Raw genomic sequence first — 223,915 nt, 5'->3', positions numbered from 1 at the left:
GCGCGACATCAGGACATCCTCCCTCCAGACCACTGTCTGGAATCAAGGTGTCCGGCCCCACGGGGCAACTCCACGTGTCGTCCCTTCAATCACGCGTGTCGTCCCTTCAATCACGCGTGTCGTCCCTTCAGTCACGCGTGTCGTCCCTTCAGTCACGCCGGTCTGCCGTACCTGAGCGGCGGGCTCGCGTACTTGGAGGGACGTCACGCGTGATCCGGCAGTCGACACGCGTGATTCGAGGGTCGACACGGCTGCGTCAGTCGAGGGGGCGGGCGCCGAGGTGCTCGGAGAGGAGTTTGCGGGCCAGCTCGTCCGGGTCCTTGTCCGGCGGGGGTGGGGGCGGCGGCGGGGCCGGGCTGGCGTCCTCGTTGTAGAGGTCCTCGTCGTCCTCGTCGGAGGGTTCCGGTGGCAGCGGGATGTCCGGCTCGCTCGTCGTGACCTTGGGCCGCGGCGGGGGCGGCGGCGGGGTCGCGGCGGGGCGGGCCGCCGGTTCGGCGGGCGGCGCGGCCGTCGCCGACTGGCGCGTGAACGACCGCTCCGGGGCCGGTGCCGCCTGCTGCGGCCGGGCGGCGGCCGCGGCCGGGGCGTTGCCGTGGACGCAGCGGACCTGCCAGTCGCCGCCCAGGACTTCGGTCAGGGCGCCGGCGATCTTGCGGGCGTTGTCCTGGTCGGAGAGGCGGCGGGCCAGCGGCTCGGACTTGTGGGTCAGCGTCAAGGCGTTGCCCTCGACGCTCGCCACCGTGGCCTGCGTCAGCATCGCCTCGAGGCTGCGGCCGCCGGTGAACTTGCGCAACGCGGTCATCAGCTGCGGCCAGACGGTCCGGATCCCGGCGGCATCCATCCCGCCCGACGCCGCGGGCGCACCGGCCGCGGCTTCCGGCGCCGGGGCGGACGCGCCACCATCGGAAGACGCGGCGGCGCTCGCCGCCACCGGAGCGGGCGTGCCACCGCCGGGCGTGCGCACCGCACCCCAGCCGCCATCACCCGTCCGGGTCTCGGCCGCCGAAGCCGCCGGTGCGACTGTGGCCGGAGTGCGCGTGGCGCCATCGACCGGCTGGGCCGGAGCCGACGTATTCGCGGCTCCCCCACCTTCGTTCGGCGGCGCCGAAACAGGCGTACGCGCGGCACCCCCGCCGTCGGCGGCCGGGCGCCCGGGCGGCTTGACCGGCTCCGGCACCGGGGCCGGGCCCGCCGAGCCCGGGCGCTGGGAAGGCCTTGAAAACTCGCGTTCCGGAGCCGCCCGCACCGGCGGCTCCACGCCACCCTCGGCCGGTGCGCCTCCGCCGCCGGCCAGTGTCGCGCGGCGCTCCAGGCGCTCGATCCGGGCCAGCAGCGCCTTCTCCGCATCGGTCACCGACGGCAGCAGCATCCGCGCGCACAGCAGCTCGAGCACGAGCCGCGGCGAGGTCGCGCCGCGCATCTCCAGAAGTCCATTGTGGACGATGTCGGCGTAGCGGGAGAGGGTGCCGAGGCCGAGCCGCTCGGCCTGCGCGACCATCCGCGACAGCTCCTCCTCCGGCGCGGACACCAGCCCGCCCGCGGACTCCGGCACCGCGCGCAGCAGCACCAGGTCGCGCAGCCGGTCGAGCAGGTCGGTCGCGAACCGGCGCGGGTCGTGGCCGGCCTCGGTGAGCTTTTCGACCGTGCCGAACACCGTGGCCGAGTCCTCGGCCGAGAGGGCGTCGACCATGTCGTCGATCAGGGCGACATCGGTGACGCCGAGCAGCGCGACCGCCCGCGAGTACGAAACGCCTTCCGGCCCGGCGCCGGCGAGCAGCTGGTCGAGCACCGACTGCGTGTCCCGCGCCGACCCGCCGCCCGCCCGGATGACCAGCGGGTACACCGCCGGCTCGACCTCGACGCCCTCGGCCGCGATGTTGCGCTCCAGGAGGTTGCGCATCGAGCTCGGCGGGATCAGCCGGAACGGGTAGTGGTGCGTGCGCGAGCGGATGGTGGTCAGCACCTTGTCCGGCTCGGTGGTGGCGAAGATGAAGATGACGTGCTCTGGCGGCTCTTCCACGATCTTCAGCAGGGCGTTGAAGCCCTGTGTGGTGACCATGTGCGCCTCGTCGATGATGAACACGCGGTAGCGCGACTCGGCCGGTGCGTAGAACGCCTTGTCGCGCAGCTCGCGGGCGTCGTCGACACCACCGTGGCTGGCCGCGTCGAGCTCGGTGACGTCGACGCTGCCCGGCCCCTCGGGTGCGAGCGCCTTGCACGAGTTGCACTCGCCGCACGGGTCCGGCGTCGGGCCCTTGGCGCAGTTCAGCGAGCGCGCCATGATGCGCGCGCTGGACGTCTTGCCGCAGCCGCGTGGGCCGGAGAAGAGGTAGGCGTGGTTGATCCGCCCGGCGGACAGCGCCGTGCGGAGGGGTTCGGTCACATGCTCCTGCCCGACGACCTCGGCGAAGGTTGCCGGACGGTACTTGCGGTACAGCGCGAGAGCCACGCCGCGAGACTACCGCCAGGGTCCGACAACCTTCGCCGTGCGGTCAGGAGACCAGGGCCGCTGCCTCGGCAACCAGAGCGTTCACCTTGGTGACGTGCGCCGCGGTGAACGCGTCACGCGCCCGCGCCTTGGGCAGCGTGACGTCGAGGTACTGCTGCGGGCCGAGTCCGGGCCGTCGAGCACACCCTGGGCGACCGCTTGCACCTCCGGGCCCTCACCCAGGGTCCGGGTGGCGTAGATGTCCAGGTCGATCAGGTGCGCGGTGTACCGGCCGTGGGCCAGGAACTCCCGGATGTCCGCGACGGTGCCGTCGAGCGCCTTCTGCGCCCACGACTTCGTCGCCGGGCCACCGGCCGCCAGGACCTGGTTGACCTCGACGCGGTCGTCGGTGTCGCGGCCCGGGTAGTCCCCGGTGCGCAGCAGCGCGGCGACACCGGCGTACGGGCCGGCGAGCGCGTCACGAGCCGCCTGGCGCAGGCCCGGGCGGGCGTTCGGGTCCGCCGCGATCGCCGAGACGGCGGCGCGGTCGTCGGACTCCTGCGCGACGGCGAGACCGCCGTGCACGAACGTGACGACGTCGTCGTCCGAGCCGCTCAGCGCGGCACGGGCGGCGTTCTTGACGGCGGCACCACCGTGGCGCAGCAGGTACACGGCGGCCTTGCGGCCGTTCGGCACGGTCAGCGCCGGGTCGGCCGCGTCGGCGAGCAGCTTGTCGTTGTCCGACTTGGCCCGCGCGGCGCGATCGGCGGCCTCTTTGGCCTGCTGCTGCGCGGCCGCCTCGGCGGCCGAGGCGGCCCGGCCGTCCTGCTGGTTCTGGGCCTGCTGCGTGGCGAGCCGGTCGGCGTTCGCCTTCCGCGCGTCCCCGGCGAGCTGCGCGGCCTTGTCCGCGGCGAGCTTCACGTCCTGGGGCCGGTTGCCGGCCGCGGCCGCCTTGGCCGCGTCGAGCTGCTCCTGGACCGCGGTGACTTCGGCGTCGTAGTTCGCGGCGACCTGCCGCCACAGCGACAGGAAGTACCGGACGTCCTCCGGCGTGCCGTCGAGCGCCGTCTGCGCGGCGGCCGTGAACTCCGGGCCGGCGCCGGCCAAGGCCTGGAGGGTCGAGATGCGGTCGTCGACGTCCTTCGCCTGCTGCAGGCCGGTCTCCAGGAAGGCCCGCACGTCGGCGGGGGTGCCGTTGTCGAGCACCTCCGTGCCCCGCTCGTTGACGGTCGGGCCGCCGGTGTCCATGGCCTGGCTGACGGCGATCCGGTCGTCGGCGCTGCGGGCCAGCGGCAGGCCGTTCGCCAGGTACTCGCGGATGTCGTCCTGGGTGCCGCTGAGCGCCCGCTGGGCGGTGCGCTTGGTGATCGGGCCGCCGGAGGAGAGCGCCTGGGTGACGAGGACCCGCTCGTCGTCGTTCTGCGCCTGCTGGCGGCCGGTGGCCAGGAAGGCCTGCAGGTCGGCGGGCGAGCCGAGCAACGCCGCTTCGGCGGCCCGCGCCACGCCCGGACCGCCGGTCTCCAGCAGCGAAACGGCCTGCGCCCGGTCGGGCAGCACATCCGCGGCCGCCGGCGTCGCGAAGACCCCGGCCGCGAGTGCCGCAGCAACGATTACCGCGTTTGCACGCAAGGTGAAACCCCCTCGATCGATGATCGTCCGCTCCCTTATCGCCGAAGCGGTCGGAATGTTTCCGATAACCTCGATTTCCGTGAGCCGCACACGGAAGCCCGAGCCGGTGCCCGGCCGGTACCCCGTGCGGTTCGGCACGGCGGAGCTGGTCCGCGACACCGGCCGCGGCAACGCCTGGCTGGTGTCGGTGGACGGCGTCGCGCAGTCGTACGTCGACCTCGACGACCCCGCCCACCTGGAGTTCGACTACGTCCGCCGGTTCGCGGACGTGGTGGACCGGCGGCCACCGGGCCCCCTGGACGCACTGCACGTCGGCGGGGCGGCGTGCACGCTGCCGCGGTACGTCGCGGCGACGCGGCCGGGGTCCCACCAGCTGGTGTTCGACGCGGACGGCGAGCTGGTGGAGCTGGTCCGCGCACAGCTGGGGTTGCGGGTGCCGGGCTTGCGCGTCCGGGTGACGGACGGCCGCGAAGGGCTGGCGACGCGTCGGGAGGATTCGGCGGACCTGGTGGTGGTCGACGCGTTCGAGCGGGCCACGCTGGCCGGCGGCCTGGCCACGCTGGAGGCGACCCGGGCGATCGCGGGCATCCTCCGCACCGGGGGCACCTACCTGGCGAACATCACAGACGGCTCGGGCTTGCCGTTCGCCCGCCGCTTCCTGGCGACGCTGTTCGAGGTCTTCCCGGAGGTGCTCCTGCTGGCGGACCCGGGAGTACTGCGCGGCCGCCGCTTCGGCAACCTGGTGCTGGCGGCCTCGGCAGCCGAGCTCCCCACGGAAGAGCTGACCCGCCGAACAGCCTCGGCAGCCTTCCCGGCAAGGTGCGTGTACGGCGCGGAGCTACGAAAGCTGGCGGGAAGGGCGGCCCCGATAACGGACGCGGACGCCCCACCGCCTCCCAAGCCCCCGGACGACCTGCTGGGCCTGTTCTGAGCCCCAGCCCTCCCACCCACGACAGCCCAGACAATGCGGGAGGCCCACGGGCGGCGGCAGGGCCACCACGGCACCCAGCCGACACGTCAGGCCCACCGGGAGGCGCGGCAGCCCTCCCAGGCCGTGAGCGAGGCACCGTGGGGGTCCGGGGGCTCGGCCCCCGGGTGGAAGAACGAAGTGAAGGCCCGGCGAAGGGGCGAAGCCCCAGAGCCGGTAGCCGAAAAGAAGGGGACCCCGCGCACCCGTCAGAGCCTGCTTATCCTTGCTGCCTTCCGGCCCTGGGGAGGTTCACAGGGTGGACGCCGCGCGGGGTCCGTGGATCAGTGTAGTCGGATACGTCTGGAGACGTCTCGGGAACCCCTCCAGACACATCCGCGACCTGCTCAGGCGCCTGCGCCCGCCTGGGCTCGGGCCCGCTTGAACGTGTTGTGCAGCACCGCCAGCAGCGCGTCCCGCACGGAAAGCTTCTGCCGGGCGTCGAACGTGATCAGCGGGACGTCGTCGCTCACCGCGAGCGCCCAGCGCACGTCCTCGAGGTTGTGGCCGAGGGAGCCGTCGAACATGTTCACCGCCACCACGAACGGGAGGCCCGCGTTCTCGAAGTAGTCGACCGCCGGGTAGCAGTCGTCCATGCGGCGGGTGTCCACGATGACCAGTGCGCCCAGTGCGCCGTGGACCAGGTCCTGCCACATGAAGCCGAAGCGGTCCTGGCCCGGCGTGCCGAACAGGTACAGCTTGACCTCTTCGTCGATCGTGATGCAGCCGAAGTCGAGGGCCACCGTGGTCGTGGTCTTGGCCGGGACGTGGCCGGTGCTGTCCACGGCCGCCGCGACGGAGGTGATCGCCGCCTCGGTGGTGAGGGGCTTGATCTCCGAGATGGACGACACCGCCGTCGTCTTGCCGACGCCGAAGCCGCCCGCGATGACGATCTTGACCGGGGCCGGCGGCCGGGTGCCCGGTTCAGTGAATGGCTTCGAGTCCACGAATGACCCTTTCGATCATGCCGAGGTCGTGCGAGTTGTGGGTGCCCGGCCGCCGGACGACGACGTAGCCCAGTTCGGCGAGGTCGGCCACCAGCACCCTGGCCACGCCGATGTGCAGGCCGAGCATGGCGGCCACCTCGGCGACCGACATCGTGTTCCGGCAGAGGGAAACGATTTCCTGGCGTTCGAACGTGAGCTTCGGGTGCGACGCCGCGCCGAGGCGGGACGTCATGACCTGCGCCTCGATTTCGAGGCTCTGGTCGACCGGCTGGGCCCGTCCCGAGGTCATCAGGTACGGCCGCAGCAGCGAGATGTCCGGTTCTTCGGTCATCGCGTCGCTCCTTAGCTCCATCCATGCCCCCACCCCCGCCCTCAACGGAGGCGCAAGCGCCGCTGTTCAGCTTCCGACGGTGTTTTTGAGCTCCTCGATGAGCCCAGGGGTCAGGACTTCGGTGGCGCGGTTGGCGAACATCGCCATTTCGTAGGCGATGGTGCCCAGGCTGGCCTGCTTGTTGGCCAGCACACCCAGCGAGCAGCCGATGCTGATCGTGCAGACGAGCAGGTACCCGTGCTCGAGCTCGATGATCACCTTGTCGGGCGAACCGAGCGGGTGGCTTTCGGAGACGCCGTGGGCGAGCCCGAGCATGGCGGAGGAGATCGCGGCGAGGCGGTCGGCGTTGGAGCGCTCGAGCTCCGTCGACATCGCGATCAGCAGGCCGTCGGCCGAGACCGCGATGGCGGCTATCGCGCCCGCGGTGTGCTGCGCGAAGCGGCTCACCAGCCAGTTGAAGTTCTGGGCTTCGACACTGACGCCAGGTGCGGGGATGCTCATTTCCTGCTCTCTTCTCCTCGTTCCATCACACGACCGGCGACCACGCCTTGGGGCGGGCTGTCTGCCGTCACGTCCTCCGCCTTCGCAAGGCCGGCGGCGAACGCGTCGAACGCCGCTCGTTCGGCCGCCGGGTCCCGCTTGCTGCGGTTGACGACGGCGCGGGCGAGCGGCCGCCCCGCGGACTGCTGACGCAGGCCGGGGGCGAGCTGGGCACCGGGGACGCGGCGGATCAGGCCGTCGCGCGCCCGCTCGGCGGCGGTGAACGGGGCCGTGGCCACCGGTGATGCGTCCACGGGGGCGCGGACCGGGAGAGGTGCCGCGGGTGCGGGCGGCGGGCCGGCCGTCAGCGCCGTGACCTCGGCCGCCTTCGGGAAGGTGGTGGCGGGCGGGTCGCTGACTTCGGCGGCCTTCGCGAAGGCGCTCGCGAAGCCGTCCATCGCGGCCTTGGTCGCTTCCGGGTCGTGCCGCGGCTTGGTGTCGGCCACCGGCGCGGACGTGCCGGGGCTGGGCAGCTGGGCGCCGCGGACCCGGCGGCGCAGGCCGCCCCGTGAGTCCGATGACGACACCGCCGCCGCGGCCGCCACCGCCGGCTCGGGCGTTTCGGCGGACTCGGCGTCGGGTTCGGCGTCCGGCCACACCGGTTCCAGTTCGCGGAACCAGCGGAAGCCGTTGCCGTGGCCGAGCAGCGCCGGGATCGCCGGCGCCGGCAGTTCGGCGGGCCGGTCGCGCACCGGTTCGGGCGCCGGCGGCCGGAAGTCGTCCAAATCGGACAGGGAAGACGGTGCCGACGGCGTGATCGGGACGGCCGGCGCGGCGTGCCGCGGTGACGACGCGACCGGCGGCGCGGCCTGCGCCGGGATGGCGGGTGCCTGCTCGGTTTTCGGCCGCAGCGGGGTGCGGTGGCTGAACAGCGACCCCGGGATGGTCAGCCGGGCGGTCACGCCGCCGGTGGTCGGCGTCGCGAGCAGCTCGACCCCCAGCTCGTGGCGCCGCGCCAGGCGGCCGACCACGAACAGGCCGAGCACACTGGTCGGCGCGAGCTCGAGGCGTTCGCGCTCGACGAGCCGCCGGTTCTCCTCGCCCAGCTTCTCCGCGGTCATGCCGATGCCGTGGTCGACGATGCTCACCAGGCAGGCGCCGTCGGACAGCAGCATGGTGTCCACCTCGACCATCGAACCCGGCGGCGAGAACGACGTCGCGTTCTCGAGCAGCTCGGCGAACACGAGCACGAGGTCGGCGCCGAGGGCCGAGGACAGCAGGATTTCGGCGACGACCCCGAGCTTGACGCGCTGGTAGTCCTCGATCTCGGCGAGCGCCGAGCGCAGCGCCGTGGACAGCTCGATCGGGCCGGCGATCCGGGTTTCGTCGCGGGTGCCGGACACCACGAGCAGGTTGTCGGCGTTCCGGCGCAGGCGGGTGGAGAGGTGGTCGAGCCGGTAGAGGCTGGCCAGCAGCCGGGTGTCCTGCTCGTTGCGCTCGACCTCGTCGATCAGGGCGAGCTGGCGGCCGACGAGGTTCTGCGTCCGCTTCGCGACGTTCGCGAACATCAGGCTGGTGTTGCGCCGGGTGAGCGCCTGCCGTTCGACCAGCTCGGCCGCGGTGGTCTGGACCCGGTTGAACGCGGCGGCCAGCTTGCCCAGCTCGTCTTCGGAGACGACGTCGATGGTGGCCAGGCGCGGGATCTGCTCCTCGGCCTCCTCGGTGTCGGTCACGCGGACGAGCTCGGTGCCGGCGAGGTCGGCGACCGACGTCGCCGCGGTGGTCAGCTGGCGCAGCGGCCCGGCGATCGAGCGGGACACCGCGACGGCGAGGAAGGCGACCAGCAGGAACAGCCCGCCGGCGCCGAGGCCGACCGTCCAGGCCAGGCGCGTCGCGGCGTCGGCACGGCCGTTCGCCGAGTCGGCGATTTCGCCGATGACCCGTTCCTGGACCACTTTCCGCTGGGCCGCCTGGCTGTCCGACGCCTTGAGGACGTCGGCGACGTACTGGGTGGTGCCCGCCGCGTTCCGCGGGTTCCCGATCTGGGCGGCGAGCTCCTCGATCCGGCGGCCCGCTTCACTCGCCTCGACGTTGACGACCAGCCCCGCCTGTTCGCTGTCGGCTTCGTCGTCGGCCTGCTGGACGAACCGGTCGGTGAAGATCGGCGCCTGCTGGGTGGCGTCGTCCAGGATGGACCGGCCGGCCTCCGGCGAGACCGCCGTCACGATCAAGGCCATGCCGCGCAACGAGTTCTCCTCGTTCGCACGCAGCAGCGCCTCCAGCGCGGACAGCTCGCGGGTGCCCTCGGCGTCGTCGCTGAGCTGCGGGACGAGCCGCAGCGCGTCGATCACCGCCCCGATCACCGCGTGGTAGGTGCGGGCGACGCTGTCGAGTGCGACGCCGCGGCGCTGCGCGTTCTGCCGCAGCTCGGCGAGCGAGCCGATCCGGGTCAGCGCCGCGGACAGCTCGTCCGGCGCGCCGGCGTCGAGCGACCTCCGCACCTCTTCGACCGCGCTGTCGACCGCCTTCTGCTGCTGGAGCATCTGGTCGGCCGGCATCGACGGCGTGGCGACGAACGCGCCGGTCAGCAGCCGTTCTCGCTGCAGCTGCCAGACCAGCCCGCCGAGCTGCTGGGTGTACCTCGCCACCGTCGCCGACTGCGTGGCCGCACCGGCACTGTTCGCCTGCGTCAGCACGAACGGCACCGACACCAGCACCACCGCGACCAGCGGGGGCAGGAGCAGCAGGTTCAGCTTGCCGCGAATACCGAGCCGGGCGAGAAACCCCCCGCCGCCGGCCCGTTTCGCGGCCGACCTGCCGTGTCTCATCCCGCCACCTTCCCGTCTTCCGTTCTCACTCGACCGCGGCCACCCGGCTCACGTGGCCCCGGTGCTGCTCCCGGACCAGATCCTCGATCCGGGCGCGCAGCGCGAGGAACCGCGGTTCGCGCTTCACCGCCAAGTCGCGCTCGGCGGGCAGCGCCACCTCGACGTCGGCGGCGATCCGGCCCGGGTCGGAGGCGAGCACCACCACCCGGCCGCCCAGGAAGACCGCTTCCTCGACGTCGTGGGTGACCATCAGCACCGTGGTGCCGGTGTCGGCCCACACCTGGCGGATCAGCACCTGCATGTCCTCTTTGGTCTGGACGTCCAGCGCGCCGAAGGGTTCGTCCAGCAGCAGAACTTCCGGTTCGCACGCCAGGGCGCGCGCGATCGCGACGCGCTGCTTCTGGCCGCCGGAAAGCTGCTTCGGCAGCGACTTGCGCACGCCGTCGAGCCCGGTCTCGGCCAGGTACCAGTCGATGCGCTTGGCGCGCTCGGCGGCGTCGAGCGAGAGCAGCTCGAGTCCGAACGCGACATTCTTCTCGACGCTGCGCCACGGGTAGAGCGCGCCGGCCTGGAAGACGAGCCCGCGGTCGGGCCCGGGTCCGGTCACGGGGACGCCGTCGAGCACGATCTCGCCCTCGGTCGGCCGGCTGAGCCCGGCCACCAGCGACAGCAGCGTCGACTTGCCCGAGCCGCTCGCGCCCACGACGCAGACGAACTCGCCGCGCAGCACTTCGAGGTCGACGCCGTCGAGCGCGCGCGTGGTCTTGCCGCGGACGGTGTAGTCCTTGGCGACGTTGCGCAGTTCCAGCGTCATGCCGCCCACTTCCCGACCCGCGTGCGCAGCAGCCGCAGCAGGACGTCGATGGCGAGCCCGGCGATCCCGATGACCACGAGCACCGCGAAGATCTTGTCGGTCTGCAGGAACCGCTGGGCCCGGACGATCCGGTAGCCGAGCCCCGCCGAGGAGTTGATCAGCTCGGCGACGACCACGAAGTTCCACGCCGCGGCCGCGTTGACCCGGATCGCGTCGATCATGCCCGGCAGCGAATGCGGCACGACGATCTTGCGCAGCACCTCGCCGCGGCGCGCGCCGAGCGTGTAGGAGACGTCGATGAGCGAGTTCGGCACGCCGCGGACGACGTCGGCGGTCATCAGCGTGTTGAAGAAGACCGTGCCGATGAAGAGGATGGCGATCTTCGACGGCTCGCCGAGGCCGAGCCAGATGATCAGCAGCGGGATGAACGCGCTCGCCGGCAGGTAGCGCAGCAGCCCGATCAGCGGCTCGAAGAACGCCTGCCCGGCGGTGAAGGAGCCCATCAGGATGCCGAGCGGCACGGAGACGAGCACGGCGAGGCCGAAGCCTTCGAGCACCCGCTGGGTGGTCGTCCAGAGGTCGTCGAAGAGCTCGCCGGTGCTCGCCATGTCGATCCCGGCCTTGAGCACCGCGGCCGGGGACGGCAGGAACGTCGCATCGACGGCCCCGCTGACGCTCAGCACGACCCACGCCAGGAACGGGACGGCGAACGACAGCACCGCGAGCGTCCAGCGGGACGCCGCGGAAATGGGCGCGCGCAAGGAGAAAAGCGGCGAAGCGGACGGCTTCAGCCCGGCCCGGCGGGGCAGCGGCGACCAGTCCGGTCGCCCACCGCCCGCCCGGCCGGCCTCCTGCTGCTCGGCGAGCCGCTGTTCCGCCTCCTGTGCCTCGGCGGCCCGCGCCTCGGCCGTGCTCGCCGGGGTGGTGCGCTGGGTCGGACCGGTCACTGGGGGGCGGCCTTCACGAACTGGTCGTCGAACAGGCCGTCGAGCGAGGGCCGCTGCTGGGCGAGACCGGTGCCGACGATGAAGTCGATGATCTTGTTCGCCTGGAAGTCGAGGTGCTGCGCGGTGACACCCGGGGTGAACGCGTCGATGTTCTGCTGCCGCGTGAAGATCGTGGTGCCTGCGTCGTAGGACTTGTAGTCGGCCTCGGAGACGCCACCGCGCTTGGCCATGATCTTGACGGCCGCGTCCTTGTTGTTCTTGATCCAGGTCAGCGTCTCGAACCAGGTGTTGACCAGCGCCTGGACGTCCTTCGGGTGGTCCTTGACCAGCTTCTGCGACGTGACGAGGTGGTCCGGGATCGCGCCCGGGAACTCCGCCGACGAGGAGATCCCGCGGCTGCCCGCGCGCTCCAGCGCCGTCGAGGTGAACGGCGCGAACGCGGCGACCGCGTCGACCTGGCCGCTCTTGAACGCGGCCGCGGCGGCGTCGGTCGGGAGGTTGACGAGCTGGATGTCCTTTTCGGTCAGGTTCGCCGACTGCAGCGCGAGCAGCAGCAGGTAGTGGTCGACCGCGCCCTGCTCGACGGCGACCTTCTTGCCCTTGAGGTCGGCGATGCTGGTGATGCCGTCCCGGGCGATGATCTTGTCGTTGCCGGTGGAGTTGTCGTTCACCAGCACGATCGACAGCTTGGCGCCGCCGGAGACCGACGACAGGGTGTCGTTGAGGGTCTGGCTGTTGGCGTCGATGGCGCCGCTGGAGAGCGCGTTGATGCTGTCGGTGTAGTTGTCGAAGTACTTGAGGTCGACGTTGACGCCGTTCTTGGTGAACAGGCCCTGTTCCTGCGCCACCTGCCAGGGGAACCAGCCCGGCCAGGCGCTGAATCCGATGGTGATCTTGCTGCCGCTGCCGGAGGCGGAGCTGTCGCTGCACCCCGAAAGCGCGGTGGCCCCGGCGAGGGTCAGCAAAGTCAGGAGCACCGTCAGCAGACGGGGGCGAGGACGGGAAATCACAACGAACTCCAAGTTGCGGGGGAAGTGGAGTGGTGCCGTACCAAAGGAGGAATTGCGGTGCTCGGGGCTACAGGTGGTGACAACGGGGAGGGGGATCTCGTCGAGCTGCGCTACCGCGCACGGTCATCGCTGCTCACTTCCGGCCGCACCTGATCGGGTCATCGCGAGAGAACGCGGACAGGGAGCACCTACGCTCAGTGAATTCCCGGCCCTCAACGCGCCGGATCAGCCACCCCTGTCCCTCTCCCGGCGGAGAGCCTAGCGAGTAGCACAAGATCCCCACAACGTCCGCCAGTTCAGCCGAACGAGTGACCGCCAGGTGGGCTAACCAGCGCGGATTCGCAGGTTTCAAGATCAACTTTGCGGCTGTTTCTGTCGGCCGCCCGGTCAATTCAGCCGCGTGCGCGTGCGGTGATCGCGTGCAACTGCACGGCCGATCACCCCTTGTCGTTACAGCGGCGGCGCGGAGTGCCGAGATCATCACCGAGAGCGAGAAGGCGGATCCGAACGGTCGTTCGGAATCCGCCTGCCGCCATCCCGGGAATCGAACACCTGTCCGCATCTGCCGATACCGCACCGGTCTGGGCTACGCCGAATGATTCCCGGACTGTTAACACGCCCGAAACAATTCGCTCGGGTTCGGCGAATTTCGATCAATCGACAGATTTAGTCAGGTCGTAAACGGTCGTGCCGCCCACCGTGAGCGGCGCGAAGTTCTGCTCCACCCAGGCCTGGATCTCCCCGGCGGTCCCGCGGCCGCCGCCGAAGCCGCCGCGGCCACCGGCGACGAAGTAGCGGATGTCGCCGTCGGCGACGTACTGCCGGAACTGCTGCAGCGTCGGCGCCGGGTCGCTGCCGCTGAAGCCGCCGATCGCGAGCACCGGCCGTCCGCTCGCCAGTGCCAGGCCCGCCGACTGCATCGCGCCGCTCTGCGCCGCGGCCCACTTCGTCGTCGTGCCCTTCAGCAGGTCGATCACCGCGGAGTCGGTCTCCCCCGCACCGAAGCCGCGCGCGCCGCCGCCGAAGCCGCGTCCACTCGCGACGGACGGCCCGGACGACGGCGTCCCGCCGGCGTGCGCGGTCGCGGCCGTCGCCAGCGTGAAGGACGTCGTCCCGAGCAGCGCGCCGCACAGGCCGAGCACGGCCACGACCGGGCCGAGCCGCCGGACGCGGTCGGCGCCGAAGAGCAGGCCTCCGACGGCGGCCGCGCCGGAGCCGAGGAGCGCGTAGCGGACCCACGGCTGCCAGTCCGGTGTCCGCGCGAGGAGGACGAACGCCCAGACCGCCGTCACCGCGAGCATGACGGCGAGCACCGCGCGAGCCGCGAAGTTCGCCCGGCCCCGCCAGAGCTCGCGCGTGGAAATCGCCAGCGTGGCGACGATCCCGGGGGCCAGGGCGACCGTGTAGTACGGGTGGATGATGCCGCTCATGTAGCTGAACACCAGCGCGGTGACCACCAGCCAGCCGCCCCACAGCAGCAGCGCCGCCCGCGTGCGGTCGGTGCGCGGCGCGCGGCGGGTGAACCACAGGCCGGCGACCAGCCCGATGACGGCGGCCGGCAGCAGCCACGACGCCTCGCCGCCGAACTCGCCGCCGAACAGCCGGGTCAGGCCGGCCTGGCCGCCGAAGCCGCCACCGAACCCGCGGCCGCCGCCGGGCAGCTCCCCTCCGGCGGGCAGCTCGATCCCGGCGGGCGGGGTGACCGCCCGGCCGCCGCGCCCTTCGCCGAAGATCCGGCCGAGCCCGTTGTAGCCGAAGGCCAGTTCCAGCACGGAGTTGTCGGTCGAGCCGCTGATGTAGGGCCGGTCCGCGACCGGCCAGAGCGCGACGGCCGCGATCCACCAGCCGGCGGAGACGAGCACCGCGCCCGCCGCGGCGAACAGCCGGCCGATCCGGCGGCCGAGCGATGTCGGCGCCGCGACGGCGTAGACCAGCACGAACGCGGGCAGCACGAGGAAGGCCTGCAGCATCTTGTCGAGGAACCCGAAGCCGATCGCCACCCCGGCGAGCAGCAGCCACTTCGTGCTCGCGTGTTCCAGCGCCCGCACCACGCAGTAGGCCCCGGCGACCAGTAGCAGCACGAGGAAGGCATCGGGGTTGTCGTAGCGGAACATGAGTGCGGCGACCGGCGTCAGCGCGAGCCCGGCCCCGGCCAGCAGCCCGGCCCCCGGCCCGGACAGCCGCCGCACGGCGAGGTAGAGCAGGCCGACGGACGCCACCCCGGCGAGCGCGTTCGGCACCAGCAGGCTCCAGCTGGAGAACCCGAAGAGCCGGCCGGACAGCCCCATGATCCACAGCGAGAACGGCGGTTTGTCGACGGTGACGACGTTGCCCGGATCGAGCGATCCGAAGAACAGCGCCTTCCAGCTCCACGTCCCGGCCTGCGCGGCCATCGCGTAGAAGTCGTTGGCCCAGCCGGTTTTCGCCAGGTCCCACAGGTAGAGCAGCGCGGTGCCGGCCAGCAGCGCGGCCACGGAAGGCCTGACCCACCGCGGTTTTCGGGCGGGAGCGGGCGGCTGGGGCTGGGCGTGTTCGGGCGCCGACAGCGTGGTCGTCATGGCGTTCACCGTGTCGGCGCCGCATGTGGTGAACTTGTGGCCAAGCTGTGCGTCAGCTGTGCATCGGCCCCGGACGGGTGCTCACTGCGGTGCCGCCGCCCGGAAGGTGATCTCGAACTCCGTGCGTCCCGGGCGGCTCTGCACCCCGACGCGCCCGCCGTGCGCCGCCACCACCGCGGCCACGATCGCCAGCCCGAGCCCCGTGCTGCCCGCCGCGCGGGATCGTGAATTGTCGCCGCGGGCGAAGCGCTCGAAGATGTCCGGGAGGATTTCCGGCGGGATGCCCGGGCCGTCGTCGGCCACCCGGAGCCGGACCATTCCGTCTGATGTGGACAGTGTGGTCGTCACCGTCGTGCCCGGTGGTGTGTGCGTGCGCGCGTTGGCCAGGACGTTGATCACCACCTGGTGCAGCTGGCCCGCGTCGCCGCGGACGCCGATCGGTTCGCCGGGGACGTCCATCAGCCACTTGTGGTCCGGGCCCGCGACGTGCGCGTCCGCGACCGCGTCGGCCACCAGTCGGCACAGGTCCACCCACTCGTGCACCACCGGGCGGCCGGAATCCAGCCGGGCGAGCAGCAGCAGGTCCTCCACCAGCGTCGTCATCCGGCGTGACTCGGACTCGACGCGGCTCATCGCGAACGCGACGTCCGGGGGCACCTGCTCGCCGCCGCGGCGGGTCAGCTCGGCGTAACCGCGGATCGCCGCCAGCGGCGTCCGGAGTTCGTGGCTCGCGTCCGCGACGAACTGGCGGACGCGGTTCTCGCTCGCGTGCCGCGCGGTCAGCGCGTTCGCGACGTGCTGCAGCATCCGGTTCAGCGCCGAGCCGACCTTGCCGACCTCGGTGTTCGGGTCGGTGTCGGCCTCCGGGACGCGTTCGGACAGCGCCACTTCGCCGCGGTCCAGTGGCAGCTCGGAGACGCGCGTCGCGGTCGCGGCCAGCCGGTCGAGCGGCTGCATCGTGCGCCGGATCGTCGCCGCGCCGACCGCACCCGCCACCAGGATCCCGGCGAGCGCGACCCCGCCGAGGATGAACCCGAGCTGCCAGAGCGTCTCGTTGACGTCCTTCAGCGGCAGGCCGATGACGGTCTTGTCCCCGCGGGGCGACGTCGTCGAGACGACGCGGTACTCGCCGAGACTGCCGCCGAGGTCGATGCTGCGCTGCTTCCCGTCCGACGGCAGTGCGAGCAGGGCCCGCGTCTGCTCCTTCGAGATGCCCTTGAACGGCGCCTTGCGCCTCGACACCCCGACCACGCTCGAGTCGAGCACCCCGGCGTCGGGGGAGGCGCCCGGCCGCACCTGGACCACGGCGAGCGTGCCCTCGCCCTGGCCGAGCACCCGCAGCGGGTCCGGTGGTGGCGCTTCGCCGTAGGTCCACGGCGGCGGGCGGTCCCCGGCGTGCGCGGCGCGGTCGCTCGCCGCGGCCAGCCGCTTGTCCTGCTGGCCGACGAGGAACTCGCTCAGCGCGAACTCCGTGACCACGCCGACGACCAGGCACACCAGGGCGAGCAGCGCGGCGAGCTGGACGATCAGCCGCCGTCGCAGCGACCACGGCCGGCGCACGCGCTCCGGTTCAGCCTGCTGGCTTGAGGACATACCCGGCGCCCCGCATGGTGTGGATCATCGGCTCGCGGTCGGCGTCGATCTTCTTGCGCAGGTAGGAGATGTAGAGCTCGACGATGTTGGCCTGGCCGCCGAAGTCGTAGCTCCACACGCGGTCCAGGATCTGGGCCTTCGACAGCACCCGCTTCGGGTTGCGCATGAGGTAGCGCAGCAGCTCGAACTCGGTCGCGGTCAGCGGCACCAGGTCGCCGCCGCGGTGCACCTCGCGGCTGTCTTCGTCCAGGGTGAGGTCGCCGACGACGAGCGTCGACCCGCTCGCCCCCGTCACCCCGCCCGCCCGGCGCAGCAGCGCGCGCAGCCGCAGCGCGACCTCCTCGAGGCTGAACGGCTTGGTGACGTAGTCGTCGCCCCCGGCGGTGAGCCCGGCGATCCGGTCCTCGACCGCGTCCTTCGCCGTCAGGAACAGCACCGGCAGCTGGGGCGCTTCGGACCGCATCCGGCGCAGCACCTCGAGGCCGCTGAAGTCGGGGAGCATGACGTCGAGGACGACGGCGTCGGGGCGGAATTCGCGCGCGATCCGGACGGCCTCGGTGCCGTCGCCCGCGCTGCGCACTTCCCAGCCCTCCATCCGCAGGGCCATCGAGACGAGCTCGGCCAGCGTCGCCTCGTCGTCGACGACGAGGACCCGCACCGGACTCCCGTCGGCGCGGCGCAGGTCGGCCTTGCCGGCGCCGGGTGACGTGGCGTTCATAGCGGTCATGGTGCCACCTTCCCGGCCACGCGTCGGTGTTCGCTGTGCGGTCGCTGTGCGTTTGCTGTGAAGGTTCGCGCTTTCGAGGCACAGGACCCGCTGACGCTCCGCACAGCTCAAACACAGCCGCGGCGGCGAACCTGAGCGGGACCAGTGTGGGCACCACCGGAGGACATGATGACGACCGAGCCGATGCCGAACACCCAGCCCGAGGGCGCCAACTGGGGCGATCCGGCCCCGGCGGCGCCGAAGAAGGGCTGGTCCGGCAAGAAGACCGCGATCGCGGCGGGCATCGCCGTGGTGATCGCGGCGGGCGGCGGCGCGGCGATCTGGGCGGGCACCAGCAGCGCCGGCAACACGGCCCAGGGCCCCGCCGGCTTCAACGGCCCGGGCGGCCCAGGCGGTCCGGGCGGCGGCCAGTTCCGCGGCCAGGGCCTGCCGGCAGGCGGTTTCGGCGGCGGAATGGCCGCGCTGCGCGACGCCCTACACGGCGACTTCGTGGTGTCGAACGGCAGCGGCGGTTACACGACCGAGCGCCTGCAGACGGGCGACGTCACGGAGCTGAGCGCCACCTCGGTGACGCTGACCAGCAAGGACGGCTACAAGCAGACGTACACGCTCGACGCGTCGACCCAGAAAACGGGCGACGTGAAGACGGGCGACACGAACGTGACGGTGGTGGCCAAGCTGGAGGGCCAGACGGCAACGGCAACGTCGCTGGGCAAGGGTCTCGAGCTGGGCCAGCGCCAGCCGGGCCAGCGCCGCGGCGGTGGCTACTCGACCCGCCCGACGAGCTGACCCGCGGAGGGGTCACGGCCAGGCGCCGACTCCGCGAGCCAACCGCCGGCTCGAGCGGCATGACCCGCCCGGGCCGGCGGCTCGCGGCTCGGCCACCAAACCCGCGCGGCGACCCAGCCCACGACCGGACGGCAAGCGAGCTGACCCGCGCCGCCGCCAGGCGTTCGCGCCACCACCCCTTCAGCCAGGGAACGCCCCGGTGCCGCGCACCCCTCCACGCCGCATCGGGGCGTTTCCGTCCCTCGCCGTCGCCGGTTAGGGCACAGTTGCCGGTGTGCAGGACATCCGGGGGTCGCTGAGACGGCAGTCGCTGCTGGTCGCGCTCGTCTGCGTTGTCTGCGACGCCGCCCTTTTCACCCTTCGCGGCCCGCTCGGCGAGGCCGGTTGGCGGGCCTGGGTCGTGCTGCTCGGCGGGGTCGCCGTCAACGCCGCCCTCGCCGGGGCCGCGCGGTACTCCGGCTGGGTCGCCCTCGCCCACGCCGTGCTCTTCGTCGGTGCGCCGCTCCTGCTCTGCACCTGCCACGGGTACGTCACCGGCAACAACGCCGGGATCCTCATCGCCGGCTACCGGGCCGGGGCCTGGCTGCGGCTGCGGCCCGCTGTGCTCGCGCTCGGCGCCCTCCTCGCCGGGGTCACCGTCGGCTGCGTCGCCGGCGGCGGGCGCACTGCCGCCGACTGGCGGCTCGTCGCCATCAACGTCAGCGTCTCCGCGCTGCTGCCGTGGCTGGTCGGCCGGTACACGACCGCCCGGCGCGCCTACATCGCCGATCTCGAACGCGAAGCCGACGAACGCCGTCAACACGAAGAAGAAGCCATCAAACGGGCCGTCCTCGAGGAACGCACCACCATCGCGCGCGACCTGCACGACGTCATCTCCCACCACGTCAGCGCCATCGGCGTGCACGCCGGCGCCGCCCGGCTCGGCCTGCCCGACGGCGCCGAACCGGCGCGGAAGTCGCTCGGCGCCGTCGAATCGGCGAGCCGCTCGGCGATGGCCGACCTGCGGCGGCTGCTCGACCTCCTGCACGCCGAGACCGACGTCGAACAGCCCGGCCTGGACAACCTCGACGAGCTGGTCGAAACCGTCCGCGCGGCCGGCCTGCCGACCCGGCTGACGCTGCGCGGGGAACCCCGCGAACTGCCCGGCTCGCTCGACGTCGCGCTCTACCGGATCGCCCAGGAAGCCCTGACCAACGCCCTGCGCCACGGCCAGGGCCCGGTCGAGGTCGAGCTGAACCACGGCCGCACCGAGGTCGTGCTCACGGTGACCAACGGCCTGTGCCCGGACCGGACGGCCGATGGCGAGCACGCGCACCGCGGCCTGGCCGGCATCCGCCAGCGCGTCACCCTGTTCGGCGGCCAAGTCTCCTACGGCGAGGCCGGCGGGCTCTGGCAGCTGCGCACGACCTTCCCGGTGGAGAGCACATGATCCGCGTCCTGCTGGCCGACGACCACGCGATGTTCTGCTCCGGGATGCGCGCGCTGCTCGACACCCAGCCCGACTTCACCTGCGTCGGCGAGGCGTGCGACGGCCGCGAAGCCGTCGCCGAGACCGCCCGCCTGCGCCCGGACGTCGCGGTCCTCGACGTCCGGATGCCCCGCCTCGACGGCCTCGCCGCGACCGAGGCGATCCTGGCCGCGCCGGGCAACGACACGCGCGTCCTCGTGCTCACGACCTACGACGCCGACGAGTACGTCTACCGCGCGCTGCGGGCCGGCGCGAGCGGGTTCCTGCTGAAGAGCCTGGCGCCGGAGGAGCTCGTCGCGGCGATGCGGGTGGCCGCGCGCGGCGACGCGCTGATCGATCCCTCGGTGACGCGGCGGCTGGTCGCGAAGTTCGCGACGGTCCTCGAACCGGCGGCCGCCGAACCCCCGGAGCTGGCCCGGCTGACCTCCCGCGAACGCGAGGTGCTGCTGCTGCTCGCCGGCGCCTGCAGCAACGCCGAGATCGCGCGGAAGCTGCACGTCGGCGAGGAGACGGTCAAGACGCACGTGTCCCGCGTGCTCAGCAAGCTCGGGCTGCCCGACCGGGTGCACGCCGTCGTCTACGCCTACCGCCACAAACTCGTGCCGGACGAGCGACCCGCCTAAGCTGGGCCCATGAAGCGGTGGATCACCCTCGCGGCCGGGGTCGTGCTCATGCTCGTCGGCGCCGTCTGGGTACTGCAGGGCGTCGGCGTCATCACCGGCAGCTTCATGACCGGCCAGAAGCTGTGGTTCCTCATCGGGCTCGCCGCGTTCCTGGTCGGCGTGGTCCTGATCGCGGCCAACTTCACCCGGCGCAAACCTACTTCGTGAAGATCTCGAAGATCGGGTAGCCCGGCGCGATCTCGCGCAGCTTCTCGTCCGAGGCCTTGGCGTCGACGCCGTCGAAGAACACGCCGACCTCGAACTTCCAGCGCTTGAGGTAGGCGCGCAGGATGCCCGGCTTCTCGTCGTGGGCCAGCTCGCGGAAGGTGAACCTCTCGACGCGGCGCCCGACGCGCAGCGTGCCCTGGCCGGCCGCCCGCAGGTTGCGCACCCACTGCGTCTCACCCCGCGGGGCGACGAGGTAGCGGACGCCGTCGATGGTCAGCAGGTTGACCGGCACCGAGCGCGGTTCGCCGCTCTTGCGGCCGACGACGGTCAGCACCCGGCTGCCCCAGACGCTCACGCCCAGCTTGGTCAGCTTCGCGACCACCTCGTTGAAGAGGCTGGTCGACTTGCCCGGCTCGATGTAGCGGGTCTCGCTCATGGTGTCCTCCGAAGCTTCGGGAGAGCAGTGCTCTCGGTTAAGAGCAGTGAACACCAGAGCGCCGCACTCTGTCAAGAGCGGTGCTCTCTGTTTTGTGCGGCGCTCTCGTCGTGGCACACTGATCCCCATGACCGCCACCCGCACCGCGCGTGAACGTGCCCGCGCCGAACTGACCCAGGAGATCAAGGACGAAGCCCGCCGCCAGCTCGCCGAGGTCGGCGCGCACGGGCTTTCGCTGCGCGCGGTGGCCCGGGAGCTGGGCATGGTCTCGTCCGCGATCTACCGGTACTTCCCCAGCCGCGACCGGCTGCTGACCGACCTGATCGTCGACGCCTACAACGCGATCGGCGAAGCGGCCGAGAAGGCGGACCCGGGCACCGGCGACCTGCGCGAGCGGTGGCTGGCGATCTGGCAGGGCACGCGCGACTGGGCCCGCGCCCACCCCCACGAGTACGCGCTGATCTACGGCTCCCCGATCCCCGGCTACGCGGCACCGCAGGACACCGTCGTGCCGGCCGCCCGCGTCGCGCTCGCCCTGGTCAACGTGCTCACGCACACCGAGCTGCGCGACATCGACGGCGAAGTCCCGCCCGAGCTGCGCGCCCAGGCCGAGGCGCTCACGAAGGTCCTCGGGATCATCGCCGGACCCGAAACCGTGGCCCGGCTGCTGATGGCGTGGACCCAGCTGTTCGGCGCGATCAGTTTCGACCTGTTCGGCCAGTACGTCGGCAGCGTCGACCCGGCCGACGCGTTCTTCGCTCACTCGGCGAGGCGGATGGCGGAGTTCGTCGGCCTCTAGGCTGGGGCGGAAGTCCAACGGCGGAAGGCGGCACGACGTGACGGGGTGGGCCGGGAAGGTCGGCAGGATCCGGGTGATCGGGACCGGGGTGATGGGCCGCGGGATCGGGCAGCTGGCCGCGACCGCGGGGATGACCGTCGAGCTGGCCGACGTCCGGCGCGAGGCCGTCGCCGAGGCGATCGAGTTCGTCGGCGGGATGGTGGACAAGCTCGCCGCCAAAGGCAAGCTGAGCGAGGACGCCCAAGCCGTGAAGGACCGGCTGGTCGCGGTGGACGCGCCCGACGCACCCGCGGACGGCGTCGACCTCGTCATCGAAGCCGTCCGGGAGGACCTCGCGACGAAACGCGCCCTGTTCGCGAGCCTCGAGCGCGTCTGTCCACAGGAGACGGTCTTCGCGACGAACACGAGTTCGCTGTCGGTCACCGAGATCGCCGCCGCGCTGACCGACCCCGGCCGGCTCGTCGGCCTGCACTTCTTCAACCCGGTGCCGCTGATGCGCCTGGTCGAGGTGGTCCCCGGCGCACGCACGCACGGCTGGCTGCCGGGCGAAGCACTCGAACTGGTCAAGAGCTGGGGCCACGAGCCGGTGCTCGCGAAGGACGCGCCCGGCTTCCTGGTCAACCACGCCGGCCGCGGCCTCAACACCGAGGCGCTGCAGATCCTCGCCGAGGCGCTGGCCGAGCCCGCCGACGTCGACCGCATCGCCCGGGACGTGCTCGGGCTGAAGCTCGGCCCGTTCGAGCTGCTCGACCTCACCGGTCTCGACGTCTCGCACGCCGTCCTCGAAAGCATCTGGAGCGGCTTCCACGGCGACCCGCGGCTGCGGCCGTCGTGGCTGACCCGGCCGCGCGTGGCCGCCGGCTTGTTCGGGCGGAAGAACGGCGAAGGCTTCTACACCTACGCCGACGGCAAGCAGCAGGTCGCCGACGAGCCTGCCGCCCCGCCGAAGCCGGCCAGCCCGGTGTTCACCGCGGACGAGCACCTCGCCCGCGCGCTGTCGTCCGCGGGCGTGCAGGTGGTTTCGGACGCCTACCCGGACGCGGTCCTGCTCGTGCCGCTCTACGGGGAATCCACAGTGGACGCCGCGGCCCGCGCCGGGCTGCCGCTGGACCGCGTCGCCGGTGTCGATCCGCTGGGCGGTTACGAACGCCGGCTGACGATGTCGGTGCACCCCGGGCTCGAGCCGGTCGCCGGTCGCGCCGCGTGGGGCGCGCTGGCCGCGACCGGCCACCCGGTGACGGTCGTCCGTGACGGGCCCGCCCCGATCGCGCAGCGCCTGCTGGCGTCGATCGTCAACACGGCGTGTTTCATCGCGGGTCAGCACCTGGCCACACCGGCGGACATCGACACGGCGGTCCGGCTCGGCCTCGGCTACCCGCGCGGCCCGCTGGCCTGGGGCGACCTCGTCGGCGGCGACGTGGTGCTGCGCATCCTGCACGGCCTCACCGCGGCCACCGGCGATCCCCGCTACCGGCCGAGCCCGTGGCTCACCGAGCGCGTCGCCCTCGGCCTGCCGCTGACGACGGCCGGGACGACACCGGCCGTCCTGCGTCAGTCCTAAGAGGACTCACGGGATGACCTGGACCTCGTCGCCCTTCGGTCAGGGAGTTGGAGATCTGGTCACCAGTGGCGCTCCCGGGCCCCCGCGGCGAGGGTGTAGGTGATGTAGCCGCCCTCGAAGTCACTGCGGTACGCGCCGTTCGTCACGTACTCGTCCGATCTCGGGTAGTGGAGGTAGGAGTACTCCCAGCCGAGCGCCGCCCAGCGCTTCCGGATCTCGCCCTTCACCATGTGGGCGCCGGTGCTCCACGTGTAGTAGATCGAGCCGCCGGCGGTGAAGTGGTTGTAGCGGCCGACCCCGTCCGGCGTGCCGAGCTCGTCGGTCGCCGGGTAGCCGAGACCGCGCTCGTAGTCGAGCGCCGCCCACTTCTTCCGGATCTCACCGTAAATGGCGTGCGCGCCCGTCGCGGTCGTGTAGTAGATCGACCCGACCCAGCCATCCTTGACGAAATGGTTGTAGCGGCCGACCCCGTCCGGCGTGCCGAGCTCGTCAGTCGTCGGATAACCCACGCCACGCTCGTAATCCAGCTCGGCCCACTTCTTCCGGATCTCCCCGTAGATCGCGTGCGCGCCCGTCGCCGTCGTGTAATAGATCGACCCGACCCCACCGTCCTTGACGAAATGGTTGTAGCGAGCGACCCCGTCCGGCGTGCCGAGCTCGTCAGTCGTCGGATAACCCACGCCACGCTCGTAATCCAGCTCGGCCCACTTCTTCCGGATCTCCCCGAAAATCACGTGCGCACCCGTCGCGGCGGTGGAGTAGATCGACCCCACGGTGCCGTTGGTGAGGAAGTGGTTGTACTGGGCCATTCCGTCCGGGGTCGTCAGCGTGTCGAACGACGGCGGGCCGAGCACACCGTGCCCGCCGAAGGCGAGGTACTTGTCCAGCACCGGACCGGTGACGTACCGGGTGCCGGTCTCCGCGCTCCAGTACAGCCGGCCGTTCGCGTAGACCCGGTAGTGGACCGGGCCGTCGGTGCTCTCGGCCGCCACCGGCGCGCCGAGCGTCGCCCGCACCGCCGCGTCGGCGTCGTAGCGCTGGTCGATCGGGGTCGCGTAGTTCGCGGTCAGCGTCAGGTCGCCGGTGCCGACGGTGACGATCCACGTCGGCTCGGCCGGGCCGCCCTGCCAGCCGGAGAACCGGGACGCGCCGTCGATGGCCAGCGGCGCGGCCTCGACGTCGAAGGAAGCGCCTTCGGTGACCATGGCCGAGCTGACGCCGCCCTCCACCGGAATGCCCAGCGAGGCGGGTTGCGTACCGCGCAGGGTGATCCGGTGCTGGCGCGGCATCGCCGTGTACGTCTGGGAAGTGGCGACGCCCGCGCTGTCGGTCACCGTCGCGGTGAACTCCATCCGGGAGTCCGGGTGTGCGGTGAACGCCTGCGCGAAGCTCGCCCCGGTCCCGCCGATGCCCGGGTGGGAATGACACGTCGCTTCGCTCGGGCAGTGCCGCACGGCCGTGGTCCAGGTGATCGGCAGGGCACCGTCCTCGGCGTCGGTCGCGGTGGCGCGCACGGCGACCTGCTGGTTCACCGCGAACGCCGTGGTCCCGGGCGGGGTCAGCGTGAGCACCGGGGTGTGGTTGGCGGGCGCGACCGCGATGGCGACCTCGCCGCTGAGCCCCAGCGGGTCCCGGACCCGCAGCTTCGCGGTGAACGACGTGGTGCCCGCCGCGTAGGCGTGCGACACGTTCGGACCGGCGTCGGCCGCGGTCGTTCCGTCCCCGAAGTCCCAGTCGTAGACGAGCGCGTCGCCGTCGTAGTCGACCGAGGCCGAGCCGTCGAACGACACCGTGCGCGTGGCCGGGTTCGTCGACGTCGTCGCTTTGGCCACCGGGGCGGTGTTGCCGGCGGAATAGCTCAGGCGGCGCAGATTGCCGGAAAGAATGTCGGCGTAGACGATGTCGCCGTTCGGCGCCGCCGCGAACTTCACCGGGCCGCCGATGCCGGTGAAGACCGGCGGGTTTTCCGGAGCCTGCGTGAGCCGGCCTTGGTCGTCGTAGCGCAGCGTCCAGATCTTGTTCGCCACGTAGTCGCCGAAGAAGTACGAGCCGCGGTAGGCGGCCGGGTAGCCGGCTCCATTGTAGACAATGCCGCCGGTGACGCTGTTGCCCGTCATGACCCCGGCGCCGTGCGGCAGTTCGAACAGGGGCGGCTGGTTCGGCACGCCGGCACAGCCCGCGAGGTCGCTGTAACCCGGCGTCCGGTGGTTGCCCTCCCAGCACGGCCAGCCCTGGTTGGCGCCGCGCTGGACGACGTCGAGCTCTTCCCAGTTGCTCCAGCCGACGTCACCGGCCACCGGCAGGCCGAGGCTCGCGTCGATGCCGAAGCGGAACGGGTTGCGGAACCCGCGCGCGAACACCTTGCTCGCGGTCGAGCCCGGGTTCGCCGCGTCGAAGTAGGGGTTCCCCGGCACGCCCTGGCCGTCGGCGGTCAGGTGGAGGATCTTGCCGTAGGGCTGGTTGACGTCCTGGGCGCGCAGCGCGCCCGGATCCGTCATCCGGTAGTCGCTGTCGTCGCCGACGGACAGCCACAGCGTCCCGTCCGCGGCGGCGTGGACGGTGTCGATCCCGTGGACGTTGAAGGTGCCCGGCGCCTCGAAGACCGGCCGCTCGCCGGTCAAGCCGGCCGGCGCGCCCGCCGCGTCCACGGTCACGGTGAACCGCGACAGCCGCATGACGAAGCCGCCGGCGGTGTTGATCGACCGGGTGAGGTAGATGGCCCGCGATGTCGTGTAGTCCGGCGCCACGGCCAGCCCGACGAGGCCGAGGTCCCCGTCGGCGTGCACCGGCAGCGCCGCGATCGTCCGGCCGGCGCCGGTGACCGGCAGCCAGCGGACAACTCCGTCCTTGCCGGTGGCGAGGACGGAGTTGCCGGGTAAGTACGCGAAATCCGTGAGCTGGTACGACCCCAGCCCGGAGTCGGTGTCCTGGAGCACGAACCCCGGCGGGAGCGCCGCCGCCGTCGCCACTCCCGTGGACACGACGGGCAGCAACGCCCCGGTCAGGGCCGCCACCAGCAGCAGGCGAAGCGTCCGCACGGCCATCTGGCCCCCTTCCCAAGTGATCTTTTGTCGCAAGATCAGGGGGGCCAGTTGCACCAATCCGGATTACTTCATCCGAATGTGACCTACGCCACGTGACGGACCGTAGCGATTTACGGGACGACCTGCACGACGTCGCCGACGCTCAGCGTGTTGAAGAACTTCAGGGACGCGCCCGCCGACAGGTGGATGCAGCCGTGCGAGTACACCGAGAGGCTGCCCGTGTGGAAGGCGTCACCCGGGTAGAAGAAGACCGAGTTCGGCATCTCCGCGTTGTCGAATTCCTTCGACAGGTGCACCTTCTCCTTCGACAGCACGTGGAACGCGCCGGTCGGCGTCGGGTTGCCCGGGCGCCCCGGCAGCATCGGCACCGGACCGTAGACGACCTTGCCGCCCTCCAGCAGCCACGCCTTGTGCGCCGAGATGTCGACGCAGGCGGCGGTGCCCGAAGCCGCGGCCGCCGCCGCGCACGGAACGCCGGGGTCCGCCGCGGGCTTGGGCGCCGGCTTCGGGGTCGTGGTCGGCGTCGGCTTGGGCTTCGGCTTGGCCGAGGTGCTGGTCGGCGCCGGCTTCGTGGACTCCGGGGTGGGCGTCGGGGTCGGCAGCGTGACGGTGGAGGTCGGTGCGGGGGCGGTGCTCGAGGTCGGTGTCCCGCCGCCGGTCCCCGCCGCGGCGACGGCCCCGCCGCCCGCGTTCGGGCCACCGGCCGCGCCCCCGCCGGAACACGCGGCCAGCACGAACGCGGTGGCCAGCGCGGCCGCTCCCGCCAGAAGCCTCTTCACGATCGGTACCCCCAGCTGTTTCGATCATCGCGTTTGGACATCGGTAAAGACGGCGTTCACCCGGTCGAGGTTCGTCGGGGAAGGTCACGATTTGGGCAGCCAGGCTCCACCCGCAGGTGGAGGCCGGGATCCACCCGGAACCGATCCGCGGGCCGATGCCATCGGAACGCCGGCCGCCGAAGCTGGGACCGACCGTCGAACCCAGGGGAGCCCGGAATGCCCAGCGCCGCGAACGTCCTGCTCTACGCCGCCATCGCCGGCCTCGTCCTCTACAAGGTCGTCTACCAGCAGATCCGGGGCACGCTGCTCAACCTCAGGACGCTGGTCACCACGCCCCTGCTGCTCACGGCGGTGGGCGGGTACCTGACGCTGAAAGCGCTGCCCGGCGCGTCCGCGGCCGAGCTGGGCCTGCTCGGCGCCGACCTGCTGGTGCTCGCCGGGCTCGGTGTGCTGCGCAGCACCACGACCACCCTCACCGAACGCGACGGCACGACGTTCCAGAAGGGTTCGGCCGTCACGGTCGGGCTGTGGGTGCTGACGGTCGCCGTCCGGATCGGCGTGGTCGCGCTGGGTACCGCCCTCGGCGTCACGGGCCCGCTGACCTCGGCGTCGATCGCGCTCAGCCTCGGCGTGAGCATCGCGGTGCAGAACGCGACGACCTACCGGCGCACCCAGCGCCGCGGCCTGCCGCTCGCCGGACGGCGAGCGGCGGTCAGCCGCTGACGCGGCCCAGCATCCGGGCGTACATCCGGCCCGGGCTGGGCACCGACGGCGGCACCAGGAAGCCCGGCAGCGGCGGCAGTTCGCCGACGAACGCGCCGAGCCGCACGTACAGCACGGCGGCGTCGGCCGGCCGGGCTTCGGGGTCTTTCGCCAGCATCTCGGCGAGCAGTTTGTTGAGCGGCTTCGGGACACCCGGCACCGGCGGCGGCAGTTCCTTGACCTGCCGCTCGAACACCGCATACGCGGTGGGCCCGTCGAAGAGCCGCTGTCCGGTGAGCATCTCGTGCAGCACACAGCCCAGCGCGTAAAGGTCGCTGCGCGGTTCGGCGCCGCCTCGCTGGATCTGTTCGGGCGCCATGTACGACGGCGTCCCCAGCAGCTGCCCGGCCCGGGTGAACTGCGCCGCGTCGGCTTCGCGGAGCACGGCCAGCCCGAAGTCCATCACCTTCACGCCGCCGTCGGGCCCGAGCATCAGGTTGGACGGCTTGAGGTCGCGGTGGCAGACGGCGAGCGCGTGGGCTGCGGTCAGCACCGCGCACGCCTGTGCCGCGATCGCCGCGGCCCACGGCACCGGCAACGGCCCGTGCTCGGCGAGCAGGTCGGCCACCGTGACGCCGTCGACGAACTGCATGACCTGGAACAACCGGTCGTCGTGGGTGCCGTAGTCGTACAGCGCCGGGACGCCGGGGTGGTCGAGCGTCGCCAGGATGCGCGCCTCGCGGGCGAAGCGGGCTTCCAGCTCTTCGTCACGGCCCGGCAGCCTGAGCAGCTTGATCGCCACGCGGCGGCCCAGCCGCCGGTCGACCCCGCCGTGCACCGCGCCCATCCCACCGCGGCCGAGCGGCAGCTCGTCGAGCTCGTAGCGGTCGGCGATCAGCATCCGTTCCCCTAGTGGCCCGGCCTGAGCCGTCCTCCGACAAGTCCAGCGAAGCCTAGCCGGACCAGCTCGCGGCCGGTTTCGGCCGTCTCGCGCAGCACCGCGTCGAACTCCGCCAGCCGCCGGAAGACCTCGCCGTACTCGCGCTGGACGGCGAGCGAAACACGCGGGATCCGCACGCGCCTGCTGTCGATCCGGGTCGACGCCGACGCGGCGGGCAGGTCGGCCGCGCGCAGGCAGCCGGCGAGGAACTCCGCGTCCAGCCGCTCGGCGTCGACGCGGTACACGGTGAGCCCGGCGCCCACCGGCCGCGGCGGTCCACTGTGGACGTACGCGATGCCGGTCACCGACGCGACGACGTCACCCGCCTCGGCCGGCGGGTGCTCGGCGTCCGCACGCACCGGCGCGTACTTGACCTCTACGAAACCGGCCTTGACCAGCTCGCCGATGGTCGTGAACGCCGGTTCGGCGGCCGCCGCTTCCAGGGGTGGCAGCTCGGGCGCCAGCTCGGCGAACCGCGTGCGCACGGCTTGGAAAGCCAGCCCGGGATCCTCGTCCCTGGTGCGGCGGCGGGCCGGCGTGAGGTCGACGTCGTCGTCGAGCAGGTCGATGATCCGGACGCCGGATTCCGGGTGCTCGCCGAATTCCCGCCAGCTTTCTTCCACTGTGGACAGATCGTCGCCCGCTTCGCCGAGCAGCACGGTGGACGGCGCTCGCTCACCGGGGGCGGGCCGCCGCAGCAGCCAGAGGTCGGGGCCGGTCGGCGTCAGCGTGACGACGGCACGGACCGCGCCCGCCCGCAGCAGGTTGCCGCGGATGCGCTTGCCACTGCGCCGCCCGGCCGCCGCGCCCGGCATCAGGATCACCACGGTGCCACCGGGTTCGACGTGCGCGAGGCAGTGCTGCACCCAGGCGAGTTCGGGTTCGCCGCGCGGGGGCAGGCCGTATTCCCAGCGCGCGTCGCCGACCAGTTCGTCGTGCCCCCACGCCCGTTCGTTGAACGGCGGGTCGCACAACACCGCTTCGGCGGTGCGGCCGGCGAAGGCGTCTTCGCGCAGCGCGTCGACCGCGTGGACCTCCACCTCGAGGCCGCGCAACCGCAGCCGCAGCGCCGCGATCGACGCCGTCATCGGGTCACTGTCTTGTCCCAGCACGGTTTTCGCGCCGCTCGCCAGCGCGAGCGCGCCGAAGCCGCACGCGGGGTCGAGGATCGTCGAAACCGGGCCGGCGAGCCGGGCCATCAGCTCGGCGATCGGTTCCGGGGTGGCCGACAACCGCCGCGAGTGCGCCTCGAAGTACCGGCGGCACACCAGTTCGAACGCTTCGACCGGTCCCGCCTGGTGCGTCAGCTCGCTGAGCAGGGTGAGCAGCTCCGGGTCGTCGAGTTCGCTGTCGAAGGTGTCGGAGATACCGGCTTGGAAGGCGAAGAAGCCGCCCGCGCGGCTGACGCGCTCGGCCAGGTCGAGGTCGTCACCCAGGGCGCGCAGGCGCTGCCACGCGCGTTCGCCGGCGCTCAGCTCGAACTTCTTGCCACGGGCGCGGAACCAGCCGGCGACGGCCGAGAGGCCGAACAGCGGGCTCGACGCCGTGCCGCCGACCGGCGGCGGGAAGTCCGGGTAGCGGCGGCGCCAGTTGCTGACCGCGGCCCGCCCGACCCCGGCGAGCCGCGCGATGTCGGCCGCGCTGACCGTGGCATCGTCGTCCATGGCGAGGACTCTATCGGAGGATGCTCCATTCAGCCGAGACGCTTGTGAACTCAGTCAACCAATGCTTTTATGGGAGCCATGACACACGATCGGTACGTCCTGCGGTACGCCGCGGGGTCGGACGTCGGCAAGCGTCGCCGGATCAACGAGGACGCGGTGTACGCGAGTTCCCGCCTGCTCGCCGTCGCCGACGGCATCGGCGGCCAGCCACACGGCGAGGTGGCCAGCGCGACGGCGGTCGACGTGCTGCGCGAGCTCGAAGTCGACCTGCGACGCCTCGATCTGACGAACGTGGACCTGGCCGCGACGCTGGCCGGGGTGGTCAAGTCGATCGACGCGCGGCTGCACGAAGTGGTCGCGCAGGAGCCGACGACCGAAGGCATGGGCACCACACTGACGGCCCTGCTGTTCGACGGTGTCGAGTTCGCGGCCGCCCACATCGGCGACTCCCGCGGCTACCTCCTGCGCGAGGGCGGCCTGCGCCGGCTGACCCGCGACCACACGCTCGTGCAGGCACTGGTCGAGGACGGCCGCGTCGCCGCGGAGGACGCCGAGTCCCACCCCCGCCGATCGCTGCTGATGAAAGCGCTTCAGACGGCGGGCTCCGGCGACCCCGACATCTGGACGTTCAAGGCGAAGCCCGGCGACCGCTACCTGCTCTGTTCGGACGGCCTGAGCGGCCCGGTCTCCGAAGCGACGTTGCGCGACGTCCTGGCGGCCGGCGCGGAGCCGGCCGAGGTGATCCCGGAGCTGATCCGCCTGGCCAACGAAGGCGGCGGCCCGGACAACATCACCTGCGTGGTGGCCGACGTCACGGCCTGACCCACCTTCCGGGCCGCTCGGGGCCATCCGGTATCGTCTTCTGCGGAGGATTGGCCGAGCGGCCTAAGGCGCACGCTTGGAAAGCGTGTTGGGTTCACGCCCTCGCAGGTTCGAATCCTGTATCCTCCGCCGCAGTAACCAGGCGAACGCCGGGCAGCCTTCACGGGCCGCCCGGCGTTTGTCGTCTTCCCCCCTTCGTCCGCGGGCTCGCCGGCGCTCGCGCGACCCACCGTCGGTATGTCCCGGACACGATCGCACGGCGCTTTTGGCCCACCGGAACGTGAAATGCCTTCGGTGCTGCGGAATTTCTGCGCCTGTACGAGGAGTTACGAACAGGGCTGACCGCAGGCCGTTACTCCGGTCGCGCTAGTCTCACCAGCACCTCGCCCGCCCCTGTCGAGAAAGGCCAGCAGTGGCACGAAAACCGCTCTGACCTGGGGTAGCGCTGGCCAGCGACTTCAGTCTGCGGTACTGGTGGCGGGGCACCCCCCGCACAGACCGTGATCGGCCCGGCCCCGGACGTTCCCACGTCCGGGGCCTTGCTGATTCCGGGCCCGCGATCACTCGGCAAAGTCTGATGATCACGCTGAGTCGCTGGATCTGTTTCAATGGAATCCGTCCCCGTACGACCACCAGAATATTCGAGGAGTAGAGGCCCGATGGCCGGAGTCGAAGAGATCCGCGCTGGCATCGCGCTCGCCAACGAGAAGGCGTCCGCGAGCATCGCCGCCCTGCAGCAGGCAGCGCAGTCTCTCGAAGAAGCCCAGCAGTCGCTCGCACAGGCGACGCAAGGGAGCAGCCAGCACGAAGTGAGCCAGGCGCACGGACTCCTGGCGGAGGCCCTGCAAGGCATCAACGGCCTGCAGAGCACCGTCCAAGCAAGCATTTCCTCCGCCGACTCCTACTCGGCGCGTCTCTAGCCGGATGACGCTCGCCGAACTCCACCAGCTGCTCACCGCTGCCGTGACCGGGCTCGCCGACGCGCGCGCCCACTCCGAACGGGCCACAAGCCTGCTCGGGGAAGCCCGGCAAGCTCTCGTGGATGCCCAGGCCAAGGCCGATCCCTGGCTTCCTTCGCAGTACGCACAGGCCGGCGAGGGGCTGGACCAGCTCCTCGTCCGCCTGCACGCCGCCGAGGATCTGGTGAGCGGATACCGGTCGCGCCTGTAATCCTTGTAGGGGACACCTTTTCTTGGGGACGCCGATGGCCAACAAGTCAGCCGAGCAACGCAACCGCGTCGAAACCGCACTCGACCGGGTCCGCCATCAGATCGGACTGGTGCTGGGCGCGGCGGCCGGTGCGCGCCAAGCCGCGGAAGCCGACCTGTCCAAGCTCCGGCTGGAGCAGGACATCGTCAAGGTCGGCATGAACCACGCCAGTGCCGAGCAGCAGAACGAGTGGTCCCGCCACCCCGCCGCGCACGAAGTGTTCGGCGCGCTCGGCAGCGTGCGAAGCGCTTTCTACACCGACTGGAGCCAAGGTCCCGCCACACTGCGGGAACTGGTCGCGCAGAACGCACCCGGCCCGGCCGGGCTGCCACCGGGCGACTGGCTCGGCACGGTCGGACACAACCCCGGCCTGACGTCGCCCGGGCTGTGGCGGGTCGGCATGGCGACCGCCGCCGGTGGCGACGCGACCCGCACGTTCGACGTCGCCGTCCCGTTGCTCGACGAGTCGCACCTGGCGATCACGTCGGCACCGAAGACGCGGGCCACGATCGACGGGATCGTGCAGAACCTGCTGGTCCGCGTGCTCTCGACGTTCGAGCCCGGCGCGGTGCGCGTGCACCTGTGGGACATCGGGCAGCTGACCGCGATCCTGCCCGACCTCTACCCGCTCAGCCACACCAGCGCGCTCTCGCTGTACGACCCCGGCCGGCTCGAAGACCTCCTCGACGAGCTGGCCGGCCACATCCGCCGCATCCACGCCAGCTGCATGTCCGCCGGCTTCACGTCGCTGCGGGAAATGCGGAAGAAGACCGAGCAGCGGGGCGAGCCGTTCCGCATCGTCGTGCTCTACGGCAACGGCGAGACGCTCGAACCCGAACGCGCGCGCGACCTCAAGCGCGTCGCGAGCGGGGCGCTGGCCGCCGGGATCTGCCTGATCATGATCGACGTGCCGACCGCGGTGAGCGCGCCAGTCGAGACGCTGAGCCTGCTCGACGACCGGCACGCGATCAGCAGCATGTCCGGCACCGACCTGGTCGTCGACCTCGATCCCGCGATGCCGTCCGCGCAGGTCATCCGGGCCATCGACACGATCGCCAAGGCGCTGATCGCCAAGCAGGGCGGCCCGCGGTCGTTCGACGACCTCCTGCCGACGGAGCTGGGCCAGGAGAGCTCGGCGCGGGAACTGCGGGCCCCGGTCGGGTTCTTCGAAGGCGAGCCGGTCGAGGTCGTGATCGGCGACGCGAGCCCGCACGCCCTGATCGGCGGGCCGTCCGGTTCGGGCAAGACGAACTTCCTGTACGCGCTGCTCGGCAGTCTCGCGGCGCGGTACACCCCGGAAGAGCTGGCGCTGTACCTGCTGGACTTCAAGGAAGGCGTCTCGTTCGCCGGCCTGGCGCCGGGCCGGAAGGACGCGAGCTGGCTGCCGCACGCGCGGCTCGTCGGCGTCAACGTCAACACCGACCGCGAGTTCGGCCTGGCGCTGCTGCGGTTCCTGGCCGACGAGCTGCGCCGCCGGTCCGCGGCCGCGAAGGAGCACGAGGTCACGAACCTCGCCGACCTCCGCGAAGCCGATCCGGGCGGGCACTGGCCGCGGATCGTCGCGGTGATCGACGAGTTCCAGTACCTGTTCGCGGGCCGCGACCAGGTGACCGCGGCGGCGACGCAGCTGCTGGAGGACATCGCGCGGCGCGGCCGGTCGCAGGGCATCCACCTGGTGCTGGCCAGCCAGGACGTCGCCGGCATCGAAGCGTTCTGGGGCAAGCCGGCGGTGTTCGAACAGTGCACGCTGCGGATCGCGATGCCGAAGGCGCGGCGGGTGCTGGCCGAGACGAACAACGCGGCCGTGTCGGCGCCGAAGTGGCACGCGGTGATCAACCACGACTCCGGCGTCGCGCACGGCAACCAGCTGGCCCACATCCCGGACGCGAGCAGCAAGAACGTGTTCGTCCGGCTGCAGCACCGGCTGTGGGAGGCATACGCGGGCCACTTCCCGCGGCCACGCCTGTTCGACGGCGCGCACCAGCCGATCCTGGAGCAGTTCCCGGCGTACCTGGACCTCAAGCCGAACTCGAAGCCGCGGGCCCTGCTCGGCCAGTCGATCGACGTCACCGAGACGGCGTGCGGCGTCGACCTGCCACGCGCACCGGGCCGCAACGTCGCGGTGCTCGGCTCGGCGACCGCCGAAGCACTGTCCATCATGGACTCTTCGGCGCGGTCGCTGTCCCGGCAGTACGAACCGGGTGAAGTCGAGTTCCTGCTGAGCTGCCCGATCGAGGCGTGCGCGCCGGCCGCGCTGGAGCTGACCGAGCGGCTGCGCGAGGACGGCCACGCGGCGTCGCTGGTGGACGACCTGACCGGCGTCCTGGAGTCGATGACCGGCTCGATGTCCGGCGGCGCGAAGGTGCTGCTGCTGTACGGCGTCGACGCGGCTTTGCCCGCGTTGGAAGCCAAAGCGATCGGCCAGCTCAAGAGCGGCCTCGACCACCTGCGGGTGCTGCTCAAGCAGGGGCCGGGCCACGGCATCCACACGATCGGCTGGTGGCGCAGCATCGCCCGGCTCAAGGACACGCTGGGCTTCGGCGGCACCGACGACATCGGCACGTGGGCGGCGCTCGACGTCCAGGGCAACGAGCTGTCGCCGTTCGCGGCGGGCCAGGTCGTGCACTGGTCGCCGCGGCCGGGGCGCGCGTTGTTCTTCGACCGCACCACCCACGGCGCACCCGAAGTGATCATCCCGTTCCAGCGTCCGGAGAACGACCGATGACCGACGACGCCACCGCGGCCATGCGGTACAAGGAAATCATCGCCCTCTCCCGGGGTTCGGCGGAAAACCTGCGTGAGTGGGAACTGGCGCGGGCCGAGGCGCTCAACGGGGAGATCGAAGCCGCCGAGGCCGCGATCGAAGTGGCCATCGACCGCGAAGCGAGGGCGGCCGAACGCGCGACGCGCTGGTGGAAGATGGCGCTGCACAACATCCAGGGCCTGCCGTGGCTCGACCCAGGCGACAACCCGCGCCCGGTGCCCACGGCACGCGCCGCTTACCTCGAGCGGTACCTCGAGGAGGTCAAGCCGAGCTACCAGGAGCTGGTCCAGGCGGTGCTGTCCCTGGGGTGGCGGGCCAAGCGGGCGGCCGCGAAGCGGAGTGAGCAGCAGCCGCCGCCGGCCTAGATGTCGAACACGGTGTCGTAGGGGTCGTCGTCGGCCGGGGCCGGCTGTGGCGGACGGCGCGGCGCGGCCTGCCGGGGTGGCTGAGCGCTCGGCTTCACCCCGGCGGCCACGGCTTCCCGGACGGCGGCGGTGATGGTCCGGCTGAGCGTGACCGCGTCGAACCGCATGGCTTCGGGCGCGAGCCGCACCTCGCTGACGACCCCATCGGGCCCGGCGAGCACGGTGACGCTCCGATCCGGCGAGACGACGGTCGTGTGCCCGCTGCCGGCGATTCCGGCCAGGAGGCGCTGGTTCTCGGCCTTGCGGTCTTCGATCTGCTTGAGCTGCCAGCGCATTTCCTCGATGAGCTGCGCGTTGTCGCTCATGCGCACCTCCCCGGCCGGTGCGGCGTGGAAAGCGCCTTCTGTTCCTCGCGCGCCTTCGTCGAACGAAGGGCCACCGTGCTGATCACGACGTTTCCCCACTGCGGAGACTCCAGGCGACCTTCGCCGTCGCCTCGGCCACCGCGGGCCACGCATCCTCGGACTCCGCGATGACCGAGAGGATCACCACGGACCGGCCGTCCGGCAGGGGGATCTGGTACTCGGCCTTGATCTGCGAGCGCACATCCCGTTCGGGCAGGTGGAACTCGCCACCGCTGATGGCGACGACGGCCGGCCCGATCGGCAGCCGCACCGGCTGCACCACCGCACGCTTGTGGCGGCCACGGTACTCCTCGGCCATCGCGGCGACGAGGGCGTCCCGGCTGCCGGGCGCGGTTTCCGGCCAGAGCGCCACGCCGAGCGTCAGGGTGGCGACGTCACCCTTGCGCGGGCCGACGGCGAACTTGCCGAACACGCGGATGCCGTTGGCCTGCATGGTCGGGACCAGCGCCATCAGGTAGCTGCCGAACTCCTCGACGCTGGTCTCGGACGGCAGGTTTTCGGCGACCATCCAGGCGTGCCCGCGGTTGAGCTTGTCGTCGTTGCCCACCGGCAGGCCGGCGAACCCGGGCGGCAGGTCGATTTCGAGAGGCATCAGTTCCACACCTCGTCTTCCGCCCGCTGGCGTCGGCGCTCCGGCGCGTTGTCGGCCTTTTCTCCGGCGTCGGCCGCGTTTTCCGCCGCCACGATCACCAACGGAGCAGGCCCGACGACGAGCGCCGAGCTGGTGGCCGCCAGCTGGCCCACGTCCTTCGGGACCCAGTAGTTGAGCAAGTCGCCGATCGGCCCCTCGAAGTCCACGCCGATCATCCGGGCGCCGACGTCGGCCTGGAGCTGGGCGCCGACGGCCCCGTAGCCGACGGCCTTCGCCACCGCCGCGCCTCCCGTCGGCAAGAAGCCGCCGATCAGCGAAGTCCCCGCCCCGATGCCGTCGAAGATCAACGTTTCGCCGGCGACATCGGCGCCGGCCAGCTTGGCCGCGCCGTGGCCGGCCAGCGCCGCCACCCCGAACGTGGTCGCCACCACACCGGCGACCTCCTTGAACGGATCGGGGAGGAACTCACCGGCCAGCCCCAGGGCGTTGCCGATGTCGCCGATCACGTCCGAAGTCTTGGCCAGCAGTTCCGCGTGGTCCTGGACGAAGTTGAACGCCTCGTCGACCCCGTCGGCGAGGGTGGCCGACAAGTCGGCAAGTGCCCCGCCGACGGCGTCGCCGAGCTTGTCGAGCACATCCGGCTCGTCGGGGGCCAGCTCCTTCGCCTGCCGCAGCTGCTCGGCGACTCGGGAGGCGGCGTCCGTGTGCTCCTGCTGGAGCTGCTTCGCCGCGTCTTGGACGTTCTGGCAGCCGTCGATGGCGGTCTGGAGCTGCCGGCCCGCGTTGTCCAGCAGACGCTGGGCGATCTGCAGGGACTGCTGGTCCGGGAACGTCCGGTTGGCCAGCGCGAGGTCCGGGTTCGCCCGCGCCTGCTCGGCCGCCCGGGCCGCGGCTTCCGCGCGGGCTTCCAGCTCGGCCGCGCGTTTCTGCAGGTCACCGAGGCTCTGCGCCCAGCCTTCGAGCGCGTCGGCGGCCTGGCTCATCGACTTGGCGGCATCATCGAGGTAGTCCGGCAACGGCCCGATGCGGCGGGCGAAGGCTTCGCTGGCTTCGCCCTGCCAGATGCCCTGCTTCCGGACGATCCGGCGAAGCGAATCATCGGCCGTGGTCAGGTCGCCGCCCACGGCGCGGTACTTGCCGGCCAGGTCGGTGATGCCGTCGAGGTCGCCGGGCGCCGGGTCGAAGCCCAGGGCCGGGAAGTCGCGGGCGCTCACCGGTCGAGGCCGTTGAGGAGGTCGGTGATGCCGCCGGTCGCGCCGCCGCCGACGGGCCCGTCGCCGGAGCTTCCGGCCCGCTCGTCGACGCCCGGCCCTGCGCGCTCGGGGCTCGCGGGTTCAGCCAGCCGATCGATGTCCGGCACCCCGCCGGTGTACCCGCCACCGACGGGCCCGTCGCCGAGGTCGGCGCCCGGATCGGTCCGCTCGGCCAAGCCGCCGATGCCCGGCACGCCACCGGTGTACCCACCACCCACCGGCCCCTCAGCCGCCTGCCCGACCGCGGGGTAGTGCCCCCGCGCGCCGCCCGGGCGCCCGCTGTCCGGGAGATCACCCAGCACCGCCGAGCCGAACTTCCCCAGCTCGCCGCCGAACTGGGCCTCGATCTGCTCGTACTTCTGCTTGGCCGCCTTCAGCCGCTCCGTCACCCCCGAAGCCGCCTCGCCCAACCGGCCGATGCCGAAGCCCCAGGCCTCCTCGAACTCGACGCCGGCCTTGCCCAGCTCCGCCGTGCCGAGCGAGCCGAACGCGCCGCCACCGCCGAGCTTCCTGTTCGCGTCGGCCATCCGGTCCGCCGCCGTGCCGAGGTCGTCGATGAGCTTGCCCAGCTCGTCGACCTTGACCGCATACCCGCGCCCGTTCACGCCACCCCTCCCCTTGTGGTCCCAGTCCACCGTAGGACGGCCGTCAACGCTCCGCGGTTTCGTCGTCACCCGAATGTGTCAACCATGCAAGAGGCCATCCCCGGGCAATGCGCCCGGGGATGGCCTCAACCGAACCGAAAACTACTTGCCGAAGACCTGCTCCAGCCAGTCGAGGAAGTCGTAGAACGCGTCCTCGAGCGGGTTGCCCGCGCCCGGCCGGAACCGGATCACCTGCGGGTCGTGGTCGCTGGCCTGGTCGGCGAACTCCGCGTTGATGTGGACGACGTCGTAGTCCACCCCGCGCGGCGCCCGCGACGCCAGGATGTGGTCCAGCACCTGCGACTGGCCCTCGAACACGTAGCTGTACCGCTCGGCTTCGGGCACCGAAGCGATCAGGTCCTTCAGCACGCCACCCGCGGTGAGCGTCTGGACCGCCGGCGAGAACGGGTAGTCGTTCAGGTCGCCCGCCACGACGATGTTCGCGTTGCGATCGGCCGCCAGCAGGGAATCGACGAACCCGCGCAGCACCGTCGCCTGCTTTGCGCGCTGCACCTCGGAACTGCGCGCCGGCGGCTGGAACCGCCCGTGCGTCGGCTGGTCGCCACCCTTGGAGTTGAAGTGGTTGGCGATGACGAACACCGTGCGGCCCTTGAAGACGAACTCGCCGGCCAGGGGCTTCCGGCTGGTCGTCCACGCCTCGTTCGCGGGGTCGACGCGGCCCGGCGACGCCGTCAGGTGCGCCTTGCCGTGCTCGCGCACCACGCCGACGGCCGTCGTCGACGTCCCACCCGGACGGTCCACAAAGGACACGCGGGCCGGGTTGAACAGGAACGCCACGCGGATGTTGCCGCCCGGCTGACCGCCGTCCTGGTCGTTCACCGGGTCGATTTCGCGCCACTGGTAGCGCGGGCCGCCCTTGGCCACGATCGCGTCGGTGAACTTCTGCAGCGTCTGGTCGGCGGCGACGGTGCCGTCGTCGGTCGCGCCCGTGTTGTCCTGGATCTCCTCCAGGTTCACGATGTCCGGCGTCGCCAGGTGCGTCACGACCGCCTCGCCGAGCCGGTCGTACTTCGCCTGCGGGTCGCCCGGCGCCAGGTTCTCGACGTTGTACGTCGCGACGGCGAGCTCGCCGGTCCGCTGCTTGCGCGTGGTCTCGCCCTGCAGGCCGTTGTCCTTTTCGGTCCCCAGCACGCTGGCGAACAGCGTGTAGCCACCGAAGTTGCTGTATTCGACCGGCCCGGACGTGGTGCCGGTCAGCACGTCACCGACGTTGAGCTTCGGGAACGGCCGCTCGGCGAACGGGATCAGCGACGAAACCTTCATGACCCCGCTGTTGAGCTGGTCGTACCCGAGGTACACGCTGCCGCCGCGGACCGACTTGTGCTGGTCCGGCTTCGACGTCACGTACAGCTCGTTGAACGAGTTCGACGGGCCGACGACGCGGGCGTCGGTGACGCTGACGATCTCGCTCTCGTGCGCCTCCCAGAAGTCCAGCGCGTACTTCGACGGCTCCAGGGTGAGCGGCTCGATGTTGCCGCCGGGCGACGGCGCGTAGGCCGTCGGCACGGTGTCCGGGTTCAGCACGGTCGGCGCCGGGAGGGCGTTGCCGTGCGAGTCGACCGTCCACTGTGCACTGCTCAGCTCGGTCAGCGACTGGTAGTTCGACGTCGCGGGCGCGTCCGGGTAGAACTCGCGCACGGTGCCGGTCGCGGTCACCGCGTCGCCGACCGCGACGGCCGGGCTCGTCGAGCCGGTGAAGACGAACAGGCCCTCGCTGGTGCGCGGGTCGGTGTCCGGATTGGGGTCGGTGACCCAGAACCCCCGCGACGAGCCGAACGTCCGGGTCGCGGTGACAACGCCGGTGACGCCGGAGACCTTCTTGTCCTTGAAGGGCGAAATCCGCGTGGTGCCCTGGATGTCGTGGATCTTCGCCGGGGTCGGCGCCGGCCCGGTGTCCCCACCGGTCGACTCGCCCGCGGTGTTGGTCGGGCTCGGCGCGCCGACGGTGAAGTCGGCGGCGTTGTCGTCGGTGTCGGCCAGGGCCGCGGCGCGCGCGACGGACGTCGTGTTCGACGGCGCCGCGGTCGGGTTGCCCTCGCGCACGGTCGCCGTGCCGAACCCGACGAGGTCCTTGATCCGCGCGTCGGCGGCGCAGTCGGCCGCGGTCTTGCAGGTCAGCGCGGTGGTGCCGGCGACGAGGGCGATCGTGCCGGCGGTGGCCGACATCGCGATCGCGCCGGTCGCGTCCGGCGTGGGCAGCTCGACGGTGCCGCCGGAGCCCTTGCCTTCGGCCACGAGGTAGCGCCCGCCCGCCGCGACGCTGCCGGCCAGCGGCGTCACCTGCCAGGTGCTCGACGGGCTCGCCGAACCGGGCAGGTACTGGACGCTGAAGCCGGCCAGGCTCGCGGCGGCCGCGCCGCGATTGGCGAGCTCGACGAAGTCGCTGGTGAGCGTCGCGCCGGAGTTGCCACCACCGCCGTAGACCTCGGCGATGACCGCGTCGGCGCTCGGTGTGGCGAGCGCGGCCGGTGCGGCCACGCCGCCGAGCACCAGGCCCGACGCGACGGCCACCGTGAAGGCAGCCTTGGATCTGTGGGTCTTGGTCACCCTGAGTCCCCTTTGTGCTTGAACAGTCGTGGCATAGTCCCCCGAACAAGTGAGGAGGAGGAAGACAACGGTGCAACGATTCGTAACAACTACTTTCGTCGTCACTCACTCGGCAGAGCAGGTTTCGTGATCACGCTCGTCCTCGGCGGAGACGTCACCGTCCACGCCCGCACCACCCCCGCGGCCGCGCTCGGCCGGCTGAACCCGCTGCTCGAAGGGGCCGACCTCCGGTTCGTGAACGTCGAAGGACCGGTCGACGCGGTGACGGCCGAAGCGCTGAAGTCGACCGGCATCGACGTCGTCTCGGTCGCCAACGACGCCCCGCACCCGCCGGCCGCCGCGCTGGCGAGCCTCGGCGTGCTCGACCAGGCCGGGATCGCCCACTGCGGCGCGGGCGCGAACCTCGACAGCGCCCACGCACCCGCGGTGCTCGAACGATCCGGCGAAAAGGTCGCTTTCCTCGCCTACACCGCGCTCCGCTCACCCGGCCAAGTCGCCCAGCCCGGCTCACCGGGTGTCGCGCAAGCGTTTGCGACCACGGCCTACCAGCCTGATCCGCGGGTCGCGGAGATTCCGGGCCGTCCACCGGTCGTCCGCACGGCGCCCGTCCCCGAACACCTGGAACGGCTCGTCGCCGACGTGCGGAAAGCGAACGCCGCCCACGACCACGTCGTCGTCTCGATGCACTGGGGCCTGCCGGGGCCCGAACCGGCCGAGTACCAGGTCGCGTACGGGCGCGCGGCGATCGACGCCGGCGCCGACCTGGTCGCCGGGCACGGCTCGCACACCATCCAGGCCGTCGAGGTGTACCGCGGCCGGCCGATCCTCTACGGCCTCGGCAACCTCGCCGCCGACTGGCCGGACGGCCTCCTGGCCGGGTGCATGTTCGGCGCCGAACCACGGCTCGAGCTCATCCCGGTGCGCCGGACCGCGGACAACGCGTGCGAGCCGCTCGCCGGGGACGAAGCGGACAAGGTGCTGCGGTACGTCGCGGAGGTCTCGGCGCTGCGCTCCACGAAGGTGACCGTCCAGGGCGGAATCGCCTCGGTACCTGTTGGTGCGTAACGGATTGCGCGCGTTCTGTGACAACCGGCCCCGGGCGTGTCACCCATCCGGCGCATCTGCCTTAAATGAAGGTCAAGGGCCGGAACAACCGGCGTGAAGCGGCGGTACGGTCTGCGTGAGCCGCCGGAAAAGTGGCACAGACCACTCCCCGACAGCTCTCGGTTGGCACGACACGGGGGGAGGGAGAACGATCATGTGGGGGCTGATTGTTCTCAGTTGCGTGTTCGTGCTGGTGCTGGGGATAGCCGCGGTCGTGGACCTTCGGGACCACGACCGCGGCGAACACCGGGTCTAGCGCACCGCCTGCCTCCCCTTGTACCGGTCGAGGAGCGTGCGCGCGCCGGCCAGCGCGACCCGCCCGGCGCCCTTCGCGCTCGCGGCCAGCACCGTCGTCCAGTCGAAGTAGTCGCGCCAGAGCACGATCCGGCCGCCTTCGACCTCGAACGTGCCGCACACCCAGAACTCCGCTTCCCACGCGCCGCGGCGCAGCACGTCGGTGCGTTCGGTGAGCACGACGTTGCCGTCCGAGGCGATGTGGTGCGTCCGCGCTTCGAACCCGGAACCGAAGCGGGCCATCAGACGCAGCTGCTTCTCGACCGCGGCGACGCCGCGAGCGGGCGGCAACGGCACGTTCTGGTACACGATGTCGCTCGCCGCGAACGTCAGCGCGCGGTCGATGTCGAGGTCTTCGAGCGCTTTCAGGAAACCGGTCACCACTGCCTGGGGTTCATCGGTCATGCCCCCAGGCTAAGGCTCAGTACGGCCGGTCGCCCGCGATGGCGACGCGCTCGGCGATCCGGACGTGCGGGTGGTAGTCGTTGACCGCGTAGTGCTGCGTGGCGCGGTTGTCCCAGAACGCGACCGAGTTCGGCCGCCAGCTGAACCGGACCTGGAATTCGGGCGTGTGAGCCTGCAGGAACAGGTACCGCAGCAGCCGGTCGCTCTCGGTCCGGTCCAGGCCGGCGATGTGCGTCGTGAACGCCTGGTTGACGAACAGGGTGCGCCGCCCGGTCTCCGGGTGCGTCCGGACCACCGGGTGTTCCACCGGCGGGAAGCGGTCCTGCCACTGCGCCAGGAGCGCGGGATCGGAGAACCGGTCGAAGCCGGGGAGGTAGTCGTGCACCGCGGTGAGCCCGTCGATGCGGGCGCGGACGTCTTCGGGCAGGTTGTCGTAGGCCGCGGCCATGTCGGCCCACATCGTGTCGCCGCCGACCGGTGGCACCTCGATCAGCCGCAGCACCGAGCCGAGCGCCGGGGCGGGCCGCCAGGTGACGTCGGTGTGCCAGATGTTCTCGTAGCCGGGCATGGCCGCCGTGCGCTCGAAGCGCGTCACGGCGTCGTCGTCACCCCGCGGGATGAACGGGTTGGTCTCCAGCTCGCCCCAGTTCGCGGCGAACGCACGCTGCTGCGCCGAGGTGATCCGCTGGTCGCGGAAGAAGAGCACCTTCCACTCGAGCAGGGCGTGGTTGAGCTCTTCGCGCAGGTCAGCGCCCACCGGCGCGCCGAGGTCGACGCCGTCCACCTCGGCGCCGATCAGCCGGCCGAGCGGGCGGAGGGTGAACAGCTCGTACGGCTTTCGCTGCGGTTCCCGGAGGATCCGGGGGCCTTCGACGATGCCATCCGCGGGCGTGACGGCCCCGCGCAGCTGAATCCGGGCAGGAAGATCTACGGACATGGTTGTGCTCCAAGGGTTTTCGGAGAAATCGGACGCCGGGTTCGCGTCAGGCAGGCGGCGAACCCAGGCGGCCGCGGCGCAGCAGGAGCTCCACGACGCCCTCCCCGATCGACCGCGCGAAAGCCCGGATCAGCGTGGTTCCCGAGGTGGCGGACATGCGTTCATGGTCGCTTTCTTCCCGGCTCGCGGTCAAGACGTCCACTTGGTGGAACGCTGTACAACGCCGCAGGTCACCGCGATGCGAGCGGTTCGGGAGCATGAGGCAAGATCTTCCCCGATCGGGTGAGCGCCCTTGATGACGGAGGTCCCCATGCCGGAAGGCAGAGGCTCGCGGATCGGTGATACCCCGGGGCTTCGCCCTGGGCCCGGGGGATTTGCCGCCCGGACTCATCCGCAGAAGCCGGACCGGCTGCGTGCCGCCGCCGACCTGCTCGACCAGGCCGCGGCCGCCGACGACAAGGCGGCGGGGCGGTTCGCCGAAGCCCGCGTCGATTCGACGCCGTTCGGCATCTCGCCGCAGGCTCGTGAGCTGGCCGCGCGCTGGGCCACGGCGCTGGCGGCGCGTGAGGCGGATGCGCGTGTTCTCGGCGACGCGACGTCGGACCTGGCGGGCCGGCTGCGCATGGCCGCGGTGAGCACCCGGAGCACCGGGTTCCGGGGGCGGTTAGCGGTGGCGCCGTGACCGCTGAGGTTTTCGAACACCCGGCCCTGGCGTCGGCGGCTTCGCAGCTGTCCGCGTTGCGCGCGGCGGCCGGCCGGCTCGGCGTCGCGGACCCGGTGGCGGCACTGCGGCACCTCGACTGCGCACCGGCGTCGATCCGCACGTCCGCCTCGGCGATCGACACCGGCGCGCTGGGGGTGACCTCGGCGCAAGCGGAGTTCCGCGCCGGCGTCGAGCACGCCGAAAACGGCGGCAGCACCGAGACTTTCGGCGCGTGGGCGGACACAGTGGACGGTCAGTACGCGGCGGCGGCGCGAGCGGCCGCTTCGACGGCGGCCTTGGGCGTCCGCATCGCCGACCGGCTGGACGAGCTGGCGGTGGCGGCGTCCGCGGAGGTGTGCGCGCTCGCTTCCGCCGCAGCGGACTCCGTATCGGCGGTCCTGGACGGCGACCGCTCGGCCGAGGTGGTGAGCGAGGTCGGCGCCACGTGCACGGCGGTGATCCGGGCCGTGCAAGAGAAAATCGCGGCGCTGACCGCACTGGCGGCCGAGCTGGAGCCGTTGACCGCCCCGGCCGTCGAACTCAGCTGAAGTGCTCGCGGGCCCACTCCCCGAAGGGCCGCGCGGGATGCCCGGTGACGCGGGCGACGTCCAGCGAGACGGGTTCCGGGTCTTCGACGAGTGATGCCCAGTAGTCCACCGCGCTCGCCGCGAATTCCGCACCCAAGTGGACACTCAGCTGTGCTTTCGCCTCTTCCGGCGGCTGTTCTTCCCACATGACAGGCTTTCCGAGCGCCTCCCCGATGAGCCGGACCTGTTCGGCCTGCGCGACGGATTCCGGGCCGGTGACAAGATAAATCTGCTTCGCGTGGTCCTCCGTCAGCGCCTTGACGGCCATGTCGGCGACGTCGCGTTCGTGGACGACCGACCGTTTCGCCTGCCCGTAAGCCGCCCGCACCACCCCCGCCTCGACCTGCGGCGCCCAGGCGAGCGCATTGGTGGCCAGCCCGGTGACGCGGAGGAAGGTCCAGTCATCGGTGACCTTCCTGACGGCGGCTTCGACGTCGCTCCACACGCCCCCGTCTTCGGCGGACATGGCGGAGAGGTAGACGATTTTCTTGCCCCTGAAGGGTTCCACGGCCTGCTCGATCCCGCCGGCGGAGAAGAAGGGCCAGAGGAGGTAGACGGCATCGACCCCGGCGGCGGCTTCGGCGGGAGCGGAGATGTCGCCCCGGACGACGTCGACGCCCTCGGGCGCCTTGAGGGGATCCCGGACGTGGACTCGGGTATCGACGCCCGCGGCTCGCAGCCCGGCGACGACGTGGCGTCCGGTGTGGCCGGTGGCCCCGGTGACGAGAACCTGCATGGTGCGCTCCTGGTGATCAGCTGGTGCCAACCACGGTCACACTTCAAGAGCCCTTCAGGTCAAGCCCGGCCGCGTACCTGAGTGTCTTTCAAACGGGCCCCCCGGTGACCACGACCGGGGGTCCGGGGGCGGAGCCCGCCGGGCGGGGTCTGGGGGTTGCACCCCCAGAAACACGGCGAGCGAGGCACGTCGACGCTTTCCGTCGACATACCTCGCCCACGCGCGAGCGGTGGCGGTGGGATTTGAACCCACGGACGGGGATTAGCCGTCACACGATTTCGAGTCGTGCTCCTTCGGCCGCTCGGACACGCCACCGCGAAGAACGATACCCGAGGGCCGAACCAGGTCTCACCTGGGGTCGACCGGCCGGCTGCCGCGCAGCCTGACCTGCGCCGAGCGCGCCACGCGGCGAGCTCGGCGGCCGACGTCCGCCGCCGTTGAGCGCAGCTGGGCCGAGCGTCGCTGGGCTCGGCCCGAGGTCTCCAGACGGCGGTTGCCGGTCACTTCGCCGGCCTTCTCGCGAGCGCTGCCCACTGCCTGCTGGATCCGGTGCTTCATCGTCATACCGGAGGAGTACCCAAAAACTCAGCGACGCATCGCGAAGTACGTCTCCAAGAGCCCGGCGCACTCGTCAAGCAGGACGCCGCCGTGGACTTCCGGGCGGTGGTTGAGCCGGCGGTCGCGGACGACGTCCCACAACGACCCCACCGCGCCCGTCTTGGGCTCCCACGCGCCGAACACCAGCCGGGCGATGCGCGCCAGCACCAGCGCGCCCGCGCACATCGTGCACGGCTCCAGCGTCACCGCCAGCGTGCAGCCCTCGAGCCGCCAGCCGTCGCCCACCACCTGGGCCGCCGCGCGCAGGGCGAGGATCTCCGCGTGCGCCGTGGGGTCGCCCAGCTCGATGCGCGCGTTGCGGGCCGCGGCCAGCGGGACGCCGTCGGGGCCGAACACGACCGCCCCGATCGGCACGTCCGCGCCGGGGGCTCGCGCCGCTTCCAGCGCGGCCTCCACGGCCTCGGTGTCGGACGGGCGTCTCAGAGCTCGTCCAGGAGCTTGGCGAACTCGCTGCCGAACCCGCAGCGCTGCGCGACCATCTGCAGCTGCTCGTCCGGGTAGAGGTCGACCTCGCCGACGATGACCTCCAGCTCCGGCCCGGGCAGCCCGAGATCGGCGAGGATCTCCAGGTCGCCCTCGGGCCAGACGGAGTCGTCCTCCTCGTCCGGCGGGTCGACGCGCAGGACGTCGAGGACGTCCGCCGCGATGTCGTAGTCCAGCGCCGCCGCCGCGTCCGAGAGCAGCAAGGCCGGTCCCCGCGGGCTCGGCCGGACGATCACGAAGAACTCGTCGTCGACCGCCAGCAGCCCGAAGCTCGCGCCGGTGGAACGTAGTTTGCCCAGTTCAGTGATCGCTGCGTCCAGCTCGGTCAACGCCCCCGGGTCGAGCGCACTGCACCGCCACCGACCGTCTTCCCGGACCACAGCCACCGCGAAGCCCGTGACCGGCTCTTCCACCGCCATGCGCACACCGTATTCCGCCGGTCGATCCGGCGCACGCACGGTGCGCCCGAAGCGCCGCATGCGGCACTATCGGGACCATGACCGGCCCCACTGACCTGCCCACCTTGCCCGGCACGCCGTTCGCCGGGCTCCTCGACGACGCGCGGGCGCTGCAGGACCGCACGGTCGCCCTCCGCCGGGCCGTGCACCGCCACCCGGAACAGGGCCTCCACCTGCCGCGCACCCAGGCGGCGATCCGGGAGGCCCTCGACGGCCTGCCGCTCGAGATCACCGAAGGCAAGGCCACGACGTCGCTGACGGCCGTCCTGCGCGGCGCGCGGCCCGGTCCGGCGGTGCTGCTGCGCGGCGACATGGACGCGCTGCCGCTGACCGAGGAGACCGGGCTCGACTTCGCGTCGGAGGACCCGGAGTCGATGCACGCGTGCGGGCACGACACGCACGTCGCGATGCTGGCTTCGGCGGCGCGGCTGCTCGCGGAGCGCCGGGAGCAGCTGGCCGGGTCGGTCGTGTTCATGTTCCAGCCGGGTGAGGAAGGTCACCACGGCGCCCGGTTCATGATCCACGAGGGGGTGCTCGACGCGGCCGGCACTCGGGTCGGGCGCGCGTTCGGCGTGCACATCCTCGCCAACGCGCCCAGCGGCCTCCTGCAGCTGCGGCCCGGCCCGCTGATGGCGTCGGCGGACTCGTTCCACGTGCGCGTCACGGGCAAGGGCGGCCACGGCTCCGCGCCGCAGCACACGATCGACCCGGTGCCGGCCGCGGCGGCGATGGTCGGGGCGCTGCACACGATGATCACGCGCCGGGTGGGCGTGTTCGACCCCGCGGTGCTCTCGGTGACCCGGATCCAGGCCGGCACGACGACGAACATCATCCCCGAGACGGCCGAGCTCGAAGGCACGATCCGCACGCTGTCCGAGCAGACGCGCGCGCTGGTCCGCGCCGAGGTGCCCAAGGTGTGCGAGCAGGTCGGCGCGGCCTACGGCTGCCGCGTGCTCGCCGACGTCGAACCGGGCTACCCGGTGACGGTGAACGACGACCGGATCGCGGCCGAGGTGCTGCGGCTCGGCGCGGCCCTGCTGGGTCCGGGCAACGTAGAGCTGCTCGCCGACCCGCTGATGGGCGCCGAGGACTTCTCCTACGTCCTGCAGCGCGTCCCCGGCGCGTACGCGTTCCTCGGCGCGTGCCCGCCCGGCGTCGACCCCGCCGAAGCGGCGGCGAACCACTCCAACCGCGTGCTCTTCGACGAGGACGCGATGCCCAACGGCGTCGCGATGCTCGCCGCCTTCGCGCTGGACGCCCTGCGCTAAGGCCCGGTCCGCGACGGGCGGCCGTCTTCCAGGTGACCGGCGAACCGGCGGCGCCACCCCGGCGTCTCGAACGTGACGTCGTACCAGCCGTTGCGGGCCGGCACCGGGAAGTCGTGCGAGCCGCCCGGCGGGAGGGTGACGTCGTTCAGCGTGACCGGTGCCGGTCCGCCGTTGGTCACCGTGACCCGCAGTGCGGGCGCGGGCGTGAACGTGACGGCCGCATCGAGCCCCAGGCCACCCGAAGCCTCGACGAGGAAGCCGTTCGGGCCGTGGACGGCGACGTCGTACGTCCCGCCGTGCGCGATTTCGCCCGCCATCGAGGCGCCGGGCCCGACGTCGAAGCGTTGCGACGTCCCGCCCGCGTGGTAGGCGTACGCGGCCAGCTGCAGCGCCTGCGTCCCGTGGTTGGCCAGGTGGAGCCGCAGGACGGCCGCCTCGGCCGTGACCCAGGCGACCGGCTGGTAGGGCAGCGGGCGGGCCTTCGCCGTGCCGGGGTCCTGCACCAGCGCGCCCGGCCCCAGCCCGGGCTTCGGCAGCCGGGCCTGCGTCCGGTCGGCTTCGGCGCGCAACGCGTTCGCGTCGGGCAGCAGCGGGATGGTCGTGTCGGGCGCGCGGAAGTCGAAACAGCTGGTCAGGTCGCCGCAGATGGCCCGGCGCCAGGCCGAGATGTTCGGCTCGCGCACGCCGGTCCACGTCTCCAGGAACCGCAGCACCGACGTGTGGTCGAACACCTGCGAGTTCACCCAGCCGCCGCGGCTCCACGGCGAAACGACGGTCATCGGCACGCGCGGGCCCAGCCCGATCGGGACGGGCGGCCCGGACGGCTCGCCCTTCTCCGGCCGGTTGCCCGGCAGGTATTCGCCCGGGGTGCCGGGCGGCGGCGTCGGCGGGACGACGTGGTCGAAGAAGCCGTCGTTTTCGTCGTAGTTGATGAAGACGACGGTCGATTCCCACAGCTCCGGCTTGTCCCACAACGCTTTCAGCAGGCGCTGGAGGTACGCGGCGCCGTCGACCGGCCGCGCCGCCGGGTGCTCGCAGTAGCCGTACGGGGCCACGACCCACGAGACCGCGGGCAGCGTGCCGGCCGCGCAGTCGGCGATGAACTCGGCCAGCACGTGGTCGAGGTCCTTCCCCTTCCCCGAGTCGGGCGCGAGCTGCTTGCGCAGGTTCGCGCGTTCGGCCAGCCGGCGTTTCGCCGGGTCCATCGAGTACAGCGCGTCGTGGAAGTTCTGGAACAGCCAGAGCGGGTTGTCGCCGTAGTCGCCGACGAAGTGCTCGGGGACGCCGCGCTCCTCGTCGTTCGCGTAGATCCGCCAGGAGACGCCCGCGGCCTCGAGCCGTTCGGGGTAGGTCGTCCAGCGGAAGGACGGTTCGTAGTCCGGCGCGTTGTGCGTCGCCGGGCCGCCGGCGAGGCCGTCCGGGTCGATCGTGCCGGTCCAGTGGTACAGCCGGTTCGGGTGCGTCGGGCCCTGGATCGAGCAGAAGTAGTTGTCGCAGAGGGTGAACGCGCTCGCCAGCGCGTGCTGGAACGGGAGGTCTTCGCGCGTGAAGTACCCCATCGTCATGGGGCTCTTCGCCGCAGTCCAGCGGTCGTACGCGCCGCCGTTCCACGCGCGGTGCGTGCTGTTCCAGTCGTGCGGCAGCTCGTGGAGGTCCTGGCCGTCCACAACGGACGTGTCGAGGTGGAACGGCAGCACCGGGGCGCCTTTGTCGCCGCGCTGGCGGAAGACGTCGCGCAGGGCCGCGCGATCGCCGAAGCCGCGTACGCCGGCCATGGTGCCGTAGTAGTGGTCGAACGACCGGTTCTCCTGCATCAGCACGACGACGTGGCGGACGTCGTCGATCTTGCCCGTCCGAGGCACGGGAGCGCAGGCCACCGGCAGCGCGCCGGCGACGGTGGCCGCGGCCGCACCGCCGAGCACCGTGCGACGACGGATCCGCCCCATGCCCACCTCCTCGTCCCCCGGCCGCGGCTCGGCCGGAGGGGTACGTTCGCCACCGAGAGAGGTGAAGCCATGCTCAACTCAGCGGATTTGGTCGCCTTCGCACCGTCGGCCGACCTCGAGCGCTCGCGCGCCTTCTACACGGATGTCGCCGGGCTCGAGTTCATCGAGCAGTCCCCCTTCGCGTGCGTGTTCCGCAGCGGCGCGACCATGCTGCGCGTCACCGCCGTCGCCGAGTTCACGCCACAGCCGTTCACGGTGCTCGGCTGGGCGGTCGACGACATCCGGGCCGCGGTGGCCGAGCTGCGTGGCCGTGGCGTGGAGTTCCTCACCTTCGACACGCTGCCACAGGACACCGACAAAATCTGGACCACGCCGGGCGGCCGGATCGCCTGGTTCCGCGATCCGGACGGCAACGTGCTGTCCCTGACCGAGTTCACTGGCAATTAAACAACACTGTTGATTTAATACGTCCATGACCGAAGCCGACCGCCTCGCCCAGCTCGCCGAGCAGGAGGAACGCCTCCAGTTCACGAAGTTCGACAACGAGACCGCCCTCGCCCTCGGTCAGCAGCTGCTCACCGCCGCCCGGGACCGCGGGCTGCCGGTGACGATCTCGATCCGGCGCAACGGCCAGCGGCTCTTCCACGCCGCGCTGCCCGGCACCTCGGCCGACAACGACGCCTGGATCGACCGGAAGAGCCGCGTCGTCGACCGCTACGGGCACAGCTCCTTCTTCATCGGGACGCAGTTCCGCGCGAAGGGGGGCTCGTTCGAGGAGCACTCCCGCCTCGACCTGGACCTCTACGCGGCCCACGGCGGTGTGTTCCCGGTGCTGGTGCGCGGGGTCGGGCCGGTCGGCACGGTCGGCGTGTCCGGGCTCCCGCAGGCCGACGACCACGCGTTCGTCGTCGAGCAGCTGGAGCTGTTCCTGAACTCCTGAATCTCTTCCGGCCGGGTTGTCGAATCGGCACGACCGCCGTTCGACGGGTCAGTGCAGCCCGACCCGAAGGAGAAACCATGGGCAACCTCACGGTGACGACGTTCCTGACCCTCGACGGCGTCTACCAGGCACCCGGGGGCCAGGACGAGGACACTTCCGGTGGCTTCGACCTCGGCGGCTGGGTGACGCCGTTCTACGAAGAGGACATGGGCCGGCTCGTCGCGGAGTGGTTCTCCCGCGCTGACGCGTTCCTGCTCGGACGGCGGACGTACGACATCTTCGCCGCGTACTGGCCGAAGGTCACCGACCCCGCCGACCCGGTCGCGTCCCGGCTCAACACCCTGCCGAAGTACGTGGCGTCGCGGACGCTGACGGACCCGTCCTGGTCCGGCACGTCCGTCGTGGACGGCGACGTCGTCGAGTTCGTCCGTGACCTCAAGACGCGGACGGACGGCGAGCTCCAGGTGCACGGGAGCGGCGCCCTGCTGCAGACGTTGATCGCGCACGACCTGGTGGACGAATACCGGCTGTGGCTGTACCCGGTCGTGCTGGGCAAGGGACGCCGGCTCTTCCCGGACGGCGTCGTGCCGAAGGCGTTCGAGCACGTCGAGACCCGGCACACCGCCGGGGGCGTGAACGTGCTCGTGCTGCGGCCCGCCGGGAAACCGCGGTTCGACACGTTCCAGCTTCCGGAGGGGTAAACGGCTTGGCGGCGGTTGCTACCGTCGATCCCATGAAGCGCGCAGCACGGACGACGACGCCGGAGAGTGTCCCGGCGCGCTGAACGACGTTTCCAGCCCGGGGCGGGTGCCCCGGGCTTCGTCTTGTGGTCTTCCGCCTCGCTGTCCACGAGGGAGTCCACCATGCCCGACCACCGCAAGCTCGGCCGCGAACTCGGCCTGTTCGGCACCGACCCGCTGATCGGCGCCGGCCTGCCCTACTGGCTGCCCGACGGCGCGATCGTCCGCCACAGCCTGGAGGAGTACGTCCGCAACCTCGAACGGCGCGCGGGCTACCAGCACGTCCATTCGCCGGTGCTGGGCAAACGCGAGCTGTACGAGATTTCCGGGCACTGGTCGCACTACCGCGACGAGATGTACCCGCCCATGGACGTCGGCGGCGAGCAGCTCGTGCTCCGGCCGAGCCTGTGCCCGCACCACGCGCTGATCTACCGCTCGCGTGGCCGCAGCTACCGCGAGCTGCCGCTGCGGATGGCCGAAATCGGCGGGATGTACCGCAGTGAACTGTCCGGTGTGCTCGGCGGCCTGAGCCGGGTGCGCGCGATCCAGCTCAACGACGCGCACGTCTTCTGCACCCTCGACCAGGTCGAAGCCGAGGCAGCGGCCGCACTGGCCCTGATCCGGCGGGCTTACGACGCCCTCGGCATCAGCCCGGCGCGCTACCGGCTTTCCCTGCCCGGTCCCGGCGGGAAGTACGTGCCCGGCAACTGGGCCGGCGCCGTGGAAATCCTGCGTTCGGTCCTCGACGACCTCCCGTACGACGCGGCCGAGGGCGAAGCGGCGTTCTACGGACCGAAGATCGACGTCCAGATCGCCGACGGCGCGGGCCGCGAATCGACCCTGTCCACCGTCCAGGTCGACTTCCACCAGCCCGCGCGGTTCGGCCTCGAGTACGTCGGCGCGGACGGGGCGAAGCACCGGCCGGTCATGGTGCACCGGAGCATCATCGGCAGCGTCGAGCGCGCGGTGGCCCAGCTGATCGAGGTCCACGGCGGCGCGTTCCCGGCGTGGCTGGCGCCCGTGCAGCTCCGGCTGCTGCCGGTGTCCGCGGTCGAAGTGCCGTACGCACGCGAAGTCCTGGAGCGGTGCGGCGACGTGCGGGCGGAGATCGCGTCGGAAGGCAGCCTCGGCGCGCGGATCCGGGACGGGCGGCTGGTGCCGTACCAGGCCGTGATCGGCCCGGCGGAGGTCGCCGCGGGGCAGCTTTCCGTGCGGCTGCGTGATGGACGCCGGCTCGACGCCGCTGGTGCGGAGGAGATGCTTGCGCGGATCGGGGCGGAGGTCAGGAGGCCGTAGCGGAGGTCTGCCAGGCGAACGGACGCATCGGGTCGGGCGCCACAGCCGCAGTCAGCCAAGCGAGCGGCGGCGGGGCGAGTCGGGGAGCCCAGAACCACGGTCAGCCAAGCCAGCGGGGCGCCCGGCCTCAGGCGGGCGTCAGGAGGCCACCGCCGCGGTCAGCCAGGCGAGCACCGGCGTCAGGCTCTCCGGCGCGGCCCAGCCGTTGATCACCGCGAGCAGCTCCAAATACCGCTCGCGGCGGGGATCGTGGACGACGCCGAGCCAGTTCCGCAGCTCAGCGGGGTCGCGGCCGAGGCCGTCGACGATCGCCGCCGCCTGCGGTGATCCCGGGTCGATCCCGGCCACCAAGGCCGGCGTGACCGCGTCGCGCACCGCGTCGGCCAGGTCGCGGCGCAGGCCGCCTTCGTGCTGGTCGGCGAGCCGGCGCACGGCAGCGCGGAAGTCGGCGTCCCGGGTCAGCCCGGCCAGTTCGATCCAGGCGTCGAGCTGGCCGGGACTCGGGTCCTCGGGGAGTTCCGGGGTCAGCGTGCGGGCGATCCCGGCGAGCTCGGGGCGGTCGCCCAGCGCTTCGGCGAGGAAGTCGGCGACACACTCCATTTCGGACAGTCGGGCCAGTTCGTGCACGAGTCTCGTCTCCTCGGTGGTCGAGCCGCGGGCGGCGACGGCCGTCCACACCGCCTGCCGCAGGCGCAGCACGCGGATCTCCGTTTCCAGGGCCTCGGCGTGCCTCGCCGCGACGTCGGCGACGATCGCTTCCCCGTCGACGATCCGGCGGATCACGGCGAGGCCGAGTCCGAGCTCGCGCAAGGTGCGGACGAGGTCGAGCCGGGCGAGCGCGGCGTCGTCGTACCGCCGGTGACCTGCGGTGTTGCGGCCGGACGGCGGCACGAGGCCGTGGTCGGAATAGAAGCGGACGGCCTTGATCGTCAGCCCGGTCCGGCGGGCCAGGTCGCCGATCGAATAGCGCATGCCCGTCAGCCTGACACCTCCCCTCGGGGGAGGCGCAAGAATCAGATTCGCCCGATCGTGTCGATCAGGTGTTCGACTTTTCGCGGTAAAGTCGAACGCACGAGATCAAGTTTCCTCCCGGATCCGGGTCACCAGCTGGGTCGGGTTCACGAACCGCAACGCGACGAGAAGGAGCACGAGCATGGAAGCGGTGTAGATGGTCGCCATGGCGTCGACGGACTGGTTGGCGCGGATGCCCGCGGCGAACACGGAGTTGTAGAGCGCCACCACGAGGGTCGTCGAGTCCGGGCCGGCAGTGAGGAACGTCAGCTCGAACATGCCGACCGTGCGCACGAGCACGAGGATCGACGCGGCCAGGATGCCGGGCAGCAGCAGCGGGCCGAGGATGCGGGTGAACACCGAGACCGTCCGCGCGCCGGACATGCGGGCCGCGGCCTCGATCTTCGGATCGATCTGCTCGATGAACGGCGTCATCGTCAGCACGACGAACGGCACCGAGGGCACCAGGTTGGCCAGGATGACGCCGGTGATCGTGCCGGCCAGGTGGAATTTGTAGAGCACGGTGGCCAGCGGGATGCCGTAGGTGATGGGAGGGATCAGGATCGGCAGCACGAACAGCAGCATCACCAGGCGCTTGCCGGGGAACGAGCGGCGGGCCAGCGCGTAGGCGGCCGGAACGCCGACGGCCACCGACACGGCGATCACCACGAGCGCGACGATCGCCGTGGTGAGGAGGACGTCCGAGAGGCCGAACTCGCGCCAGGCGTCGGCGTACCAGTGGGTGGTGAAGCCGTCCGGGAGCCAGGTGCCGAACCACTGCGTGCCGAACGAGTCGACGACCACCGAGAGCACCACGCCCGCGAGGTTGACGAAGAAGAACACGACGACGGCCCAGACGACCCAACGTCCGGGACGCGCGACCCAGCCGGTCATCCCTTGCCTCCGGTCGCTCCGCGGTACAGCGTGCCGCGCCACGCCATGACCAGGCCGATCACGATCAGCATGACCACCGCCATGAGCATCGCGACGGCGGAGCCCATCGAGTAGTCGTACTCCTCGAACGCGGCGTGGTAGGCGGCGATCGAGATGACCCGGGTTTCGTTCGCGGGGTCGCCGACGAGTTGCGCGCTCGGGAAGACCGAGAACGCCATGACGAACGAAAGGCAGAAGGTGATCGCCAGGCCGGGAGCCAGCAGGGGCAGCGTGATGCGCCGGAAGCGCTGGACGCCGTTCGCGCCGAGCGTCGCGGCCGCTTTCTCCAGGGAGGGGTCGATGCCCGAGAGGTAGGACAACGTCAGCAGGAAGGAGAACGGGAAGCCGGTGATCACCAGCGACAGCAGCACGCCGGTGTAGTTGTGGATCAGCGGGAGCGGCTGGTCGGTGACGCCGAGGACGGTGAGCACCTTGTTCAGCCAGCCCGCCGGCCCGCCGTACATGATCAGGCCCTGCGCGGTGAGCACCGTGCCGAGCGTGATCGGCACGACCAGGATCGTCGTCAGGAGACGCTTGCCGCGGACGCGGCCGCGCATCACGTAGGCGATCGGGATGCTGGCGAGGACGTTGATGAAGGTCGCCGGGAGGGCGATGCCGAGCGTCGTCCAGATGGTGTTGCGCAGATAGGGGTCGCCGAAGAACCGCGCGTAGTTCGCGAAGACGCCGCCCTTGCGCGGCGCGAAGGACAGTTGGAGGCCGTAGAGGAAGGGGTACAGGAACAAACAAGCAGTCACCAGCAGGCCGGGCACCAGGAGCAGCAGGGTGCGGTCGATGCCGCGTTCGGCCAGGCGGTGCCGCAACGCGGGGCGAGCGGTCGCCACGGCGGTCATGACCCGACCTCCGCGACCCGAGCGGTCGCTACGGCGGTCGCGACCCGGGTGGCACCGATGGTCGCCGCGGTCACGGCGCGAACACCAGGACCCGCTCGGCGGGAACGCCGATCTTGACGGTGTCCCCGGGCGCGAGGCGCTTGTCCGTCCGGAAGTAGACCGGCACTCCGGTCTCCAGCCGGGCCGAGACCGACAACTCGCGGCCGTGGTACTCGACGATCTCGACCGTCACGTCGAGGGCGTTCTCCGTGCCGTCGCCGACGACGAAGTCCTCCGGGCGGATCGCCACCTTCGCCGGGCCCTCGGTGAGCGTGCCGCGGCCGGCCAGGCGGACTCCCGCGCCCTCCACGGTGACCGAAGAACCTGCGGTTCCGGTGACCGTCACGTCCAGGAGGTTGCGGTAGCCCATGAAGGACGCGACGTAGCTGTTCACCGGCTGGGCGTACACCTCCTCCGGCGTGCCGATCTGCTGGACGGCGCCCTCGCGCAGGACCACCAGGCGGTCCGCCAGCGACAGGGCCTCCTCCTGGTCGTGGGTGACGTACACCGTGGTCAGGCCGAGCGTCTGGTGGAGGCGGCGGATCTCCATCCGCATCTCGAGCCGGAGTTTGGCGTCCAAATTGGACAGTGGCTCGTCCATCAGGACGACCGGTGGCTCCAGCACCACGGCGCGGGCGATGGCGACGCGCTGCTGCTGTCCGCCGGACAGCTGCGCGGGGAACTTCGCCGCGTGCTCGGTCAGCTGCACCAGGCGGAGCGCTTCGTCGACGCGCCGGCGGGCCTCGGCGCGGCCGACCTTGTGCATCTTGAGGCCGAAGCCGACGTTGGCGCGGACGGACATGTGCGGGAACAGCGCGTAGTTCTGGAACACCATCCCGAACCCGCGCTGCTCCGGGGGCTGCCCGTCGATGCGGGTGTCGTCGAGCCAGATGCTGCCCGCGGTCAGGGGCAGCAGGCCGGCCAGGCAGTTCAGTGCCGTCGACTTGCCGCAGCCGGACGGGCCGAGCAGGGCCACGAACTCGCCGCGCGTGATGGCGAGGTCGAGGCCGCGCAGGGCGTTCGCGGTGCCGAAGCTGCGCGAGACGCCGTCCAGCCGCAGCTGCCCGAACGTCACTTCTTGCCGACCTTCGAGCCGCCGACCAGCTGGTTCCACTTGTCGAACGCCTTGACCTGCTGCTCGGCGGGCAGCGAGGTCTCCTTGGGGTACTGGGCGATCCACTGCTCGTACTCCGGGCGCCCGAACTGTTTGATCGTGTCCTGGCTCTTCTGCGGCGCCATCTGCAGAGTGACGTCCTTGACCGCGGGGCCGGGGTAGAAGTATCCGTCGTCGTAGGCGATCGCCTGCTGGTCGGGCTTGAGCATCCACGCGATCAGCTGCAGGATCGCCGACTCCTGGTCGGGCGAGAGGCCCTTGGGAATCAGGGCGTACTGGGCGTCGGTGACCCAGTGCATCGGCTGCATGATCGCCGTCTTGACCGTGTTGGGCACGGTGCCGAGCTTGCGCGGGTTGATGTCCCAGCCGGTGGTCGACATGATCATGTCCACCGCCCCGGACGCGAGGTTCTTCATCGTCTCCGTCGTGCCCGACGGGTAGTACTTCACGTACTTGCCGAGCTCCTGCAGGAACGCCCAGGTCTTGCCCCAGCCCTTGTCCGGGTCCTTCGGGTCCTTGTCGCCGAGCAGGTAGGGCAGGCCCATCAGGAACGTCCGGCCCGGGCCGGAGTTCGACGGCTGGGCGTACTGGAACTTCTCCGGGTGCGCCTTCGCCCAGTCGAGCAGCTCCTGCGGGGACGCCGGGGCGGCGGGCACCGCGCCGGGGCTGAACTCGAGGAGCGGGCCCGACGGGTAGTAGACGACCTCGACGCCGTAGCCGTTGGCCAGCTCCTGCATCTTGGCCGCCGGCTCGAGGTAGTTCTGCATCAGGTTCGGGAACCGGCTCGAAAAGTCCGGCAGGACCTTGGCCAGGGTGCCGTTCGCGATGCCGGCGGAGAGGCCGTCGGTACCGCTGAGCACCAGGTGGGTCTGGGCGGCGCCGCCGTCCTGCTCGGCCTTCAGCTTGCCCGCCATGCTCGGCGCGGGTGCCGTCGAATACGTGACCTTCGCGAGCACGTCCGGGTGCGCGGCCTTGAAGTTCTCGATCATCTGCTTGGTGAGCTGCAGGTTGCCCGCGACGTCGAGGATGTTCAGCTCGACCGGCTTGCCCGGCTTGTCGGGCACGGCCTGGGGATCCGCCGCGTGGCCGCCGTCGCCGCCGGGCGCGCCGCACGCCGCCAGGCCGGCCGCGAGACCCACCGCCAGCAGCACTCGTCGGAATCGGAAGCCGGTGCAACGCTGCATGGCTGCTCCCTAGGTCCATGATAATATTGTATGTCGCATCGTATATCAGATCGGACATGCCAGTGGCGAGCACTTCTTCGGCCCGGAGGCCGCCGCCGCCCGTCTCGCGGACGGATTTCGTCCGCGACGCGATCAAGGAAGCGATCTTGAGCGGGGAGTTCGGGCCGGGCGAAACGCTCGTCGAAGCCGAGGTCGGCGCCCTGCTCGGGGTGTCGAAGACGCCGGTGCGCGAGGCCCTGCGGATCCTGGCCGGTTCCGGTTTGGTCACGATGAGCACGTACAAGGGGGCCGCGGTCCGCGTCATGGACGCCGAGAGCGCGTCCGCGGTCTACGACCTGCGCGCGCTGCTCGAGCCCGAAGCCGTCCGGCGGGCGGTCGAGCGGGGTGCGGACTTCGGCGAAGCGCGGCAGGTGCTGGCCGGCGTCGAGACCGGCGCGGCCGCCGGCGACCGCGCGAAGGCCAGCCTGACGAACCGGCTGTTCCACCGCGCGCTCTACGCCGGGTGCGGGAACCCGCTGCTGGTCGAGGTCCTCGACGGGCTGCGCGACCAGGCCGCGCTGATCACCGTCACCGGCTGGGGCATCAGCCCCACCTGGCAGGGCGAAGCAGCCGAACACCGGGCGATCCTGAACGCCGCCGAGAGCGGCAACGCCCGGCAGACCGAACACCTGCTGCGCCAGCACATCACCGATTTCATCGACCGGGTCGCCTTCGGGCTGCCCGGCGAAAGCACCACCGAGACCGGCGATCCGAAGGGGGCCCGATGACGTTCGAGGAGCAGAGGCGGCGACTTTCCGGGGTGGTGGCCATCCCGGTCACGCCGTTCGACGCCGAGGGCGCCGTCGACGGCCAGACGTACGCGAAACTCGTGGACCGGCTGATCACCGGCGGCATCGAGGTCGTGACGCCGAACGGCAACACCGGCGAGTTCTACGCCCTCGACGCGGGCGAAGCGCGGCAATGCCTCGAGGTCACCGTCGAAGCCGCGGCGGGCCGGGCGAGCGTGCTCGCCGGGATCGGCCACGATGTCGCGTCGGCGACGCGGGCCGCGGTCCACGCGCGGGACGCCGGCGCGGACATGATCATGATCCATCAGCCGGTGCACCCGTACATCTCCGGCGACGGCTGGGTCGACTACCACGCGGCGATCGCCGCGGCGGTGCCGGAACTCGGCGTCGTGCTCTACGTCCGCAACCCCGCGATCGCCGGTGCGCAGCTGCGCGCGCTCGGGGAGGCGGCGCCGAACGTCATCGGGGTGAAGTACGCGGTCCCGGACCCGGTGCGGTTCGGCTCGGTCGCCCGGGACGCGGGCTTCGACCGGTTCGTGTGGATCGCGGGGCTGGCGGAGCTCTCGGCACCCGGCTACTTCGCCGTCGGCGCCACCGGCTTCACGTCCGGGCTGGTCAACGTCGACCCGGCGATCTCGCTGGAGATGTTCCACGCACTGTCCACAGGGGACTATCCGGCGGCGATGACCGTCTGGGAGCGGATCCGGCCGTTCGAGGAACTCCGCGCCGCCAACGGCAACGCCAACAACGTCAGCGTGGTCAAGGACGCGCTGGGCCGGCTGGGACTGTGCCGTCCGGACGTCCGGCCACCGAGCCGGCTGCTGACCGGCACCGAACGGGAGCAGCTCGCCGGACTGCTTTCCTCGTGGGGACTTTTGTGAATGGCGGCTCGTCGGCGGGACGGGGGGCGGCGGCAGTGCCGAACCCCGGCTCGTCGACGAGCCGCCCGCTGACAGGGGTCTCTCCCTTGGACGCGAACCTCGCTGTGGCAACCTGATCGGGCGCCCCGGGCGTCACTCTGTGCGACTGCGGGCGGCTGCTCGCCGGTCGAACGGCCGGCACGGCTGCGAGACGAACGGGTTCACGAACCCGGCTTCAACTCCTGTCCCCGGTCGGATGAACCGGCCGGAAGGCCTCGGGTGTGCGGTAGGTCACCGTCATCCCGATGTGGCTGACTGTACACCTTCTCGGCGGCCAGCGGGGAATTGCCATCGGGGGCGCCGGGTGGGACGCTGAGGGCATGCCGCGGAGCGAACCCGCGGCCAGGCGCCAGCGCCCTTATCCCGGATCGGACCGGCTCACGATCGCCGGAAGCCGTTGTTGGACAAGCAATTCAGCTGACCAGAACGGTGGACATGACTTCGCTTCAAAATCCGGAAACCGCGCACGGCAGCGACTTCGCCGAGCTGTCCCGGCTCATCAAGGACGCGGGGCTGCTGCAGCGCCGCCGCCGCTACTACGCCGTGCGGATCGGGCTCAACCTCGCCGCGTTCGGCGGTGGCTGGGTCGCCTTCGCCTACCTCGGTGACTCGTGGTGGCAGCTGTTCCTCGCCGCGTTCTTCGCGATGGTCTTCGCGCAGCTGGCGTTCATCGGTCACGACGCCGGGCACAAGCAGATCTTCCGGAGCCGCAAGGCGAACGACGCCACCGGCTTGGTCCACGGTGGACTCACCGGGTTGAGCTACGGCTGGTGGATCGGCACGCACGCGCGCCACCACGCCAATCCCAACCACGAGGACGAGGACCCGGACGTCGACATCGCCGCGCTCGCGTTCAGCAAGGCGCAGAGCGCGCAGAAGCGCGGTTTCCTGCGCTGGGTGGCGAAGTACCAGGCATTCCTCTTCTTCCCGCTGCTCCTGCTCGAAGGCCTGAACCTGCACGTCTCGAGCGTGAAGGCGGTGTGGCGCGGAGACGTCCGCAAGCACAAGCTGGAATCCGCGTTGCTGATCGCCCACCTCGTGGCCTACCTCGCCGCGGTGTTCATCGTGCTGTCGCCGCTGACCGGGATCATTTTCGTGCTGGTGCACCAGTTCCTGTGGGGGCTGTACATGGGCTGCTCGTTCGCCCCCAACCACAAGGGCATGGAAATGCTGGCGGCCGGGCACAAGCTCGACTTCCTGCGCAAGCAGGTGCTGACCTCACGCAACATCCGCGGCGGCCCGGTGACCGACTTCGCGCTGGGCGGGCTGAACTACCAGATCGAGCACCACCTGTTCCCGAGCATGGCCCGGCCGAACCTCAAGCACGCGCAGGTGATCGTCCGGGACTTCTGCGCCCGGCACGAGATCTCCTACGCCCAGTGCGGCTGGGCCCGCTCGTACGGGTACGTGCTGCAGCACCTCCACTCGGTGAGCGAGCCCCTGCGGACCGCTGAGGTGACACCGTGACGGCCCCCGCGCCCGACGCGCCGGAGGTCCCCCGCAACGGCACGCAGTGCCCGAGCTGCCCGCACCCGCTCGGCACGCACGATGCGATCGCCCGCCGCTACTGCGCCGCGACGGCGGCCGGCCGGGGAGCCGACCGCGGCTGCGTGTGCGGCTCGACGGCGGACCACCAAGCGAACTGACCGGACCCGGCCGGCGCGCACGACGCGCGCCGCCCGGCCCGGCCCCGTCCTCGGCGCGGCAGGCAAGCAGAACGCACCTGGCCACCCCGCTGGCCTGGCCCACCGCAGGCGAGCCGAACGCACCCCAGTCGGCCCGTGCACGCCGGGCCGCACGGCAGGCGGGCCGAACGCACCCCGGCCAGCCCCCGCGTGCCGAACGCACCCCGGTCGGCCCGCGCGTGCCGGGCCGCATGACAGGCGTTCTGCGCAGGTCAGCCGGGCTGTGGCCGAGGTTACTCGCGCGTTAACAAGCCGTCAGCGAGCGCCCGGAAGCCGTCAGGACGGCATTCACAGGTGATCTCCGGAGGCCCCCACGGGAGTGTCCTGGCGACATCCGATCCGCCGTGATGCCCGGAGGCACCCGTGACGCTCAGCGAGCTTCTTCCCAGCCTCGGCTGCGAAGCCGCCGATCACCTCGAGCCAGGAGTCTGGCCGCGAAGCACCCGAATCGGCGAAGACGGCGAACTGCTCTTCGCCGGCGCGCCCGTCAGCCACCTCGCCGCCCGCTTCGGGACGCCCTCCTACCTCATCGACGAACAGCAGGTCCGCGACACCGCACGCGAGTACCGCGAAGCGCTGCCGGACGTCGAAGTCGCGTACGCGAGCAAGGCGCTCTGTACGCGGGCCGTACTGCGTTGGGTCGCCGAAGAGGGGTTGTCGCTCGACACCTGCTCCGCCGGCGAGATCGCCGTCGCGCGCTCGGTCGGCTTCCCCGCGGAGCGCATGCTGCTGCACGGCAACGCGAAGACGCCTGAGGACCTGAAGGCCGCGCTCGGCTACGGCGTCCGGCGGATCGTCGTCGACTCGCTCGACGAGATCGAACAGCTCGGCGCGCTCGCCCACGGCGCTCAGCAGGTGATGATCCGGGTGACGCCGGGCGTCGCGGCCGGGGCGCACGCCGCCATCAGCACCGGCACCGAAGGCCAGAAGTTCGGCTTCTCGCTCCTCGACGGCGTTCCCGACAACGTCGACGCCGCCGTCGAAGCGGTGAAGAGGCAACCCGGGTTGCGCCTTCGGGGCCTGCACTGCCACATCGGCTCACAGGTGTCCCGCGTCGACCGGTACGAGGCCGCCGCGCGGCGGATGGCCGAGGTGCTCGTCCGGATCCGCGACACCCACGGCGTCACGTTGCGGGAACTCGATCTCGGCGGCGGACACGCGGTGCCCTACGTCGGCGGCGAGCCCGCGTTCGACCTCGGCGGCTACTCGCGGCGCCTGCGCGTGGCGCTCGCCTACGAGTGCGCGGCACACCGCTTTCCCCTGCCGCGCCTGACGATCGAGCCCGGCCGCGCGATCGTCGGGCCCGCCGGGATCACGGTCTACCGCGTGTGCGCGGTCAAGCGCGGCAGCCGCACGTTCGTCGCGGTCGACGGCGGCATGAGCGACAACGCCCGGCCATCGCTCTACGGCGCTCGGTACACGACACGCCTGGTGGGACGGCGTTCGACGGCGAAGCGCCTCCCGATGACCGTGGTCGGCAGGCACTGCGAAGCCGGTGACGTCCTCGCCGACGGCATCAGCCTGCCCGCCGACCTGCACGCCGGCGACCTCCTGGCCGTGCCGTGCACCGGCGCGTACCACCACTCGCTGGCGTCGAACTACAACCAGGTCGGCCGGCCACCGCTGATCGGCGTGCGGGGCGGCGTCGCGACGCTGCTGGTGCGCCGCGAAACCGAGGAAGATCTCGGCCGACGCGACTTGGGCTGACGACGTAGCCGGCGTAGGGGGTACGTGCGGTGCGCGGGCGCCCGAAACCGCCTCGGAAAGCCTCGTCGATTTCCGCTTCGACCACCGATTCCTCGGCTGAGCGCGGCGTGTACGTCGAATCGCGCGAAGCTGCCCCGGAGGGCTCGCTTTCTCCGCTGGTCTCGATACGCTGCGCACTTGACAAATCACATGCCGAAACACAGGGAGGGACGGCATGGGTGACGAAACACGTGCGCGCGCGCTGGACAATACGGACAGATTACTGATCGATCTGCTGCAGAAGGACGGCCGGGCCTCGTTCACCGCGCTCGCCAAGGCGGTCGGGCTTTCGGAGGGAGCGGTCCGCCAGCGCGTGCAGCGGCTGCTGCGCGACGACCTGATGCAGATCGTCGCGGTGACCGACCCCGCCAACGTGGACCTGACGCGCCAGGCCATGGTCGGCATCAACGTCGACGGCGTCGATCCCCGCGAAGTCGCCGGCAAGCTGTCCGAGCTGACGAACGTGCACTACGTCGTGCTGTGCGCCGGGCGCTACGACCTGCTGGCCGAGCTGGTCTGCCGGGACGACGACCACATGCTCGACGTGCTCGGCGAAGACATCCGGAAGATCCCGGGCGTGTCCGGGACCGAACTGTTCGTGTACCTGAAGCTGGCCAAGCAGAACTACTCCTGGGGCCGGCTCACGGCGTAGCGACCGGGGATGACGGGCGTCGCCGCCCGCCACCCCCGTTCACTACAGGAATCGCCGGTGCCCGGACCTCGCGGGCACCCCGGCCTCGGCGAGGCCGGTCAGCGCCGCCGGGAGCGGATCCCGGTGCAGCACCCCGAGGCGCTGCGTGGCGCGCGTCAGCGCGACGTAGAGCTCCGCCGCGCCGCGCGGGCCCGCGGCCAGGATCCGCTCCGGCTCGACGACGAGGACGGCGTCGAACTCCAGTCCTTTGGTGGCCCCGGCCGGGATCGTTCCCGGCACCCCCGGCGGCCCGATCACGACGCTGGTGCCTTCGCGGCCGGCCTCGTCGCGGACGAAATCGTCGATGGCCTCGGCCAGCTCGTCGGCCGCCACTCGCCTGGACCACGGCCGGACCCCGCACGCGCGCACCGATTCCGGCGGCCGCACGTCCGGCGCGAACCGCGCCAGCAGCGCGGCCGCGACGGTCATGATCTCCGCCGGGGTCCGGTAGTTCACGGTCAGCTCGCGGTACAGCCAGCGGTCGCCGACGTACGGCGTGAGCACCGGGCCCCACGCCGTCGCCCCGGCCGCCGAGCGGCGCTGGGCGAGGTCGCCGACGATCGTGAACGAGCGGCTGGGGCACCGCCGCATCAGCACCCGCCAGTCCATTTCGGACAGTTCCTGCGCCTCGTCGACGACGACGTGCCCGTACGTCCAGTCGCGGTCCGCGGCCGCCCGCTCGGCCAGGTCGCGCGGGTCGCGCTCGGTGAACCGCCCGGCCAGCTCGCCGGCGTCGAGCAGGTCCTCGGCGACCAGCTGGACGTCCTCGTCCAGCTCCTCGCGGTCCAGTTTCATCAGCTCCATGACGCCGGAGGCGTACTCGGCCTCCGCCTCCGCCCGCCGGCGCGCGGCGGCGCGTTCCTCGGTGTCGTCCCGGCCGAGCAGATCGACCAGCTCGTCGAGCAGGGGCACGTCCGACACGGTCCAGGCCGTGCCGTCCGCGCGGAACAACGCCGGATCGGCCCCGGCGGCCTCGATGCGACGCGGGGACTCGTACAGCGGCGCCAGCAACGTCTCCGGCGTCAGGTACGGCCACAGCTCGTCGAGCGCGGCGGCGAGCGCTTCGTGCTCTGCGAGCTCGTCGAGGACGTCGGCACGCAGGTCCGCCCACAAACCGCGGTCCGCCCGCGTCAGCCAGCCTTCGCCGATCTTCGCCACGACCCGCTCGGCGACGAGCGCGACCGCGCGCTCGCGGAAGACCGCGCGGGCTTCGTTGTGCGGCAGCCCGGACTCGCGCGCTGCGAGCCGGGCCTCGGCCGCGAGGCCGGCGTCGAGTTCCACGGTGACGTCGCCGAGGTCGATCGGCACCGGTTCACCGGGCAGCTGCTGGCGGTCGGCGACCGCGGCGGCCAGCACGTCGAGGATCTCGAGCGATCCCTTGAGCCGCGCCACCTCCGGCCGGTCCTCGGCCGTGACGCGCAGCCCGGGCACGAGGTCGCCGGTGGTCAGGAAGACCACGTCCGTCTCGCCGAGCGACGGCAGCACCCGGCCGATGTGGTCGAGGAACAGTGGGCTCGGCCCGACCACGAGCACGCCGCTGCGCGACATCCGCTCCCGCCGGGTGTAGAGCAGGTACGCCACCCGGTGCAGGGCGACGGCCGTCTTGCCGGTGCCGGGGCCGCCTTCGACCACCAGCACCCCCGCGTGGCCGAGGCGGATGATCTCGTCCTGCTCGGCCTGGATCGTCGCGACGATGTCCCGCATGCCCTCACCGCGGGGCGCGTTGACGGCCGCGAGCAGGGCCGCGTCCCCGCGCTCGTCGTCGGAAGGAAGACCCAGGACTTCGTCGGTGAAATCGAGGACCCGACGGCCCATCGTGTGGAACTGACGGCGGCGGCGCAGGTTTTCCGGCCGCGCCGCCGTGGCCACGTAGAACGGCCGCGCGGCCGGCGCCCGCCAATCCAGCAAGAACGGTTCGTAGTCGTTTTCCGCGTCGAACAACCCGATGCGGCCGATGTAGCTGGTTTCGCCCGAACGGGCGTCCAACCGGCCGAAGCACAGCCCGTTGTCGGCGACGTCCAGCCGGGCCGCCTCCCGCGACCGGCAGCGGACGTCGGTCTCCCGTTCCCCCGGCGTCACGTCGGTTTGCCCGAGTGCACCGTGGTAGCGGGCCTGCGCCGCCGCGCGCTCGCGGTCGAGCCGCTCGTACAGCGCGGCGACGTAGGCCCGTTCTTCCCGCAATTCCTCGTCGTACCCCTGGTTTGACAAGTTCCCCTCACAGCGGTTAGACTCTTATCAGGTTCGGCGAGTTCTCCTGTGGTTTCGGAGTGCACGCCGATTTTTTATTGTCCACCGCTGTCAAGGGTCTCAGCCCAGCATGAATTCACGCGGGTTCAGCGGCCGGTCCACCACCCGCACGTCACCCAGCAGCCCCGCGAAACTGCGGTCGACCTTCCCGCCGTAGGACGACGCACCGACCAGCCACGAACCGCCCGGATCGGCCAGCCCGACCGCCGGCGTGGCCGGGTTCCGGACCACGGGGCAGCCGTCGACGTACACCGTCGTCCGCCGGCCGTCGTTGACCACGGCGACGTGCCACCACTTCTCCACCGCCAGTTCGTGGCCCCAGTTCGTCGACGTCCGGTTCTGGTTCAGCGGGTACACCGCCCACTGCAGCTCCCCACTGTCCGAAAGGGACAGTGTGGCCGCCGATTCCTGCGGGTCGTCGCCGGTCTTGCCCGCGGCCGCGCCGCTGCCCTGCCGGGCGAACAGGCCGCACCAGCCGTGGTGGCCGTCCTTGAAGTTCGCGGGCAGCCAGAAGAACGCTTCGACCGTGTAGCCGCGGTCGAACGTGAGCTCGTTGATCGGTGCCGCGTCGACCGTGCGCAGGTACGCACCCCGGCTGGGGTCACGGCCGCCGTCGAACCGCAGGCTCGCCCGCGACGGCTGCCGCGGCGAGAACTCACTCGAGTACTTCAGCGCGTCCGGGCCGCTCCCGGGCGCGGTGACGCGCGTGAGGTCGTTGCCGCGGCCGGTCTGGTCGCGCACGACGACGTCGTCCGGCACCGCCTTGCCGTCCTGACCGCCTTCGAACCGCCAGTACGCGACGGTTCCGGGGATCACCAGCTGCTTCGCCGGCCGTCCGGGCGGGACCGGCACCGGCGCGAAGCCCTTGAACCGCTCCGCGAAGTCGATCTCCAGGCTGAAGTAGTCGGCCGAGCCGCTGCGCTCGACCTCGATCTGCTGCATCTCGCTCAGGTGGTCCTGCGCGGCCAGCCACGGCGAGAACGTCCGGACGTCGATCACCCCGCGCGCGAGGTCGAACTGGTAGAGCCGGACCATCGCGCTGCCGCCGTAGTAGCGGTCCTGGTAGTTGGCGATGTGGACGTGCACGTCGTGCCCGGCGGCGTTCTTCCGGACGGTGCGCCCGGTCGGCCAGTAGTGGCCGTTGAGGGTCAGGAAGATCTGGTCGTTGCCCTGGACGAGCTCCTGCCAGACGTGCTCGCCGAACGTCGAGAACTGCGCCTGGGCGTTGTCGTCGGCCCAGACGAGCTCGTGGATGGTGAGGATCGCCGGCAGGGTCGGGTGCTGCGTGAGGACCTGCTTCGCCCAGTTCAGGCCACCGGCCGACGGCCGCCAGTCGAGGGCGAGCAGCAGCCACTCGCGGCCGCCGCCGCGGAAGACGTGGTAGCTGTTGTAGCCGTCCTTCGTCGCGCCGCGGAACGTCGGCGAGTTGCGCTGGCGCTGCGGGCCGAAGGCGTCGAGGTACGGCGACGGGCCGCGCTGGTCGTCCTTCGAGCCGTCGATGTCGTGGTTGCCCGCCAGAGTGCTGTACGGGAACCGGCGGCGGTCCAGCGCCTGGAACGACCGGCTGATGCGGGCGAACTCGTCCGCGCGGCCGTTCTGGGTGAGATCTCCGAGGTGAGCGAGGAAGACAACGTTGTCATCCGCCTCGTCGAGGACGTAGCGCAGCGAGGCGTCCAGCGGGGCCGCATCGCCGCGGTCCTCGTCGAACAGGTACTGCGTGTCGGGCATGACCACGAGCGTGAAGCGCGGATCTTCGGCGTCCGGGCGGTGCCGGCCGGTGGCTTGGGCGGCCGGCGCGCCGAGGACGTTCGGCAGGGTCGCCGCGGCAGCGACGGCCGGTGCGCCGAGGAGGAAGGTCCGGCGAGAAGTGTCAGTCACGGGCGGGAAGCTACGGGCGGCTTCCGACCACCCCGGCAACTGCTGCCGAACACGGGATGAACAGCGGTACTGTGCCCGCATGAGCGGCCCGCGGGTGTTCCGGTTGATCCAGCCCGTCGACGACATCGAGGTCGCCGTCGCGTTCTACGCCGCCGTCTTCGGCGACCCCGGCGAGCGGATCGCGGTCAACCGGCACTACTTCACCTGCGGCGGCGTGGTGCTGGCCTGCGTGGAGGCGCCGCTGGAACACCGCGAGCCGCGCCCGCAGCGGGACCCGCGGATCGTCTACCTCGCGGTCGAGGACGTCGAGGAGACGTTCGAGCGGGTGCGGGCCGCCGGGCCGCGCTGGGCCGACGACGCCATCGAGACCCAGTTCTGGGGCGAACGCTCGTTCTACGCCGACGACCCGTTCGGCAACCCGCTCTGCTTCGTCCAAGAGGACACGCTCTACTTGGGCGGCCCCGTCGGCTGAGGGCGCGGGTTCAGCCGGAACGGCATGACGAACCAGAGCACCCCGAAGATCAGCAGGCACAGCACGCCCATGACGACCATGGCGATCCCGCCGTAAACCACCTTGGCGATCAGCGCGACCGTCGAGGTGATCGCCAACGCCAGGCAGACCAGCCCGACCAGCACGAACCGGTTGCCGACGGCCAGGATCCGCTCCCGGCTGCCGGTGCGGAACAGCAGCCGGTGCCACGCCGCGGGCGCGGTCAGCAGCGCCGTGGCCGCCACCGCGAGGGTCACCGCGGACAGGTGCAGCGACTTCTCGAACCCGCTGGCGTCGTGGAACCGGTCGGTGAACACGACCGACAGCAGGAAGCCGAAGAGGATCTGCACCCCGGCCTGCGCGACGCGCAGTTCCTGCAGGAGCTCGCCGACGTTGCGCGTGAGCTGCTCGTTGCGGGTTTCGCCGGTGTGTTCGGGCACGAACTGCACAATAACCGGACCCCGGGGCGGCCACATCCCGGGAATTCGTGACTTTCCCACGAACTCCCGGCCCGTTACCGTCCGAAATGGACTGGTCAGAACCCCCAGGAACGCTCGGGCACCACGCGGATGCGGACGGAGTACTTGGCGTCGAACCCGTCCGCGGTCACGCCGATCCCGGCGTAGCGGGCGCCGTACTTGTCGAGGTACCCGGGTGCCTCCGAAGGCTTGCCCGCCTCGACGTGGGCTGTCCCGTTGACGACGAGGACCGAGCCGCCGTGCTCGTCGCTGTTGAGGTGGAAGCTCACGCCGGGGTTCGCCTCGATGTGCCGGAGCTTCGCGGTGCCGGGCTCGCTGAACACCACGATGTCGTCGCCGTCGAGGACGAACCACACGGGCCGGGGCGCGGGGCGTCCCTTGGACGTGACGGTGGTCAGCCAGGCGATCGGTTCGTCGGCCCGGTCGATGAGCTTCGGTGTGGCCATGTCGGTGCTCCCTGGTCGTCGGGTTGCGCCCCGGGTAACCACGGGGCACCGGCAATTCTTCCCGCTCTACCGCGTCGCGACCCGCCGCTCGTACCGCGTTCCGGCCGCGAGCAGCACCAGCCCCGCGCCGAGGAACGCGCCCACCCTGGCCAGGCCGTCCAGCGCCGCCAGGTCGAACAGCACCAGCTTGAGCACCGCGGCGCCGACCAGGATCAGCCCGGTCACCCGCAGCGCGACGACGTCGATCCCGCGCAGGAGCAGCACGAGCGCCGCGATCGTCCAGGACACCGTGATCAGCGCGTGGCCGAGGAGGAATCCCGGCCGGCCCGCGACCGCCAGCAGTGCCCCGCAAAGCACGACCCCTGCCGCGCCGTAGAGCGCCGAAATCCCGGCGAGCAGCCAGATCGGCAGGTCTTCGGCCGGCCCGCGGAACACCGCCAGGCGCACAGCGGCCCACGGCAGCACGACCGACACGGCGAGGATCAGCGCGGCGACCGCGAGCGCGCCCGCCAGCTCGGCGGCCGAGTGGGCGCGGGGCACGATCAGCAGCGCGGGCGTGACGTCGAAGGCCACGCCGAGCAGGCCGCCGAGCGCCGCGAACCCGAGCGCGGCGGCGAGCGCACCCCGGTTGCGGGCGCCCCCCGCGGCCCCCCCCCCGAGCACACCCGCCCCCCGCAGCCCCCCCGCGCGCCCCCCGCCGGCGAACAGGGGGGCCCGCGCCCGCCGGCTCGCGACCCACCCCCCCCCCCACCCCCCACCGCCCCCGCCGGCCCGGGACCAGGGCCCGGTCCCCCCCTTGCTGGGGGGCCCGCCGGCCGTAGTCACAATCGGGCATCGGGGTGGCAGAGAACCAGCTTCAGCCCGCCGAGCTCATCAGCCGTTCCGCACAAACCGCCACCGATTGACAGCAGCACCATTATCCGGCCCTTGAACCGCATAAGCCCCAGCCGACCCAGACCCGTTCTCGATGGTCAGCAACTTCCCACTGTTGACATTACGGATCTTCGAAGTCCCATCCCCCTGGTCAACCACCGTCCACCGATGATCAGCGGTGCCGTTGTCCGACCACTGGAGAACCCGGGCGTTGTCCGCAGTGGACATGTCCAGAACGCCCAGCACCTTCCCGCTGTTGGCATTCCGGAACCGGACATCACTCCCGTCGGTGATCATCTCCCAGTTGTGATCAGCGGTCCCGCTGTCCGACCACTGCAGCGCCCGGCCACCATCGGCGGTGGACATGTTCTCGACCCCCAGCACCAGCCCGCTCCCCACGTTGACCAGCCGGTACGTCGTCGCACCGGCGCCACCGGTGTTCCAGTACGTGGTGTAGGTGAAGCCCTGAGCGTCGTAGAACGGAACCAAGTTGACGGCCGAGCCGTTCGCGGTGGCGCTGAAGGTCAGCGCGCTGCTGCTGGTCCGGGTGACCGAAGCCGGGTTGAGAGACGGCAGCGTGCTGCCGCTGTAATTACCGGCCAGGACCACCGGGCCGTAGGTGACGGCCGCGACGTTCGCGTTGTCGTTGGCCGCCTTCAGCGCGACCTTCATCGGCAAGCGGACGGTGACGGCGTCCCCGGAGGCCCAGGACCGGGACAAGGTGGCGTAGCTGCCGGGGGTGGTGGCCACGTTCTGCGCGACGCCGTTGACGCTGATGGTCGCCCCGGTGGTCCAGCCGGGAATGCGGATGCGCATCGCCCAGGTCCCGCTGACGCTCCCGGTCACGGTCAGCGTGCTGGTGTCGCTCGCCGGGAACGAGGTGGTCTGGGTGACCGTGATGCCGCGCTGGGTCCAGGTTAGGACCGAGGGCAGGAACAGGTTCACGGTCAACGTCGTGTCGTTGTAGAAGTAGATCGAGTCGGCCAGCTTCGTCTGGGTTTCCAGCCCGGTCCCCTGGCAGCACCAGAACGAGTCGTAGTCGGTGCTCCACGTGCCGCCGCCCCAGGCCGGGCCGAGACCACGGCGGCCGCCCGGATTGAGCGAGCTGAAGTACGTGATGTGCCCGTGGCTGTCGGCCGGGTTCTGCTGGCCGATCATCTGGTTGAGCAGGGCGCGTTCGTAGTAGTCGGCCAGGTCGGCGCGGTCCGGGTACAGCGCGATCAGTTCCCGGGTCAGCTTGAGCATGTTGTAGGTGTTGCAGCTTTCGCACGTGTCCTGGTTCAGGTACGCGGCGATGGCGTTGGGCGCGCGGAAGTGCTCGGCCTGGCTGTTGCCGCCGATGGCGTAGGTGTGCGCACCGACGGTGATGTTCCACGCGTTGGTCGCGATGTCCCGGTACCGGGTGGTGCCCGTGGCCTTGTACTCGCGCGCCGCGCCGATCCACTTCGGAACCTGTGTGTTGGCGTGCAACCCGTTGAGCTGATCCCGGTTCGCCGCCAGCGGGTCGAACACGGCGGCGTGGTCGAACCGCTGCGCGGCGGTCAGCCACCGCGCGTCGCCGGTGTACTGGTAGAGGTCGGCCAGCACGTCGTTCATGCCGCCGAACTCGGTGTTCAGCACCGACTGCAGCTGGCTCGTGCTGAGCCGGGCGGTCCGCCGGTCGACCCAGCCGGCGAGGTTGAGCAGCACGTCGCGGGCCTGCGTGCTGCCGATGTACCGCCACACGTCGAGCAGGCCGGCCATCGTCTTGTGGATGCAGTAGTACGGCACGTTGCCGTTCGACAGCCGCCCGGCCTCGAGGTTGTCGAAGTCGGCCTCGGGGAAACCGGAGAGGTATCCGGCGGAGAACCCCGCGGCACCGTTGTTCGCCTGGCACTTGGCCAGCTCGGCCACCATGGTCGTGGCCTTGTCCCGGCTCGTCGTGTCGCCGGTGACGGCCCACAGCTGCGCCCACGCCGTCAGGAAGTGCCCCTGCACGTGGCTGCGGAACGGGAAGCTCGGCGCGTCCCAGCCGCCGTTGGTGGCCGCACCACCGGTGGAGAGCCGGTGGTTGGCCCGGAAGACGTAGAGCAGCCGGTTTACGTCGACGAACCGCAGGTAGTTCTGCGTCCGGTTCTGGTTGTCCAGCCACCGGCTCGCGGTGAGCCGCACCTGCCCGAGTTCGAACGGGAACACCGACACCCCGGCGTCCGGGCGGACCGGCCCGACGGCCGCGGCGGTGGCCGCCGAAGCGGCGGGCGCCCAGCCGATGGCCGGCCCGGCCGCGGAGACGATGGCGGTGGCTCCGGCGGCTTGCAACAGTCGCCGGCGGCTGAAAGATGAGGTCACCGGGTTCTCCGTTCGTCAGTGGACAGAGGGTGCGCGAGCATGTTAGCGCTAACAATGATTCTTGTCACGACCTTTCCGGACGGGCGGGCATACTGGCGGCTCACCACCGAGGAGGATTTCCGATGCGCAGCGTGACCTATTCGATGTCCGTCTCGCTCGACGGCTACATCGTCGGGCCGGACGGCGGCTTCGACTTCGGCGCGCCCGACGATGAGGTCTTCCGGTTGTCCATGGAGGAGGTCCGCCGCGTCGGCGTCCACCTCCTGGGACGACGGCTGTACGAGACGATGCTGTACTGGGAGGACGTCGACCAGGCCGCACTCGACCCGCTGAGGCGCGAGTTCGCCGCGCTGTGGAACCCGTTGCCCAAGGTGGTGTTCTCCAGCACGCTGACGTCAGTGCGCGGCAACGCCCGCCTGGCCACCGGCACCCTCGCTGAGGAGATCGAGCGCCTGCGGGCCGAACCGGCGGAGGGCTCCATCGCGATCGGCGGCGCGACGCTGGCCGCCGCGGCGGCCGAGGCGGACCTGATCGACGAGTACCTCGCCCGGGTCTACCCGGTGCTCGTCGGCGGGGGCCTCCCGTTCTTCCCGCGGCAGGAACGGCGAGTGGAACTCGAACTCGTCGAAACGCGGCCCGTCGGCCCGCGCGTGGCCTACCTCCGCCACCGCGTGCGGCGCTAGCCGGGAATCGTTTCCCGGAATATCCGGCTCCCTTTCCTGCGTCGGCGGAAGAACTGAAACTTTCATTTCCGGCTGGACGTCCATTCGAAATCCGTGCTACAACCGGAACACCCTTGAGCAGGCGACCCGCGCCGAGGGCCTGAAATTTCCCGTCGGCCGAAGGGTTTCGCATGCCCAGGATCGGATCGTCGTTCCGCGTCTTCGTGACCGCCGCGCTGCTCGCGCTGGCCGTGGGCGGCGCTCCCCCGGGCGCCGCCGCGTCCGAAAGCGCCGCCGCGGCCGGCACGCCGAGTGCCGGCTGCGGCAAGAATCCGACGCTCACCAGCGGCAACCGGACGATCCAGAGCAACGGCAAGAGCCGCAGCTTCATCCTGAAGATCCCCGACACCTACGACAACGCCACTCCGCACCGGCTCGCGTTCGGCTTCCACTGGCTGGGTGGCACCGCCGAACAGGTCGCCTCGGGCGGCAGCGACGGCTACGCCTGGGCCTACTACGGCATGCAGTCGCAGTCGGGCAACAGCACCATCTTCGTGGCACCCCAGGGTCTCAACAACGGCTGGGGCAATTCCGGCGGCGAAGACGTGACCTTCACCGACGACATGGTCCGGCTGATCGAGAACGACCTCTGCGTCGACACGACACAACTGTTCTCCATCGGATTCAGCTACGGCGGCGCGATGAGCTACGCCATCGCCTGCGCCCGGGCGACGGTCTTCCGCGCGGTCGTGGCCATCGCCGCCCCCGGTGCGATCAGCGGGTGCAGCGGCGGCACCCAGCCCATCGCGTACATGGGCATCCACGGGGTGTCGGACAACATCGGCGCCGGCCGGGGACTGCGGGACACGTTCGTCCGGAACAACGGCTGCACCCCGCAGAACGCCCCGGAACCCGCCGCGGGCAGCAAAACCCACTACCTGACCGTCTACTCGGGCTGCCGGACCGGGTACCCGGTGGTCTGGGCGCCGTTCGACGGCGGCCACCAGCAGGGCCCGGTCGACGGCTGCACCGGCTGCGAAAGCGGCGCCCGGAGCTGGGACAAGGCCGAGATCTGGAAGTTCTTCAGCCAGTTCGGCGGCAGCGACCCGAACCCGCCTGCGTCGCCGGTGCAGGTCGGCGTGAACTACTCGCTGGTGGCCGCGCACAGCGGCAAGTCGGCGGACATCAGCGGGGCGTCCACCGCGGCGGGGGCCACGCTGATCCAGTGGGCGTCGCACAACGCGGCGAACCAGCAGTTCGACTTCCTGGCCTCCGCCGACGGCTATTACCGGATCCGCGCCCGGCACAGCGGCCTGGTGTTGCAGGTCGCCGGTTCCGCCTCCGGCGCGGACATCACCCAGCAGCCGGACACCGACACGGCGACCCAGCAGTGGAAGGTCACCGACCAGGGCGGGGGCGCGATCAGCCTGGTGAACCGGGCCAGCGGCCTGGCCATGGACGTCTGGGGCGCCTCCACCGCCGACGGTGCCCGGATTTCGCAGTACGCCGCCTCCGGCGGCACCAACCAGCGGTTCCAGCTCCAGCGCGCCTGAAGATCGGAGAGACGACGATGCCCGACCTGACCCGCAGGCAGGCGATGCGGCTCGGTGCCGCGCTGGTGCCGATCGCGTGGACGGCCACCGCCCGGGCCGGCTCGGCCGCGCCCGCGGATGTCCGGGCGGTGAACGACCTGGCCCTGTGGTACGACAAGCCGGCCGGCACCGAGTGGCTGCGCGCGCTGCCGATCGGCAACGGCAGGCTGGGCGCCATGGTGTCCGGCAACACCGACACCGAACGCCTGCAGCTCAACGAGGACACGGTCTGGGCGGGCGGCCCCCACGACTACAGCAACGCCCAGGGCGCGGGGGCGCTGTCGCAGATCCGGCAGCTGGTGTTCGCCAACCAGTGGACGCAGGCGCAGTCCCTGATCGACCAGAAGATGCTCGGCACCCCGGCCGCCCAGCAGCCGTACCAGCCCGTCGGCACCCTCAGCCTCGCGCTTCCCGGCAACAGCGGGGTTTCCTCGTACCAGCGGTGGCTCGACCTCACCACGGCCACGACGGTCGTCACCTACGTCGCGAACAACGTGCGGTACCGGCGGGAAGTGTTCGCCAGCGCCGCGGACCAGGTGATCGTCCTGCGGTTGACGGCCGAGACGCCCGGCTCGATCTCGTTCTCGGCGTCGCTGGGCACCCCGCAGCGCGCGACGACGTCCAGCCCGAACGGCACCACGATCGCGCTGGACGGAATTTCCGGTGACAGCCGGGGCATCGCGGGTTCGGTCCGGTTCCTCGCCCTCGCCGGGGCGACCGCCGAGGGCGGGAGCACCAGCAGTTCGGGCGGCACGCTGCGGGTGTCCGGGGCCGACGCCGTGACGCTGCTGATCTCGATCGGCACCAGCTACGTCGACTACCGCACGGTGAACGGGGACTACCAGGGCATCGCCCGCTCCCGGCTGGCGGCCGCCCAGGCCCTCCCCCACGACACGCTGCGCGGCCGGCACCTCGCCGACTACCAGAAGCTCTTCGGGCGCACGACCCTCGACCTCGGCCGCACCGCGGCGGCCGACCAGCCGACCGACGTCCGGATCGCCCAGCACAACAGCGTCAACGATCCGCAGTTCGCCGCGCTGCTCTTCCAGTTCGGCCGCTACCTGCTGATCTCCTCGTCCCGGCCGGGCACCCAGCCGGCCAACCTGCAGGGGATCTGGAACGACCAGCTGAACCCGTCGTGGGAATCGAAGTACACCCTCAACGCCAACCTGCCGATGAACTACTGGCCGGCCGACGTCACCAACCTCGCCGAGTGCTACGAACCGGTGTTCGCCATGATCGGCGACCTCGCGGTCACCGGCGCCCGCACCGCGCAGGTCGAGTACGGTGCCCGGGGCTGGGTCACCCACCACAACACCGACGGCTGGCGCGGATCCTCCATTGTGGACTTCGCGCAGGCCGGGATGTGGCAGACCGGCGGGGCGTGGCTCGCCACCATGATCTGGGACCACTACCGGTTCACGGGAGACGTCGAATTCCTGCGCGCCCGCTATCCGCTGCTGAAGGGCGCCGCCCAGTTCTTCCTCGACACCCTGGTGACCGAACCGTCGCTGGGCTACCTGGTCACCAACCCGGCGAACTCCCCCGAACTGAACCACCACGCGAACGCGTCCGTGTGCGCGGGGCCGACGATGGACATGCAGATCCTGCGCGACCTGTTCGACGGCTGCGCGGGCGCGTGCCAGGTGCTGGGCGTGGACGCCACCTTCGCCGACCAGGTCACCGCGGCCCGGCAGCGGCTGGCGCCGATGAAGGTCGGCTCGCGCGGCAACATCCAGGAATGGCTCTACGACTGGGTGGAGACCGAGCAGACCCACCGGCACATTTCGCACCTCTACGGCCTGTACCCGAGCAACCAGATCAGCAAGCGCGGCACGCCCCAGCTGTTCACCGCGGCCCGCCGGACCCTCGAGCTGCGCGGTGACGACGGCACCGGCTGGTCACTGGCCTGGAAGATCAACTACTGGGCGCGGATGGAAGAGGGCGCCAAGGCGCACGACCTGCTCCGGCTCCTCGTGCGGACCGACCGGCTGGCGCCCAACATGTTCGACCTGCACCCGCCGTTCCAGATCGACGGCAACTTCGGTGCGACGTCCGGCATCGCCGAACTGCTGCTGCACAGCCACAACGGCGAGCTGCACCTGCTGCCCGCGTTGCCACCCGCTTGGCCGGCCGGCAGCGTCACGGGCCTGCGCGGCCGCGGCGGCTACACGGTCGGCGCGGCTTGGAGCAGCGGCGCGGCGACGCAGCTCACCATCACGCCGGACCGCGACGGCGACGTCAACGTCCGCAGCCGGATGTTCACCGCGGCCTACGAAGTGCTCGACACCACGAGCGGCGCCGAGGTCCAGCCGGTGACCGTCGAGGCGGACCTGGTCCGCTTCGCGGGCCAGGCGGGCCACACCTACCGCGCCACGTCCCTCGGCGGGCCGCCACCGGTGGTGGAACCCGGGGTGAACTACCGGCTCGTCGCCCAGCACAGCGGCAAATCGGCCGACATCAGCGGCGGCTCCACCGCGGCCGGGGCGGCGCTGATCCAGTGGCAGGCCACCAGCGGGCTCAACCAGCAGTTCGACTTCCTCGCCTCGGACGGCGGTTTCCACCGCATCCGCTCCCGCAGCAGCGGCCTGGTCCTCCAGGTCGCGTCGACCGCCACCGGTGCGGACATCACCCAGCAGCCGGACACCGGAGCGACGACGCAGCAGTGGAAGGTCACCGACCAGGGCGGCGGCGTGGTGAGCCTGGTCAACCGGGCGAGCGGGCTCGCGATGGACGTCTGGAGCGCCTCGACCGCCGACGGCGCCCGCATCTCGCAGTGGACCGTGACCGGCGCCGCCAACCAGCGGTTCCAGCTCCAGCGCGTGTAACCGGCGTCAGGGACGGCGCAGGCCGTTGACCAGGAGCTTCACCAGGTGACGTGCGTCGTAGTACGCCGCCGTCCCCGCGCCGGCGCAGAGACTGCCGACGCCGCGCATCAGCTCGTAGGCGTCCTGGCCGGGGACGATCTCGCCGGCCGCCGCGGCCGCGTCCAGCAGCTGCGTGCACACGGGACCGAGGCGTTCGAGGAAGTAGGCGTGCAGCGGGTCGTAGCAGGCTTCGTCGGACTGCAGCACCGACGCCAGCCCTTGCTTGGTGATGACGAAGTCGACGAACCGGTCGATCCACTCGACGAGGGCCTGGCGCGGCCCCCCGTCTCCGGCGAGCAGCGCGGGACCGGCCTCGGCCAGGGCTTCGACCTGCAGCCGGTACACCGCGAGGATCAGGTCGGCCCGGGTCGGGTAGTGGCGGTAGATGGTCGCCGTGCCCACTCCGGCCCGGGCGGCGATCTCCCGGATCGGCGCTTCGACGCCGGACGTCACGAACACCGCGGCCGCGGCCTCGAGGACGTTCCCGGCGTTGCGCCGCGCGTCGGCGCGCTGCGGCGATTTTGCCGCCGCCGTCCGGGAATCGCTCACGACCGCATGCTACCGGCCCCCACCCGCTCCCCGACGTCCAGCAGCAGCTCGGCCAGCTCCGCGGGCGCGGTGATCATGCAGTCGTGCCCGGCGGCCAGCTCGCGCACGTCCGCGGGCTCGCCGTTCGGCTGCACGGCGGGCACCGGGCGCCGGTCGAACCCGTCGGGCTTCACCGTGCAGTGGATGTGCGTGCGCGGGATCGCGCGCAGCGCCGGGTTGTCCAGCGCGACCGGCTCTTCGAGACACCGGATCGACTGGTCGGACAGCATGGTCCGCAGCCACGCGACGTCCCCGGGATCGGTCACCCCGAACAGGCCGAAGGGCGCGGGCAGCTCGGGCAGCGGCGGGACCCGCCAGCCGGTCCCGAGCATGCTCCGGGTGACCGGCATGACGTCGATCGCGTTCTCCCCGTGGGCGGGCACCATCGCGTCGAGGTACACCAGCCGCGCGATCCGCTCCGGCACCTCGTTGGCCACCGCGGAGATCACCAGGCCGGCGTAGCTGTGCCCGACCAGGACGACGTCGTGCAGGTCCGCCTCGACCAGCAGCCGCACGACGTCGGCGGTGTGCGTGCGGAGCCCGACGTCCGGGTTCAGCAGGTGCTTCGTCTCGCCGTAGCCGGTGAGCGTCGGGGTGAACACCGGCTGCCCGCTCGCCGCCAGCCGCGGCACGACCCGCGCCCAGCACTGCCCGGTGTGCCAGGCGCCGTGGACCAGCACATAGGTGATCGCCATGAAGAGCTCCTTAACTGGGACACTGTCCCGTTTACTGTACGGGACAGTGTCCCACTTAGTCGTGGAGGGTCGGCACGGCTCGCAGCCCGTTGATCGCGATCGTGATGTAGCGCCGCACCGCCGAGGCTCGCGCCGCCGGCGTGGCCGCCTGGATGCCACCGGCGGCCATCAGCACCAGGACGATGTCGTCCAGCGTCGTCTCGGGACGCACCCGGCCCACGTCCTTCGCCCGGCGCACCAGCTCGCCGAGCGACTTCAGCGCCCGTTCGCGGTCGGCGGTGAAGTCGAGCGCGCCGGGGAAGGCCGACACCAGCGCCGCGATGGTCCCCCGGTCCCGGGCGTACAGCTCGCCCAGCCGCTCGATCACCGTGCGCAGGCCCCGCCAGGGGTCCGCGTCGGCGAGGCCGTCGTCGACGACGGCGTAACAGGCACGCAGCCGCTCCGCGAACGCCTCGGCGAACAGCTGTTCCTTGGTCGGGAAATGCCGGTACAGCGTCGCCGGGCCGACGCCGGCGTGCCGGGCGATCTCCCGCATCGGCGCGGTCAAGCCTTCGGCGGCGAACACGGCCCGGGCCGCCTCGAGGAGGCGTTCGCGGTTGTCCCGGGCATCCGATCGCCGGATCCGAGGCAAACGATCGGTCACCCTCTCACTTTAGCCGAAACGGACGGGTGCGTCCGTTACGGTCGCGGCCGATAACCCCGATTCCGCAGGAGATGACCGTGAAAGCAGTGGCCGTGCAGACTTTCGGCGACCCCGGCGGCCTGGCCGTCGTCGACCTCCCCGCCCCGCGGCCGGCCGCCGGTGAGGTGGTGATCACCACCGAGGCGATCGGGGTGGGCGGTGTCGACGCCCTGATCCGCAGCGGCGCGTTCGCCGCGTTCGGCTTCGAAGCCGGTCACGTCCTCGGCGGCGAGGTGGCGGGAACCGTCACCGCGATCGGCGCGGGCGTCGACGAGTCGTGGGCCGGCGCGCGCGTCTGGACCCCGCTCCCCAGCGGCGTGGGCGGCGGGTATGCCGAGCAGGCGGTCGCGCGGGCCACGACGCTGGTGCGGCTGCCACCGGGCGTGTCGGCGGTCGACGCGGTGACGCTCGCGGGTTCCGGGGTGGTGGCGCACTTCGGCCTCCGGCACGCCCACTTCGCGCCCGGCGAATCGGTGCTGGTCCGCGGCGCGGCGGGCGGCATCGGGGTGCTGGCGGTCCAGCTCGCGGCGCGCGGTGGGGCGGGCGCGATCGCGGTCACCACCTCGTCGGCCGAGCGAGGGGCCCGGCTGCGCGCGCTGGGCGCCACCCACGTGCTGGACCGCTCCGGCGAGGGATCCACCGGCTACGACGTCATCATCGACATCGTCGGCGGGGAGGAGCTGCCGTCGTTCTTCGCCCGGCTCAACCCCAACGGCCGCCTGGTCGTGGTGGGGGCGATCGCGGGGCCGCCACCGGCCCGGCTGGCCGCGGACATGTTCCCGGCGTTCCGGAAATCGCTGTCGTTCGCGATGTTCAGCGCCGACTCCGTGTCCGATGCGGACCGGCGCACCGTCGCCGGCGAGCTGCTGGCCGCCGCCGGACGTGGCGAGGTGGCCGCGGTCGTCCACGACGTGCTGCCGCTGGCGCACGCGGAACTCGCCCACCGGCAGCTGGACGCCGGGGCGGTGTTCGGCCGGATCGCGCTCGTCCCCGAGTGAGCTCCGCTCCCGGGGACGAGCGCACGCCCTCACCGCTGGTTGCTGAACGCGGCGTCGAACGCCGCCGACGGCTGGTCGAACAGGTGCTCGCGCACGTACTTCACCGCCTCGGCCGCGCCGCGGAGCCGGTCCATCCCGGCGTCCTCCCACTCCACCGAGATCGGGCCGGCGTAGCCGATCGAGTTCAGTGCCCGGAAGCAGTCCTCCCACGGGACGTCGCCGTGGCCGACGGACACGAAGTCCCAGCCCCGCCGCGGGTCCGCCCAGGCCAGGTGCGAGCCGAGCCTGCCGTTGCGGCCGTCGAAGCGCTTGCGCGTGTCCTTGCAGTCGACGTGGTAGATCCGGTCGGCGAAGTCGAGGATGAACCCGACCGGGTCGAGGTCCTGCCAGACGAAGTGCGACGGGTCCCAGTTCAGCCCGAAGGCGGGCCGGTGGTCGACGGCTTCCAGCGCGCGCTTGGTCGTCCAGTAGTCGTAGGCGATCTCCGAGGGGTGGACCTCGTGCGCGAACCGGACACCCACCTCGTCGAAGACGTCCAGGATCGGGTGCCACCGGCGGGCGAAGTCCGCGTAACCGTCCTCGATGTCCTCGCGGCTGACCGGCGGGAACATCGCCACGTACTTCCAGGTCTTCGACCCCGTGAAGCCGATCACGGTGTCCACGCCGAGCTTCGCCGCGGCCCGTGCCGTATCAGCCATCTCGGCCGCCGCGCGCTGCCGGACGCCCTCGGGTTCGCCGTCGCCCCAGATGCGGGACGGCAGGATCGCCTGGTGCCGGTGGTCGATCGGGTCGTCGCAGACGGCCTGCCCGACGAGGTGGTTGGAGATCGCCCAGACCTTGAGCCCGTGTTCGGCGAGCAGCCGCAGCCGTCCCGGCACGTAGTCCTCTTCGGACAGTGCCCGGTCGACTTCGAAGTGGTCGCCAGAGCAGGCGATCTCCAGCCCGTCGTAACCCCACTCCGCGGCGAGCTTGCAGACCTCGGTGAACGGCAGGTCGGCCCACTGGCCGGTGAACAACGTGACGGGACGGCTCATTTCTCCTCCACCGGAGTCCATTGCGCTTCTGCGGCCGCGCTCGTTTCGACGGCGGCCAGCACCCGCTGGACGCGCAGGCCGTCATCGAAGCTCGGCGCGGGGTCGGTGCCCGCGCCGATGGCGTCCAGGAGGTCGGCGACCTCGTGGGTGAACGTGTGCTCGTAGCCGAGCAGGTGCCCCGGCGGCCACCACGCGCCGACGTACGGGTGCTGCGGTTCGGTGACGAGGATGCGCCGGAACCCGGCTTCGGTCCCGGTGCCCTCGTACCACTGGAGTTCGTTCATCGCCTCGAAGTCGAACGCCAGGCTGGCCTTCGACCCATTGACCTCCAACCGCATGGCGTTCTTGCGGCCCAGCGCGAACCGGGTCGCTTCGAAACTCGCCACGGCTCCCCCGGAAAGCCGGGCCAGGAACAACGCCGTGTCGTCGACGGTCACCGCGTCCGTCCCACCGCTCTCGGACGGCCGCTGCTTCACGAAGGTGTTCGTCAGCGCCGAAACGCCGGTGATCACCTCCCCGGTGACGAACTGGGCCGCGTCGACGATGTGCGCACCCAGGTCGCCGAGCGCCCCCGAACCCGCGGATTCGCGACGCAGCCGCCAGGTCATCGGCGCCTGCGGGTCGGACAACCAGTCCTGCAGGTACACCGACCGCACGTGCCGGATCTCCCCGAGAGCCCCACTCGCCACCAGCTTCCTGGCGTGCGCGAGCGCGGGCACCCGGCGGTAGTTGAACGCGACCATGGCCCGCACCCCGCGCTCACGGGCCCGCCGCGCCGCCTCGGCCATCGCCTCGGCTTCGGCGACCGAGTTGGCCAGGGGCTTCTCGCACAACACGTGCTTCCCCGCCTCCAGCGCGGCGATCGCGATCTCCGCGTGGCTGTCCCCCGGCGTGCAGACGTCGACCAGGCCGACGTCGTCCCGGGCGACCAGCTTCCGCCAGTCGGTCTCGACCGCGTCCCAGCCGAACTTTTCCGCGGCGGCCTTGGCCCGGGCCTCGTCGCGGCCGCCGAGCACGGCGAGTCTCGGCACCAGCGGTGGGTCGAAGAACCGGTGCACGCTGCGCCAGGCGTGCGAATGCACCGCACCCATGAACGCGTGGCCGACCATGCCGATCCCGATGGTTTCCCGTCCCGGGCTCATGCCCCTCCTTCGTTGCGTGCCTTGCGAGAGTCAGGAGTCGAAGCCGACGTCCAGGTACTGGTCCACGTTCTCCTTGGTGACGACCGCCGAGTACGTGGTGATCTCGGCCGGGACGTCGTGCTCGGCGAGATCCCCGATCCCCTTGCCCTGCCCGAGCAGGCGGGCGAGCGCGACCGCCGTGGAAGCCATCGACGGGCTGTAGAGCACGGTCGCCTTGATCGGCGCGGAGTCCGCCTTGATCAGGTTCATCATGTTCTTCGAACCGGCCCCGCCGACCATGATGAACTCCTTGCGGCCCGCGGTGTCGATCGCCGCGTTGACGCCGATGCCCTGGTCGTCGTCGTGGTTCCACAGGGCGTCCAGCTTGGGCGCGCCCTGGAGCAGGTTCGCGGTCTGCTGCTCCCCCGACTCCGAGGTGAACTGCGCCGAGACGCGCGGACCGACCTTGAACCCGACCCGGCCCAGCGCGTCCGCGAAGCCCTTGCTGCGTTCCTGGGTGAGCGGCAGCGAGTCGATCCCGGCGACCTCGCCGATGATCGGGTTCGCCACGTTCTTCTTCTTGAGCTCCGCGGCGAGGTAGTTGCCCGCGTTGACGCCCATCCGGTAGTTGTCGCCACCGATCCACGTTCGGTACGCCAGCGGCGTGTCGAAGATGCGGTCGAGGTTGATCACCGGGATACCGGCGTCCATCGCCTGCCGGCCGACCGCGGTGAGCGCCTTGCCGTCGAAGGGCAGGATCACCAGGACGTCGACCTTCGCGTTGATCAGCGTCTCCACCTGGGAGATCTGCTGGTTGACGTCGTTGGTGCCCTCGGTGGCGGTGAACTTCACCTCGCTGAACTTCTGCGCCTGGGCCTTGGCGTTCTTGGTGATCGCCGCGATCCAGCCGTGGTCGGCGGCCGGCGCGGAGAAGCCGATGGTGATCGGCTTGCCCGGCTGGGCGTTGCTGCCCGCATCGGCGACCGGCGCGTTCGACGCCGAGTTCGCCGGCGTGTTCGACGTGCAGCCGGCCAGCACCGCACCGGCGCCGACGGCGGCCCCGCCCAGCAGGAATCCCCGGCGGCCGAGGAAGGGTTGTCCGGCCATGATGACCTCCATCGGTGGTGAACTAACTCCCGGTCCTGGCTTTCCCGGCCCGGAACTGCAAGAGCACGGCGAGCACGATGATCACGCCCTTGGCGATGTTCTGGATGTCGGTGTCCAGGTTGTTCAGCGTGAAGATGTTCGACAGCACCGTGAAGATCAGCACGCCGACCAGCGTGCCGATGAGCGAGCCGCGGCCGCCGGTCAGCAGCGTGCCGCCGATGACCACCGCCGCGATCGCGTCGAGTTCGTAGAACATGCCGTTGGTCGACGCGCCCGCCGTCGTCCGCGCGACGACCATGAGCGCGGCGATCCCGCAGCAGAGCCCGGCCACGCCGTAGACGAGCGCGAGGTGCCGCTTGACGTTGATGCCCGCCAGCCGCGACGCCTCGATGTTGCCGCCGACCGCGTACGTGCGGCGGCCGAAGGTGGTGCGGTTGAGCACGACCCAGCCGACCGCGAACACCAGCGCGAACAGCCAGATCAGCGTGGGGATGCCGAGGAAACCGCCGCGGAAGAAGGCCAGGAAGTCCTGGTCGGCGACGACCTGGGTGCGCCGGCCGCTGATCCGCTCGGCGAGCCCGCGCGCCGAGACGTACATCGCCAGGGTGGCGATGAACGGCACGACCTTCCCGTAGGCGACGAGCACGCCGTTGACCAGCCCGCAGCCGAGGCCGACCGCCAGTCCGCAGAGGACCATCACCCACGGGCCGTACGACTGGGTCGCCAGCGTGGTGAGCCAGACGCCGGCCAGGCCGACCATCGAGCCGACCGACAGGTCGATGCCGCCGCTGATGATCACGAACGTCATCCCGACGCTGACCACGCCGATCGCCGCGGCCAGCCGCAGGATCGTCGAGATGTTGCTTTCGGTGAAGAACAGCTCGGGCCGGGTGAACTGGCCGACCAGGCACAGCACGACGAGCACGCCGGCCAGGCCGAGCAGCCGCGGATCGGCGGCGAAGGCGAACCGCTTCCGTTCGGTGGGCAGCGCTTCCTGGGGCGGTGCTTGGGTTTCGGTCATGCCGCGCTCCCCTCGAGAATCACGTCGAGCACCTCGGCCTCGGTCAGTCCCGTCGAGCGCCGGTCGGCGAGGACGCGGCCCTCGCGCAGCACCAGCACCCGGTCGGACAGCCCGAGCACCTCGGGGATCTCACTGGACACCAGCACGATCGCGACGCCGGTGGCGGCCAGCTCGTCGATCAGCCGGTACAGCTCGGCGCGGGCGCCGACGTCGACCCCGCGCGTCGGCTCGTCGAGCAGCAGCACCCGGCACCCGCGGACCAGCCACCGCGCGAGCACCGCTTTCTGCTGGTTGCCACCGGAGAGCGTGCGGACGATCCGCCGCGGGTCGGCGGGCCGCAGGTCGAGGCGGCGCAGGCTCGTGCCGGCGTCGGCCAGTTCCTTGCCGCGCTCGGTGAACCCGAGCTTCGCGTAGCGGCCGAGGCTGGCCAGGGTCACGTTGTGCACCACCGGCAGGTCGAGCAGCAGGCCCTGGCTCTTGCGTTCCTCGGGCGCGAGGCCGATCCCGGCCTTCACGGCGGCTCGGACGTTGCCGGTGCTCAAGGGTTTCCCCTGCACGGTGATGGTGCCGGAGTCGGCCTTGCGCGCGCCGAAGATCGTCTCGAGCAGTTCGCTGCGGCCCGAGCCGACCAGCCCGGCGATGCCGACGACCTCGCCGGCGTGGACGGTGAAGCTCACGTCCTCGAACTCGCCTTGCCGGGAGAGGTGCTCGACCGCGAGGGCGGTCTCCGGCCGGGCGTGGCCGTCGTGGCGCGGCCCGAAGACCGTCTCCACCTTGCGCCCGGCCATCAGCGCGACGAGGTCGGCGGTCGGTGTCGCGGCGGCGTCGAGGCCGGTGCCGACGGTCCGGCCGTCCTTGAGCACGGTCACCCGGTGCCCGATCCGGCGCAGCTCTTCGAGCCGGTGCGAGATGTAGACGACCGCGACGCCGCCGGCGGTCAGCTCGCCGACGATCCGGAAGAGGTTGTCGACCTCCTCGCCGGCCAGCGCGGCGGTGGGTTCGTCCATGACGAGCAGCCGGGCGTCGTGGGCGAGTGCGCGGGCCATCGAGACGAGCTGCTGCCCGGCGGCGGAGAGTCTGCCGACCTCGGTCGAGGGCCGGATGTCCGGGTGCCCGAGCCGGGCCATCAGGCGGGCGGCCTCGACGCGGGCCTGGGAGATCCGGGTGAACCCGAAGCGGGCGCGTTCGCGGCCGAGGAAGATGTTGTCCGCCACCGAAAGCCCGGGCACCAGGTCGAGCTCCTGGTACATGGTGGCGATGCCCAGCCGCAGGGCATCGACCGGCGAACCGAGTTCGACGCGCTCGCCGGCCCAGGTCAGCTCCCCCTCGTCCGGCCGGTGCGCGCCGGAGAGGACCTTGATCAGCGTCGACTTCCCCGCGCCGTTCTGGCCGAGCAGGCAGTGCACCTCGCCGGGCTCGACGTCGAGGTCGACGCCGTCGAGGGCCCGGACGCCGGGGAACGTCTTCACGATCCCGCGGACGGACAGCAGGCTCATGCGCACACCTCGCCGGCGCTCGGTGCCGCCTGAGCCGGAAGCGGGGCCGCCAGGTGCGCGGCGCCCCGCAGCGGGCACGCAGGCCGAGCCCGGACGCCACGCCGAGTTCGTGGACCGCCGTCACCGCCCGCTGGTAGCCGGATGCGGTCCTTGAGGAGCGCGACGCGGCCTTCGACGCCGGGAGCCGGATCGTGCAGCGGGTCGCCCGGGCCCGCGGCCGCGCGCAGGACCGCGGCCAGGTTCGCCTTCGTCTCCAGGCACCCCGTCCGCCCGCAGGGACACCGCTCGCCGGACGGGTCGACGGCGATGTGCCCGACTTCCCCGGCGAAACCGCGCGCGCCGCGCAGGATCGTGCCGCCGGAGACGAACCCGCCGCCGACGGCCGTTCCGCCGCTGCGCAGCGCCCGCAGGACCGCGGCCAGCTTCGCCGTACGCGGGCTCGCCGAGCCGGCTCGCCTCGTTTCGGTGACGGCCACGGTGCCCCCATCTTGCGCTGGCTACTGAACGCACTTTGTCGCCCAGGCAGCGAAAGTAGGGTGACCCGCATCACTCGTCAAGGTGACACCGGGACGTTAAGTCGGGTTTTCACCCGGATAGACGTGCCAAACCGGACAGACTTTCGATCACTGCATGCAAAAGTCTGTCCAGTTTCGACGTTACACACCGGACACGTTCAGCAACTCTGAGTAGACGGACGTGTTCAGCTGCTGAGCGTGAAAGCCCGGTCCGTGGCCGACCAGGCGGCCCCGATCACGCCCGCCGTCTCGCCGAGTTCGGATAGGACGATCGGGAGGTTGCCGGTGGCCAGCGGCAGGGAGCGGCGGTACACCGCACTGCGGACCTCGGCGAGCAGCTGGTGCCCGAGCTGGGCCACGCCGCCGCCGATCACCACCATGCCCGGGTTGATGAAGCAGACGAGCGAGGCGATGACCTGGCCGAGCCGCCGGCCGCCGTCGCGGATGAGGTTGACCGCGCCGGCGTCGCCCGCCGCGGCGGCCCCGCCGACGTCTCGGGCGGTGACCGCCCCGCGTGCGGCGGCCGCCTCGGCCAGGTGCGCCGACCGGCCGCTGCGCGCCAGGGCCAGCCCGTCGCGGGCCAGCGCGGCCCCGCCGAAGTAGGCCTCCAGGCAGCCGACCTCGCCGCACGCGCAGGTCGGGCCGAAGTCGTCGAGCCGGATGTGCCCGATGTCGCCCGCCGTGCCGGCGACCCCGCGGTAGACCTTGCCGCCGAGCACGATCCCGCAGCCGATCCCGGTGCCGATCTTGACGAACATCAGGTCGTCGGTCGAGCGCGCGACCCCGGCGTGCCGCTCGCCGAGCGCCATCGCGTTGACGTCGTTGTCCACCGCGACCGGGCAGCCCCAGTGGCCGCCGAGGTGGTCCCGGACGTTGAACCGGTCCCAGCCCGGCATGATCGGCGGCGCGACGGCCATCCCCTCGGCGAAGCTGACCGGACCCGGCAGCCCGATGCCGGCCGCGATCAGCCGGCCGGGCGCCTCGTCGCGGATCTTCGCCGCGAGCTCGGCCACCCGCCGCAGCACCGGGTGCGGCCCCTGCCGCACATCGCCGTCCTCGACCGTGTGCGCGAGCACCTCGCACGAGGCGTCGGTGACCGCCACCCCGACCGACGTCGCGCCGACGTCCACCGCGAGCACCCGCAGCTCGCCGGCGAGCCGGACCAGCGTCGAGCGCCGCCCGCCCCGGCTGGCCGAGGGCCCCGCGGCCTCGACGAGCCCGACCTCGGCGAGCCGGGCCACCTCGGCGCCCACCCGGGCGCGCGGCAGTTCGAGCCGCTCCCCCAGCTCGACCCGCGACATCGGGCCGTCGTCGCGGAGCAGGGTCAGCAGCCGGGTCTGGTGCCGGGTTTCGACCATCGACTGCTCCGGGGTGGATACCGTGCTCATTCGCCTCAGCCTACTGCGTCGGAACCGGTGCCCGGCCGGCTGACGCCGGTGACCGGAGGTCCGTGTGGGGGTCACCCGAGCCGGTGCCATGCGCCGCGAACCCGTTCGACCGCGCCGGTTCCGGGGCAGCCTCCCGCCATCACGAACCGGCTCTACGACAGGAGGATCGCCATGCGACGGATCACGGCCGCGCTGGGTGCGTTGGCGTTGACGACCGGAGTCCTCATCGGCACGACGGCAACCGCCTCGGCCCAGGCGGAAAGCTGGCCGGTGGGGACCTGCGTCGGCAGCTCTTTGGAGATGTTCGCGGTGACGGGTTTGTGCGTCGTTCCCCGGAACTTCCCGGTGCTCACCAGCCCGGCCACCTGACGAGCCCGGCGGGGCGGTCGTGGCCATCGAGGCCCGGCCGCCTCACCGCACCGGCACCGGAAAGTCCGGCAGGGTGAGCGCCGAGTGCTCCGGCCGGGGCGTGCGCCGCCGTGCCGTGGTGAGCTGGCGGAGCGCGGTGTTGCGGCGTTCCAGGGCTTCCGCCGTCGCGGGGAACAGTGTCGCCTGGCCTTCGCTCACCAAGGCCTGGTTGGCTTCGGCGAAGCCCCGCAACCGGTTCTCGTAGGCGGCGAAGGCCGCCGTGTGGTCGGGGATGGTCGCGAGCGCGTGGCCGAGCAGGTACGCGCCCGCGAGGGCGAGGCTGGTGCCCTGCCCGGTCAGGAACGACGGCGCGTGGGCGGCGTCGCCGACGAGCGCGACGCGGCCCTCCGACCAGCGCGGCAGGTGGATCTGGCTGATCACGTCGACAAACAGGTCGTCGGCTTCGCGCATCGCCGCGACCATGCGCGGGATTTCCCAGCCCTCGCCCTCGAAGGTGCCGGCGATCAGGTCGCGCTGGGATTCGGGGTCGCGGAACGCCTCCAACGGCGGCTCCGGCCGGGCGGAGACCAGGAATCCGTGGAGTTCCTCGCTGTCGAGGACCGCGTACAGTGCCGCTCCCTTGCCGGGCGTGCTCCACGCGAGCCCCTCGCGGAAGAGCCCGAAGTCGTTGGGCATGGTGAAGCCGGCGAAGCAGTAGCCGAGGTAGTGGTGGAACGGTGCCTCGTCGCCGAAGACGAGCTCCCGGGTCCGGGAGTGCAGGCCGTCGGCGCCGATCACCAGGTCGTAGGTGTCCCGGTGGCCGCTGCGGAAGGCGACGTCGACGCCGTCGGCGTGGTCGGTGAGAGTCTCGACCGTGTCACCGAACCGGACCTCGGCGTCGTCGCGCACCAGGTCGTACAGCGTCCGGATCAGGTCGCCCCGGCGGACCTCGAGGTCTTCGCCTTCGACGCCGCCGATGATGTCGTCCGGGGCCACGGCCGCGATTTCGCTGCCGTCGGCGTCGAGGAAGGTCAGCCGCCGCGTCGAGATGTGCAGGTCCCGCAGGCGGGGCAGGATCCCCATCCGTTCGACGGCGTCCAACGCCGTACCGCGGACGTCGATGGGATAGCCGCCGACCCGGAGTTCGGGGGCCTTCTCCACGATCGTGACCGCGAAGCCGGCCCGCTGCAGCCAAAAGGCCAGGGCCGGGCCGGCGATGCTGGCACCCGAAATCAACACCCTCTTCATGAGATCTCCCATAGCTAAGTTAGGTATCCAAATTCGAAGTGCGACAATGCGCGTGATCAACCCCCGACCAGACTGACTATATACCTAAGTTAGCTATCTAAGAGGTGTGATGGCCGCCACAGAAGCGGGCGACGGGTCCGACCTGCGCGCCGTGCTGCCCCGGATCCTGCAGCTGGGCACCCTGATGAACCGCAGCGGCCTCGGCGAGCGGGCGATGAAGCGGATCGGGGCCGACCTCGACCGGCCCGGGCTCTCGATCATCCTCGCCCTGCACCTGACCGGGAAGGCGATGCGCGTCGGGGAGATCGCCGACCGGATGCAGGTCGCCGGGCCGCACGTCACGCGGCACCTGCACGTGCTCGAACGACGGCGGCTCGTGCGCGGCCTGGCCGACCCCGACGACCGGCGCGCCCGGCTGGTCGAGCTGACCCCCGACGGCGCCGAGATCGCCGACCGCTACGTCTCCACGCTGCTCGGCTGGTTCGGCGACGCGTTGGCCGGCTGGGCGCCGGAGGACCGCCGCACCTTCTACGACCTGCTCCTCCGGTTCACCGACGACCTCGCGGCCTTCCTGTCGGCGATCGGCGAAGAGGACTGACGGCCGGCGGTCCCCGGCCCGCCTCAGCCGCAGCCGCCGACGAAGTCCACAACGGACTCCGCGAACAGCTCCGGCTCCTCGAGGTGCCCGAAGTGACCGCTGTGCTCCAGCACGACCAGGCGCGCACCGGGGATGAGCTCGTGCAGCTCGCGCGCCCAGCGGGGACCGCAGATCACGTCGTACCGGCCGCCGATCACCAAGGCCGGCACGGTCAGCGCGCCGAGCGCGGCCCGGTCGTCGATGGTGTCCGGCACGAGGTCGGCGGCCAGCCCGGAGATGTGCGTGCCGCGGGTGGTCGCCCGCAGCGGCGCGAATTCCGCCTCGCGGCCCCAGTAGTCGGCGAAGTACGCCGGCAGCAGCCCACGCAGGGCGGCGTTCATCTCGTCGTCGTCCGAAATCGACGCGGTCGCCTGCAAAGCGGCCAGCACCTCGGGCAGCTCGGGCCGATCGGCGTTGCGGCGGGCGAACTCCGCGACGTTGCGCTGGGCTTCGGCGCCGTGTTCCGGTCCGGTGACCGGGGCGCTCCCGTACAGCACCACGCCGGCGACGCGGTCCGCGTGGTGCAGCGCGAAGTACTGCGCGACGAACCCGCCGTGCGAATGGCCGAGGAGGTACGGCGCGGCGACGCCGAGGTGGTCGAGCAGCGCGAGCAGGGCGCGGGCGTGGCGTTCGCGGGGGTAGCCGTGCGGGTGGGACGCCGGCCGCCCGGAGCCACCGGTGCCGATCGGCTCGACGTAGACCGTGGTCAGGTGCGGTTCGAGCGCCGGCAGCCGGAGGAGGCCCAGTCCCCGCCGGGGAGCACGACGCACACGGGACCGTGGCCGTGCACGTGGTAACGCTGGCGGACGCCGTCGAGCTCGACGGTGTGGGTGCCGATGTCCATGTGGTTTCTCCGAAATCCGTGGGGTGGGACACCGGCACGATGGGGTCGCCGACGGGAAGTTCGACCGGCCGGGCATGGCGTGCGTCACAGCTCGCTCCGGGTGGGAAGATCGACTGCGTGAGCCCCCTCGAGATCGAGCTGGCGCGCAGCGCACAGGCCGGGAGCGCGAGCGCGCTGGGTATGCTGCTCGCCCGGCACCAGGCCGGCATGCGTGCGGTGGCGCTGAGCATCCTCGGCTACGGGCCGGACGCCGAAGACGCCGTGCAGGACGCCGTCCTGATCGCCTTGCGCCGGATCGGCACCCTGCGGTCCGCAGCCGCCTGAACCAGGCGCGGGCGAAGCTGGCCGAAGCCCTGCCGGCCACGGCGGACGAGGCCTACGACGACGCGGCCGCGCGCAACGCGGCCAGCGCGCGGGAGGCCGGCGACACGCTGGCGGCCGCCCGCCGGGGTGCATTCGCCGCGGTCGTCGCCGACCGCTGGTCCCCCGGCCTGCACATGACCAGCGGCCAGGGCTACCGCGGTGGCGTGGCGATGGCGGTGCAGGGGATGGACCTGGACCTGCGCCGGGGCGTGCGCCAGAAGTTCGTCCACGCGGTCACCAGCCGCGACACCACGGTGTGGGAAATGGAGCTGATCAGCCCACCGCACGACCCGCACCACTGCCCGCCGGCGGTGGTCTGGCTGATGTCCCACCCCGAGGGGCGGGTCGAGCGCCTGCGGCTGTTCTTCCCGGTGCTCAGTGCTGGGCGAACTGCCGGTTCGCCGGCTGGCTGACGCCGGCCTTGACCGGCAGCGCGTCGATGACCAGCCGCTCGCCGTAGATGTCGGTGACCGCGACGGCCCCGCCGCACCCGGCGCCGTTTTCCGACAGGAAGTAGTTGTAATCGGTGCGCTGGAGCCGTTTCCAGCTGCTGCCGGCGCGGACTTCCAGCCGGGCCACCGGATTGCGGTGGTCGAGCACCTGGATTCCGCACCAGTACTGGGACGATCCTTCTTTGTAGCGAAGCGAAATCTGCTTCGCCGACGGCTGGCTCACCAGTTTCCAGGTGACCGGGATTTCCCCGCGGACCCGCGCCCCGAGGCGGTCGAACGCCTTCGGGTTCAGGTCCAGCTGCCCGACCCGGCACGGCGCCGGGCACAGGTTGGTGATCCGCACCGTCACGCTCGCGCCCCCGGCCGCGTGGACTTCGACGTAGGCCCCGCACGCCTGGGAGCCTTCGAAGTCGGCGACGTTCATCGCCGCGTTCAACGGATCCGGGCTCGCGTCGTACCCGCACGCGCCGGTGCCGTCCGTGTCGTAGAAGGTGGCCACGCCGGAGTGGCTCGCCCCGGGCTTGATCCGCCCGGCGAGCGGCGCGTCGGCCGACCCGGCCGCGGACGTCGGCGCCGTGACGCTGGAGGACGCGGGGGTGGTCGTCGTGGCCGAGGGCGAAGGCGGCGACGTGCTCACGGGCGGGGTGGTGACGGCGGTGCCGATCACCGGAGCGGCGTCCGCTCGGTTCGCCGCTTCGGCGGGGGCCGGGCCGGCCGCCCGGGTCACGACCAGGACGACGACGGCCGTCGCCACCACGAGCAGCGCCACCAGTGACACGATCACCGCGCGTTTGGGCACCGCACCTCCTGGACCGTGGGCCGGATCGCTGGTCCACAGTAGACAGCACCCGGGGGCGGGTCAACGACGGTGTGCCGGACAATGTGAGCGTTAACACAATGGTGACGCAAAGCCGGCCACGTCGACCTCAGGCGGCGAAGAGGATGTGGCGCAGGGTGCGGGACAAGTGGTCGATCAGCGCCGGCACCGGCAGTTCTGCGAGCGGCCCGGTGCGGGCGATGTACCGGTTGACCGTCACGCCGATGAGCTGCGCACCGAGCATCGAGACGCGGGCGGCGACATCCTCGCCGTCGAGGACTTCGCGGTAGGCCCGGATGCTGCTCGCCTCCATCGCGCTGTACAGCTTCGTCGCCGCCTGCTGGTCGGAGGCGATGCTGCGCAGCAAGACCACGAGGGGGTCGACCGCGGCGTTGGCCTCCATCCGCTCCACGTAGCCGCGCGCAACGCGCTCGGGCAGCGTCTCCAGGTCGCCGGCGATCACCTCGTCGAGCTCCCGGTGGCCCGGGACGGCGGCGAGGAACAGCTGCTCCTTCGACCCGAACTGCCGCAGGACCAGGCCGTGCGTGACGCCGGCGCGGGCCGCGATGTCCCGCACCGTCGCGCGGGCGAACCCGCGTTCGCCGAAGGAGGCGCGGGCCGCGTCCAGGATGGCCTGGCGGTGGCCTTCCGGGTCGCGCCGATGGGGGCGTCGGGTCATGTCCCCCAATTTACCAAGTGGTCAGCAAGCCGCTTATGCTGCTTAATGACCAACTGGTCAAGAGAACGGAGAGAGCTCATGAGCACCATGATGATCATCGGCGGCACCGACGGACTCGGCCGCTTCATCGCCCAGCGGCACGCGGACCAGGGCGGCACCGTGGTGATCGCCGGCCGCGACGCCGCTCGGGCCGAGGCGGTCGCGAAGGAAATCGCGCCGACCGCGACCGGCCTCGGTCTGGACCTCTCCCGGCCGGAGACCATCGCCGCTTCGGGCGCCGGCGCGCCGGCCCTCGACCACCTGGTCGTCACGGCCAGCCACCAGCGCCCGAACACCTTGCGGAACTTCGACATCGCCGAGGCGATCACCGCGGTGACGACGAAGCTGGTCGGTTACGCCGAAGCCGTCAGAGTGCTGCGAGAGCGCTTCACGCCCGATGCGTCGGTCGTCCTCTTCGGCGGCCTGGCCAAGGAACGGCCCTACCCGGGCTCCACGGTCGTCACCACCGTCAACAGCGCCGTCACCGGCCTGGTGAAGACGCTCGCCATCGAGATCGCGCCGCACCGGGTCAACGCCCTGCACCCGGGCCTGGTCGGCGACAGTCCCCGCTGGCGCGACGCCGACCTCGGGGCACAGGTCGAGCGCACCCCGATCGGGCGGCTGGTCACCATGGCCGAGATCGCCGACGCGACCGGGTTCCTGCTCCGCAACGGCGGGATCAACGGCCACGACCTGTTCATCGACGGCGGTTTCCTCACCCGGTGATCCGGAGCGGGCAGCAGACAGGGACTTCCGGGCAAACTTCGGTTACCCCTCGTCATCACCCGATGGTGTGGTGTTAACTGGCGCGACAGGCAGAGAGCGTTTCCCCCACTCGGCTGCGACGGCACAAAGCAGTACCGGTTCGCCCGCCCCGCCCGGAAAGGCCCGTTCGCGATGCGAGTGTCCGCCCCGCTGTCGTCCGGTCAGCAGCGCCTTTGGACCGTTTCCCAGCTGGACGGCGCGGGACCGGCCTACAACGAGACCATGGCCTTCACCCTGCGGGGACCGCTGGACCGCGAGGCACTGCACCGGGCCTTCGCCGCGTTGGCCGACCGCCACGAAGCCCTGCGGACCCGGATCGTCGTCGAAGACGGCCGGCCGGTGCAGGTCGTCGAGCCCGCCGGCCACGGGTTTCCGTTGGTCGTCACCGAGGTCGCCGGGCCGGGTGAAGCGGCCGAGCTGCGGCGGAGCGATCCGTTCGAACCGTTCGACCTGACGCGGGCGCCGCTGGCCCGGGCGCGGTTGCTGGCCGGGGCCGGGGCGCCGCCCCCCGATCTCCACGCTACCGGGGAGCACCGACAGTTCCGGGACGACGAGCAGCACGTCCTGCTGATCACCGTGCACCACGTCGTCTTCGACGGCTGGTCCCGGACCCTGCTGCTGCGGGAACTCGGCGTCCTCTACGCCGCGCAGCTGAGCGGCACGGAACCGGACCTGCCGCCCGCGCGGCCCTACCGCGACCACGCCCTGGCGCAGCAGGACTGGCTGGCCGGCGACGGCCCGGCGCCGCACGAGGCCTACTGGCAGGAGCGGCTCGACGGGGTGCCGCCGGTGCTGGAGCTGCCCGCCGACCGGCCGCGCCCGGCCCGGCAGGACTTCCGCGGCGCGCGGGTGCCCGTGGCCCTCGGACCGGACCTCACCGCCCGGCTGACAGCGGTGGCGCGCGAGCACGGCGTCACGCTCTACTCCACCATCCTGACCTGCTGGAACCTTCTGTTGTCCCGGCTTTCCGGGCAAACTGACATCGTTGTCGGCGTCCCCACCGCCAGCCGCGGCGCCGGCGGCGAGTACCCCGACACGCTCGGGTTCTTCGTCAACACGCTGGCCGTGCGCGCCGACCTGTCCGGTGCCCGCACCGGGGCCACCCTGCTCAAGGAGGTCCGCGCGGCCCTGCGGGGCGCGATCGACCACGCCGAGCTGCCGTTCGAACGGGTCGTCGAGCTGGTGAACCCGCCGCGCAGCCCGGCGCACACCCCGCTGTTCCAGACGATGTTCGCCTGGGTGCCGACCCAGCACGACCTCCTGGAGCTGCCGGACGTGGCCGTCGAACCCCTCGACGTGGAGCACGCCCCCGCGAAGTTCGACCTCGCCCTCGGCCTCGCCGGCGAGAACGGCGACGGCGGCGATGTTCTCGGACACCTCGACTACGCCGTCGCCCTCTTCGACCACGAGACCGCCGAGCGGTACGCGCGGTACCTCGTCCGGTTGCTGGACCAGCTGGCCACCCGGCCGGACGCCGAAATCGCGAGCTACGAGCTCCTCGACGCCGCCGAACGCCGGGAGATCCTCACCGCCTGGAGCACCGGCCCGCGGCCGCGACGACGTCCCGGCGGGCTCGTCGAGCGGTTCACCGCCCACGCCGACACGACCCCGGACGCGCCCGCGCTCGTCTGCGACGGCCGGACCCGCACCTACGGCGAGCTCGACCGCCGCAGCACCAAGCTGGCGAACGCCCTGCGCGCCCGCGGGGCCGGCCGGGGCCGGGTGGTGGGTGTCCTCAGTGGACGGTCGGCGGACCTGGTCACCGCCGTGCTGGCCGTGCTGAAGACCGGCGCCGCCTACCTCCCGCTCGATCCGGCCCAGCCGGCCGCCCGCCGGGCGGCGATGGTCGAGGACGCGTGCCCCGTGCTGGTCCTCGGGCACGACGTTCCCGAGCTCGAGGCCGAAGGCGACGAGACCCGGAGACCGGTCGCAACCGAGCGCGGCGACACGGCTTACGTGATCTACACGTCGGGGTCGACCGGGCGCCCGAAGGGCGTCGCCGTGACCTACCACAGCGTCCTCGCCCTCTTCGACCAGTGGCTGGACCGCTTCGGGGCGACCCCCGGTGAGGCGACGTCGGCGTGGTCGAGCATCGGCTTCGACGCCTCGGTGCACGAACTACTGCTGCCGCTGACCACGGGCGCTGTACTGCACATCGCGCCCGAGGACGTCCGGCCCGATCCGGCGGCCTTGATGGCGTGGCTGCGGGAACACCGAGTGGTGCAGGCCTTCCTGCCACCCGCCTACGTCCGGTGGGTCGACGAAGATCCCACGCGCGTGCACGGGCTCGCGTTGCGGCAGCTGCTGACCGGCGTCGAACCACTGCCGGAGGCCGCGCTCGCCCGGTTCGCCGCCGCTCTGCCCGGGCTGCGGATCTGCTTCGGCTACGGGCCGACCGAAGCCACCCTCTACGCCACCGCGCACGTCGACCCGCAGCCACGGGACCGCCCGGCGCCGATCGGGCGGCCGCTGCCCGGCTCGCGGGTGTACCTCCTCGACGAGCGGCTGCGCCCGGTGCCGCCGGGTGTGGTGGGCGAGGTCTTCCTGGCCGGCGACTGCCTGGCCCGAGGGTACCTGCACCGGCCGGGGCTGACCGCCGAGCGGTTCGTGGCGGATCCGTTCGTTCCGGGCGAGAGGATGTACCGCACCGGTGACCTCGCTCGATGGCTGCCGGACGGCCAAGCCGAGTACGCCGGCCGCCGCGACGACCAGATCAAGCTGCGGGGGTTCCGCATCGAGCCCGGCGAGGTGACGGCCGCACTGCTGGCCGTGCCCGGCGTCCGGGAGGCCGCCGTGCTGGTGGACCGCGAAGGCGAGCCGCGGCTCGTCGCCGGCGTCGCCGGCGAGCCGCGGACTCCGCACGAGTGGCGGGCCGCGCTGGCGGACCGGCTGCCGGACTACATGATCCCGTCGGTGTTCGCCGAGTTCGACCGGCTGCCGCTGAGCCGCAGCGGCAAGCTCGACCGCGACGCCGTCCTGGCCCGCGCCCGGGCGAGCGCACCGGCAGCGGTCAACACCGCGGCCCCGCGCGACCACGTCGAACTCGCCCTGCTGCGGATCTGGCGCGATCTGCTGCTGCACCCCGCGATCGGCGTCTCGGACGGCTTTTTCGACGTCGGCGGCACGTCGATCTCGGCGATCAAGCTGGCCCACGCGATCGGCGCGGAGTTCGGCCGCGAGCTGCCGATCCGGGACGTCATCCTGCACCCGACCATCGAGGCGCAGGCCGCGCTGCTGCGCACGGACCGCCCACCGGCGGGCGGCAGCCTGATCGAGTTCCGCCGCGGCGCCGGGCGCGCCCGGGTCGTCTGCGTGCACCCGGCGGGCGGCACGGCGTTCTGCTACCTGCCGCTCAGCGCGGCCCTGCCCGAGGACGCCGGTGTCGTGGGCATCCAGTCTCCCGGGCTCAACGCCGGTGAAGCGCCGCTGCCGAGCGTCGAGGCGATGGCCGAGGAGTACCTGCGGCTGGTCGCCCCGCGGCCGGAGGAAACGCTGGTCCTCTGTGGACTTTCGTACGGCGGTTTGGTCGCCTACGAAATGGGTCGCCGGCTCGCGGAGCACCACCCGCGCGTCAGCGTCGTCCTGCTCGACACCACCGCCACCGACGACCCCGCCGGGAAGGCGGCCATCGAGCCGGTGCCCGCGGCCGAGTTCCGCGAGAAACTGGTCCGCTTCAACGGGATGTACCCCGGGATCGAGGATGCGCAGATCGAGCGCTACCACCGCACGTACAACCACAACCGGCTGACCGCCCGCGAGCACGATCCGGGCGAGACGGCGGCGCGCGTGGTGTTCGTGCAGGCCGTCGGCGAGGACACCATCCCCGGCACCGCCGAGTTCTGGCGCCGCCGCGCCCGTGGCGAGTTCGAGGTGGTCCCCGCGGACTGCGGGCACTGGGACATGCTGGAAAGCGACGCGCTGCCGCTGGTCGCCAAGCTGATCTCGGCCGAGCTGGCGGCTCGATGACGTCGATCGCCCGCCGCGTCCACGACCGGGCCCTGCGGCACCCGGACGCCCTCGCCGTGTCCGACGGCCTCCGCCGGCTCACCTACGCCGAGCTGAACGCGGGCGCCGCCGCCGTCGCGGAAGCCCTGGCCCACCGGGGAATCCGCCCGGGTGACGCGGTCGCCGTCGCGTTGCCGCGGTCGGCGGAGCTGATCCAGGTCATGCTGGGCGTGCTGCGCCTCGGCGGCCAGGTCGTCCCGCTGGACCGGCAGAGCCCGCCCGCGCGCCGGGACGCCATCCTCGCCGACGCGCGCGCGGCCACCGTCGTCAGCGACGAGCTGCCCGGCGTCACGCCGGCCGAACTCCTGGCCGAACCCGCCGAAGCGGGCACGCCCGCCGAGCCCGCACCGGCGTCGTTCCTCTTCGCCACCTCCGGCACGACCGGGCGGCCCAAGGGCGTCGAGGTCCGCGACGCCGGGATCCTGCGGCTGGCCGAACCCGGCTGGCTCGACATCGGCACGCGGTTCGCCTGCCTGGCCAACCCGGCGTTCGACGCGCTCAGCTTCGAGGTCTGGGTGCCGCTGCTGACCGGCGGCACGTGCGTCGTGCTCGACGACGAAACCGTCCGCGACCCGCAGTCCTTCGCCGACGCGCTGGTCCGCGAGCACATCGACACGATGTTCGTGACCGCGACGCTGTTCAACGCGGTCGCCGAGACCGTGCCGGGCAGCTTCGCCACCGTGCGCCGCGTCGTCATCGGCGGCGAGCAGCTCAACGCCCCGCTGATCCGCCGCTGGTACCGGGCCAACCCGGACGCCCCGACGCGGCTGCAGAACGGCTACGGCCCGACCGAGACCACGACGTTCGCGCTCAGCTACGCGATCCCGCGCGGGTTCGACGGCGACGTCGTGCCGATCGGCCGTCCGCTGCCGGGCACCGGCGCGGTCGCGGTGACGCCGGACGAGCGCGTGGCCGCCGAAGGCGAGGTCGCCGAGCTGTACCTCTCCGGAGCCGGCGTCGCGCTCGGTTACCGCGGCCTGCCCGCGGAGACCGCGCGGCGGTTCGTCCGGCTGCCGTGGTTCGACGACGGCCGCGCCCGGTTCTACCGCACCGGCGACCTGGTCCGGGTGCTGCCGGGCGGCCGGTACGCCTACGTCGGGCGCACCGACCGGCAGGTGAAGGTCCGCGGGTTCCGGATCGAGCCGGGCGAACTGGAGCAGCGGCTCCTGGCCCACCCGGAGATCCGGCAGGTCCACGTCGCCGTGCGCCGCGCGGCCACGGCCGAGCTGCTCGCCTTCGTCGTGGCCGGCGAGCTCTCCTACGACGCCTTCGAAGCGCACCTGAGCGAGACCGTGCCGGCCTACATGCGGCCGCACCACGTGTTCCGCGTCGGCGAGCTGCCCCGCAACGCGAACGGGAAGATCGACGAAGCCGCGCTCCTGGCGGGCGGGTTCTCGTCCTGGCGGCCGGAGTCCGGCGGCGACGCGACGGCGTGGGAGCGCGAGGTCTTGGACGTCGTCACGGAGACCCTCGACGTCCCGGACCTCCGTCCCGGCGACCGGTGGCTGCGGTCCGGGGGCGACTCGCTCAAGGCGTTGCGGCTGCGGTTCGCGATCCGGGAACGCTGGGGCGCGGACCTGGCGCCGTCGGTCGTGCAGCGCGGGACGTTCGCCGATCTCGCCGCGGCGATCTCGGGCGCCGGCCGCGCGGCCTACCCGGAGCCCGGCGCACCGACCACCGCGGCCACCGCACCCGCCACCAGTGAGCAGCAGCGGCTTTGGCTTCTGCAGCAACGAAATCCGGCCTCCACGGCGTACCACGTGCCGCTGGCCTTCCGCGTCACCGGCGAAGCAGACGTCGACGCCCTGCGCCGGGACGTGCGTGGCCTGGTCGAGCGGCACCCGGCGCTGCGCACCGCGTTCGAGGCCACCCCCGACGGCCTGCGGCAGGTGACGAAACCGGCGTACGACCCGTGGACCGAGCCCGGCGAGGACTTCTTCACCGCGCCGTTCGACTTCGCGTCGGGCCGGCTGCTGCGTGCGGCCTGGCGTCCCGACGGCACGTTCCTGCTGTGCCTGCACCACATCGCGGTCGACGGCTGGTCGCTCAACATCCTGTTCCGGGAGCTTTCCGGCGCCTCACCGCGGAGCGCGCACACGCCACTCGACTTCGCCGCCTGGCAGGCCCGCTGGTTCGCCTCCCCCGGCTACCGCGCCCAGCTGACCGACCGCTTCGACGACGCCGAGCCCCTCGGTGAAGCGTCCCTGGCCGGACGGCTGCACACGACCCGCATCGACCGCGAGCGCGTCGACGAGTGGGCCGGCGAGCTGGGCCTGACCCGGTTCCAGCTCCTGCTGGGCGTGTTCGCGTGGAGCCTCTACGCGGTGACCGGGCGGACCCGGCCCCGGATCGCCGCCCCGGTCGCGAACCGGCCGGTGCGCGAGTTCGAAGACAGCGTCGGGATGTTCGCCAACACCGTCCGGCTGCCGCTGACCGTGGACCCGGAAGAAGACCTGGACACCCAGCTCCGCCGGCTCGGCGAAGCGTCCGGTGCGGCCCTGGACGGCCAGGACATCGCGTTCGCCGACCTCGATCCGGGGTACGCGGCCTTCGACTACCTGTTCGTCCTGGAGAACACCGACTTCGCGGCGCTGCGGCTGCCCGGCTGCTCGGTCAGTCCACAGTGGATCGAAGCGGCCGAGGCCAAGTGCGCGCTCACGCTGTCGGTCGTGGAACGCCCCGACGGCTTCGACTGCCTGTGGGAGTACGGCGATGGCCACTTCACCGAAGCCGAGGCGACGGCCCTCGGCGAAGTCTTCGACCGCGCCCTGCACGGCGACGCCCGGACGCCCGACCGCCATGACCACGGCCGTGGTGCGGACACGGGGCTGACGTGGGAAACCGTGGCCGAAGGCTTCGCGCGGCAGGTCGCGCGGACCCCCGACACCCCGGCGTTGACCGGCGGCACGACGCTGACGTACGCCGAACTGGACGCGCACGCGGCCCGGCTCGCCGCCACCCTGCCCGCGGACGCCACCGACATCGCGCTGTACTTCAAGCCGTCGGCCGAGCACGTCGTCGCGCTCCTCGCCCTGGCCCGGCTGAATATCACCGCCGTGCCGCTGGACCCCGCGTACCCGCCGGAACTGCTGCGCGCCATGCTCGACCGGGTCCGGCCGCGCTGCGTCCTGCTCGCCCCCGGGGAAACGTTCGAGACCGATGTCGAGCGGCGGTTCGTCACGCTCACCGGCGGGCCGGTGCCCCACGTCCCGGCCCGGCACGCCGGACGGCCGCTCTACACGCTGTTCACCTCGGGCTCGACCGGCGTGCCCAAGGGCGTGCGCGTCCCGGACCGCACGCTGGCCAACCTGCTGCAGTGGCAGGACGCGCCGCCCGCGGCGACGCAGCAGTTCTCGATGCTTTCGTTCGACGTGTCGTTCCAGGAGATCTTCACGACGCTCTGCGGCGGCGGGGCGCTGCACCTGATCCGCCCGGAATGGCGGCACGACGTCCCGGCGCTGCTGGCGCAGCTGGACACCGCCGGGATCGAACGGATCTTCCTGCCGTACGTGGCGTTGCAGCTGCTCGCCGAGCACGGCGTCCGGCTCGGGCGGTACCCGGCGCGGCTGCGGGACGTGATCACCGCCGGCGAGCAGCTGGTGTGCACGCCGGCGATCCGCCGCTGGTTCGCCGGGCTGCCCGGCGCGCGCCTGCACAACCACTACGGCCCGACCGAAACCCACGTCGTCAGCGCCCTGACCCTCGACGGCGACCCCGCGGCGTGGCCGGACCGGCCCGCCATCGGGCGTCCGGTGGCGAACGCGGTCCTGCGGGTCGCCGACGCCGCGGGCGCGCCGCTGCCGCCGGGACAGGTCGGCGAGCTGCTCATCGGCGGTCTCGCGGCGAACCGCTGTTACCTCGGCGAAGCGGCTCCGGAGAAGTTCGCCGAGCTGCCGGAGCTGTACTACCGCAGCGGCGACCTCGCCCACTTCGACCGCGCCGGGCTGCTGCACTTCGACGGCCGCGCCGACCGGCAGGTCAAGCTCAGCGGCCACCGCCTCGAACTCGGGCAGGTCGAGGCGGCGCTGCTGCGGCATCCGGACGTCGTCAACGCGGTGGTCGCGGCCGAGGACGGCCGGCTGACGGCGTTCCTGGAGTGCCGCCGGACGCCTTCCGCGTCGGAGCTGGCCGATTTCCTGGTGCCGCTGCTGCCGCCGCACGCGCGGGTGGACCGCTTCCGCGTCGTCGACGCCCTGCCGCGCACGCCGAGCGGGAAGCTCGACCGGGACGCGGCTGTCCGCGTGCCGGGGACGGATCTCCACCGGACGGCCGACCGGCCGTCGAGCGAGCTGGCGGCGCTGTTCGAAGAGGTGACCGGTGCGCCGATCGGTCCCGACGAGACGTTCTTCGCCGCCGGCGCCGGCTCGCTGGCGCTGATGCGGTTCCACCTGCGCTGCGCCGAAGCCGGCTACCGGTTCACCGTGGCGGACCTCTTCGAGCACGTCACCCTCCGGGACCTGACGCGCCACCTCGAGAGCGGTCCGGCTCCGGCTCGGGCCGCGGGCCGGGATGCCGCCGACGAGCCGGTGGCGGTCGTCGGCATGGCGGTGCGGCTGCCCGGCGCGCGGGACCTGGCCGCGTTCTGGGAACTGGTCGTCTCGGGTCGCCGGGGCATCGAGGAGTTCCCGGCGGCGGACGGCCTGGTCGGCGCGCGCAGCCTGCCGGCCGATCCGCTGGCGTTCGACCCGGAGCACTTCGGGATCAGTCACCGCGACGCGGCGCTGATGGACCCGCAGCAGCGGCAGCTGCTGATGGCGTGCGTGGAGGCCTTGGCGCACGCCGGGATCACTTCGGGTGCCGGCGTCGGGCTGATCGCGGGCTGTGGGGAGAACACCTACTTCCAGCAGATGCTGCGCGAGGCCGACCCGGCGGCGCTGCCCGACGGCTTCCAGCTGGCCCTGCACCACGAGAAGGACTTCCTCGCCACGAAGGTCGCCTACCACCTCGACCTGACCGGGCCCGCGTTGACGACCCAGACCGCGTGTTCGAGTTCACTGGTCGCGGTCCACCAGGCGGCGGGGATGCTGCGAGGCGGCGAAGCGGACGTGATGCTGGCGGGCGGCGTGCTCGTCGACGTCACCCTGGCCGCGGGGTACCGGTACCGGCCGCAGCACATCTTCTCGGCGGACGGGCACTGCCGCCCGTTCAGCGACGACGCGGACGGCACGGTGGGCGGCAGCGGCGTCGGCGTGGTGGTGCTGAAGCCGCTTTCGGCGGCCCGTCGTGCCGGCGACACGGTGTATGCGGTGCTCACGGGCTCCGCCCTGACCAACGACGGCGCGGTGAAGCAGGGCTACAGCGCACCGTCCCCGGCCGGGCAACGCGCGGCGATCCAGGCCGCGCTCCGGCGGGCCGGCCGCCCGGGCGCGGACGTCGGCTACGTGGAGGCGCACGGGACCGGGACCCGCCTCGGCGACCCGATCGAGGTGGCGGCCCTGCGCGAGGCGATGCCCGATGCGACGGGGTGTGCGTTGTCCTCGGTGAAGAGCCAGCTCGGGCACCTGGGCGCGGCGGCGGGCGTGGTGAGCTTCATCCGCGCGGCCCTGGCGGTGCACCACGGCGTGCTGCCGCCCACGGTCGACTTCCGCGCGCCGAACCCGGCGGTGGACCTGGGGCCGTTCCGCGTGCCGACCCGGGCGGAGCCGTGGCCGGCGGGCCCGCGGGTGGCGGGGGTGAGCAGCTTCGGCATCGGCGGGACGAACGCGCACGTGGTGCTGGAGTCGGTCCGCCCGGTGCCGCCCCCGCGCCCGGATCCGGTGCGGTGCTTGGTGCTTTCGGCGCGCAGCGCAGCCGCACTGCGCCTGGCGGCGGCTCGGGTGGCGGACTACCTGGCCGCACATCCGGAGTCCTATGTGGACGTGCTCCGCCACCTGCAGACCGGCCGCCCGGAAGAGCGCTGGCGCATGGCGGCGGCCTGCGAGGACGCAGCCGCGGCGGTCGAGTGGCTCCGCACCGCCGAGCCCCAAGAGGTGCCCAGCGCGGCGCTTGCCCGGGCAAACGCCGCCTCCACGCCAACCGAACCCCAAAAGGCGCCCAGCGCGCCACTCTCCCCGGCAAACGCCGCATCCGCGCCAGCCCAGCCCCGCCATGCCCCCACCTCGCCGCCGCGCGAGGCCGCCGAGGCGGCTGCCGCTTGGACCGTCGGCGCTCCCGTCGGCTGGAGCCAGGCCCCCTGCCCCGCGCCATGGGACTTCCCGCCGCCCGCCTTCGCCGCGCGCGACTTCGACTTCCCCCGCAAACCCGCCACCACGCGACGGCCCGAAACCGCGTGGCTGCACCAGCCCACCTGGGTCCGCCTCCGCCGCGCGACCACCGCCGCCCCCACCGATCGCGTCCTCGTCATCTGCGGCGAAGGCCCGCTCACCGCCCCCGCCCTCGACGCCGCCTACCCACGCGTCGTGCGGGTCCAGGCCGCAGACCGCTTCGCCCGCCCAAGCCCCGACACCTTCGAAGCCGACCCGGCCGACACCGCCCAGCTCAGGCAAATCCTCGACGTCCTGCCCGACACGGGAATCGACTGGCTGCACACCCTCCCCCTCGGCATCGCCGGACCCGTCGGCGAAGAGTCACTGGACCGCGCGCGCTGGGCCTGCCTCGACACACCCGCCGCTCTCCTACGGGCCGCCCACGACCGTCCACTCAGGACGTGGTGGGTCTCCGCCGGGGCCGTGCCCGCAAACACGCCCGTCACGCACCCCGAGGCCGGGCTGCTCGCCGGGGTCACCGCCGTCGGCCCGCAGGAAAGCGGCCTGCCCGGCCACTGGGTCGACCTCGAACGCCCCGACCTGGACCGAATCGCCGACCTCCTCACCGGACCGACCCCGCCGGAGCGCGTCGCCCTGCGCGCCGGCTTCTGGTGGACGCAGGGCAGCGCGCCCGTCGCAGCTACCGAGGTCGAGCTCCACGACGGCACGTACCTCGTCCTCGGCGGCACCGGCGGCATCGGCACGGCGGTCGCCGAGGAGCTGCTGACCCGCACCAGCGGCCGCGTCATCCTGCTCGCGCGTCACCCCTTCCTGCCTGAGGCGCTCAAACCGTGGGCGGACCGCGTCGACCTGCTGGCCGCCGACCTCAGCACCGTCACCGCCGACGAGATCCCCGGTCCCCTCGCCGGGATCGTGCACGCGGCCGGGACACCGGCCGGCGGCCTGATCGCCACCCGCGGCGCAAGCACGCCGACCGGCAAACTCGCCGGCGCCCTGCTCGTGGAACGGCTCATCGAACGCGACCGGCCGGACTTCGCCGTCTACTGCTCGTCGCTGTCCGCGCAGTTCGGCGGCGCCGGCCAGCTCGACTACGCCGCCGCCAACGGGTTCCTCGACGCGCTCGCCCACCGCGACGGCCCGACCGCCCGGCTCGCCATCGGCTGGGACGTCTGGCGCGACAGCGGCATGGCCGTCACGGCCCTGGAAACCGACACCCGGCACCAGGCCCACCTGGCCGTCGGCCTGAGCGACGAGGAGGGCCGGCGCACCTTCGCCCGCGCACTGGCGACGGGCCTTCCGCACCTCCTGGTCGCGACGACCGGCCTCGACGCCGCCCGCGCCTTCCACGAACGCGAAGCCACGCCGACGGTGAAACCGGCCGCGGCGGACCTGACCGAGGAAGTCCGCGCCCTCCTGGGCGTCGCCGAACTCGATCCGGACGTCCCGCTCTACGACCTCGGCGCCGACTCCCTCACCCTGCTGGACGTCGTCGACTCGGTGAAACGCCTGTACGGCGTCGATCTCGACCTCGCCTGGCTCGGCCCGGAGGTCACGATGTCGGCGTTGCTGGCGAAGCTCGCCGAAGCCGCCGACACCGGCGAAGTGGTCGTGCAGGTCTGGCGCGAAGGCAGTGGCGAACAAGCCGTCTGCCTCGTGCATCCCGTCGGCGGGGACGTGCACGCCTACCGCCCGCTCGTCGAGGCCCTCCCGCCCGGGCTCGGCGTCTGCGTGATCGCCGACCCGGCGCTCGGCAGGCCGGAACCGCCCGGCTGGCCGGTCGCGGACCGGGCCCGCCGGTACTACGCGGCCGTGCGCACGCAGTTCCCCGGCCGCACCTGGCAGCTGGCCGGGTGGTCGTTCGGTGCCTGGGTCGCGGCCGGGATGGCCGCCGAAGCCGAGGCGGCCGGGCAGCCGGTGCGGGCGCTGCACCTCATCGACCCGCCGCCGCCCGGCGCGAGCGCCGCCGGCTACAGCGACGCGCAGCTGGAGACGGTCTTCGAGCGCGAGCTGGGCGCCTCCGGCGGCACCGCGGGCGAGCACGCGCGGCGGCTGGCCCGGGCGTGCCGGGCCAATCTGCGCAGCATGACCGGCCACGAGCTGCCCCGGCTGACCACGACGCCCAGCCACGTCTGGCTCGCCACCGAACCCGAGCCCGGCCTGCCGGTGGCCGGCCGCGACGGCTGGCGCGCCCTGCTCCCCGAACCGAGCGACTGGCACGAACTGCCCGCCACCCACTACGGCATCGTGCGCGCCCCGCACGTCACCGCGGTGGCCGCGGCCATCGGACTGTGAGCCCCACAGAGGGAAAGGAAACCATGGAGCAGTACGAACTCGACGCCGTCAAGCGGATCACGACGCGGCCGGCGCGCGGCTACCGGACCCTGGCGGTGCGGGGCCTGACCCCGGTGCTCGGCGCCGAGGTCACCGGCCTCGACCTGACCCGCGAGCTCACCGACGAGCAGCTCACCGAGCTGAAGACGGCCTTCCTGGACCACCACGTGCTGGTGTTCCGCGACCAGGACATCTCGGTCGAGGACCACAAGCGCCTGGCCACGAGCTTCGGCGAGCTGCGCCCGGTGAACCCGCCGCCCGAGCACGGCGACCCGTACATCCTCGAGGTCGCGACCGCACCGGAGTCGGCCAACGTCTTCGGCAACGGCTGGCACGCCGACGGCACCGCCGACGAGGAGCCGTCACTGGGCTCGATGCTGCACATCACGCGGATGCCGGAACCGGGCAGCGGCGGCGACACGCTCTTCGCGAACATGCACCTCGCCTACGACATGCTGTCGCCGAAGCTGAAGGAGCTGCTGGCCGGGCTGACCGCGATCCACGACGGCGCCCACGCCTTCCGCGGCCACAAGATCCCCGAAGGCTACGAGCCGCCGGTGAGCGAGCACCCGGTGGTGGTGCGGCACCCCGAGACCGACCGGCCCCTGCTGTTCGTCAACCCGGCCTACACCTCGCGCATCCCGCAGCTGTCGGCCGACGAGAGCCAGGCGGTGCTCGACCTGCTGTTCTCGGTCGTGCCGAACCGGCCGATGCTCGCGTGCCGCGTGCGGTGGGAGCCGAACACGCTGGTGTTCTGGGACAACCGGTGCGTCCAGCACCACGCCACCTACGACTACTACCCGCACACCCGCTTCGGCCACCGCGTCGCGATCAACGGCGGCCCGCTCAAAGGCTGACCCCGTCTTCCTCGAGGAGCTCTGACCCATGTCGTCCGAACCCGTGGTGGACGTCCGCGATCCGGCCGTCCTCGACGACCCGATGCGCGGCTACGACCGCATCCTCGCCGCGTCACCGGTCTGCCGGGCCCGGCTGCCGAACGGCGCGGAGGGCTGGCTGGTGACCGGCAGCGCCGAGGTCCGCGCCGTGCTGGCGGATCCGGCCGTGCGCAACGACCCGGCGGGCCTGCCGGGCCAGGGCGCGCAGACGCAGGAGGAGACGTTCCTCGCGCTCGGCACCCCGCGGGAGCACCTGCCCTACCTGCGGGCGAGCCTGCTGAGCCTCGACGGCGCCGAGCACACGCGGCTGCGCCGCAGCATCAGCCACGCGTTCGGCGCGTCGCGGGTCGCCGCGCTGCGCCCGCGGGTGCAGCAGATCGTCGACGCGTTGCTCGATGGCCTCGGCGAGGAGGCGGACCTGCTCGCCGAGTACGCCTACCCGCTGGCCATGGCGGTGGTGTGCGAGATGGTCGGGGTGCCCGAAGCGGACTGGGCGGACTGGTACCGCTGGGGCAAGGTCCTGGTCGACGGCGACCCGGCGCGGATCACGCCGACGCTGGGCGAGATGTTCGCCTACTGCCACGCTCTGGTGGACCGCCGCCGCGCCGAACCGCGGGCCGACCTGCTCAGCGAGGTCGTGGCCCAGGACGACCTGACCGACGTCGACGCCGTGGCCCTGGTCGTGTTCCTGGTGCTCGCCGGGCACGAAACGATGGCGCACATGCTGGCCAACGCGGCGCTGGCGCTGATGCGCGACCCCGCGCAGCGGAAGCTGCTGCGCGAGGAGCCGGAGCTGTGGCCGGCGGCGATCCGCGAGCTGGTCCGCACGGACGGGCCGGTCCAGCTGGCCCGCTTGCGTTACGCCGCAACGGACCTGGAGGTCGGTGGCGTGCGGATCAAGGCGGGGGACGCGGTGCAGGCGGTCCTCGGCGCCGCCAACCGCGATCCGGCGCAGTTCGCGCACCCGCACGCCGCGGACGTGCGCCGGCAGGCCGCGCACGGCGGCCGGGAAGGCAGCGTCGGATTCGGCTGGGGGCCGCACTTCTGCCTCGGCGTCGCGCTGGCGAAGCTGGAGGCGGAAGTCGCGCTGCGGAGCTTGTTCGAGCGCTTCCCGGAGTCCGAGCCGGTGGGTGACCCGGCGTGGGTGCCGCTGCCGCGCGCCCGCCACCGGGTCGCCTTGGCGGTGCGGCTGCGGTGAACGCCCCCGATGTTTCGGTCATCCTGCCGTGCGCCGGGTTCGGGACGCGGTTCGGCGCGCCGTACGCGAAAGAGCTGCACTGCCTCGCGCCCGGCATCACCGTGCTGGACCGCAGCCTGGAAGCCGTGGTGGAACTGGCGAAGAGCGGGCTCAGCGTGCGCGTGGTCGTCGTGTTCGGCCCGCACAAGCTGGACACGGTGAAGTACCTGGCGCGCTACGCCGGGACCTTCCAGCTGGTCTTCGTCTACCAGGACGACGTGGCCGAGCCGGGGCTCGACGGCGCGATCCGGTGCGCCCTGCCGCTGACGCGGGGACCGGTGGCGCTCGTGCTGCCCGACATCGTCGTCAGCGGCGTGGACAGCCTGCTCTCCGCACTGCGGCAGGCGGACGTGACCGGCTGGAGCGTGGTGGCCGCCGAGGAGCGGGATCCCGGCGTGCTGCGGCAGATGGGCGCGCTGACGGTGGCCGGCGGGGACGGCGTCGTGATCGTCGAAGCCGCCGCGGAAAAGCCGGCCGACCCGGCGGGCTTCAACGCGCTCTGGGGCATCGTGGCGGTCACCGAGGGCCAGGCCCACCGGCTCCCGGACGTGGCGCGGCGGGACGCGGACAGCCCGCTGGCCGGGGCCCGCGCCCAGATGGTGGCGCGGATCGTCAACTACAACACCACCGAGGGGTGAGCATGCTCGACGACGTGGTGGCGGCGCTGGACACCGTCCTGCCGCGGCTGGCCGCGGTCACCGGCACGCCCGGGGTCGCCGTCGCGGTCGCGACGAGCGACGACCTGCGGACGGCCGCGACCGGGTTCGCCGACCTGGCCGCCCGCACGCCGATGACCGCCGAGACGGTCGCGCCGGCGGGCTCGCTCACCAAACCCGTCACCGGCCTGGCCTTCCTGCAGCTCGTCGAGGCGGGCATGGCCGGGCTGGACACGCCGGTCGACCAGGTGCTGCCCGCGGGACTGCGCGGTCCCGGCCCGGCGCCCGCCACCACCGCCATGCTGGCGGCCCACCAGGGCGGCTACTACAGCGACATCGTCACCGCAGTCGCGCCCACGGCGCCGGCGGAGCCGATCCTCGACTACGTCCGGCGCCGGCACGAGACCGGCCGCGCCGTCGAGTACGGCGGGGTGCTGCCGCTGGTCACGGCGCCGGGGTCCTATTCGTACTCCAGCTTCGGGGTCGGGGTGCTCGGCGGCGTGGTCGAGCACCTGGCCGGCGAGCCGTACCGGACCCGCGTCGAGCGGGACGTGTTCGCCGCGGCCGGGATGCGGAACACGAGCATCGACGACGGCACGGGGAACTCCGGTGGCACCACCGGTTACGCCGCCTTCGGCGACTGGTCCCTGCCGAGCCCGCCCCTGCGGACGGCGGCCTACCCCGGGGTCGGGATGCACACCAGCGCCGCGGACTTCGCGCGGCTGCTGCAATCCCTGCTGCGCACCACCCGGGGCGAGCGCGGGCTGGTCCGGCCGGACTCGCTCGCGGCCATGGTGGCCCCGCGGGTGGAGCGCCCGAGCCCGCACGGCGTCCGCTCGTTTTCCGGCCTGACCCTCGAACTCGCCGATCCGGCACTGGGCGAGGACTGGTGGTGGGGGCACACCGCGGCGTTCCCGTGGGGCTTCTGGTGGGAGGCGCGGGTCTGGCCGCACCGCGATCTGGCCGCGGTCGCGGTGGGCAACCGGTGGGACATGGCCCGGTTCCACAACCCGGCGACCCGCAGCGCACCCGGGCTGGCCGTGGAGTGGGCGGGCCGCTGGGCGGTGTCCGGCGCACCGGCGAAGCTCTCCGACATGGACGGGCGGCCCCGGTGGACCGGTCCCCGGCCCACGACGGAAAGCTCGCACTGGATGGGCGTCCTGATGGGCGAACGCACCCACGGCCTGCTCGGTGTGCCCGGTCCGCTGCCGGTCGCGACGCTGACCGCCGGCGCGCGCTCCCTCGGCGACGGCGACGCGGACGGCTGGGACCCGGCCGCGTTCGGGCGTGGCGTGGAACAGGCGCGCGCGGTCGCGCCGGACCCGGCCGCGCTCGGGGTGCTGGGCCGGGAGCTGGGCCCGGCCGCGGCGCTGTGGATGCTGGAGTGCGGGGCGTCGGGCGCCGACGTCACGATGCCGGTCGGCTTCTACGCCGGGGCATCGCGGTGACGCGGGTACTGCTGTCCACCTACGGGACGCGTGGCGACGTCGATCCGCTGGTGGCCCTCGCGGTCGAGCTCCGGGCGCTCGGCGCGGACGTGCGGATGTGCACCCCGCCGGACGAGGAGTTCGCCGACCGGCTGGCCGGTCTCGGGATCGAGTCGGTGCCGGTCGGGCCACCGGTGCGGGCGTTGATGCGCCCGACCGCTCCCCCGACGGCGGCGGAACTGACCCGGTACCGCGCCGAGCTGCTCGAAACGCAGTTCGACGTCCTCCCCGCGGCGGCCGGCGGCTGCGACGCGCTGGTGGCGGCCGGCCTGGCGCAGGTCGCCGCGCGGTCCGTGGCCGAAGCCGCGGGCATCCGCTACGTCTACGCGACCTATGCCGCGGTCAACCTGCCGTCGCCGCACCACGCGCCGCCCCCGCGGCCCGGCTGGCCCGAGCCGGAGGGCGCGGACAACGCGGCGCTGTGGGAGCTGGACGCCCAGCGGGTGAACGCGCAGTTCCGCGAACCGCTCAACGCGCACCGGGCCGCCCTCGGTCTGCAGCCGGTGGACAACGTGCGCGACCACGTCTACTCCGAGCGGCCGTGGCTGGCGGCGGACCCGGTGCTGGGGCCGTGGCCGGAAACCGCCGGCCTCGAAGTGGTCCAAACCGGGGCGTGGACCCGGGTGGACGAACGTCCGCTGCCGGCCGAGCTGACCGCGTTCCTGGACGACGGCCCGCCGCCGGTCCACGTCGGCTTCGGCAGCATCGGCCCGGCACCGGACATCGCCCGCTGGTCGGTCGAGGCGAGCCGCGCCCGGGGGCACCGGGTGCTCGTCTCCCGCGGCTGGGCCGACCTGGCCGTCGACGACTGCTTCGCCATCGGCGACGTCAACCACCAGCGCCTGTTCGGCAGGCTGGCCGCGGTGGTCCACCACGGCGGCGCAGGCACGACGCAGACGGCCGCCCGGGCCGGCGTCCCGCAGGTGGCGGTCCCCCTCCGCGTGGCGGACAACCCGTACTGGGCCGGCCGGGTGGCCGCGACCGGGGTCGGCGCGGCCCTCGACGGCCCGACGGCGACGTTCGAGACCCTGACCGCGGCAGTCGACACGGCGTTGGCACCGGAAACCCGGGCGCGCGCGGCGGCGCTGGGCGCCGGGATCCGCACCGACGGGGCGACGACGGCCGCGCGCCTGCTGCTCGACGAGCTTCGGTAGGCGGGCAACGGCGTCATGAATGACTCATTCCTGACCTCCGACGCCAGGAATGAGTCATTCACTGCACCTCGGCCAACTGGCACTGCTCGGACTGGCAGAAACGCTTGAGCGATCAGGGCGCTTCTTCGTCCACAAGGGACTCCGGGGCGAGGTGCCAGACCTCCTCCATGGGCGTCCACCAGGCGCCCCCTTCGCGCGGGGAAAGCGATTCCTGGCAGGGATCGGTCAGCTTCCACCAGCGCTGCGTTTCGGGGTCCGCGGCGATGCGCGCCTGATCGGCGTCGTGGTCTTCGCCGACGTACTCGTAGTACCCGAAGAGCAGGTCGTCGTGCAGGAAGATGGAGAAGTTGCGGATGTTGGCTTCCCGCAGCGTCCGTTCGACCGCGGGCCACACCGCGGCGTGCAGCCGCAGGTACTCCTCGCGCCGCTCCGGGCGCAGGCGGATCAGCATGCCGTAGCGCTGGACCATGGAACTCCTTTCGGACGGGATGGCGATCACCGCTCCAAGCGGCCGGGATCGCCGGATTCGGGACGGCGGGCGAGCCACGCTTCGGTGATGTGGTCGAACATCGCCTTCGCGGCGCCGTCCCCGTCGCCGGCGGCGATCCGTTCGTAGACGCGGCGGTGCCCCTGGTTCGAGGCGACGCACAGGGCGCGCTCGCTCGGGCCCACGTAGCGGGCGGTGTTGACGACCTGGCTCTCCAGCGCGCGCACCACGCCCCGGGCGAGACGGTTGCCCGAGACCTGCATGATCGTGTCGTGGAACGCGAGGTCCTGTTCGCGGTAGGCGACGGGATCGTCGACGAGTTCGTCCATCAGGTCCACCAGCTCCCCCAGCCGGGCGACGACCTCCGGGCCGGCGGTCCGGGCGGCGACCAGCGCCATATCCGCTTCGAGCAGCCGGCGCGTCACCACCAGGTCGTCCAGGACGGCCGAGGTCTCGTCCTCGGCGATCACCGCGGCCAGGACGAGCTCGTCGAGCATGTTCCACATCGACGCCGGGTTCACCACCGTGCCCGCGCCCTGGCGGACCTGGACCAGGCCTTTCGCCTGCAGCAGCTTCACCGCCTCGCGGACCACGGTCCGGCTCACCGAGAAGCTCTCGCACAGCACCGGTTCGGCCGGCAGCGACGACCCGGACGGGTGGACCCCGCGCACCACGCGTCCCACGAGTTCGGCGGTGACCGCGCTCGCCAGGTTCGCGGGACGGCGCACCCAGTCGGGGGCAGCGGGTTGCCGGTCTGATGCCGTCATCGTTCCTCCGGTCGCACTGCGCCGACCTCCGCCGAACGCACGTGAAGCTTACACAGCGCAGGCGTTGACGTCATACGTCATACGAGTTACGTTTTTGCGCACTGCGCCGGGCCACTCCCCGTCCGGCCACCGTCTGGAGAAGTGAGCAGCGATGAAGCAGCGCACACTATTCTCGGCCGCCCTCGTCGCGGCGTTGGCGTTGACCGCGGGCTGTGGAAGCGCCGCCGGCCCGGCCGCCCCCACCGGCGACGCGAGCGGCAAGCTCGTGGTCTGGGACTGGAAGTCCGGCGACGCCAAGGCCGCGAGTTACGTGGCGAAGGCCAAGGCCGAGTTCGCCAAGCAGCACCCCGGTGTCACCGTCGAGTTCGTGGCCCAGCCCTACGACCAGTACTACACCCTGCTGGGCGCGGCGATCCAGGCCAAGAGAGGCCCGGACGTCATGCTCTTCAACGGCGGCGGCCAGATCCGCGACCGGGTCGGCGACCTCGCGCCGCTGGACTCCTACGTCGCCGACGACCGCTCGCGCCTCAGCGGCTGGGACGCCTTCACCAAGGACGGGAAGGTCTACGCCGAACCGGTCACCCTGCAGGGACACCCCTTCTACTACGACAAGTCGCTCTACGAAAAGGCCGGGCTGAACCCGGATGCGCCGCCCCGGACCTGGGACGACTTCGTCCGCGACTGCGGCACCATCGCCGCGAAGACCGGCGCGAAGTGCCTGGCGCTGGGCAACAAGGAAGGCGCCGGGATCCAGTTCTTCCTCTCGGCGGTGGGTTCGGCGACCCTGACGCCGCAGGAGTCCACCGACTGGATCGCGGGCAAGCGCAACTGGACCTCGCCGGACGTCAAGCGGGTCTTCGAGCTCTGGAAGCAGGTCAACGACGCCGGGCTGAACTCCGACGGCCCGAACTCCACCGCGATGTTCAACGACGCGTTCGCGCTCTTCCAGTCCGGCAAGGCCGCGAACGTCATCGGTCTGATGTCCGACGTCGGGCACTGGAAGGACTTCGCCGAGTTCCTGGGCGCGGACAAGGTCGGCGTGATGACCACGCCGGTGGTCAACCCGGCCGCCACCCCGGCCCTCCCCTACGACGGCGGCATCGGCTACGCGGTCGCGAAGAGCACGAAGGATCCCAAGCTGGCCGCGGACCTGGTCCGGTCGCTGAGCTCGACCGACGCGTTGAAGTCCTTCTACGCCGACAGCGGCGCGATCGCCGCGGACACGTCGATCGACGTCTCGGCGGGCGGCCCGGCCGTGGCGACGATCGTCTCGGAGGTCAAGACCGGCAAGCCCGCCCTGCACGTCGCCCTCTCCTCGAAGACGCTGGACCTGATGGGCCGGCTCTCGCAGCAGCTGCTGAGCGGGTCGATCGGCGTCGACGAGGTGCTGCAGCAGCTGGCCGCGTCGGACAAGGGCTGACGACGTGACCGGGTACTCTCCCGCTCCGGTGGACCGGGCTCCGGCCCGGCCCACCGGGGGACCCGCGCCGGCCCGGCGCGCCCCCCGCGGAACGCGGCTCGAGCGCTTCGCGCCGCTCGTCCTCGTCGCCCCGGCCGTGCTGATCGTCCTCCTGCTGCGGCTGTGGCCGCTGCTGCTCGGCGTCAACTTCTCCTTCACCGGGGACGGCGCCCGCAACGGCACGGCCGTCGGCTTCGACAACTACGCGACGCTGTTCGGCGATCCGCTGTTCCGCACCGCGGTGCGCAACGTCGGGCTGCTCGTGCTGCTGCTCCCGGTCGCCGTCGCCATCCCCGGCCTGCTCGCCACCTTCATCCACCTGAAGGTGCCGGGCCACCGGGTCTACCGCGGCGTCTACTTCTTCCCGGCCGTGCTGTCCCCGGTGATCGTCGGGGCGATCTTCAACCTGCTGCTGGCCTTCGACGGGCCGGTCAACGCCGTGCTGGGCCTGGCGGGCCTCGGGCCGGTGGACTGGCTCGGGAATCCGAGCGTGGCGATCTTCGCCGTCGTCGGGGTGCACGTCTGGGCGACGTTCGGCATGGCGCTGGTCGTCTTCCTCGCCGGTTTCTCCACTTTGGACTCCTCGCTGCTGGACGCGGCCAAAGTGGACGGTGCGTCGCTGCTGCAGACCATCCGGCACGTGATCGTCCCCGGCCTGTCCCGCACCATCCAGTTCGTCTTCGTCACCACCATGATCGGGATGCTGACCTCGATGTTCGGCCTGCTGTACGTGATGACCAACGGCGGCCCGGCCGGGTCGACCTACCTGCCCGAGTACTACGTCTGGTTCCAGCAGGGGCACCTGAACCAGCCGGCGCTGGCCTCCGCGGGGTCCACCGTGCTGTTCCTGATCATGCTCGTGGTCGGGCTGGCCCAGATCGGCATCCTGCGGCGCTCCGGAAAGGAGGACTGATGCGGGGTTCCCGGCTCACGAAGTGGCTCGCCGCCATCCCCATGGCCGCTCTCGCGCTGGCGACGATCTACCCCTTGGTGTTCACCGCGAACGTCGCGATGAAGGACCGCCGCGAATACACCCTCGACCGGTTCGCGCCCGCCGGCGCACTCCGCTGGGACAACATCGCCCGGGCGTGGACGAGCGTGGGGATGTCCCGGTACTTCCTCAACTCGGTCGTCGTCGTGGTGTGCTCGGTCGCGGTGCTGCTGCTGCTCGGGTCGATGGCGGGTTTCGCGCTCGGCCGCCTGCGCTTCCGCGGGTCGTCCGCGGTCTACCTGGGCATCCTCGCCGCGCTGTTCGTGCCGTTCCAGGTGATCATGGTCCCGCTCGCGCGGATCATGGGCGACACCGGCCTCATCGACACCTACCCGGGGCTGATCCTCGCCTACGTGGCGCAGTTCCTGCCGTTCACGGTCTTCCTGATGACCAGCTTCTACTCGGCCGTGCCGTCGGAGATCGTCGACGCCGCCCGTGTCGACGGGTCGACCGTCTACGGCGTCTACTGGCGGATCATGCTCCCGCTGGGCGCCCCGGCGCTGCTGTCGGTCGGGGTGCTCAACGCGCTGTTCTGCTGGAACGACGTCCTGATCTCGCTGCTGCTGATGCCGTCGGTGGAGCACCGGACCCTGATGGTCGGGGTGACCGCGCTGCGCGGGCAGTACTCCGCCGACATCCCCACGTTCGCCTCGGGGGTGCTGATCGCCGCGGTGCCGGTGCTGCTCGTCTACCTGTTCCTGCAACGCCAGATCGCCGACGGGGTCACCGCCGGGTCCACGAAGGGATGAAATGCGCATCACTGGTTTCCGGGCCCTCACGACCGTCCAGGAGTGGGGCCGCCCGATCGGTGACGCCAACGGCGTCCACGCCGACGGTGTCGTCCGGATGCCGATCGTCGTCGTCGAGACCGACGAAGGCGTCACCGGCGTGGGGCTCGGTTCGCACGTGCTGGCGGAGACCGTCTTCGCCGCGCTCGAGGGCGAAGACCCGCGTGGCGTGACCGCGCTCTACGACCGGATGCTGCGGCGGATGTTCAAGGCCGGGCACGCCGGCGCGGTGTTCGGCACCATCGGCGCCTTCGACACGGCGTTGTGGGACATCAAGGCGCAGCTGGCGGGCGAACCGCTCTGGCGGCTGCTCGGCGGGCGGGACCGCCGCGTGCCCGCCTACGCCTCGGGTCTCGACATCGCCCTGGACGACGACGAGCTGGCCGAGCTGTACCGCACCTACGCCGGCCACGGGCTGCGCGCGGCGAAGCTCAAGGGCGGTCTGGACATCGACCGCGACCGGCGCCGCCTCGCCCTCGTCCGCGACGTCCTCCTCGAGGCAGGCGACGGCGCCCGCCCGGGCCTGATGCTGGACGTCAACGAGAACTGGACGCGCAAGCAGGCCGTCCGGCACGTCGGCGAGCTCGAACGGACCCTCGACCTGACCTGGGTCGAGGAACCCGTGCGGCGCTGGGACGTGGACGGTCACGCGGCCGTCGGCCGCGGTGTCCGCGCCTCGGTCGCCACCGGGGAGAACCTCACCGGGCTGGAACAGCACCGGCCGCTGATCGCGGCCGGCGCGGTCGACATCGTCCAGACGGCCGCGGGCTGGGGCATCACCCACTTCCTGCGGGTCGCCGCCCTCGCCCACGCCTACGACCTGCCGGTGAGCCCGATCGGGACGACCCCGGTCGGGCTGACGCACGCCGCGACCGCGGTGCCCAACCACCTCGTCACCGAACTGCAGGACCTGCGGCCCCCGGTCGGGGTGACCCTGGCTCACGAAATCGGCGACGGCGCGTTCATCCTCGGCGACTGCCCGGGCCTGGGCGTCGGCCTCGACGAAGCCGCCATCGCGGCCGCCGGCCACCGGCTCCCGGACCCGTCGTCCGCCGGTACGCACATCCGCCCTGATCGCGCCGGTCATTACCTGTTCCCGGCGTCCGGCAACGGCGACCGCGCGACCGTGGAGGCCTGAGGCCCCGTGATCGGAAGGTCGACACGCGTGTTTGAAGGGTCGACACGCGTGATTGGCAGGTCGACACGGGGTCGGCCGCCGTGTCGACCCTCGGATCACGCGTGTCGGCTCCCGGATCACGCGTGTCGGCTCCGGAATCACGCGCGGCTCAGCCGACGGGGAACTTGACCGCGGTCAGCTCCTCCGAAACCGCCCACAGCCGCCGCTGGATCGACGCGTCGTAGGACTGCGGGGTGGAGGCGACCACCTGCGGGCGCCCGCGGTACCCGCCCGGGGCGCCCGGGCCGTAGTACTGGCCGCCGAGGGCGGCGGGGTCGGTGGCCGCACGCAGGATCGGGAGAGCGCCGCGCTCCGAGCTCTGGGTGAACAGCGGGGCCACCAGGGGGAAGAGCGCGCGGGCGATCGCCGGGGAATTGCGCATCAGCTCCGTGCGCGCCACGCCGGGGTGCGCGGCGATCGACGCCGTCGTGCCGTGCGGGGCGAGGCGGCGCTGCAGTTCGTAGGCGAACATCAGGTTGGCCAGCTTGGCCTGCCCGTAGGCCGCGACGCGGTCGTAGGAGTTCTCCCACTGCAGGTCGTCGAAGTGGATCGACGCGCGGACGCGGTGGGCGAGGCTGGCGACCGTCACCACGCGGGAGCCCTCGACCGGCAGCAGCAGGTCCAGCAGCAGTCCGGTCAGGGCGAAGTGCCCGAGGTGGTTCGTGCCGAACTGCAGCTCGAACCCGTCCCGGGTGGTCTGCCGCGGCGGGTACATGACACCGGCGTTGTTGATCAGCAGGTCGATCTTCGGCAGCGTGGTGTGCAGGTCGGCCGCGGCGGCCCGGACCGACTCCAGCGACGACAGGTCCAGCTCCTGCACGGTGACGTCGGCGTCCGCGCCGAGCCGCGCGGCCGCCTGCTTGCCCTTCTCGACGTCGCGGACGGCGAGCACCACCGTCGCGCCGCGCCCGGCCAGCACCTTCGCCGTGTCGAAGCCGAGGCCGGTGTTGGCGCCGGTGATCACGGCCACGCGGCCGCGCTGGCTGGGGACCTCGCGTTCGGTCCAGTTGTCGCTCATGGCAGTCCTCCCGGGTCGAGGCCCTTTCGGACCGTCGGTCTGTTATGACTCCGACGCTAAGGAACCGTCGGTCTGTTGTCAAGAGACTGCCGGTCTTCAATCCCCCCGTCCGGGCGTTACGCTGGTCTCATGACGTTCCAGCGGGCGCGCAGCGCGGAGCAGCGGGAGGAGCGGCGCCGCACGATCCTCGACACGGCGCTGAAGATGCTCGACGAGATGCCGGTGTCCGAGGTGAGCCTCAACGAGCTCAGCCGCCGGGTCGGCCTGGCCAAGTCGAACGTCCTGCGCTACTTCGAATCCCGCGAAGCCGTGCTCCTCGAACTGCTCGACCGCGCCCTGCGGGACTGGCTGGCCGAGGTGGCCGACGAGGTGACCGCGGGCGTCGCCCCGGACCGTCCGGCGCGGGAGCGGGCCGAGGCGTTCGCGGCGGTGGTCTCCCGCTCACTGGCCCGCCGCACGGTGCTGTGCGACCTCATCGGCGCACAGGCGGGTGTCCTGGAGCACAACGTGTCCACCGACGTCGTGGTGCGGTTCAAACGGTCCGCCCTCGGCGGCCTGGAAGCGATGGCCGAGCTGCTCCGCCGGGCCGTACCCGAAGCCGGCGGCGAAGCGGCACAGGTGTGCCTGCTGGCCATGATCCTGGCCGGCGGGCTGTGGACCCACTGCCGCCCGTCGGCCAGCGCCCGCGCGGCGTACGAGGCGGACCCGGCGCTGACCGCGCTCCGGCTGGACCTGGCGCCGGCCTTGGAGCACGGGCTGGCCCTGCTGATCACCGGCGCCATGGCCCGCAACGGCTGATCCACCGCCACCCTCGCGGTGGTCCGGGCCCGGCAACGGAGTTCCGCGTGTTCGTGCGTCGCTGCCTCGGAGCGCTCGGCGCCCGCGCCGTCGGCTCGGCCGTCGCCGTCCCCGCCGCCGAAGCCACTTCACGGCGCAAGACCCCGCCATCGCGCTGATCCACCTCTGACCGCCACATCCGCTCGGCGAAGTCACGGGCGACCTCCCGCGCCCGGCGAACCGCCCGAGAACTGGGGCCGGAACACCGGGTGCGGCGAGGCGGCGCGGGCTCAGGCGGTCCGCGACGGGGCCGCACCGGCCACGCCGACCCGCACGTCAGCTGCTACCCCGACGTCCCGCGAGCCCTCGCGGACGAAGCGTTGAGCAAGCCCTTCCCCGCCGGGCTTCGATCGCCGGCCGGCGGCCGAGCGGCTCGGCATCGTCCCGGACGAGATCACCGCCGGTCACTGCGTCGCGCTCAGCCGCCCCGCCGCACTGGCCGGCCTCCTCGAGAGCTACCGGTGAACTCAGAAGCCGGGGAACACCCGGCGCAGCTCGTCGAGCGTGACGCCGCCTTCGACGGTGACGTCCTTGTCGTACGGCGCCTTGAGCCGGCCGCTGACCAGCCGGATGAACGCTTCCGCCGGCCCGGTGAAGGTCGCCGACGGCGACTCGAGGTGGTCCACCACGGTGACCGCGTCGTCGATCACCAGACCGGCGCCGGGCACCGCGACGGACACCGGGTTCGCGAGCTCGGCCGGCTTCGCGATGAAGCCCAGCAGGAACCCGAGGGATCCGGCCAGCAGATCGACCAGCACCTCGGCCGAGCCGGCCGCCACCCCGGCGTTCTTGTCGAAGGCGACGCGCACGTCCCACGAGTGGTTGGCCACCTCGTTGAGCCGCATGCCCAGCGCGGTCAGCAGCGGGACCGGCTCCGGCAGGAAGCCGAGGTCGACCATGAGCGACGAACGCTGCTCGGGCGTGAACGCCTCGACCGTTTCGAGCCAGCGGCCGTTGTGCTCCAGGAAGCCCTCGGCCTGCGCCCGCGGCGAGGACCCGTCCCAGCGGGCCCAGATCGTCTGGTTGTCTTCGGCGGCCACCGTCTCGCCGGCGGCCCGCGCGATGGGTCCGCGGCCGATCTCGGCACCGCTGCCCAGGTGGGAAAGCGCCTGGGCGACGGTCCACTCCGAGGCGCCGCTGGGCGTGGTCAGCTGGTCGTCGGTGAAGCCGCGGACGAGGTCGGCGAGCGTGTCGTGCTCGGAACGGAGAGCGGTGATCGTGCGGTCCACGAGTTGGGTCATGCCCCGGTCAACTCCCGGAGGGACGCAGGTGTTCCGCGGATCGCCGTGCTTGCTAGGTTTCCCCGGTGAGCCTCCTCGATGACGTGGCCGAGCGCGACGGCTGGCGGTGCTGGGTGTGCGACGAACCGGTCGATCCCGGGATGTCGGTGAACGACCCGCGCGGGCCCAGCGTCGACAGCCGGACCGCCGACCGGAAGGCCAAGGTCGCCGAGCGGCTCGCGCACCGCGGCTGCAACACCCGCAAGGGTGCGGTCAAGGTGGTGATCGCCTGGCCGGACCGCCTGCACGTGGCCGAACCCGCGCCGCTGATCACCGTCGCCGGGCGGTTGGAGCGCAAGGGCGGACGGGAGATGGTGGCCCGCTGCCCGACCGAGCAGGACGCCCGGGAAGCGGCGGACTGGCTGGTGGACCGGTTCTCCCGGCTGGTTCCGGGGCTGCCGGTCACCGCCGACGTCCAGCCGGGCGGCGGCCAGTTCCTCGTCATCCTGGCCACCGGCCGCCGCTGACCGGCGCGGTGGACCCCGCGGCCGTCGCCGTGGTAGAAGTAGAACCTGTTTCACTTCTGCCCGCCGGCGCCTGGAGGTGCGCGGATGAGCGTTCCGACGGTGACCGAACTGCTGCTGGCCCGCGCCGGTGACGAGCGCCCGGGATTGCGGTTCGAGGATGAAACGTGTTCCTGGGCCGAGCACGTGCGCGCCTCCGCGCGCTGGGCGGCCGGCCTCCGCGCGGCGTTGCGCCGGGACGAACCGCCCCACGTCGGCATCCTCGCCGACAACGTGCCGGCGTTCTCCGTCCTCCTGGGTGCCTGCGCGTTCGCCGGAGCGGTGCTGGTCGGGCTCAACCCGACCCGGCGCGGTGCGGCCCTCGCGCGGGACATCCGGCTCGCCGACTGCCAGTTCGTGCTCACCGAGCGGAAGTACCGGCCCCTGCTGGCCGGTCTGGACCTCGGCGGGATCGGCGTGCGCGAATTGGAATCCTGGGCGCCGCCGGACGACCCGGCCGAACCCGTCCCCGCGTCCGCGGACGACCTGCTGATGCTGATCTTCACCTCCGGCACCAGCGGCGACCCGAAGGCGGTGCGCTGCACCCACGGCAAGATCGCCTTCCCCGGCGCGATGCTCGCGCAGCGCTTCGGACTGTCCACATCCGACACGGCCTACGTCACGATGCCGATGTTCCACTCCAACGCCGTGATGGCCGGCTGGGCCGTCGGGCTCGCGGCCGGCGCGACGATCGCCCTGCGCCGCCGGTTTTCCGCCTCCGGCTTCCTGCCCGACGTGCGGAGGTTCGGCGCGACCTACGCCAACTACGTCGGCAAGCCACTGTCCTATGTGGTCGCCACGCCGCCGCGTCCGGACGACGCGGACAACCCGCTGCGCCTCGTCTACGGGAACGAAGGAGCGAGCGCGGACCTGGCCGCGTTCGAGAAGCGCTTCGGCTGCAAGGTCGTCGACGCGTTCGGCTCCACCGAGGGCGGCGTGGGCTTCGCCCGCACCGACGACACCCCGCCCGGCTCACTGGGCCGGCCTGCCGACGACGTGGCGATCCTGCACCCGGACACCGGCCGCCGGTGTCCCCCGGCCGAGTTCGACGCCGACGGCCACCTGGTCAACGCCGCCGACGCCGTCGGCGAACTGGTCAACACCGCGGGCGCCGGCTGGTTCGCGGGGTACTACCGCGACGCGCAAGCCGACGCCGAGCGCCTGCGCGACGGCCGGTTCCACACCGGCGACCTCGCCTACGCCGACGCCGCCGGCTTCTGCTACTTCGCCGGCCGGCTCGGCGACTGGCTCCGCGTCGACGGGGAAAACCTCGGCACAGCCCCGATCGAACGCATCCTGCTGCGGCATCCCGCGATCACCGACGCCGCCGTCTACGCGGTGCCCGACCCGGTGACCGGCGACCAGGTGATGGCCGCCATCGTCACCGGCGGAACCGGGCTGGACCCGGCCGGCTTCGGCCGCTTCCTCGTCGGCCAGGCCGACCTCGGCCCCAAACAGGTCCCCCGGTACGTGCGCACGGTCGCGCAACTGCCCCGCACCTCGACGTTCAAGGTCCTGAAGCGGCAGCTGTCCGCCGAGGGGTTGCACTGCGCCGACGTGCTCTGGGAACGGGTGGGCAAGGACATCGCCTACGCCGACGTCGTGGCGGACCCGGGCCGCCCCCACGCTAGAATCTGACATCCGTGTCAGAGGTAGCCTTCGTGGCGCGGGGTCACACGAGGAGGCGGGTGTGCGGATCGGCGAACTGGCGGCCCGGACCGGCGTGAGTGTCCGGTCCGTGCGCTACTACGAGCAGCAAGGCCTGCTCACCAGCACCCGCAGCGCGGGCGGCCAACGGCACTACACCGCCGTCGAGGTCGAGCGGGTCGGGTTCATCCAGCGCATGTTCGCCGCCGGCCTGTCCAGCCGCACGATCGCCGACCTGCTCCCCTGCATCGACTCCCCCGGCGAGGAGACCTCCGACGCGGCCGAGCGGCGGATGGCCCAGGAACGCGACCGGCTCACCGGCCACATCGTCGAGCTGATCCGCACCCGGGACTCCCTGGACCAGCTCATCGCCACCAACCGCGCCCACCGCGCCACCCTCCCGGCGCCGGATCAGGTCTCGGCCCCTCCGAGCAGGTGACCCCGATGAGGTGCGCCGGCGTCATGAGGCCGGGCAACCACGCCGCTACAGCCGGGTGGATGCCCACCGCATGAGTTTTGCGGCGAGCGCGCGGCTGAACGGGCGGCCCAGTTCCTGCAGTTCCGCGCAGGCGGGCTCGCCGATCCGGGCGTAGGGAGCCACGCTGTTCTCGTCGGTCGCCTGCTCGATCTCCGCTCGGCGAGCCGCACCCGCGGCCGTGAACGTCGGCTCGGTGTCGCCGGTGAGCCAGTCGCGCTCGCGGAGGCCGGCGACGGCCCGGTTCCAGTCCTCTTCGGACCACGACCGGGAGGTGCGCAGGGTTTCGGCGGGGACCGCACCCGAAGCCGCGTGGGTGACGAGGGCTTCGATGCCGCTCAGCCCGGCCGTCAGCAGGGCGGCGATGTGGGCGTCGCCGCGGTACTCCCGAAGCAGGGTCTGGGCGTGCCACAGCACCAGATGAGGTTCGGTGGGCCACGGCAGTGCCGCGTGGGCGGCGAAGAGCGGGCGGCCGGTGACGTCATCGGCGACCGTCTCGGCGGCCTCACGCAGAAGCGCCGCGGCCCTGCGCATCTCCGGCGAACTGATCGCGTCGCCCAGGATGCCGCGCAGCGCCCGGTCGGCTGCGTCGTGCCGCGCGGCCAGAACGGCGTCCGGGGCGGTGGTGGCCCAGGCGGCGGTGATCGACTCCCGGACGAGGGCCGGGTTGAAGTTGTAGAACGTCGCGATCACGACCGGTGCCGGGACCGCCCCGAGCGCCGCCGACCGCGACGCGAAATAGCCGGCGCGGCCGGTGACACCGAGTTCCGCGTAGGCGGCCGCGGCTTCCGGGGCGAAGTAGATCATTCCGTGGTACGGCTCGAGAATTCGCCAGGTCCGGCGCGCCACTTCGATCACGCCGTCAACATACCACCCAGTCGGTATGGCGCGGGGCTTCCGGACGCCCGCGGCCCGCGCCCGATCCGGCGACTGCGGATACCGCCATCCGGACCACGTCGGACGGCGGTTTCCTCGATAGCGAACGGATAGCACGGCTGAGCCACGATCTCCCGGTCGATTCCCGCTACTGAGAGGAGTGATCATGGCTCGCATGATCAACACCCTGGGTGACCGGCTGCTGGGGCTGTTCCTGCGCGAGGTCAAGGCCGGCGCCTGCATCCCCGAGCACGGCCAGGTCTGCAAGACCCTGCACTACGACTGCTACGGCAACTGCAAGTAACCGCGGCACCGACGCCTTTCCCGCCACGGTTCCCGTGGCGGGAAAGGCGTTCCGAAGGGGGTTCACGATGATCGGCGCCCAGTTCGTGCTCGCCGCCCGGGTCCTGATCGGACTGGTGTTCGCGGTCGCGGCCGTCGGCAAACTCGCCGGCCGGGCGCGGCTGGTGGAGTTCGCGGATTCGCTGACGCCGCTCGGCCGGTCGCCGGTGGGCTGGCTGCCGGTCGCCGCCGGGACCGCCGTCGCCGAGCTGGCCGTCGCCGTGCTCGTCGGGTTCTCCGCCACCTACCGGCTCGGGCTCGGGCTGGCGACGGTGGTGATGCTCGTGTTCTGCGCCGCGATCGCCCGTTCGATGCGGCTGGGCCGCCGCGTCACCTGCCGCTGCTTCGGCCGCTCCGGGGCGGTTCTCGGCCGTGCCCACTTCGTCCGCAACGCACTCCTCGCCGGGTCGGCCGCCGCGGCCCTCGTCGTCCCGCCGGGGCCCGGTCTCGGCCTCGACACCGGCGCGGCCGCCGCGCTCGTCGGCGCGTTCGCCGCACTCGTCGCGATCAACTGGGACAGCCTGGCCGGCCTGGTCGGCAAGGCGGACACCGCCCATCGCTGAAAGAGGTATCTCATGTCGTTCCTGGTGGCCGTGGTCGCGGTGCTGGCCGTGCTGACGGTGCTCAACCTCCTGCTGTCCTCGGCGATCATCCGGCTGCTGAACGAGCAACGGCGGCCGGTGACACCCGGCCTGCCGGCCGTGGGCACCGAGGTCGGGGCGTTCGAGGTGACCGACGCCGACGGCCGGACCGTCACCGACCACGAACTGGACGACGTGCTCGTCGCCTTCCTGTCGCCCACTTGCGGGCCGTGCCGACGCATCGCCGGCCGGCTCACCGAGCCGACCGTCGCGTTCGTCATTGACGGCGGTGACCGGGACAAGGCCGTCGAATACGCGGCCGGGCTGGGCTCCGCGGTGCGCGTCGCCTTCGTCGGCGATCGCAGCCCGGTGTCGGCCGCCTTCAACGCGGGCGACGTGACGCCGACCCTGCTCCGGGTCCGGGACCACCGGATCGCCGCGGCCGGCCACGACCTCGACGCCGTGCGCCCGCAGCACGTCCGATGAACCTGTTCCGGGCGGCGGCCCCCGCGTTCGGCATCGCCTGGCGCGCCTCGCGGGTGGCCACCGGCGGCTCGGTCGCGCTGGCCGTGCTCGCCTCGGCCGTGCCGGCGATCTCGGCGTGGCTGGGCAAGCTGCTGTTCGACGAATTGGCCGCCGGCCGGGACGGTGGTGGCCCGGACCGCGGCCTGATCGTGCTGCTGACCATCGGCTCGGCGGCCGGCCTCGCCGTGGCGGCCGCGATCACCGCCGTCGCCTCCTACTGCACCGCGATCGTGCGGGCCAAGTCCGCGATCGAAGCGGAGGACCGCCTGGTCGGCGCGGTCGGCGCGCTCCCCGGGTTGCGCCGGCTCGAGGACCCGGCGTTCCTGGACCGGGTGCGGCTGGCCGAGCAGGGCGCGCAGGAGGCAGCGCCCGCGGTGCTGGCCCTGACGGTCGAGTCGGTGCGTACCTTGGTCGCCGTGCTCGGGTTCGGCGGCGCGGTCCTGCTCGTGTGGCCGCCGATGGCCGGGCTGCTCGCCGCGTCGCTGGCGGCGGCGGCGATCTCCCAGCTGACGTTGTCCCGCCTGCGCGCGCGGGAGACCGAGGCGATGATGGCCACCCAGCGCCAGCGGTTCCTGTTCCGCTCGCTGTGCTCGGACATCCGCGCCGCCAAGGAGATCCGGCTCTTCGGCCTCGCGGACCTGTTCCGGTCGCGCATGGTGACCGCCGTCCGCACCGCCACGGCGAGTGAATGCGCCATGCAGCGCCGGATCGCCGTCGCCGGGATCGCCGCCGCGATCGTGTCGGCGGTGGTGGCCGGCATCGCCCTCGTGGTCGCCGCGACCGGCGCCGCCCGGGGGTCGCTGTCCATCGGCGACGTCACCCTCTTCACCGCCGCGGTGGCCGGCATCCAGTCCCCGGTGGGTGCGCTGCTGGGCCAGCTCGGCCGGGCCGGCGGCTCGCTCGGCTTGTTCCGGCACTACCTCGACGTCGTCACGACCGAACCCGACCTGGCCTCCGGGACGGCCGCCGTGCCGGCGCTGACGGCCGGCATCGAACTGCGGGACGTGTGGTTCCGGTACGACGCGGCCGGCCCGTGGGTGCTGCGCGGGATCGACCTGGTGATCCCCGCCGGTGCCGCGGTCGGGCTGGTCGGGGTGAACGGCGCGGGGAAGTCGACGCTCGTGAAGCTGCTGTGCCGCTTCTACGACCCCGACCGCGGCCGGATCCTGTGGGACGGCGTGGACATCCGGACCTACGACCCGGCCGCGTTGCGGGCCCGCCTCGGTGCCACCTTCCAGGACTTCACCAGCTACGACCTGACCGCGGCCGACAACATCGGCATCGGCGACGTCGCCCGCCTCGGCGATCTCGACCGCGTGCGCGCGGCGGCCCGCCTGGCCGAGATCGACCCGGCGCTGTCGGCGTTGCCGCGCGGTTACGAAACGCTGTTGTCCCGGGCCTTCCTCGACGTCGACGACAAGGCCGGGGCGGCGCTGTCCGGCGGCCAGTGGCAGCGGGTCGCGCTGGCCCGGTCGCTCATGCGCGACGACGCCGACCTGCTCATCCTCGACGAACCCAGCTCCGGCATGGACGCCGACGCCGAAACCCGGACCCACGAGGCACTGCGCGCGCACCGGGCCGGCCGGACGAGCGTGCTGATCTCCCACCGCCTGTCTGCCCTGCGCGGCGCGGACCGGATCGTCGTGCTCGGCGGCGGCCGGGTGGCCGAACAGGGCACCCACGACGAGCTGCTCACCGCGGGCGGCGAGTACGCCCGCCTGTTCTCCTTGCAGGCCAAGGGATATGCGATGGCGGAGGCGTGATGGCCGGGCTCGCGGTGGGCGCGGTGGTGGTGCTGGCCCTCTTGGTTCTCCTGCGCCGCCGGTACGTGGTGGCCCGCGTCTGGGGCCACAGCATGTCCCCGACCTTCCACGACGGCGAGCGGGTCGTCGCGACCCGGCGACGGCACTACCGCGTCGGCGACGTGATCGTCTTCCGGCCGCGCTCCCGCACCACCGATGTCGCGTGGCGCATCAAACGGATCGCCGCGGTCGCCGGCGATCCGGTCCCCGCCTGGCTGGAGACCGACCACCCCGTCGTCCCGGCCGGCCGGGTGGTGGTCGTCGGCGACAACACCGGCCACAGCGAGGATTCCCGCCAGCTCGGCTACATCGACCTCGCCGCCGTGGCCGGTGCGGTCCCTCACCGCGCCGCGCCCGAGGGCAGCTGACCATCGATCTCCGCCAGCACCCGCTCCACGCCGACGCGTTCGACCGGGCTGTCGAACCGGTCCTGCAGGAGCAGGGCCGCGTGGGCGAGGCGGCGGGCGGCGGCCCGGTCCCCGGCAGCCAGCTCGATCGAGGCCAGCGCGAGCAGCGCGGCGGACTCGGCGTCCGGACGGCGGGTGCGGCGGGCCAGGCCCAGCGCGCGGTCCGCGGCTCTCCGGGCGGTGGGCAGGTCGCCGTTCGCGCGGTGGGCGTCGGCTTCGGCGGTGAAGCACCAGGTCTGGCCGATCGGATCGCCGTGCTGCTCGGTCAGGCCGCGAGCCTGTCCGGCGAGATTCACCGCGGCCGCCGCGTCGCCGCAGGCCAGTGCGGTGCGCACGGCCACGAGCCGCACCTGGGCGCAGGTCTTCCAGTCGCCCGCGGCGTCGGCCAGCCGCAAGGCCTTCGCGCCGTGCACCCTCGCCGCGGCGAGATCGCCGAGGTGGTCCCGGTACAGGGCGGCCAGCGTGCCGTGGCAGCCCGACATCCCCGCCAGGTTGCCGGATTTCCGGCAGCACACGACCGCATCGCGCACGGCGGTGATCGCGCGGTGCCAGTCGCCGCACCGCTCGTGCGCGTCGCCCAGCTTGGTCAGCACCTCCGCCCGCAGCGCGAAGTCGACGTCTCGCAGCGGCACCTCGTTCAGGATGGCGACGACGTCGGCGTAGCGGCTGCGGTGCATCCGCGCCGTCGCCGTGACCAGCGCCGCGGTCACCCGCACCACCGGGTCCGGGCCGGCGACGGCCGTCAGCCGCGCGGCCGCCCGGGCGCCGTGGTCGTACAGGTCGAGCCGCACGAGCGGCGCCCGCAGCACCAGCAGCAGCGCCGCCGCGGGACGGAGCAGGCCGCCGCGCACGGCCAGGGCGAACACGGCCAGCAGGACGTCGACGTCCGCGCCCACCCACGACAGCGGCTCCGTCACCACGCGCCGCACCACGTCCTGGCCGAGTGCCGCGGCGGCCTCGGTGAGCACGGTGTAGCGGGCCGAGGTGCCCAACATGCGCTCGTGGGCGTGCCTGGTCAGCGCGACCGCCCAGCCGGCCAGCCGGTTCAGGGGGCCCGGGTCGAGCGACGGGCCGACCGTCCGGCAGTAGGCCCGCACGAGGTCGTGCATCCGGTAGCGGAGCACCCCGTCGCGCCCCGGGCCGGCCTGGTCGAGCAGGTTCATCGCACACAGGTGGGCCAGCACCTCGTCGGTCCGGGCGAGCGGCACGTCCAGCACGGGCGCGAGCGGCCAGCCGGTGAACGTGGGCGCTCCGATCGCCGCCAGGGCCAGCATCGCGGCCCGCGCGTTGCGGTCCAGCAACCGGAAGCTGGTGTCGAGACTGTGCCGCACGCTGCGCTGCCCGGCCACCAGCTCCCGCATCCGCCTCGACTCGTCGGACAGCCGCGCGGCGAGCTCCGCCACGCTGAGCCTGGGGTACGCGGCGAGCTGCGCCCCGGCGATCCGCAACGCGAGCGGTACGCCACCGCACGCCTCGATCACCGTGGCGACCGTGCCATTGCCGTTGCCACTGCCGTTGCCATCGGCAGTGCCGTCGCCGTCGCCGTCGCCCAGCCGAGCCGCGCCCGCGACGTTCGCCAGTACCGTCCCGGCGACCTCGTCCGGCAGCGGCCCGAGCGGCACCCGGACCGCCGACTCGACGTCGGGCAGCACGGACCTGCTTGTCACGATCGTGGCGCAGCCCGGTTCGGCGACCAGGAGCGGCTCGATCTGCCCGGCGGTGGCGGCGTTGTCGAGCACCACGAGCACCCGTTTGCCCGCGGTGCGACTGCGGAACTCGGCCGTGCGCTCCTCGACGGTGGCCGGCATCGACCGCGCCGGCACCCCCAGTGCGCGCAGGAAGCCGGCGAGGATGTCGTGCGGGGCGGCCGGCCGGGCATCGGCGCCCCGCAGGTCGGCGTAGAGCTGCCCGTCCGGGTAGGTGTGCACCGACGCCGCGCCCGCGTGCACGGCGAGCGCCGTCTTGCCGATTCCGGGCATGCCGGTGACCAGCACCAGCGGCGACGCGTCGGTCCGGCGCGTCACCGCGGCCCTGATCGCGGCCGACTCCGCCGCCCGCCCGGCGAACCCGGAGGTCCGCGGCGGCAGCTGGGCGGGCACCACGGCGGCCGCCGGAGGCGTCCCGACGGCGAGGATCTCCGCCTCCAGTGCGAGCAGCTCCCGGGACGGATCCACTCCCAGCTCGTCCCGCAGCACGCGCCGGGCCTCGTGGAACGCCGCCAGCGCGTCGGCCCGCCGCCCGGCGCGGTGCAGCGCCAGCATCCGCCGGTGGTGCAGGCCCTCGCGCAGGGGGTGCGCCTGCACCAGCGCGCTCAGCTCGGGCAGCAGCCGCGCGGCCCGCCCGCACGCGAGCTCCGCGTCGATCCACTCCTCGACCAGGCACATCCGCAGCTCGTCCAGCCGGAGCAGCTCCGCACCGGCCAGGTACGGGGTCACCCCGCCCAGCGGCGTCCCGGCCCACCGGTCGAGCGCTGACCGCAGCAGGCCGGCGGTGTCCTCGGGATCCCCGGCCGCCCGCGCCGCGCTCAGCAGCCGCCGCACCTCGTCGACGTCGACCAGGCAGTCCAGCAGGTACCCGCTCGCCACGGTGACCACGGCACCGGCGGCGCCCGTCCGGTCGAGCGAGGCACGCAGCTTGGACACCTGGATGTGCACCTGGGTCCGCGCGGTGGCCGGCGGCAGTTCGCCCCAGAGGGCGTCGATCAGCCGTTCCACCGTCACCGGCTGCCGGCAGGCCAGCGCCAGCACGGCGAGGACCGTACGCCCCAGCCGTCCCTTGATCGGGATCGGTGTTCCGTGGACCCGCGCGCCGACGGGACCGAGGACCGTGGCTTCCAGCAATCCCCTGCCCGGACCTTTCGAGATCGTGCCGCGGATCAGCCCAGTGCCGAAGTGGCCGCCGCCGTCTTCCCCGGCCGGCGGCGGCCACTCTGTGCCCTGCGCGACGCTGCCAGCGGCGCTCGAGCACCGTCAACCACCCCGGAAACGTTTCGCGCTCGACCGAAAGATCAGATCGTGCCCCGGCCCGGGCAACCTTCCGGCGCACCCGCGGGGAAATATCTCCATACCGCCGCCATAACGGATTGTTTCGAACGAAAGATCCCCGGCTTCAATCAACACCCGGATATGCAGCACCGCCGAACGGCCCCGGTTGGCCGAATGCGGTTACCCCGTTGGCCGCGTCGCGTGCGGTGGTGCTTCGGGTAACGTCAATCGGTCTTCCCGTCGCCCCCATCAAAAGGTATCAACGAGCGGAGGCCCGTTGAAAATCTTGCTGCTGTGCTCGGCGTTCAATGGACTCAGTCAGCGCGCTTGGCTCGCTCTGCGCTCCCGCGGCCATCGCGTCACCATCCGGGTCGTGCACGATCCGCAGGAAATCGCCGCGGCGGCCGCGGCCACCGATCCCGAGCTGATCATCTGCCCGTTCCTGCGCCGCCGGGTTCCCGACCTGGTCTGGCGGCGCTACCGCACGATCATCATCCACCCCGGCCCGGAAGGCGACCGCGGCCCGTCCGCGCTCGACTGGGCGATCATGGACGCCGAGCCCACCTGGGGCGTCACGGCCCTGCAGGCGACCGGGGACCTCGACGGCGGGCCGATCTGGGGCACCCGGGTGTTCCGGATGCCGTCCGATCCGCCGCGCAAGAGCACCCTCTACAACACCGAGGTGTCCGACGCCGCGATGAGCCTGATCGGCGAGGTCGTGACCAAGGCCGAAGACCCCGGGTTCACGCCACGTCGCCAGGACCGCCGGGTGCACGTGGTGGTCCGGCCCTTGGTCCGGCAGGCCGACCGGTCTTTCTCGTGGGGCGACCCGACCGGCCACGTCCTGCGCCGCATCCGCGCCGCCGACGGCCGTCCCGGAGTGCACACCGAGCTGGCCGGGGTGCCGATCGCGGTGTTCGACGCCCACCCCGGGGACGCTGCACCCGGCGAGCCCGGCACCATCGCCGGACGACGGCAGGGGGCCGTGCTGGTCCGCACCGGCGACGGCGCCCTGTGGATCGGGCACGCGCGGCGGCTGGCCCTCGAAGCCCCCGGCACGACGGTCAAGCTCCCCGCCGTTCTCGCTCTCGGGGACGGTGCCGGCGAGGTGCCCCGGATCGCCGGGCCGCCGCACCTCCGGGAAATCGGCTACCGCCGGGTGGGCCGGGTCGGCTGGGTGGACTTCGCGTTCCACAACGGCGCGATGTCCACCAGCCAGTGCCGCCGGCTGGCCGCGGCCGTGCGCTACGCCGCCGCGCAGGACACCGCTGTCCTGGTCCTGGCCGGCGGCGAGGTGTTCTCCAACGGCCTGCACCTGGGTGTCATCGACGCCCACCCGGATCCGGCGGCGGAAGCCTGGCGGAACATCACCGCGATCGACGACCTCTGCCGCCAGATCATCGCGTGCACCGGCCAGCTCGTGGTCTCCGCGCTGGTCGGTGACGCGGGCGCCGGCGGCGTGATGCTGGCCCTCGGCGCCGACAAGGTCATCGCCCGCGACGGCGTCCTGCTCAACCCGCACTACCGGAAGATGGGCCTCTACGGCTCGGAATACTGGACCTACGTGCTGCCTCGCCGGGCCGGCGAAGCAGAGGCGGACCGGCTGACCACCGACTGCGGCCCGATCACCGCCGCCGAAGCGGCCGAGATCGGGCTCGTCGACCGGCTCGCCGCACCCGACCGCACCGCGTTCCCCGCGGCCGTGCTGGACTACGCCACCGAACTGGCCGCCGACGGCCGCGCGGACGCCCTGCTCCGCCGCAAACGGGAGACCCGGGAAGCCGACGAACACCGCAGGCCCTTGGAGACCTACCGGATCAGGGAACTCGCCGAAATGAGCCACGACATCTTCGACGACCGCCACGGCTTCGCCCGCACCAGGCGCGCTTTCCTCACCGGACGGCCCCTTGGCCCGGCCACGCCGGAAACCCTCCGCCTGCCCGATCCCCGGCTTCCGGAGCTGACGCCCGTCAATTGATCGAGGTCAGGAGTTCTTGCGCTGATTGGCGTTGAAGCGTGCCTTTTTCTGGCGATTCCCGCACGTGTTCATGTCACACCATTTCCGGGTGCGGCTCTGACTGGTGTCGAAGAACGCCGCCCGGCAGGTCGGTGACGCGCACAAGGCCAATTTCCCGTCTCGTTCACCCGCGAGGATACCGATCGCGTCGGCGGCGATCACGCCGAGGGCATCCGCCACACAGGAGGCCGGGCCGAGCTGCCATCGCCGATGACCTTCCGGCGTCAGGACCGCCGCGGCCCGGCCCTGCAGGCTGCGGTCGTTGATGACCTGGACCGCGGCCGCGGGAAGGGCCTCCCCGAGGGCGGCCGCGGTCGCGGCGGCGTGGATCGACTCCCGCAGTTCGCGGGCGAGGCCGAGCTGGGCGGCGGTGCAGGACTCCACGGCGAGGCCGCTCACGGTCAGCCAGTCGACGAGCCGCTGTGGGGTGGGAATGCGCTCGATGGCGTCGCCGCGGCGCTCGGTCAGCGTCGCCGTGAAGCTGGTCGCCAGCACGCCACCGAGGCGGAAGTCGGGGAAGCCAGCACGCATGGAACCACCTTAGCCGGTTGCCTGTCGGCCGGACGCCGTGTTAGAACCGTCTTAGCCGGTTCCGCGATGGCCAGGAGGTCTCATGTCCTGCGACGTGCAAGCGTTCGAAACCCGCACCACCGACGCCGACCTCGACGATCTGCGCGCGCGGCTGGCCGCGGCGCGGCTGCCGGAGGCCGAGACGGTCCCGCGCGCCGCGGCCGGCGCCGACCGCTGGGACCAGGGCGTTCCGCTCGCCGACCTCGCCGACGTCGTCGGCTACTGGCGCAGCGAGTACGACTGGCGGTCGTTCGAAGAGCGCCTCGACCGGATCGGCCAGTTCCGCACGACCATCGACGGGCTGGGCATCCACTTCCTGCACCGCCGGTCCCCGCGCGCGGACGCCACGCCGCTGATCCTGACCCACGGCTGGCCGGGCAGCATCGCCGAGTTCGTCGACGTCGTGGCCGAGCTGGCCGATCCGGCCGACGCCGGCACGCCGGCGTTCCACGTCGTGGTCCCGTCGCTGCCGGGCTTCGGTTACAGCGACAAGCCGGCCACCACCGGGTGGGGGACCGAAAAGATCGCGGCCGCGTGGGTCGAGCTGATGGAACGGCTCGGCTACCCCCGGTTCGCCGCCCACGGCGGCGACTGGGGAGGCAACATCACCACGGTGCTCGGCGGCCGGTTCCCGGCGCACGTCCTCGGCATCCACACCACGTTCGCGGAGGGACCGCCCGGGCTCACCACGGACGGGCTGACGGCGGCCGAGCGCGAGTGGACCGAGGAAACCCGCCACTTCTGGCACCACCGCGCGGCGTACGCGAAGCAGCAGGCCACCCGGCCGCAGACCATCGGCTACGCGCTCGTCGACTCGCCGGTCGGGCTGCTCGCCTGGATCCTCGACAAGTTCGCCGAGTGGTCGGACACCGAAGACAGCCCGTTCGAGACGATGTCCCGGGACCGCATCCTCGACGACGTCACGCTGTATTGGCTGACGCGGACCGGCGCGTCGGCGGCCCGGATCTACTACGAAAGCCACAACTCGCTGGACCCCGGCCTCCGGGTCGACGTCCCGGCGGCCATCACCATGTACCCCCGCGACATCGAAAAGTACCCGCGTGCCTGGGCGCAGGAGCGGTACCGGCGGATCGTCCGGTGGCGGGTACCCGAGGCCGGGGGACATTTCCCGTCGCTGGAGGTGCCCGGGTATTTCGTCAAGGACCTGCAGGAAGGCCTCGCGGCAGTGCTGGCCGCTCCTCGGTGAGCCGCCCGGCGCGGAGCATCCAGCGGGCAGAGCACCACCGAACAGGCCGCCGAAGCCGTCCGGCAGGCCATCCTGTCGGGCCGGCCGCCGCCGGGCACGCCGCTGCGGGAAGCCGCTCTCGCCGCCGAGCTCGGCGTCTCCCGCAGCACCCTCCACCGGCTCTTCCACGCCACCCTGGTCGCGGCCACCGGCAGTCCCCGGCTGCGCCGCTTCCACGCTCAGCTGCAGCAAGAACAGCGCCTGGCCCTGGCGCCGGCCGAGCGTTCCCGCCGCCGGCTCGGGGCGGTCGCCGGGCTGCAGCACCGCCATCGCGACCGCACCGTGCTGTGGCTGGACGCCCACGGCGACCCCCGCGAGCCGCAGGCAACCGCCGCGCCACCCGCGTGGCGAACGACACGGCGTGTATCAACGTGGTTGCTTGTGGGTTACGGATATCACTCCGATGCACCCGGATCGGCGACCCCGCGTCCTGCCTATGACGGTGCGTAATAGGGGGAGGGGTCTTCGTTGGGTTTTCGCTCGTCACGACTGATGCGCCGGCCGGGCACCTGGGTGACCGTCGTCGTCGCCCTCGTTCTGGGCGGTGTCCTGATCACGTCCATCGACGACGACCCGGCCCCGCCCAGCCGGGCCACCGGCGCTCCGCCCACCACCGCGTCCACCACGCCCCCGCCGGTCGTCGTCAAGGATCCGGCGTGGATGCGCCCGCTGGGCCCGGGCGAAAAGCCGCCCCAGTTCGTGCTCTTCTCCTTCGACGGGGCCGGCTCGCACGAACACTGGAGCCGTTACCTCGCCCTCGCCAAATCGGTCAACGCGCACTTCAGCGGCTTCCTCTCGGGCATCTACCTGCTGCCGGACGACCAGCGGGCGCGCTACACCGGGCCGGGTCATCGGCCGGGCGCGGCCTCGATCGGCTTCGGCGGCAGTGCCGGGGAAGTCGCCGCCCGCGTCCAGGACCTCAACACCGCCGTCGCCGCGGGGCACCAGATCGGCACGCACTACAACGGGCACTTCTGCACCGGCGCCGAGCCGAGCGTCGGCCGCTGGACCGCGGCGGGCTGGACCGACGAAATCGGCCAGTTCAGCCACTTCGTCGACGACGCCCGCGATCGCCTGGGACTGCACCTGTCCGCCAAGGACGTCACCGGCGGCCGGACGCCGTGCCTCGAAGGCAACTGGGCCGCGGCGTTTCCGGCCATGCGCGACGCCGGCTACACCTTCGACTCCAGCCAGCCGTCCGACGGCGTCAAGTGGCCCACCGACATCGACGGCATCCGGGAGTTCTGGATGCCGTACGTGAAGGTGCCCGCGCTGCACAAAAAAGTCATCATGATGGACTACAACCTGTGGTACCAGTTCAACCATGCCAAGAACGACCCGTCGCACGCCGAGCAGTACACCCAGGCCACGCTCGAGACCTACCGCGGCGCCTACCGCGCCGCCTTCGACGGCAACCGCGCCCCGCTCGTCATCGGCAACCACTTCAACGACTGGGCCGGCGGGGCGTTCTCCCGGGCCGCCGAAGGCTTCATGGGCGAGGTGTGCACCAAACCCGAGACGGTCTGCGCCACCTACGCGGAAGTCACGAAGTGGATGTCGCTGCAGAACCCCGCCGTCCTGGACCGGTACCGGTCGATGCCGCCCGCCCAAGCCGGCTGAGGCTCGAGCGGGCGCTCGCCGGCCGGTTCAAGAGACCGTCCACACCTGGCTCGAAGCGCCCGTCCCGCCGAGCTGGCTGACTTGCGCACCGCTCGCGGTGGACGACCCGGCCACCCCGATCACCAAGCCGCTGCCGACGTTCTCCAGCACGTACTGACTGCCGGTGAGGCTGCCCACCAGGTCCGCGGCCCACTGCTGGCCGGCGCCGCCGGTGCAGGTCCACTGCTGCAGCTGGACGCCGTTCGCCGTCGACCCGTCCGGGACGTCGAGGCACAGCCCGCTGTTGACGTTGACCACCGTGAAGACGTTGTCGGACACCTTCGTCAGCCGCCACTGCTGGTTGGCGCCCCCGTGCGCCGGCCACTGGATGATCTTGCCGCCGGTCGCCGTGGAGGCGCCCGAAGCGTCCATGACCATTCCGCTGTTGGCGTTCTTCAGCACGTGCGTGCCGGCACTGGGCAGCCCCGAATTCGCCGACCACGTTCCCGCGTCGGTGTCGAGGCTCCAGCTCGGGTACTGGCCGAGGTTGACCGTCGTGCCGCGGATCGTGAGCGGCAGCCAGATCAGCGGCGAAGTGCCCATGGCGTTGCCCGTCCAGCGGTCGCCCGCGTAGATGTAGGTGGTCGCCGAGCTGCCCTGGACCGTGATGATGTTCGCGGTCTGGCTGTTGTAGGTGTTCGTGCCCGCCGCTGCGAAGTTCCGGAACGCCGACCACGGACCGGCCATCGACGACGCGGTCGCGTACACGTTGTCGTTGGTGGCCCACCCGGTCAGGTGGGACGCCAGCAGGTAGTACGTCCCGCCGACCTTGAGCACGGCCGGGGACTCGTAGTTGGGCAGCGTCGCCACCGCGCTCGCCACCGTCGTGTAGTCCGCGGACAGCCGGTAGATGCGGAGGCTGCGGCCGGCGTTCTCGCTCAGCAGGTACGCCGACCCGTCGGTGTCCTGGAACAAGCCGATGTCACGGCTCTGGTTGCCCAGCGGCTGGAAGCTGCCCCGGTAGGTGTAAGGCCCGCAGGGCGTGGGGCTGGTCGCCACGCCGACCCGCTGGTCGGAGTAGCTCGTGTTGTCGATGTGCAGGTACATCACGAACATCTTCGTGGCGGCGTTGTAGAGCACCTTGGGCCGTTCCACGATCCGGTTCGGCCCGAGGTCGCCACTGCCCTGTTTCGCCAGCGCGGTTCCCTGGTGGGTCCAGTTCGCCAGATCGGTCGAGGTGTAGCAGGGGATGTCCTGGAAGGCGGTGTTCGCCGTGGTCTGGCCGGTCTTGTCCTCGCCGAAGCCGTACCAGGTGGTGCCGACCTGCACGATGCCCATGCCGTGCAGCTGCAGCGCCCGGCCGTCGGTGTCGTACCGCGTGGCGCCGAGGGTGAACGTGTTCACCGCCGCGTGCGCCCGTGCCGCGGGCACCAGCAGGCCGGCCACGACGGCGAGCAGGACGGCGAGCAGAGCGAGCGGCCGGTTCGCCCGTTCCCTCGGTAACCGGTGCGGTGAGCTGGACATCCTGGGTTCCTTTCCCTTGCCGCGCGGGGGCGTCAGCGTGCGGAGAAGTCCTGGTTGGTGCCGGGGGCGTTCTTGCACGGCCACTGGTCCAGCTGCTGGCCCGCGGTACCGCTGGCGCCGTAGACGTCCAGGCACAGGCCGCTGTTCCGGTTCTTGAACTGCCAGCTGCCGTCGGACTGCTGCTGCGGTAGCCAGAGGCTTCCGGCGGAGGTGTTCGCCGGCTGCTGGACGATGTCCGGGACGCCTTGCGCGGTCGAGCTGCCGGACACCGAGACGTCCTGGCCGGAGTTGCGCGCCCGCAGCTCGCCGTAGCCGCCGTCCGCCGCGACGAACTGGAACTGCTGGTTGCTCTGCCCGTTGCAGGTCCACTGGTCGATGACGGCACCGGAGGTGCTCGAGTTGCCGTAGACGTCCAGGCACAGGTTGCCGCTCACGGTCACCAGCGTGTGGTCGCCGCCCGGGAAACCGCCCGTGCCGCCGGAGATCGTCCAGGTGAACGTCACCGTCCCGGACGCGCCGGTGGTGTCGGTGGCGGAGACCGTCACGCCGTAACTGCCGCCCGCCGCCGGGGTGCCGGTGATCAGGCCGGAGGAGGCGTTGATCGACAGCCCCGGCGGGAGGCCGGTGGCCGCGTAGGCCAGGCTCTGCCCGGCCGCCGAGTCGGTGGCGTGGATCTGCACGCCGCCGATCGCCGTCCCGGCGGTCCCGGTCTGATCGCCGGGACTGGTGACGGTGACGGTGTTGCCGCTCGTCGGGCCCGTCGGCGTCAGGTAGATCGCGAAGGCGTCGTGCGCGGCCTGGAAGGTGAACGGGATCGTCACCGAGCCGCCGGAAGCGTTCACGTTCTGGCTGAAGACGACCTGCGGTGCGCTCAGCGGTGCCTGGTCGGGGATGCGCTGCACCACGACCTTGACGCTGCCGTTGCCGGCCAGCCACGGCACCGAGGAAAGCCCGGTGAAGGCGACCGACGCGGGGCCGGTGTACCCCTTCTCGTCACCGATGACGGCGACGGCGCGGCCGGCCGCACTGTCCTTGGCCGCCGAGATCGCCGTGGAGCCGACCTGGCCGGAGGTGTTCACCAGCGTGCCGGTCATGTCCGCGTAGTCGCGAAGCGCCCACCAATGGCCGGTCGGCAGCCAGGTCCCCCCGCTCTGGGTGAGGACTCCGGTCAGGTTCGGGGTCACGCAGCAGACCCAGTTGCCCCGCATCGCGTTGACGTAGTTCGACTGCGCGAAGCGCGCCAGGTACCAGGCCGTCACCCCGGCGGTCTGCCGGTCGGCCGGCTGGTATTCGTTGGCGGACAACGGGATCGGCGAAAGCCCGTTGTTCGAGAGGTACCGGGTGATCGACTGGCCGACCTGCACCGGGTCGTCCCCGTCGCCCTCGTCGTGGTTGGTGATCTCGTCCGGCACGGTGCCGGCCGCCTTGGCGTGCGACAGGAAGGCGTTCCACTCCCCCGGGTTCTGATCCGGCGTGAACGCCAGCGACGGGCCCACGATCAGCGCGCCCGGCGCGAGCCGGCGGATCTCCCGGTAGGCGGTGTCCCACATCTGGAAGTACTGCGGGCTGGACACCCCGCGCGTCCAGAACGCGGAGATGTCCGGCTCGTTCCAGATGTCGTAGGCGAACTTCAAGCCCGTTCCCTGCAGGGCTCCCACGGTGGCGTCGATGAAACTGATCCAGTTCGCGCAGTTCCCGTTGTCGCACGGGTACATCGTGTTCGACGGCTGGCCGCCGTTCGCCCCGTAGATGTCGCTGACCAGCACCTGGTACTGGGCGTGGTAGGGCGGCTGGGTCAGCCGCTTCGCCTGCGCGATGATCGAGTTCAGGTCGGCCTTGGTGGCGCTGCCGTTCTGGTAGTTGTCCCTGATCCAGCCGCCGGAGAACCAGCCACCGCCGCGGAAGGCCGTGATGCCCAGTGGCTGCAGGTACTGGTCCGCCGGCTGCGTGCCGTCCTGGCTGATGCCGTACAGGAACCCCTCGCCGACCCCGGTCGACGGCCCGTGCGCCGACGCGAGGTCCACCGTCATCGACTCACCCGCGGCCGCGTGCCCCGCTGCCGCGGGTACCAGCGGGAACGCCACCACCAGAACCGCCGCGGCCAGCGAAGCCAGGCGTCCCGGCCGGAGTTTCGTCCTCATCGACTCCTCCTGCGGTTCGGCGAGCCGTCGAACCGGTTCGCCCGGTCGGCTCGGCAGCATCGTACGAACCCGGTCGACGGGAGGTCAATGACGCCGTGCGCCCACTGTCCACAATGGTCACTGTTTGAGTTCCGTTCGACCGTGCACTATCGGCCAATACTCGTTAGTGTCAAACAGCATTAGTCATCCACGACCCCTTGAACCGACACCCGATTCCCGACAGCAGGGCCGGAAGGGAGGTGAAAGTTACACCGCCACCCAAGGCGCAGTCGAATCGGTTCGAGAACGGTCGGCAACCGCACTGGATGCTTTACACAGCGCGCCCGGCTTCTTACTCTTTCGTTCTGGAAGCGCTCCCAGACTCGACGAGGAGGAGGCGGAGTGCGTACTTCGACGACGAAGGCGGTGGCCCGCGCGGCCGTGGCGCTGCTCGTGCTCGGCCTGACCTTGGTGGCTCCGGGAGTGTCCGCAGGCGCTCCGGCCGGGAAGTTCAACTACGGCGAAGCACTGCAGAAGGCCGTCTGGTTCTACGACGCTCAGCGCTCCGGCGCGCTGCCCGCCGGCAACCGGGTCTCCTGGCGCGGCCCGTCCGCCCTCGCCGACGGCAAGGACGTCGGCCTCGACCTGACCGGCGGGTTCTACGACGCCGGTGACCACGTCAAGTTCGGGCTGCCGTTCGAGTTCAGCATGACCATGCTCGCCTGGGGCGCGCTGGAGAACCGCGGTGCCTACCAGAACTCCGGCCAGTGGTCGTCCCTGCTCTCGAACCTGCGCTGGGGCGACGACTGGCTGATCAAGGCGCACCCGCAACCCGACGTGCTCTACGGCCAGGTCGGCAAGGGCGACGACGACCACAAGTGGTGGGGCCCGGCCGAGACGATGGCGATGGCCCGGCCCGCCTACCGCATCGACGACTCCTGCCCCGGCTCGGACCTCGCCGGCGAGGCCGCCGCGCAGATGGCCGCGAGCTCGATGGTGTTCCAGGCCGACGACCCCACCTACGCGGCCACCCTGCTCACCCACGCCAAGCAGCTGTACTCGTTCGCCGACAACCACCGGGGCGTCTACTCGAACTGCATCACCGACGCCCAGAACTTCTACAAGTCCTGGAGCGGTTACCAGGACGAGCTGGTGTGGAGCGCGATCTGGCTTTACAAGGCCACCGGGGACGCCGGCTACCTGACCAAGGCGCGCGCCGAGTACGAGAAGCTGTCCACCGAGCCGCAGACCACCACCCGCTCCTACCGCTGGACGCTGGCCTGGGACGACAAGTCCTACGGCGCCTACGTCCTGCTCGCCCAGCTCACCCACGACCCCGAGTACGTCGCCGACGCCAACCGCTGGCTGGACTGGTGGACCACCGGCGTCAACGGCCAGCACGTGCCCTACTCTCCCGGCGGCCAGGCCGTGCTCGACCAGTGGGGCTCGCTGCGGTACGCGGCGAACACCGCGTTCGTGGCGCTCACCTACGCGGATTCGTTGCGCACCAGCGATCCCACGCGGGCGACCACGTACCACGACTTCGGCGTGCGGCAGATCGACTACGCGCTCGGCGACAACCCGCGCGGCGCGAGCTTCGAGGTCGGGTTCGGCGTCAATCCGCCCCGCAACCCGCACCACCGCACCGCGCACGGCTCCTGGGCCGACAACATCAACGAACCGGCGCAGAGCCGGCACGTCCTGTACGGCGCGCTCGTCGGCGGCCCGTCCTCGCCCAACGACGCGTACACGGACGATCGCACCAACTACACGATGAACGAGGTGGCCCTCGACTACAACGCCGGCTTCACCGGTGCCCTGGCCCGGCTCTACGGCGAGTACGGCGGCACGCCACTGGCCGCCTTCCCCCCGAAGGAAAGCCCCGACGGCCCCGAGATCCTGGCGCAAGGCGCGCTCAACCAGCCCGACGGCGGCACGTTCACCGAGGTCAAGGCGTACGTGATCAACAAGTCGGCGTGGCCGGCCCGCACGTTCACCGGTTCGCTGCGCTACTACTTCACCCTCGACGGCAGCACCACGCCGGGCCAGATCTCGGTGACTTCCGCGTACAACCAGTGCGACGCGCCCACCCTGCACCAGTTCTCCGGCGCGATCTACTACGTCGAGGTGCCGTGCTCCGGCGGCGTCGCCCCCGGCGGGCAGTCCCGCTACCGCAAGGAAGTGCAGTTCCGGATCAGCAGCACCGGCACCTGGGCACCCGGCAACGACTGGTCGCACACCGGCCTCGCCCCCAGCGGCAGCGCGCCCGCCGACGACCCGCAGCTCGTGCTCACGCAGGGCGCCGCGGTGGTGTGGGGCAGCCAGCCGGGACAGTCCACCGGCGACACCACCGCGCCGACCGCACCCACCGGGGTCACCGCCACCGCCGGCAGCACCGGCGTCACCCTCAGCTGGACGGCCGCCACCGACGACGTCGGCGTCGCCGGTTACGACGTGCTCGACTCGGCAGGCGCGACGATCGGCAGCACCACGGGCACCAGCTACCAGGTCACCGGCCTCACGCCCGGCACCGCGTACACGTTCTCGGTCCGCGCTCGCGACGCCGCCGGCAACCAGTCGCCGCCCAGCAGCCCGGTTGCGGTCACCACCACGACCACCGGCACCGGCACCGGCTCGCTCGCGGTGCAGCAGCGCGGCGGCAGTGCCGCGACCGGCAACCAGATCCGCACCAGCCTCCAGATCGTCAACCGGGGCAGCACGCCGGTACCGCTGAGCAGCGTCACCGCGCGCTATTGGTTCACCGGCGACGCCGCCAACCCGGGCTACCAGGTCTGGTGCGACTACGCGGTTCCCGGCTGCGGCAACGTCACCGTGCGCGTCGTGAAGCTCGGCACGCCGCGCCCGGGCGCCGATGCCTACGTCGAGGTCGGCTTCACCGGCGGCACCCTCGCCGCCGGCGCGACCACCGGCGAGCTCCAGGTCCGGGTGGCCAAAGCGGACTGGTCCGCCTTCGACCAGTCCGACGACTACAGCTACCGCACCGCCGCGTCCTTCACCGACCTCGCCACCGCCACCGCCTACCAGTCCGCCGCCCTGACCTGGGGTACCGAACCCTGAGCCCCGGTCAATCCGGGCACCGGTCCGGAAAGCCGAACGCGGTGACCAGCGCCGGGTCGTGGAACTCGACCACCCGCGAGATGCCGGTGACCGTCGGGGTCAGCACCACGACGCCGTGGGCCCGCAGGACACCGCCGGTGTCCCGGTGGTACACGGCGGCGGCCGGCTGGCCGTTGGCGGTGGTGGCGCTCATCCGCCAGTCGCCCGGCGTACCGAGAACGTACGTCTCGAGGAGGTGGAGGCACTTCACCCGGCCCGCGTACCAGTCGCGGAACGGGGCCGCCTCCAGCGTGGCGTCCGCGCGCAGCACCCGTTCCAAGAGGCCGGCGTCGGAGCGTTCGAACGCGGCGATGTACCCCTCGAGCAGCGCACGCGCCCGCCGGTCGGTGGGTTCGAGCAGGTCCTCGGTCGGTGTTTCGAGGTCGTCGAGCCGGGCCCGGGCGCGCTGCAGGCCGCTCTTCACCGCCGCCGTGGTGGTGCCGAGGATCCGGGCCGTCTCCGGTGCGGTGAACGCCAGCACCTCCCGCAGGAGCAAGATCGCGCGCTGGCGCGCCGGCAGGTGCTGCAAGCTGACCACGAGCGCGAGCCGCAGGGACTCCCGCGCGACCAGCACCGCCGCCGGATCGGCGACCCAGTGGTCCGGCAACGGCTCCAGCCAGGAGACTTCGCCCGGCGCGGCCGGGACCGGCGGGCGATCGGGCCCGTCGTGCGGACCGGTCAGCCCGGACGGCAGCACCCGGTTCCGGCGTGGCTCCAACGCGGTCAGGCACACGTTGGTGGCGATGGCGTAGAGCCACGACCGGATCGACGCACGCCCCTCGAACCCGGCGTAGGACCGCCACGCCCGCAGGTAGGTTTCCTGCACCAGGTCCTCGGCGTCGTGCGCCGAACCGGCCATGCGGTAGCAGTGCGCCAGCAGCTCCCGGCGGCACCCCGCGGTTTCGGCGGCGAACCGGTCCTGGTCCCGCGCCGCCGCGGATTGCCTGCCGGCCATGCGTGCTCCTCGTTCCACTCGATCGATCTCTGTCCCGGTACGACCGGCACACCGCGGAAAAGGAATCGAAGCACAGGTCAGCAGGCCTCCGCGAACGGCGGCGCCCGCGGTCCCCCGTCGTCGAGCCGGAGGATCCGGCCGCGGGTTCGCCGCGGCATCTTCGGTGGTGCGGCCCGGATACTGCTTCGCCGGGTGTTGGCGTGGCGCGGTTCGGACAGCGCCCCCGGCTCGGCGGCCGGGCCCACGGTGCCGGTCACGGCAGCAGGGCCAGCTTGCCGACGGTCGCCCGGGCGGCCAGTTCGGCGAGGGCCTTGGGGCCGTCGGCCAGGTCGTAGGTGGCCGGGCGCGCGGGGGTGACGACGCCGGCGGCGACGAGCGCGGCGAGTTCGCCCATCACCTCGCCGAAGATCGCGGGTGCGGACCGGATCAGGGTGCCGATGTTGAAGCCGATGACGTGGACCTGATGCCGGTAGACCAGTTCCCAGTTGGTGAGCGAAGCTTCGCCGCCCGCCAGGCCGTAGACGACGACCCGGCCGGTGACCGGCTTGGCCGCGGCCAGGCTCGCGGGGAACGTGGCACCGCCGGCCGATTCCAGCACCAGGTCGGCGCCGGCCCCGCCGGTCAGGCGCCGGACCTCGGCGGCGAGGTCGCCGTCGCGGGAGTCCAGGACATGGTCGGCTCCCAGCGCCCGCACGGTCTCGTGCTTGCCCGGTGCGGCGGTGGCGACGACGGTCGCGCCGTAGTGCTTGGCCAGGGTCAGCGCGGCCTGGCCGGTCGCGCCCGCCGCGGCGGGGACGACCACCGTCTCCCCGGCCGTCACCCGGCCGAGCGGCTTGAGCGCGGCGAGCGCGGTGGGCCAGTTCACGGCCAGGCCCAGCGCCTGCCCGGCGCTCCAGCCCGCCGGCACCGGCATCGCGGCCGCCGCCGGCAGGACCAGGTATTCCGCGAAGGCCCCGTCGCCGATGCCGATCACGAGCGTCCCCGGTGGCGGGCCGGTCACCCCCTCCCCCACGGCCACGACCTCGCCGGCCGCCTCGAAACCCGCCCGGTACGGCGGTTTCGGGCCGTCCCGGAAGGTGCCATGGGCTTTCGACAGGTCGGCGAAGTTGACCCCGGCGGCGGCAACCCGGATCAGGACCTCACCCCGGCCCGGGCTCGGCACCGGCGCGTCGGTGATCAGGCGCATGTCCTGCGGTCCGTCCAGCGACGTCTGCTGCAGGGCACGCATGGTGGTGGGAACGCTCACGGCGATCGGCTCTCCTTCTCGGTGGCTTCGGCGGGGCCGGCCACTTGGGTGGGCCGTACCTCCGACAGGGAGACCGCGGCCGCCCGGGAAAGGAATCGGTTGCCTGGTCCGCGCGGCGCCCGTAAGAGATCGGTAACCGCGCACCGGACGTCGCTGGGCGATTCGTCCCGTTGACTGAACCGGGAGAAGAGCGAAGACGGAGGAGTGCGCGATGAACCGGACGCGGCTGATCGGCCGGCCCTGGGTCCTGAGCATCCTGGTGACGGGCGTGGTCGCCGTCGCGGCCGGGTTGTTCTGGTTCCAGCCGTGGCAGCTGGTGGTGGACGAGACGGTCCAGGAGGACCTGCCGGCCGCCGCGCCGGTGCCCGCTCCACCGTCGCCGTCCGCACTGCCCTCGGCGCCCCCTTCGGCCGAGGCCACCAAGCCCGCCAAACCCGCCGAGCCCACCGAACTCGCCGGCGGCACCCTGATCAGCCACGAGCACCGGACCACGGGCACCGTCCGGCTCCTGCGCGCGGCCGACGGGTCACTCGTGCTGCGGCTGGAGAACCTGGCCACCAGCAGCGGCCCCGACGTGCACGTCTGGCTCACCGACGCCCCGGTGAAACCGGGCAAGGACGGCTGGGACGTCTTCGACGACGGCAAGCACCTCGACGCGGGCAAGCTCAAAGGGAACAAGGGAAACCAGAACTACCCGCTGCCGGCCGGCACCGACCTGACCGCCTACACCAGCGTCAGTATCTGGTGCGACCGCTTCGACGTCTCCTTCGGCGCGGCGGAACTGGCCCAGCATCGGGGATGAAGGGCACCGCCTTCCCCGACCACCGATGGGCGGTACACCGCGGCGCACCCCTGCCGCACGATGAGGCGATGGACGCCCAGCCGGTTCCCTACCCCTTCGGGGACGCCGTGGCGCTGCAGGCCCATCCGCGGTTCGCCGAGCTGCGGAAGTCCGCGGCGCCGGTCCGCGTCACGATGCCCTACGGCGGCGATGCCTGGCTGGTGACGCGCTACGAACAGACGCGGTTCGTGCTGTCGGATCCGCGGTTCTCCCGCGCCGCCGCGGCCGGTGCCGATGTGCCGCGCGGGCGGCCCGGTTTCGAACCGGCGGGCAACCTGCTGGCCATGGACCCGCCGGAGCACAACCGCGTCCGCGCCCTCGTCGCCAAGGCGTTCACCGGCCGGCGGGTGGAGCTGCTCCGGCCCCGGATCCAGGAGATCGTCGACACGCTCCTCGACGGCATCAGGCCGCCCGCGGACTTCGCCTCGGCGGTCGCGTGGGAGCTGCCCGTCCTGGTGATCGGCGAGCTGCTCGGCGTTCCGCCGGGCGAACTGCCGATGGTGCGCGAGTGCACCGAAACGCTGGTCGCCTCGGGCGGGACCGTCACCCCGGCGGACGTCACGGAAGCCCGCGGAAAGCTGGCGGGCGCGCTGAAAACCCTGATCGCCCGACGCCGGGAAGAGCCCGCCGACGACCTGCTGACCGCCCTCGCCGCGGCCCGCGACGAGGAAGACCGCCTCACGGACGACGAGCTGCTCATGCTCGGCGTGGCCCTGCTGGCCGGTGGCCACGAGAGCACGGCGAACCTCACCGGCAGCATCCTGGTCGAGCTGCTGTCCGACCGCGAACGGTGGACGGCACTCGTCGCCCGTCCCGAGCTGGTCCCGTCGGCGGTGGAGGAGCTGCTGCGGTTCGTGCCGCTGGCAACGGTGGCGGATTTCGCCCGGATCGCCCGGGAGGACCTGGAGATCGGCGGCCAGGCCATCCGGGCCGGCGACGCGGTCCTGGTCCAGCTGGACTCGGCCAACCGCGACGAATCGGTGTTCCCCTCGGCCGGGGAGATGGACTTCGGCCGCAAGGTCAACCACCACGTCGCGTTCGGTTTCGGCGTGCACCACTGCGTCGGCGCGCCGCTGGCGAGGCTGGAGCTGCGGGTCCTGCTCTCGACGCTGGTCCGTCGCCGGCCGGACCTGCGCCTCGCGATCTCCCCGGAGGACATCGAGTGGCGCCGCGGTGGCTTGCTGCGCGGCGTCTCGAGCCTGCCCGTCACCTGGTGAAGCCCCGGCGCTCCAGGAAGTACCGGGCCAGCTCCGCGACGGTGGGCCGGTCGAAGACGACGGTGGCGGGCAGGTCGACGCCCGACAACCCGGTGAGCCGGGTGCGCAGCTCGATCACGGTGAGCGAATCGAACCCGAGCTCCGGGAACGGGCGGTCGTCGGCGATCACGGCGGGGTCCGGGTGGCCGAGGACCGCGGCGACCTCCGCGCGCAGCAGCTCGCGCAGCTCCGGCTCGGCCGGGTTCTCCGGCCAGCTCTGCCGCGCCGGGGCCGAGCGCGCGGTCGAACCGCCGGTCAGCGGGGCCATCGACACCGCCGGGTCGAACCGGACCGGCACCAGCACCGGTTCGGCCGAGCCGAGCGCCGCGTCGAACAACGCCAGGCCCTGCTCGGCGGTCAGCCCCTCGACGCCGGATGCGTGGATGCGCCGCCGGGCGGTGGCCGAGATCCGGTCGCCGAGCCCGGTGCCGAGCTCCCACAGCCCCCACGCCAGCGACAACGCCGGCAGCCCGGCCGCGCGGCGGCGGTACGCCACGGCGTCCAGCACGCGGTTCGCGGCCGCGTAGTTGACCTGTCCGGCCTTGCCGAACACGCCGGCGATCGAAGAGAACAGGATGAAGGCCGTCAGCGGCAGGTGCCGGGTCACCTCGTCGAGGACCAGCGCCGCGTCCGCCTTGGGACGCAGCACGAAGTCCAGGCGGTCCGGTGTCTGGGCCGCCAGCACGCCGTCGTCGACCACGGCCGCGCTGTGCACGACGGCCGTCAACGGCGGATCGCAGCTGCCGACCAGCCCCACCAGGGTGGCCCGGTCCGCGACGTCGGCCGCGACGATCCGGGCGTCCGCCCCGAGTTCCCGCAGGGACGCCAATAGTTCGTCAGCGCCGGGCGCCGCCGGCCCGCTTCGGCTGACCAGCAGGAGATGCCGGACGCCGTGCGCGGTGACGAGGTGCCGGGCCAGCAGAGCGCCGAGCGCTCCCGTCCCGCCGGTGATCAGCACCGTCCCGTCCGGGTCGATCGGCCGCGCCGGCGCCGGAGCGACCCGCGTGATCCGCAGGACGTGCGGCACTCCGTCGCGGATGGCGATCTGGGGCTCCGCGCTGCCGCCGGCGAGGTCCGCCACCCGCGTGACCGGGAACCCCGGCTCGAGGTCGACCATGCTGATCCGGCCCGGGTGTTCCGCCGCGGCCGCGCAGCCCAGTCCCCACGCCGCCGCGGCCGCCGGGTCGGGATCGGGGCTCGTCGCGTTGCGGGTGACCAGGAGCAGCCGCTCGCTGCTGCCCTGCCAGTCGTGGAGAACGGCGAGCGCCTGGCCGGCCGCCGCGCGTACATCACCCGGCGCGATTTCGACGGTCCGGACCGGTTCCGAGGCTGCCACCGGCGTCAGCGGAATCCACTGTGGACGGTAGAGCATCGTGTCGGGCGCCGCCATCGGCCGGGTCGTCAGCGTTTCGATCCCGGCTACCGGGTTCCCGGCTTCGTCGTACAGAGTGACGCGCACCTCGCCCGCGCCGAGGCGGACACCGTGCACCCTGGCCCGCCGCGCACCGGGCGCGTAGACCGCGACACCGCTGAAGAGGAACGGCACCCGCTGCTCGGCCGCCGGGCCCTCGGCCAGCGCGGTCGCGTGCACGGCCGCGTCCAGCAGGACCGGGTGGAGCTCGAACCGGCCCCCGACGTCCGGCGGCAGCTCGACCTCGGCGAAGAACTCCTCACCGGACAGCCACAACCGTTGCACCGCTTGGAAAGCGGGCCCGTAGGCGTGCACGCGGTAGGCGTCGGCGACGTCGGCTTCCACGGCCCCGGCCGGTGGCCACTCGCCGCTCCAGCCGGGCGGGAGCGGGCCGCGCGGGCGCAGCTTCCCCCCGGCGTGCTTCCGCCACTGCTTCTCGTCGCGGCCACGGGCGTAGACGTCGATCCGCGGCTCGTCCACGACGACCTGGACGTGGACGTCCTCGGTGTCCAGGCGCAGCGGGGCTTCGATGGCGAACTCCTCGACACCGCCTCCGCCGGCGTGCAGGACCAGCTCGGCGAACAGCGTCCCGGGCACCAGCACGGACCCGCCGACGACGTGGTCGGCGAGCCACCGGTGGCGGCGGACGCCGAGCGAGCCGCCGTGCACGACCCGCGGCGAGTCGGGCGCCTCCAGCGCCGGACCGAGCACGGCGTGGTCGCCGCCGGGCTGCTCCGGGGCCGGCTGGTCCAGCCAGTAGCGGGTGCGCTTGAAGGGATACGTGGGCAACGCCGTGATCCGCGCGCCCGAGCCGGCGAACACCGCGGGCCAGCCGACCCGGACGCCGGCCGTGTGCACCGCGCCCGCCGCGGCCAGCACGCCGGAGCCCGACATCGTGGCCGGAGAGGTCGGCAGGACGCCGGTGGTCAGGCGCCCGAGCACCGGCGCCGGGCCGAGCTCGAGGCCGACGGCCGGGCCGGGCGCCGCGGCCGTGGCGAGTGCGTCGGCGAACCGCACGGTCGAGCGGGCGTGCCGCCGCCAGTGGCCCGGCTGGATCTCGTCGAGCAGCTCTCCGGTCACGCACGACACGATCGGGAGGGCAGGACGGTGGTGCTTCAGCCCGGCGGCGACCTCGTGGAACTCGTCGAGCATCGGGTCCAGCAGCGGCGAATGGAAGGCGTGGCTGACGCGCAGGAGCGTCCCGCCGCCGAAGCGATCGGCGAGCGCCGTCGTCGCGGCCCGCTCACCGGACAGAACCAGCGAGCGCGGCCCGTTGACCGCGGCGACGGCGACCGCGTCCCCCACGAGCTCATCACCCAAGAGCGGAGCCACCTCCGCCTCGGTGGCCTCGACGGCGATCATCACGCCGCCGCCGGGCAACGCGGCCATGAGCCGGCCGCGCGCCGCCACGAGCGTCGCCGCGTCCGCCAGCGACAGCACTCCGGCGACGTGCGCGGCGGTGATCTCCCCGATCGAATGTCCTAACAGGACGTCGGGGCGCACGCCCCACGACTCGAACAACCGGTACTGCGCGACGCCGAAGGCGAACAGCGCGGCTTGCGCGTGGTCGGTGCGGTCCAGCGCTTCCGCACCGGTAAAGGCGACTTCGCGCACGCCGCCGCCCAGGGCTTCGCACGCCTCGTCGAAGGCGTCGGCGAACACCGGGAACCGCTCGGCCAGCTCCCGGCCCATCCCGGGCCGCTGCGCGCCCTGCCCGCCGAACAGCACGGCCAGCCGGGTTCCACTTCGGACGGTCCGGCCGGGCACCCGCCCGTCGGCGACGGCTCGCAGGGCCTCCCGGTTCGCCGCGGGCACCAGCACGCGGTGCGCGAGCGGCGTCCGCCGGGCGAGGGTGTAGGCAGCGTCGGATACGTCGACGGTGTCGGGCGCCTCGGCCAGCCCGGCCGCGACGACCCGGAGCGCTTCGCCGTCCGCGGCGCTGAGCAGCCAGGGCGCTGCGGGGAACGGCCGCCGGGCCGGCGGCTCCGGCGATGGTGCCTCCTCGACGATCACGTGCGCGTTGGTACCGCCGATCCCGAAGGCCGACACCCCCGCCCGGCGGACGCGGTCCGTGTGCGGCCACGGCCGGGCCTCGGCCAGCAGCTGCACCTGGCCGGCCGCCCAGTCGACGTGCGGGCTCGGCTCGTCCGCGTGCAGCGACGCCGGCAGTTGCTCGTGCTGCAACGCCGTCACCACCTTGATCACGCCCGCGATCCCGGCCGCGGCCTGGGTGTGGCCGATGTTCGACTTCACCGAGCCCAGCCAGAGCGGCTCCCGGCGCGGACCACGCCCGTACGCGGCCATCAGCGCGTCCGCCTCGATCGGGTCGCCCAGCGGCGTTCCGGTCCCGTGCCCTTCGACGGCGTCGACGTCTCCCGCGGTCAGCCCCGCGTCCATGAGGGCCGCCGCGATCAGCGCCTGCTGGGCGCGTCCGCTGGGGGCGGTCAGGCCGTTCGACGCGCCGTCGGCGTTCACCGCGGTGCCGCGCAGCACGGCCAGCACCGGGTGCCCGTGCCGGCGGGCGTCGGACAGCCGTTCCAGCAGGATCACCCCGGCGCCCTCCGACCACGCCGTACCATCGGCTCCGGCCGCGTAGGACCGGCAGCGGCCGTCCGGGGAGAGACCGCGCTGCCGGCTGAAGGCGACGAAGGTGCGCGGGGTGGCCATCACCGTGGACCCGCCGGCAACCGCGAGCGAGCACTCCCCGTCCCGCAGCGCCTTCACGGCCAGGTGCAGCGCGACCAGCGACGACGAGCAGGCCGTGTCGACGGTGAGGGTGGGCCCGGTGAGCCCGAAGGTGTAGGAGATCCGGCCCGAGGCCACCGCGTGCGAGGAGCCGATGCCCAGCCACGCCTCGAACTCGTGGGAAGTGGTGAACCGGCTTGCGTAGTCCTCGTTCATGACGCCGACGAACACACCCGTGTTGCTGCCGCGCAGCGTCGCGACGTCGATGCCGGCCCGCTCGAACGCCTCCCAGGACGTCTCCAGCAGCAACCGCTGCTGCGGGTCGGTGGCCAGCGCCTCCCGCGGCGAGATGCCGAACATCCCGGCGTCGAAGTCCGCGAACCCGTCGAGGAAGCCGCCGCGGCGGGTCACCGAGTGGCCCAGCCGGTCCGGGTCCGGGTCGTACAACCCCGCCACGTCCCAGCCGCGGTCGGCGGGGAACTCCCCGGTCGCGTCCACCCGGTCCGCCACGAGCCGCCACAGGTCCTCCGGCGAGCGCACCCCGCCGGGGAACCGGCACGCCATCGCCACGACGGCGATCGGTTCCGCGGACGGCAGCGGGCTCGCGCGCGGCGGCTCTTCCGGGCTCGCCGAGCCCAGGCGCGCCAGCTCGGCGATCACCGCGCCCGGCGTGGGGAAGTCGTAGATCAGCGAGTGCGGGACGGGCACGCCGGTCAGCGCGGTGATCCGGTGCCGGAACTGCACGCCGGCCAGGGAGGACAGCCCGAGGTCGGTGAAGGGCCGGTCCCGCCACCCGGCGCCGCCGTCGTGCCCGCAGAGGGCCGTCAGCTCGGCTCGCACCACCGCCGCGAGATCCGGCTGCACCAAGGCGTTCCGCCGCGGTTTGCCCGACGCCGTCCGCGGGATCGAGTCGACTTCGAGGTAGGCCACCGGCACCTTGTGCAGGGAAAGCCGGCTGAGGCAGAGGCGGCGCAATTCCTCGGCGTCGAAGCCGTCCGGCCCGGCGACCACGAACGCCACCGGCACCTGCCCGACGACGTCGTCGGGGCGGCCGGTCACGAGGACCTCCCGCACCGAAGGGGACTCCTCCAGCACGGCCTCGATCTCGGTGGGGTGGACGTTCTGGCCGCCCGAGACGATCACGTCGTCGACCCGGCCGTCGAGCACCAGCCGGCCGCCTTCGAGCCGGCCGGCGTCACCGGTGCGGTACCAGCCGTCGTGCAACGGCGACTCCGGCTGCCCGTGGTAGCCCAGCATCAGTCCCGGGCCGCGGACGAGCACTTCCCCCGCGTCGATCCGGACCTCCATGCCGGGCACCGGGATCAGTCCCGGTTCACCGGGACGCTCCACCGCGACCTTTCCGCCCGTCTCGGTGCTCCCGTAGCCGTCGACGAGGGGCAGGCCGAACAGCTCCCGGACCGCGGCGCGGGCCGCCGGCGTGCACGGCGCACCGCCGGTCAGGCACAGCCTCGGCGCGACGACCGGGCCGTCGGCCTCCTGGCGCAGCCGCAGGTAGGTGGCCGGGACCCCGGCGAGCACGCACCCCGGGTACTGGGCGAGCAGCTCCGGCGAGCAGCCGTCGGCGAGCCGGGTGTGCGCGCCGAGCGCGATCGTGGTGGTGAAGGCGAGCGACAGGGCGTAGGCGTGGTGGAGCGGCAGCGGCCACACCACGGTGTCCCCGGCCTCGATCCCGAACACGGGGACGTAAGCGGCGGCGGTCGACCAGACCGCCGCGCGCTGCGAAAGGAGAACGCCTTTCGGCCGTCCGGTGGTGCCGGAGGTGTAGAGCAGCCACGCGGGCTCGTCCAGCCCGAGGTCGTCCCGCGGCGGTCCTGCCGCCGGCGGCGGCTCCTCGACGAAGAGAACCCGCAGGCCCGGCCGGCCCTGCCGCAGCCGGTCCGCCAGCCCGGCGTGCCGCGCCTCGGTGATCAGGAGCGCCGCTCCGGAGTCGTCGATGAGGTGGGCGAGCTCGGCCTCGGTCGACCGCGCGCTCACCGGCACCCCGACGGCCGCGGCCCGCAGCACCGCCAGCAGGGCCACGACGAACTCGACCCGGTTGCCGACGTGGACCAGCACGCGCTCGCCCCGGGACACGCCGAGACCCGCGGCGAAGTCCGCACTGGCGCGGGCCAGCTCACCGTAGGTCAGCGTCCGCCGTCCGTCGGAGAAAGCCGGGCGTTCGGCGGGGTGCGCGGACAACGACGTCAGCAGCGGCCTGAGGAACTCGGCCCGGATTTCTTCCACTGCTCCGGGTATACCGCAATCACCGCGGCTTCGTCGGCGGCGTGGTGCCGGTCCGTTCGTCGCCGTAGCTCAGCCACGTCCCGATCGGGGGACGCTGGCCGACGCCCGGGCGGCGGTAATCGCACACCCCGTCCGGGAACACCGACCGCAGCCGCTGCCGGTCCGCGGCGGTGAAGGTGACCGGGTAGTCGCGGAAGTCCAGCGGCTTCAGCCGGCACTTCAGCACGTCGAGGGCCAGGCCCTCCCCCGCGACGATCCGGGTGTTCGTTGCGACCGGGTACTGCGTGCCGCACTGGCCGCTCGCCGGGTACGTCAGCTTCTCGGTGATCCGCGACGTGGCGGAGAGGTAGCACCCGTCGCCGAGGTCGCCCGGCCGGTTCGCCAGCACCTTCAGCTGTCGGCTCCGGTGCGAGCGGTCGGCGTCGATCGCGGTCAGCCAGCGGTCCATGGCGTCGAGCTCGTAGGCACTGGCCGCCCCCGCTTCGGCCGCGGTGGGCTGGTTTTCGATGATGACCTGGTTGCCCGCCGTGCCGTTGGCCCGCAGAAGCCGCTGCCGCATGACGTAGGACCACTCGGTGGTGTGGATGTCGTTGCCGAACCCGGCGAAGTCGAGATCGGTCCGCTGGTCGATGATCGGCGTTTCCCGCAACCCTTGCGAGGCCGAGTTCACGAGATCGTCGGCGTACACCGCGTCGAGCGCCCTCGGGTCGGCCGCGATCCGCTGCGGCACAGGCGTTCCGGTGTAGTCGAGGCCACCGATGGCCGCGTTGAGGTCGGCGAACTGCGCGGCGGTGATGGTGCCGGCCTTCAGCGCGTTCAGGCCGTACTGCACGCCGGTGGTGTCCAGCGGGCTGCGCACGAACCCGGTCTTCGGGTCCCGCCCGAGCTGGTTGACCAGCTGCTCATTGGAGTTGCACTTCACCCCGCCCGGGTTGGTGACCGGATCCCACCGCGCCGGAACCGGGATGGCCGCGTTGCAGCTGCCGGTCGCGGTGGCGCGGCTGGCGAAGGTCTTGTCCCAGGAGACGCAGGTGTCGTAGCTGGCGAAGCCCGCGACGGCCTGCTTCTGCGCCGCGGTGAACGACGCGCCCGGCCCGGCGAAGTACCGCTCGAGCAGCCGGCAGTCCGACACCGGGCCGCCGGTGCTCAGCGGGTCCGGGAACGAGACGCCGGGGATGATGCCGTCGACGATGCCGGGGTAGTTCTCCGCGATGTCGTACTGCTGGATCGCCCCGCCCGAGCCACCCCAGCCGATCGTGTGCGCGACCGGGCCGTAGGTCTCGGCGAAGTGTTCCTTGACCATCATCGCCGCTTCGGCCGAGATGATCGGGCTGCAGTTGGTGTCGAGCACGTTCAGGGTCGACGACGCGACCGCGTAGCCCCGGGCCAGGAACAGGTCGTTGACGACCCCGCCGGTCGAGCTGCCCTGGTGGTAGCCCGCGTTGCAGCCGCCGCCGAAGGTGTAGACCAGCTTCCCGTTCCAGCTGTGTTCCGGCGCGACGGGCGAGGGTGCACCGTCGTAGAGCGCCGCCATCTCGTAGACGGCACGATCGATCGTGCCGCGCTCGACGCGGACCACGTACGGCACCGCGTGTCCGCCGACCGTGGCCGTCGCGAGGTCCGCGGGCCGGGCCGCCGGGTCCGCCAGCGGCGCGAACGCCCCGGCGGTCGTCCGGTACTGGTAGCTCACCTGCGCCGGGGCGCTGCAGTACGGCTGCGCCGCGGCGGGCAGGCCGAACGCCGGGGTCTCACAGTAGAACGGGAGCTGCTGCGAGCCGGAGAAGACCGGCCCGGTGATCGGGTGGTTGGTGACGCGCAGGTGCGCCCACCGGGCCGGACCGCGTCCGTTCGTGCGGGCGCTCAGGTCGTTGACGCCGTCGCGCAGGCCGGTGACCAGGCCGAGCAGGCTGCCGTCCGGCTGGGCGCGGAACGCCGGGGTGACGTCGTGGCCGTTGGCGCTGACGGTGACCCGCTGTTCCGCCGGGACGACCCTGACCAGGACCTGTCCCCCGCTGACGAGCTCGGGCCGCGGGTTCGACACCGTCTCGATCGTCAGCTGCCGCCAGGGCGAAGAGCCGGGAGCGGCCACCGCGGTCGCGGTCCCCAGCAGGAGAACGGGCGCGGTCAGGGCCGCGACGACGGCGGGCGAGCGCAGAGCACGGTTGGCCACCAGACACTCCGGTCGTTCGTGGCATCGCGTCGGCGCGACACCGGGCTGCTGCCCGGTATAGCACCTGCGGCACGCCCGGAACAACGCCCGGGCGTCCGCCGTCCGTGTCAGCCGAGACTCCACCGCTGGTTGCTGCCGCCGTTGCAGGACCAGAGTTCGACCGGGGCGCCCTCGGCGGTGGACGCACCGGTCACGTCCAGGCACAGCCCGGACCGCGCCGCGGTGACGCTGCCGTCGGCGTTGAGGTTCCACTGTTGGTTGGCTTGGCCGTTGCAGGACCAGACGATCACCTTGGTTCCCGGACTGGTGCCCTGGCCGGAGGCGTCCAGGCACAGCGGCGTGCCGGCCGGCGTGACGGTCAGCTCGGCGGCGGCGGTCCGCGTCCAGGTCTGCCCGGCCCGTCCGTCACACCCGCCGATGGTCACCTGCGTGCCCGCCGCGCCGGCCGGGGGCGCGGCAAGGCACTTGGCCGCGCCCACCGCGTGCAGCGGGCCGGTGTTCCCGCCTCCCGGTGGCGTGCCGCCGCCGGGCACGTACGGGCACTTGGGCGTGTAGATCGAGATGGAGCGGGGATCGGGGGGCGCCGGGCACAGGAACGGCGGGTGCCGGGTGTCGCTGTCCAGGAAGGTTTTCAGCCACGGGATCAGCAGTTTCATCTCGACGTTGTTCGGATGGGTGTAGTAGACGTGGTCGGCGCCGGCGATCTGGGCGAAAACGCTCTGCGTCGAGGCGGGCATGGTGGCGTAGAGACCGCTGAGGTAGGACGGCGTGACCACGGTGTCGTTCTGCCCGCCGAGCACCATCGTCGGCACCTTGTCCGTGGCCAGCGACAGGTTGCCCACCGGCGAGCCGGGCGCGAGCCCGATCGCGGCCTTGAGCGAGGGCCGGTTTTCCGCCGCGAGCATCGCCCCGGCCCCGCCCGCGGAATGGCCGAGCACGGCCAGCCGGTTCGGGTCGACCCGGTCGCGCACCGGGCTCTGCGTCGTCAGGTAGTCCAATGCGGCCAGCAGTTCGGTGCCGCGGGCGTCGGCGCTGTCGGTGCGGCTGTTCGTCTCCACGCCGAGCACCACGAACCCGAACGAGGACAGCCACGGCCCCATCCACGCTTCCTCGTTGGCGAACAAGGCGGAATAGCCCGGCACGATCGCCAGCGCACCCCAGGTACCCAGGCTGGTGTCGGTCGGGTAGTACACCGTTCCGCCGTTGAACCCGTGGCCCGCCGGCACGCTCGCCGACGTCGTCGCGAACGGACCGGTGCTCGATTCGATCATCGCCACCGTCGGATCGGGGCCGCGCTGGTACGGGTTGGCCGGCGCGCTGTCCCGCGGCCGGGCGAGGGCGGGCCCCGCCGCGAGCACGGCCACGGCCAGCGTGGTCATCGCGGCCAGGATCGCCACGAAGAGCCCGGTCGCCCGGGCCGTCGTCCTGCCTCGTTGCATGCTCGCCTCCACTGCCGAGCGGACATTCCGCCTCAGGGTGGCAAGACAACTCCGCGACTTCAACGACGACCGCACCCCCGGGGGAACCACCGCGCCCGCACGCCACCGGATCGTCGCTGGTCACCCGCTCGTTTCGACGCGGCCGCCGGCCCGCGATCACCCGGCTACGACGGGAAACTTTCATCGGCAAGCCCTCACTTGGCGAGCAAGGTGAGCAGCCGGGACACCTCGTTCCGGACCGCGTCCCGGCCGGGAGCCAGGTAGCGGCGGGGGTCGGTGAGGGCGGTGTGCGTCCCGAGCGTCGAGCGCACGGCTTCGGTGAGCACCTGGTTCAGCCGCGTCCCGATGTTGACCTTGACGATGCCGCTCGCCACCGCCCCGCGCAGTCCCTCGTCGGGTACGCCGGAAGAACCGTGCAGGACGAGCGGCACCGGGACGCTGTGCGCGAGCGCGGCGATCAGCTCCTCGTCCAGTACCGCACTGCGATCGGCCATGGCGTGCGACGAGCCGACGGCCACGGCAAGGGAGTCCACGCCGGTCGCGGCGACGAACTCGGCGGCCTCGCCCGGGTCCGTGCGCACGCCCGGGGCGTGGGCGCCGTCCTTGCCGCCGATCTCGCCGAGTTCCGCCTCGACGCGGCAACCCGCGGCGTGGCAGCGTTCGACTACGGCCTTCGTCCTGGCCACGTTTTCGGCGTAGGGCAACGCGGCGGCGTCGAACATGACGGACGTGATGCCCAGGTCGAGCCCCTCGCGGATCAGCTCCTCGTCCTCGATGTGGTCGAGGTGGACCAGGACGGGCACGGTCGCGTTCTCGGCCAGCCGCAGGCAGGCGAGTGCGAACGGCGCCAGGGAACCGTGGTAGCGGACGGCGTTCTGCGAGATCTGCAGGACCACCGGCAGTCCGCTGTGCTCCGCGCCGGCCACGACGGCTTCGGCGTGCTCGATCAGGATCGCGTTGAACGCCCCGATCGCGCGCCGCTGCGCTCGCAGGTCGTCCAGCAAGGCGGCCCAGTTCATCGGTTCCTCTCCACTTTCACCGCGTGCATCCATTTGTCCCTGGCCGCGACGTCGACCTCGCCGGCGACCGGCCGCAGCACGGCGGCGGCCGACGTGGCGACCACGTCCGCCAGCGTCACCGGCCAGTCCACTTCGGACACTGCACCGGCGGCAGCCAGCCGCAGCGCCAGTGCGGCGGCTCCCGCGTCTCCGGCACCGGCCGAATTGCCGCTGACGACTTCCGCGGGCCAAGCGCGCCAAGTGCCCTCGGCGGTGACGGCGATCGCGCCGTCGGGGCCGAAAGTCGCCACCACCGCCGGCGTTCCCGCGGCCACGAGCTTTTCGCAGGCCTCGAGGCCCGGGCCGGCCAGCTCCGCCAGTTCGTCCTCGTTCGGCATGAGCACCGCGCCGCTCCCGGCGGCCTCGCGCAGAGCGGCGCCGGAGACGTCGGCGATGACCGGCACGTCGTGCCGGACACACAGCCGAGCCAGCTTCGCGGGGACGTCGGCGCCCAGCCCCACCGGCACACTTCCGGAGATCACGACGGCTCCCACCCCGGCCGCGAGCTCGGCGCGGAGCGCGTCGAGGACGCCTGCTTCCCCGCTCGTGGCAGCCGGGAAGCCGTTCTCCTGCACCATCGTCGTCCCGTCGGCGGGCGTCACCACCGCCACCGTCCGCCGCACCGCGGGCAGCGCCGGGACGAGCCGGTGCTTAAGTCCCAGCTCGTCCAGGCCGTCCCGGAACTCGTCGGGTGTCCGGGTGGTGGTCAGCGCGAGCACCAGGCTCTCGCCGCCCAGTTCGCGCACGACCGCCGCGACGTTGACGCCCTTGCCGCCGGCGCGGGCCCGGACGTCCGACACCCGCGTGGTCCCGCCCAGGCGCAGTGCGTCGGCCCGGTAGGTCACGTCGATGGCGGGGTTGAGGGTGACCGTGACGATCCGCGGCGTCATGACACCGCGCTGCCGGGGACCAGCTCCGTGGACTTTTCCGCGCGGTAGACCATCAGGGTCGAACCGACGAGGGCGAGCACGATGCCCGCGATCTGGAACCCGGTGGGGGCGGCGCCGAAGAACAGCAGCGACAGGACGATGGTCAGCACGGGGGCGAGGGCGTTGGTCACCGGCGCCACGATCGACGCCTTGCCCCGGCTCATCGCCATCACGAGGAACAGCGCACCGACCGCGTTGAGCAGCTGGGTGCCCGCGGTGAGCGCGGGCGCCTGCCACGGGAACCCCAGCGGCAGCCCGCCCATCATCAGCACGGCGACCGGGATCAGCAGCAGGCCGCTGATCGTCATCCAGCCGAACGTCGAAGCGTCGTCCACGCCGGCGAGCGCGGCTTTGCGCATGAAGAACGCCTGGACACCCCACGCCACGCAGACAGCCGCGGCCAGCACCAGGTAGAGCCACCCGCTGTCACCGCCGTCGCCGGTGGAGACGGAGAACAGGACGACGGCGACGAGCGCGAGCACCACGCCGGCCCACGACCACCCGCCGAGCCGTTCCCGCAACGCCCCGAACGCCAGCAGCACGGTGACCGCGGGCGAAAGCGCGACGATCGGGAAGATGACGTAGGCCGGTCCGATCGTGAGGGCTTTGAACAGCAGCAGCTGGCCGCCCGCGCCGGTGAGCCCGATCAGCAGCCCGTACCCGGCGGCGACGCGACCGCGGTCGAGCTTCTTGCCGCGCAGCGAGAACCACGCGGGCACGAGCATGGTCAGCGACCAGACCACGTACACCATCGGGTCGGGGTAGGCGTAGAGCTTGGTGGGCAGGGCCGAAATGGCCCCCCACACTCCCCAGAACACCACCAGCAGCCCCGCGTACGGGATCCAGCTGTTCGCGCGGGTGAACGACATGTCGGCTCCTCAGTGCGGCAGGGACGCGGTCGAGTGGACTTGCTCGGCCCGCAACGGGTGTCCGTGCAGGCGCGCCGCGTAGAGCGCGGCACCGATGTGCGGTTCCAGCAGTGGCGCACGGAGGTCGTACTCGAGGGACAGCGCATCGCGGAACGACGACAGGACGTGCGCCGACCCGAACATGCCGCCGGAGTACGACACCGGAACCCGTTGGGCAGCCTCGAATTCCAGCGCCACGCGGCCGACGTCCACGAGCAGCGCGAGTTCGCGCCCGGCCTCCCGCAGCACCCCGGTCGCGACCGCGTCACCGGCGTCCGCGGCCTGGGCCACGACCTTGCTCAGGCTCGCGATCCGGCCCCGGTCGCCGTGCCACCGGTTCACCACGACGTCGATCGCGTCGAAGTCGGCGGCGAGGCCCAGCGCCTGGCGCATTTCCCCGACCAGCGGGCCGGCGGGCAGCCGCCCGTCGACCATGCGGCTGAACGCGTTCAGGCCCTGGATCGCGACCCAGTAGCCGGAGCCTTCGTCACCGAACAGCTCGCTCCAGCCACCACCGCGCCACTGCCTGCCGTCGTGCTCGCCGTAGGCGATCGAGCCGGTGCCGGCGACGACGTTGATGCCGTCGATCGCCCCCAGCGACCCGGCCCAGCCGCAGATCATGTCGTTGCCGCAGCGGTAGTTCCCGGTCCCGAGGATCCGGCCGGGGATCGCGTCGAGCACCGGCACGTCGGCGCTGATCTCCCCGTAGGCGGGCAGGCCGAAGAAGGCGTGCGTGATGTCCGGGACCGCAATGCCCGCGGCCTCGCACACTTCACCGATCCCCTGGCGCAAGAGGGGTTCCACGATCTGCAGGCCTTCGCTCAGGTAGTACACGCTCGCGGTCCTGGCCTCCGCGACCACCCGGCCGTCGAGACCGACCAGGCAGAACGCCGTCTTCGTCCCGCCACCGTCGACACCGAGGAACACGTCAGCTCACCTCCGGGGCCGCGAATTCGTGGATGACCACGCCCTGCACGACGCGGTTCACCTCCCCTTCGGGGAACGGGTTGTCCGGGGTGATGCCCAGCGCGAGCGAGCACGCGAGCGCCGTGGTCTGCGCCGCGATCACGGCGAGCAGCGCGTACCCGGCCACGGGGACGCGGGGTGGCGAGGGCACGGGCCAGACCCGGGCGCCACCGAACTCGGTGGCGTCGTCCCCGCCCACCACGACCACCCGCTCCTCGCCGAGGGACTGCACCAGCTCGCGCGCGATGTCCACGTCGTACCGCCGAGCGTGCGGATCGGTGGACAGGAAGACCACGGCGATGGTGCGCTCGTCGAGCACCGACTTCGGTCCGTGCCGGAACCCCAGCGCGGAATCGGCGATGCCGACCACTTCACCCCGGGTCAGCTCCAGGCACTTGAGCGCGGCCTCCCGGGCCAGCCCGCGGAGCGGCCCGGAACCCAGGAACACCAGCCGGGCCGGCTTGGCGCCGGAGATCGCCGTCGCGTGCTCGGCGGCCCCGTCGAGCACCGCCGACCCGGCGCGCGCCAGCGCCTCGACGTCGACGTCCACGCCGAAGGCGAGCAAGGCCGCCAGCGCCATCCCGGTGAACGACGAGGTCATCGCGAACCCGCGGTCGTTGACCTCGTCCGGCAAGGCCACCACGACCGCGTTCCCGGCGCCGGACCACCGCCGCGCCAGCTCGCCCGCGGGGTCGCAGGTGATCACCAGGTGCCGCAGGCCGGGCGTCAGCCGGTGCAGCAGATCCGCCGCCGCGACGGACTCGGGGCTGTTGCCGCTGCGCGCGAAGGACACCAGCACGATCGGCCGGTCGTCCACGACCACGGCCAGCGGATCGGCGACGATCTCCGTGGTCGCGATCGCCTCGACCGGCCGGCCGAGGTGCCGCGCGAGATCGCGGGCCACGACCTCGCCGACGAACGCCGAGGTGCCCGCGCCGGTGAGCACGATCCGCCGTCGCTCGTCGCCGAGGAGCTTCTCGATGTCCGGCCGGGCCCGCCGCACGGCCTCCGCCACCCGGAGCCAGGTGGCGGGCTGCTGCCCGATCTCCCGCGCGGTCCAGCTGTCGCCGGACCACCGCCCGCTGCTGTGCATAGGTGCTGCCTCCGATTTCCGGGACGTACCTTCCGGAGGGTCATCCGCTGCTGCGCGAGGGGCAAGGTTCACTGTCCAAACGCGCATTCGGAATGAGCGTTTCGCCGGCTGTCGTAGGCTCGGCCCATGGCCACGCGGAAACGGCGCACCACCCGAGCCGAACGGCTCTCGGAACTTCTGCGGGTGCTCGCGGACACCGGCTCGCTGCACGTGGGCGAGCTCAGTGCGCGGTTCGGCGTCTCCTCCGCCACGCTGCGGCGCGATCTGGCCAAATTGGAGGAACAGCGGCTGCTGACCCGCACCCACGGCGGCGCGCGGCCCCGGGGGCACACGAACGAGGTGCCACCGCCCTACCGGGAAAGCCGTTCCCCGGAGGCCAAACGCGCCATCGTGCACGCGGCGATCCGCACGCTGCCGACCGGGCCGCACGTCATCGCCCTCACCGGCGGCTCCACCACGAGCGAACTCGCCAGGGAACTGCCGGGCCGGGCGGATCTGACGGTGGTCACCAACGCGTTGAACATCGCGATGGACCTGGCCTTGCACCCGCGGCTGAAGCTGGTCGTCGTCGGGGGTGTGGCCCGGCCCCAGTCCTACGAGCTGGTCGGGCCATGGGCCGAGCACGTGCTGGCCTCGATCAGCGTCGGCACGGCGTTCGTCGGCGTGGACGGCATCGACGCGACGGCGGGCATCACCACGCACGACGAGAACGAGGCCCGGACCAACCGCGCCATGCTGGGCCGCGCCCAGCGCGTGGTCGTGCTGGCCGACGGCAGCAAGCTCGGGCGGAGCACCCTCGCCCGGATGGGGGACATCCAGGACGTGCACGAGGTCATCACCGACGCCTCCGCCGCGCCCGCCGCGGTCGCGGCGATCCGCCGGGCCGGGGTCCGGGTCACCGTCGTCGAGGTCGGCTCCGCCAAGGACCGCTGAAACGCTCATCGCGAATGCGCGTTTGGTTGACCGCGGTGATCGTCCTGCCTACCTTTCGCCGGACAACAGCCCCGACGATGATGGAGTCCGGATGAAGCGTTCTCTCCCCGTCCACGGCAACCGATTCGCTTCTTTCACGGCGGTGGGCGCGCTGGCCGCCGGCCTGCTCGCCGCGGCCGCCGCCCCGGCCTCGGCCGCGGTCACCCTGCCCCCGCAGGCCGCCGGGTTCGACTACCAGATCGGCGGCGCCTACACCCCGCCGTCGGGGGTGCAGATCGTCAGCCGCGACGTCTCCGCGGCCCCGGCGAGCGGCAAGTACAACATCTGCTACCTCAACGCTTTCCAGGCGCAGGAAGGCGCGGACGGCGACTGGCCGAGCGACTTGCTGCTGCGCGATTCGAACGGCAACAAGGTCGTCGACCCGGACTGGAAGGAGACCCTGCTCGACCTGCGCACGTCCGACAAGCGCACCCGGGTCGCGGCCAAGGTCGACGGCTGGATCGACACGTGCGCCTCGAAGGGGTACCAGGCGATCGAGCCGGACAACTACGACAGCTACAGCCGGTCCAAGAACCTGCTCACCACCACGCACGCGCAGGAGTACATCAAGCTCCTGTCCGCCCACGCCCACAGCAAGAACCTCGCCATCGCCCAGAAGAACACCCCGGAACTGGCCGGCAACCGGGTCGCCAACGGCCTCGACTTCGCCGTCACCGAAGAATGCGGGGAATACGAGGAGTGCGCCGACTACGCGGGCCCGTTCAACAACCGGGTGGTCGACGTCGAGTACACCGCCTCGGGCATGAGCAAGGCCTGCCCGGACTGGAAGAGCAAGATCAGCATCGTCCGGCGTGACCTGTACGTGGTGCCCCAGGGAACGAGCGGATACGTCCGCAAGACCTGCTGACGCGCGCACCTTGACACGTCCGAGCACGCTCGCTTTACTGCTGTCCACGTCGAACCGAACACCCGACGTCAGAGGTATGCCCAGCCGGTATGTCGGTTCTCACCGCGAGCCCGGACTGAGTCGCCAGGACCCGCTGGTGGTCCGAGGCGGGGTCGTGCCCACCATCATCCGGAGCAACGATGATGTCATTCCCGTTCCCCGGCAAGACCCGCTGATGGACCGCCGCGGATTCCTGCGCGGCGCCGGTGGTCTGGCCCTCGGTGCCGCCCTCGCCGGGTGCGGCCCGGCGAAGGCCACCGGCGGCCCGGTCACGGTCGAGATCTGGCACGGCCAGACCGACACCGGCAAGAAGGTGCTCGACGCGCTCGTCGCGGACTTCCACCGGACCCACCCCGGGATCCGGATCGACCTGGGCGGTGGCGTCCTCGCCGACGCGATGCTCCAGAAGATCACCGCGGCGCTCGCGTCGGGCTCGTTCCCGGACATCGCCTACGTCTTCGGCTCGGACCTCGCGAGCGTGGCCCGCAGCCCCAGCGTCGTCGACGTCACCGACCTCGTCGACGCCGGCCCCGGCTTCTGGGCCCCGGCCCGGGAAGCGGTCACCGTCAACGGCCGCGTCCGCGCGGTCCCGGCGCTGCTCGACTCGCTGGCCGTGGTGTGCAACAAGGCGCTGTTCGCCGGCGCCGGGATCCCGGTGCCCGCCGCGGGCTGGACGTGGGCCGACTTCGTCGCCACCGCGCGGAAACTCACCGACGCGGGCAGCGGCACCTTCGGCACCGCCTGGCCGGCCACCGGCGACGAGGACACCGTGTGGCGGCTGTGGCCGATGGTGTGGGACCTCGGCGGCGACGTCATCGGCGCCGGCGGGCGCGGCATCGGCTTCGCCGACCAGGGCGTCCGCGCCCTCGAAGTCCTCCGCGACCTCGCCGCGGCGCACGCGGTCTACCTCGACCCGAAGACCGGCAGCGAGCAGATGTACCAGGCGTTCGAAGCCGGTCACATCGGCATGGTCCCGACCGGGCCGTGGCAGCTGCCCGACATCGCCGACGCCGGGATCGACTACGCGGTCGTGCCGTTGCCGACCTTCAGCGGCCGTCCGGTCACCATCTCCGGCCCGGACACCTGGACGCTGTTCGACAACGGCGAAGAACGCGTGGCGGCGGCGCGCACCTTCCTGTCCTGGCTGGCGGACCCGGCCCAGGACGTCCGCTGGGACGACGGCGCGGGCAGCCTCCCGCTGAGCCGCGGGACGCAGCAACTGCCCGCGTGGCAGGAGAAAACCGCGGAGACCCCGGGCCTGCCCGTCTTCGTCGACGCGCTGGAGAACGCCCGCGTCCGGCCCGTGCACCCGGCCTACCCCCAGGTGTCGGCGGCGCTCGGCACCGCGATCGTGGCCGTGCTGCTCGGCCGGGCGACGCCGGCCGACGCCATGCGCGACTGCGCCGCGGCCGCGAACGCCGCCCTGATCATTCCGCGATAGGGAGCCGCCATGCCCGGACTGCCGAGGCCCATCACCGTGCCAAGCCGAGGCTCCGCCTCGGGCCGGGGGCTCCGCCACCCGGACCCCCCGAAAAGCTCAGTCACACCGAGCCGACGCCGGCGGCGCGAGACCGCGGCCGCGTGGGCCTACGTCTCCCCCGCCGTGCTCATCATCCTCGGCCTCGGCGTGGTGCCCGTGCTCTGGTCGCTGGTGCTGTCCTTCCAGGTCGACGACCTGGTGACGCCGAGCCGCTGGGTCGGCCTGGACAACTACGCCGCGCTCGCCCAGGACCCGCACTTCGGCCAGGCCGTGGAAAACACCGTGCTGTACACGGTGCTCTACGTCCCGCTCAGCATCCTGTTCGGGTTCCTGCTGGCGCAGGCGCTGAACCGGCGCATCCGCCTGGTCGGCGTCTACCGGACGCTCGTGTTCGTCCCGTTCGTGCTGTCGGCGACCGCGCAGGGCGTGCTGTTCTCCTTCATCCTCGACCCGCAGTTCGGGGCGGCCAACTCGCTGCTGCACCACCTCGGGATCTCGCCGCAGGGCTTCCTGACCGACCCGGCGCAGGCGCTGCTGGTGCTGGTCGGCATCACGCTGTGGAGCGGCACCGGCTTCTGCGTCGTGGTGTACCTGGCCGCGCTGCAGGACGTCCCGCCGTCGCTGGTCGAGGCCGCGCGGCTGGACGGCGCCGGAACGTGGCGCGTGCTCCGGCACGTGACGCTGCCCGCGGTCACCCCGGTGACGGCGTTCCTCGTGCTGTGGCAGCTGATCACGTCGCTGCAGGTGTTCGACCTGGTCTACGTGACGACCAAGGGCGGTCCGCTCGGCTCGACGACGGTCGTCGTCTACTTCGTCTGGGAGCAGGCGTTCAAGAACTTCACCGCCGGCTACGGCGCGGCGTCGGCCTACGTGCTCGCGCTGGCCCTGCTGGTCGTCGTGGTCGCCGTCCGCCTGCTGCGCCGGCCCGGGAAGGCGCTCCGATGACCACACAGCCCGCCGAAATCGACGTGCCCGCGACCCGCGCCGCGCTGCCCGTGCTGCGCCCGCCCCGGCTGCCCTTCAGTCCCTGGCACCTGCTGCTGGTGCCACTGGCGCTGCTGTTCGCGGCGCCCTTGGTGTGGCTGCTGCTCAGCTCCGTGATGAGCAACGCCGAGATCAACCGGTTCCCGCCCGCGCTGTGGCCGTCCCACGTGGACTTCGCCGGGTACCGCTATGTCCTCGAGAACGCGCTGTTCCTGCGCTGGTTCACGAACTCGCTGATCGTCTCGGCGGTGACCGTCGTGTCGAACCTGCTCTTCGGCACGCTGGGCGGGTACGCGTTCGCGCGGATGCGGTTCACCGGCTCGCGGGCGCTGCTCGCGCTGATGGTCGCGACGATGGCGATCCCGTTCCAGCTCACCATGATCCCGACGTTCCTCGTGATGAAGAAGCTCGGCCTGATCGACACCCTCGGCGCGCTCATCGTGCCGTCGCTGGTGACGCCGTTCGCGGTGTTCCTGCTGCGCCAGTTCTTCCTGTCGCTGCCCCGGGAGCTCGAAGAGGCGGCGTGGATCGACGGCTGCTCGCGGCTGCGCGTGCTGTTCACCATCGTGCTCCCGCTGTCGCGGCCCGCGCTGAGCACGGTGGCCGTGCTGACGTTCCTCAGCACGTGGAACGACCTGACCTGGCCGCTGATCGCGGTCAACCACGACACGACCTACACGCTGCAGCTGGGGCTCACGACGTTCCAAGGCCAGCACCACACGAACTGGGCCGCGGTGATGGCGGGCAACGTCATCACCGTGCTGCCCGTGCTGCTGGCCTTCCTCGGCGCGCAGAAGACGTTCATCCAGTCGGTCACCTCCAGCGGGCTCAAGGGCTGAGGCGTCCACTTCGTACGAATCGGATCGGACTTTTCGATGACCACCAAGATCACCTTCGTCGGCGCGGGCAGTGTCGTGTTCACCCAGGGCCTGCTCGCCGACCTGTTTGCCTACCCGGAGCTGGACGGCGTGCACGTCGCCCTGCACGACATCGACCCCGAGCGGCTGGCCACCGCGCTGGCCGCGGCCCGGCGGATCGCCGAGGTTCGGGGTGTCAAACCGGTGCTCACCGCGCACGCGGACCGCCGGGAAGCGTTGACCGGCGCGGACTTCGTCGTGGACATCGTCCAGATCGGAATGGCGGCGGCGACGCGCATCGACTTCGAGGTCCCGGAGCGCTACGGGCTGCACCAGACCATCGGCGACACCCTCGGCATCGGCGGGATCTTCCGCGCGCTGCGGACGTTCCCCTTCCTCAAGGCGCTCGGGGCGGACATCGCCGACGTCTGCCCGGACGCGTGGCTGCTGAACTACACGAACCCGATGGCGATGAACGTCCAGTACCTGAGCGAGGCCACCGGGCTGACCCGGGTCGTCGGGCTGTGCCACTCGGTGTACTGGACCGTGCACGGGCTCGCCGAGCTCGTTGGGGTGCCGTTCGACGAGGTCACCTACGTCGCGGCCGGCGTCAACCACCAGGCGTGGGTGCTGCGGTTCGAGCACGCGGGCGCCGACCTCTACCCGCGGCTGCGCGAGCTGGCCGAATCCGACGGCCAGCTGCGGCGGCGCGTCCGGTTCGACATGCTGCGGCGCCTCGGTTACTACCCGACGGAGACCAGCGAGCACTCCGCCGAGTACGTGCCCTGGTACCTCAAGCACGACACCGAGATCGAGCGCCTCCGCCTGCCGATCGGGGACTACCTCGGCATCGTCGCGGAGAACGAAGCCGAGTACGAGCGGACGCGGAAGGCGATCGCGGCCGGCGAACCGCTGCCCGTCGAGGGCACGGGCGAATACGCGCCGCAGATCGTCCACAGCCTGGTCACCGGCACCCCGCGAACGGTGTACGGCAACGTCGTCAACCGGGGCCTGATCGAGAACCTGCCGTCCGGCGGCGTGGTCGAGGTGCCGTGCCTGGCCGACGGCACCGGCATCCGGCCGACCCGCATCGGCGCGCTGCCACCACAGCTCGCGGCGCTCAACCGGACGTACCTGAGCGTCAACGACCTGGTCGTGCGCGCGGCCGTCGAGGACGACCCGCACCACATCCGCCACGCGGCGATGATCGACCCGGCCACGGCGGCGGCCCTGCCGGTCGAGCGGATCTTCGAGCTGTGCGACGACCTGGTCCGCGCCCACGGCGACCGGCTGCAGCCCGCCCTGCGCGCCGTCCTCGGCCGCTGACCGCGGCTTCCGGGGAACGCGGACCCGCCGCGGTACTGCCCCCGTGGTGGTCACCGCCGTCGGCGGCGTGGCGCCGCACACCTACCAGTGGCGGCAGGTTTCCGGCGGCTGCCGCCACGGGCTGGAGCGAGCCGCCGGCCGGCTGCCGTGACCGTGGTTGGATACCCGCTCACCGAGCTTGTCCGCGGCAAATGGTTTACGCTACCGTGCATTGGGAGCGCTCCCAGTCCCCTCGCATTCCGTGAGAGAGGAACACCATGCGAGATACCGTGGGAAGGAAGCGCGCGGTCCTCCGAGCGGTGTGCACCGTGGTGCTGTCGGGCCTGGGTGTCGTGCTTCCGGCACCGGCCGCCTCGGCCGCCACCGTGGACACCGGCGCCTCGTACGTGCTGGTCAACCGCAACAGCGGGAAGGCGCTGCCCGGCTCCGGCGGCGCCAACCAGCGGTGGCAGCTGGTCAAGCTGGACGCCGACACCACGCCACCGACCGCGCCGGCCGATCCCCGCACCGCGAACCTGACGTGCACCGGGGTGACGTTCTCGTGGTCGGCGGCGTCCGATGACGTCGGGGTGGCCTTCTACGACGTCTACCACGACGGGCAGCTCATGACGTCGGTGCCGGGCACGGCGCTGTCGGCCGAGCTGACCGTCGTGCCGGGGGCCACCTGGGGCCTGTACGTCAACGCCCGCGACGCCGCGGGCAACGTCTCCCAGGCCAGCCCCACGGTCCCCCTCAGCGTTCCGCAGTGCGAGGCCGACACCGAGCCGCCCACCACGCCCACCGGCGTGACGGCGACCGCGTCGGGCACCACGGTCACCGTGCGCTGGTCGCCGTCCACCGACAACGTCGGCGTCACGGGCTACGAGGTGCTCCGCGACGGCACCGTGGCCGGCTCGACCAGCGGCGCCACCGCGACTTCGTTCACCGACAGCGGCCTGGCCGCCAACACCCGCTACCAGTACCAGGTGCGGGCGCGCGACGCGCAGGCCAACCGGTCGGCCCCGAGCACCGCGGTCGCGGTCACCACGGGCGCCTCCTGCGCCACGGCGCTGTGCTCGGTCACCCGGGTCACCACCGAAACCGACCTGCCGTGGGGGTTGACCACCCTGCCCGACGGGCAGGTGCTCTACAGCCGCCGCGACACCTTCGAAATCGTCCGCCTCGACCCCGCCACCGGGACGAAGACCGTCGTCGGCCGGACGCCGGACGTGGCCGGAACCGACGGCGAGGGCGGGGTTCTCGGCCTCGCCGTGGCCGCCGGCTTCGCGGCCGATCCGTGGCTGTACGTGATGCACACCAGCTCGACCGACAACCGGGTGGTGCGCGTCCGCTACACCGGCGGCGTGCTCAGCGGCACCCCGCAGGTGCTGCTCACCGGCATTCCGCGCAACAAATACCACAACGGCGGCCGGCTGCGCTTCGGGCCCGACGGCAAGCTCTACATCTCGACCGGTGACGGCCAGAACGGCGACTGGGCCCAGGACCTCACCGTCCTCGCCGGCAAGGTCCTGCGCATCAACCCCGACGGCTCCATCCCGTCGGACAACCCCTTCGGCACCCCGGTGTGGAGCTACGGCCACCGCAACCCGCAGGGCCTGGCCTTCGACGCCCAGGGCCACCTCTGGGAACAGGAGTTCGGCAACTCCGTCATGGACGAGACCAACCTGATCGTCCGCGGCGGCAACTACGGCTGGCCCCGCTGCGAAGGCACCACGGGCAGCTGCAGCGAACCCGGCTTCATCGCGCCCAAGCACACCTACCCCGTCGCCGAGGGTTCGTGCAGCGGCATCGCCGTGGTCCGCACCGGCCTCTACATCGCCTGCGAGCGCGGAACCCGGCTGTACCGGGCCGAAATCTCCGGTGACAGCCTGACCGACGTCCAGCAGTACCTCAACGGCACGTACGGGCGGCTGCGCACGGTGGAACCGTCCGCCGACGGCGGCTTGTGGCTGACCACCAGCAACTACGGCGACAAGGACAGCATCCCGAACAACAGCAACGAAAGCATCCTCAAGGTCGAGCTCGGACGGTGAACCCCGGCCGCGGGCCGGGACCACCGGCCCGCGGCCGTTCCCGTCACGGAAGGAGAGTCGTCATGGCGCACCGCAGGACACCCCGCCACCGTCGCCTGTGGACGGTGACGGCGGCGGCGCTCGGCATCGCGGGCGTGGTGGCGCCCGCGGCGTCGGGCACCACCACGGCAGCACCGTGCACCCCGGGCGCGACCTACGGTCCGCCGTTGCCGAGCCAGGCGGTGGCGGCCCAGCTCGTCCGCGGCGGGTTCACCTTCCTCGAAGGGCCCACCTGGGACCGGCGGACGGGCACCCTGCTGCTGTCGAACCTGCAGAACCCCACCGGCCCCCAGGGCGTGCAGCCGTCGGCGGTGCTCCGGTACACGCCGCCGGCCACCTTCGAGACGTTCATCGCCGACTCCGGCAGCAACGGACTGGCGATCAGCGCCGACGGCACGCAGGTGCTCGCCGCCACCCACGACAACCGCACCGTTTCCGCCTACCGCCTGGCCGACCGCAGCCGGACGACCGTCGCGGCGAACTACCTCGGCCACGCGTTCAACTCGCCGAACGACCTGACCACCGGCCAGGACGGCACCACCTACTTCTCCGACCCGAACTACCAGCGCGGCAACCGCGCCGACGAGCAAGGCGGCCGGACCAGCGTCTTCCGCGTCCGCGACGGCGTGGTCAGCCTCGTCGACGACACCCTGCGGCAGCCGAACGGCGTCGTCCTGTCCCCGGACGGAAAAACGCTCTACGTGGGGGCCACCGGCGCGAACGTGATCATGAAGTACACCGTCTTCCCCGACGGCAGCACCGGCAACCGCACGACGTTCGCGAGCATGCGGACCCCCGACGGCGCCACCGTCGACTGCGCGGGCAACCTGTACTGGGCCTCCTCCGACGAAGGACTGGTCCATGTCTTCTCCCCGGCAGGCACCCAGCTCGGCACCATCTCCGCCGGGCGCAACACCACGAACGCGGCGTTCGGCGGCCCGGACGGGCAGACGCTGTACCTCACGTCCGGTTCCTTCGGCGGCGGGTTCGGCCTGTACCAGACGCACCTCAACGTGCCGGGCAACCCGTACTGAGCGAACCGGCGAACGTCCCGGAGCGTCGAGTGGCTTTCCCCTGTGCCGGGTGACGCCAAGACGATCGGACCCCGGCACCGTGAGATGGCCGCCGCCCGTCTCCGGAGGAATCACATGGTGCGAGCAACGTTCACCGATCTGCCGGCCCGCCGGTTCCGCAAGCCCCGGCGGCACCGGGGTGCGGCCGGCGATCGGCGGGCTCGTCACCCCTTCCGGGGACTCGCCGACCGGTTCGGCGGCGGTGCGCACCCGCCGCCGGTTCCGTGGGCTCCCGAGCCCGGCCCCGGGACCGGCGGCGCCCCGCTGCCCCGCGCGCTCGTCGTGCTGCTCGGGGCCGCCGCCGCGGTGGTCGTGCTGGCCGGCGTGCAGGCCGTCGCCTGGTTCGCCGGGCCGGTCTTCCTCGCCCTCGTCGTCGTCCTCACCCTCGACCCGGTCCGGACCTGGCTGCGGCGCAAGGGATGGCCGCGCTGGCTGACCGTCGGCGTGCTGGTCGTCACCGTCTACGCGATCCTGGTCGGCTTCTTCCTCGTCTTCGTGGTGTCCGTCGCCCAGCTTTCGGCCCTGGTCCCCCGCTACACCGGGCAGGTCGACGAGCTGGTGCGCGACGGGCTGAACGTCCTCGGCCGGTTCGGCGTCAGCGAACCGGAACTGCGCGCCATGGTGTCCTCCCTCGACACCGGAAAACTCGTCGGCCTGGCCGGTTCGCTGCTCGCGAGTGTCGGCGGCCTGGTCACGAACCTGGCGTTCCTGTTCGCGCTCTTGCTGTTCCTCAGCGCCGAAACGGCCTGGGCCGGCCAGCGCCTCGGCCGGATCGCGCGCGACCGGCCGTGGATTTCCGCGGCATTGCGGAGTTTCGCCTCGGGCACCCGGCGGTACCTGGTCGTGACGACCGTGTTCGGCGCGCTCGTGGCGGCCCTCGACACCACCGCACTGGCCCTGCTGGGCGTCCCGGGCGCGCTGCTGTGGGGGCTGCTCGCCTTCGTCACCAATTACATCCCGAACGTGGGTTTCGTGATCGGGGTCGCCCCACCCGCGGTGATCGCCCTGCTCGACGGCGGCTGGGGCAGCCTGCTGGTGGTGCTCGTGGTGTACGCCGGGCTGAACTTCGTGGTGCAGTCGCTGGTCCAGCCGCGGTTCGTGGCCGGATCGGTCGGACTGTCCACTTTGGTCACCGTGCTCGCGCTGGTGTTCTGGACCTGGCTGCTGGGCCCGCTCGGCGCGATCCTGGCCGTGCCGGCCACCCTGCTGGCCAAGGCCCTGCTGGTGGACGTCGACCCGCGAGCCTGCTGGGCGGATGCGCTGTTGTCCGCCCCGCGCCGGGAGAACGACTGAACGTCCGAAGGGCTCAGGTCAGCCCCTGGTGGCGGGCCACCACGACGGCCGAGCGCCGGTTGTTCACCCCGAGCTTGCCGTAGATGGCCCGCACGTGCGTCTTCACGGTGTTGACCGAGACGGTCAGGTCCGAGGCGATCTCGTCCAGGGACCGCTGCGACGGCAGGCGTTGCAGCACCACCTGTTCGCGGTCGGTCAGGCCGCTGGGCGGGGCGTGCGGGACGAGCCGGCTGCGGACCGCCTGGGCGAACCGGTCCAGCGAGCCGAATCCGCCGGAGTGGTCGATCAGCAGGTGGCCGATCTGCGGCTCGGCAAGGGCGAAGGGCCGCACCAGGCCGTTCGGCCGGGCGAGGGCGAGCGCGCGATCGAGGGCGTGCAGCGCCTTGGTCCGGCGGTGCGAACGCAGCGCCAGTGCGGTTTCCGCCAGGCACCGGTCGACCGGGGTGGCCGGCAGCAGCGCGGCCGCCGCGCCGGTGTCGCGCAGGACCGCCTCGGCCGCCGCCGGTTCGTCCGCCGCCAGGTGGGCGCGGACCCGCAGGAGGGCCAGCTCGCCGCTCCCGGGCAGCCGCTCGTGCATCCACGCGAGCACCTCGGCCGCGTGCACGCCTTCGGCCAGCGCCAGTGCCGCCTGGTATTCGGCGACCGCGCACACCGCGATGATCTCGGGCGGCAGGTCCAGGCCGGCGAGCCGGTGCCGCGCCACGCGCATCACCTGCGAGCCCGCAGTCCGGTCGCCGTCGTCGAAGCGCACCATGCCTTCGAAGAACTCGCGCAGCGGACCCAGCAGCGGCGCGCCGCCGGGCACTTCCGCCGCGGCCGCCTGGGCCAGCTCACGGGCCGCGGCGACCGGCTCGGCGCGCATCAGGTCGTCGTAGGCCAGCATCAGGTGGCATTCCGCCACTCCCGGAGACCGGCGCCACCCGTGCCGCCGGGCGACGGCCAGCGCTCCCGTGCAGGCCCGGCGCATGGCCGCGTGATCGCCGCCGACGGCGGTGGCGACGGCCAGCGCCAGCCGGCTGTGCAGCACGAGGTGGTCCAGCCGGTCCGCGTGCGCCAGGCGCAGGGCCTCCTGGCCCTGGGTGACGGCGTGCCGGCGGGCACCGCGGCGCAGCGACCGCCACGCGCGGTCGAGGGTGAACCAAGCATCGAAGCCCGGCGGCGGCGCCGCCGGCAGCCCGGTCTCCGGCGGGCGTTTTCCCGTGACCAGGGCCAGGTGCCGGGCGGCGAGGGGCCACAGGCCGTCGTCCGCCGCGCCGAGATCGGCCGCGGCTTCGGCGGGCAGCCCGCGCTGGACGTTCTCCACCGCCGAGGCCAGCCGTAGCGGCAGGTTCGCGGCGACCGTCGCCGCGCCCAGGTGGGTGAGCGCGATCCGCACCGGCTCGCCGTCGCCGGTCAGCACCTGGCGCACGCCGTGATCCCGGGCCAGCACCAGGACGCGCTGCCGGTCGCGGGCGGCCACGGCGTGCCGGAGCGCCTCCCCGTACCGGCCTTCGCCGGCGTACCAGCCGGCGGCGATCCCGTGCAGCCGGAGGACCCGCTGCGGGTCCTGCCGGGCCAGCTCGGCCCGCAGGAACCCGCGGAGCAACGGCGGCAGGCGGTAGGTGTCGGCGGGCGTGCGGGTGACGAGACCCATCGCGCGCTCGAGGTCGTCCAATCTCGCCCCGGCGTCCCCGCGGCCCGACAGGCGGACGGCGAGCGCCGGACCGACGGCGTCGCAGACGCAGAGGCACAGCAGGAGATCCGACGTCGCCTCGGGCAGCCGGGCGAGCACTTCGTCGGCGAAGAACCGGGCCACGGCACGCTCGTCGCCGGTGACGGAGGCGACGAGCCCGTCCGCGTCGTCGGCTTCGCGCACCGAAACCGCGGCCCAGCCCAGGGCCGCGGCCCAGCCGCCGGTGCGTTCGGTGAGCTCCCGGACGCGGTCGTCGCTCACCGCGCTCCCGGTGGCGCGCAGCAGGTTCGCCGTTTCCCGGGCGCTGAACCGGAGTTCGGCCGCCTCCACCCGGGACAGGACGTCTTCGACGTGCAGCCGGGCCAGCCGCAGCCGCGGCTCCACCCGGGTCACCAGCACCAGCCGCATCGCGGCGGGCAGATCGCGGGCCAGGGCCGCGAGGGCCTCCAGCGGTTCCGCGCGGGAAATCTCCTGCAGGTCGTCCAGCACCAGCCGCACCGGCCGGGCCGGGGCGGCGAGCGCGTCGTCCAGATCGGCCAGGAAGGCCCGCCGCCGCCCGGGTGACGGCGGGCCGAGCCGGTCCAGACCACGGTCGCCGGGCACCGCGGGACAGCGGCGCAACGCGGCCAGGATCGCCGCCCACAACCGTGGCTCGTCGTTGTCGTCTTCGTCCAGGGACACCCAGGCGACGTCGTGGCCGTCGCCGGCCCAGCCGGCGAGCGCGGTGGTCTTGCCGGCCCCGGCCGGCGCCCGGACCACCGTGACGGGCCGGGTGGTGGCGCGGTCCAGCACCGTCGTGAGCCGGGGACGGGGCACGAAGATGCCCGGCAGCCGCGGCAGGGCGACCTTCCCACCGGGAACCGGGCGGGAAGAGAGCGTCGTTCGATCGGGCACGTGAACCCTCTCGGCTGTCGGGAGAAGTCGCCCCGGATCCGCGGTCGGCGCCGGACGGAGGCCACGACTGTACTGATCACCGGCGGGCGACCGGGACGGCAGGGGTCACCAGATTTCGTAGGTGGCTTCGTCGCCGTGCACGATGACGGCCCAGATCACCAGGACGTCGAGGGCGATCACGATGACGCCCCAGAACGGGTACGCGGACAGGAAAGCCAGCTGCGCCAGCGCGTTGAACCCGGCGAGCGCGACCGTGACGACCCGCGCCCACTGCGAACCGGTGAAGAGGGCGATCCCCGTCACCACGACGAGAAGGCCGACGATCAGGTGGAGCCAGCCCCAGCCGGCCAGGGAAAAGACGAGCAGTCCCGACGGGCCGATCACGTAGTAGTCCCGGTCGAACAGCGCGACCACGCCTTCGACCACGTTGAACAGTCCGGCCAGGACGGTGATCGCCCCGGCGAACCAGATCCAGCCGACCCGCCGCGAGCGCGCGACGGCCCGGTCCGGCGGAACGGGGGCCCGGGCGCCGGTCGTGCCGGTCCGGGGCTGCATGGGTTCGGTCATGGTCCTTCTTCCTCGTTCCTCGTGCTGGGCTGCGGACCCGGGCGATCATGGTCGGTCGCCGGTCCGCCGGTCCTCGCCCGCCCCAGGTGAGATCAGCCGGCGCCGGCGCGGGATCCGCGCGGCTCACACGGCGTGGGCGATGCCGCCCGCCCGCACCCGGGAAACAGTGCGGCACGACCACCGATCTCCCAGACCGAGGAGGACGTCATGTCCACGTTGACCGTGTGGCGGTTCCCGACCGTCGAAGGTGCCGAAAACGCATTGGATCTGCTACGGCAGCTGCAGAAGCAGCAGCTGATCTCGATCGCCGATGCGGCTTACGTGAGCTGGCCCGAAGGCCGGAAGAAGCCGAAGACCAAGGACCTCGGCTCGTTGACCGGCGTCGGCGCGCTGGGCGGGGGCTTCTGGGGCCTGCTGTTCGGCCTGATCTTCCTGGTGCCCCTGCTGGGCATGGCCGTCGGCGCGGCGATCGGCGCGCTCACCGGGTCATTGAGTCACGTCGGGATCGACGAGGAGTTCATCGGCACCGTCCGGTCCCAGGTCACCCCGGGGACCTCCGCGCTGTTCGTGATGTCCGAGGACACCGTGCTGGACCGGGTCGTCGAGCCGTTCAAGGAAACCGGTGCCACGTTGCTGAGCACCAACCTCTCCGACGTCGAGGAAGCCCGGTTGCGGGAGGCCTTCGACGAGTCCTCGCAGCGGGAAATGCGGTAGCCGCGGGCAGGACCGCGGCGACGCCCCCGAGCGCCGCCGCGGTCCTGTGTGGGAGGTCGCCCGCCCCGCGCGCTCCCCCGAGAGCGCCGCCGGGGCCGGCCGGACGGGATGGCGAAGCGTGGCGCCGGGCCGGACCGGCGGGGAGATCTCCGCGGCGCACCCACCGGGATGCCGGCCACTCGTCGTCCGCTTCGTCATCACCGCACCTCCACGCCTCACCCTGCGGCCAGGGCCGCCGCGGGTCGTCACCCGTGGTGGATGACTCCCCGCTTCACCCCCGGCGGGCGACGCCCCGGACGGCTCCGCGCCCGACGATCCGTCCCATGACTCTCACCGACAACGAGACCGCGGCTCCCGACGTGCGGATCGCCCGGGCCCGCGCGGCGCGCGTGGCCGTCCCCGCGGACGGCCACGCCGAGTTCCCCTGCTCCCTCCGGCGCGCCGATCCCCTCACGCTGCTGGCCCGCCAGGACCGCGACCGGGTCCCCGAACTGCTGCCGCTGCGCTACGGCCGGATGGCCGCCTCGCCGCTCGCCTACTTCCGCGGTGCGGCCCTCCCCGCGGCGGCCGACCTCGCCCTGACCCCGCGGACCGGGTTCGGCGTCCAGGCGTGCGGCGACGCCCAGCTCGCCAACTTCGGCTTGTTCACCGCCCAGGGCCGGCGTCTGGTGTTCGACTTCGCCGACTTCGGCGAAACCCTGCCCGCGCCGTGGGAATGGGACGTCAAGCGGCTGGCCGCGAGCTTCGAGGTCACCGGCCGGGAGAACGGCCACACGGCGGCCCTGCGCCGGCGCAGCGTGCTCGCCGCGGTCGAGGCCTACCGCCTGGCGATGCACGACTTCGCGCGCCGCACGTCGCTCGACATCTTCTTCGCCCCCGCCGACGCCCGGACGCTGCGGGTGGTCGCCGCCCACCGGCTGGGCACGGAGAAGCGCCGCCCCGCCGGCGTCCGGCGGTGGACCGAAATCCGCGACGGGCACCTGCGGCTGGCCGCGCGGCCGCCTTCGGTCGTCCCGGCGGGTCACCTGGCCGGGGACGGCGACCCGGCGACGCTCACCGACCGCCTCGGCGCCGTGCTCGCGCAGTACCGGCGCACCCTCGGGCCCGCGCGCAGGGCACTGCTGGACCGCTACCGGCTCGCCGACGCGGCCCGCACGGTGACCGGGCCGGCCGACGCGGGCACGCGGAGCTGGCTGGCGCTGCTCGTCCGCACGGGGACCGGCGACCCGCTCTTCCTGCAGCTGAAGGAGATCCGGCCGTCGGTGCTGCAGGAGTACACCGGCGCCACCGTGCCCGGCGGGCCCGGCAGGCGGGTGGTCACCGGCCAGCGGCTGATCCAGGCCACCGGCGACGTCTTCCTCGGCTGGGCCCGGACCACGGCTTTCGACGGCCGCGCGCGGGAGTTCCACGTCCGCCGGTCGCGCGACGACCAGGCTGTCGGCGACGTCACCGCGATGAGCCCGGACGTCCTGCGGGCCCACGCCCGGTTGTGCGGGTGGACACTGGCCCGGGCGCACGCGCGCACCGGGGACGCCCTCGCGATCGCCGCCTACCTGGGTTCGAGCCCGGCGTTCGCCGAGGCCGTCGGGCAGTTCGCCGTGGCATGCGCCGACCAGAACGAACGCGACCACGCCGCCCTCCGCCAGGCGATCCGGCTCGGTCACGTCACGGCGGCCCCCGCGTCGTGACCGAGCACCTCGCGGGTGCCGCGCACCGGCCTTCACCCGCCGGCGCGGTGCACCGTCCCCGGCAGCTCCCGGACCCGGTGCACGGAATGCACGTGCATCCCGAGCGCTTCGAGCCGCCGCAGGATCACCGGAAGGCTTCCGGGATCGGCGACGGTCCCGAAAACTATCGTATCCGGCGGCACGGGCACGACCAGCACACCGCGGAAATCCCCGACACCTTCGGCGGCCCGATCCGGAATGGCGCCGCCGCCCCGGAACACGTAATTCGTCCCCCTCGCCAGACCGGCGACACCCGCCCGGCTCATCGGGTGCCCCGGTCGCGGCGGGCCCGGCCCGCCGAGAACCACGCGCGGGCGACGAGCGCCACGTCGAACAGCACCACCAGCGCGGACCAGCCGCGCACCGGCAGGAAGACCAGCCGCGCGACCAGGTCAGCACCGGCTCGGACCCCCGTTCGCAGCTCGGCCACCGGGGTCAGCGCGGACAGCGCGACGGCCAGCCCGAGCAGCACCGAACCGACGCTGATCCGGCCGGTCCGCACCACGTCGAGAACCACGACCTCACCCGGTCCGAGCCAGCAGAACTGGGAAACGGCGAATCGCCGATGCGGTTTCCCGGGAGAATCTCCACGATTTTTCACCCGGCCCACCATTGTGCCCGCGACCGCCGTTCTCTTCGCCCGCGGCGGGTGAGCCGAGCCAATTGCGTGGCAGGATCCGCCGGGATTATCCGCAAACCGATCACGAAGGAGGAACGGACATGCGGCAGTGCCACGAAGTCCCGTCCCGAAGACGGGTACCGAGGACCAAGATCACCGTGCCCCGGCCACCCGCGGACTTCGTGTCGCGGCCGCGTCTGCTCACCGCCCTCGACGGAACCGGCGAGGCGGCCATGGTCTTCGTCGGCGCCCCGGCCGGGTTCGGCAAGACCGTGCTGCTCGCCGAATGGGCGCGGCGCCGGGACGGCGGCACGGTCGCCTGGCTGTCGGCCGACACCGACGACAACGACGACCGGCTCTTCTGGTCCGCGGTCCTCGAAGCCCTCGGCCGCTGCGGCCGGATCCCGGCCGGCAACCCGCTGCGGCGGCTGGCGGTTCCCGAAGTGCCGAGCACCGATCTCGCCTTCCTGGCCCAGGTCGCCGACGCGCTCGACGCGCTGCCCGAACCCGTCGTGCTCGTCCTCGACAGCGCTCAAGAGATCACCTCGCCCGGTCCGTGGCACGGGTTGCGGACGCTGGTCCGCCACCAGCCGGCGGGCCTGTGCCTGGCGGTCGCGAGCCGGCGGGAACCGCCGCTGCCGCTGGGCCGGGCCCGGCTCGCCGACCGGCTCGCCGAGGTCGGCGCCGGCCGGCTGCGGTTCACCGCCGAAGAAGCGAACGCGCTGCTGGCCACCGCCGGCCCGGCGATCCCGCGGGACCAGGTCGCCGAGCTGGTCGCCCGGACCGGCGGCTGGCCGGCCGGGCTGCGGCTCGCGGCGGCGTCCGCCGCCCGGCACGGCAGCCTGCGCGACTTCCTCTCCGGCCGGGACGGCGCCGCGCTCGGCTACCTGACCGACGAGGTGCTCGCCGCCCTCACCCCGGCGCAGCGGGAACTGCTGCGGACGATCAGCATCTGCGACGAGGTCCCCACCGGGCTGGCCCCGGTGCTTTCCGGGCGCACGGATGCCGAAGCGATGCTCCGCGAACTCGGCGAGCCGGCCACCCAGCTCATCGATTCCACGGGCACCCCGCCGCACCACCGGGTGCTGCCGATGCTGCGCACCTACCTGCGCGCGGACCTGCACCGGCGGGCGCCGGACCGGGCGCGCTCCCTGCACGCGAAGGCGGCCGGCTGGTTCGCCGAGCACGACCGGCCTGCGCAGGCGCTGCTGCACAGCGTCCGCTCCGGCCGGCCCGCCCGGGTCGGCGAGCTGCTGCGCGAGCACGCCGTGACGCTGTTCCTCGCGGGTGAGCACCACGTCCTGCGGGTGGCGCTGACCTTGCTGGAGGACCGCCGGATCGCGGCCGATCCGCCGGCCGCGCTGATCGCGGCCGGGCTGTACCTGGAGGCGGCCGAGACGTCGGCGGCCGGCCTGCAGCTGGCGCGGGCCGAGGCGTCGTGGCCGGACCGGCCGACGCCGGAGCTGACCGTCCTGCGGCAGCTGACCTACTCCTGGCTCGCCCAGCTCGACCACAGCGCGCCCCAGGCCGCCCGCGTCGCCGCGGAGGTCGACGAGGAGCTGGCCGCCGGCGCCGGGCTGGGCGGCCTCGCGACCCTGCACCGCGCCGGTGTCCTCATCGGCCGCGACGAGCGCGAGCCGGCCCGGGAAGCCCTGCTGCGGGTGCTCGGCACCGCCGAGCAGGTCCACCAGGACTTCACCGTCGCCCAGTGCCTCACCTTGCTGGCCGAGCTGGCCTGCCACGACGGCGACTACCGGGCGATGGAGACGCTGGCCCGCCGGGCCGGCGCCCGCCTGCCCCGCCAGGATCCCCCGCGGTCGCTGCAGGGCGCCCAGGCCGGTGCGCTGCTGGCGTACGGAGCTCTGCTGTCCGGGGAACCGGCCGAATGCCTGCTGCAGGCGAAACGGGTCGGGCAGCTGCTCGGAGACGCGCCCGCGCGGGCGGCCAGGGAACTGCGGCTGTTCGCCGAAACCCTGCGGGGAGCCGCGGAGTTCGAGCTCGGCGGCTGGCACGCGGGGCTGCGGCGGATGCGCCGGGCCCGCACCCGCCTCGGCGCCGGACGCGCCTGCCCATCCGGCCACGCGGCCCTCTGCGCCGTGCTGGAGCAGCGCGCCGCCCTGCGGCTGGGCGCGGCGGCCCAGTCGCGGGAAACCGTCCGCTGGGCCCTCCCGGTCCTCGCCGGCTCGGGCGAGCTGCTGCTGATGCGCGCCCGGACCCAGCTGCGGCTCGGCCGGCACCACGCGGCGAGTTCCGTGCTGCGGTCCCTGGCGGAGGGCGAAGCCCCGATGGAACTGGCCTGGGCCGGGATCGAGGCATCCCTGATCGGCGTGCAGGCGGCGCTGGCGGCCGGGGCACGGGACCGGGCGGCCCGGCTGCTGGACGAGGCGCTGCGGGCCGCCGAACCCACCGGCGTCCGGTTCCCGTTCGTCTTCGCCCCGCCCGAGCTGATCGGGTTCCTGACCAGCCGGCTGGGCGGGCTGGGCACCGGCGAGCGGTTCGCGGGCGAGATCCTCGCCGTCCGCCGCCGGCTGCGCACCCCGCCGATGCCGGCGCCGCTGACCGAACGCGAGCGCAGCGTCCTGCGCCTGTTGCCCACGCAGCGGTCGATCGACGAGATCGCCGAGGACCTGACCGTCTCGCCGAACACCGTCAAGACCCACGTCCGCGGCATCTACGCGAAACTCGACGTCCGCAGCAGGCGTGAGGCCGTGACGATCGCGCAGGAACGCGGGCTGCTCGACGCCGAAGTCGCCGACTTCACGGTCTGAGCGGCGGTCCTCGAGCGGGGGCGGCCGGGGTGCCGTGTGATCAGCCGGAGGAAGAGGCGAGCCAGGCGCGACGGCCGGGATGGCGCTCGCGACAACACGGCAGGCGGCCGGAACGGCACCCGCCGACAACACAGCCGGCGGACCGACGGCCCACAGGTTCGCCCCACCCGGAGCGGGTGAAGCGGCCCCAGCCGGGATCCGGTCGAGTGGGGCCGGGCACGCGCGAGCGTGCCCGGCCCCCATCCCGGACGAGGAGAAGTCATGGCACTGGCGAGCGCGGAGTACCCGTTTCTCGGTCTGATGTGGACGATGCTGGTGTTCTTCTGCTGGATCGCCTGGTTCTGGCTGCTGTTCCTGGCGTTCGGCGACCTGTTCCGCCGCGACGACGTCTCCGGCTGGGCCAAGGCCGGCTGGACGGTGCTGCTGATCGTGCTGCCGTTCCTCGGCGTCCTGCTCTACCTGGTCACCCAGGGGCGGCACCTGCCCGAGCGGCAGCGCGCCCGCGAAGCGGCCGCGCGCGACCGGTTCGACGGCTACGTGCGCTCGGTGTCCACATCGGACACCACGGGCGCGGCCCAGATCGCCCAGGCCCGGCGGCTGCTGGAGGAGGGCGTCATCGACGACGCGGAATACCAGGCCCTCAAGCGGAAGGCCCTCGCACGTTGAGCGCGGCGCGCCGGTGGCGGTTCGTCCACCTCGCGGTGCTCCGGCCGCTGCTCACGGTCACCGCGCTCGTCTGCCTCTACTACCTGCTGCCGGTCGACCAGGCCCTGCGGCCGTGGACGGCGGTCCTCTTCGCGGCCGGGCTCGCCCTCGTGGTGCTGCTGGTCGCCGGCGAGGTGCGGATGATCCTGCGCTCGCCCTTCCCGGCCTGGCAGGGCGTCCAGGCACTCGCCCTCATCCTCCCGCTCTTCCTGCTGCTGTTCGCCGACGGCTACTACGTGCTCGCCCACGACAGCGCCGGCTCGTTCGGCACGGCGTTGACGCGCACCGACGCGCTCTACTTCACCGTCACCGTGTTCACCACCGTGGGCTTCGGCGACATCGCCCCGGCCGCCACCGCTGCCCGGGTGCTGGTGACCCTCCAGATGATCGCCGACCTCGTGGTGCTGGGGGTGGTCCTGCGGGTGATCGTCACCGCGGTCCGGCACTCCTCCCCGGACGGCGGATCAGTCCGGCGCCGGCAGCAGCAGGGCCGCGAGCAGGCCGGCCACCGCCACGACGACCAGGGTCGCGAGGGCCAGCGCGAAGGAACGCCCGCCGAGGTGCGGCGTCCCGGCCAGGACGGACCCGGCCAGCGCCGTCCCCACCGACGAGCCGAGGTTGGACACGCTGCGCGACACTCCCGAAATGTCGCCCTGCGCGGAGTCCGGGAAGCGGGACTGCACCAGGTTCACCGAGGCCGTCAGCATGATCCCGACACCGGCGCCGAGCAGGAACAGCCCGGGCACCGCGCTCGCCACTCCGGAGCCGGCCCGGACCAGCAGCAGCACGAGGACCAGGCCCGCGACGGTGAGGAGGAAGCCGGCCCGGACGAGGCCGCGCTGGGAGTGCCGGCGCGCCAGCCGCCCGGCGGCCGCCGAGGCGCCCAGGATGCCGATCGTCGCGGGGGTCAGCATCAGCCCGGTCTCGACGGCGTCGTACCCGCGGACCTCCTGCAGAAAGACCGCCACCACGAAGAACGACCCCTGCAGGACGAGCCATTGGACGTGCTGGGTCAGCAAGCCGAGTCCGGTGACGCGGTCGCGGAAGAGCCCGGAGGGCACGAGCGGCTCCCGGCCCTTCCGTTCCCGCGCCCGGACGTGCCTGAAGAACACGAACAGGAAGGCGGCGCCGATGCCGGCGAACAGCCACACCGGCGACAGCCCGCCGGCGGGCAGCAGCACCACCCCGCCGACGGCGAAGTCCGTCCGTGACACCAGCCAGCCGTAGGTGCCCGCCTGCAGGACGCCGAAGACGACGAAGAACAGCCCCGCCGCGGAAAGGATCGCGCCGGGGACGTCGAAGTGCCGCTCGCGCGGCGGCGACGGCGGCTCGGTGATCCGCCGGGCCAGCACGACGATCACGCCGACCAGCAGCACCTGCAGGAGGAAGGACGCGCGCCAGCCGAACCACGTCGTGACCAGGCCGCCGACGAGCGGCCCGGCCGCGGCGCCCAGCGCGCCCGCCCCGCTGACCACGCCGAAGGCCCGCGCGCGGGCGGTCAGGTCGCGGCTGGTCACCGTGACCAGGATGTAGATCGGCGGGATCATCAGGGCCGACCCGATTCCCTCGAGCAACGAGTACCCGAAGATCAGCAGGCCCGGCCCGCGGGCGGCCGAGGCCAGCAGCGCGCCGGCGCCGTAGACGGCCAGCCCGGCCAGGAAGCAGCGCTTGCGGCCCAGCAGGTCGCTCAGCTTGCTGCCGGGCACCATGAGCGACGCCATGGTGAGGGTGAACACGGTGATCGCCGTCTGCACGCCGATCACCGTCGTGCCGAGGTCGGCGGCGATGGCGCTGACGGCCACGGTCATGGTGGTGGCCGCGTAGCTCGCCACGAACTGGGCGAGGGCCAGGGGCAGCACGATCATCGGCGGGCCTTCCTGCTGGGGTGGCGCACACACTGGCGTGCGGCGGCCCCGGGCCACCTCACCCCGCGGGGATGAGGCAGCGCGGCCCCGCCCCGGCGACGGTGCACCCGAGGAGAACCCGGTGCCCCCGTTGGAGGAACGATGACCGAGACCACGATCGCCGAGCACGGGCTGATCGGTGACCTGCAGACCGCCGCGCTGGTGACGACCGACGGGTCGATCGACTGGTTCTGCGCCCCGCGCTTCGACTCGCCGTCGGTCTTCGGCGCCCTGCTCGACGACGAGCACGGCGGCCGGTTCCGCATCCGCCCGGCCGGCGCGTGCGCCAGTTCGCAGATGTACCACCCGGACACCGCGGTGCTGATCACCCGGTTCTCCGGCCCGGACGGCCTCGGCGAGGTCGTCGACTTCATGCCGCCGTGCGGCACGGGTGCCACGACCCGGCACCGGATCGCCCGGCTCGTGCGCTGCGTCCGCGGCCGGATGACGTTCGACGTGGTGGTCGCGCCCCGGTTCGACTACGGCCGCCGTCCGCACCAGGCGATCCTCGTCGCGAACGGTGCGGTGTTCGTCGCGCGGGAGACTTCCCTGGCGCTGCACGCGGTCCGCGAGCCGGGCGACGAGCACCTCGCCGAGGCGCGCGTCGAAGGCGGTGACGTCCACCTGAGTCTCAGCTTGACGGCCGGCCAGGTCCGCGGGGTCATGCTGGAGACCGACGCCGCGGAGCCGCCGCGCGAGATCCGCGTCGCCGAGTTCGAGGAGCTCTTCCGGTCCACTGTGGACTGGTGGCGCTCGTGGCTGGCCCGGTCCACCTACCGCGGCCGCTGGCGGGAGATCGTGGCCCGCTCGGCGATCACCCTCAAGCTGCTCACCTATGCGCCGACCGGTGGCCTGGTCGCCGCGCCCACCCTCGGGCTGCCCGAACAGCTCGGCGGCGAGCGCAACTGGGACTACCGCTACACCTGGGTCCGGGATGCGTCGTTTTCGGTTTCGGCGTTGCTGTCGCTCGGGTTCGCGGAGGAGGCGGCCCGGTTCGGGAACTGGCTCGGCGACCGCATCCGCGAAGGCGTCGGCGGCACGAGCGGGCCGCTCTCCGTGCTGTACCGGGTGGACGGCACCACGGACCTGCGGGAGGAGAGCCTCGCCCACTGGTCCGGGTACCGCGGGTCGAGCCCGGTCCGGATCGGCAACGACGCGGCCGGGCAGCTGCAGCTCGACATCTACGGCGAAGCACTCGACAGCGTCTTCGCCGCCGACGGCGCGGGGTTCGAGCTGCCCCACCAGGGCTGGACGGCGTTGCGCGCGGCTCTGGACTGGCTGGGCGAACACTGGGACCAGCCCGAAGAAGGCATCTGGGAGACCCGCGGCGGCCGCAAGCGCTTCACCTACGGCCGCCTGATGAGCTGGGTCGCCTTCGACCGCGGCATCAGGTTGGCCGCCGCCCACGGCCGGCCGGCGCCGGTGGAGGACTGGACGTGGCAGCGCGACAGCATCCACGGCCAGATCCTCGCCCGCGGCTGGCACCGCACGCGCAACGCCTTCGTCCAGCACGACACGGGTGAGGACCTCGACGCGGCCCTGCTCCGCATGCCCCGCACCGGTTTTCTCCCGCCCAAGGACCCGCTGTGGCTCTCGACGCTCGACGCGATCCAGGACAGCCTGGTGACCGACAGCCTGGTCTACCGCTACGACCCCGCCGCGTCCCCGGACGGGCTGGCCGGCTCCGAAGGCACGTTTTCGTTGTGCAGCTTCGCCTACGTCGACGCGCTGGCCCGCGCCGGGCGGCTGGAGGAAGCCCGCACGGCGTTCGAGAAGATGCTGACCTACGCCAACCACGTCGGCCTGTACGCCGAGGAGATCGCCCCGACCGGCGAGCAGCTGGGCAACTTCCCTCAGGCGTTCACACACTTGGCGCTCATCGACGCGGCCGTCACGCTCGACGCCGCTCTCGGCTGAGGAGCCGGTCTCGCCCGTCGCGGGTGACCCGGCCGGACCCGGCCTGACACACGATGAAGCACCCGTCGAGGCGAGCCCGGGAGGCCGACTGCCATGACCACCACCAACCGACCGAGCCGGTCCCCGGAAGCCGCGGGGCCGCCGCCCGCCGGAGGGAGCCGGCGCGCCCGGCGGCCGGCCGCCGAGTGGATTTCCTGGGTCGCGCTCGCGCTGATGACGACCGGTTCGGTCGCGAGCCTGCGCCCCTCGCCGACGATGGCCGTGTACGGCTTGGCCGCCGTTTTCCTCTACGTCGTCCCGGCGATCGTGTTCCTGCTGCCGACCTCGCTGGTCTCCGCCGAGCTGGCGTCCGGCTGGCCGGGCGGGGTGTACAACTGGGTCGCGCTCGGGATTTCCAAGCCGGCGGGCTTCCTGGCCGTCTGGTGCCAGTTCGCGATGACGATCTTCTACTACCCGAGCCTGCTCGGGTACGTCGCCAGCACGCTCGCCTACGTCTTCGACCCGGATCTGGCGACCAGCGGGTGGTGGACGGCGGCGGTGATCGTCGTCGCCTACTGGTCGGGGGTCTGGATCTCCTCCCGGGGCACCAAGGGCGTGGCCGGGCTCGCCGGCGGCGGGCTCGTCATCGGGACGATCCTGCCCGGTGCGCTGCTGGTGATCCTCGGCCTCGTGTTCCTCGGGCGGGGCCACCCGTCCGCGGCCCCGATGTCGGCGAGCCACCTGCTGCCCGCGTGGGCCGGGCTGGCCGGCCTCGTACTGATCGTGAACAACTTCCTGTCCTACTCCGGCATGGAGATGAACGCGGTGCACGTGTCCTCGCTGCGCAAACCGGGCAAGGAGTTCCCCCGCGCCATGTTCGTCGCGATGGGGCTCGTGCTGCTCATCTTCATCCTGCCCGCCCTCGCGATCAGCTGGGTGGTCCCGTCCGACGAGCTTTCGCTCACGGCGGGGGTGATGCAGGCCTTCGACGCCGTGTTCGCCGGCTTCGGGATCCAGTGGCTGACCCCGGTGATCGGCATCCTGCTCGTGCTGGCCTCCCTCGGCGGGATGCTGACCTGGCTGGCCGGCCCGTCGAAGGGACTGCTGCTGATCGCCCGGCAGGAGGGGTACCTGCCGCCGTTCCTGCAGCGGCTCAACGGCCGGGGCGTGCAGCAGAACATCCTCGTCGCCCAGGGCGCGGTCACCACCCTGATCGCGCTGCTCTACGCGTTCATCCCGGACGTGTCGAGCGCGTACTGGATCTTCTCGGTGATCACCACCCAGGTCTACCTGATCATGTACCTGCTGATGTTCGTCGCGGCGGTGCGGCTGCGGCGCAAGTTCCCCGACCACCCGCGCGGCTTCCGCGCGCCGATGCTGCTCGGCCTGTGCGGCATCGGGTTCTGCGCTTCGCTGGCCGCCCTGCTCGTGGGGTTCGTCCCGCCTTCGCAGTTCGGTTCGGGCAGCCCGTGGGTGTACCTGGGGATCGTCGGCGGCGGCGCGCTCGGGCTCGGCCTGCTGGTGCCGTTCCTGTTCTACCGCCTGCGCAAACCGTCGTGGCGGCAACCGGAGGTGACCACGTCATGACCACTGTGGACGAACGATCGAGCCGGACGCAGCGGATGCTCGTCTACCTGGCCGTCGGCATCGTGCTGGGCGGCCTGCTCGCGGCCGGGTACCTGGTCTCCCGCTCCGCGCGGGCGTCCGCCGAAGCGGAAGCGAAAGCCGATCGGCTCGCCGTCCGGCTCGCCCAGGAGGGTGCGCGGTCGCCCTCGCGCGACCAGCTCGTCAAGCTGCTCGGCACGGACGGCGGCGCGATCTGCGCCGATCCCGGTGCGGCGCTCGCCCGGGCGAGCGGCCCCGCGGCGCTCCCGGCCCTGCCGCCGGAGACGCTGGTCCGCGTGCGGGAGCTCGTCATCGAGGTCTACTGTCCCGAGAAGGCCCGGTGAGCGCGATGGATCTCCGGAAGCGAGTGGACGAGCTGATGCCGCGAGCCCGCGATGAACTCGCGGACCTGGTCGCGATGCGCTCGGTCGCCGACCCACGGCAGTTCCCGCCGGAGGAGTGCCGGCGCGCCGCCGCCTGGGTGGCCGAGGCGTTCGCCGGGGCCGGGTTCGACACCCACCTCGCCGACACCCCGGACGGCAGCCAAGCCGTGCTCGGCTCCCGGCCGTGCGGCCACGAGGACGCCCCGACCGTGCTGCTCTACGCCCACTACGACGTCCAGCCGCCCTTGGCGGACGACCAGTGGCGGACGCCGCCGTTCCGGCTGACCGAAGTGGACGGACGCTGGTACGGCCGCGGCGCAGCCGACTGCAAGGGCAACATCCTCATGCACCTCACCGCGCTGCGGGCCCTCGGCGACGACGTGCCGGTCGACCTCAAGCTGGTCGTCGAGGGTTCGGAGGAGCAGGGCACCGGCGGTCTGGAGGCGTTCGTGCCCAAGCACGCCGAACTCCTGCGCGCCGACGCGATCCTGGTGGGCGACACCGGGAACGTCGCGGTCGGGCACCCGGCGGTCACGGTCAGCCTGCGCGGCATGGTCAACGTCGTCGTCCACGTCGACGCACTGCCGTCCGAACTGCACTCCGGCATGTTCGGCGGCCCCGCGCCGGACGCACTGGCCGCGCTGGTGACGGTGCTGGCCACCCTGCGCGACGACGACGGCGCCACGACCGTCCACGGCCTGCCCGGCGACGGCCGCTGGCCGGGCGCCCCGTACCCGGCGGCGCAGTTCCGGGCCGACGCGGGCCTGTCCCCCGGCGCCGTCCTGCTCGGCAGCGGCGAAGTCGGGGACACGCTGTGGGCGCGTCCGGCGGTGACGGTGCTCGGCATCGACTGCCCGCCGGTCGTCGGCTCCACGGCGGCGCTCGTCCCCCGCGCCCGGGCCCGGCTGAACCTGCGCATCCCGCCCGGCGTCGACCCGTACCACGCGGCGTGCGCGCTGAGCGAGCACCTGATGGCGGCCGCGCCGTGGGGCGTGGACGTCTCGGTGGAGGTCGAGGCCATGGGCGAGCCGTTCCGCGCCGCCACCGGCGGCCCCGCCCACCAGGCGATGGGCGAAGCCATGCGGACCGCGTACGGCCGCCCGGCGAGCCGGCTCGGACAGGGCGGATCGATCCCGCTGTGCACCGTCTTCGCCGAAACCTACCCCGATGCCGAGATCCTGCTCATCGGCGTCGAGGAACCGCAGGCCCGCATCCACGCGCCGAACGAAAGCGTGGCACCGCAGGAGATCGCGGACATGGCGCTGGCCGAAGCGTTGTTCCTGCGGGGCTACGGCGCACTGCGGAAGGAGCGAACGGGAGGCTGATCCGCTCCGCTCACAGACCGAGCTGGTCGCGCCCGACGGCGGTCAGGTCGTCGACGGTGGCGCGGCCGGTCCAGGTCCGCTCGTAGTCTTCGGGCGCGAAGTCGCCCGGGCTCTTGCCGGCCAGGAACGCCCGGCCGCACTGCTCGGCGTAGGCGGCGTTCTTCGCGCAATGCGGGCTCGCCGGGATGTACATGACGCTTCCCCAGCGGTCCGGATTGGTGCCGTCGGCGACCGCGTGGACGACGTCGCCGTGCCACCACACCGTGTCCCCCGGCTCGACGTCGGGGATCGACGTCAGCGCGGGCAGCAGGTCGTCGTGGTACTTGTCGTCGACGGGCAGCGCCTGGCCGTTCACCGCGCCGCAGAGGTCGTCGCCGGGGATGTCGTCCTGGAGCGCGCGAAGCAGGACGTACACGATCGCCGACGGGATCGGCACGACGTGCAGCACGCCGTCGCCCCGGCGCATCTCCGACAAGGCCGTCCAGCCCTGGAAGGTGCGGAAGGCCGAGCACATCACCGTCGACGGGTACTCGTCGACTTCGGTGCGGTACGCGCCGTCCCACGGGTCGTAGGCGCGCCAGTCGCCGTCGAAGACGTGCCGGAAAACGCGCTGGTAGGCCGGCAGCAGCCAGCGTTCGACCGAGCCGGAGTCGGTGTGGGCGGACAGGCCGAGGGACGCCGATCCGGGCGCGCGGCGGCGGATGCGGTCGGGGTAGGCCGTGTCGCGATCGGGGTCGAACCAGACGCGGCCCTCGGACTCGTGCCGCCAGAAGGAGTTGAGGAACCGGCGGACGGCGACCATGTGCTCGTGCTGGCGGGCCTGGATCTGCGGCTTCGACCAGTAGACGGGGTAGATCTGCGGCTGCCCGGACGCGAGGCCGGCGAAGACGTCGTCGGCCGGGCCCTGGTAGGTGCCGGCGAAGTCGTTGTCCGCGAGGTACGCGGCCAGCTCGGCGTCCCACGCTTCGGCGGTTTCGGGAGCGAACGTGCCTCGGACGACGGCGCACCCGCGGCGGCGGACGGCGCCGAGCGTCCGGTGCGGCACGGCGCCTTCGGCGATGTCGCGGAACCGGACCACCGGAAAGGCGGCCGGGTCGGTGGCGACGGCGTCGACCTCCCGCCGCATCCGGTCCCGGACTCCGGCGAACGCGCCGGCGACGTCGCCGATCCGGGCGCGCAGCTCCTGTTTCGTCCGCGAAATCGCCTCGGCCATGTTCGCAGGCAGCTCGGTGGTCGTCATCCGTCCTCGCGATCTTTGGTTAGGACTCCTTACTAGAATGTCCCCGCTACGGTAACCCGAGACCGATCCCGCGACAAGAGGTGCCATGTCCGACCCCGACCGGCCGCTCCCGCGCCTGGCGATGCTGCGGGCCATGACCGACCGCGCGGTGCTCGACCGGGTCTTCGCCCGGAACCGGATCACGCGGGCCGAACTCGCCGCGACCACCGGGATCTCGAAGCCGACGATCTCCGAGTCCGTCCGGCGGCTGGAGACGGCAGGCGCACTGCGGGCCACCGGCTCCGACCAGACCGGCCGCCGCGGCCGGATCGCCACCTTCTACGAACTGGCCGCCGACGCCGGCCGCGTCGTCGCCGCCGAGGTCAACCAGCAGGGCATCCGCACCGTGACGACCGACTTGACCGGGACCGTCCTGGCCACCGAGCGGCACGCGCCCGGCCGCCGGCCGATGGCGGCCGCGGTGCGGGCGGCCGTCACCGCCGCGAGCGCCGCCGGGCCGGGGCCGGTGCGGGCGACCGCGATCTCGGTCGCCAACCCCGTCGACCCCGTCGCGCACCAGGTCGTCGCCCTGCCGGGCTCGCCCTTCCCCGAAGGCACTCTGCGGGCCGGCGAAATCGGCTCGGACGTCCTGCTCGACAACGACGTCAACTTCTCCGCGCTCGCCGAACGGCGGGAGGGCGCCGCGCGGGGCGCGAAGAGCTTCGCGTACGTCTACGTCGGCGCCGGGCTCGGCGTCAGCCTCTACGTCGGCGAGCACCTGATCCGCGGCGCGCACGGGCTCGCGGGCGAGATCGGCTACCTGGACAGCGCGGGGCGCACACTCGCCGACGCGCTGGCCGGCCAGGGGTTCGGCCGCGCGGACGCGCCGTCACTCGACGTCGGCGCGCTGCTGAGCACCCTCGACAACGCGGCGTCCGGGGACGCCGTGGCCATCGAACGGCTCCAGCTGCTGGGCGCGACACTCGGCCGGGCCGTGGCCGCGATCTGCACGATCGTCGACCCTGACCTCATCGTGCTGGGCGGCCCGGCCGGGAGCCGGGCGGGGCTCGTGACCGAAATCCGGCGAACGGTCAGCGCGGCGGCGCCCGGGCCGGTGCGGGTGACGGCCGGCGAAGTCACGGACTCGGCGGCCCTGCGCGGCGCGCTGCTGTCCGCCCTCGACCACGGCCGCGACCGCCTGGTCGAAGCCGTTGCCGAAAGCTGACCACCACACCGGGATTTCCGCGGACGGAACGGAGACGACCACCATGGCCCGCTTGGTGTCGCTGAACGTCGGGATGCCCCAGGACGTGCCCTGGCAGGGCCGGACCGTCCACACGGGAATCTTCAAGTACCCGGTCGAAGGCCGCCGCCTGGTCCGCCGGCTCAACGTCGACGGTGACGGCCAAGGCGATCTGGGCGGCCACGGCGGCGAGAACCGCGCGGTGCTCGTGTACCAGCGCCAGTCCTACGAGCACTGGCGGCGGTTCCTCGGCCGCGACGACCTCGAGGACGGCCGGTTCGGCGAGAACTTCACCGTCGACGGCCTGCCCGACGACGAGGTGCACATCGGCGACCGGTTCCGCATCGGCGAGGCCGAGTTCGAGGTCACCCAGCCGCGCGTCACGTGCTTCCGCGTCGGGATGCGCCTCGGCGAGCCGCGGATGCCCTCCCTGCTGGTGGCGCACCACCGGCCCGGCTTCTACCTGCGGGTGATCACCGAAGGCCACGTCCAGGCCGGCGACGAGATCGTCCGCACCCGGACCGGCCGGCACGAGCTGACCGTCGCGGACATCGACGCGCTCCTCTACCTGCCCGGCCGCGACCGGGACACGCTGCGCAAAGCCCTCGACGTCCCCGCGCTCAGTCCCGGCTGGCAGGGGTCGTTCCGGGACCTGCTGGCCGCGGAGGAACCGCCGGCACCCCGTGGCTGGAGCGGGTTCCGGCCGCTGCGCGTCGCCCGGGTGGTGCCCGAGAGCACGACCGTGGATTCGCTCCACCTGGCCGCCGACGACGGCGCGCCGCTCCCCCGGCCCGAGCCGGGCCAGTACCTCACCCTGCGGGTACCCGGGGCCGGCGACCCGGCGCCGGTCCGCAGCTACTCGCTGTCGGCGGCGCCGTCGGACCGCGAATACCGCATCAGCGTCAAGCGGGACGGGGTGGTCAGCAGCTACCTCCACACGCACCTGGCGGCCGGCGCGGTCGTGGACGTCGCGGCGCCCCGGGGCGAGTTCGTCCTGGCCGAAGACGACCGTCCCGTGGTCCTCGTGTCCGCGGGCATCGGCGTGACGCCGGTCCTGGCCATGCTGCACGCACTCGCCGCGAACCGGGCGTCCCGGGAGGTCTGGTGGCTGCACACCACCCGGACCGCGGCCGAGCACGCGTTCGCCGCCGAAGCGCACCGGCTGCTGGCGAGCCTTCCGCACGGCCACGAGCACATCCGCTACACCGCGGAAAACGGCCGGCTGACCCGCGAGACACTGTCCGCTTTGGACCTTCCCGTCGACGGCACGGCCTACCTGTGCGGGCCGGACGCCTTCATGACGGCGATGCGGGATTCCCTGGTATCGCTGGGTTTCGACCCGACTCGTGTCCACAGTGAACTGTTCGGCGGCGTGTCCGCGATCAACCCCGGCCTCACCGGCGTCGTCCGCAAGACCCCGCATCCCCCGGCCGGTGCCGCGGGAACGGGGCCCGCGGTCACGTTCGCGCGCAGCGGGCTCACGGTGCCGTGGAGCGACGGCTACCCGAGCCTGCTCGAGTTCGCCGAGGCGTGCGACGTGCCGACGCGCTGGTCGTGCCGTACCGGCGTCTGCCACACCTGCGCGACCCCGCTACTGTCCGGCCGGGTGCGCTACGACCCCGACCCGCTCGAGCCGCCGGCGCCCGGCGATGCCCTCGTCTGCTGCGCCCGGCCGCAGGACGACGTCGTCCTGGATCTCTGACGAGGGCCCCTTCCCACCGAGAGGACACCGATGACCGGACTGAACGCGGAGACCACCCGGCGCGCCATCGTCGAACACACCCGGCGCCTGGGCGAATCGGCCGCCGCGGCCGGGCCGCACGCGGAAGTGCCGACCGCCCCGAAGTGGACGATCACCGACCTCGTCACGCACGTGGGCCAGACCCAGAACTGGGTCGCGGAGATCATCGAACGGCGGATCACCGACCCCACCCGGCTGCCGACGGAGCCGGCCGTGCTGCCCACGGATCCCCGCCAGTGGCCGGCGTGGCTGTCGGAGTCCGCGCAGCGGGTCGCGAACGCGTGCGCCGACGACGCGCTCGACGCGCCGGTGTTCAACGCCGCGGGCGACGAGCGGTCCGGGACGCGGTTCTGGCTGTCCAGCATGCTGAACGAGGCGGTCGTCCACGGCTTCGACGCCGCCAACGCCGCGGGCCGCCCGGCCGACGTCGATGCCGCCATCGCGGCCGCCCTCATCGACCACCACCTCGCGATGCTCACGTCCCCCACGTGGCACCTGCAGCGGCCCGAGTCCGCCCAAGCGCTCCGGGGCACCGGGCAGACCCTGCAGTGGCAGGCCCCCGACACCGCGGGTGCGTGGTTCGTCGAACGGCGGCCGGACGGAGCGACGTGGCAGCCCGGAACCCGGCAGGCCGACGTGACCGTGACCGGCCCGGCACGATCCCTGCTGCTGACCTTGACCCGGCGGCTCTCCATGACCGACGGCGAAGCCGGCATCGCCATCGACGGCGACACCGACCTCGCCCGGCACTGGCTCGACAACACCGCCCACGCCGGCAACTGACCGGGGACCGACCCGGCGGCTACCGCGTCACCACGGGGAGACCCCGCCCGCGTCGAGGAAGGTGCCGGTGGGGTCCGCCGCGGTGAATCGTGCGGCTCGGACGATCGGTGCGGCGCCGGCCTCCCCGGAAGCTTTCGCAGGGCCTGGGCGTGCTCCCGGCGGGGCTCCGCGTCGGCGAACTGGGACTGGCGGTGCGCGCGGACCAGCGCAACCTGCGCGGCATCACCCGCCTGGCCGAGGTCGAAGCCATCGCGACGGCCGGCATCCCCGGCGTCGAGGAGGTCGGCGAGCTGGCCGAGCTCCCCACCCTGCGCCGGCTGACCCTGACCACGGCCGAGCCGGTCGGGGACCTGGTCCGCCTCCGGCGCCTCGGTGCGGTGCGGATCGAGCTGCGCGGCGTCCCGAAGACCCAGGAGCAAGCGGCGCGCGACGCGCTCCCCGAAGCCGACCTCGTGCTCGTCACCGACGACGTCCAAGAATCCCGAACCAGGCCGGCGCCCGCGTGAATTCCTGCTGTTCACCTCCAGTTCACCTTCTTGTCGTCTCATGGGGCATGTCTCTCATGACACGACCGAAGCGGCAGGAGGCCCGATGAGCACGCCGACGTTGGACACGATGGCTTCCGAACAGCTCGACCTGCACCTCGCCCAGCTCGAAGACCGGCTGGACCGGGACTATTCGGGCGTCACCCGGGCTCGTCTCCACGACCTGGTCGCCCACGAACGAGCCCGGTTCGCCGGGGCCCGGATCCACGCCTTCGTGCCGATCCTGGTCGAGCGAGCGGTCCGGACGACCTTGGGGCGGTGACGCGCTGGTCCCGCTCCCGGCCCGGGCCACGGCGGTTCGGCGTCGCCACCTCCCCATGGCTGCGAACGCCGAACCGCCGGCCAGTGCACCCCCGGGCACCGGGACCGTCCCCGGCGGGGGGGACGACTGCCCCACTTCACCACGTCCTGCGCCGGGAACCGCCGGATCCTGGACATACCTGGACGCTCCCGGACACCGGACCCCTCAGCGGCATCCGGACGGCAACGCCGTCAGTAGCGCGTCAGCGCGCTCGGCACCCAGCCGGCAGCCCGCCTGCCCGTGCAGGGCCCGAGCCTGCTCGGCGTGGGCCCGCGCCGCCCCGGATTCGCCGCGTTCGAGCTCGACCGCGGCCAGCGCGAGCAGGCTGTCGGCTCGGATCAGGCGGTGGCCCGTCTCCTCGCTGATGGCCAGGGCCCGACCGGCCCGGTCGTCGGCCTCACCGAATTGCCCGCCGCGCAGGTGCACCGCGGACAGGGCGACCAGCGCGTCCCCGCGGCCACGCGGATGGCCCACCTGGCCGGAAAGGTCCAGCGCCGCCTCGAGCGCCGTCCGGGCTTCGTCGAGCCGGCCGAGTTGCACCATGACCGTGCCGAGGACGTGGTGCGCGCTCGCCTGCGTCCGCCGCATGCCGAGCCGGGTCGCTTTGGCCAGGGCGTCGCGGGCGGTCGCCAGCGCCTCCTCGTACTCGCCGAGGTCGCGCAACGCTCCCGCGAGGTTGGCGAGCACGCTGGCCTCGTCCGCGTGCTCCCCGGCCGACCGGCACAGCGCGAGGCCGGTCCGGTAGTGCTCGACGGCGCGCTCCAGGTCACCGAGTGCCTGGGCGGCCCGGCCCGCGTGGCTTTCGGCGAGCTGCAGCCCGGCGGCGTAACCGAGTCGCGTCGCCGTCTCGATCGCCTGGGTCTGGAGGTCGTAGGCACCGGCCAGGTCCCCCAGTTCCCAGAGGACGTCGCCGAGCACGACGAGGTTCGGGATGGAGGCGGCCCCGTCCTCGGCCAGCTCCAGGTCCAGGGCCTGCCGGTAGTACCCGGCGGCGGCTTGGAGCCGGCCGATCGTGATCGACGTGCGGCCCAGATCGCTCAGGACGAGCCGCCGCAGGTCCGGCGCCTCGAGCTCGTCCGCCAGTTTCACGGCTTCGTCGAGGTGGCGAAGCGCTTCGGCGTGGTCCGACCGGCTCCAGTACGCGCTGCTGAGCACCCGCAGGCACAGCACCTGCCCGACCGCGTCCCCGGCGACGCGGGCCGCGGCGACCGCGGCTTCGGCTACCGGCAGCCACTCCGCGGAACGGTGCCGTTCGAACTCGAAGTGCAGGGCGACGCACAGCTGGGTCGCCGGCGCGTGGAGGCCTGCGGCGGCGGCCTGCCGGGTGAGCGTGGACAGCGTGGTGAATTCGACGTCGAACCAGGTCAGCGCCTCGTCCGCGGTCGCGAACGAGGCGCCATCCGATCGGACGTGCGCGTACTTCTCCCGGTACGGACGCGGGTGCCTCCGCTGCGCTGCCTCGGTCGCGAGTCTTGCGTAGTGGGAAATCAGCCGCTGCAACGCCGAGTCACGCACCTCGTCGGCGTCTTCCGCCAGGCAACGGCGCTTGGCCCACGAATGCAGCAGGGCGTGCTGGCTGTACCGCGCCGGCGTCCGCTCGAAGAGGAGGTGCATGTCGAGCAGGGTGCCGACGACGGGAGCCAGCGACGCCGGCTCCAGTTCGGCCGCGGCCGACAGCGCCGGTAACGCGATCCCGTCGACCGGGAACAGCCCGAGGAGCCGGAACACCCGTTGCGCCGGGGAGTTCAGCGCCCGGTAGGACAGCGCGACCGCGTTCTGCACCGCCGTCTCCCGGTCGACCGCCGCATCGAGCACCGCCAGCGGATCAGCCGAACGAAGCTGCTCGACCATGGCGGCGAGGGGCAGGCCCGGCCGGACACGGGCGTTCGCCGCGGCGATCCGCAGCGCGAGCGGGAGACGTCCGCAGGCTTCGGCCAGCTCCGCGGTCGCCGCCGGGTCGGCGTCGACCCGATCCGGACCGGCGGCGTGCCGGACCAAGGCGACGGCGTCGTCCGTCCCGAGCGGCCCCAGCTCCACCGGGACGGCTCCTTCCCTGGCGACCAGGCCGACCAGCTTCGTCCGGCTCGTGATCAGGACGGCGCAGCTCGGCGAGCCGGGCAGCAACGGGCGCACCTGCTCGGCACTGCTCGCGTCATCGAGCACCACCACCAGGCGACGACCGGCGACCGCGGACCGGAAGCACGCGGCGAGCCGGTCGGCTTCCCGCGGTGTCTCCCGCTCGGCCGTCCCCAAGGCGCGCAAGAACCCGGACAGCACGTCGACCGGATCGGCCGGGCGGGCATCGGCGAACCCGCGCAGGTTCACGAACAACTGGCCGTCGGGAAAGCGGTCGGCGGCCCGGTGCGCCCACCGGATCGCCAACGCCGACTTGCCGGCCCCGGGCATCCCGGTGACGAGCGCAACCCGGGTGCCCGGCGAGCCGCTCAGCAGTTCGTCGAGTGCCGCAAGGTCCTGCTCGCGTCCCACGAACCCGCCGACGTCGAGGGGCAGCTGCCGGGGTACCGACGGCGGTGTGGCGGCCTGCTTCTCCGTGTGGAGGTGGGCGGCCACCCGGAACCAGGCTTCGTTCCAGCTCGCCCACGCCGTGCGCGGAACGCCCAAGGCGATGACGATCCGGTCGAACACGTCGGACGGCGGGTGGATTTTGCCGGACACGTAGGCGTGCACGGTCGAGCGCGGCACCCCCACCAAGCCGGCGAGCCCGGTCAAGCTGACCCGCGCCTTGCCCGTGCCGCGGGCCGCCTGCCGGCGCAGCAGGTCGACCTCGCGGACGAATCCCGCGACGTCGGTGATCCGGGCCGGATCCGGCCCTCCGGCCTCGCCACCCACCAGCGTCACGCCTCCCGCCACCCGGACATCGTCCCCTCCGATCCAACCGCACCGGCGGCCAGCGGGCATCGGCGACGACGGTTCCGAAGAAAGTTGCCGCGAGACGATTGAGCACCCCGCCGGGCTGGGTAGGTCACCGTTACTCGGGACGGGGTCTCGGGGACGGACGGCGGCCTGCCGGGATGACCGCCTCGCACCGTCGGGGCGGTGTTGGGCTACGACGGTCATCGCAGCAGGCCGCCGTCGCCACGTGCACGGACCCTCGCTTGCCCGCGGCCGGTGGGCCCGGAGTGCGGCAGGATGTCCGGCATGACGGTGCCAGCTCTGCCGGAGGAGTCCTTCCAGCGCGTGCTCTGCGTCGTCGCGCACCCCGACGACATGGAGTACGGCACGTCCGCGGCCGTCGCCCGCTGGACCGCCCGCGGCATCGAGGTCGGCTACCTCCTGCTCACCCGCGGCGAGGCCGGGATGCCGAACCCGCCCGAGGAGACGGCCCGCCTGCGCGCCGCCGAGCAGCAGGCCGCCTGCGCGGTGGTCGGCGTCGAGCACCTGACCATCCTCGAACACCCCGACGGTGTGCTCGTCTACGGCCTCGACCTGCGCCGGGACATCTGCCGCGAGATCCGCCGGTTCAAGCCCGACGTCGTCTTCGGCACCGGCTTCGAGGTCGAGACGCCGTACGGCTTCGACCAGGCCGACCACCGCGCGGCCGGCCTCGCGACGCTGGACGCGATCCGCGACGCGGGCAACCGGTGGGTCTTCCCGGAGCAGATCGACGACGAAGGCCTCCAACCGCACTCCGCCCGCTGGTACCTCACGCCGGGCATGACGGACGCGACGCACGGCGTCGACATCACCGGCGAGCCGCTGCGCCGCGGCGTCGCCTCGCTCGAGGCCCACGCGGCTTACCTGGCCGCGCTCCCGGACCACCCGGCGCCCGCCGAGTTCATTCCGCAGTTCGCCGCGATGAGCGGCAAGGCCATGGGGGTCGAGCACGCCGTCCTGTTCCGCGCGCACGATCTGCAGGCACCACCGGAGCTTCCCACCGAGGACTGACGCGGGTAGCCGGCTAAAGGCTGCGCGCGAGGGCCCGGCCCGCGGCTCGGCCGGAGAAGATGCAGCCGCCGAGGAAGGTTCCTTCCAGTGCGTTGTAGCCGTGCACGCCGCCGCCACCGAAGCCGGCGACCTCGCCGGCCGCGTACAAGCCCGGGAACGGGGTGCCGTCGGCGTGCATGGCCTGCGACTCGAGGTTCGTCTGGATCCCGCCCAGCGTCTTGCGCGTCAGGATGTTGAGGCGGACCGCGATCAGCGGGCCGTGCTCGGGGTCGAGGAGCCGGTGCGGCTTCGCCACGCGCACCAGCCGGTCCCCCCAGCTCCGGCGGGCGTTGGCGATCGCCATGAGCTGGAGGTCCTTCGAGAACCGGTTGCCGACCTGGCCGTCGCGGGCGGCGATCTGGCGTTCGAGCTGCGCGACGTCCAGGTCCGGGCCACGGGCGATCTTGTTCATGCCCGCGACGAGTTCGCCGAGGGTGTCGGCGACGACGAAGTCCACGCCCCGGTTCTTGAAGGCATCGACCGGGCCCGGCGCGCCCTTGCCACCGCGGCCGGCCAGCGTGCGGCGCAGGTCCTTGCCGGTGATGTCGGGGTTCTGCTCCGACCCGGACAGCACGAATTCGCGGTCGATGATCGTCTGGTTCAGCACGAACCACGAGTAGTCGTAGCCGGTCGAGAGGATGGCCTTCATCGACTGGTTGGTGTCGAAGCCGGGGAAGTTCGGGGCGGGCAGCCGCTTGCCGGTGGCGTCGAACCACATCGACGACGGCCCGGGGATGATCCGGATCGCGTGGCCGGGCCAGATGGGGTCCCAGTTGTGCAGGCCTTCGGTGTAGTGCCACATGCGGTCGCGGTTGACCAAGCCGGCGCCGGCCTGCTCGCTGATCGCGAGCATGCGGCCGTCGACGTGGGCGGGCACGCCGGGAATCATCGTCTCCGGGCAGGGGCCGAGGCGGTCGGCCGGCCAGTTGGCGCGGATCAGGTCGTGGTTGTGCCCGATCCCGCCCGAGGTGACGAGCACGGCCTTGGCGCGCAGTTCGAAACCGCCCACCCCGTCCCGGGACGACGCCTTGCCTCGCTCCAGCTCCGACGGCTCCAGCACCGTGCCCCGGACCCCGGTCGCGGCGCCGTCCTCGACGATCAGCTCGTCGACCTGGTGCCGGAACGCGAACCGCACCAGCCCGCGGCGCTCGGCTTCCAGCACCGGCTCGGCGAAGATCCGGACCACCTCGGGGCCGGTGCCCCAGGTCAGGTGGAACCGCGGAACCGAGTTGCCGTGGCCGTCGGCCGTGCCGCCCCCGCGCTCGGCCCAGCCGACGACCGGGGTGAACCGCAGGCCCAGGTCGTGCAGGTACTGCCGCTTTTCCGTGGCGGCGAACCGGACGTAGGCCTGCGCCCACTGCCGGGCCCAGCGGTCCTCGTCGTCGCGGTCGAAACCGGCGGAGTCCAGCCAGTCGCGCAACGCCAGCTCGTGGGAGTCCTTGATGCCGTTGCGCCGCTGCTCCGGGCTGTCGACGAGGAACAGGCCGCCGAGCGACCAGAACGCCTGGCCACCGAGGTTGGCGCGGTTCTCCTGTTCGACGACCAGCACCCGGCGCCCGGCCTGGGTGAGCTCGTAGGTCGCGACGAGGCCGGCGAGGCCGGCTCCCACCACGATGACGTCCGGATCTGCGGTCATGACCGGTTCCTGCTTTCGGTGCTGTATGCGGTGACGACGTGGGCGAACAGCCGGGCTCGGCGCTGCCAGACGACGGGGTCTCCGGGCTCGGTGAAGCACTGGGCGGCGGTGCCGTCGTGCACGGCGATCAAGGCCTGCCCGAGTGCGTCCGGATCGGGCACGGTCCGGCCGACGCGATCGAGCAGCGCCAGGAGGAAGGGCAGGAACGACGCGGCGATCGCCCGCTCGCGCTCGGCGATCACCTCGCGCAGCCCGGGCGTGCGGAGGGCGTGCGCGGTGAACTCGGCGCTCACCCGGTACCACTCCTCGTCCATCGGGACGACCCGCAGCACCTCGCCGACGACGCCGTCCACATCGGTCACCACCGGGAGGTCGCCGGCCTCGAACACCTGCCGGGCCCGGGCGATCTGCGCGGCCGACCGCTCTTCCCACATCGCCAGGAACAGCTCGTCCAGCGACGCGAAGTTCGAGTAGAACGCTCCCCGGGTGTAGCCGGCCTGGGTGCACACCTCGTCGACGGTCGCGCGGCCGAACCCTTCCCTGGCGAACACCTCGAGCGCCGCGTCCAGCAGCCGCCGCCGGGTTTCGGCGCGCCGCTTCGTCACCCGAGGTTCGCGGACCGGACCGGTTTCTCCCCGTGCTGCCGGCATCGCACCTCCTGCTCGAGTGTTCGATACAAAGATGCATCGGATACATCAATGTATGCAACCTGGCAGCCGCTGAAGTGACACAGCGCACGGAGGGCCACCTCGGGCGCACCGCGCCGAGCCCCGCGCGGCCATCGCTATCCTGGGCTACCAGAACGCCACGCGCGAGGTGTCCAGGGCGCCGGAGCGCCCCGGACGAAGGGACGGCAATGAGCACGATCACCGACCCTCACGAGAACGAAGTTCCGCGGTTCGAGGCACCGGCCGGCACCGTCGACGTGCTCACCGTGCGAGCACCGGCAGAACTCGCCGACGCCGACACCGCCGCCCAGCTCCTCGTGCCGGCCGCGGCCTCCCCGCGCGGTACCGCCGTCGTGGTGGACCTCTCGGCCGTCACGTACCTGACCACCGAAGCCGTCATCCCCCTGGTCACCCTGGCCCGGCAATGCCTCGGCGAAGGCCGCGAACTCCACGTCGTGACCTCCGCGTCCGCCCGCCAGAAGCTCACCCTGCTCGGGCTGAACACGGTGCTCTCCCTGCACCCGCCCGCCTGAGCGCCGGCGGCGTCACCCCTCCAGCACGGTCATTCCGCGCTTCTCAGGGCCATCGTCACCCGGACGCGCGATGGACCGGGGCCAATGCCCCTGGCGCATGCGCCCCCCGTCGCAGCAGACTGAGGCCAAGCCGCAGACGCGGAGGGCCATGGCCCCAGCGTCGCCGGCCCAGGTTGGCGGCCGGGTTCAGCCAAGAGCCTCGCCGCGAACCGCCACCTCGGTCACGCGCACGTCTTCGCCGCCCCCCGCTGGAGCACCGGCGGCCGCTGTCGCCGACGAGATCGGCGCCGGCCGAACCGGGCTCCGCAGCTCGCCTGAACCTCGCCCACCTGCACGTCCTGACTCGCTGCTGCGCCCGTCCGGACAACTGAGCTGACGCGGTGGCTTGCCCTTGGAAACCGATCGGTTTACGCTGCTCGAAACCGATCGGTTTCCTACCGCGGCACCCACAGGAGCAGGCGAGATGCCCGAGCAGACGGCACGTCCCACGATCCACGTCCCCGGGACCACCAGTCACACGATCGCCTCGCCGGAGGGCACGCTGCGCTACCTCAAGGCCGGCACCGGCGCCCCACTGGTCCTGCTGCACACCGTGCGAACACAGGCGGAGCACTTCCACGCCCTGATCCCCCTGGTCGCGGACCGGTTCACCGTCCACGCCCTCGACCTCCCCGGAATGGGCCACTCCGAGATCGTGCCCGGCGCGTCCTACGAAGAACCGGCGATGCGCGCGGGCGTGGAACGGCTCCTCACCGAACTCGATCTCGACGACGTCACGCTGCTGGGCGAATCCATGGGCGCGGTGCTCGCCCTGACCACCGCGGCCGACCTGCCGGACCGGGTCCGGCGCGTCATCGCGGTGAACGCCTACGACTTCCGCGGCGGCATCGCCCGATCCGGCCTGCTCGCCCGCGCGGTGGTCACCGGCGTCCTCGCGCCGGGCATCGGCCCGGTGGTCGCCGGCGTCGAGCCCCGAGCCGCCCTCCGCCGGATCCTGCAGGGCGGCCTCGGCGACAAGAAGGCCCTGCGCGAGGACTACCTGGACGAACTCCTCCGGATCGGGCACCGACCCGGCTACCCCGCCGTGGCCCGCGGGGTCTACCGGAACCTCCCGAGCCTCATCGCGGCCCGCTCGCGCTACGCGGAAGTCAAGGCGCCCATCCACCTCGTCTACGGCGAGAAGGACTGGTCCCGGCCGTCGGACCGCCAGGCCAACAGGGACCTGCTGCCCGACGCCGGTTTCACGCAGGTGCCGGGAGCGGGCCACTTCATCGCCCTGGAACGGCCCGACGTCCTGGCCGGCCTGCTGACCGCGGCGGTGTAAGGGGAACTGTCACCGCGACTCGACGGAGATCGCGTCGAGCGCGCGGCGGATGAGGTCCGGCAGCGCACCGCCGTGGTCGATCCAGTCGTCGAGGGAGATGCGGACCGCGGCCATCGCCAGTGCGGCCAGCAGACGCGGCCTCGGGTCGTGCGCCGAGAGGCCGGCGAAGCGCGGGGTGAGCAGCTCGGCGATCGCGTGCTCGTAACGCTGGTAGGCCTGCGCGGTCCACGCGGCGAGCGTCGTCGACGAGCGGGTGAGCCGAGCCAGCTCCCGGATCCGGCCGGCGTGCGCCGGGAACTCGGCCGCGAGTTCGCCGAAGGCCGCCACGAGGGCGTTCTTCGCCGTCAGGTCGCCCGGCTGGCGGGCGATCGCTTCGGTGACCAGGGTCAGCCACGGTCCGGTGATCCCTTCGGCGACCGCGCTTTCCTTGGTGTCGTAGTACCGGAAGAACGTCGCCCGCGCGACTTCGGCGTCCGCCGCGATCTGGTCGACCGTCGTGCCGCCGACCCCCTGCAGGCCGGCCAGCCGGGCCGCCGACGCGGCTATCCGCGCGTTCGTGGCCCGCCTCTTGCGGACGGCCAGGCTTTCCGGTTCACTGCGAGACATAGTCTCATTCTGGACCATGTCTCAAAATAGCGGCAGTCTCCTCGAAGAGCAAAGGGGCTCTCATGGGCGTGAACCAGCGCGAGCAGATCGTCATGTCCGCCGCGGAGATCACCGGGTTCTTGACCGAGCAGCGGGTCGCGACCCTCGCGACGATCGCGCCGTCGGGGCAGCCCCACCTGGTCGCGATGTGGTACGCCGTGCTCGACGGGGTGCTGTGGTTCGAGACCAAGGCCAAGTCGCAGAAGGCCACGAACCTGCGCCGCGATGCCCGGGTCACTGTCATGATCGAAACCGGCGACACCTACGACACGCTGCGCGGAGTGGCCCTCGAAGGCCGCGCCGAGATCGTCGACGACGCCGACGCACTGTGGGCCGTCGGCGTGAACATCTGGGAGCGGTACAACGGCCCCTACACCGAAGAAACCCGCCCGATGGTCGAGTTCATGCTGGCCAAGCGGGTCGCCGTCCGCCTCGACGTCGAGCGGACCCGGTCCTGGGACCACCGCAAGCTCGGTCTGCCCGCCCTCCCGCTCGGCGGCACCACCGCCGCCCACCTGCGGGAGGCGTGATGGAGTTCAACCTGGCCGACCTCTTCGAGAACATCGCCGACGCCGTTCCCGAACGGGAAGCCGTGCACTGCGCCGGGCAGACCCTCACCTACCGGCAATTGGACCGGCGCGCGAACCGGCTCGCCCACCACTTCGCGGCGGCCGGCATCGGGGCGGGCGACCACGTCGGGTGCCACCTGACGAACGGCCCGGAATACCTCGAAACCCTGCTGGCCCTGCTGAAGATCCGGGCGGTGCCGATCAACGTCAACTTCCGGTACGTCCGCGACGAGCTGCGCTACCTCTACGACAACGCCGACCTCGTCGGGCTGGTGTACGACACCGAGTTCACCGACCGGGTGGCCGGCGTCGTGCCGGACGTACCCAAGCTGCGGCACCTCTTGGCCGTCGGCACCGGCGATACCGCGCCCGGCACCCAGCGGTACGAGGAAGCGCTGGCCGCGCAGCCCGACGACCGCGGCGGGCTCCCGGAGCGGTCCGCCGACGACCGGCTGATCATCTACACCGGCGGCACCACCGGCCTGCCCAAGGGCGTCGTGTGGCGCCACGTCGACCTGCTCTTCGGCGGCATGAGCGCCGGGGTCGCCGGCCTCACGAAGCCCGAGGACGCGGGTCCCCGCGCGGCCGCGGCCGAGCCGCTGGTGATGTTCGCCGCCCCGCCGCTCATGCACGGCACGTCCGTGCTGGCGTCGTTCATCAGCTTCCTCGGCGGCAGCAAGGTTTGCCTGGTGCGCAAGTACTCCGGCGAAACGGCCATCCGGCTCATCGAAGAACAGGGCTGCCAGACGATGATGATCGTCGGCGACGCGATGGCGATGCCGCTCATCGAAGCCCTCGACGCGCACCCCCGGCCCCTGCCGACGCTGAAGATCATCGCCAGCGCGGGCGCGCTGCTCACCCGGCAGGTCCGCGACCGGTTGTGCGCGCACCTCCCGGAGCTGTTCATCGTGGACAGTTTCGGATCCACCGAGACCGGCCACAGTGGAGCGGGGGTGGACGAGAGCCGGTCCTTCACCGTCAACGAGACGACCACGGTCCTCGACGACTCGCTGCGGCCCGTCGCCCCCGGCAGCGGGGTCGTGGGCCAGGTCGCCCGCCGCGGCCACATCGCCCTGGGCTACTACCGCGACTCCGCAAAGACGGCCCGCACGTTCGTCGAAGCCGGCGGCGTCCGCTGGGCCCTGACCGGCGACCAGGCCACAGTGGACGCCGACGGCAAGGTCTGCTTCCTCGGCCGCGGCTCGATCTGCATCAACTCCGGCGGCGAGAAGATCCACCCCGAAGAGGTCGAAGCCGCCCTCAAGTCCCACCCTTCGATCACCGACGCCGTGGTCGCGGGCATTCCCGACCCCCGCTGGGGCCAGAAGGTCGCGGCGGTGCTCCAGCTCGACCCGGCGGCGGACGAGGTGAGCCGCGAAGACCTCGAAGCGCACCTCGCCCCGCTGATCGCCCGCTACAAGCTCCCCCGGCTGACCTGCGTCGTGCCGCGCATCGAACGCTCCCCCGCCGGCAAACCGGACTACCGGTGGGCCACCGAAACCCTCGTGCGGGCCACCCAGGACGGCTGACCGGAATCACCCGCGGCCTATTCGGCCGGCGCACCCGCGTTCGGGCGTTCGTGGCGGAGCGATTCGTCGAGGGTCACGCCCGGGTCCACGGCGAGCTCACCGCGGAGGGCGGCGCGCACGGTCAGGTACTCGCGGACCGCACCGACGTCGTGCACGCGCAGGATGTGCCCGCCCCCGTCCACGCAGTAGCCGATGGCGGCCAGCGTTCCCGCCAGCCGCTGGTTCGGCCGGCCGCCGGTGAGCGCTCCGATGAAGTCCTTGCGGGAGACCGCCATCAGGAGTGGCCGGCCGAGTGCGTGCAGGTCGGGCAGGCGCCGGAGGACCTCGATGGTCTGGCTCGGGGTCTTGGCGAAGTCCGGGCCGGGATCGAGGATCAGCGCCTCGCGGGGCACGCCTCGCTCCATGGCCGCGCGCATCCGGTCGGCCAGGAAGCCGAGGACGTCCTGGGTGACGTCCTGGTAGAGCCCGGCGTCCTGCAGCCGCTGTTTCGGTGCGGCCCGGGTGTGCATGAGCACGAGCGCGGCGCCGGTCTTCGCGCAGACGTCGGCCAACGCCGGATCGCGCAGCCCGCTGACGTCGTTGACCAGGACCGCACCGGCCGCGACAGCCGCTTCCGCGACCGCGGGCTTGTAGGTGTCCACCGAAACCAGGGCCCCGAGTTCGCGGGTGATCCGCTCGATCACCGGCACGACGCGGTCGATCTCCGCCGTGACCGGCAGTGGCTCCCGGTTGGTGATCGCGGACTCGCCGCCGACGTCGATGATGTCGGCGCCCTCGGCGAGCAGCCGGGCCGCGTGGGCGAGCTGGGCGTCGGCGGTGCCGACCTGCGCACCGTCGGAGAACGACTCGGGCGAGGCGTTGACGACGCCCATCAGCCACGGGCGCTCGCCCAGCCGCAGCGTCCGGCCGGCGGCGGGGACCTCGAAGGCGCTCATCCCGCCACGGGGCTCTCGAAGCCCGTCGAGACGCTCACGTGCTCCCAGACATCGAGCTCGCGGCCGACCTCGGCGAGCTTGCCGCGGACCGCCTGGTGGGCGTCGGCGCCCAGCGGCAGCCGCAGCGGCGGTTCGGCCGCCTCGACGGCCGCGACGATGGCGGCGGCGCCGCGGGCCGGGTCCCCCGGCTGCCGGCCGTCGAACCGGCGCATGGTGGCGGCGAGGTCGTCGACCGAGGCGTACGCGGGCAGCCGGTGCTCGGCCCGGCGCAGGCCCTTGCCCATCCAGTTGGTGCGGAACCCGCCGGGCTCGACGATGGTGACGGCGATGCCCAGCGGCTTCAGCTCGTGCATCAGCGCCTCCGACAGCCCTTCCAGCGCGAACTTCGAGGCGTTGTAGAGCCCGAGGCCGGCCTGACCGCGGACGCCCGCGATCGAGCTGATGTTGACCAGGTGGCCGGTCCCCCGCGCCCGCAGGTGCGGCAGCAGAGCGCGGATCAGCCGGAGCGGGCCGAAGAAGTTGGTGTCCATCTGGTGCCGCAGCTCGTCCTCGCCGGTCTCCTCGACCGCGCCGAGCAGGCCGTAGCCCGCGTTGTTGACCAGGACGTCGATATGGCCGGCCAGCCGCACCGCCTGCGCTACCCGGTCGGCGATCACCTCGGGCGAGTCGGTGGTGTCGAGCGGGAGGGCCAAGGCCCGGCCCGGGGCCAGCTGTTCGAAGGCGGCCAGGCCGTCCTCGCCGCGCAGCGTCCCGACCACGACGTCACCGCGCCCGAGCACCTCCTCGGCGAGCGCCCGGCCCAGCCCGCCGGACACCCCCGTGATCAGCCAATGCCGCGCCATCGTCGCCACCTTCATCGGAGATCAGAACAATTATCTATCTGAATAGACGATAGAGAGGGGGTTCGGGGCTGTCAACGAGCCGGGGAGCCGTACCGCGCTCGACCAGGGGTGATCAGGTAGGATGAATGCACTCAATACACTGGAGGATCCGATGACCGCCGCTCCCCGATCGACCATCGTGCGCGTCCCGAAGGCCGGCGAGATGATCGCCGCGGACCTGCGGCGCCAGATCGTCCTCGGCGAACTCACCGAGGGGCAGGCGCTGCCGTCGGAAACCGCGCTGATGGAACAATACGGCGTGTCCCGGCCGACCCTGCGCGAGGCGTTCCGGATCCTCGAATCCGAGCAGCTGATCAGCATCCGCCGCGGCGCGCGCGGCGGGGCCCGGGTCCTGGTGCCCGACTCGCGGGTGGCCGCCCGGTACGCCGGCCTGCTGCTGCAGTACCGCAAGGCCTCGATCGCCGACGTCTACGAGGCGCGCAGCCTCCTGGAGACCGCGGCCGTGCGCACCCTCGCGGCCAAGCGCACCGCCGCGGACGTCCAGGCGCTGGCCGACCTGGTCGAGAAGGGCGAGGCGCTCATCGGCAACGCGGTGGGCTACGCCGAGCACGACGCGGAGTTCCACGAGCTGCTGGTGAAGCTGTCCGGCAACGACACGCTCGACGTGCTCGCCGGGATGCTCTTCCACCTCATCGACGCCCACCACCGCGCCTACGCGGCCGGCCAGGACGAGGTGCCCGCCTTCGCGTCGGCCAAGGTCGTGCAGCGCGCCCACGTGAAGCTGCTGGAGCTCATCCGGGCGCGCGACGCCGACCAGGCGATGGAGTTCTGGCGCAAGCACCTCAAGCAGGTCAGCAACTACATGACGCGGGGCGACGTGCCGGAGCTCATCGACATCCTGTCCTGAGGCCGCCTCACGCGCCGAACGGCCGGAACTCCTCGTCGCGCCACCACGGCCACGCCGGTGGCAGGTCGGTGCCGACCCGCCCCGGGAACGCCGGCGGACGGCGAGCCAGGAACGATTCGACGCCCTCGGCCGCGTCCGGTCCGCCGCCGAGCTGGCTCATCAGCAGCGAATCCAGGCGGTGCGCGGTCATCGGGTCCGGTTCGCCGAGCATCCGCCACATCATCTGCCGCGCCAGCGCGACCGACACCGGAGCGGTGTGGTCGGCGATCTCGCGCGCGATCGCGGTGGCCGCGGGCAGCAGCTCCTCCGGCGGGTGCACGGACCGCACCAAGCCGCCGGCGAGCGCTTCCGCGGCGTCGAACACCCGCCCGGTGGCCACCCACTCCATGGCCCGCTGCATGCCGACGGCCCGCGGCAGGAACCAGCTCGCCGCCGACTCCGGCACGATGCCGCGGCGGGCGTAGACGAACCCGAACCGGGCCGTCGTCGCGGCGAGCCGGATGTCCATCGGCAGCGTCAGCCCGGCGCCGGCCCCGACCGCCGGGCCGTTGACGGCCCCGATCACCGGCTTCGCGCTCGCGTAGAGCCGGAGGGCGACCAGGCCGCCGAGATCCCGGTGCCCGGCTCCGGTGTCCCGGTGGTCGAACACAGTGCCACCGGCACCCAGGTCGGCGCCCGCGCAGAACGCGCGCCCGGCCCCGGTCACGATGATCACCCGGACGTCGTCGTCGGCGTCGGCCGCGGCCAGGACGTCGAGCAGCTCCCGGACGAGGACCGGGGTGATCGCGTTGAGCCGGTCCGGCCGGTCGAGGGTGACGGTGAGGACACCCGCGCCGAGCCCGGTCAGCAGGGTCTCGTACTCCCGCATCCGGGCTCAGACGCCCAGCGCCGCGAGCAGCCGCTCGTGGTAGGCGGCCGGCCCGCCGAACAGCAGCTGGGCGGACTTCGCCCGGCGGAAGTGCAGGTGCGCCGGGTGTTCCCAGGTGAAGCCGATCCCGCCGTGCACCTGGATGTTCTCCATCGCCGCGAACACGTACGCGCGCGAGCAGCAGGCGTGCGCCGCCGCGGCGGCCGCGCGGAAGCCCGCCGGGTCGGCGGTGTGCAGCCGGGCGGCTTCGCGGGCGGTCGCCTCGGCCAGCTCGACCTGCACCAGGATGTCCGCGCACTTGTGCTTGACCGCCTGGAACGAGCCGATGGGCCGGCCGAACTGGTGGCGGGTCCTGGCGTACTCGGCGCTGGTCTCCAGCACCCGGCGAGCCCCGCCGGCCTGTTCGGCCGCGAGGCAGACCGAGGCGACGTCGAGGACCGTCTCGAGCAGCCGCTCCCCCGCGCCGTCCGCGCCCACCAGGGTCGCCGGCGCGGCGTCGAGCATGACGCGCGCCTGCGCTCGCGTGGCGTCCAGAGTGCGCAGGGATTCGGCGCGTACGCCGGGAGCTGTCCGCTCGACCGCGAACAGCGAGAGGCCCGCCTCGGTGCGGGCGACGACGAGCAGCAGGTCGGCGGTGGTTCCGTCGAGGACGAAACACTTGTGCCCGGTCAGTGCCCAGCCGCCGGGGGACGCCACCTCGGCGCGCGTGGCGATCCGGTGCGGGTCCCACGAGCCGTCGGCTTCGGTGACCGCGAGCGTTGCTCGCGTGGTGCCGGCGGCGATCCCGGGAAGGTAGCGAGCGCACGCGTCCGGATCTCCGGCGGCCAGCAGGGCCTGGGCGGCCAGCACGGCCGACGAGAAGAACGGGGCGCACAGCAGGGACCGGCCCATTTCCTCCAGGACCACACCCAGCTCCACCAACCCGAAGCCGTCGCCGCCGTACTCCTCGGGAACGGCCAGCGCGGCCAGCCGCAGCTCGCCGGTCAGCTGCGCCCAGACTTCCGGATCGAAGCGCGGTTCGCGTTCCATCTGGGCGCGGACGGCGTCCTCACCCGACTTCGCCTCGAGGAAGTCCCGCACCGCCGCGCGCAGCTCGTCGAGGTCTTCCTGTGAACTCACGGGTGTCACCACGGTCTGGGTCACGCCGTGCCTCCTTGGTCCGCTCCGGAGTGCCGCAGCGCCCGGAACGGCGACCGCGTGTCGATGCCCGGTTCCTTCGGCAGGCCGAGCACCCGTTCCGCCAGGATGTTCTTCATGATCTCCTCGGTCCCGCCGAGGATGCGCAGCGCCGGGGTGGCCAGCAGCAGTTCGGTCCAGGCGAACGTGCCCCACTCGCCGGTGTCGGCGACGACCCGCTGGCCCAGGACGTCCGCCACGAAGTGCGCGGCCTTGGAGAGGTTCTGCGCGTACATCAGCTTGGACACCGACCGCTCCGGGCCGGGCGCGGCACCGGTCCGCAGCCGGCGTGCCGCCCTCGCGTTGAGCTGCGCGGTGGCCGTCAGGTCGACGAGCAGCTCGGCCAGCCGGGCCCGCAACGCGCCGTCGTCGGCGACGCCGGTGGCCCGCATCAGGGCGGCCAGCCGGTCCGGTGTCAGAGCCGTGCCGACCGGGCCGGCGCTCTCGTTGCCGACCGTCGCCCGTTCGTTCATCAGGGTGGTCAGCGCGACCGTCCAGCCGCCGTCGACCTCGCCGAGCCGGTGGTCGTCGGGGATCCGGACGTCGGTGAGGAAGACCTCGTTGAAATCGGCGCCCCCGGTCATCTGCCGCAGCGGCCGGATTTCGACGCCGGGAGCGTCCATCGGCACCAGGAACGCGGTGATACCCCGGTGTTTGGGTGCGTCGGGATCGGTCCGGGTGAGCGCGAGGCCGATCTGGCTGAGGTGGGCGACCGACGTCCACACCTTCTGCCCGTTGAGCACCCACTCGCCGCCGTCGCGCACCGCGCTGGTGCGCACGCCGGCGAGGTCGGACCCGGCGCCGGGCTCGCTGAACAGCTGGCAGGCGATCGCGTCGCCGCGGTACATCGCCGGCAGCCAGCGGTCCTTGAGGTGCTCCCGCGCGTGGGCCAGGATGGTCGGCCCGACCATCCCGAGGCCCACCACGCTCAGCGTGCCGGTGTCCGGCACGTCGTACTCCGCCTCCAGCCCGTCGTAGAGCATGGCGTGCACCGCGCTCAGGCCGCGGCCGCCGTACTCCGGCGGCCCGGTGATCCAGCCGAAGCCGTTCTCGTAGCGGGTCCGCTGCCAGGCCCGGGCGCGGTCCACGGCGGCCCGTTCGACCTCGGGCGGGTCGGCGCTGAAGTAGGCGACCCGATCGTCGCCGTGACCCCACCGGAAGGCGGCGGGCTCGGGCTTGCGCCCGGCGTTCGCGTCGAGGAACCGGCGGGCCTGGTCGAGGAACTCGCGCGCGCCGTCGGGTTCGAGGTCGTCAGCCATCGGTCCACCGTATCACTAATAGATAGATAATTACACTACTTTAACCTTCGTCCGAGACCCAGCGCACGAGCCGCTGCAGCGGGTAGAAGCCGTCGTGGGGCAGCCCGGCCTCGACGACCGGCACGTTCCCGAGCGTCACGACGCGCTGCGCGCCCGCGGCGGCGAGCGCGTCCCGCAGCGATGCCTTGCGGGACGCGGGATAGACCCCGACGCTCTGCGTCGCGACGTTGATCCGGCCCAGCGCGTCTTCGAGGCGGTCCACCGGAACGACGTTCGCCACCTTGTTCTCCGGGTGGAAGTCGACCGGCTCTTCGGTGCGCACGACCAGCCCGGACCCTTCGTAGCCACCGAACACCCGGGCGTAGGGCGCCAGATCGCGTAGCGCTTCGACCTCCTCGCGGATGTCGGCGGGCACCGGGTTGCCGACCGCGGAGCCGAGCCGGCGGGCGACCCCCAGCCGCGGCAGCAGGGCCGCGGCGAAGCGGTCGGCCTCCGCCGCACTCCCTTCGACGTACTGGAACCGGCTGGCCGCGCACGCTTGCTGGTCCATCAGCATGATGTCCGTCGCCGCGGCTTCGGCGGCCGCTCGCAGCGACTCCGCCGAGGCGAAGGCCTCCCGGCCGATCAGCGACACCGACGTCTTGGGATCGAACGAGACGAGTTCGAAACCGGGACCCACGTACGCACGGGCACTGCGCAACGACGCCTCGCCGCCCCACGCCGCGAGCTTGTCGAAGAACTGCGGCCGGAACAACACCGACTCGACCTCGGCGTCCCCGCCGCGCCAGTAGGCGGCGGAACACGACCGGGAGGTCGGGTGGCCGGGCGCCACCGCGTGCAGGCCGGCGAGCAGCAGACTGGTCGAGTAGAGGTCGTTGGACGGCAGCTTGAACAGGTTGACGCCCTTGGTCAGTGCCGCCCGCAGCAGCGACACCGCGCCGACGCCGGGCGCGTTGCCCGCCAGCACGTGCACCACCCGCGCCGGGAACGCGCGGACCCGGACCTCCCGGCCGGACGGCGTGCCGGAGATCGTGCGCCAGCCGTCGAGGACGTCGGCGCCGCCGAGCTCCTGCTCGATCATGAACTCCATGGTGCGCCGGGTGAACGTCCGGCCCAGCGACGCGTACGCCTCGGTCAGCACCCCGGCCGGCAACGGGTTCGTGCGCCGGGCCGCCGCGAGTGCGTCCGCGACCAGCCCGTCCGGGTCCCGCTCCAGCCACGAACCGAGTTCCACCAGCACGTCCATGATCTCGGCCACCGGGGTGTCGAACGCCGGTCCGGGTTCGCTGCGCGGCCAGACCAGCGCGTCGAGATCCAGTGCCGGCGTCACGAAGCGGCTCGCCCCCGCGCCGAATGAGCGTTCGTCACCACTGACCGGCACCCCGCGGGCCACGTGTCGGACGCGGTGGGGCGTTTCGGAAACGAGTGCGGTCATGACGCCAGAGCTCCCCTGATGTAGCCGTCGATCGTGCCGGCACAGCCGATCGTGTCGTCGTCGGTGCGGTAGCGGGTGATCGTGTCCAGGATCGTCGGGCCGGGACGGCCGCAGAGGCAGTGCGCGCCGGTGTCGAACTCCACCCGGTCGCTGGTGATCGTGCCGCTCCAGCGGCCGGTGATGGCGAAGTCGACGAACGCGAACCGGCCCACGACCACCTCGCCCGTCACGTCCTCGGTGTTCAGCAAGGTCTCGCCGGCCTGGTCGAGCACCAGCGGCAGCAAGCCGGGCGGGAGGTGGTAACGCAGCTTCTCGCACCGGTTCATCAGCTGGAACATCTCGGTCATGCCGTAGGTGCCGGTGCGGACGACGTCGCCGTAGAACCGCGCGACCTGCTCCTGGTAGTCCTCCGGCAGCGCGACGTTCTTGATCCCGCCGCCCGCGCTGACGATCGACTCGGGGTGGAACGCCCCGTCCGGGATGCCCCGCTCGCGCGCCCGGTCGCGGACCAGCAGGTGCTGCGCCCACGTGCCCGAGATGCTCAGCTTTTCGTTCCGCCGGTCGAGCAGCCGGTCGATGAACGCGTCGATACCCGGGTACAGCGCCTGGCTCCGCGCCTGCTGCTGCTTCTCGAAGGCGGCGATCTCGCCCGGGGTGGCCACGCCATCGGCCATCCGGCGGCGCATGGCCGCCAGGCGACTGATGTCGGTCAGGCGCAGCCGCTCGTCGGTGAGGAAGAAGGCGTTGTCCGGGGTGGACCAGAGGCTCGCGCCGAGGGTGGCCGCGTCCATCGCGCTGTTGACGCCGATGTGCGGGCCCAGCCAGAAGTAGCTGCGGGAGCCGTCCGCGCGGGCGAAGGGCCAGCCGAGCTGGCGAGCGAAGGCGTCGGCTTTGCGGGCGCGGTCTTCGGTGCTGTGGCGCAGGAACGAGCACTTGCCGGTCGTGCCGCTGGTGGCGATGACGAAGTGCCCGTTCTCGCGCAGCCGGTCGACCCACTCGTCCTCGTCGGTCACGCCGTCGAAGTCCACTGTGGTGGCATCGTCCGACGACAGGGTGGTCAGCCAGCGCGCCAAATCCTTCCAGCGCTTCTTTTCCACGAACGACGTCGGATAGGATTTGTACGTCGAGTGCGGGAACAGCAGCGGGACGAGGTCGCTCTTGCGGGAGATCCGGTCGATGCCGGCCTCCCGCGCCCGGCGGTCCAGGATCGGGACCTGCTGCCGCCGTTCGGCGACCACGGCGTCGGCCGCTTCGAGGTGCAGCGGCAGCAGCTCTTCCGGGGCGTACCGGTAGAGCTCCGGCGCCTGGCCCATGTCGAGCAGTGCGCGGCTGGCCTGATCCATGCGGAAGCCTCCTTGGGTTCCGGACGCGGCACCCCGCGTCGGGTCATCCGCCAGGCTCCCCCGCCGCGGCGGGGGAAACCATCGGCGGAGCGGACAGGACCGGGGACGCTTCGGCCACAGTGGCCGGTTCGACGGAGAAAGGTGGCGCGGATGCGGCAGCAGGTGTTCATCGTCGCCTTCGAAGGCGTCCGGCTCGGCAGCCTCGGCACGGTGTCGGACGCCATGGCGCTGTCGGATCGCTACCGGGACCGGGTCTACGGCGGGCACGCGTTCTACCCGTCGGGCACCGAGGTGAGCGGGCTTCGGGTCCGGGTGCTGACACCGACCGGCGACGGAGTGCGCGCGGCAGCGGGGATCCGGCTGCCCGCCGATGGCCGCGTCGGCGGCGACGCCATCGCGAAAGCGGTGTTCCTGCCTGCCTTCGACGATCTCGCCGTGGCGGCCGACGACGTCGTGCGCCCGCCGGGCTGGGCCGCGGTCTTGCCTTGGTTGCGGCAGCAGCACGCCGGCGGGGCGCTGCTCGCGGCGGCCGGCGCGTCGGTACTGGCGCTGGCCGAGGCGGGCCTGCTGGACGGGCACGAAACCGTGGCCTGCGGCCGTATCGCGCAGGACATCGAAACGCGCCACCCGGCGGTCTCGTTGCTGCCGGGACTGCCGATGCTGGCGACCGGGACCCTGATCACCGCCGCGACACTGGACGGCGAGCAGGAACTGGCCCGGGAGCTGGTGCGCCGGATCGGCTCGCCGAACCAGCTGGCCTGGCTGGACGAAGAGCTGGGGCGCCGGACGCCGCTGGACCCCGTGCCGGACACCACGGTGCGGCGGTTCCTCCAGCTGGCCCGCGAAAGCTACGCCGAGCCGGACTCCATCGCGGCCATCGCCGCGCGGCTCGGCACGACCGAGCGCACCCTGCGCCGCCGTTGCCACGCGGTGCTCGGGGAGAACCCGAGCGAAGTCCTGCGTCGCCTGCGCCTGGACGCCGCCCGGATCATGCTGTGCCGCTCCTCGATCCCGGTGGAGCGGGTGGGCGCCCTGGTGGGGTACGCCGACGCGGCCGCGTTCCGGGGCCAGTTCCGCCGGCGGTTCGGCCAGTCGCCGTCCTCGGTGCGCCGGGGAGCTCAGTGAGCGTCCCGGTAGCGCAGCTTGCCGGGTGCGCCGCCGTTGGCGGCCATGTCCGCACCAACGTCCACTATGGACGGCACTTTCGAGTGATGCCATTCGAACGCGCGTTCGGTTAGCGTGGAGATATGACCGAGACCGAGCAGACCGCAGTGTGGCAACTTTCCGATGAGGGGCCAGCCGCGGCGATCTGCGTATCCCGGCGATCCTCAGTAGGTGCGCAGGCCCATGCTGCGGGCGATGCCGTTGCGCTGGATCTGGCTGGTGCCCCCGGAGATCGTCGCCACGATGGACTCGCGGTAGCGGAAGCTCATCACGCTTTCGGTCGAGAACCCGTGCCCGGCGCAGACCTGCATGCCCAGGCGGGCCGCGGCGACGTACGTCTCCGAGCCCTTGAGCTTGGCCATCGAGCCCTCGCGCGAGCACGGCTTTCCCTGCGCCAGCAGCCACGCCGCCCGGTAGGCCAGCAGCCGAGCCGAGTCGATTTCCGTCTGCAGGTCGGCGATCGCGTGCGCGATGGCCTGGAAGGTGCCGACCGGGCGGCCGAAAGCCTGGCGGGTGCGGGCGAACTCCAGCATCTCGTCCAAAGTGGCCTGGGCCGCGCCGAGGTAGCCGCCGGTGATGATGACCTTCTCCAGCTCGATGTTGGACAGCATCACCTTCCAGCCCTCGTCGACCGGGCCGACCAAGTTCTCCTTCGGCACGGCGACATCGCCGAAGAAGACCTCGTTGGTGCCCAGGATGTGCCGGGCCAGGGTCGGCGTCCGGCGTACCTCGACCCCCGGGCTCGACGGGTCGATCAGCAACAGGCTGATCCCGCTGTGCTTCGGCTCCCGCGGTCCGGTGCGCACGTACGTCGCGATCGTGGTGCCCGGCAGGCCGGCGCCGGTGCACCACGCCTTCTGGCCGCGGACGACGAAGTGATCACCGGCGTCTTCGGCCGTCGTGCGCAGCGCCGCCGCGTCCGAACCGCTGTCGGGCTCGCTCAGGCCGACGGCGAGGCGGTGACGGCCGGTCATCACCTCGTCCCGGATGAAGTCCCGCTGCGCCTCGGTGCCCCAGCGGAACACGGTGATGCCGGGAATGAGCACGCCGATGTAGCACATGGCGACGTCGAAGCTGGCGCGGCCGAGTTCCTCGGCGAGGACGATCAGTTCCACCGGACCGCCGCCGTCACCGCCCTCGTCGACCGCGAAGGGCAGCGAAAACCAGCCCAGCTCGGCCATCCCGGAGAACAGCTCGGGCGGCACGATCGATCCCTCGTCCCACTCCTTGGCCTTCTCCGCGGGGCAGACCTTCGCGACGAACTGGCGCGCGGTCTCGCGCAGGAGCTGCTGCTCGTCGGTCAACGCGAAGTCCACGGCAGGCCCCTATCGTCGGCAATCATCTATCTGATTGTACTATATAAGTCAGCGGAGCAGGTCCAGCACCGTGGCCATCGGCTTGGTGCCGAGCAGGTACTCGTGCGCCTTCTCCAGGTGCGTCCGCCAGACCCGGACGGCCCCTTCGCGGTCGCCCGCGGCCACCAGTTCGACCAGCCGCACGTGGGCGCGCAGGCCGCTGAGGTTGGCCCGGACGTTCGCTTCGGTCCCCGCGTCGAGGTCGACGTGCGACCAGTTCGCCCGGTCGATGATGTCGCGCACCATGCCGTTGAGCACGATCAGCGTCTGGTTCCCGGACAGCTCCACGACCAAGGCGTGGAACCGCAGGTGCGCGCGGATGAACGCCGACGGATCACCGATCAGCGCCTCGGCCTCGGCGAGCGCGGCGCGCAGCCGGTCGAGATCGCCCACGGTGCGCCGGCCGGCGAGCAGCCCGGCGCACGGCGCTTCGATCACGGTGCGAGCGGCGTAGACGTCCTGCAACGTTGCCGACCGGTGCTCGAGGATGAGTCCCGCGTAACGCGCGACGACCGAACCGTCCGGGATGTGCACGCGCGCGCCGCCCCGGGCACCGCGGCGGATGCTGATCAGCTTTTCCGACTCCAGCACCCGGAACGCTTCCCGCAGCGTCGGCCGGGACACCGAAAACTCCGCCATCAGCTGCGGTTCGGCGGGCAGCGCGTCGCCCTCGGCGAGCTCACCGCGCACGATCCGGCGCCGCAGCTCGAGCGCGACGAGCTCGGCCATCTTCGGCAGCCGGATGCTTCCGGTCACGTCGACCCCCTCAGTCCCCGAAATACTGGCGGCTGACCGTCTCAGCCACGCAGGCCGGCCGCTCGGCGCCCTCGATCTCCACTGTGGTGCGGAAGACCAGCTGGGCCGTGGCCCCGTCGAGCGGCTGCGCGTCGACGAGCTCGGTACTGCCGCGCAACCGCGAGCCGACCCGCACCGGCGTGACGAACCGGACCTTGTTCAGGCCGTAGTTGACCGCCATCCGGGCGCCCTCGACGCGGTAGACGGCGACCATGAACATCGGCAGCAGCGACAGGGTCAGGTAGCCGTGCGCGATGGTCGCGCCGAACGGCCCGGCCGCGGCCCGCTCGGGGTCGACGTGGATCCACTGGTGGTCGCCGGTCGCGCCGGCGAAGGCGTCGATCCGGGCCTGGTCGACGGTGACCCAGTCGCTGGTGCCGAGCAAGCTTCCCTTGGCGGCGAAGATCTCTTCGAGACCGTGCAAGACGCGCATGCTGCTCCTGTTCACCGGGGCACGAAGTACGGCAGGGTGAGTTCGTCCGTCAGCGGCCGGAAGTCGACGCGCACCGGCAGGCCGATGACGACCTCGTCCACCGGGCAGCCGACCACGTGGGACAGCATCGTCACGCCGTCGTCGAGATCGACGATCGCCAGCGCGAAGGGCACTTCGAAACCGGGGCCGGGCGCGCGGTGCACCACCGTGACGGAGTAGACGGTCCCGGTGCCCGCGCTCGGCGCCCAGTCCCAGTTCCGGCTCAGGCAGCGCGGGCACACGGGTTCGGGCACGAAGAACCTCAGCCCGCAGTCCGCGCACTCCGGGAGCACCAGCCGGCCCTCGGCCGCCGCCGCCCAGAACGGGCGGCTCAGCGCGGTGGGCTCGGGCACCGGACGGCTCATCACAGCCTCCCCAGAACGGACATTTCGTAGTGCTGCGCCCCGGAGCCGGCGTTGCCCACCACGGCGACCTCGGCGCCGGCGACCTGGTGCACGGCGCTGCCGCGCAGCTGCCGCACCGCCTCGACCACCTTCAGCGTCATCTGCTGGGTGCCGTTCCAGGCGTAGGAGAGGCACCCGCCGTCCGGGTTCACCGGGTACTTGCCGTCGACGGTGATCGCCCCGGTCTCGACCAGCGGACCGCCTTCGCCTTCGTCGCAGACGCCCAGCGCCTCCAGCTGCCGGATGACCTCGAAGGAGTTCGGGTCGTAGAGGGAGAAGACGTCGACGTCGGCCGGGTCGACCCCGGCCGTGCCGAAAGCGCGCGCCGCGGCGTCGCGGCCGATCATGCCGACCTCGCGGTACAACGCGGGATTCGCGTACGCGGCCTGGTGGTATTCCATCCCGCCGCCGAGCACGGCGACCGGCCGGTGCCGCAGATCCCGGGCGCGTTCGGCGGTCGTCACCACGACCGCGCCGCCGCCTTCGCCGACGATGCAGCAGTCCAGCAGGTGGAACGGCGTGGCGACCATGCGGGACGCGAGGACGTCGTCGGCGGTGTACGGTCCGCGCCCGTACATCATCGCCTCGGGGTTGGTCGAACCGTTGCTGCGGATCGTGGCCGCGACCTCCGCGAGCTGCCGCGGGGTGGTGCCGAACCGGTGCATGTGCCGGGCCGCGACCAGGGCGAACTGCGCGACCACGTAACTGCCCCACACGTCGGTGAACTCCAGCGGCGTCCCCGCGCCGACCGGGCCGCCGCCCCGCGAGACCAGCCGGCACCCGCCGACGACGACCGTGTCGGCGAGGCCGGCCGAAACGGCGGCGGCCGCCTTGAGCAGTCCGCGGGAGCCCGCGTTGTCCAGCATGGCGTCGCTGGTCCAGCGCAGGTCGCCGAGGAGCCGGGCCCAGGAGCTGCCCTCCCCCGGCACGCCGCCCGGTCCCGGCCAGTCGACCTGCGCGCCGTCCACATCGGACGGACTCAGGCCGGCGTCGGCGATCGCCCCGGTGACCGCCTCGACGGCCAGGTCCATCGCGTCGCGGTGCGGCAGCGAAAGCGCCTGCTCGGTGGCGTGGACGCCGGCGATGACCGGCTGACGGCCGTTCATCGCCCGGCGCCCAGTGTTTCCCCGCCGGGGTAGCCGCCGCCGCCGAACCGGGCGTCGAGCGCGGCGTAGTCCTTGGCGAACTGGGCCGTGCGCGGCAGCGCGTCGACGAACTCGACGGTCTTGGGTTTCTTGTACGACGCGATGCGCGCCCGGCAGTGCTCGATGATGTCCTCGGCCGTCACCCCGGAGGCGTCGTCGTGGCGCACGACGACCGCCTTGACGTCCTGCGCCCAGCGTTCGTTGGGCACGCCGATCACGGCGGCCTCCTTGACGCCCGCGTGCGCCTCGATGCAGTTCTCGACCTCGGCCGGGAAGATGTTCTCGGCGGCGGACTTGAGCATGCGGGTGGTGGTGCCGAGGAAGCTGATCGTGCCGTCCGGCTCCCGGCGGCCCAGGTCCGTCGTGTGCCACCAGCCGCCCCGGAAGCGGTGCTCGTTGATTTCGGGGCGGTTCCAGTAGCCGAGGTGGACCAGCTCGCCGCGCACGCAGATCTCGCCCGCCACCCCGGCCGGGCACTCCGTGCCGTCCTCGGCCACGATGCGCACGGCGACGAACGGGCCCGGACGCCCCGCGTTCCCGATTCCGGAGCCGCCGAAGCCGCCGGTGGCCACGAACCCGGTGACCTCGGTCTGCCCGTAGCCGCGGCCCTCGCCGCCGCCGTTGGCGGTGAACCGGCTGGTGTCGACCTGCACGGTGCCCGCCCACAGCTGCGGCGCGACGCTCGCGCGGAAGGCGGACAGGTCGTGCCCGGCCGAGGCGTTCAGCTCGACCAGCTCCACGATCGTCGGCGGCATCAGGTAGCCGTGCGTGCAGCGTTCCCGGGCCAGCAGCGGCAGCAGCTCGGCGGCGGCCACCCGCCGGACGATCACGTTCTTGCCGCCGTGCAGGAACGCCGGGACGCCCCAGAACTGGTAGTTGCCGATGTGGAACATGGGCCCGGCGCTCAGGAACGCCGTGGTGTGGTCGATGTCGCCGAGCCAGCCACCGGTGGCGCCCATGGCCAGGAGATTGCGGTGGGACAGCATGGACCCGCACTGGCTTCCGGACATGGCCGCCGTGTAGATGACGAGCAACGCCGTGTCGGGGTCGATGTCGAGGGCGGGGTCTTCCGGCGAACCCGCGGCGAGGAACGCCTCGTAGCCGTCCGCCTCTTCCTGCGGGGCGTCGTGCCGCAGCCACCGCACGCCGTCCGGCTGCCCGAGCTCGGCCCGGGCCTTGGCGATCGTGTCGCCGATCTCCTCCTGCTGCCACACCACGACCTTGGGGGCGAAGTCGCGCACCGCGAACGCCATCTCCGGCGCGGCCCACCGCCAGTAGCCCGGGCAGACCATCGCACCGAGCTTGGCCGCCGCGCCGAGCAGCTCCCAGATCCGCACGGAGTTCTGCCCCAGCCAGAGCACCCGGTCACCGGCGCCGACGCCCTCGGCGGCCAAGGCGTTCGCCAGCCGGTTCGTGCGCTCGTCGAACTCGGTCCAGGTGAGCCGGACCTCGCCGTCGACGAACGCGACCACGTCCGCAAAGGACCTGCGGTGCTCGCGGACGACCTCACCGAACGTGAGGCGGCGAGCGGGGTTCACCGTGATCACTTCGTGCCCCTAACGTCGAGCAAATAGCTTACCTAGTTATCTTGGGTAGTTGATAGAACTGACGCTGCGCGACGGGTCCGTCACGGCCGGGGTTCCTTCGGCAGGCCCAGCAGCTGCTCGCCGATGATGGTGCGCTGGATCTCGCTCGAGCCGCCGTAGATCGTCTCGGCCAGCGAGAGCAGGAAGGTGCGCTGTCGGACGTCGAGCGCGTAGTCCGCACCGGCGAGTTGCCCGGCGGGGCCGGCGACCTCGGCGGCGAGGTGTCCCATCCGCTGGTGCGACGTCGAGGCGTAGAGCTTCGCGATGCCCGCCTGCGGTCCCGGCGTGCGGCCGGCGAGGACCTCGCCGAGGGTGCGCAGGTTCGTGGTGCGCATGACGCGCACCGACATCCACGCCTGGACGATCCGGTCCCGGGTCGAGGCGGGCACGGCATCGCCCGCCTC

189 protein-coding genes, 2 tRNA genes, 1 other RNA gene and 2 pseudogenes (1 of these 194 running past the window's edge) are annotated in these 223,915 nt (G+C 72.3%); 95 read left to right on the top strand and 99 right to left on the bottom strand.

Going from position 1 to position 223,915, the window contains the following annotated elements; translation table 11 throughout:
* Window positions 1-256 precede the first annotated feature (256 nt).
* A complete protein-coding gene (locus ISP_RS21430) occupies window positions 257-2,449 on the bottom strand; it encodes a DNA polymerase III subunit gamma and tau (RefSeq protein ID WP_013230631.1) in 2,193 nt (730 codons plus the stop codon).
* Window positions 2,450-2,530: 81 nt separating this feature from the next.
* Window positions 2,531-4,057, bottom strand: a complete 1,527-nt coding sequence (locus ISP_RS21425) for an ALF repeat-containing protein (protein WP_230468646.1) — start codon at window positions 4,055-4,057, stop codon at window positions 2,531-2,533.
* Window positions 4,058-4,112: 55 nt separating this feature from the next.
* Here ISP_RS21425 and ISP_RS21420 point away from each other — a divergent pair, with 55 nt between their 5' ends.
* Window positions 4,113-4,988 (top strand): spermidine synthase, encoded by an 876-nt coding sequence (locus ISP_RS21420; protein WP_049878192.1) that lies wholly within the window; start codon window positions 4,113-4,115, stop codon window positions 4,986-4,988.
* A gap of 223 nt (window positions 4,989-5,211) precedes the next feature.
* Here the strand turns inward: ISP_RS21420 and ffs are convergent.
* The 11 genes from ffs to ISP_RS21365 form a co-directional block, all read right to left on the bottom strand.
* Window positions 5,212-5,306, bottom strand: an RNA gene (gene ffs / locus ISP_RS21415) — signal recognition particle sRNA small type.
* A gap of 65 nt (window positions 5,307-5,371) precedes the next feature.
* Window positions 5,372-5,971, bottom strand: a complete 600-nt coding sequence (locus ISP_RS21410) for a GTP-binding protein (RefSeq protein ID WP_013230634.1) — start codon at window positions 5,969-5,971, stop codon at window positions 5,372-5,374.
* Complete coding sequence (locus ISP_RS21405; protein ID WP_013230635.1) at window positions 5,949-6,302, bottom strand: DUF742 domain-containing protein; 354 nt, start codon at window positions 6,300-6,302, stop codon at window positions 5,949-5,951. Before ISP_RS21405 ends, ISP_RS21410 begins: the two co-directional genes overlap by 23 nt.
* Before the next feature lie 66 nt (window positions 6,303-6,368).
* Window positions 6,369-6,803 carry a roadblock/LC7 domain-containing protein gene (locus ISP_RS21400; protein ID WP_003061341.1) on the bottom strand — a complete coding sequence of 145 codons (435 nt, stop codon included), beginning with the start codon at window positions 6,801-6,803 and terminating at the stop codon, window positions 6,369-6,371.
* Complete coding sequence (locus ISP_RS21395; RefSeq protein ID WP_013230636.1) at window positions 6,800-9,610, bottom strand: sensor histidine kinase; 2,811 nt, start codon at window positions 9,608-9,610, stop codon at window positions 6,800-6,802. Before ISP_RS21395 ends, ISP_RS21400 begins: the two co-directional genes overlap by 4 nt.
* Window positions 9,611-9,635: 25 nt before the next feature.
* On the bottom strand, window positions 9,636-10,424 hold the full coding sequence (locus ISP_RS21390) for an ABC transporter ATP-binding protein (RefSeq protein ID WP_013230637.1): 789 nt from the start codon (window positions 10,422-10,424) through the stop codon (window positions 9,636-9,638).
* Window positions 10,421-11,371, bottom strand: coding sequence for an ABC transporter permease (locus tag ISP_RS21385; RefSeq protein ID WP_013230638.1), 951 nt, complete (start codon window positions 11,369-11,371; stop codon window positions 10,421-10,423). The genes ISP_RS21390 and ISP_RS21385 overlap by 4 nt, the downstream gene beginning before the upstream one ends.
* Window positions 11,368-12,381: an ABC transporter substrate-binding protein gene (locus ISP_RS21380; RefSeq protein WP_049878194.1), complete on the bottom strand. Its 1,014-nt coding sequence runs from the start codon at window positions 12,379-12,381 to the stop codon at window positions 11,368-11,370. The genes ISP_RS21385 and ISP_RS21380 overlap by 4 nt, the downstream gene beginning before the upstream one ends.
* Window positions 12,382-13,034: 653 nt before the next feature.
* A complete protein-coding gene (locus tag ISP_RS21375) occupies window positions 13,035-14,939 on the bottom strand; it encodes a glycosyltransferase family 39 protein (RefSeq protein ID WP_230468648.1) in 1,905 nt (634 codons plus the stop codon).
* A gap of 81 nt (window positions 14,940-15,020) precedes the next feature.
* Window positions 15,021-16,532, bottom strand: coding sequence for a sensor histidine kinase (locus ISP_RS21370; RefSeq protein WP_200876236.1), 1,512 nt, complete (start codon window positions 16,530-16,532; stop codon window positions 15,021-15,023).
* Window positions 16,510-17,259: a response regulator transcription factor gene (locus ISP_RS21365; RefSeq protein ID WP_013230642.1), complete on the bottom strand. Its 750-nt coding sequence runs from the start codon at window positions 17,257-17,259 to the stop codon at window positions 16,510-16,512. Before ISP_RS21365 ends, ISP_RS21370 begins: the two co-directional genes overlap by 23 nt.
* A gap of 165 nt (window positions 17,260-17,424) precedes the next feature.
* Here ISP_RS21365 and ISP_RS21360 point away from each other — a divergent pair, with 165 nt between their 5' ends.
* From ISP_RS21360 to ISP_RS21345, 4 genes are all read left to right on the top strand, one after another.
* A complete protein-coding gene (locus tag ISP_RS21360) occupies window positions 17,425-18,048 on the top strand; it encodes a hypothetical protein (RefSeq protein WP_013230643.1) in 624 nt (207 codons plus the stop codon).
* A 274-nt stretch (window positions 18,049-18,322) separates the two neighbouring features.
* On the top strand, window positions 18,323-19,477 hold the full coding sequence (locus tag ISP_RS21355; protein ID WP_013230644.1) for a sensor histidine kinase: 1,155 nt from the start codon (window positions 18,323-18,325) through the stop codon (window positions 19,475-19,477).
* Window positions 19,474-20,139, top strand: a complete 666-nt coding sequence (locus ISP_RS21350) for a response regulator (protein WP_013230645.1) — start codon at window positions 19,474-19,476, stop codon at window positions 20,137-20,139. Before ISP_RS21355 ends, ISP_RS21350 begins: the two co-directional genes overlap by 4 nt.
* A gap of 9 nt (window positions 20,140-20,148) precedes the next feature.
* Entirely contained in the window at window positions 20,149-20,346 is a 198-nt protein-coding gene (locus ISP_RS21345) for a hypothetical protein (protein WP_013230646.1), read from the top strand.
* On the opposite strand, the gene ISP_RS21340 is transcribed toward ISP_RS21345, so the two are convergent.
* On the bottom strand, window positions 20,336-20,782 hold the full coding sequence (locus tag ISP_RS21340; protein ID WP_013230647.1) for a nitroreductase family deazaflavin-dependent oxidoreductase: 447 nt from the start codon (window positions 20,780-20,782) through the stop codon (window positions 20,336-20,338). The two genes, ISP_RS21345 and ISP_RS21340, sit on opposite strands and share 11 nt — an antisense overlap.
* 127 nt (window positions 20,783-20,909) lie before the next feature.
* Between ISP_RS21340 and ISP_RS21335 the strand changes: the two genes are divergently transcribed.
* Window positions 20,910-21,581: a TetR/AcrR family transcriptional regulator gene (locus ISP_RS21335; RefSeq protein ID WP_013230648.1), complete on the top strand. Its 672-nt coding sequence runs from the start codon at window positions 20,910-20,912 to the stop codon at window positions 21,579-21,581.
* 37 nt (window positions 21,582-21,618) lie between these two features.
* Window positions 21,619-23,142 carry a 3-hydroxyacyl-CoA dehydrogenase gene (locus tag ISP_RS21330; protein WP_013230649.1) on the top strand — a complete coding sequence of 508 codons (1,524 nt, stop codon included), beginning with the start codon at window positions 21,619-21,621 and terminating at the stop codon, window positions 23,140-23,142.
* 59 nt (window positions 23,143-23,201) lie between these two features.
* Here the strand turns inward: ISP_RS21330 and ISP_RS21325 are convergent, their stop codons facing one another.
* On the bottom strand, window positions 23,202-26,186 hold the full coding sequence (locus ISP_RS21325) for a PQQ-dependent sugar dehydrogenase (RefSeq protein ID WP_014467840.1): 2,985 nt from the start codon (window positions 26,184-26,186) through the stop codon (window positions 23,202-23,204).
* A 110-nt stretch (window positions 26,187-26,296) separates the two neighbouring features.
* Complete coding sequence (locus ISP_RS21320; RefSeq protein ID WP_013230651.1) at window positions 26,297-26,965, bottom strand: L,D-transpeptidase; 669 nt, start codon at window positions 26,963-26,965, stop codon at window positions 26,297-26,299.
* A gap of 216 nt (window positions 26,966-27,181) precedes the next feature.
* Here ISP_RS21320 and ISP_RS21315 point away from each other — a divergent pair, with 216 nt between their 5' ends.
* Window positions 27,182-27,688, top strand: coding sequence for a hypothetical protein (locus ISP_RS21315; RefSeq protein WP_013230652.1), 507 nt, complete (start codon window positions 27,182-27,184; stop codon window positions 27,686-27,688).
* On the opposite strand, the gene ISP_RS21310 is transcribed toward ISP_RS21315, so the two are convergent.
* Window positions 27,678-28,568, bottom strand: coding sequence for a serine/threonine-protein kinase (locus tag ISP_RS21310; protein WP_013230653.1), 891 nt, complete (start codon window positions 28,566-28,568; stop codon window positions 27,678-27,680). The two genes, ISP_RS21315 and ISP_RS21310, sit on opposite strands and share 11 nt — an antisense overlap.
* An 8-nt stretch (window positions 28,569-28,576) precedes the next feature.
* Complete coding sequence (locus tag ISP_RS21305) at window positions 28,577-30,271, bottom strand: HsdM family class I SAM-dependent methyltransferase (RefSeq protein WP_013230654.1); 1,695 nt, start codon at window positions 30,269-30,271, stop codon at window positions 28,577-28,579.
* Between the two features lie 78 nt (window positions 30,272-30,349).
* Between ISP_RS21305 and ISP_RS21300 the strand changes: the two genes are divergently transcribed.
* From ISP_RS21300 to ISP_RS21275, 6 genes are all read left to right on the top strand, one after another.
* A complete protein-coding gene (locus tag ISP_RS21300; RefSeq protein ID WP_014467841.1) occupies window positions 30,350-31,093 on the top strand; it encodes a PP2C family protein-serine/threonine phosphatase in 744 nt (247 codons plus the stop codon).
* Between the two features lie 44 nt (window positions 31,094-31,137).
* A tRNA-Ser gene (locus ISP_RS21295) sits at window positions 31,138-31,222 on the top strand.
* Between the two features lie 530 nt (window positions 31,223-31,752).
* Window positions 31,753-32,013, top strand: coding sequence for a hypothetical protein (locus ISP_RS21290; RefSeq protein WP_003056176.1), 261 nt, complete (start codon window positions 31,753-31,755; stop codon window positions 32,011-32,013).
* Between the two features lie 4 nt (window positions 32,014-32,017).
* Window positions 32,018-32,263, top strand: coding sequence for a hypothetical protein (locus tag ISP_RS21285; RefSeq protein WP_003056173.1), 246 nt, complete (start codon window positions 32,018-32,020; stop codon window positions 32,261-32,263).
* A gap of 34 nt (window positions 32,264-32,297) precedes the next feature.
* Complete coding sequence (locus ISP_RS21280; RefSeq protein WP_013230656.1) at window positions 32,298-35,027, top strand: FtsK/SpoIIIE domain-containing protein; 2,730 nt, start codon at window positions 32,298-32,300, stop codon at window positions 35,025-35,027.
* The gene (locus ISP_RS21275; RefSeq protein WP_013230657.1) at window positions 35,024-35,431 is read left to right on the top strand and encodes a hypothetical protein; all 408 of its coding nucleotides are present in this window, start codon (window positions 35,024-35,026) and stop codon (window positions 35,429-35,431) included. Before ISP_RS21280 ends, ISP_RS21275 begins: the two co-directional genes overlap by 4 nt.
* Here the strand turns inward: ISP_RS21275 and ISP_RS21270 are convergent.
* The 5 genes from ISP_RS21270 to ISP_RS21250 all read right to left on the bottom strand — a co-directional run bounded on the left by ISP_RS21270 (window position 35,428) and on the right by ISP_RS21250 (window position 40,913).
* Window positions 35,428-35,796, bottom strand: a complete 369-nt coding sequence (locus tag ISP_RS21270) for a YbaB/EbfC family nucleoid-associated protein (RefSeq protein ID WP_013230658.1) — start codon at window positions 35,794-35,796, stop codon at window positions 35,428-35,430. The genes ISP_RS21275 and ISP_RS21270 overlap by 4 nt on opposite strands.
* Before the next feature lie 82 nt (window positions 35,797-35,878).
* A complete protein-coding gene (locus ISP_RS21265) occupies window positions 35,879-36,448 on the bottom strand; it encodes a hypothetical protein (RefSeq protein WP_230468649.1) in 570 nt (189 codons plus the stop codon).
* The gene (locus tag ISP_RS21260) at window positions 36,448-37,662 is read right to left on the bottom strand and encodes a putative T7SS-secreted protein (RefSeq protein WP_013230660.1); all 1,215 of its coding nucleotides are present in this window, start codon (window positions 37,660-37,662) and stop codon (window positions 36,448-36,450) included. Before ISP_RS21260 ends, ISP_RS21265 begins: the two co-directional genes overlap by 1 nt.
* Window positions 37,659-38,306: a hypothetical protein gene (locus ISP_RS21255; RefSeq protein WP_013230661.1), complete on the bottom strand. Its 648-nt coding sequence runs from the start codon at window positions 38,304-38,306 to the stop codon at window positions 37,659-37,661. Before ISP_RS21255 ends, ISP_RS21260 begins: the two co-directional genes overlap by 4 nt.
* Window positions 38,307-38,447: 141 nt before the next feature.
* Entirely contained in the window at window positions 38,448-40,913 is a 2,466-nt protein-coding gene (locus ISP_RS21250; RefSeq protein ID WP_013230662.1) for an endonuclease/exonuclease/phosphatase family protein, read from the bottom strand.
* Window positions 40,914-41,039: 126 nt separating this feature from the next.
* Here ISP_RS21250 and ISP_RS21245 point away from each other — a divergent pair, with 126 nt between their 5' ends.
* Window positions 41,040-41,978: a CapA family protein gene (locus ISP_RS21245; RefSeq protein WP_013230663.1), complete on the top strand. Its 939-nt coding sequence runs from the start codon at window positions 41,040-41,042 to the stop codon at window positions 41,976-41,978.
* A 291-nt stretch (window positions 41,979-42,269) separates the two neighbouring features.
* On the opposite strand, the gene ISP_RS21240 is transcribed toward ISP_RS21245, so the two are convergent.
* Window positions 42,270-42,716 (bottom strand): limonene-1,2-epoxide hydrolase family protein, encoded by a 447-nt coding sequence (locus ISP_RS21240; RefSeq protein WP_176742207.1) that lies wholly within the window; start codon window positions 42,714-42,716, stop codon window positions 42,270-42,272.
* A gap of 16 nt (window positions 42,717-42,732) precedes the next feature.
* Entirely contained in the window at window positions 42,733-43,653 is a 921-nt protein-coding gene (locus ISP_RS21235) for a TauD/TfdA dioxygenase family protein (RefSeq protein ID WP_013230665.1), read from the bottom strand.
* A gap of 310 nt (window positions 43,654-43,963) precedes the next feature.
* Here ISP_RS21235 and ISP_RS21230 point away from each other — a divergent pair, with 310 nt between their 5' ends.
* On the top strand, window positions 43,964-44,335 hold the full coding sequence (locus ISP_RS21230; protein WP_230468650.1) for a hypothetical protein: 372 nt from the start codon (window positions 43,964-43,966) through the stop codon (window positions 44,333-44,335).
* Entirely contained in the window at window positions 44,332-44,904 is a 573-nt protein-coding gene (locus ISP_RS21225; protein WP_013230667.1) for a hypothetical protein, read from the top strand. Before ISP_RS21230 ends, ISP_RS21225 begins: the two co-directional genes overlap by 4 nt.
* Here the strand turns inward: ISP_RS21225 and ISP_RS21220 are convergent.
* The 5 genes from ISP_RS21220 to ISP_RS21200 all read right to left on the bottom strand — a co-directional run bounded on the left by ISP_RS21220 (window position 44,897) and on the right by ISP_RS21200 (window position 47,199).
* Window positions 44,897-45,679, bottom strand: a complete 783-nt coding sequence (locus ISP_RS21220; protein ID WP_013230668.1) for an SDR family oxidoreductase — start codon at window positions 45,677-45,679, stop codon at window positions 44,897-44,899. The two genes, ISP_RS21225 and ISP_RS21220, sit on opposite strands and share 8 nt — an antisense overlap.
* Before the next feature lie 227 nt (window positions 45,680-45,906).
* Window positions 45,907-45,994: transfer RNA gene (locus tag ISP_RS21215), tRNA-Ser, on the bottom strand.
* A 33-nt stretch (window positions 45,995-46,027) separates the two neighbouring features.
* The gene (locus ISP_RS21210) at window positions 46,028-46,243 is read right to left on the bottom strand and encodes a CsbD family protein (RefSeq protein ID WP_013230669.1); all 216 of its coding nucleotides are present in this window, start codon (window positions 46,241-46,243) and stop codon (window positions 46,028-46,030) included.
* Between the two features lie 21 nt (window positions 46,244-46,264).
* Complete coding sequence (locus ISP_RS21205) at window positions 46,265-46,693, bottom strand: nucleoside deaminase (RefSeq protein WP_013230670.1); 429 nt, start codon at window positions 46,691-46,693, stop codon at window positions 46,265-46,267.
* Window positions 46,694-46,716: 23 nt separating this feature from the next.
* Complete coding sequence (locus ISP_RS21200) at window positions 46,717-47,199, bottom strand: tRNA adenosine deaminase-associated protein (RefSeq protein ID WP_014467843.1); 483 nt, start codon at window positions 47,197-47,199, stop codon at window positions 46,717-46,719.
* 77 nt (window positions 47,200-47,276) lie between these two features.
* Between ISP_RS21200 and ISP_RS21195 the strand changes: the two genes are divergently transcribed.
* Complete coding sequence (locus tag ISP_RS21195; RefSeq protein ID WP_013230672.1) at window positions 47,277-48,506, top strand: M20 metallopeptidase family protein; 1,230 nt, start codon at window positions 47,277-47,279, stop codon at window positions 48,504-48,506.
* On the opposite strand, the gene ISP_RS21190 is transcribed toward ISP_RS21195, so the two are convergent.
* The gene (locus tag ISP_RS21190) at window positions 48,503-50,452 is read right to left on the bottom strand and encodes a phosphocholine-specific phospholipase C (RefSeq protein ID WP_013230673.1); all 1,950 of its coding nucleotides are present in this window, start codon (window positions 50,450-50,452) and stop codon (window positions 48,503-48,505) included. The genes ISP_RS21195 and ISP_RS21190 overlap by 4 nt on opposite strands.
* 69 nt (window positions 50,453-50,521) lie before the next feature.
* Between ISP_RS21190 and ISP_RS21185 the strand changes: the two genes are divergently transcribed.
* The 4 genes from ISP_RS21185 to thrS all read left to right on the top strand — a co-directional run bounded on the left by ISP_RS21185 (window position 50,522) and on the right by thrS (window position 53,428).
* The gene (locus tag ISP_RS21185; protein WP_013230674.1) at window positions 50,522-50,899 is read left to right on the top strand and encodes a VOC family protein; all 378 of its coding nucleotides are present in this window, start codon (window positions 50,522-50,524) and stop codon (window positions 50,897-50,899) included.
* A 25-nt stretch (window positions 50,900-50,924) separates the two neighbouring features.
* Window positions 50,925-51,392 carry a heme-degrading domain-containing protein gene (locus tag ISP_RS21180; RefSeq protein ID WP_013230675.1) on the top strand — a complete coding sequence of 156 codons (468 nt, stop codon included), beginning with the start codon at window positions 50,925-50,927 and terminating at the stop codon, window positions 51,390-51,392.
* A 77-nt stretch (window positions 51,393-51,469) separates the two neighbouring features.
* Entirely contained in the window at window positions 51,470-52,093 is a 624-nt protein-coding gene (locus tag ISP_RS21175; RefSeq protein ID WP_013230676.1) for a dihydrofolate reductase family protein, read from the top strand.
* Between the two features lie 162 nt (window positions 52,094-52,255).
* Complete coding sequence (thrS, locus tag ISP_RS21170; protein ID WP_013230677.1) at window positions 52,256-53,428, top strand: threonine--tRNA ligase; 1,173 nt, start codon at window positions 52,256-52,258, stop codon at window positions 53,426-53,428.
* Between the two features lie 138 nt (window positions 53,429-53,566).
* Here thrS and ISP_RS21165 read toward each other — a convergent pair whose 3' ends face one another.
* The 5 genes from ISP_RS21165 to ISP_RS21145 form a co-directional block, all read right to left on the bottom strand.
* Complete coding sequence (locus ISP_RS21165) at window positions 53,567-54,400, bottom strand: MerR family transcriptional regulator (protein WP_013230678.1); 834 nt, start codon at window positions 54,398-54,400, stop codon at window positions 53,567-53,569.
* Between the two features lie 105 nt (window positions 54,401-54,505).
* A complete protein-coding gene (locus ISP_RS21160) occupies window positions 54,506-55,333 on the bottom strand; it encodes an ABC transporter permease (RefSeq protein ID WP_013230679.1) in 828 nt (275 codons plus the stop codon).
* On the bottom strand, window positions 55,330-56,223 hold the full coding sequence (locus ISP_RS21155) for an ABC transporter permease (protein ID WP_013230680.1): 894 nt from the start codon (window positions 56,221-56,223) through the stop codon (window positions 55,330-55,332). Before ISP_RS21155 ends, ISP_RS21160 begins: the two co-directional genes overlap by 4 nt.
* Before the next feature lie 70 nt (window positions 56,224-56,293).
* Window positions 56,294-57,337, bottom strand: a complete 1,044-nt coding sequence (locus ISP_RS21150) for an ABC transporter ATP-binding protein (RefSeq protein ID WP_013230681.1) — start codon at window positions 57,335-57,337, stop codon at window positions 56,294-56,296.
* Complete coding sequence (locus ISP_RS21145; protein ID WP_200876235.1) at window positions 57,334-58,560, bottom strand: extracellular solute-binding protein; 1,227 nt, start codon at window positions 58,558-58,560, stop codon at window positions 57,334-57,336. Before ISP_RS21145 ends, ISP_RS21150 begins: the two co-directional genes overlap by 4 nt.
* A gap of 62 nt (window positions 58,561-58,622) precedes the next feature.
* On the opposite strand from ISP_RS21145, the gene ISP_RS21140 reads away from it, so the two are divergent.
* The 6 genes from ISP_RS21140 to ISP_RS21115 all read left to right on the top strand — a co-directional run bounded on the left by ISP_RS21140 (window position 58,623) and on the right by ISP_RS21115 (window position 64,351).
* Window positions 58,623-59,327 carry a GntR family transcriptional regulator gene (locus ISP_RS21140; protein WP_013230683.1) on the top strand — a complete coding sequence of 235 codons (705 nt, stop codon included), beginning with the start codon at window positions 58,623-58,625 and terminating at the stop codon, window positions 59,325-59,327.
* On the top strand, window positions 59,324-60,229 hold the full coding sequence (locus tag ISP_RS21135) for a dihydrodipicolinate synthase family protein (RefSeq protein ID WP_013230684.1): 906 nt from the start codon (window positions 59,324-59,326) through the stop codon (window positions 60,227-60,229). Before ISP_RS21140 ends, ISP_RS21135 begins: the two co-directional genes overlap by 4 nt.
* A gap of 474 nt (window positions 60,230-60,703) precedes the next feature.
* Window positions 60,704-61,735 carry a fatty acid desaturase family protein gene (locus ISP_RS21130; RefSeq protein ID WP_013230685.1) on the top strand — a complete coding sequence of 344 codons (1,032 nt, stop codon included), beginning with the start codon at window positions 60,704-60,706 and terminating at the stop codon, window positions 61,733-61,735.
* Window positions 61,732-61,914: an RGCVC family protein gene (locus ISP_RS21125; protein ID WP_013230686.1), complete on the top strand. Its 183-nt coding sequence runs from the start codon at window positions 61,732-61,734 to the stop codon at window positions 61,912-61,914. Before ISP_RS21130 ends, ISP_RS21125 begins: the two co-directional genes overlap by 4 nt.
* A gap of 402 nt (window positions 61,915-62,316) precedes the next feature.
* Window positions 62,317-63,660 (top strand): diaminopimelate decarboxylase, encoded by a 1,344-nt coding sequence (gene lysA / locus ISP_RS21120; RefSeq protein ID WP_013230687.1) that lies wholly within the window; start codon window positions 62,317-62,319, stop codon window positions 63,658-63,660.
* 214 nt (window positions 63,661-63,874) lie between these two features.
* Entirely contained in the window at window positions 63,875-64,351 is a 477-nt protein-coding gene (locus tag ISP_RS21115) for an Lrp/AsnC family transcriptional regulator (RefSeq protein ID WP_013230688.1), read from the top strand.
* A 42-nt stretch (window positions 64,352-64,393) separates the two neighbouring features.
* Here the strand turns inward: ISP_RS21115 and helR are convergent, their stop codons facing one another.
* Both helR and ISP_RS21105 read right to left on the bottom strand, forming a co-directional pair.
* Window positions 64,394-66,598: an RNA polymerase recycling motor ATPase HelR gene (gene helR, locus ISP_RS21110; protein ID WP_013230689.1), complete on the bottom strand. Its 2,205-nt coding sequence runs from the start codon at window positions 66,596-66,598 to the stop codon at window positions 64,394-64,396.
* 99 nt (window positions 66,599-66,697) lie between these two features.
* Window positions 66,698-68,515, bottom strand: coding sequence for a LamG-like jellyroll fold domain-containing protein (locus ISP_RS21105; RefSeq protein WP_013230690.1), 1,818 nt, complete (start codon window positions 68,513-68,515; stop codon window positions 66,698-66,700).
* Window positions 68,516-68,594: 79 nt separating this feature from the next.
* Here ISP_RS21105 and ISP_RS21100 point away from each other — a divergent pair, with 79 nt between their 5' ends.
* Window positions 68,595-68,987 (top strand): VOC family protein, encoded by a 393-nt coding sequence (locus tag ISP_RS21100; protein ID WP_013230691.1) that lies wholly within the window; start codon window positions 68,595-68,597, stop codon window positions 68,985-68,987.
* Here the strand turns inward: ISP_RS21100 and ISP_RS21095 are convergent.
* The 4 genes from ISP_RS21095 to ISP_RS21080 all read right to left on the bottom strand — a co-directional run bounded on the left by ISP_RS21095 (window position 68,963) and on the right by ISP_RS21080 (window position 73,131).
* Window positions 68,963-69,445 carry a DUF6328 family protein gene (locus tag ISP_RS21095; RefSeq protein ID WP_230468651.1) on the bottom strand — a complete coding sequence of 161 codons (483 nt, stop codon included), beginning with the start codon at window positions 69,443-69,445 and terminating at the stop codon, window positions 68,963-68,965. The two genes, ISP_RS21100 and ISP_RS21095, sit on opposite strands and share 25 nt — an antisense overlap.
* 95 nt (window positions 69,446-69,540) lie before the next feature.
* Window positions 69,541-69,930, bottom strand: coding sequence for a TIGR03667 family PPOX class F420-dependent oxidoreductase (locus ISP_RS21090; RefSeq protein ID WP_013230693.1), 390 nt, complete (start codon window positions 69,928-69,930; stop codon window positions 69,541-69,543).
* A 66-nt stretch (window positions 69,931-69,996) separates the two neighbouring features.
* Window positions 69,997-70,593: a DUF2339 domain-containing protein gene (locus ISP_RS21085; protein ID WP_414731842.1), complete on the bottom strand. Its 597-nt coding sequence runs from the start codon at window positions 70,591-70,593 to the stop codon at window positions 69,997-69,999.
* Between the two features lie 210 nt (window positions 70,594-70,803).
* The gene (locus tag ISP_RS21080; RefSeq protein WP_013225837.1) at window positions 70,804-73,131 is read right to left on the bottom strand and encodes a beta-L-arabinofuranosidase domain-containing protein; all 2,328 of its coding nucleotides are present in this window, start codon (window positions 73,129-73,131) and stop codon (window positions 70,804-70,806) included.
* Between the two features lie 122 nt (window positions 73,132-73,253).
* Here ISP_RS21080 and ISP_RS21075 point away from each other — a divergent pair, with 122 nt between their 5' ends.
* From ISP_RS21075 to ISP_RS21065, 3 genes are all read left to right on the top strand, one after another.
* Window positions 73,254-73,814, top strand: a complete 561-nt coding sequence (locus tag ISP_RS21075; protein ID WP_013225836.1) for a dihydrofolate reductase family protein — start codon at window positions 73,254-73,256, stop codon at window positions 73,812-73,814.
* 170 nt (window positions 73,815-73,984) lie between these two features.
* Entirely contained in the window at window positions 73,985-75,346 is a 1,362-nt protein-coding gene (locus ISP_RS21070; protein ID WP_013225835.1) for an RICIN domain-containing protein, read from the top strand.
* A 17-nt stretch (window positions 75,347-75,363) separates the two neighbouring features.
* On the top strand, window positions 75,364-78,213 hold the full coding sequence (locus ISP_RS21065; protein ID WP_013225834.1) for a glycosyl hydrolase family 95 catalytic domain-containing protein: 2,850 nt from the start codon (window positions 75,364-75,366) through the stop codon (window positions 78,211-78,213).
* 6 nt (window positions 78,214-78,219) lie between these two features.
* Here ISP_RS21065 and ISP_RS21060 read toward each other — a convergent pair whose 3' ends face one another.
* From ISP_RS21060 to ISP_RS21050, 3 genes are read right to left on the bottom strand one after another with little or no spacing between them, the layout of a single operon-like run.
* A complete protein-coding gene (locus ISP_RS21060) occupies window positions 78,220-78,801 on the bottom strand; it encodes a TetR/AcrR family transcriptional regulator (RefSeq protein WP_013225833.1) in 582 nt (193 codons plus the stop codon).
* Complete coding sequence (locus tag ISP_RS21055) at window positions 78,798-79,535, bottom strand: alpha/beta hydrolase (protein ID WP_013225832.1); 738 nt, start codon at window positions 79,533-79,535, stop codon at window positions 78,798-78,800. Before ISP_RS21055 ends, ISP_RS21060 begins: the two co-directional genes overlap by 4 nt.
* Window positions 79,536-79,590: 55 nt before the next feature.
* On the bottom strand, window positions 79,591-80,178 hold the full coding sequence (locus tag ISP_RS21050) for a TetR/AcrR family transcriptional regulator (RefSeq protein ID WP_230468874.1): 588 nt from the start codon (window positions 80,176-80,178) through the stop codon (window positions 79,591-79,593).
* 86 nt (window positions 80,179-80,264) lie between these two features.
* On the opposite strand from ISP_RS21050, the gene ISP_RS21045 reads away from it, so the two are divergent.
* Window positions 80,265-81,215, top strand: coding sequence for a zinc-binding dehydrogenase (locus ISP_RS21045; protein ID WP_013225830.1), 951 nt, complete (start codon window positions 80,265-80,267; stop codon window positions 81,213-81,215).
* Between the two features lie 29 nt (window positions 81,216-81,244).
* On the opposite strand, the gene ISP_RS21040 is transcribed toward ISP_RS21045, so the two are convergent.
* From ISP_RS21040 to ISP_RS21010, 7 genes are all read right to left on the bottom strand, one after another.
* Entirely contained in the window at window positions 81,245-82,249 is a 1,005-nt protein-coding gene (locus ISP_RS21040) for a sugar phosphate isomerase/epimerase family protein (RefSeq protein ID WP_013225829.1), read from the bottom strand.
* A complete protein-coding gene (locus tag ISP_RS21035) occupies window positions 82,246-83,391 on the bottom strand; it encodes a Gfo/Idh/MocA family protein (protein WP_013225828.1) in 1,146 nt (381 codons plus the stop codon). The genes ISP_RS21040 and ISP_RS21035 overlap by 4 nt, the downstream gene beginning before the upstream one ends.
* A gap of 30 nt (window positions 83,392-83,421) precedes the next feature.
* Window positions 83,422-84,489, bottom strand: coding sequence for a substrate-binding domain-containing protein (locus ISP_RS21030; RefSeq protein ID WP_013225827.1), 1,068 nt, complete (start codon window positions 84,487-84,489; stop codon window positions 83,422-83,424).
* A gap of 10 nt (window positions 84,490-84,499) precedes the next feature.
* Complete coding sequence (locus ISP_RS21025) at window positions 84,500-85,498, bottom strand: ABC transporter permease (protein WP_013225826.1); 999 nt, start codon at window positions 85,496-85,498, stop codon at window positions 84,500-84,502.
* A complete protein-coding gene (locus ISP_RS21020; protein ID WP_013225825.1) occupies window positions 85,495-86,994 on the bottom strand; it encodes a sugar ABC transporter ATP-binding protein in 1,500 nt (499 codons plus the stop codon). Before ISP_RS21020 ends, ISP_RS21025 begins: the two co-directional genes overlap by 4 nt.
* A complete protein-coding gene (locus tag ISP_RS21015) occupies window positions 86,991-87,470 on the bottom strand; it encodes an ROK family protein (protein WP_013225824.1) in 480 nt (159 codons plus the stop codon). The genes ISP_RS21020 and ISP_RS21015 overlap by 4 nt, the downstream gene beginning before the upstream one ends.
* A gap of 224 nt (window positions 87,471-87,694) precedes the next feature.
* A complete protein-coding gene (locus ISP_RS21010; protein ID WP_034285327.1) occupies window positions 87,695-88,867 on the bottom strand; it encodes an ROK family transcriptional regulator in 1,173 nt (390 codons plus the stop codon).
* Between the two features lie 201 nt (window positions 88,868-89,068).
* Here ISP_RS21010 and ISP_RS21005 point away from each other — a divergent pair, with 201 nt between their 5' ends.
* Window positions 89,069-89,266, top strand: coding sequence for a hypothetical protein (locus ISP_RS21005; RefSeq protein ID WP_176742227.1), 198 nt, complete (start codon window positions 89,069-89,071; stop codon window positions 89,264-89,266).
* A gap of 42 nt (window positions 89,267-89,308) precedes the next feature.
* Here the strand turns inward: ISP_RS21005 and ISP_RS21000 are convergent, their stop codons facing one another.
* Window positions 89,309-90,493 carry an FAD-dependent monooxygenase gene (locus ISP_RS21000; RefSeq protein ID WP_013225821.1) on the bottom strand — a complete coding sequence of 395 codons (1,185 nt, stop codon included), beginning with the start codon at window positions 90,491-90,493 and terminating at the stop codon, window positions 89,309-89,311.
* 109 nt (window positions 90,494-90,602) lie between these two features.
* Here ISP_RS21000 and ISP_RS20995 point away from each other — a divergent pair, with 109 nt between their 5' ends.
* Window positions 90,603-91,091: a MarR family winged helix-turn-helix transcriptional regulator gene (locus ISP_RS20995; RefSeq protein ID WP_013225820.1), complete on the top strand. Its 489-nt coding sequence runs from the start codon at window positions 90,603-90,605 to the stop codon at window positions 91,089-91,091.
* 23 nt (window positions 91,092-91,114) lie between these two features.
* Here the strand turns inward: ISP_RS20995 and ISP_RS20990 are convergent, their stop codons facing one another.
* Window positions 91,115-91,900: an alpha/beta fold hydrolase gene (locus tag ISP_RS20990; protein ID WP_013225819.1), complete on the bottom strand. Its 786-nt coding sequence runs from the start codon at window positions 91,898-91,900 to the stop codon at window positions 91,115-91,117.
* 191 nt (window positions 91,901-92,091) lie between these two features.
* Between ISP_RS20990 and ISP_RS20985 the strand changes: the two genes are divergently transcribed.
* Window positions 92,092-92,298, top strand: a complete 207-nt coding sequence (locus tag ISP_RS20985; protein ID WP_230468873.1) for an RNA polymerase sigma factor — start codon at window positions 92,092-92,094, stop codon at window positions 92,296-92,298.
* A 173-nt stretch (window positions 92,299-92,471) separates the two neighbouring features.
* Window positions 92,472-92,750 (top strand): hypothetical protein, encoded by a 279-nt coding sequence (locus tag ISP_RS20980; RefSeq protein ID WP_013225817.1) that lies wholly within the window; start codon window positions 92,472-92,474, stop codon window positions 92,748-92,750.
* On the opposite strand, the gene ISP_RS20975 is transcribed toward ISP_RS20980, so the two are convergent.
* The gene (locus ISP_RS20975) at window positions 92,713-93,588 is read right to left on the bottom strand and encodes an expansin EXLX1 family cellulose-binding protein (protein ID WP_013225816.1); all 876 of its coding nucleotides are present in this window, start codon (window positions 93,586-93,588) and stop codon (window positions 92,713-92,715) included. The two genes, ISP_RS20980 and ISP_RS20975, sit on opposite strands and share 38 nt — an antisense overlap.
* A gap of 127 nt (window positions 93,589-93,715) precedes the next feature.
* Entirely contained in the window at window positions 93,716-94,285 is a 570-nt protein-coding gene (locus ISP_RS20970; RefSeq protein WP_013225815.1) for a TetR/AcrR family transcriptional regulator, read from the bottom strand.
* A gap of 78 nt (window positions 94,286-94,363) precedes the next feature.
* On the opposite strand from ISP_RS20970, the gene ISP_RS20965 reads away from it, so the two are divergent.
* From ISP_RS20965 to ISP_RS20930, 8 genes are all read left to right on the top strand, one after another.
* Entirely contained in the window at window positions 94,364-95,050 is a 687-nt protein-coding gene (locus tag ISP_RS20965; protein WP_013225814.1) for an SDR family oxidoreductase, read from the top strand.
* 171 nt (window positions 95,051-95,221) lie between these two features.
* Window positions 95,222-99,055, top strand: coding sequence for a non-ribosomal peptide synthetase (locus ISP_RS20960; RefSeq protein WP_230468872.1), 3,834 nt, complete (start codon window positions 95,222-95,224; stop codon window positions 99,053-99,055).
* Window positions 99,052-107,592, top strand: coding sequence for a non-ribosomal peptide synthetase (locus tag ISP_RS20955; RefSeq protein ID WP_013225812.1), 8,541 nt, complete (start codon window positions 99,052-99,054; stop codon window positions 107,590-107,592). The genes ISP_RS20960 and ISP_RS20955 overlap by 4 nt, the downstream gene beginning before the upstream one ends.
* Window positions 107,593-107,615: 23 nt before the next feature.
* Window positions 107,616-108,488, top strand: coding sequence for a TauD/TfdA dioxygenase family protein (locus tag ISP_RS20950; protein ID WP_013225811.1), 873 nt, complete (start codon window positions 107,616-107,618; stop codon window positions 108,486-108,488).
* 28 nt (window positions 108,489-108,516) lie between these two features.
* Entirely contained in the window at window positions 108,517-109,725 is a 1,209-nt protein-coding gene (locus ISP_RS20945; RefSeq protein WP_013225810.1) for a cytochrome P450 family protein, read from the top strand.
* On the top strand, window positions 109,722-110,402 hold the full coding sequence (locus ISP_RS20940; RefSeq protein WP_013225809.1) for a glycosyltransferase family protein: 681 nt from the start codon (window positions 109,722-109,724) through the stop codon (window positions 110,400-110,402). Before ISP_RS20945 ends, ISP_RS20940 begins: the two co-directional genes overlap by 4 nt.
* Window positions 110,403-110,404: 2 nt before the next feature.
* Window positions 110,405-111,868, top strand: a complete 1,464-nt coding sequence (locus ISP_RS20935; RefSeq protein ID WP_014467045.1) for a serine hydrolase domain-containing protein — start codon at window positions 110,405-110,407, stop codon at window positions 111,866-111,868.
* Entirely contained in the window at window positions 111,865-113,061 is a 1,197-nt protein-coding gene (locus tag ISP_RS20930) for a glycosyltransferase (RefSeq protein WP_013225807.1), read from the top strand. Before ISP_RS20935 ends, ISP_RS20930 begins: the two co-directional genes overlap by 4 nt.
* 112 nt (window positions 113,062-113,173) lie before the next feature.
* Here the strand turns inward: ISP_RS20930 and ISP_RS20925 are convergent, their stop codons facing one another.
* Complete coding sequence (locus tag ISP_RS20925) at window positions 113,174-113,530, bottom strand: L-rhamnose mutarotase (protein WP_013225806.1); 357 nt, start codon at window positions 113,528-113,530, stop codon at window positions 113,174-113,176.
* Window positions 113,531-113,556: 26 nt separating this feature from the next.
* Complete coding sequence (locus ISP_RS20920; RefSeq protein ID WP_013225805.1) at window positions 113,557-114,315, bottom strand: FadR/GntR family transcriptional regulator; 759 nt, start codon at window positions 114,313-114,315, stop codon at window positions 113,557-113,559.
* Window positions 114,316-114,466: 151 nt separating this feature from the next.
* Here ISP_RS20920 and ISP_RS20915 point away from each other — a divergent pair, with 151 nt between their 5' ends.
* The 4 genes from ISP_RS20915 to ISP_RS20900 are packed head-to-tail and all read left to right on the top strand — an operon-like array spanning window position 114,467 to window position 118,691.
* Window positions 114,467-115,735, top strand: coding sequence for an ABC transporter substrate-binding protein (locus ISP_RS20915; RefSeq protein ID WP_013225804.1), 1,269 nt, complete (start codon window positions 114,467-114,469; stop codon window positions 115,733-115,735).
* 4 nt (window positions 115,736-115,739) lie between these two features.
* Window positions 115,740-116,687 (top strand): carbohydrate ABC transporter permease, encoded by a 948-nt coding sequence (locus ISP_RS20910; RefSeq protein ID WP_230468871.1) that lies wholly within the window; start codon window positions 115,740-115,742, stop codon window positions 116,685-116,687.
* A complete protein-coding gene (locus ISP_RS20905; RefSeq protein ID WP_013225802.1) occupies window positions 116,687-117,514 on the top strand; it encodes a carbohydrate ABC transporter permease in 828 nt (275 codons plus the stop codon). Before ISP_RS20910 ends, ISP_RS20905 begins: the two co-directional genes overlap by 1 nt.
* A 1-nt stretch (window position 117,515) precedes the next feature.
* The gene (locus ISP_RS20900) at window positions 117,516-118,691 is read left to right on the top strand and encodes a mandelate racemase/muconate lactonizing enzyme family protein (RefSeq protein WP_013225801.1); all 1,176 of its coding nucleotides are present in this window, start codon (window positions 117,516-117,518) and stop codon (window positions 118,689-118,691) included.
* Between the two features lie 148 nt (window positions 118,692-118,839).
* Here ISP_RS20900 and ISP_RS20895 read toward each other — a convergent pair whose 3' ends face one another.
* Window positions 118,840-119,748 carry an SDR family NAD(P)-dependent oxidoreductase gene (locus tag ISP_RS20895; protein WP_013225800.1) on the bottom strand — a complete coding sequence of 303 codons (909 nt, stop codon included), beginning with the start codon at window positions 119,746-119,748 and terminating at the stop codon, window positions 118,840-118,842.
* A gap of 129 nt (window positions 119,749-119,877) precedes the next feature.
* Between ISP_RS20895 and ISP_RS20890 the strand changes: the two genes are divergently transcribed.
* Window positions 119,878-120,546, top strand: a complete 669-nt coding sequence (locus ISP_RS20890) for a TetR/AcrR family transcriptional regulator (RefSeq protein ID WP_013225799.1) — start codon at window positions 119,878-119,880, stop codon at window positions 120,544-120,546.
* Window positions 120,547-121,052: 506 nt separating this feature from the next.
* Here the strand turns inward: ISP_RS20890 and ISP_RS20885 are convergent.
* On the bottom strand, window positions 121,053-121,826 hold the full coding sequence (locus ISP_RS20885) for a maleylpyruvate isomerase family mycothiol-dependent enzyme (protein WP_013225798.1): 774 nt from the start codon (window positions 121,824-121,826) through the stop codon (window positions 121,053-121,055).
* A gap of 65 nt (window positions 121,827-121,891) precedes the next feature.
* On the opposite strand from ISP_RS20885, the gene ISP_RS20880 reads away from it, so the two are divergent.
* The 3 genes from ISP_RS20880 to ISP_RS20870 all read left to right on the top strand — a co-directional run bounded on the left by ISP_RS20880 (window position 121,892) and on the right by ISP_RS20870 (window position 124,454).
* A complete protein-coding gene (locus ISP_RS20880) occupies window positions 121,892-122,332 on the top strand; it encodes a hypothetical protein (RefSeq protein WP_013225797.1) in 441 nt (146 codons plus the stop codon).
* Window positions 122,333-122,416: 84 nt separating this feature from the next.
* Window positions 122,417-124,006 (top strand): long-chain-fatty-acid--CoA ligase, encoded by a 1,590-nt coding sequence (locus ISP_RS20875; RefSeq protein WP_013225796.1) that lies wholly within the window; start codon window positions 122,417-122,419, stop codon window positions 124,004-124,006.
* 52 nt (window positions 124,007-124,058) lie between these two features.
* Window positions 124,059-124,454 carry a MerR family transcriptional regulator gene (locus ISP_RS20870; protein WP_013225795.1) on the top strand — a complete coding sequence of 132 codons (396 nt, stop codon included), beginning with the start codon at window positions 124,059-124,061 and terminating at the stop codon, window positions 124,452-124,454.
* Between the two features lie 45 nt (window positions 124,455-124,499).
* Here ISP_RS20870 and ISP_RS20865 read toward each other — a convergent pair whose 3' ends face one another.
* The gene (locus ISP_RS20865; protein ID WP_013225794.1) at window positions 124,500-125,348 is read right to left on the bottom strand and encodes an SCO6745 family protein; all 849 of its coding nucleotides are present in this window, start codon (window positions 125,346-125,348) and stop codon (window positions 124,500-124,502) included.
* A 184-nt stretch (window positions 125,349-125,532) separates the two neighbouring features.
* On the opposite strand from ISP_RS20865, the gene ISP_RS20860 reads away from it, so the two are divergent.
* From ISP_RS20860 to ISP_RS20840, 5 genes are all read left to right on the top strand, one after another.
* Window positions 125,533-125,670 (top strand): hypothetical protein, encoded by a 138-nt coding sequence (locus tag ISP_RS20860; RefSeq protein WP_155258927.1) that lies wholly within the window; start codon window positions 125,533-125,535, stop codon window positions 125,668-125,670.
* Window positions 125,671-125,737: 67 nt separating this feature from the next.
* Complete coding sequence (locus ISP_RS20855; protein WP_013225793.1) at window positions 125,738-126,271, top strand: MauE/DoxX family redox-associated membrane protein; 534 nt, start codon at window positions 125,738-125,740, stop codon at window positions 126,269-126,271.
* A gap of 12 nt (window positions 126,272-126,283) precedes the next feature.
* Window positions 126,284-126,775: a TlpA family protein disulfide reductase gene (locus ISP_RS20850; RefSeq protein ID WP_013225792.1), complete on the top strand. Its 492-nt coding sequence runs from the start codon at window positions 126,284-126,286 to the stop codon at window positions 126,773-126,775.
* Window positions 126,772-128,577 carry an ABC transporter ATP-binding protein gene (locus tag ISP_RS20845; protein WP_013225791.1) on the top strand — a complete coding sequence of 602 codons (1,806 nt, stop codon included), beginning with the start codon at window positions 126,772-126,774 and terminating at the stop codon, window positions 128,575-128,577. Before ISP_RS20850 ends, ISP_RS20845 begins: the two co-directional genes overlap by 4 nt.
* Entirely contained in the window at window positions 128,577-128,984 is a 408-nt protein-coding gene (locus ISP_RS20840) for a S26 family signal peptidase (protein ID WP_013225790.1), read from the top strand. The genes ISP_RS20845 and ISP_RS20840 overlap by 1 nt, the downstream gene beginning before the upstream one ends.
* On the opposite strand, the gene ISP_RS20835 is transcribed toward ISP_RS20840, so the two are convergent.
* Complete coding sequence (locus ISP_RS20835; protein ID WP_013225789.1) at window positions 128,957-131,863, bottom strand: AfsR/SARP family transcriptional regulator; 2,907 nt, start codon at window positions 131,861-131,863, stop codon at window positions 128,957-128,959. The genes ISP_RS20840 and ISP_RS20835 overlap by 28 nt on opposite strands.
* A gap of 517 nt (window positions 131,864-132,380) precedes the next feature.
* Between ISP_RS20835 and ISP_RS20830 the strand changes: the two genes are divergently transcribed.
* On the top strand, window positions 132,381-133,985 hold the full coding sequence (locus ISP_RS20830; RefSeq protein WP_230468870.1) for an enoyl-CoA hydratase-related protein: 1,605 nt from the start codon (window positions 132,381-132,383) through the stop codon (window positions 133,983-133,985).
* Between the two features lie 6 nt (window positions 133,986-133,991).
* Here ISP_RS20830 and ISP_RS20825 read toward each other — a convergent pair whose 3' ends face one another.
* Window positions 133,992-134,555, bottom strand: a complete 564-nt coding sequence (locus ISP_RS20825; RefSeq protein ID WP_013225787.1) for a CGNR zinc finger domain-containing protein — start codon at window positions 134,553-134,555, stop codon at window positions 133,992-133,994.
* A gap of 82 nt (window positions 134,556-134,637) precedes the next feature.
* Between ISP_RS20825 and ISP_RS20820 the strand changes: the two genes are divergently transcribed.
* From ISP_RS20820 to ISP_RS20810, 3 genes and pseudogenes are all read left to right on the top strand, one after another.
* Entirely contained in the window at window positions 134,638-135,801 is a 1,164-nt protein-coding gene (locus ISP_RS20820; protein WP_013225786.1) for an epoxide hydrolase family protein, read from the top strand.
* A 48-nt stretch (window positions 135,802-135,849) separates the two neighbouring features.
* Window positions 135,850-136,290: pseudogene (locus ISP_RS20815) on the top strand (GntR family transcriptional regulator); the annotation flags it as partial.
* 42 nt (window positions 136,291-136,332) lie between these two features.
* Window positions 136,333-137,460 (top strand): polysaccharide deacetylase family protein, encoded by a 1,128-nt coding sequence (locus tag ISP_RS20810; protein ID WP_013225785.1) that lies wholly within the window; start codon window positions 136,333-136,335, stop codon window positions 137,458-137,460.
* A gap of 27 nt (window positions 137,461-137,487) precedes the next feature.
* Here ISP_RS20810 and ISP_RS20805 read toward each other — a convergent pair whose 3' ends face one another.
* Together ISP_RS20805 and ISP_RS20800 are read right to left on the bottom strand one after the other, a co-directional pair.
* Window positions 137,488-138,963 (bottom strand): RICIN domain-containing protein, encoded by a 1,476-nt coding sequence (locus ISP_RS20805; protein ID WP_013225784.1) that lies wholly within the window; start codon window positions 138,961-138,963, stop codon window positions 137,488-137,490.
* A 32-nt stretch (window positions 138,964-138,995) separates the two neighbouring features.
* Window positions 138,996-141,104 (bottom strand): RICIN domain-containing protein, encoded by a 2,109-nt coding sequence (locus tag ISP_RS20800; protein WP_014467042.1) that lies wholly within the window; start codon window positions 141,102-141,104, stop codon window positions 138,996-138,998.
* A gap of 381 nt (window positions 141,105-141,485) precedes the next feature.
* Here ISP_RS20800 and ISP_RS20795 point away from each other — a divergent pair, with 381 nt between their 5' ends.
* Window positions 141,486-144,161, top strand: coding sequence for a glycoside hydrolase family 9 protein (locus tag ISP_RS20795; RefSeq protein WP_013225782.1), 2,676 nt, complete (start codon window positions 141,486-141,488; stop codon window positions 144,159-144,161).
* Window positions 144,162-144,168: 7 nt separating this feature from the next.
* On the opposite strand, the gene ISP_RS20790 is transcribed toward ISP_RS20795, so the two are convergent.
* The 3 genes from ISP_RS20790 to ISP_RS20780 all read right to left on the bottom strand — a co-directional run bounded on the left by ISP_RS20790 (window position 144,169) and on the right by ISP_RS20780 (window position 146,401).
* Window positions 144,169-145,155: an RNA polymerase subunit sigma-70 gene (locus ISP_RS20790; RefSeq protein ID WP_013225781.1), complete on the bottom strand. Its 987-nt coding sequence runs from the start codon at window positions 145,153-145,155 to the stop codon at window positions 144,169-144,171.
* 77 nt (window positions 145,156-145,232) lie between these two features.
* The gene (locus tag ISP_RS20785) at window positions 145,233-145,412 is read right to left on the bottom strand and encodes a hypothetical protein (protein WP_014467041.1); all 180 of its coding nucleotides are present in this window, start codon (window positions 145,410-145,412) and stop codon (window positions 145,233-145,235) included.
* Window positions 145,409-146,401: a zinc-binding dehydrogenase gene (locus ISP_RS20780; protein WP_013225780.1), complete on the bottom strand. Its 993-nt coding sequence runs from the start codon at window positions 146,399-146,401 to the stop codon at window positions 145,409-145,411. Before ISP_RS20780 ends, ISP_RS20785 begins: the two co-directional genes overlap by 4 nt.
* A 211-nt stretch (window positions 146,402-146,612) precedes the next feature.
* On the opposite strand from ISP_RS20780, the gene ISP_RS20775 reads away from it, so the two are divergent.
* On the top strand, window positions 146,613-147,203 hold the full coding sequence (locus tag ISP_RS20775) for a DM13 domain-containing protein (protein WP_013225779.1): 591 nt from the start codon (window positions 146,613-146,615) through the stop codon (window positions 147,201-147,203).
* Between the two features lie 68 nt (window positions 147,204-147,271).
* A complete protein-coding gene (locus tag ISP_RS20770; protein ID WP_176742228.1) occupies window positions 147,272-148,459 on the top strand; it encodes a cytochrome P450 in 1,188 nt (395 codons plus the stop codon).
* Here the strand turns inward: ISP_RS20770 and ISP_RS20765 are convergent.
* The 8 genes from ISP_RS20765 to ISP_RS20730 form a co-directional block, all read right to left on the bottom strand.
* Window positions 148,449-154,838 carry a beta-ketoacyl synthase N-terminal-like domain-containing protein gene (locus ISP_RS20765; RefSeq protein WP_013225777.1) on the bottom strand — a complete coding sequence of 2,130 codons (6,390 nt, stop codon included), beginning with the start codon at window positions 154,836-154,838 and terminating at the stop codon, window positions 148,449-148,451. The two genes, ISP_RS20770 and ISP_RS20765, sit on opposite strands and share 11 nt — an antisense overlap.
* Window positions 154,839-154,857: 19 nt before the next feature.
* A complete protein-coding gene (locus ISP_RS20760; RefSeq protein WP_013225776.1) occupies window positions 154,858-157,008 on the bottom strand; it encodes a DUF6351 family protein in 2,151 nt (716 codons plus the stop codon).
* Between the two features lie 107 nt (window positions 157,009-157,115).
* On the bottom strand, window positions 157,116-158,447 hold the full coding sequence (locus ISP_RS20755; RefSeq protein ID WP_014467039.1) for a poly(ethylene terephthalate) hydrolase family protein: 1,332 nt from the start codon (window positions 158,445-158,447) through the stop codon (window positions 157,116-157,118).
* Between the two features lie 194 nt (window positions 158,448-158,641).
* Window positions 158,642-159,466, bottom strand: a complete 825-nt coding sequence (locus ISP_RS20750) for a class II fructose-bisphosphate aldolase (RefSeq protein ID WP_013225774.1) — start codon at window positions 159,464-159,466, stop codon at window positions 158,642-158,644.
* Window positions 159,463-160,395 (bottom strand): 1-phosphofructokinase family hexose kinase, encoded by a 933-nt coding sequence (locus ISP_RS20745; protein ID WP_013225773.1) that lies wholly within the window; start codon window positions 160,393-160,395, stop codon window positions 159,463-159,465. Before ISP_RS20745 ends, ISP_RS20750 begins: the two co-directional genes overlap by 4 nt.
* Window positions 160,392-161,303: a DMT family transporter gene (locus ISP_RS20740; protein ID WP_013225772.1), complete on the bottom strand. Its 912-nt coding sequence runs from the start codon at window positions 161,301-161,303 to the stop codon at window positions 160,392-160,394. Before ISP_RS20740 ends, ISP_RS20745 begins: the two co-directional genes overlap by 4 nt.
* Before the next feature lie 9 nt (window positions 161,304-161,312).
* A complete protein-coding gene (locus tag ISP_RS20735; protein WP_013225771.1) occupies window positions 161,313-162,269 on the bottom strand; it encodes an N-acetylglucosamine kinase in 957 nt (318 codons plus the stop codon).
* Between the two features lies 1 nt (window position 162,270).
* Window positions 162,271-163,401, bottom strand: coding sequence for an SIS domain-containing protein (locus tag ISP_RS20730; protein ID WP_013225770.1), 1,131 nt, complete (start codon window positions 163,399-163,401; stop codon window positions 162,271-162,273).
* Window positions 163,402-163,527: 126 nt separating this feature from the next.
* Here ISP_RS20730 and ISP_RS20725 point away from each other — a divergent pair, with 126 nt between their 5' ends.
* The 9 genes from ISP_RS20725 to ISP_RS20685 all read left to right on the top strand — a co-directional run bounded on the left by ISP_RS20725 (window position 163,528) and on the right by ISP_RS20685 (window position 174,365).
* On the top strand, window positions 163,528-164,334 hold the full coding sequence (locus ISP_RS20725; RefSeq protein WP_013225769.1) for a DeoR/GlpR family DNA-binding transcription regulator: 807 nt from the start codon (window positions 163,528-163,530) through the stop codon (window positions 164,332-164,334).
* A gap of 91 nt (window positions 164,335-164,425) precedes the next feature.
* Window positions 164,426-165,241 (top strand): endo alpha-1,4 polygalactosaminidase, encoded by an 816-nt coding sequence (locus ISP_RS20720; protein ID WP_013225768.1) that lies wholly within the window; start codon window positions 164,426-164,428, stop codon window positions 165,239-165,241.
* 154 nt (window positions 165,242-165,395) lie between these two features.
* Window positions 165,396-166,721: an ABC transporter substrate-binding protein gene (locus ISP_RS20715; protein WP_235190569.1), complete on the top strand. Its 1,326-nt coding sequence runs from the start codon at window positions 165,396-165,398 to the stop codon at window positions 166,719-166,721.
* Window positions 166,722-166,883: 162 nt separating this feature from the next.
* Entirely contained in the window at window positions 166,884-167,705 is an 822-nt protein-coding gene (locus ISP_RS20710; protein ID WP_013225766.1) for a carbohydrate ABC transporter permease, read from the top strand.
* Entirely contained in the window at window positions 167,702-168,583 is an 882-nt protein-coding gene (locus ISP_RS20705; protein WP_013225765.1) for a carbohydrate ABC transporter permease, read from the top strand. The genes ISP_RS20710 and ISP_RS20705 overlap by 4 nt, the downstream gene beginning before the upstream one ends.
* Before the next feature lie 36 nt (window positions 168,584-168,619).
* On the top strand, window positions 168,620-169,927 hold the full coding sequence (gene melA, locus ISP_RS20700) for an alpha-glucosidase/alpha-galactosidase (protein ID WP_013225764.1): 1,308 nt from the start codon (window positions 168,620-168,622) through the stop codon (window positions 169,925-169,927).
* A gap of 299 nt (window positions 169,928-170,226) precedes the next feature.
* Window positions 170,227-171,960, top strand: a complete 1,734-nt coding sequence (locus ISP_RS20695; protein WP_013225763.1) for a PQQ-dependent sugar dehydrogenase — start codon at window positions 170,227-170,229, stop codon at window positions 171,958-171,960.
* Window positions 171,961-172,022: 62 nt separating this feature from the next.
* Complete coding sequence (locus tag ISP_RS20690; RefSeq protein ID WP_013225762.1) at window positions 172,023-173,033, top strand: SMP-30/gluconolactonase/LRE family protein; 1,011 nt, start codon at window positions 172,023-172,025, stop codon at window positions 173,031-173,033.
* A gap of 114 nt (window positions 173,034-173,147) precedes the next feature.
* Window positions 173,148-174,365 carry an AI-2E family transporter gene (locus ISP_RS20685; protein WP_013225761.1) on the top strand — a complete coding sequence of 406 codons (1,218 nt, stop codon included), beginning with the start codon at window positions 173,148-173,150 and terminating at the stop codon, window positions 174,363-174,365.
* A 13-nt stretch (window positions 174,366-174,378) separates the two neighbouring features.
* On the opposite strand, the gene ISP_RS20680 is transcribed toward ISP_RS20685, so the two are convergent.
* Window positions 174,379-176,931 (bottom strand): LuxR C-terminal-related transcriptional regulator, encoded by a 2,553-nt coding sequence (locus tag ISP_RS20680; RefSeq protein WP_013225760.1) that lies wholly within the window; start codon window positions 176,929-176,931, stop codon window positions 174,379-174,381.
* A gap of 105 nt (window positions 176,932-177,036) precedes the next feature.
* Window positions 177,037-177,498, bottom strand: a complete 462-nt coding sequence (locus ISP_RS20675) for a DUF7144 family membrane protein (RefSeq protein WP_013225759.1) — start codon at window positions 177,496-177,498, stop codon at window positions 177,037-177,039.
* Between the two features lie 207 nt (window positions 177,499-177,705).
* Between ISP_RS20675 and ISP_RS20670 the strand changes: the two genes are divergently transcribed.
* Together ISP_RS20670 and ISP_RS20665 are read left to right on the top strand one after the other, a co-directional pair.
* Window positions 177,706-178,212: a DUF1269 domain-containing protein gene (locus ISP_RS20670; protein WP_013225758.1), complete on the top strand. Its 507-nt coding sequence runs from the start codon at window positions 177,706-177,708 to the stop codon at window positions 178,210-178,212.
* A 323-nt stretch (window positions 178,213-178,535) separates the two neighbouring features.
* Window positions 178,536-179,900: a DUF2252 domain-containing protein gene (locus ISP_RS20665; protein WP_013225757.1), complete on the top strand. Its 1,365-nt coding sequence runs from the start codon at window positions 178,536-178,538 to the stop codon at window positions 179,898-179,900.
* A 301-nt stretch (window positions 179,901-180,201) separates the two neighbouring features.
* Here ISP_RS20665 and ISP_RS20660 read toward each other — a convergent pair whose 3' ends face one another.
* The gene (locus ISP_RS20660; RefSeq protein ID WP_013225755.1) at window positions 180,202-180,456 is read right to left on the bottom strand and encodes a hypothetical protein; all 255 of its coding nucleotides are present in this window, start codon (window positions 180,454-180,456) and stop codon (window positions 180,202-180,204) included.
* 203 nt (window positions 180,457-180,659) lie between these two features.
* On the opposite strand from ISP_RS20660, the gene ISP_RS20655 reads away from it, so the two are divergent.
* The 3 genes and pseudogenes from ISP_RS20655 to ISP_RS20645 all read left to right on the top strand — a co-directional run.
* Window positions 180,660-183,326 carry a LuxR C-terminal-related transcriptional regulator gene (locus ISP_RS20655; protein WP_013225754.1) on the top strand — a complete coding sequence of 889 codons (2,667 nt, stop codon included), beginning with the start codon at window positions 180,660-180,662 and terminating at the stop codon, window positions 183,324-183,326.
* A gap of 261 nt (window positions 183,327-183,587) precedes the next feature.
* Window positions 183,588-183,992, top strand: a complete 405-nt coding sequence (locus ISP_RS20650; RefSeq protein WP_013225753.1) for an SHOCT domain-containing protein — start codon at window positions 183,588-183,590, stop codon at window positions 183,990-183,992.
* A 179-nt stretch (window positions 183,993-184,171) separates the two neighbouring features.
* Window positions 184,172-184,411, top strand: a pseudogene (locus ISP_RS20645) (ion channel); the annotation flags it as partial.
* 84 nt (window positions 184,412-184,495) lie between these two features.
* Here ISP_RS20645 and ISP_RS20640 read toward each other — a convergent pair.
* On the bottom strand, window positions 184,496-185,896 hold the full coding sequence (locus ISP_RS20640; RefSeq protein WP_013225752.1) for an MFS transporter: 1,401 nt from the start codon (window positions 185,894-185,896) through the stop codon (window positions 184,496-184,498).
* A gap of 141 nt (window positions 185,897-186,037) precedes the next feature.
* On the opposite strand from ISP_RS20640, the gene ISP_RS20635 reads away from it, so the two are divergent.
* From ISP_RS20635 to ISP_RS20620, 4 genes are all read left to right on the top strand, one after another.
* Window positions 186,038-187,852, top strand: coding sequence for a glycoside hydrolase family 15 protein (locus ISP_RS20635; RefSeq protein WP_013225751.1), 1,815 nt, complete (start codon window positions 186,038-186,040; stop codon window positions 187,850-187,852).
* 93 nt (window positions 187,853-187,945) lie between these two features.
* Complete coding sequence (locus ISP_RS20630) at window positions 187,946-189,418, top strand: APC family permease (RefSeq protein WP_013225750.1); 1,473 nt, start codon at window positions 187,946-187,948, stop codon at window positions 189,416-189,418.
* A complete protein-coding gene (locus ISP_RS20625; protein WP_013225749.1) occupies window positions 189,415-189,780 on the top strand; it encodes a hypothetical protein in 366 nt (121 codons plus the stop codon). The genes ISP_RS20630 and ISP_RS20625 overlap by 4 nt, the downstream gene beginning before the upstream one ends.
* 5 nt (window positions 189,781-189,785) lie before the next feature.
* Window positions 189,786-191,144 (top strand): dipeptidase, encoded by a 1,359-nt coding sequence (locus ISP_RS20620; protein WP_034285284.1) that lies wholly within the window; start codon window positions 189,786-189,788, stop codon window positions 191,142-191,144.
* A gap of 10 nt (window positions 191,145-191,154) precedes the next feature.
* Here ISP_RS20620 and ISP_RS20615 read toward each other — a convergent pair whose 3' ends face one another.
* Window positions 191,155-192,384 (bottom strand): YbiU family protein, encoded by a 1,230-nt coding sequence (locus tag ISP_RS20615; RefSeq protein WP_013225746.1) that lies wholly within the window; start codon window positions 192,382-192,384, stop codon window positions 191,155-191,157.
* An 85-nt stretch (window positions 192,385-192,469) separates the two neighbouring features.
* On the opposite strand from ISP_RS20615, the gene ISP_RS20610 reads away from it, so the two are divergent.
* From ISP_RS20610 to ISP_RS20590, 5 genes are all read left to right on the top strand, one after another.
* Window positions 192,470-193,588, top strand: a complete 1,119-nt coding sequence (locus ISP_RS20610) for an ROK family transcriptional regulator (RefSeq protein ID WP_013225745.1) — start codon at window positions 192,470-192,472, stop codon at window positions 193,586-193,588.
* A gap of 43 nt (window positions 193,589-193,631) precedes the next feature.
* Window positions 193,632-195,308 carry an MOSC and FAD-binding oxidoreductase domain-containing protein gene (locus tag ISP_RS20605; RefSeq protein WP_013225744.1) on the top strand — a complete coding sequence of 559 codons (1,677 nt, stop codon included), beginning with the start codon at window positions 193,632-193,634 and terminating at the stop codon, window positions 195,306-195,308.
* 30 nt (window positions 195,309-195,338) lie between these two features.
* A complete protein-coding gene (locus ISP_RS20600) occupies window positions 195,339-196,130 on the top strand; it encodes a maleylpyruvate isomerase family mycothiol-dependent enzyme (RefSeq protein ID WP_013225743.1) in 792 nt (263 codons plus the stop codon).
* 89 nt (window positions 196,131-196,219) lie between these two features.
* Window positions 196,220-196,636: a hypothetical protein gene (locus tag ISP_RS20595; RefSeq protein WP_230468867.1), complete on the top strand. Its 417-nt coding sequence runs from the start codon at window positions 196,220-196,222 to the stop codon at window positions 196,634-196,636.
* Between the two features lie 85 nt (window positions 196,637-196,721).
* Complete coding sequence (locus ISP_RS20590) at window positions 196,722-196,937, top strand: three-helix bundle dimerization domain-containing protein (protein WP_013225741.1); 216 nt, start codon at window positions 196,722-196,724, stop codon at window positions 196,935-196,937.
* A 204-nt stretch (window positions 196,938-197,141) separates the two neighbouring features.
* Here ISP_RS20590 and ISP_RS20585 read toward each other — a convergent pair whose 3' ends face one another.
* A complete protein-coding gene (locus ISP_RS20585; RefSeq protein WP_013225740.1) occupies window positions 197,142-199,847 on the bottom strand; it encodes an ATP-binding protein in 2,706 nt (901 codons plus the stop codon).
* A 279-nt stretch (window positions 199,848-200,126) separates the two neighbouring features.
* Between ISP_RS20585 and ISP_RS20580 the strand changes: the two genes are divergently transcribed.
* Window positions 200,127-200,882 carry a PIG-L deacetylase family protein gene (locus ISP_RS20580; RefSeq protein WP_013225739.1) on the top strand — a complete coding sequence of 252 codons (756 nt, stop codon included), beginning with the start codon at window positions 200,127-200,129 and terminating at the stop codon, window positions 200,880-200,882.
* Between the two features lie 13 nt (window positions 200,883-200,895).
* On the opposite strand, the gene ISP_RS20575 is transcribed toward ISP_RS20580, so the two are convergent.
* Both ISP_RS20575 and ISP_RS20570 read right to left on the bottom strand, forming a co-directional pair.
* Complete coding sequence (locus ISP_RS20575) at window positions 200,896-202,557, bottom strand: FAD-binding dehydrogenase (protein ID WP_013225738.1); 1,662 nt, start codon at window positions 202,555-202,557, stop codon at window positions 200,896-200,898.
* The gene (locus ISP_RS20570) at window positions 202,554-203,207 is read right to left on the bottom strand and encodes a TetR/AcrR family transcriptional regulator (RefSeq protein ID WP_013225737.1); all 654 of its coding nucleotides are present in this window, start codon (window positions 203,205-203,207) and stop codon (window positions 202,554-202,556) included. The genes ISP_RS20575 and ISP_RS20570 overlap by 4 nt, the downstream gene beginning before the upstream one ends.
* Before the next feature lie 206 nt (window positions 203,208-203,413).
* On the opposite strand from ISP_RS20570, the gene ISP_RS20565 reads away from it, so the two are divergent.
* Window positions 203,414-203,758, top strand: coding sequence for an STAS domain-containing protein (locus ISP_RS20565; RefSeq protein ID WP_013225736.1), 345 nt, complete (start codon window positions 203,414-203,416; stop codon window positions 203,756-203,758).
* A gap of 463 nt (window positions 203,759-204,221) precedes the next feature.
* Window positions 204,222-205,082, top strand: a complete 861-nt coding sequence (locus tag ISP_RS20560) for an alpha/beta fold hydrolase (RefSeq protein ID WP_013225735.1) — start codon at window positions 204,222-204,224, stop codon at window positions 205,080-205,082.
* A gap of 9 nt (window positions 205,083-205,091) precedes the next feature.
* On the opposite strand, the gene ISP_RS20555 is transcribed toward ISP_RS20560, so the two are convergent.
* A complete protein-coding gene (locus tag ISP_RS20555; protein ID WP_013225734.1) occupies window positions 205,092-205,688 on the bottom strand; it encodes an acyl-CoA-like ligand-binding transcription factor in 597 nt (198 codons plus the stop codon).
* Window positions 205,689-205,750: 62 nt separating this feature from the next.
* Here ISP_RS20555 and ISP_RS20550 point away from each other — a divergent pair, with 62 nt between their 5' ends.
* Both ISP_RS20550 and ISP_RS20545 read left to right on the top strand, forming a co-directional pair.
* Window positions 205,751-206,257, top strand: coding sequence for a pyridoxamine 5'-phosphate oxidase family protein (locus tag ISP_RS20550; protein ID WP_013225733.1), 507 nt, complete (start codon window positions 205,751-205,753; stop codon window positions 206,255-206,257).
* Window positions 206,257-207,825 (top strand): acyl-CoA synthetase, encoded by a 1,569-nt coding sequence (locus tag ISP_RS20545; protein ID WP_013225732.1) that lies wholly within the window; start codon window positions 206,257-206,259, stop codon window positions 207,823-207,825. Before ISP_RS20550 ends, ISP_RS20545 begins: the two co-directional genes overlap by 1 nt.
* A gap of 17 nt (window positions 207,826-207,842) precedes the next feature.
* Here ISP_RS20545 and folP read toward each other — a convergent pair whose 3' ends face one another.
* The gene (gene folP, locus ISP_RS20540) at window positions 207,843-208,760 is read right to left on the bottom strand and encodes a dihydropteroate synthase (protein ID WP_013225731.1); all 918 of its coding nucleotides are present in this window, start codon (window positions 208,758-208,760) and stop codon (window positions 207,843-207,845) included.
* Window positions 208,757-209,602 (bottom strand): oxidoreductase, encoded by an 846-nt coding sequence (locus ISP_RS20535; RefSeq protein WP_013225730.1) that lies wholly within the window; start codon window positions 209,600-209,602, stop codon window positions 208,757-208,759. The genes folP and ISP_RS20535 overlap by 4 nt, the downstream gene beginning before the upstream one ends.
* A 151-nt stretch (window positions 209,603-209,753) precedes the next feature.
* Here ISP_RS20535 and ISP_RS20530 point away from each other — a divergent pair, with 151 nt between their 5' ends.
* Window positions 209,754-210,509, top strand: coding sequence for a FadR/GntR family transcriptional regulator (locus ISP_RS20530; protein WP_013225729.1), 756 nt, complete (start codon window positions 209,754-209,756; stop codon window positions 210,507-210,509).
* Between the two features lie 7 nt (window positions 210,510-210,516).
* On the opposite strand, the gene ISP_RS20525 is transcribed toward ISP_RS20530, so the two are convergent.
* The 5 genes from ISP_RS20525 to ISP_RS20505 are packed head-to-tail and all read right to left on the bottom strand — an operon-like array spanning window position 210,517 to window position 216,590.
* Window positions 210,517-211,377: an enoyl-CoA hydratase-related protein gene (locus ISP_RS20525; RefSeq protein WP_013225728.1), complete on the bottom strand. Its 861-nt coding sequence runs from the start codon at window positions 211,375-211,377 to the stop codon at window positions 210,517-210,519.
* A gap of 6 nt (window positions 211,378-211,383) precedes the next feature.
* On the bottom strand, window positions 211,384-212,520 hold the full coding sequence (locus ISP_RS20520) for an acyl-CoA dehydrogenase family protein (protein ID WP_013225727.1): 1,137 nt from the start codon (window positions 212,518-212,520) through the stop codon (window positions 211,384-211,386).
* On the bottom strand, window positions 212,517-213,812 hold the full coding sequence (locus ISP_RS20515) for an acyl-CoA dehydrogenase family protein (protein WP_013225726.1): 1,296 nt from the start codon (window positions 213,810-213,812) through the stop codon (window positions 212,517-212,519). Before ISP_RS20515 ends, ISP_RS20520 begins: the two co-directional genes overlap by 4 nt.
* Before the next feature lie 40 nt (window positions 213,813-213,852).
* A complete protein-coding gene (locus ISP_RS20510) occupies window positions 213,853-215,247 on the bottom strand; it encodes an acyl-CoA reductase (RefSeq protein ID WP_013225725.1) in 1,395 nt (464 codons plus the stop codon).
* Window positions 215,244-216,590, bottom strand: a complete 1,347-nt coding sequence (locus ISP_RS20505; protein WP_013225724.1) for a hypothetical protein — start codon at window positions 216,588-216,590, stop codon at window positions 215,244-215,246. The genes ISP_RS20510 and ISP_RS20505 overlap by 4 nt, the downstream gene beginning before the upstream one ends.
* A 150-nt stretch (window positions 216,591-216,740) precedes the next feature.
* Here ISP_RS20505 and ISP_RS20500 point away from each other — a divergent pair, with 150 nt between their 5' ends.
* A complete protein-coding gene (locus ISP_RS20500; RefSeq protein WP_013225723.1) occupies window positions 216,741-217,715 on the top strand; it encodes a helix-turn-helix domain-containing protein in 975 nt (324 codons plus the stop codon).
* Between the two features lie 203 nt (window positions 217,716-217,918).
* On the opposite strand, the gene ISP_RS20495 is transcribed toward ISP_RS20500, so the two are convergent.
* The 7 genes from ISP_RS20495 to ISP_RS20465 all read right to left on the bottom strand — a co-directional run.
* Window positions 217,919-219,070: an acyl-CoA dehydrogenase family protein gene (locus tag ISP_RS20495; protein ID WP_013225722.1), complete on the bottom strand. Its 1,152-nt coding sequence runs from the start codon at window positions 219,068-219,070 to the stop codon at window positions 217,919-217,921.
* Between the two features lie 48 nt (window positions 219,071-219,118).
* On the bottom strand, window positions 219,119-219,865 hold the full coding sequence (locus ISP_RS20490) for a FadR/GntR family transcriptional regulator (RefSeq protein ID WP_013225721.1): 747 nt from the start codon (window positions 219,863-219,865) through the stop codon (window positions 219,119-219,121).
* Between the two features lie 10 nt (window positions 219,866-219,875).
* The gene (locus ISP_RS20485) at window positions 219,876-220,337 is read right to left on the bottom strand and encodes a MaoC family dehydratase (protein WP_013225720.1); all 462 of its coding nucleotides are present in this window, start codon (window positions 220,335-220,337) and stop codon (window positions 219,876-219,878) included.
* Window positions 220,338-220,348: 11 nt separating this feature from the next.
* Entirely contained in the window at window positions 220,349-220,741 is a 393-nt protein-coding gene (locus ISP_RS20480; protein WP_014467030.1) for a Zn-ribbon domain-containing OB-fold protein, read from the bottom strand.
* Window positions 220,741-221,886 carry a thiolase family protein gene (locus ISP_RS20475; RefSeq protein WP_013225718.1) on the bottom strand — a complete coding sequence of 382 codons (1,146 nt, stop codon included), beginning with the start codon at window positions 221,884-221,886 and terminating at the stop codon, window positions 220,741-220,743. The genes ISP_RS20480 and ISP_RS20475 overlap by 1 nt, the downstream gene beginning before the upstream one ends.
* A complete protein-coding gene (locus tag ISP_RS20470) occupies window positions 221,883-223,472 on the bottom strand; it encodes an AMP-binding protein (protein ID WP_013225717.1) in 1,590 nt (529 codons plus the stop codon). The genes ISP_RS20475 and ISP_RS20470 overlap by 4 nt, the downstream gene beginning before the upstream one ends.
* Window positions 223,473-223,552: 80 nt before the next feature.
* On the bottom strand, window positions 223,553-223,915 hold the end of the coding sequence (locus ISP_RS20465) for an acyl-CoA dehydrogenase family protein (protein ID WP_013225716.1). It continues 816 nt past the right edge of the window; the window shows 363 of its 1,179 coding nt (coding positions 817-1,179); the start codon falls outside the window, past its right edge; it ends in the stop codon at window positions 223,553-223,555.

This window comes from Amycolatopsis mediterranei (assembly GCF_026017845.1).
Lineage (GTDB): Bacteria > Actinomycetota > Actinomycetes > Mycobacteriales > Pseudonocardiaceae > Amycolatopsis > Amycolatopsis mediterranei.
This window is presented reverse-complemented; position numbering and strand designations above follow the sequence as displayed.

What these genes read in the sequence shown, in the direction of transcription:
- ISP_RS21420 (WP_049878192.1), top strand. Translation starts at nt 4,113, where the DNA reads ATGTTTCCGATAACCTCGATTTCCGTGAGCCGCACACGGAAGCCCGAG.
- ISP_RS21405 (WP_013230635.1), bottom strand. Translation starts at nt 6,302, where the DNA reads ATGACCGAAGAACCGGACATCTCGCTGCTGCGGCCGTACCTGATGACC.
- ISP_RS21400 (WP_003061341.1), bottom strand. Translation starts at nt 6,803, where the DNA reads ATGAGCATCCCCGCACCTGGCGTCAGTGTCGAAGCCCAGAACTTCAAC.
- ISP_RS21395 (WP_013230636.1), bottom strand. Translation starts at nt 9,610, where the DNA reads ATGAGACACGGCAGGTCGGCCGCGAAACGGGCCGGCGGCGGGGGGTTT.
- ISP_RS21390 (WP_013230637.1), bottom strand. Translation starts at nt 10,424, where the DNA reads ATGACGCTGGAACTGCGCAACGTCGCCAAGGACTACACCGTCCGCGGC.
- ISP_RS21375 (WP_230468648.1), bottom strand. Translation starts at nt 14,939, where the DNA reads ATGACGACCACGCTGTCGGCGCCCGAACACGCCCAGCCCCAGCCGCCC.
- ISP_RS21370 (WP_200876236.1), bottom strand. Translation starts at nt 16,532, where the DNA reads ATGTCCTCAAGCCAGCAGGCTGAACCGGAGCGCGTGCGCCGGCCGTGG.
- ISP_RS21365 (WP_013230642.1), bottom strand. Translation starts at nt 17,259, where the DNA reads ATGACCGCTATGAACGCCACGTCACCCGGCGCCGGCAAGGCCGACCTG.
- ISP_RS21360 (WP_013230643.1), top strand. Translation starts at nt 17,425, where the DNA reads ATGATGACGACCGAGCCGATGCCGAACACCCAGCCCGAGGGCGCCAAC.
- ISP_RS21350 (WP_013230645.1), top strand. Translation starts at nt 19,474, where the DNA reads ATGATCCGCGTCCTGCTGGCCGACGACCACGCGATGTTCTGCTCCGGG.
- ISP_RS21345 (WP_013230646.1), top strand. Translation starts at nt 20,149, where the DNA reads ATGAAGCGGTGGATCACCCTCGCGGCCGGGGTCGTGCTCATGCTCGTC.
- ISP_RS21340 (WP_013230647.1), bottom strand. Translation starts at nt 20,782, where the DNA reads ATGAGCGAGACCCGCTACATCGAGCCGGGCAAGTCGACCAGCCTCTTC.
- ISP_RS21335 (WP_013230648.1), top strand. Translation starts at nt 20,910, where the DNA reads ATGACCGCCACCCGCACCGCGCGTGAACGTGCCCGCGCCGAACTGACC.
- ISP_RS21325 (WP_014467840.1), bottom strand. Translation starts at nt 26,186, where the DNA reads ATGGCCGTGCGGACGCTTCGCCTGCTGCTGGTGGCGGCCCTGACCGGG.
- ISP_RS21315 (WP_013230652.1), top strand. Translation starts at nt 27,182, where the DNA reads ATGCCCAGCGCCGCGAACGTCCTGCTCTACGCCGCCATCGCCGGCCTC.
- ISP_RS21310 (WP_013230653.1), bottom strand. Translation starts at nt 28,568, where the DNA reads ATGCTGATCGCCGACCGCTACGAGCTCGACGAGCTGCCGCTCGGCCGC.
- ISP_RS21305 (WP_013230654.1), bottom strand. Translation starts at nt 30,271, where the DNA reads ATGGACGACGATGCCACGGTCAGCGCGGCCGACATCGCGCGGCTCGCC.
- ISP_RS21300 (WP_014467841.1), top strand. Translation starts at nt 30,350, where the DNA reads ATGACACACGATCGGTACGTCCTGCGGTACGCCGCGGGGTCGGACGTC.
- ISP_RS21290 (WP_003056176.1), top strand. Translation starts at nt 31,753, where the DNA reads ATGGCCGGAGTCGAAGAGATCCGCGCTGGCATCGCGCTCGCCAACGAG.
- ISP_RS21285 (WP_003056173.1), top strand. Translation starts at nt 32,018, where the DNA reads ATGACGCTCGCCGAACTCCACCAGCTGCTCACCGCTGCCGTGACCGGG.
- ISP_RS21280 (WP_013230656.1), top strand. Translation starts at nt 32,298, where the DNA reads ATGGCCAACAAGTCAGCCGAGCAACGCAACCGCGTCGAAACCGCACTC.
- ISP_RS21275 (WP_013230657.1), top strand. Translation starts at nt 35,024, where the DNA reads ATGACCGACGACGCCACCGCGGCCATGCGGTACAAGGAAATCATCGCC.
- ISP_RS21270 (WP_013230658.1), bottom strand. Translation starts at nt 35,796, where the DNA reads ATGAGCGACAACGCGCAGCTCATCGAGGAAATGCGCTGGCAGCTCAAG.
- ISP_RS21265 (WP_230468649.1), bottom strand. Translation starts at nt 36,448, where the DNA reads ATGCCTCTCGAAATCGACCTGCCGCCCGGGTTCGCCGGCCTGCCGGTG.
- ISP_RS21240 (WP_176742207.1), bottom strand. Translation starts at nt 42,716, where the DNA reads ATGACCGATGAACCCCAGGCAGTGGTGACCGGTTTCCTGAAAGCGCTC.
- ISP_RS21235 (WP_013230665.1), bottom strand. Translation starts at nt 43,653, where the DNA reads ATGTCCGTAGATCTTCCTGCCCGGATTCAGCTGCGCGGGGCCGTCACG.
- ISP_RS21230 (WP_230468650.1), top strand. Translation starts at nt 43,964, where the DNA reads ATGCCGGAAGGCAGAGGCTCGCGGATCGGTGATACCCCGGGGCTTCGC.
- ISP_RS21220 (WP_013230668.1), bottom strand. Translation starts at nt 45,679, where the DNA reads ATGCAGGTTCTCGTCACCGGGGCCACCGGCCACACCGGACGCCACGTC.
- ISP_RS21210 (WP_013230669.1), bottom strand. Translation starts at nt 46,243, where the DNA reads ATGACGATGAAGCACCGGATCCAGCAGGCAGTGGGCAGCGCTCGCGAG.
- ISP_RS21200 (WP_014467843.1), bottom strand. Translation starts at nt 47,199, where the DNA reads ATGGCGGTGGAAGAGCCGGTCACGGGCTTCGCGGTGGCTGTGGTCCGG.
- ISP_RS21195 (WP_013230672.1), top strand. Translation starts at nt 47,277, where the DNA reads ATGACCGGCCCCACTGACCTGCCCACCTTGCCCGGCACGCCGTTCGCC.
- ISP_RS21190 (WP_013230673.1), bottom strand. Translation starts at nt 50,452, where the DNA reads ATGGGGCGGATCCGTCGTCGCACGGTGCTCGGCGGTGCGGCCGCGGCC.
- ISP_RS21185 (WP_013230674.1), top strand. Translation starts at nt 50,522, where the DNA reads ATGCTCAACTCAGCGGATTTGGTCGCCTTCGCACCGTCGGCCGACCTC.
- ISP_RS21180 (WP_013230675.1), top strand. Translation starts at nt 50,925, where the DNA reads ATGACCGAAGCCGACCGCCTCGCCCAGCTCGCCGAGCAGGAGGAACGC.
- ISP_RS21175 (WP_013230676.1), top strand. Translation starts at nt 51,470, where the DNA reads ATGGGCAACCTCACGGTGACGACGTTCCTGACCCTCGACGGCGTCTAC.
- thrS (WP_013230677.1), top strand. Translation starts at nt 52,256, where the DNA reads ATGCCCGACCACCGCAAGCTCGGCCGCGAACTCGGCCTGTTCGGCACC.
- ISP_RS21165 (WP_013230678.1), bottom strand. Translation starts at nt 54,400, where the DNA reads ATGCGCTATTCGATCGGCGACCTGGCCCGCCGGACCGGGCTGACGATC.
- ISP_RS21160 (WP_013230679.1), bottom strand. Translation starts at nt 55,333, where the DNA reads ATGACCGGCTGGGTCGCGCGTCCCGGACGTTGGGTCGTCTGGGCCGTC.
- ISP_RS21155 (WP_013230680.1), bottom strand. Translation starts at nt 56,223, where the DNA reads ATGACCGCCGTGGCGACCGCTCGCCCCGCGTTGCGGCACCGCCTGGCC.
- ISP_RS21145 (WP_200876235.1), bottom strand. Translation starts at nt 58,560, where the DNA reads ATGCAGCGTTGCACCGGCTTCCGATTCCGACGAGTGCTGCTGGCGGTG.
- ISP_RS21135 (WP_013230684.1), top strand. Translation starts at nt 59,324, where the DNA reads ATGACGTTCGAGGAGCAGAGGCGGCGACTTTCCGGGGTGGTGGCCATC.
- ISP_RS21130 (WP_013230685.1), top strand. Translation starts at nt 60,704, where the DNA reads ATGACTTCGCTTCAAAATCCGGAAACCGCGCACGGCAGCGACTTCGCC.
- ISP_RS21115 (WP_013230688.1), top strand. Translation starts at nt 63,875, where the DNA reads ATGGGTGACGAAACACGTGCGCGCGCGCTGGACAATACGGACAGATTA.
- ISP_RS21100 (WP_013230691.1), top strand. Translation starts at nt 68,595, where the DNA reads ATGAGCGGCCCGCGGGTGTTCCGGTTGATCCAGCCCGTCGACGACATC.
- ISP_RS21090 (WP_013230693.1), bottom strand. Translation starts at nt 69,930, where the DNA reads ATGGCCACACCGAAGCTCATCGACCGGGCCGACGAACCGATCGCCTGG.
- ISP_RS21075 (WP_013225836.1), top strand. Translation starts at nt 73,254, where the DNA reads ATGCGCAGCGTGACCTATTCGATGTCCGTCTCGCTCGACGGCTACATC.
- ISP_RS21070 (WP_013225835.1), top strand. Translation starts at nt 73,985, where the DNA reads ATGCCCAGGATCGGATCGTCGTTCCGCGTCTTCGTGACCGCCGCGCTG.
- ISP_RS21065 (WP_013225834.1), top strand. Translation starts at nt 75,364, where the DNA reads ATGCCCGACCTGACCCGCAGGCAGGCGATGCGGCTCGGTGCCGCGCTG.
- ISP_RS21055 (WP_013225832.1), bottom strand. Translation starts at nt 79,535, where the DNA reads ATGGCGATCACCTATGTGCTGGTCCACGGCGCCTGGCACACCGGGCAG.
- ISP_RS21040 (WP_013225829.1), bottom strand. Translation starts at nt 82,249, where the DNA reads ATGAGCCGTCCCGTCACGTTGTTCACCGGCCAGTGGGCCGACCTGCCG.
- ISP_RS21035 (WP_013225828.1), bottom strand. Translation starts at nt 83,391, where the DNA reads ATGAGCCCGGGACGGGAAACCATCGGGATCGGCATGGTCGGCCACGCG.
- ISP_RS21030 (WP_013225827.1), bottom strand. Translation starts at nt 84,489, where the DNA reads ATGGAGGTCATCATGGCCGGACAACCCTTCCTCGGCCGCCGGGGATTC.
- ISP_RS21025 (WP_013225826.1), bottom strand. Translation starts at nt 85,498, where the DNA reads ATGACCGAAACCCAAGCACCGCCCCAGGAAGCGCTGCCCACCGAACGG.
- ISP_RS21020 (WP_013225825.1), bottom strand. Translation starts at nt 86,994, where the DNA reads ATGAGCCTGCTGTCCGTCCGCGGGATCGTGAAGACGTTCCCCGGCGTC.
- ISP_RS21010 (WP_034285327.1), bottom strand. Translation starts at nt 88,867, where the DNA reads ATGGTCGAAACCCGGCACCAGACCCGGCTGCTGACCCTGCTCCGCGAC.
- ISP_RS21005 (WP_176742227.1), top strand. Translation starts at nt 89,069, where the DNA reads ATGCGACGGATCACGGCCGCGCTGGGTGCGTTGGCGTTGACGACCGGA.
- ISP_RS21000 (WP_013225821.1), bottom strand. Translation starts at nt 90,493, where the DNA reads ATGAAGAGGGTGTTGATTTCGGGTGCCAGCATCGCCGGCCCGGCCCTG.
- ISP_RS20995 (WP_013225820.1), top strand. Translation starts at nt 90,603, where the DNA reads ATGGCCGCCACAGAAGCGGGCGACGGGTCCGACCTGCGCGCCGTGCTG.
- ISP_RS20980 (WP_013225817.1), top strand. Translation starts at nt 92,472, where the DNA reads ATGACCAGCGGCCAGGGCTACCGCGGTGGCGTGGCGATGGCGGTGCAG.
- ISP_RS20970 (WP_013225815.1), bottom strand. Translation starts at nt 94,285, where the DNA reads ATGACCCGACGCCCCCATCGGCGCGACCCGGAAGGCCACCGCCAGGCC.
- ISP_RS20965 (WP_013225814.1), top strand. Translation starts at nt 94,364, where the DNA reads ATGAGCACCATGATGATCATCGGCGGCACCGACGGACTCGGCCGCTTC.
- ISP_RS20960 (WP_230468872.1), top strand. Translation starts at nt 95,222, where the DNA reads ATGCGAGTGTCCGCCCCGCTGTCGTCCGGTCAGCAGCGCCTTTGGACC.
- ISP_RS20955 (WP_013225812.1), top strand. Translation starts at nt 99,052, where the DNA reads ATGACGTCGATCGCCCGCCGCGTCCACGACCGGGCCCTGCGGCACCCG.
- ISP_RS20950 (WP_013225811.1), top strand. Translation starts at nt 107,616, where the DNA reads ATGGAGCAGTACGAACTCGACGCCGTCAAGCGGATCACGACGCGGCCG.
- ISP_RS20945 (WP_013225810.1), top strand. Translation starts at nt 108,517, where the DNA reads ATGTCGTCCGAACCCGTGGTGGACGTCCGCGATCCGGCCGTCCTCGAC.
- ISP_RS20935 (WP_014467045.1), top strand. Translation starts at nt 110,405, where the DNA reads ATGCTCGACGACGTGGTGGCGGCGCTGGACACCGTCCTGCCGCGGCTG.
- ISP_RS20925 (WP_013225806.1), bottom strand. Translation starts at nt 113,530, where the DNA reads ATGGTCCAGCGCTACGGCATGCTGATCCGCCTGCGCCCGGAGCGGCGC.
- ISP_RS20920 (WP_013225805.1), bottom strand. Translation starts at nt 114,315, where the DNA reads ATGACGGCATCAGACCGGCAACCCGCTGCCCCCGACTGGGTGCGCCGT.
- ISP_RS20915 (WP_013225804.1), top strand. Translation starts at nt 114,467, where the DNA reads ATGAAGCAGCGCACACTATTCTCGGCCGCCCTCGTCGCGGCGTTGGCG.
- ISP_RS20905 (WP_013225802.1), top strand. Translation starts at nt 116,687, where the DNA reads ATGCGGGGTTCCCGGCTCACGAAGTGGCTCGCCGCCATCCCCATGGCC.
- ISP_RS20900 (WP_013225801.1), top strand. Translation starts at nt 117,516, where the DNA reads ATGCGCATCACTGGTTTCCGGGCCCTCACGACCGTCCAGGAGTGGGGC.
- ISP_RS20895 (WP_013225800.1), bottom strand. Translation starts at nt 119,748, where the DNA reads ATGAGCGACAACTGGACCGAACGCGAGGTCCCCAGCCAGCGCGGCCGC.
- ISP_RS20890 (WP_013225799.1), top strand. Translation starts at nt 119,878, where the DNA reads ATGACGTTCCAGCGGGCGCGCAGCGCGGAGCAGCGGGAGGAGCGGCGC.
- ISP_RS20885 (WP_013225798.1), bottom strand. Translation starts at nt 121,826, where the DNA reads ATGACCCAACTCGTGGACCGCACGATCACCGCTCTCCGTTCCGAGCAC.
- ISP_RS20875 (WP_013225796.1), top strand. Translation starts at nt 122,417, where the DNA reads ATGAGCGTTCCGACGGTGACCGAACTGCTGCTGGCCCGCGCCGGTGAC.
- ISP_RS20860 (WP_155258927.1), top strand. Translation starts at nt 125,533, where the DNA reads ATGGCTCGCATGATCAACACCCTGGGTGACCGGCTGCTGGGGCTGTTC.
- ISP_RS20855 (WP_013225793.1), top strand. Translation starts at nt 125,738, where the DNA reads ATGATCGGCGCCCAGTTCGTGCTCGCCGCCCGGGTCCTGATCGGACTG.
- ISP_RS20850 (WP_013225792.1), top strand. Translation starts at nt 126,284, where the DNA reads ATGTCGTTCCTGGTGGCCGTGGTCGCGGTGCTGGCCGTGCTGACGGTG.
- ISP_RS20845 (WP_013225791.1), top strand. Translation starts at nt 126,772, where the DNA reads ATGAACCTGTTCCGGGCGGCGGCCCCCGCGTTCGGCATCGCCTGGCGC.
- ISP_RS20840 (WP_013225790.1), top strand. Translation starts at nt 128,577, where the DNA reads ATGGCCGGGCTCGCGGTGGGCGCGGTGGTGGTGCTGGCCCTCTTGGTT.
- ISP_RS20825 (WP_013225787.1), bottom strand. Translation starts at nt 134,555, where the DNA reads ATGCGTGCTGGCTTCCCCGACTTCCGCCTCGGTGGCGTGCTGGCGACC.
- ISP_RS20820 (WP_013225786.1), top strand. Translation starts at nt 134,638, where the DNA reads ATGTCCTGCGACGTGCAAGCGTTCGAAACCCGCACCACCGACGCCGAC.
- ISP_RS20810 (WP_013225785.1), top strand. Translation starts at nt 136,333, where the DNA reads ATGCGCCGGCCGGGCACCTGGGTGACCGTCGTCGTCGCCCTCGTTCTG.
- ISP_RS20805 (WP_013225784.1), bottom strand. Translation starts at nt 138,963, where the DNA reads ATGTCCAGCTCACCGCACCGGTTACCGAGGGAACGGGCGAACCGGCCG.
- ISP_RS20800 (WP_014467042.1), bottom strand. Translation starts at nt 141,104, where the DNA reads ATGAGGACGAAACTCCGGCCGGGACGCCTGGCTTCGCTGGCCGCGGCG.
- ISP_RS20790 (WP_013225781.1), bottom strand. Translation starts at nt 145,155, where the DNA reads ATGGCCGGCAGGCAATCCGCGGCGGCGCGGGACCAGGACCGGTTCGCC.
- ISP_RS20775 (WP_013225779.1), top strand. Translation starts at nt 146,613, where the DNA reads ATGAACCGGACGCGGCTGATCGGCCGGCCCTGGGTCCTGAGCATCCTG.
- ISP_RS20770 (WP_176742228.1), top strand. Translation starts at nt 147,272, where the DNA reads ATGGACGCCCAGCCGGTTCCCTACCCCTTCGGGGACGCCGTGGCGCTG.
- ISP_RS20755 (WP_014467039.1), bottom strand. Translation starts at nt 158,447, where the DNA reads ATGCAACGAGGCAGGACGACGGCCCGGGCGACCGGGCTCTTCGTGGCG.
- ISP_RS20750 (WP_013225774.1), bottom strand. Translation starts at nt 159,466, where the DNA reads ATGAACTGGGCCGCCTTGCTGGACGACCTGCGAGCGCAGCGGCGCGCG.
- ISP_RS20745 (WP_013225773.1), bottom strand. Translation starts at nt 160,395, where the DNA reads ATGACGCCGCGGATCGTCACGGTCACCCTCAACCCCGCCATCGACGTG.
- ISP_RS20740 (WP_013225772.1), bottom strand. Translation starts at nt 161,303, where the DNA reads ATGTCGTTCACCCGCGCGAACAGCTGGATCCCGTACGCGGGGCTGCTG.
- ISP_RS20730 (WP_013225770.1), bottom strand. Translation starts at nt 163,401, where the DNA reads ATGCACAGCAGCGGGCGGTGGTCCGGCGACAGCTGGACCGCGCGGGAG.
- ISP_RS20725 (WP_013225769.1), top strand. Translation starts at nt 163,528, where the DNA reads ATGGCCACGCGGAAACGGCGCACCACCCGAGCCGAACGGCTCTCGGAA.
- ISP_RS20720 (WP_013225768.1), top strand. Translation starts at nt 164,426, where the DNA reads ATGAAGCGTTCTCTCCCCGTCCACGGCAACCGATTCGCTTCTTTCACG.
- ISP_RS20705 (WP_013225765.1), top strand. Translation starts at nt 167,702, where the DNA reads ATGACCACACAGCCCGCCGAAATCGACGTGCCCGCGACCCGCGCCGCG.
- melA (WP_013225764.1), top strand. Translation starts at nt 168,620, where the DNA reads ATGACCACCAAGATCACCTTCGTCGGCGCGGGCAGTGTCGTGTTCACC.
- ISP_RS20690 (WP_013225762.1), top strand. Translation starts at nt 172,023, where the DNA reads ATGGCGCACCGCAGGACACCCCGCCACCGTCGCCTGTGGACGGTGACG.
- ISP_RS20685 (WP_013225761.1), top strand. Translation starts at nt 173,148, where the DNA reads ATGGTGCGAGCAACGTTCACCGATCTGCCGGCCCGCCGGTTCCGCAAG.
- ISP_RS20675 (WP_013225759.1), bottom strand. Translation starts at nt 177,498, where the DNA reads ATGACCGAACCCATGCAGCCCCGGACCGGCACGACCGGCGCCCGGGCC.
- ISP_RS20670 (WP_013225758.1), top strand. Translation starts at nt 177,706, where the DNA reads ATGTCCACGTTGACCGTGTGGCGGTTCCCGACCGTCGAAGGTGCCGAA.
- ISP_RS20665 (WP_013225757.1), top strand. Translation starts at nt 178,536, where the DNA reads ATGACTCTCACCGACAACGAGACCGCGGCTCCCGACGTGCGGATCGCC.
- ISP_RS20655 (WP_013225754.1), top strand. Translation starts at nt 180,660, where the DNA reads ATGCGGCAGTGCCACGAAGTCCCGTCCCGAAGACGGGTACCGAGGACC.
- ISP_RS20650 (WP_013225753.1), top strand. Translation starts at nt 183,588, where the DNA reads ATGGCACTGGCGAGCGCGGAGTACCCGTTTCTCGGTCTGATGTGGACG.
- ISP_RS20640 (WP_013225752.1), bottom strand. Translation starts at nt 185,896, where the DNA reads ATGATCGTGCTGCCCCTGGCCCTCGCCCAGTTCGTGGCGAGCTACGCG.
- ISP_RS20635 (WP_013225751.1), top strand. Translation starts at nt 186,038, where the DNA reads ATGACCGAGACCACGATCGCCGAGCACGGGCTGATCGGTGACCTGCAG.
- ISP_RS20630 (WP_013225750.1), top strand. Translation starts at nt 187,946, where the DNA reads ATGACCACCACCAACCGACCGAGCCGGTCCCCGGAAGCCGCGGGGCCG.
- ISP_RS20625 (WP_013225749.1), top strand. Translation starts at nt 189,415, where the DNA reads ATGACCACTGTGGACGAACGATCGAGCCGGACGCAGCGGATGCTCGTC.
- ISP_RS20620 (WP_034285284.1), top strand. Translation starts at nt 189,786, where the DNA reads ATGGATCTCCGGAAGCGAGTGGACGAGCTGATGCCGCGAGCCCGCGAT.
- ISP_RS20615 (WP_013225746.1), bottom strand. Translation starts at nt 192,384, where the DNA reads ATGACGACCACCGAGCTGCCTGCGAACATGGCCGAGGCGATTTCGCGG.
- ISP_RS20610 (WP_013225745.1), top strand. Translation starts at nt 192,470, where the DNA reads ATGTCCGACCCCGACCGGCCGCTCCCGCGCCTGGCGATGCTGCGGGCC.
- ISP_RS20605 (WP_013225744.1), top strand. Translation starts at nt 193,632, where the DNA reads ATGGCCCGCTTGGTGTCGCTGAACGTCGGGATGCCCCAGGACGTGCCC.
- ISP_RS20600 (WP_013225743.1), top strand. Translation starts at nt 195,339, where the DNA reads ATGACCGGACTGAACGCGGAGACCACCCGGCGCGCCATCGTCGAACAC.
- ISP_RS20590 (WP_013225741.1), top strand. Translation starts at nt 196,722, where the DNA reads ATGAGCACGCCGACGTTGGACACGATGGCTTCCGAACAGCTCGACCTG.
- ISP_RS20580 (WP_013225739.1), top strand. Translation starts at nt 200,127, where the DNA reads ATGTCCGGCATGACGGTGCCAGCTCTGCCGGAGGAGTCCTTCCAGCGC.
- ISP_RS20575 (WP_013225738.1), bottom strand. Translation starts at nt 202,557, where the DNA reads ATGACCGCAGATCCGGACGTCATCGTGGTGGGAGCCGGCCTCGCCGGC.
- ISP_RS20570 (WP_013225737.1), bottom strand. Translation starts at nt 203,207, where the DNA reads ATGCCGGCAGCACGGGGAGAAACCGGTCCGGTCCGCGAACCTCGGGTG.
- ISP_RS20565 (WP_013225736.1), top strand. Translation starts at nt 203,414, where the DNA reads ATGAGCACGATCACCGACCCTCACGAGAACGAAGTTCCGCGGTTCGAG.
- ISP_RS20560 (WP_013225735.1), top strand. Translation starts at nt 204,222, where the DNA reads ATGCCCGAGCAGACGGCACGTCCCACGATCCACGTCCCCGGGACCACC.
- ISP_RS20555 (WP_013225734.1), bottom strand. Translation starts at nt 205,688, where the DNA reads ATGTCTCGCAGTGAACCGGAAAGCCTGGCCGTCCGCAAGAGGCGGGCC.
- ISP_RS20550 (WP_013225733.1), top strand. Translation starts at nt 205,751, where the DNA reads ATGGGCGTGAACCAGCGCGAGCAGATCGTCATGTCCGCCGCGGAGATC.
- ISP_RS20545 (WP_013225732.1), top strand. Translation starts at nt 206,257, where the DNA reads ATGGAGTTCAACCTGGCCGACCTCTTCGAGAACATCGCCGACGCCGTT.
- folP (WP_013225731.1), bottom strand. Translation starts at nt 208,760, where the DNA reads ATGAGCGCCTTCGAGGTCCCCGCCGCCGGCCGGACGCTGCGGCTGGGC.
- ISP_RS20535 (WP_013225730.1), bottom strand. Translation starts at nt 209,602, where the DNA reads ATGGCGCGGCATTGGCTGATCACGGGGGTGTCCGGCGGGCTGGGCCGG.
- ISP_RS20530 (WP_013225729.1), top strand. Translation starts at nt 209,754, where the DNA reads ATGACCGCCGCTCCCCGATCGACCATCGTGCGCGTCCCGAAGGCCGGC.
- ISP_RS20525 (WP_013225728.1), bottom strand. Translation starts at nt 211,377, where the DNA reads ATGCGGGAGTACGAGACCCTGCTGACCGGGCTCGGCGCGGGTGTCCTC.
- ISP_RS20515 (WP_013225726.1), bottom strand. Translation starts at nt 213,812, where the DNA reads ATGGCTGACGACCTCGAACCCGACGGCGCGCGCGAGTTCCTCGACCAG.
- ISP_RS20510 (WP_013225725.1), bottom strand. Translation starts at nt 215,247, where the DNA reads ATGACCGCACTCGTTTCCGAAACGCCCCACCGCGTCCGACACGTGGCC.
- ISP_RS20505 (WP_013225724.1), bottom strand. Translation starts at nt 216,590, where the DNA reads ATGGATCAGGCCAGCCGCGCACTGCTCGACATGGGCCAGGCGCCGGAG.
- ISP_RS20500 (WP_013225723.1), top strand. Translation starts at nt 216,741, where the DNA reads ATGCGGCAGCAGGTGTTCATCGTCGCCTTCGAAGGCGTCCGGCTCGGC.
- ISP_RS20485 (WP_013225720.1), bottom strand. Translation starts at nt 220,337, where the DNA reads ATGCGCGTCTTGCACGGTCTCGAAGAGATCTTCGCCGCCAAGGGAAGC.
- ISP_RS20480 (WP_014467030.1), bottom strand. Translation starts at nt 220,741, where the DNA reads ATGAGCCGTCCGGTGCCCGAGCCCACCGCGCTGAGCCGCCCGTTCTGG.
- ISP_RS20475 (WP_013225718.1), bottom strand. Translation starts at nt 221,886, where the DNA reads ATGAACGGCCGTCAGCCGGTCATCGCCGGCGTCCACGCCACCGAGCAG.